The sequence below is a fragment of the Kribbella sp. NPDC049227 genome, from assembly GCF_043197265.1.
In the GTDB taxonomy this organism is placed as follows: domain Bacteria; phylum Actinomycetota; class Actinomycetes; order Propionibacteriales; family Kribbellaceae; genus Kribbella.
Map to the genome: position 1 here is coordinate 390,726 of NZ_JBICST010000006.1, position 191,676 is coordinate 582,401.

Genomic DNA, 191,676 nt, shown 5'->3' on the forward strand with positions numbered 1-191,676 from the left:
AGCCTGACCCGACCCGGGTACGGAAGGGTTGCCTCGGGCATCGGCGTGTTGTCGAATGGGGGCTCGCCGAGGAGCGGGGTGGTGGGATGTCGACGTATCCGCGACGAATGCATACGGCCCTGGATACGACGGACGGTCGCGGGCTGGCCGAGTTCTATCGACAGTTGCTGGGCTTGCGCTATCGGCCGGGAGACGAGCCGCCGGCTGACAGTACGGCGGATGACGACAGCTGGCTTGTCCTCGTCGATGACGACGGCAACCGTCAGCTCGCGATCCAGAAGGTCGACACGCTGCCACGGTCGACCTGGCCGTCGGCCGACGTACCGATGCAGCTGCACATCGACTACGCCGTGCCGACGGTGGACGACCTCCATCGGCACCGGCGCCGGGCCGAGGAGCTCGGAGCCGAACTGCTGTACGACCGGACCGGAGTTGGGTCCGAGCCTCTCTATGTCCTGGCCGACCCGGCCGGACATCCCTTCTGTCTCCTCGTGGGGGTGCTGTGAGCAAGCAGACTGGGTACGCCGCGGTCAACGGACTGCAGATGTACTACGAGATCCACGGCTCCGGCGGGACGCCGCTGCTGTTGTTGCACGGCGGGCTGTTCAACGTCGACCTGCAGTTCGGCGCCTTGCTGCCGGCGCTCGCCGAGAACCGGCAGGTCATCGCGACCGACTTCCAGGGGCACGGCTACACCAACGACATCGACCGGCCGCTCGGCACGATCGACCTCGCCTCCGACGTGGTCGGGTTGCTGCGGCATCTCGACGTACCGAAGGTGGATCTGTTCGGGTTCAGCGTCGGTGGTGCGGTGGCGCTGTACCTGACGATCAAGCATCCGGAGCTGGTCCGGAAGGCCGTGATCTCGTCGGTGTCGTTCAGCCGCGACGGCGAACGTGGCGCGAACGAGGAGGCCATCAGCGAGATGAAGGTCGAGATGATCGCCGGTACGCCGATGGAGGCGGAGTACCTGGCGAAGTCGCCGCACCCGGATCTCGAGCACCTGCAGGTTTTGCTGACCAAGCTCGGCGGCTACGACCGGGGCGTCGACGGCTGGTCCGACGACGAGATCCGCGGCATCGCCGCGCCGACGCTCTTCACGGTCGGCGACTGCGACGCGGTCAAACTCGAGCACGCGGTCCGCTTCCTCCAACTCCGCGGCGGCGACGTCAACGGCGACATGACCGGCGTCCCCACCAACCAACTGGCCGTCTTCCCCGGCACCACCCACTTCTTCGGCCTGTCCCGCACCAACCTCGTCCAAGACACCGTCACCACCTTCCTCGACGCCGAGTGATCCGCTGCAGGGTCAGTTCGGGAGGAGGGGACGCATGAAGGTGCGTTCGTAGCGGATGACGCAGCCGCTGTCGTCGCGGATCTTGTCGGCCGCGACGAAGTCGGGATGTACGCCGAACAGTTGGCGGTACTCCTCGTACGCCGCCAGGCTCGGGAAGCTGAACAGGGCCAGCGCCTTGTCGCTCGCACCTTCCGACGGAAGGAAGTAGCCGTGATGGGTCCCACCGTGCTCATTCACCAACTCGATCCACCGCTGTGCGAACCGCTCGAACTCGGCCACCTTCGCCGCATCGATGGTGTAGTCGACAACACACGTGATCATTCCGCACCTTTCCGCTGACTCGCCCTGGCCACGCCCAGTTCACCACTCGACGCGCCGACCACCCTCCAGCGGGCCCCGCGGACACTGAGTTCAAGGTCCTGCACCCGCTCCGACTACGCTGCCCACCATGTTTCGTGAGGCGGACGCTGGGGACTTCGACGCCGTGATGCGGCTGTATCGGCAGCTACATCCCCGGGACTCGCCAGGTGGCAGGGAAGCGGACGTGTTCACGGAGATCCTGCGGACGCCGGGATTGCGGTTGTTCGTGCTGGAGGTCGATGGGGTCGTCGTGGCAACGACGTACTTCAATCTGATCCCGAACCTGACCCGCGGGGCGGCGCCGTACGCCGTGATCGAGAACGTGGTGGTCGACGCGGAGAGGCGCGGGACCGGGCTCGGGAAAGAGATCATGGCGCGGACACTGCAGGCGGCGTGGGATGCCGGCTGCTACAAGGTCATGCTCATGACCGGCTCGCGGACCCCGGCAACCCACGCGTTCTACCGGGCCTGCGGATTCGACCCCGACGAAAAGACCGCCTACGTCTCCCGCCCCACCCGCTGAAGCTCCTCGAGAGCGACCTGCAGGTCGCGTGCCGTCGACTAGCGTCGCACCCTGATCGAAGGCGCCCGCCAACCGATCCGTCATGCCTCACATCGTGCCAAGAGGTCCCTGTCAGGCGTGTTTGAGGGCCCAGTCCAGTACGTCGTCCGCGATCTTCTCCCAGCCGTCCTGGGCCATCAAGAGATGCGCGTAGCCGTCGTACTCGCGGGTCTCGGTGATCGTCTTCGACTTGTAGTGCTTGGCGTTCGAGCGCTGCACCTCGGGCGGCATGATGTGGTCCTCGGACGCGGAGACGAACAGCAGCGGCGCCCGCGCGTCGTTGTGGTAGTCGACCCAGGTGTCCTGGTGACCGGGCTGGAAGTTGGCCAGCACGCTCCCCCACAGGATCCCGCCGTTCGCCGGGATCGCGTACCGCTCGTAGAGCCGCCGCGCCTCGTCCTCGGGGAAGGTATTGGTGAAGGCGTAGTTCCACTGCTCGAAGTTCATCGGGATCGACTTGTGCCGGTTCGCCGGGCTCTTCAGCACCGGGAACGTCGACTTGACCTGCGAGAGCGGTACGACGCGCACGCCCTCGGTCGGTGCGGAGCACATCGCGACGCCGGCGGCGCCGAACCCGTGGTCGAGCAGGACCTGGGTGAACGCGCCACCGGCCGAGTGGCCGATGATGATCGGCGGCGCGTCGAGTTCGCGGATCACCGACTCCAGGTGGTCGATGATGGCCGGCACGGTCAGTTTCAGGATGGTCGTCGGGTCGGCGTTCAGCGCCTCGACCTCGACCTCGAACCCCGGATACCCGGGCGCCAGCACCCGGAACCCGCGAGCCTCGTAGTGCGTGATCCAGTGCTCCCAGCTGCGCGGTGTGACCCAGAAGCCGTGGACCAGAACGATGGTGTCGGCCATGATCGCGTACCCCTCCGTCGTCGGGACTGCCCGCCTGCAACCTAGCTGCGGGTACGCCGGGCTCCGTAGGATGACCGTGCACGGATCTGGGCTGTGTGTGCACAGCGTCGCCCACCAGGTTCAGGGGTGGAGGGGATGGCGATGGCCGTGCTGCTGGATACCGCTGCGCTCCCGAGACAGGACCGGGCGGAGGCGTTCTACGCCGCGATGATGTCGGCGAGCGTGCCGTCACGCGTCGAGCACGAGGACGCGTCCGGCAACGTCCACGCACGGATGGACTTCTGGCTCCTCGGTGCGCCGGACCTGTTTCGCAACGAGGGCTCCGGCATCCGGCTCGTCCGGACGCCGAAGCACGTCCGCATCGGCGGTCCGGAACGGCTCGCGCTCGCGGTCCAGGTGATCGGCGAGGGAGTGTTCAGCCAGGCCGGCCATGATCAGCGCGTCCGCACCGGCGAGCTCATGCTGGTCGATCTGACCGCGCCGTACGAATTCGGATGGAGCGGTCACAGCGCGTCTCAGGCGTTCCAGATCGACTACCGGGACCTCGGATTGAGCGTCGAGGCGGTCCGGGCGGCCGCGCACCGACTGCCGGCCAGTCCGCTGTACGAGCTCGTGCTCCATCACCTGACGGTCCTGCCCGGGATCCTTGCCTCGATCAAGGGAACCACGTCGGCCGAGATGGTCGGTGCGGCGACGACCCAGCTCGTCCGGGCGCTGTTGACCTCCGTTTCGGACCACGATCCTCCCGCGCCGGCCGACGTACTGTTCACCCGGATCCTCTGGTACGCGCGACGGCATCTCTCCGACCCGGAACTGACCGCGGCCCGCATCGCGGCGGAGCACAACATCTCGGTCCGCTACCTCTACAAGCTGTTCGCCGAGCATCAGCTGAGCCTCGAGCAGTGGCTGATCGCCGAGCGCCTCGCACACGCCACCCGGCAACTCACCGATCCTGCGAGCCGGCATCGCCCGATCGCGAGCATCGCGGCCGCGTGGGGTTTCCTCGACGCCGGTCACTTCACCCGCCGCTTCCGCGCCGCTCACGGTATGACCCCGCAGGAGTGGCGGCGGCTGCACTAGCCGGTCAGGCGGAACACCGGCCACGCGATCTCGGTGCGCCACGACGCCGGATCCGGGTCGTCTCGTGGACCCACGACGTACGTCTCCTGAACCGGCCCGTCGACCGCGAGGGTGTGCTCGACAACCCACGCCCCGAGGCGGCCGTAGGTGACGTCGATGTCGTCGTGGGGACCGTGGTGGACGGTGGCCGCGAGCTCCACCGCGGGCAGTTCGACCGAGCGCACTCGTCCGTACGACGGCGGATCGGCGACCGGGAGGTAGACGAGTACGGCGCCACGGCCCGCGGAGAACAGCTCGTTGGCGTAGTGACCACCCGGAGGTCCGAGCTGACCGTGGACGGCGGCGGTCAGCTCGGCCATCGCTCCGTCGTACCAAGGCAGCACGTCGTCCAGGTCGACGACATCGGTGATCGCGGCAACCATCCGCGCCGGCTGAGACCGAAGTTCGACGACGAGATCGCCGGACTCCGGCCGGAGCAGCCGCTGCAGCGAGGTGACTGCCGCCCGGGTCCGGTCGAGCGAGGTCTGCAGACGGTCGAGATGCGCCGCGATCAAGTCGGCGCGAGCGTGTGGATCGTCGGTCGCCAGGATCTTGCCGACCTCGGCCAGCGGTACGTCGAGCTCCCGCAACCGATGGATGACCTGGGCCGACGGGATCTGCTCGGTCGTGTAGTAGCGGTAACCGCTGGAGGCATCGATCGACGCGGGTTCGAGCAGACCACTCTCGTGGTACCGCCGCAGCGTGCGCACACTCAGGTGCGTCACCTGCGCGAACTCACCGATCGTCAGCCCCGGATGCACGCCGCCACTGTGCACCCTCCCCCAGCGAGAGAGTCAATTCCTTGACCCTCGCCCGCCGGGAGCACCCACAGTCGACGGCATGAACCTTCCAGCCACGATCACGAACTACCTGGCCGCCCACACGGCCCGCGACCTCGATGCGGCAATGGAGTGGTACGCCGCGGACGCGGTGGTCACCGACGACGGCACGACGTACCGCGGTCGCGACGAGATCCGCGCCTGGCTCGGCCGGGCGGCGAGCGAGTACACGTACACCACCGAGCTTGTCGCCGCTCGCCAGGTGGACGACACGACGTACGTCGCGACCCATCACCTCGAGGGCAACTTCCCGGGCGGAACCGTCGACCTCGACTTCACCTTCAGCCTCGACGAGGACTTGATCACCCGACTGGTCATCGCACCGGAATGAGCAGGATTGTGCAAGCGTCGGCGAGGAATCGTCTACCGACTCGCCCAGTCGGGACCGTCTACTGGAGAGGTACCCATTCATGACGTTCTAGGAGATTGACACGATCATGCAAATCGCTGTGATCACTGGCGGGAGTTCCGGCATCGGGCAGGGCGCGGCCTTCGAACTCGCTCGGCGCGAGGTCGGGGTGATCCTGACCTACCGCGGCAACCAGGCCGGCGCCGTGGAGACGGCCGAACGGATCGAGAAGGACGGCGGTACGGCGGTCGCCCTGCCGCTCGATGTCGGGAGCGGTGACACCTTCGCCGGCTTCAGGACCGCGGTCGAGGAGGCACTGCGTGAGCGGTGGGACCGGACCTCGTTCGACTACCTGGTGAACAACGCCGGCGTCGGGCAGATGCCGGTTCCGTTCGAGGAGACGACCGAAGAACTGTTCGACCAGATGCTCCAGGTCCACCTGAAGGGTCCGTACTTCCTCACGCAGACGCTGCTACCGCTGATCGCGGACGGTGGGTCGATTGTCTACACGACCAGCACCTCTGCGCTGCCGAGCGCGCGGCCGGAGCCGGGCTACTCGGTCTACGCGAGCATGAAGGGCGCGCAGGTCGTCCTGACCCGCTATCTCGCCAAGGAACTCAGCGCGCGCCGCATCCGGGTCAACGCCGTCGCTCCGGGTGTGACCCGGACCCGGCTCGGCGACGACGCGTTCTCCCGCTTCCCCGACCTGATCCCGCCGATCGCCGACCGCACCGCCCTCGGCCGCATCGGCGAGCCCGACGATCTCGCCAAGGTGATTGCCTTCCTCCTCTCCCCCGAGAGCGCCTGGATCACCGCCCAGACCATCGAAGCCTCCGGCGGCTACGACCTCTGAGCGCGCCGACAGGCGCGGCAGCCAACGCGGTGATGCACCAGCCGGGATCGCGCGGGAGTCTCAGCGGCTTTCCGTCGTACAGATGCAGACCTTGTTGCCATCTGGGTCCGCGAGGACGGTGAACGCCGGTGCCTCGGCGTCGTAGGTGATGGTGCCGCCGACAGCCAGCGCCGCCTCGATGCGGGTGCGAGCGAGCTCGGGCGGTAGCCACAGGTCGAGGTGGAAGCGTTGGCGGGGAGTCTCGTGCGGTTCGGTGCGCTGGAACCACAGGTTCGGGATCCGGTCGGTCGGATCACCGACGTCGACTCCGTGCATCGCGTCCGTGCTGCCGGTGAGCACCGCCGCCCAGAACGGACCGATCCTCCCGGGATCCGCGGTGTCGATCGCGATCTCCAGCTGCACCACTCCGGCCGGATCAGCCTGCACCCCGTGCGACCCGGCGATCGCACTGATCCGGCGCGCGAGCTCGACATCTCGCTGAGTCACCGACGGGAACACGTACTCGACGCCGTCCGGATCGCGGTACACCGCATCGGGACTCGCGAGTGCCAGATCCACGAAGCTCGCACCGACCCGAACGTCCGGCTGGGTCCCGGCTGCCGCGCAGGTCTCGCCGATCGCGGTCAGGAACTTGAGCCCGTCGGCGAACGACGAGACCAGGAACCGTGCGTGCAGCCGTTGAGCGAGCTTCCGCCAATCCGCCAGCCCGGCATCCTGGATCGCCTGCACCGTCAACATGTCCATCGCCAACCTCCTCACTCACGGTTCATCGAACGCTAGGCCATCACCCGGACAGTTTCCGATCACGACCTTCCAGTACGGCGAGGTCGCGTTCGGCGTACTGGCGGTGCTCCCACTCCTCGCCGAGGATGCAGCCGAGGCAGTCGTCGACGAGGTAGCTGTCGGACGCCGGGTAGCCGGCCTCGGGCACCGGCGTCGTTCGCTCGGCCAACCGCTCGTCGGTGAGTTCGGCGATGATCGCGCGGACCTGGCCCATCCGGTCGGCGCGCAGGGCGAGAACTTCGTCGAGCGACGGGCGTACGGTCCGGTCGCGCGGGACAGGCGGCGTGTCGTGCATCTCGTCGTGGGGCAGATCGAGCGGGTCCCACGGGGACGGCTCGCCGAGGACGGTCCGCAGTACCCAGGCATCCGTCGCGAAGACGAGGTGACGCAGCGTCTCGATGAAGGACCATTCGCCGTCCACCGACTCGTGCAGCAGTTCCGGCGGCAGCGCCCGGGCCCGGGCGATCGTCTCGGGCCAGAGCCGCTCGAGCAGCTCCCACGCCTCGCGATACCCGTCGGCATCGGTCGGGCGCATCTTCTCCCGACCGGGCTGACGACGGTTGAGCTCGGCATCGATCAGCGGTACGACGTCGACACCCCAGACCCGCAGGTTGCGGATGTCACCGTCGAGTGACACGTCGACCAGTCGCGCGCCGCGGATCGTCGCGCCGCTGAGATTCACGTTGTCGAACCGCGCCCCGGCCAGGTCGACGTCGTGAAACACCGCGTCCCGCAGCGACAGCTCCTCGAACCGCGCCGCGCCCAGATCCTGCTGCTTGAACTCGGTCACGGCCCCAGCTTCGCGCGCCCACCCCGCGCCGTCCAGGGCAGAATGGCCGAGGATCAGCGGCGCCTTGCGAACGAATGGAGCAGCATGTATCGACGGCTTGTCGTGAAGTTGTCCGGCCAGGCGATTGCCGGGGGTGACGCGTTCGGGTTCGACAGCGAGAGGCTCACGCACCTGGCCAACGAGGTGATCGCGTTGCGTGCTACCGGCGTTCAGGTCGCGGTGGTTGTGGGCGGGGGCAACGTCTTCCGTGGCAACCGGGCCGAGGACTGGGGCATCGACCGGGTCGAGGCCGACAACATCGGCATGCTCGGCACCATCATCAACGCCGTCCTGCTGCGCGGCCGGCTGGCCGCACTCGGTGCCGACGACGCGCGCCTGATGACCGCGATCCCGATCAACAACATGGCTGAGCCGTACATCCGGCTGCGCGCCCTGCGGCACCTCGAGAAGGGCGCGATCGTCCTCCTTGCCTCCGGCAACGGCCAACCGTTCACCACCACCGACTACCCCGCCGTCCAGCGCGCGGTCGAACTCGGCGCTGACGCCCTGCTGGTCGCCAAGAACGGCACTGACGGCGTGTACGACGCCGACCCGAACAAGTTTCCCGACGCGCGCCGGTTCGACCACCTCAGCTACCAGGACGTCATCGACCGCGGCGTCGGCGTGATGGACCAGTCCGCCTTCATCCTGGCCCGTGACCACAGCCTGCCGCTTCACGTCTTCGACATCGACCGCACCGGAGCCGCCTCCTCCATCAGCACCGGCACCCCGGTCGGCACCCTGATCAACTAGCCCGGCAGTTCCTTCGTGATCCTGTCGATGTGGGCGTCGAACCAATCGCCGCCGGCCCGATGTTCGGCGTACAGCGCGATGAGGGACCAGACGATGCGGTAGAGCGAGAATGTCCTCTCGATCGCAGGGGTCAACTGGAGGCCGTAGCCGTCGAGGAGCGCGTCCATTGGACCGGAGATCGAGAACCTCGCCAGGTCGTAGAGCGGGTCGCCGTACGTTGCGTCCGACCAGTCGATGATGGCCGTCAGCGTGGCGCCCTCGGTGTAGAGGTGTCGCGGGTGCAGATCGCCGTGCAGCAGAGCCGGGCGCGTCGTGGGCAGTTGCGCGATCGCAGGCGGCACGTGCGCGCGCAGGCGATCAGCCAGGTCACTCGGCACGATCTCGTCGAGATGCGCGGTCGCGGTGTTCAGGAAGTCCGGCCAGGTCGGATGCAGACCCTCGGCGACGATGCCGTACGCCGGCCCAGTGATCGCGTGCAACCGGTGTAGATGCCGTCCGGCCCCTCTGATCGCCTCAGTAGCGGACACGTCGGCGGGGTTGCCGAGCACGGCCTCCGAGATGAGGTACGCCGGATCCGTGGTGACGTGCGTCCGGATCGTCGGGACCGGGATACCGACAGACCGGGCGTGATCGCAGGCAAGCACCTCCGCCTCGATCGCCCCCGGTGTGGCGCACTTCAGATAGAAGGTCCCTGTATCGGTGACGAGGCGGTAGGTCGCGTTGCCGACGAAGCCGTTCACCGGCTCGGTGTGGGTGATGGTGCCGACGACGAGAGCGGCGGCTTCGAGCGGGTCAGGCACGCGCGCACCGGGAGTGGATGGGCATGACTGCAGCCTACGGTGTAGCGGAGGGCTAAACCGTTTGCAGGGTTCGGCAGGCGGCTGCTGTACTCGAACTCGTCCGAAACAGGTGCCTATCAAGGAGAGCTGCCATGCGACCTCGCTTCATGTTCGCCGTGGAAGCCATCGACACCTGTTCAAGGGACATGAAGCTGCGTGAAATTACTGAACCTCGGGATCCTGGCGCATGTCGACGCCGGTAAGACGAGTCTGACCGAGCGGCTGCTCTACGCGGCCGGCGTCATCGACGAGATCGGCAGCGTCGACAACGGCAGTACCCAGACCGATTCCCTCGCGCTGGAGCGCCAGCGCGGTATCACCATCAAGTCGGCGGTCGTGTCGTTCGCGATCGGTCATGACGACGACCCGGTCACGGTCAACCTGATCGACACCCCCGGCCACCCGGACTTCATCGCCGAGGTCGAGCGTGCGCTCAGCGTGCTCGACGGAGCGGTGCTGGTCATCTCGGCGGTCGAGGGCGTGCAGGCGCAGACCCGCGTGCTGATGCGCACGCTGCAGCGCCTGAAGATCCCGACCCTGATCTTCGTCAACAAACTCGACCGGCCCGGCGCGCAGTACGACGCCGTACTCAAGTCGATCGCGGACAAGTTGACGCCGGCCATCGTCCCGATGGGATCGGCCACCCGGCTCGGCACCCGCGAGGCGACCTTCACGCCGTACAACGGGAGCGATCCGTACGGCGCCCTGCTCGAAGTGCTCACCGAGAACGACGAGGACCTGCTGCGAACGTTCGTGGAGAACGAGAAGGCGCTCTCGCATGACGTTCTCCGGTGTGCGCTCGCCCGGCAGACCAAGCAGGCCCTCGTCCACCCCGTGTACTTCGGCTCCGCGATCACGGGCACCGGCACCGACGCCCTGACCGCGGGCATCCGTGAGTTCCTCCCGTTGGCCGGCACCGACCAGGAGCGGGTCGACGGATCGGTCTTCAAGGTCGAGCGCGGCCCGGCCGGGGAGAAGGTCGCCTACGTCCGGATGTTCTCCGGTACGGCGCACGTCCGCGACCGGCTGCGCTTCGGCGACACCGGAGAGGCCAAGCTGACCGCTCTCCAGGTGATCGGCGAAGGTACGGCGGCCGCCGTCAACGCCGGCCAGATCGGGAAGCTGTGGGGCCTCGCCGACATCCAGATCGGCGATCGCATCACCGCGACCGACCAGCCGACGCCGGCCACCACGACCGGCTTCTTCGCTCCGCCGACCCTGGAGACGGTGATCTCGCCGACACGGCCGTCGGACAAGGGGAATCTCCGGGTGGCGCTGTCCCAGCTCGCCGAGCAGGACCCGCTGATCAACCTGCGCCAGGACGACCTCCGCCAGGAGACCTACGTGTCGCTGTACGGCGAGGTGCAGAAGGAGGTCATCCAGACCACGCTCGCGACCGAGTTCGGGATCGATGTCGAGTTCCGGGAGACCACCACGATCTGCATCGAGCGGCTGCTCGGCACCGGCGAGGCGGTGGAGTTCAACAAGAAAGACGCGAACCCGTTCCTGGCGACCGTCGGTCTGCGGGTCGAGCCGGCGCCGGTCAACACCGGGGTGACGTTCGAGCTCGAGGTGGAGCTCGGCTCAATGCCGTATGCGTTCATCAAGGCGGTCGAGGAGACCGTCCGGGAGACACTCCACCAGGCCCTCCACGGCTGGCAGGTCCCGGACGCGCGCGTGGTGATGACGCACTCGGGCTACTCGGCCCGGCAGAGCCATGCGCACGCCGTCTTCGACAAGAGCATGTCGAGTACGGCGGGCGACTTCCGGAACCTCACTCCCCTGGTCCTGATGACGGCGCTGCGACAGGCCGGCACCCAGGTCCACGAGCCGATGCACCGGTTCCGGCTGGAGATGCCGACCGACACGACCCGTGCCGTCCTGGCCGCGCTGGCCCGCCTGCGCGCGATCCCGCAGGTGCCGGCACTGGCCGCGGAAACCTCAACCCTGGAAGGAGAAATCCCCGCGGCGGCCGTGTACGAGTTCGAGCAGCAGTTGCCCGCCCTCACCCGCGGCGAGGGCGTACTGGAGTCCGCGTTCGAGCGCTATCAGCCGGTCACCGGTCCGATCCCGGAGCGGCCGCGCACCGATCACGACCCGCTCAACCGGCGGGACTATCTCCTGCACGTGCAGCGGCGAGTTTGATGCCAGGTTTGATGCCGTAGACAACGGTCGCGCCGAGGTCGTCGTCAGCGACGATCTCGGCGGCCAGACCGTGCTCGACCATCACCGCCCTCGCCAGCGGCGCCTGATGCTCGCTCATCTCCACGAACAAACGACCACCAGGAGCGAGCCACTCGGGCGCCGCCGCGGCCACCCGGCGCAAGATCGCCAACCCGTCCGGCCCACCGTCGAGCGTCACATGCGGCTCGTACAACCGCGCCTCCGGCGGCAACAACCGGATCTCGTTCGTCGGCACATACGGCACATTCGCCAGCAGTACGTCGATCCGCCCCCGCAGCTCATCCGGCAACGCGGAGAACAGATCGCCCTGATAGACCGACCCTCGCCAAGGCACGAGATTGCGCCGCGCACACCGAACCGCGGCCAGCTCGATGTCGGCGGCGTACAAGGACACTTGCTGCTCGGCCGCGATCGCGGCACCCAACGCACCCGAGCCACAACCCAGATCGAGTACGACGTCGCCCGGCGAGGTGACCCGCAGCGCTTCGGCGACCAGGAACTCGGTCCGCCGACGTGGAATGAACACTCCGGGGTCAACGGCGATCCGCAGTCCGCGGAAGGATGCCCAGCCGAGGACGTGTTCGAGCGGCAGCCCGGCGATCCGGCGATCGGCCATGGCCTTCAGTTCGGCGTCGTCGCGAGCGGTCTCGGCAATCATCGCCGCCTCGTCCTCGGCGAACACGCAACCGGCCGCACGCAACCGGTCGACAATGCTGCCGAGGTCGAATGATGGAACAGAAGAAACAGACACAGAACCCCTTCGACTACGAGGCTCCCGCGGTCAGCGAACGACGCTGACCACTCGAGGCGGGAGCAACCAACCTGCCTGACTGGTGATCGGTCCCACCTCCTTCGTCCGCCGTTCCGGTGCTGACCACCTTACCCGAAGGCGTTCACGCCCGTGAGCTCGGCCGAGACGGTCCACAACCGCTCCGCCGAAGCCGGATCCACGGCGTACGGCCGGACGCCTGGGCTGTCGTCGGTGGAGACCTCCGCGACCTCGCAGTCCTCGCAGAAGACACCGCCGAGACCGTCGAGCTGCGGCGACGTCGCGGCCCAGACCTGAGTGGCCGCTCCCTGTTCGGGTGACTTGAAGCCCCGGCCGACCGGGTTGCCGTCCTCGTCGATCCACCCGTAGCCGACCATCTCCTCGCGGGTCAGATGCCGCTGCAGCGGCGTCAGGATGCCACCCGGATGCAGTGCGAACGCACGCACGCCAGAATCCTTGCCCAAGGCATCAAGCTGGACGGCGAACAGCACGTTGGCCGTCTTCGCCTGTCCGTACGCCTCCCACTTGTCGTAGCCCAGCCTGAACTCCAGATCGTCCCACCGGATGTCCGAACGCCGGTGCCCGGTCGACGACACCGACACGACGCGAGCGCCGCCGTCGGCCGTCAGCGCGGGCCCCAGCCGGTTCACCAGCGCGAAGTGGCCAAGGTGGTTGGTCGCGAACTGCGCCTCCCAGCCGGGGCCGACCCGGGTCTCGGGGCTGGCCATGATCGCCGCGTTGTCGATCTGGATGTCGATGCTGCGCCCCGAAGCGAGGAAGCGGTCCGCGAACGCACGCACACTGTCCAGATCACCGAGATCGAGCTCGTCGACCTCGACATCCGACACGTCCGCCAACGCCTCGCGAGCGGCGTCGGGCCGTCGCGCCGGTACGACGACGTGCGCACCGGCCTTGGTCAACGCGCGGGTCGTCGCCAGGCCGAGGCCCGAGTAGCCGCCGGTGACGACCGCCAGCTTGCCGGTCAGGTCGATGCCGGCCAGGACATCGTCCGCGGTGCTGTCGTGCCCGAATCCCGAACCGATCTTGTGCTGTGCTGTCATGCTTCGCACACTACGGATTCGAGTGCACTCTAAGTCAAGCGATCACGCGTCCAGGTGGGGGTTCTCCCGCAGTGACTCGGCCAGGCGCTGGAGTGCAGGGTTGGGACTGTCCGGACTCCAGCAAGCGTGCAACGTGACCGAATGCGCGTCGGCCGCGTCCAGCTCGCGGTAGCGGACACCTTCGACTCCCATCGCCTTGATCGAGCGCGGGATCAACGCACACCCGAAGCCGGCCCTGACCAGCGCCAGCATCGTCGGAACCTGCGATGCCAGCTGGCTGACGGCGTACCGGTCCATCCCGATCATCGCCGCACAGATGTCATGCAGGTACTGCGATCCTTCCGGGCTGTAGCCGATGTAGCCATCCGTCACGTCGACCAGCGCGACCGGCGAGTCCCCCTCCGCCAGCGGATGGGAGGCCGGTACGGCGACCACCAGGTCCTCCGAGTGGACCAGCACCGACTCGAACTGCGATGGGATCGGTGGCCGGACCAGACCGAGATCGATCTCCAGGTTCGCCAACGCCTCGAACTGCGACGGGCTGACCAACTCGGTGAGCTCGGCCGTCACGGCCGGAGTCCGCTTTGCGACCATCGTGAGGAAGTCGGCCAGTACGGCGTACGCCCCGATCGCCGTGAAGGCGATCCGCAGCGTTCCGGTCTGGCCTTCGGCCGCTCGCCGGGTCGCTTCCGGGGCGACCTCGAGGAGTGCGAGGACTCGGCGCGCATGTTCGAGAAAGACGTCGCCGGCCGCGGTCAGCCGGACTCCCCGGCCGGTCCGGTCGAACAGCCGGACCTCCAGAGATCGCTCCAGGCCCTGGATCTGCCGGGTCAGCGGCGGCTGCGTCATGTTCAGCCGCTGGGCGGCACGGCCGTAGTGGAGTTCCTCGGCGACGGCGACGAAGCCGCGCAGTTGCTGGAGCGAGAGGTCCATACCGGCACGGTATCGGTTCATGCGAAATCGGGCTTGGACCTGCATAACGGAAAGCGCCTACCGTCAGAGCGACGCTCAAGCGAAGGAGTCCCCACGGTGCCGAAACTCGTTGCCCTGATGTCCCCCGAACGTGCCGACGACGTGGTCGACCCGCAGACCCGCCGCCTGCTCGAGGACCGGTTCGAGGTCGTCTGGGCGCAGTCCGCTCACGCCGCCGGACCGGCAGCGCCCGGCAAGCCGCCGGCGCTGGACCCGGCAGCCGTGCCCGGGCTGGTGGCCGGCGCCGACGTACTCCTGACCAGCTGGGGTACGCCGCACCTCGGCAAGGAACTGTGGGCCGACGGCAACGGACCGAAGGTGGTCGCGCACGCGGCCGGCACGGTCAAGAACCTGATCGACCCGGTCATCCTCGACCAGGGTGTCGCCGTCTTCTCGGCCGGCCCGCGGATCGCCTGGTCCGTCGGCGAGTACTGCCTGGCCGCGATGCTCACCCTCGGTCGTCGTCTCCCCCGCTTCGACCAGGCGATCCGGCACGGTGGCTGGAAACAGACCGACTACCGCGGCCACGAGCTCGCCGGTGCCAAGGTCGGCATCGTCGGCGCGAGCAGCACGGCCCGCGCGCTCATCACACTGCTGCGGCCCTTCCACTGCGACCTCGTGGTCTACGACCCCTACCTCACTCCCGAGCGCGCGGATCAGCTCGGCGTCCGCACCGCCGAACTGCAGGAGACGGTCGAGAGCGCGTACTTGTCGATCCACGTCCCGAACGTGCCGGAGACCAAGGGCATGATCACCCGCGCGCTGATCGAGCGGATCCCCGACGGCGCGGTCGTCGTGAACTCGTCCCGTGGACCCGCGATCGACCAGCAGGCGCTGCTCGACCACGTGCTGGACGGACGCCTGTACGCCGCTCTCGACGTCTACGACCCCGAGCCGCCGTCCTTCGACGCGACGATCCTCCAGGCGTCCAACCTGCTGCTCAGTCCGCACGTCGCCGGCGACACCGCGGAAGGTCACCTCGCGCTCGCCGGGTACGTCCTGGCCGACGCACTGAAGTGGCTCGAGGACGGCACTCGCGGACCCAGCTTCGTCGATCCGGCCGTCTGGTCGATCGCGGCCTGAGAGGAGGACTCGATGTCCCGGATCGCCCAGGTCGAAGTCTTCCCGGTCGCTGTGCCGTTCGCCCGCCGGTTCGTGCTCGGCAGCGGAGCGGTCGGCTCCCCCGGCGCCGCTCCGGATCAGGCCGCCGCGGTGGTGTTCGTGAAGCTGACCACCGAGGACGGTGTGGTCGGATGGGGAGAACAGAGAGCGCTGCCCAGCTGGAGCTACGAGACCGCCGAGACGATGGCCGTCGTGATCAGGCGGCACCTCGCCCCGATCCTGCTCGAACTCACCCCGTTCGACGTCGAGCTCTTCCACCAGCGCGCCGCCAAGCGACTCAGCCCCGCGGTCTCGAACGGCTTCCCCTTCGCCCGCGCCGCCGTCGACGTCGCGATGCACGACGCGGCCGGCAAGCTCGCCGGCGTCCCCGTGCACGCGCTCCTCGGCGGCAAGGTGTACGACGAGATCCCGCTCTGCTCGGCCATCGGGGTCGGCGACCAGGACGCGGTTCGCGATCATGCGATCCAGTCGTCGGACTACCCGGCGTACAAGGTCAAGATCGGGGGCGATCTGGACGCGGACACCGAGGCGATCCGGACCGTGGCCGAGGTGGCCGGCGGCAAGCCCTTGTGGCTCGACGCGAACCAGTCGTACCGCCCCAGTGCGCTGCGGCAACTGCTTGACCGGACCAGGGACATCCACACGATCCACTGTGTCGAGCAACCCGTGCCGAGCACGGACACCCTCGCGATGCAGCGGCTGCGTGGGCTGATCGACCTGCCGATCGCGATCGACGAGGGCAGCTTCTCCGCGCAGGACCTGGCCCGAGCGCTCCGGCTGGACGCCGCGGACCTGGTCGTGATCAAGGTCTGCAAGTCCGGCGGACTGCGGAACGCGCTCAAGACCGCCCAGACCGCGCTGTCCGGCGGTCTCGAGATCCTCGCCAGCGGCCTGACCGACTGCGGAGTCGCGTTCGCCGCCGCGCTGCACGTGTTCAGTCAGCTCGAGCTCGCCCTTCCCGCCGAGCTCAACGGGCCGGAGCTGCTGTCCGATCTGTACGTCGAGGGACTGAGCATCACCAAGGCCGTCGCAACGGTCCCCACCGCCCCTGGACTGGGCGTTCAGGTCGACGAGGAGCGAATCCGCGCCGAGTCGATCGACCTGCTCTATCGGTGAGGAGACAACCATGAGCACGAAGCTGTCCCGCCGCAGCTTTCTCGAACTGAGCGGCCTGGCCGGGCTCGGGCTGGCCGTGGCCGGCTGCTCGTCCGGTCCACCGGCCGGGGCGGCCACCTGGGCCATGTGGTCGAGCAGCGCCGCGGAGCGGAAGGTCTGGCAGGACTTCAGCGCGTACGTCGAGCAGCAGCTGAAGGTGAAGTCGGTCCCGACCCTGACCCCGTCCGGCCCCTACCCGACCAAGCTCGACCTCCAACTGGTGAGTGGGACAGCCGGCCTGGTGACCGCGCTGAACGGCACGCTCATCCCGACGTACGCCGCCCGCGGTGCGCACCGGCCGCTGGACGACCTGATCGAGGGCGACTCCGACTTCGACCTGGATGACTTCTACCAGCCGATCCAGAAGATCTCGAGCTTCAACGGCAAGACCTACGCGATCGGGTTCGACGTCGCGCCCACCGTCATGTACTACAACAAGAGCCTGCTGCAGAAGCAGGGCATCGCGCTGCCCTCCCGCACCGAGCCGATGCCGTGGGCAACGTTCCGCGACCTGGCGGTCGAGCTGACCCACGCGCCGGACCAGTACGGTTTCACCTGCGCGCCGGCGATCGACGACCTGGTGTCGTGGATCTACTGCGCCGGCGGCAACGTGATGAGCCAGGACGCCTCCCGCAGCATCCTCGGCGAGCCGGAGGCGATGGAGGCGCTGCAGTTCGTCATCGACCTGTTCGTCAAGGACAAGGTCACACCGCCGATCAAGAACCTCGTCACCGAGAGTTCGCTGTCGAACTTCCTGGAGGGCAACGTCGCCTTCATGCAGAACGGCCCGTGGCAGGTCGTCAACGTGCGCAAGGCCAAGTTCGACTGGGACATCATCCCGTTCCCTGCCGGTGCCGCCGGCAGCACGCCGCGGGTCTCCGGCTCCAGCTTCGCGATTCCATCGGGGGTGCGCGAGGGTGCCGATCTGGACCTCGCGTGGAAGCTGCTGAAGACGCTCACCAGTACGGGCGCCTTGGACATCTACGCCAAGGCCGGCCGGAACAACCCGGCCCGCTTCAGCGCCGGCAGCGCGTTCCAGCCGCCGCCGGACAACCTCGGAATCGTCCAGGACATTCTGGCCGGCAAGGTGGCGGGCGGACACCCGTTCGACGTCACCACGAACTGGAACCAGGTCAAGCAGTTGCTCGGCCAGGACCTGCCGCGCACCTTCCTCGGTCAGGTCCCGGTGCCCGAGGCAATCGCCGGAGTGACGCCGCGTCTCGACGTACTGATGCGCCAGCACCTCGACAACATCCGCCAAGCCACCGCCAGGAGGGGGTGATCCCGATGGCCCTGACCACCACCACCGAACCCGTACCGGCGACCGCGACACCACCGCGTCCCGCCGCGAAACCGACGCCGCGCTGGCGCAACCGCGAGTCGCTCACCGCCTGGCTGTTCCTGCTGCCGAGCCTGATCGGATTCCTCATCTTCACCGCCGGCCCGGTCGTCGCCGCCGGCGTCATCTCGCTGCTCGACTGGAACCTGTTCAGCCCACCCACCTGGGCCGGCCTGCGCAACTTCGCCCGCCTCGGCCCCGACCCGACCTTCTGGTCGGCGCTCGGCAACACGGCGTACTTCACCCTCGTGAGCGTGCCGCTGACGATCCTGGTGAGCCTCGCGCTGGCGCTGCTGCTGAACCAGGGCCTGCGCCGGATCGCCGTCTTCCGCTCGCTCCTGCTGTTGCCGTACGCAACGATCACGGTAGCGGTCGCGTTCGTCTGGATCTGGCTCTACATCCCGCACGACGGCCTGGTGAACGCCGCGCTGGGGCTGTTCGGCATCCACGGCCCGGCCTGGCTGATCTCGGACAACTGGGCGATGCCGGCGCTGATCCTGATGAGCGTGTGGAAGAGCTTCGGCTTCGGCATGGTCGTGTTCCTGGCCGGTCTGCAGGCGATCCCGCAGCAGCTCTACGAGGCCGCGCGAGTCGACGGCACCTCGCCGTGGCAGAGCTTCCGCAACGTCACGCTGCCGATGCTCTCACCAGCACTGTTCTTCGTGATCGTCACCTCGATCATCGGCTCGTTCCAGGTGTTCGACCAGGCCCTCATCATGACGAACGGCGGACCGGGCACGCGCACGACCACGCTGGTGATGTACATCTACCGGACCGGCTTCGAGAACTACGACCAGGGGTACGCCGCCGCCCAGTCGCTGGTCCTGTTCGCCTTCATCGTGCTGATCACCGCCACGCAGTTCTTCTTCCAGCGGAGGCTGGTGCACTATGACAACTGAAGCCCTCCCCCTGGTCTCCACCAAGGTCGTACAGCGGAAGCTGGTTGTCTTCGCCTGCTTCCTGGTTACCGCTGTCACGCTGATCCCGGTCGTGATGATGGTGCTGGTCGCGTTCCAGTCCGACGCCGAGTCGATGGCCGCCAAACCGTCGTTCTGGCCGAGCAGCTGGCATCCGGAGAACCTGACCCGGGCCTTCGAACTGGTGCCGCTCGGCAAGTACCTGCTGAACACCGTCTACTTCGCCGGCGGGACGACCCTGCTGGAGACCGTGACGGCGGCGCTCGCGGCGTACGCGTTCGCCCGGCTGAACTTCCCCGGCCGGAGCTGGCTGTTCGGCATCTACCTGGCCACCTTGATGATCCCGTCGCAGGTGACGCTGATCCCGCAGTTCGTGCTGGTCGCGAAGCTGCACGGCATCGACACCTGGCCGGGCATGATCCTGCCGCACGCGTTCACCGCGATCGGGGTGTTCCTGCTCCGGCAGTTCTTCCTCGGCATCCCCCGCGACTACGAGGAGGCCGCCCGGCTCGACGGCGCCAACCGCTGGCAGGCGTTCATCCGGGTGATCGTGCCACTGGCGGTCCCGGCGATCGCGACCCTGGCGGTGTTCAAGTTCATCGGTCAGTGGAACAACCTGCTGTGGCCGTTGGTCATCTCCAACAGCGACGCGACCCGGACGGCGTCGGTCGGGCTGCAGGTGTTCCAGGACACCAACGGCACGCAGTGGAACCTGCTGCTGATGGCCGCCACCGTGACCACGGTCCCGCTGATCATCCTGTTCTTCCTGACGCAACGCTGGTTCGTCCGAGGTATCACCATGAGTGGGCTGGGAGGCCGCTGAATGACCTATCTGTGGTCCGTCTTCACCAAACCCTGGGCGGGGCTGCCCGGCGACGAGCTGGGCCGGCTCGTCTCCGGCCTCGGATTCGCCGGCGCCGAGGTCCCGGTCCGCGACACCGCCTACGTGACCCCGGCGACGGCGGAGACCGAGCTGCCGAAGTTCACAGCACAGTTGCGGGCCGAGGGCGTCGAGCCGATCAGCGTTGCCAGTGATCTGTCGGAGCGCGTCTTCGCTGCTTGCGCCGAGGCCGCCGTACCGATGATCCGGATCATGGCCGACGTCGGCCCGGACGGGTACGCCGCATCGGTACGACGCAATCGAGTGCTGCTCGAGGAGGCCGCCGTACTGGTGGAGCGGTACGGCGTCCAGGTCGGGGTGCAGCCGCATCACGGGCGGTTCGTCGCGTCGACGCTCGGCGTACTGCAACTGCTCGACGGACTCCCGGAGTCGTTCAAACTCGTGTGGGACGCGGCGCACGATGCACTCGCCGGTGACGACCCCGCCGTCACCCTCGAGCTCGGCGCCGACCGGCTCGGCATCGTCAACCTGAAGAACGCGTACTACGTCCGCACCGACGACGGCTGGAAGACGTACTTCGGCCAGGCCGGCGAAGGACTGTCCGACTGGACCGCTGTGTTCGCCGCCTTGGAGAAGCTCCACTACAGCGGGCCGATCTGTCTCACCGGCCAGTACTCCGACGTCAGTGTGCCGGTCGGCGAGCGCGTGAAAACTGATCTCCAGACCGCTGTCACATCATCGCGCCGGGATCCGTCGAGGGAGTGAAAACAACACCACGGAATCTGGAGAAACCTCCCATGAACGCACGGATGACCAACCCCGCCGAGATCCTCCCGGACGCCACCAAGGGCGTCCAGAACATCTACAAGGCCATCGCCCAGGCCGGCGCGCCGGGGGCGACGCTCGAACTGGTGCACCTGCGGGCCAGCCAGATCAACGGCTGCTCCCCCTGCGTGTTCGGCGGGATCAAGTCGGCGCTCAAGAACGGTGAGACCGACGAGCGACTGCACCAGGTCGCCGCCTGGCGCGACTCGGACCTGTTCACCGCCTCCGAGCGTGCGGCGCTCGAGCTCGCCGAGGCCGCGACCCGGCTGGCCGACCGGCCGGGCGCTGTCACCGACGAGATCTGGGCCGCGGCCGCCGAGCACTTCGACGAGCGGCAGCTGTCCGGGATCGTGATGATGATCGCGCTCACCAACATGTTCAACCGGATCAACACCACCGTCCGCACCCCGGCCGGAGCCACCTGGTAGGACCTGCGCTGCGCATAGTCTGGGCGCCGGTGTCGAGAAGGGCACCGGCGCTCCGACGTACCCAGGACAGGACGGAGATTCGCGATGAAGTACATGCTGCTGATCTACGGCAACACCGACACCTGGGATGCCCTGCACGCCGCGGGAATCGAGCAAGTGCTCGACCAGCACCGAGTGGTCGCCGAGGAACTGAAGGCGAACGGCGAGTATGTCGACGGCCTCGGACTGACCACCGCGAGCGCCCGGGTGGTCAGGGTGAACGACGGCGTCCCGGCCGTCACCGACGGACCGTTCACCGAGGCGAAGGAAGTGCTGGCCGGCTACTACCTGGTCGAGTGCAGTCTGGAGCGGGCGACGGAGATCGCGGCCCGGCTGCCGGAGGCTCCGTACTCTCCGATCGAGATTCGCGCGCTGACCGATCCGATGGCGGACTGAGCGCCGTCCGCAGGGAGGGACGGCTCCAGAACTTGCCGGCCTCAGCTCGGCGTTGGGATCTGAGACCGGCGAGTCACTCAGCTCTGTGCTTGGCCGCTGGGTTTCAGCTCGGGTCTGCCGACGCGAGGACGACCCCACCTGATGCAGGTTGGTCACCCATGCCCCGGCCACCCCGGACGAACACGGTGGCGCCTCGCTCGGGCGCTTGCACGCCCTGTCCGAGTCGCAACGTGGTCGTCATACCGTTGCTCAGTCTGAGCACTGCCACGCGTCGCGGCCGGACCGACGGAATCGACGAGTTCACCTCGTGGATGCCGGTGCAGACCGCTGGTTGGATCGAAGCCCGTCCGAGCTCTTTGCCGTGACTCCTCACATCACGGCACTGCTCGGCGAGCCTTGTCATCGCTGACACGCGTCCCCCTTCTCTTGTTGTTACCCCCGAGTGGCGGTTTTGGCGCGGCCGCCACGCAGGCAGCAGCCGCACACTCCCCCGTTCGGTCCGCACTCGGAAAGAACGCGGAAGTGATCATGGAAGCCTTGCTGAGAGTGACGGCCATTTCAAGGGATCGTGACCGGAATCCCGCGTGCCGGGACCGCTGTCCACGAATACCCCCGGGTAGTGCGTTTACTGGCCACCGAAGCCCGTCGTCGCGACGCCCTTGATGATGTGGCGCTGGAAGAACAGGAAAACCACCATCAGCGGCAATGCCGCCAGGATCGCCGAGGCCATGTTCTGCGCGTATTGCAGGCCATAGGCGCTCTTCACCGTCTGCAGGCCGACCGGCAACGTCATCAGGTCCGCGTCGGTGGTGACGATGAACGGCCAGAGGAAGTTGTTCCAGGCACCGATGAAGACGAAGATCGCCACCGCCGCGAGGATCGGGCGGGACAACGGCAGCACGATCGACCAGAACACCCGTAGCCGGTTCGCGCCGTCCACCCGGGCGGCGTCCTCGAGTTCGATCGGGATCTGGTCGAAGAAACGTTTGAGGATGAGCACCATCGCCGGCGCGATCGTCTGCGGCAGGATGATTCCCCAGTAGGTGTCGACCAGGTCGAAGGCGAGCATCTGGCGGAACAACGGCACGATCAGCATCTGCGGCGGAATGATGATGGCGCCGATGATCGCGGCGTACAGCCAGCGCCGGCCGGTGAAATTGACCCGGGAGAAGGCATAGCCGGCCAGCGCCGAGACAGCCACGGTGAGAAACGTGATCGCAATCGAGGTGATCAGGCTGTTCCACGCCCAGGACGGGATGTCGCCGGCCGACAGCACCTTGCGATAGGCGTCGAACCCCAGACCGTCCGGCGGATTCAGGCTGATCGTCGACGCCCCGGCGTCCGCTTCACTCTTCAGCGACGTCAGCACCGCCCACGCGAACGGCACCAGCCAGGTCGCGGCCAGGAATGCCAGCACCAGCAGCGCCACCATCCGGGAAATGCTCCACGGGTTCTCACCCGGCTTGTGCCCCTGCCTGATGTTCCGGGCCAGCGAGTAAGTACTCATGCCGCGTTCCTCCGGTTGATCAGCTTGTACTGCGCCAGCGACACCAGCACGATGATCGCGAAGAACAGATACGAGATGGCCGACGAATAGCCGAACCGGTAGCCGGTGAAACCGGACTCGTAGATGTACTGCACGATCGACCGGGTCGCGCCGGCCGGACCGCCGTTGGTCAGCATGTAGATCTGGTCGAAGACCTTCAGCGACGCCAGGATCTGCAGCGTCACGATCAGCGCGGTGGTCGGCGCCAGTTGCGGGATCACGATCGAGAACAGTTGCCGCCACTTGCCGGCGCCGTCGATCGCGGCCGCCTCGAACTGCTGCTCCGGAATGTTCTGCAGCGCGGCCAGGTAGAGCAGGAAGTTGAACCCGATCGTCCACCACAGCGTGGTGACCACGACCGAGATCATCGCCACGTTCGGATCCTGCAGCCAGGCCACCGGCGCGATCCCGAACTCACCCAGTACGCCGTTGATCAGCCCGAGCTTGGGGTTGTACATCCACGACCAGAACATCACCACAACGGTCGAGGCGAGCAGGTACGGCAGGAAGAACGACAGTCGCCACAGCCAGCGACCCGGCAGCCCGAGGTTCACCAGCAGCGCGAAGGCCAGTGAGAGGACGACGAGCGGAACGGTGCTGAGGACCGTGAACCACAAGGTGTTGCCCAGTGACTTCCACATGTCCGGGTCGGTCAGAGCCTCGGCATAGTTGGCAAACCCGAGCAGCTCACCACCCGAGCCGGTCAGCGTCTCACCGGTGAAGCTGAGGTAGAGCCCGTAGATCGCGGGCACCACCAGGAACAGCACGAACAGCACGGCGAACGGTGCCGCGAAGGCCCATCCGGTCAGGCTCTCGCCGCGCCGGGCCCGGTGCTGTCCGGATCCGGGGCCTTCGGCAACGACCTCGGCCGGCGTGGTGGTTGCGTCGATGGCGGTCGACATGATGACTCTCCTCTCACACCGGCTGCGGACGGTCGAGCAGCACGTTCAGCCGCTTGACGAAACCTTCGAATCCGGCGGCGGGATCCCCGCTGCCGAGGTACACGTTCTGCACGTTCTCGGCGAAGTACTTGTGGAAGTCACTGCCCGCGCCGCCGAACCAGACGTCCGGGTCGTAGTTCACGTACGCCGGGATGCCCGCGTAGTTCGACTGCGGCTTCAACTCCTGGTACTCCGGACTCCGGACCACCGGCTGGTACGCCGGGATGTGACCGGCACCGGCCCACTTCACCGACCGCTTCAGGATCTCCGCGACCAACTGGTACACATGCTTGCGGCGTTCCGGTGACGCCTTCGACTGCCGCGGCAGCACGAACGTGTGCGAGTCCGCGTACGCCGCGTCGGTCCCGAACAGGGTCGGAATCGGACGAGCGTCGACCGGCATCTTGGCGTCCTTCAGCACCGGCAGTTCCCACACGCCGCCGAAGAACAACCCGCTCTCACCGTGCAGGAACTCGCTGGTCGCCGTACCGCCGTCACCGCTGCGGCTGGCGATCTTGTCGTCGAGCAACGACTGCACGAAGGACAGTGCCTTCACCGCCGCGTCCTCGTCGACCTGCGCCTTCTGGCCCGGCACGAGCTTCATCTCCGCGCCCAGTTGCCGGTAGAACGTGTAGAACAGCCGCCACATCTGCGAGCCGTCCCCCAGGTAGCCGTACGAGACACCGTGCTTCCCGGTCACTTCCTGCATCTTGGTGGCGACCTCGGTGAACTCCTCCGGGCTCTTCATCGTCTGCAGGGCGTCCGTGACGCCGGCCTTGGCGGCGTGCTCGGTGTTGTAGTAGAGGACGAACGGGTGCGTGTCCAGGGCGATCGAGTAGAGCTTGCCGTCGTACATGCCCTTCTGCCACACCAGCGGCGGGAAGTCGCTCTCCTTCAGGCCGACCTCGGCCAGCAGGTCGAGGTCCCACGGCTCGAGCAGCCCGCCGGGCGCGTAGCCGGCGATCCGGGACGCGTGCATGATCGCGACGTCCGGAGCGCGGCCGCCGGCCGAGGCCATCGCCAGCTTGGTGTAGTACGGCGGTCCCCAGGCGAGCACGGTCTGGGTCGCGTGGAAGCCGAGGTTCGCGGCGTTGACGGCGTCGACCAGTCCGGCCATCACGATGCCGTCACCACCGGTCATCAGGTGCCAGTAGTCGAGGTTCGCCGTCGACCGCGACGCACCGGGCGCGCAGCCGAACAGCATCCCGCCACCAGCGAGCGCGGCCGCTCCGGAGAGCAGACGACGCCGGGAAATGTGCCGATCAAGCGATGTCATACGGTCTCTCCTTCGGGCGGCGGGACCGATGATTACATCGTTAGAATCCACTCCACAAGAGGCCGGTGTGGATTTCTGCTGAAATGTGTCCGCTAGCGTGTGGTGCTGTTGCGTGTCACGATCCGGTGCGGGACCATCACCCGGCGTGGCGCCGCGTTCTTGTCACTCATCCGCTCACCGAGCAGGTCGAGGGCCGCCTCGACGAACGCGCGCCGGTCGAAGTCGACGGTGGTCAGCGGCGGGATCATGAACTGGCTCTCCAGGATGTTGTCGAACCCGGCCACCAGAGTCTGCTGCGGTACGGCGATGCCCGCGCTCCACAGCGCCGACAGCGTGCCCGACGCGATCGTGTCGGTGAAGCAGAAAAACGCGTCCGGCAGCTCATGCTCGGCCAGGTACTTCCCCACCACCGTGGCCGCGCCCTCGGGCCGCCACCGGTCCAGCCCGATCTCCAGCGCCGGATCGATCGGTACGCCGGCCTCCTCGAGCGCCTGGTGATAGCCGGCGGTCCGCAACCGGGAGGCCGCCGTACCCGGGGCTTCGGCGGAACCGGCGAGGACGCCGGCACCACTCGAGCCGCGCGGGACCTCCGGCGTACCGACGACGGCGATCCGCCGGCATCCCTGCGCCAGCAGGTGTTTCGTCAGGTCGCGGGCCGCGGCGACGTTGTCGATCGCGACCTGGCTGACCAGGTCCTGGTCCACGTCTCCGATCAGCACCAGTGGTGGCAGCGGGCCGGCCGACAGTACGGCGCTGTCGTCGAGGTTCACCGGGTTCAGGATCAGGCCGTCGACCAGGTACGCGCGGGCCTTGGACAGCAACTCGAACTCACGCTTGGGCTCGGCCGCGGTCTGCTCGATCTGCACGCCCCAGCCGCGTTCGTGCGCGAGCTCCACCACGAGATGGACGATCTCCGCGGAGTACGGCCGGAGCAGGTCGGGCAGCGCGAGCGCGATCATCCCGGAGCGGCCGTTGCGCAGGCCGCGGGCACTCATGTTCGGGACGTAGTCGAGCTCGGCCAGCGCCTGCTCGACCCTGGCCCGCGTCTCCGGACGCACGAACACGACACCGTTGATGACGTTCGACACCGTCTTCGGGGACACCCCGGCCAGCTTGGCGACATCTTTGACGGTGGCACGCATGCGGCCATTGTCACATCTGGCCGCGTTGTCACACAGTCAGCGTGTACTCAGTGCCCCGCCGTTGACATGCAAGACCTGACCGGTGAGGTGGCGCGCGACCGGCGAGGCCAGGAAGTGGATCGTCCCGGCGATGTCCTCGACCTGCCCTTCACGTCTGGTCATCGTTGCTTCCAGCAACGTTTGACGGCGCTCGGTGGTCATCCGTCCCTGGAAGAACTCGGTCTCGGCGGTGTAGCCGGGCGCCACCACGTTCGAGGTGATGCCGCGTGCTCCGAGTTCGGTCGCCGCATCCACGTTCCACATCGCCAATGCGGCCTTGGACGCGCCGTACGAGCCGGCACCACGAGCACCGGCGATCGAGCCGAGATGCACGACCGCTGTGGTGAGCCGCGGTGCCAGCGCCGTCGTCGTCAGCACAGCACTGAGCAGGTTGGCCTCGAGGTTGGCCAGCCAGTTCGCCTTCAGTTGCTCCAGGCCACCTTCCGGCGCACCGAAGTCGGTGTTCCCGCCGGCATTGTTGACCAGTACGTCGATCCGGTCCGGCAGCGCATCCAGCAGTCGCTCGATCTGTGCCGGGTCGGTCGCATCGCACACCACTCCCCTGGCTCCCAGGTCCGCCGCGGTCTTGGCCAGCACGTCCTCGCGACGTCCGGTGATCACCACCTCGTCGCCGTCCGCGCGGAACCGTTCGGCGGTCGCCCGCCCGATTCCGGTCGCTCCCCCGGTCACCACGATCGTCCTCGTCACGTTCATCCTCACGTTTAGGTCTAAATGTTTAGATCTAAACGTAGCATGGTGGCCGTGGTCGATTCCTATCCCCTCGATTCGCCGAGCCCGTACCCCGCCGCGGAGATCGCCCGCGCCTGGCGGCGGGAGCGGCCCGGGACGCCGACCGACTCGATCGAGATCGTCACTCCCCTGTGGCGACTGGCCAAGCTCTTCGCCGACGACCGGCGGCGGCTGCTCGCCGATCTCGGTGTCGACCCGGCCACGCTCGATCTGCTCAGCGTGCTGCGCCGGGCCGGAGCGCCGTACGAGTTGACGACACGTGAGTTGAGCCGCCGGACCCTCGTCACCGCGGGCGCCATCTCGCAACGGGTCGCCCGCGCCGAGGACTCCGGTCTGGTCACCCGGCGGACCGCCGACGACGGGAGCCGTGCGGTCGTCGTGACTCTCACCGAGACCGGCCACGACCTGATCGAGCGGACCGTCGACCAAGTGCTGACGCGCGAGTCCGAGCTGGTCGCGTCTCTCTCCCCCACCGGCCGCGCCGAGCTCGCGTCCCAGCTCCAGGAGTTGCTCGACGACGTCGGCCGGCGGGCCCGCAAGCCTTAACCCGGGCGTAGAGGGTTCTGCGTGCAGGGCAGCGGGGATCTGCGAGCCAACTTTGTACGACCGGTTCAATGAAACAATTGAAGGATGCTTGCTGCCGACAATCACGATGCCATCCAGGTGCGGGGAGCCCGCGAGAACAATCTCGCCGGCGTCTCGCTCGACATCCCGAAGCGCCGGCTCACCGTCTTCACCGGGGTCTCCGGCTCCGGAAAGTCGTCGCTGGTCTTCGACACGATCGCCGCCGAGTCGCAGCGGCTGATCAACGAGACCTACACCGCGTTCGTGCAGAACTTCATGCCCAGCCTGGGCCGGCCGGACGTCGACTCGCTCGGCAACCTGTCCGCCGCCATCGTCGTCGACCAGGAACGGATCGGTGCCAACGCCCGCTCCACGGTCGGCACCGCGACCGACGCGCACACGATGCTCCGCATCCTCTTCAGCCGCGCCGGGACGCCGTACGCCGGTCCGCCGTCGGTGTTCAGCTTCAACCGGGCCGAGGGCATGTGTCCCGACTGCGAAGGACTCGGCCGGACCACCGAGTTCGACCTGGACGAGGTGGTCGACCGGAGCAGGAGCCTGAACCAGGGTGCGATCACGGCACCCGGGTACGCCGTCGGCGACTGGCCGTGGCAGGTGATGGCGCACTCCGGGCTGTTCGATCCGAATCTGCCGCTCGAGGCCTATGCCGAGGCGACCTGGCAGCAGTTCCTCTACCAGGAGCAGACGAAGATCAAGGTCGGGAAGAGCAACCTGACCTTCGAGGGCCTCGTCGTACGGCTCCGGCGCCAGTACCTCGGCAAGGACCGCGAGTCGATGCAGGGCCACCTTCGTGCGTTCGCGGAGCGAGCTGTGCGTCAGCAGACCTGCGCCGCCTGTGGTGGCGTCCGGCTGAACGAGGCGGCCCGGTCGGTCACGGTCGACGGCCTGACCATCGGCGCGTGCTCGGCCATGCAGATCAGCGACCTTGCCAAGTTCGTTGCCGGAGTCAAACATCCGGGCGTCGGGCCGATGGTCGAGGGGTTGCGCCAGACCCTCGACTCGATGGTCACGATCGGGCTCGGCTACCTGAGCCTGGACCGGGAGTCGTCGACGTTGTCCGGTGGTGAGGCGCAGCGGGTGAAGCTGGTCCGCCACCTCGGCTCGAGCCTGAGCGATGTCACCTACGTGTTCGACGAGCCGACCATCGGGCTGCATCCGCACGATATTCAGCGGATGAACGACCTGCTCCTGCAACTGCGGGACAAGGGCAACACCGTGCTGGTGGTCGAGCACAAGCCGGAGACGATCCGGATCGCCGACCACGTGGTGGATCTCGGACCGGGTGCGGGTCTGGCCGGCGGCCGTCTGTGCTACGCGGGCGATCTGGACGGACTGAAGCAGTCCGGCACGCTGACCGGCCGGTACCTGGATCATCGCGTCCTTCTACGGGACGACGTACGGCGGCCGACCGGGCGGCTCGCCATCGAGAACGCGACGCTGCACAACCTGCGGAACGTCGACGTCGCCATCCCGCTCGGCGTGCTCACCGTGGTGACCGGGGTGGCGGGATCCGGGAAGAGTTCCCTGATCCACGGGTCGCTGGCCGGACGCGACGGGGTGATCATTGCCGGCCAGGAGCCGATCCGCGGATCGAAGCGGAGCAATCCGGCCACGTACACCGGACTGCTCGACCCGATCCGGACCGAGTTCGCGAAGGCGAACAAGGTGAAGCCGGGGTTGTTCAGCGCGAACTCGGTCGGCGCCTGCCCGACCTGTAAGGGCATCGGGCTCGTCTACACCGATCTGGCGATGATGGCCGAGGTGGCATCGACCTGCGAGGACTGCAGCGGCGCCCGCTTCACCGCGGAGGTGCTCGCCTATCGCCTGCGTGGCAAGAACATCAGCGAGGTCCTGCGGATGACGGTGTCCGAGGCGCGGGAGTTCTTCACCAAGGGACAGGCCGGCACGATCCTCGGGCGGCTGTCGGCGGTGGGTCTCGGCTACCTCGGTCTCGGGCAGCCGTTGACCACGCTGTCCGGCGGTGAGCGCCAGCGGCTGAAGCTGGCCATCAACACGGGAAAGAGCGGTTCGATCTACATCCTCGACGAGCCGACGACCGGCCTGCACCTGGCCGACGTCGACCAGTTGCTCGCGATGCTCGACAAACTCGTTGACGACGGCAACACGGTGATCGTGATCGAGCACCACCAGGCGGTGATGGCGCACGCCGACTGGCTGATCGACATCGGACCGGGGGCCGGCAGTGACGGCGGTCGTGTCGTCTTCACCGGCACCCCGGCCGATCTGGTCGAGAGCAGCCCGACGCTGACCGCGGAGCACCTCCGCTCGTACGTGACCTCAGCGAACGAGTTCGGCGGCGAGGTTCTCGATCACGTCGCGCCAGGCGTCTAGGTAGCCGGCGGCGGGGCCGGTCTGAGTGACCACCAGGCGGGCTCCGCCGTTGCCGTCACGCAAGGCCCAGGTGACCTCGCCCTTCGACCAGCTGTAGGTCAGGCGCTCCCCGTCGGTCACCTCGGTCACCGCGCCGGGATCAATGCCCTTGGCAACGAACCCGGCAGGCGGCGGGCTGCCGACGGTCGCCGACTCGGCTCCGGTGAGCAACTGCCACACGGCTTCCTTCGGCCGCACCAACTGCCGCTCGAACCGCACTCCCCCCTCCTCCAGCACGACGCCCTGGTCCAGCCCGTACGCCTTGACGAAGTGCTCGTGCAGCACGGCGTAGTCGCGCTCCGGCACCGTGTCGCCGAGCACCCGCTCGAGCGCGTCGAAGCACAGGCTCCAGCCGCCGGAGAAGCTCGCGGATCCCGGCCGGTCGTCGTACGTCGCGGTGAGATGCAACGTGCACCCGTCGCCCGACGGGACGAGTTCCCAGCGGAGCACCTCGACGCCCCAGGTGTACTCGATCAGGTGCGGTGGTTCGTAGGCGCGGATCACGCCACCGTTCTCGAGGTCGACCGGCGCGCCCGGGTCCTCCTCGAACGTGAACGCGACCGCACCGTCGAGCCGAAGGTCCAGCTCGACCGCGGCGGGGAACCACCCGGCCAGCTGCCCCGGCTCGGTGATCGCTCGCCAGACCTTCTCCACCGGATGCCGTAGTGCCCGCTGCATCCGCAGTACTGTCCGGCCGTTCTCCGTGCTCAACGTCTCGGTCATGACCCCATATATACCCGATCAGGCATATACGATCAACCGGCGAACCGGGCCACGTCCGAGAGTTCGTCGGCGAGGTCCACCCGCGGGCCGAAGAGCTCGTACGAACGATCGGCATGCCGCCAGGTACCGATCACGCGCCCGCCCCGCACCACCGCCGGACGAAGCATTCCGCCACCCGGAAACACCTTCCGGTGGTACTCCTCGGCCAGCGCCTGCCGCCGATCCTGGTACCCGAGCAGATACGCGTCGAACTCGCCCACCAGGCGCACGGCCTCGCTCCCCGGCAGATCCTCGACCGCGACCAGCACATCTCCCTCGACCTCGAACGACTCGGTCGCCACGGCCTCCACCGCGGCCCGCGCGGCCGGCACCGGCAGCCCCGACCAGGTCGCGAAGTCCCGAGCCGTCGCCGGGCCGTACGCCGCCAGGTACCGACGGGCCAACTCCTCGGCATCGCCTTCCAGTACGAGCGGCTTCCCCAACCAGTCGCGGACCGCGACCCAAGTCTCGTCCTTGTCATGTCCGGGCCCGTAACACAGCCGCCCGAGCAGCCCGGTGTGCCGGATCAGCGCATACACCGCCTGCCCGCGCGGTTCCTCGATCAGCCCGGCCTTCACGAGTACGTCGGCCAACTCGGCGCGACCAGTCGGTCCGTGGGTGAGCAGATGCTCCTCGAGAAGGTCGGCCGCTTGGGCCCGGATCGCCTCGCTCAGGCCGAGTTCGCCGTACCGGCGCTCGGTGTCCTTGATCAGCTTCGGACCGAGCAGCCCGAGCAGCGGGCCGGCATCCTCCGCCGCGACGAGTTGCAGAGTCCCGCGCATGAACCAGCCCCGGATGACCGATCGATCAACCTCCTGCGCCTGCGACACATCACCGAAGGTCGTGCCAGTCGATCGAGCCCGCACGGCATACGCAGCCCCACGCCAAGCCTGGGCCTGCAGTCCCCCTGTCCGCCGTACGACCTCGGCCACCCCACCGGGGCCGGACTCCTCCACTGGACGCGCAAGGCAGTTGGCCTGCATCCTGGCCGCCAGAAGCCAATCCACAGACCGCTTCGCCATCTGAGCATGACATCACGAACCCGGGCGCGTTCGCATCTCCCGGAGCCCATCCGGCCTGTATGCTGCATGCAGGAATCCGGGGAGGTCAGATGCCGATGAAGCGGGTGGAGCGGCCCAGCTCCTTGACCGAGCTGGCGTACCGGCAGTTGCGGATGGAACTGCTCGACGGTCAGTTCGCGGCGGGCGAGCGGCTGAGTGTCGTCGCCCTCGCCGGAGCGATGGGGATGAGCCGTAGCCCGGTGCGGGCCGCGTTCGAGCGACTCAGTTCCGAGGGCCTGCTGTCCCAGATCCAGGGTGGGTCGGGTGCCGTCGTGTCGGCGCCCAGTCACGAGGAGCTGCTCAACGCGCTGGCCGTGCGTGCGGTGCTGGAAGGCCTGGCCGCGCGGCTCGCGGCGCCCCAGCTGACCGAGCGGGACCTGACCAAGCTCGAACAGATCCATCAGAATTTCGAGAGCGCGGTCGCCCGGGACGACACCAAGCGGGCACGCCGCGTCGATCTGGAGTTCCACCAGTACGTCCAGGCCAGGGCCGGGAACGGCGTACTCGTGGAGCATCTGGATCGGGTGCAGGCCCAGGTCATCCTCGGGACGTATTCCACGGCGTGGGGTTCCAGTCAGCATCGGGCGGTCGCCGAGCACGCCGACATCCTGAAGGCGCTCGCCGCGGGAGATGCCGCGGATGCCGAAGAGGCAGCCGTTCGCCACCTCCACAACTTGACCGGGCGCCTTCAGGAGGCGTGGTCCTCAGCCCCGTAACCGGACCCGGTCGCCGGTCAGCTCCTTCAGCGTGGACACGCCCAGCAGCTGCATGGTCTGGACGACCTCGTCGTGGAGGATCTCTGCGACCCGCTGGACACCCAGCTCCCCACCGGCCATCAGGCCGTAGAGGTACGCGCGGCCGAACAGTACGGCGTCCGCACCGAGCCCAACCGCCGCGACGACATCCGCACCGGACCTGATCCCGCCGTCGACGTAGATCTCCACGCTGTCGCCCACCGCGGCGCGGATGCCGGGCAGCTCCTCCAACGGGATCGGTGCCTTGTCGAGCTGGCGTCCGCCGTGGTTGCTGAGCACCAGCGCGTCGACTCCGAGGCCCGCGACCGCGATCGCGTCGTCGACCGACTGGATGCCCTTGACAACCAGTTTGCGCGGCCATTGGCTGCGCAGCCAGGCGACGTCGTCGAGTGTGGCCGAGGGGTCGAACATCGCGTTGGCGAGTTCGGCCACGGTCCCGTTCCAGCTGCGGAGCGAGGCGAACTCCAGCGGTTCGCGGGTGAGGAAGTTGGTCCACCACCGTGGATGCCGCGCTCCGTCGAGGAACGTCCGCAGCGTCAAGGCCGGCGGGATCGTCATCCCGTTCCGTACGTCGCGCAGACGCCGGCCCGCGATCGGGGTGTCCACGGTCAGCACCAGCGCTTCGTAGTCCGCCGCGAGGGCTCGCTGGACCAGGTCAACACTGGCGTCGCGGTCCTTCCACAGGTACAGCTGGAACCACCGCCGCGCCGTTGGCGTGTGTTCGGCCACCTGCTCCAGTGACGTCGTACCCATCGTGGACAGGACGTACGGCAGGCCGGCCCGAGCCGCTGCCCGTGCGACGGCGATCTCGCCCTCGTGGTGCATCATCCGGGTGAAGCCGGTGGGGGCGAAGACCGCCGGAAGCGAAACCTGCTTGCCGAGCACGCTGGTGCTGGGGTCCACAGCCGAGACGTCACGCAGTACCCGGGGCCGGAACTCCACCCGCGCGAACGCTTCCCGCGCACGGACCAGCGAGACCTCGTCGCCCGCTCCCCCATCGGTGTAGTCGAACACCGCCCGCGGCGTCACCTTCCTGGCCAGGATCCGCAGGTCGTCGACCGTCGCCGCGTCGGCGATCCGGCGCCGGCCGCGCCGCAGGTCGATCGGCTTGGTGCGCAGCAGCGGCCGAAGCTCCGCCCACCGCGGGAGTCGACGACGGAGCTGCCGGGGAGGCAGCATCTCCCGGGCGGTCACTCCGCACCCCCGTGGCAGCGCTGCCGGATCGTGCCGATGCCCTCGATCGTCGACTCGACGATGTCACCTGGGCTCAAGTACCGGGCCGGAGTGCGCGCCATGCCGACGCCCTCCGGCGTACCGGTGAAGATCAGGTCACCGGGACGAAGTACGCAGATCTCCGAGAGCATCGCCACCACCTCGCTGACGCTGTGGATCATCTGTTTCGTGTCGCCCAGCTGAACCACCTCGCCGTTGACCGTGCACGACAGCTGGAGGCAGTCGGGATCAGTCAGCTCGTCGGGACTGACGAGACCGGGTCCGAGCGGGCCGAAGCCGGGGAGTGACTTGCCGAGGGAGAACTGGGCGGGCGAGCCGCGCATCTGGACCCGCCGATCGGAGTAGTCCTGGCCGACGGTCAGGCCGGCGACGTGCGACCACGCCTCCGTCACCGGCGCGTGGTGAGCCGTGCGGCCGATGACCGCGACGAGCTCGACCTCCCAGTCCACGCTGTCGCCGGAGAGCCGCAGGTCGCCGTACGGTCCGGTGACGCAGCTGGGGAACTTCGTGAAGACCAGCGGCAGGTCTTCGTTCCCCGCGCTGAGAGAGGTCTCCTCGGCGTGGGCACGGTAGTTGAGGCCGATCGCGAACACCTGCGACGGGCGCGTCACGGGCGGTCCGAGTCGCGCCTCGTCGGATGAGTCGAGTGGCACGTCAACGGTCACGAACTGTCCGCTCCACTGGGCGAAGTCGTCCCAGTTGGCGTACAGCTGCTGTGGATCGGCCGGGAACCGACCCTCGCTGGTGGAGGCGACGTCGACCAGGCCGTCCGTGGTGTGCAGATGGGCGCGGCCGTCGAGGTTGTACAGGCGCATGGACCTTCTCCGTCTCGTGGGGGTCGGGGTGGATCAGACCTCGTGCAGTCGAGCGCGATACGTCTCGCGGACTACGAGCGCGCCGATCAGGGTCACAATGGCTCCGGCAACGACGAACAGCGCCGGGGATCGGTTGTCGCCGGTGGTCGCGACCAGCGCGGTGGCGATCAGCGGCGCGGTGCCGCCGAGCAGGGTGACCGGGATGTTGAGGCTGAGCGAGACTCCGGTGTAGCGCAGCTTGGTCGGGAAGATCTCGGCCACCACCACCAGCATCACCGCGGAGTGGGGTGCGAACGCGAGGCCCATCGCGCACAGCGCGACCGTCGTGAGCACCGGGTCGCCTTGTCCGGCCAGGACGAAGGCGGGGTACGTCACGATCGCAACGGCCACGCTGCCGGCGATCATCAGCGGGCGCCGGCCGACGCGGTCGGACAGCTTGGCGAAGAACGGGATCAGGGCGCAGTAGAAGGCGAGGCTGATCAGGTTCACGGCCTGTGCCGTCCCGAGGTCGTAGTCGAGCACCTTCGACAGGTACGTCGGCATGTAGATGAAGTAGATGTAGATGCAGATCGCCGGGGTGACGACCAGCGACATGCCCACCAGCAGCGATCGCCAGTGCAACCGGAGCCCGGCCAGCAGCGGGACCTTCTCCACCACCTGATGCTCCTGCGCCTCGGTGAAGAACGGCGTCTCCTCGAGCTTCAGCCGCAGGTACAGACCGACGAAGCCCAGCGGCAGGCCGGCCAGGAACGGCAGCCGCCATCCCCACGAGTGCAGCGCCTGCTCGGACAGACCGTTCGTCATCAGCGTTGCGACCGCGCCGCCGGTGAACAGCGCCAGGCCGATCGTGAAGGTCTGCCAGCCGGTGTAGTAGCCGCGTCGGTTGTCGGGTGCGTACTCCGAGATGAACGACGTCGCACCGCCGTACTCACCGCCGACCGAGATGCCCTGAATGGTCCGGGCCAGCGTCAGCACGATCGGCGCGGCGATGCCGATCTGCGCGTACGTCGGCATCAGGCCGATCACCGTGGTGGAGAAAGCGATCAGAAGGATCGCCACTGCCAGCGGCGTCTTGCGGCCGTACTTGTCGCCGAGGTGGCCGAAGATGATCGCACCGAGCGGACGGGCCGCGTAGCTGACCGCGAACGCGGCGAACGTCAGCAGCAGACTCGCGGCCGGGTCCTCGGTGGGGAAGAACAACGTGGAGATGACGGCGGCGAAGTACCCGTAGACGACGAAGTCGTAGTACTCGATGAAGTTGCCGATGCAGGCCGCCACCACGGCCCTGCGTCGTTGCTCGTGCTGCCGGGCGGTCCCGGCTGCCTGCGGCGGTTTCCCGGCGGCCACCTGCTGATCGGTCATCGCGGACTCCTGCGGGGGATGGGGAGGGGCGAGCTTTGACCGAATCCTGCATGCAGCATGCAGGGGTGTCAAGGTTTCGGACTCGCCGTTGACAGCAGGTGCATCCTGCATGCAGGGTGCAGGTAGTCGACGAGAGAGAGGTGCCGGCAGCCATGTTCGGTCCGTACCCGATGCACCCCGACGGTGGCGTCAACCCGCCGTACTCACCGGCGTTCCCGATGGAGTGGGACGCCCGGATCCGCACGGTCGAGGTGGTGACCCAGGTGGAGCAGGCGAAGGTGCGCGATCTCCTCGCCGGCACCCCGTTCGAGCTGGTCAACGACCGGGTCGCGTTCCGGTTCATGCTGTCGCCGGGGCACACGCTCGCGCTGTGGCAGCGGGAGATGTTCGACCTGATGGTGACCGTCCCGGTGCGTTACCAGGACCTCTACACCCAGACCCACATCTACATGTACTGCAGCGACCCGATGGGGATCTGCGCCGGCCGGGAGCTGTTCGGGTACACGAAGAAGGACTGCACCTACACGTTCCAGCAGGATCTGCCGCATCGCATCGACGGTTCGGTGACCCGCCGGAACATGCCGCTGGCGGAGTTCGACTTCACGCCTGACGACCAAGCGCCGATCGTGCGGCTCACGGACGACGAGGTGCTGCCGAGTGGCGAGATCCACGTACGCCGGTTGTCACACCCGGCAAGGCCCGAGCCCGTGTACGCCGACGTCGTGTATCGCAACTTCCCACTCGAGTACAGCGAGCCCCTGCCCGGCCGGGTGGACTTCACGCTGCACGCCTCGGAGTACGACCCGCTCGCCGAGCTGAAGCCGGAGGTGCTGGGAGCTCACTTCCTGAGCACCGAAGTCTTCGCAGGCGGCTTCTCCACCGAAGACCGCCGTCTGCTCACCCAACTCATACCGTGAGCGCAGGCGCCGTTGCGATCGTGACCGGTGCCGGAGGCGGCATCGGAGCCGCCGTCTGCCACCGGCTCACACTGAGCGGCTGGTCGGTCGTTGCCGTGGACATCGACCCGGACGCGGTCGCGTGCACCGGCGATCGCTGCTTGTCCCTGCGGGCCGACGTCACCGACACAGCCGATGTCCAGCACATGATCACCAGGACGGTGTCGGAGCTCGGGTCCCTCGACACCGTGGTCAATGCCGCCGGGGTGGAAGGCGCCGTACGTCGCCTGGACGAGTACCCCGAGGACGCCTTCGACCAGGTGATGCGCGTCAACGTGCGCGGCGTCTTCCTCGTGATGAAGCACGCCTTCCCCGCACTGCGTGGATCGAAGCGGGCGAGCATCGTCAACATCGCGTCCACCTCGGGCATCCGGGGCCGGGCCAACCTGGCGGCGTACGTCGCGAGCAAGCACGCCGTGGTCGGACTGACGCGTACGGCGGCGTTGGAGCGACCAACGAGCGGCGTACGGGTCAACGCCGTCCTGCCCGGCCCGATCGACACCCGGATGATCCACGCGATCGAGTCTGCCGGGACAGGCATCGACCGCGCGGGCCCAGCATCCATGGGTCAGCCGGAGGACGTCGCCCACGTCGTCGAGTTCCTCGCCTCAGCGGCGTCACGCCATGTCAACGGCGCCACCTGGGTCGTGGACGACGCCACGACCGCGGCATGAAGAAGGGAGCAGCTGATGCGAACGGTCGTCTTCGGCGGCGGAGGTTTCCTCGGACGGCGGGTTGTCGCCGCTCTGCAGGATCACGGTGATGATGTTCTAGCCCTCGACGCTGTCCCATCGACCACGGTACAGACGGTGCGAGTGCAGGACTTCTACGAGGTACAGCGAGCTCTGCACGACTTCGGCGCCGACTCCGTCGTCAACCTGGCGTACATCTCCGGCGCGGCCTGCATCGACCAGCCTTACGCGGCCGGTCTCGTCAACCAGCAAGGCTTCATGAATGTGCTGGAGGGCGCGAGATCAGCCGGTGTCAGGCGCATCGTCTACGCCAGCTCGATCGCGGTCTACGGTCCTGATCAGAATCTGTACGGCGACCGCCCGATCACTGAGGACGACGCCTGCTCCATCGCCGACCACGCTCTCTCGTACGGCGTGACCAAAGCGGCCAACGACTTCCTCGCCCATGAGTTCGCGACCAGGTACGGCCTGCAGCTGTGCGGTATCCGGCCAGGCATCATCATCGGACCGGGGCGCAAGCATGGATTGACGACCTGGGCCTCGGACATCGCCAGTGGTCCGGCGACCGGTGCACGGACGCCCATCCCGCTCGCGGCCGACCAGCGGGCCAGCCTCGTGTACGTCGACGACGTCGCCCGCCTGTTCGTGGCTGCCCTGCACGCCACCGAACTCCCGTCGTGGCTCTACAACACGGGCGGGTACTCGCTGACGACAACGCAGCTGGCCGACGCCGTACGGGCCATCGAACCGAGCAGCCGGCACGAGTTCGCGCGTGATGCCGAGCCGCTGCCGTTCGTCTGGAACGTCTCCGGCAAGCGCGCCGCCGCGGAGCTGGGTTTCGAGCCCCGACCTCTCGACGAGTGCCTCCGAGACCACATGAATACCGCGCGCGAACTCGCCGGGCTGGACCGGCGCTACTGAGCGACGGTCCAGCCGCGACCCTCGTCAGCCCAGGGCGGGCTGGACGAGGTTGGCGTAGTTGGCTTGGCCGGTGACGTTCGGGTGGTAGGACTCGGTGACCGGGTTGGACAGGCCGTTGATCCACTCCGGGCTGCCGCAGACGGAGTGGCCGATGAACAACTGGGTCGGGTTGACGAACGCGAACCCGGCCGCACTCGCCGAGGCGGCGATCTTGGAGTTGAGCAGGTCGGCGGTCGCGTTCAGCCGGGTCATCTCGTCCGGGCTGAAGAAGGTGCCGGCGTTGCAGTCGGTGCCGTTGAAGATCCGCGGGTAGCCGACCACCACGACCCGGGCTGACGCCGCCCGGCTCCTGATCGACGAGTAGAGGGTGTTCAGCCGGCCGGGCAGCGTGTTGTTGATGATCGACTGCGCGTTGGCGACCGCGCCGGTGCAGTTGCCGAGCCAGGACGGCTTCGCGCACTCGGTGATCACCGACGAGAACCCGGCGTCGTTCCCGCCGACCTGCACGGAGACGATGTTGGTCGAGCTCGTCACCGACGGGAGCTGGTTCGCGGTGACGTCGGCGACCCGGGCCCCCGAGCAGGCTACGAAGGTCAGGTTGGCCCCGATCCGGCCGGCGTCGATGTAGGCGTACGCCTTGGTCGAGCGCTGGCAGGAACCGCTGCTGGAGATGTAGGTGCGGGTGCCGACGCCCGAGGCGTAGGAGTCACCCAGGGCGACGTAGTTCGGCGCGGCCGCGTGGGCGACCCCGGGACTGAGGAGCATCGCGGCGCCGAGGGCCGCGGCGGTGAGCAAACTGGCGATGGACTTCATGGGGCGGACCGCCTTTGCATGTGCGAGGGGTGGCGACAGAAGTACTCATCGTCACCCTCGCTGACTCGTGAGTAACACACAAGGGTCTGGTCAGAAGTTCACCGCCAGTTGCCGATCCAGGGAGGCCGAGGTCTCCGGTTAGTCGTTCCACGAGGACAGGCCGGGGCCGAGGGGCAGTGGATAGCAGCCGTCCACCAGCTCGACCCGACCGTCCGCGGGCAGCAGGCCACTCTCCACATAGATCGTGTTCGGCAGCGCGGCCAGCACGTGAATGTGAGCGCCTCCCCCGTGCGAGGCGTACGGGACACCGAAGCCGGCTGCCATCAGCCCGATCTCGAGGCAGTCGGTGAGCCCACCGGCACGCCTCAGGTCGGGCTGCACCACGCCGACTCCCCCGCGGGCGATCAGGTCCCGGAACGCCGCCTGGCCGTAGCGGTTCTCACCGGTCGCGATCGGGATGTCCAGCTTCCCGGCCAGCCGGACATGGGCATCGGTGTCGCCGGCCGGCAGTGGTTCCTCGAACCACCGGCAGTCCAGCTCCTCGTACACCCGGCCCCGCCGCAGCGCCTCGGAGTACCCGAACGCCTGGTTGGCATCCACCATCAGCGGGGCGTCCGGCCCGATCACCGCCCGGACCGCCTTGATCCGCTGCACATCCTCGCTCAGCGGACCGCCTCCGACCTTCATCTTCACGCCACGGAAGCCCTGCTCCATCGCCTTGGCCGACACGGTCTCCAGGCCCGCGACGTCCAGCTCGAGCCAGCCGACCATCGCGTACGTCGGGATCGTGGTCCGCTGCGCACCGAGCAGCTTCCAGACCGGAACGTCCAGCGACTTGCCGAGCAGATCCCACAACGCCAGATCGATCGCCGAGATCCCGTACGACGAGAGTCCGGCCGTGCCCTGGTAGTCGGTGAGCGTCTGCAGCTTCTGCCGGATCCCGCGAATCAGCGTCGGGTCCTCGCCGACGATCGCGGGCGCCAGTTGCTCGGTGACGATCGAGGCCAGCACCGCCGGCGAGCTCGCCACTCGCCCGAAATATGTGTTGCTGACCCCGGTGATGCCTTCGTCAGTGTCGATCCGCACCCGCGTCCGCCCGTTGCGGTCGAGCAGCTGGATCGCATCGCGAACGGGATGCGCCTTGGCCTCCGACAGCACCTCGACGCTGATCTCCGTGATCTTCATCGTCACCCCTTGCCCGCGAGGACGTCTTCGACTTTCTGCTTGACACTACCCAGCGCCGCGGCGGCGGTCTGCTTGCCGCTCCAGACGTCGTCGAGCACCGGCCGGTAGATGGTCCGGGCGCGTTCGATGTAGCGGCTGAAGTTCTCGTTCACCGCGTTGTCCAGTGCCTGCGTGACCAGGGCCAGGTTGGCCGGTCCCTTGTCGTCCGGCACGAACAGCGCCGACGAGCTCTTCGCGACGGGCATGAAGCCGCGCGACTCGGCGAGCAGCTTGGACGCGTCCGCGCCGGCGCAGTACTTGAGGAAGTCCCAGGCCGTGTCGGGGTCCTTCGAGTCCTTCGGGATCGCCAGCACGGTCATCGTGTTCACCGTCTTGCGGGCGGCCTTCATCGGCGGCGGGAAGATGTCCCACTTCACCTTCGCGTTGCTGCGCAGGTACGGGATGCCGCTGGTCAGCGACAGCAGCATCGCGACCTTGCCCGTCCCCAGCTGCGAGAGCGCCCAGTTCGGGGTCTGACGGCCGGCCGTGACGGTGGCGAAGTCCGGGTGAACCTTGTGGACCAGGGCGAGGTCGGCGACCCATTGGACCGCCTCGGCACCCTGCGGCTCCGCCAGCGTGAAGCGGGTGGCGTCCTTCGAATAGATGCCGTCGCCACCGTTGTTGACCGGCCACACGGTTTCCAGCGAGGTGTCGGGGAAGACCAGCGCGCCGTACCGCTCACCGTTCGGCTTGGTCAACTTCTTCGCGGCGTCGAGGAAGTCGTCCCAGGTCCAGCCGCTGGCGGCCCAGTCCTTCGGCGGCAGCTCGACGCCGGCCTCGGCGAACGCGTCGGTGTTGCAGTAGATGACGCCGGGGTTCGTCATGATCGGCCAGGCCGCGTGCGCGCCGTCTTCCTGCTTGGGGAAGTTGAAGGCGACCGGGAAGTAGTCCTCGGCCTTGATCCCGTCCTTGTCCAGGTACGGCTTCAGGTCGAGCAGGGAGCCCTCCGCGTAGTACCCCTTGACGTAGTCGTCGTTGATCCGGATCGCCGTCGGTGCCGCGCCGGACGACAGCACGGTGCGCAGCTTGGTGTCGTAGTCGTCGCCCGGTACCGACTGGATGTCGAGTGTCTTGCCGGCCTGCTTGGCCCAGTTCTCGGCGACCGTGTAGAGCGGGGTGCCGCTGTTGGTGTCCCAGGTCAGCCAGGAGGCGTTGCCACCACCACCGCCTCCCGCGCCGCCGTTGCCGCTGCAGGCTGCCAGCGGCGCACCGACCGCGATCGCCCCGGTCGTGAGGCCGAGGGCTTTGAGCACCGACCTTCGAGAAAACTGTCCTGCGGTCATGGTCGTTCCTGTTCTGTCAGGGGTGACGCCACGCGGCCCGCGTGACGGGTGTTGCAGTGCTCGGATGGGGCGGAGGTTGGCTCTGTCAGTTGGTGCGCAGCTTCGCGATCGCGTCCTCGTTCAGCTCGACACCCAGCCCGGGCAGTTCCCAGGGCGTGATCTCCCCGTTCACCGGGACGAGCGGGTTCTGCCAGATCGGCACGTCGTCGAGGATCAGGTTGTGCTCGATGTTGTACTCCTGCGGGTACACGCAGGCCGGCGTACTGACCCACAGGTGGGCGTGTGCCGACGTACCGACCGTCTGCTGGGTGTTGTGCACGGTGATCGGCTTGGTGTAGGTGTCGGCGAGTACGGCGATCTTCTTGAACTCGGTGATCCCGCCGCACTTGATGACATCGGGCTGCAGGATGTCGACCCGGCCCTCCGTGATCAGATCGCGGAACTGCCAGATGGTGTACTCCTGCTCCCCCACCGCGATCGGGATGTCGACCGCATCGGCCAGCCGTCCGTACGCCGCGTAGTCGTGCGCGGCGAGTGGTTCCTCGAAGTGCCAGACCCCGAGATCCTCCAGCGCGTGGGCCAGCTTGATCGCGGTGTGCTCGTAGTACGCGTTGTTGACGTCGACCAGGATCGGGAAGTCGTCGCCGACGAGTTCGCGGACCGCGGTCACGGTGGCGATGGTCTGGTCGAAGCCGTCGTCGTGCATCCACGGTGTCGACGAGTGGATCTTGTAGCCGTAGAAGCCCTTCTCCTGGAAGGACTTCGCCCGCTCGGCCTCCTCCTGTGGCGTCATGCCGCGGGCCATGGAGCTCGCGTACACCTTCATGCTCTGGCGGTACTTCCCGCCGAGCAGCTTGTAGACGGGCAGCCCGGCGGCCTTGCCGAGCAGGTCCCACAGCGCGATGTCGATGCCGGCGATGGCGTTCAGCTGAGCGCCGCCGGGTCCGAGCTTGTACGGCTTCGTGTACAGCCGGCGCCACAGCCGCTCGATGTCGGTGGCCTCCTCGCCGACCAGCAACGGAGCGAGCGCGTGTTCCACCACGCTGTGCGAGACGTGGGCGTTCATGGGGCTGACCTCGCCGACGCCCACCAGGCCCTCGTCGGTGTGCACCTTCACGAGGTGGAGTTTGTCGAGCAGGATGATCGATTCGATCCGGGTGATCCGCATGGCTATCCTTTCAGGCCGGACATCGTGATGCCCTGGACGAAGTACTTCTGGGCCAGCAGGAAGAGCAGCAACGGCGGCAGGATCGTCAGCGTCGCCGCCGCCATCATCAGATTGGTCTGGGTGAAGTACTCACCCTTGAACAGGGCGAGCGCGATCGGCATCGTCTGCAGCCGCGTCGAGTTGAGGAAGATCAGCGGCCCGAACAGGTCGTTCCACGAGCCCATGAAGGTCAGCGCGCCGACCGCGGCCAGCGCCGGCTTCACCTGCGGCAGCATGATCCGCCAGAAGGTGCCGAAGGTGGAGGCGCCGTCGAGCTTGGCCGCCTCCTCCAGTTCCATCGGTACGCCGCGGAACGCCTGCCGGAGCAGGAACGTGCCGAAGACCGGTGTCAGCACGTTCGGGATCCAGAGCGGGTAGTGGGTGTCGATCCAGCCCATCTCGCGGAACAGCATGTACTGCGGGACCAGGTACACCATGCTCGGGATCATTGCCGTCGACAACAACAACGCGAAGGCCAGGTTCTTGAAGGCGAAGTTCAGCCGGGCGAAGCCGTAGCCGGCCAGCGAGGCGAACAGCAGCAGGAACCCGACGTTCAGCGCCGCGAGCTTGCAACTGTTCAGGAAGAACGGCAGCAGTCCGTCGCCGGCCTGGGAGTAGTTGCCCCACTGGAACGTCGACGGGATGAACGTCGGGGGCGACTGCAGTACCTCGTTCTCCGGCTTGAGCGACGCGCTCACCATCCACAGCATCGGCATCGCGAACACGACGGCGAAGAAGATCAGGACGAAGAGGACGACGATCCGGCGCGGAAGGTGCCGTGGTGGCTTGCTGACCGGAATCCGCAGCGCTTCAGTTGTCATAGTGCACCCACCGCTTCTCCATCTTCCACTGGATCGCGGTGACGACGCCGACGATGACGAACAGCACCCAGCCCATCGCCGAGGCGTAGCCCAATCGGCCGTGCCCGAAGGCTGTCTCGTAGATGTGGAAGATGAACACCGAGGTGGCGTTGTTCGGCCCGCCGGACGTCATCACGTAGATGATCCCGAACACCTGGAACGACGTGATGAACTGCGTGATCGTGAGAAAGAACAGACTCGGCGTCAGCAGCGGTACGACGACGGCCCAGAACCGCCGCCAGGCCGACGCGCCGTCCACCGTGGCCGCTTCGGTCAGCGAGCTGTCGATGCTCTGCAGCCCGGCCAGCAGGATCACCATCGGGTAGCCGACGCCCTGCCAGATCGCGACGATGATCACCGCGATCAGGGCCGTCTTGGTGTCGGACAGCCAGGCCGGCCCGTCGATCCCGATCGTCCTCAGCGTCGAGTTGAACAGCCCGTTGTCCGGGTTGTAGAGCCAGAACCAGACGAAGCCGATCGCGACCACGTTGGTCACCGCGGGCGAGTAGTACAGGGTCCGGAAGATGCCGATGCCCTTGACCTTCTGGTTGCACAGCACGGCCAGCCCGAGGCCGATACCGATGGTCAGGATGACCACGACCAGGGTGAAGATCACCGTGTTCCGCAGCGACGGGTAGAAGGTGTCGTCGACGGTGAACAGCTCGCGGTAGTTGCCCAGGCCAAGGAACTTCGGCGAGTTGAGTCCGGTCCAGTTGGTCAGCGACACCACCAGGGACGCCGCGACCGGCGCCAGCTGGAAGAACAGCACGCCGAAGATCACCGGGCCGACGAACAGCCAGCCGGCCAGGTTCTGCCGTTTCGGCTTCGTCTTCACCCGCTTACGGGCCGGGGTTCCGCCGTCGACGTCGGGCGGTGTCAGGGTCGGAAGGACGGCGTTGGCCATCGGTCACACCTCGATCCCGATGTACTTCTCCTCGAGGAATTCGAGGATGCCTTCGGAGCTGCCTTCGCGGCCGAGCCCGGACTGCTTCGTCCCGCCGAACGGCGCCGCCGGATCACTCAGTACGCCGCGGTTGACCGCGACCATGCCGGCGTCGATCCGCTGCGCGACCGCGAGCGCCTGGGCCGGATCGCCGTACACGTAGGCGATCAGGCCGTAGATGGTGTCGTTCGCCATCGCGATCGCCTCGTCGACGTCGTTGAAGGAGACGATCGCGGTGACCGGGCCGAAGATCTCGATCTGGTTGATCTCGCTCCCGTGCCGTACGTCGGTGAGCACCGTCGGCGGGTAGAAGGCGCCGACTTCCGGCGTCTCACCGCCCAGGGCGAGCCTGGCCCCGTCGGCGACCGCCTGGTCGACCAGCCGGGCCACCTTGTCGCGTTCCTCCGGCGACACCAGGGCGCCGAGCTCGTTCGACCGGTCGGCGCCCGGGCCCATCGTGATGCCCTTCATCGCCACGGTGATCCGGGCGGTGAACTCCTCGACCAGCGAGTCGTGCACGTAGAACCGGTTGGCCGCCGTACAGGCCGATCCTCCGTTGCGCATCTTTGCGACCATCGCGCCCTCGACCGCGGCGTCCACATCGGCACCGGGCAGGACGACGAACGGCGCGTTCCCGCCGAGTTCCATCGACGAGCTGACCACCTGGTCCGCAGCCTCCCGCAGCAGGAGGCGGCCGACTTCGGTCGAGCCGGTGAACGACAGCTTGCGGACGGCGGGATGGTGCAGCATCGCGCTCACCGCGGGGCCGGCCGGCACAGGCGTCACGAGGTTCACCACACCCGCCGGGACACCGGCTCGACGGAGCACCTCGACGACGTACGCCGCGGTGAGCGGGGTCTGGCTCGCCGGCTTCAGCACCACCGAGCAGCCGGCCGCGAGAGCGGGGGCGATCTTGCGGGTCGCCATGGCGGCCGGGAAGTTCCACGGGGTGACCAGCACCGACACCCCGATCGGATCGCGCCGGACGACGATCGTCTTGTCACCCGACGGCGAGAGCCGGAAGTCGCCGCCGATCCGGACCGCCTCCTCGGCGAACCAGCGGAAGAACTCGGCCGCGTAGCTCGCCTCGCCGAGGGCGTCGGCGTACGCCTTGCCGTTCTCGGCGACGATGAGGCCGGCGAACTGCTCACGTTCGGCGGTGAGGATGTCGAAACAGGTCCGAAGGATCTCGGAGCGCTGCCTGGGCGGGGTCGCCGCCCAGCCGGCCAGCGCGTCGGCGGCCGCATCCACCGCCGCGAGGCAGTCCGCCTCGGTGGCGGCCGCGAACTGGGCCAGCTCGGACCCGTCGGCCGGATCGTGCACGGCGAACCGCCGGCCGTCGGCGGCCGGGCGCCACTGACCATCGATGAAGAGATCGTGCGGAGAGATCATCAGGTGTGCTCCAAACGCCTGGTCAGAACGGAGTGCCGCGATCGCCGGCGTACGCGGCGCGAGTGATCTCGTACAGCGCGTCGGTATCCAGCGGACGGGGGTTGTTGTCGACGAGCCGGGCCGACTTCAGCCCCATCGACGCGACGTACGAGAGCTGGTCCTCGGTCAGGCCGAGTTCCTTCAGCGTGGGTGGGATGCCGATCCGATCCAGCAGGCGTTCGACCGCCTCGATGCCGGCCAGGGCCTGTGCTTCCCCGCCGTCACTCGCCGGTACGCCGAAGATCGTCGCGATCTCGGCGAACTCCGCGACCCGGGCGGGAGCGTTGTAGCGCATCACGTACGGGAGGAGTACCCCGACTCCGACGCCATGCGCGGTGTGCGTCAGCGCACCGAGCGGGTACTGCAGCGCGTGCGCCGCGGCGGTGCCGGCGACTCCGAGCGCATAGCCGCCCGCGTTCGCCGCAAGCATCACGTCGGAGCGTGCCTCCCGATCGTCCGGATGCTCGAAGGCCGCCGGGAGGGCCCGGGCCAGCAGCCCGAGACCCCAGCGTGCGTAGGAGTCGCTGATCACGTTCTTGCCGATGAACACGCGACCTTCGCCGACCGCGGTGGGCGGCCGCTGGATCGCGGTGAACGACTCCACGAGATGCGATACCGCGTCGGCACCGGCGCTCGCGGTCAATGCCGGCGGGCAGGTGTAGGTCAGCTCCGGGTCGCAGATCGCCACCGAGGGAATCAGGTACGCCGACGAGATGCCTGCCTTGAGTTCGCGGCGGCTGTCGCTGAGAACGCAGACCGGCGTCACCTCGGACCCGGTCCCGCCCGTCGTCGGTACGGCGATGATCGGCAGGACCGGTCCGGGTACGGCGTTCTCCCCGTAGTACCGGTCGATCGGGCCGCCGTGGCTGAGCAGCAACGCCAGCGCCTTGCCCAGGTCGAGGCAGCTGCCCCCACCGATCCCGATCACGACCTCGACTCCGGCGTACCTCATCGCGTTGTAGCACGCGTCGATGTCCGAGGCCGGCAGCTCGGGGGCGGTGTCGGACCACACGCTGACGTCGATGCCGTGGTTCTTGAGGTCGTTGATCAGCTCGGTGAACTCGGCCGAGGCGGCCAGTCGCTCGTCCGTGCAGACCAGCGCCTTGCGCCCGTACTCCGCGGCATGGCGGCCGAGCAGCGAGCGCTGACCGGCGCCGAACACCACCGTGCGCGGTGATCGTTGTACGCCGAACGAGGCAGTGGTGATCGTCATCGTGGCGGGTCCTTGTCCGGTCGTGGGCGGGGTCATTCGGCCAGAACTGCTTCGGGCTGAGCTGCATCCCGGGCTGCATCCCGGGCTGCGTCCAGGGAGGTCAGCTCGCGCCACAACTCGTCGGCGATCTCGATGCCGTGAGCCACCGATTCCTGATAGCGAGCCCGGGCTCCGTCGCCGGGAACCGCGACCGGTGAAGCGGGATCGACAGGCCGGCTGCCGCGGACCTGGTCGAGGTACTCGGAGGCGGAGTACCCGCCGCCGCTCATCAGGATGAACAGGTCGCCCTTGTTGCTCGGGCGGGTGTCGTCCAGCGTCCCGCCGACCGCCGTTCCGTAGGCGGCACCGGTCAGGAAGGTGACCATCGCCCCCAGACCGAGCCCGAGTCCGTAGCCCTTGGCTCCCCCGAACGGCGCGATCGATCCACACTTGGCCGCCACCGGGTCGACCGTCGGGTTGCCGTCGGCATCCAACGCCCAGCCCGGCTCGAGCGGTACGCCGCGGAGCGCGTGGTCATGGACCTTGCCCATCGAGACCTGCGACGTCGCCATGTCCAGCACCAGCGGATGCGGCTGCGCGGGAACACCGAGAGCCAACGGGTTCGTCCCGAGGATCGCCTCGGTCCCGCCCCACGGATGGACCAGCGCCTCGCTCGTGGTCATTCCCAGACAGACCACGCCGCGCTCGGCCATCCGCCCGGCGTAGAAGCCGAGCATGCCGAGGTGGTTGTTGTTCGTGATCGAGCAGACCGCGACGCCGTGACGTCCGGCCGCCGGAACGACCGCCTCCAGAGCTCGGAGCGCGACCACCGGCCCCAGGCCCTGCTCGCCGTCGACGGACAGGTAGCAGGGACTGAGCCATTCGTGCTTGCCCGTGTTCGTCGGGCTCGCGGTGCCGTTCGTCAGCCGGCGGAGCAGACGTGGCAGGCGGAGCAGGCCGTGGGACGGCACTCCCTTCGCCTCGGCGATCAGGAGAAGTTCGGCTTGCTGGGTCGCCGCCGGGGCGGGAACACCCGCGGTGACGAGTAGACGTTCGGCCAGGGACTGAGCTGTTGCGAGGTCTGTGTGCACGTCGACCATCCCAGGGGTGGATCGGTGGATCGTGGCGATTTTTGGCAGGCTAGATCAGATCAGATATGATTTGCAATGGTCTGTGGATACGAATTCACGATCTGGCCCACCACCCCGCCGGCCGGACAGGGAAGACAGATGAGCGAACGCGGTGCCGAGCGTCCCGAACGGACCCGGATGAGTGATGTCGTCTACGAGCAGCTGCAGACATGGCTGCTGGACGGAGAAATCCAGCCCGGCGAGCGGATCCGGGTCGACGTGGTCAGCCGCCAGCTCGGCGTCTCCCAGACCCCGGTCCGGGAGTCACTGAACCGGCTCGAGGCCGAAGATCTGGTCACCAAGACACATCTGATCGGATATTCCGCCAGCCCCAAGCTGACCCCCGAGCGGTTCGAGGATCTCTTCGAGGCGCGGTTCCTGATCGAGCCGTACTGCGCCGGCCTCGCGGCCGGCCGGCACCAGCGGATCGAGGTCGAGCAGATCGCCGGCATCGCCGCCGACCTGCGCGTGCGCTACCAGGCCGGCACGATGTCGTACGGCGCCTTCGCCCGCGAGGACGCCGAGTTCCACCAGGCGATCATCGCCGCCACCGGGAACAGCTACTTCGGAGAGATCTTCGCCAAGCTGCACTGCCATCTGCAGCTGTTCCGGCTGCTGCGCGACTCCCGGGTGACCGAGGACGCGCTCGAAGAGCACGACCTCATCGTCACCGCGATCCGGCAGCGCGACACCGAGGCAGCGGACGCCGCGATGCACGCCCACCTGACCGCATCCCGCAGCCGCTTACGCTCAGCCTTCGAGAGCACCCCGGAACCAGTCCCCGCCGAAGCCACCCCCACCCCCTCCTGACACCCCCGACCGAGGCCACCCCAACCCCTTCTGACGCCGACCCAACGAACGCGGGCCGGCCGCCCCGCGAGACACACGAGGGGATAACCCTCGGACTTGTGCCTTCTCCTGTCGTATTCCAGGGGGAGAACCGACCATTTGAGGCGATATCCCCTCAAATGGGTCAGCGCTCGGGGCCGGACACCGACAGGGGGTCGAAGCCGTACGGGAGCTCCAGGCGATGCGCACTCATCAACTCGGGGTCGCCGAGCAGGTCACGGGTCTTGCCGTCGGCAACGATCCGGCCGTCGTCCATGAGCAGGCTGCGCTCGCACAGCTGCAAGGCGTACGGCAGGTCGTGCGTGATCATCAGCAGCGTGACGTCGAGCTCGGCCAGGATGTCGGCCAGCTCCCGCCGCGCCGCCGGGTCGAGGTTGCTCGACGGCTCGTCCAGCACCAGGACCTCGGGACGCATCGCCAGCACGGTCGCCACCGCGACCCGCCGCCGCTGACCGAACGACAGGTGGTGCGGCGCGACGTCGGCGTGATCCTGCATGCCCACCTGGACCAGGGCCTCGTGCACGCGTTCGTCGAGCTCGGCGCCACGCAGCCCGAGGTTCGCCGGGCCGAACGCCACGTCGTCGCGCACGGTCGGCATGAACAGCTGATCGTCCGGGTCCTGGAACACCAGCCCGACCTTCCTCCGGACCTCGGCGAGATGCTCCCGATGCAAGCCGGTCCCGCCGATCTGGATCCGGCCGCTCCCGGTCCCGCCGGCAACCGAGCCGAGGATCCCGTTCAGGTGCAGCACCAGCGTGGTCTTGCCGGCACCGTTCGGACCGAGCAGCGCGACCCGCTCTCCGCGCTCGACGGTGAAGTCGACGCCGAACAGTGCTTGTCGCCCGTCCGGATAGGCGAAGACGAGCCGCTCGACGTGAATCGCTGGACCGCTCACAGGCCCACCACCCTTGCCATGACTGCGACGAGGACCGCGAGCAGGGAGATCGTGAGACCTTCCAGCCATTGCGATCGGACTGCTCCGGTCTGACTCAGCAGAGGCATCCGGCCGGTGTAGCCGCGGGACCGCATCGCGAGGTGCACGCGCTCACCGCGCTCGAAACTGCGGACGAACAGGCCACCCACTCCCCCGGCGACCGCCTTCAGATGGCCAACTCGACCACCGGCGTACCCGCGCGACTCCCGGGCGATCCGCATCCGGTGCAGGTCATCCGACACCACGCTCAGATAGCGGATCATGAACGACAGGATCGCCACCAGCGTCGCGGGGAGCCGCAACCGTTCGAGGCCGGCCAGCAGGTCGCGGGGCGCAGTCGTCGCGGACAGCAGGATCGCCGCCACCACTCCGAGCGTCCCCTTGGCGAGCACGTTCCATGCACCGAGTACGCCGGACTGCGACAACTCCAGTCCGAGTACGTCGATCCGCGGGCCGGTCGCCACGAACGGCAGCAGCAGCGCGAACACGATGAACGGCGTCTCCACCGCCAGCCGCCGCGACACCACGTGCACCGGCAGTTTGGCCACGACCACAGCAGCCACGAGCATCGCGGCGTACAGGCCGAAGGCCCAGAAGACGGGCGCCGGCGTGGACACGACGGCGAGGACGAAGACGAACAACGCGACGAGCTTCACCTGCGCCGGCACCCGGTGGACTCTGCTGTCCACCGCCACGAGCAGGCCGTCGCCGCTCACGATGCCTTGTTCGCCCGGAGTGAGGCCAGCTTGGCGATGGCCAGGCCGAGCACGATCGTGACCAGTACGCCGATGATGCCGGCCAGAGCACCGGAGACCTCGGAGTTGCCGATGCCGCTGACGCCGTAGTCGGCCAGCGGGCTGCCGGCGACCGCGGACGACTTGGCGGCCGTCTCGAAGCCCAGCTTCGCGCCGACGAACTCCAGCCCGTCCGGATGCGCGCTCGCGAACAGGCTCAGTCCACCCGCTACCACCAGCGTGACCGCGATCCCGACACCGAACGAGCGCCCGGCCGGCTTGGCCGCGATCGGCCGGTCCGGCGCGACGGTCGAAGTGTTGCCGTCGGCATCGACCAGGACGAGGTCCTTGTGCAGGTGGCGCGCGGCGTACACCAGATCGGGTCGCGTCGCGACCACCGCGCTCAGCACCGCCGCGGTGATCACGGCCTCGCCGATGCCGACCAGGATGTGCCAGCCGACCATCGCGGTGGCGAGCTTGCCGAGCGGGATGTCGACCGCGCCACCGATCGCGTACAGCCCGGTGAAGGTCAGCGCGGCGACCGGGACGGACACCAGCGCGCCGAGCGTGGCCGCGGGTACGACGCTGCCGACCCGGCGCGGCAGCGCCTTCAGCACGGCACGCGTCAGGAAGTAGCCGACGAGCACCGTGATCAGACCCATCAGTGTGATGTTCGTACCGAGCGCGGTCAGCCCGCCATCGGCGAACAGCAACCCTTGAACCAGCAGCACCGTCGACATCACCAGTACGGCGGACCACGGGCCGACCAACGCCGCAGCCAGCGCGCCACCGAGCAGGTGCCCGCTGGTCCCCGCGCCGACCGGGAAGTTCACCATCTGCACCGCGAACACGAAGGCCGCGGTCAGCCCGGCCAGCGCCGGCCCGGTCTCGCGGATCTCGCGGTTGGCCCGCTGCAGGCTGAAGCCGACCGCGCCCGCCGCGATCAGACCGGTCGCGACGGACGTCGGGGCGTCGAAGAAGCCGTCAGGAACATGCACCTGAACAATGGTGAGCTAGTTGCGACCGGATCGCAACAAGCAATTTCACAAAGCCTTCAGTGCTTCGCCGATCGCCCGGTGGAATGTCGGGTATGCGTAGATCATCTGTCGCAGAGAGTGCACAGGAACCGCCGCGTGCACTGCGACCGCCAGCGCGCTGAGCACCTCGCCACCCGTCGGCCCCGCACTGGTGGCGCCGACCAGGACACCACGCTCGTTGTCAGCGACCACCTTGATGAAGCCTTCGTTGCCGGCCTTGTGGATCCAGCCGCGGGTCGACGCCGGAATCGGGGTCGACCCGGTCCGCACGTCCAGCCCCGCCTCCCGGGCCTGCTTCTCGGTCATCCCGACCGCGCCGATCTCCGGATCGGTGAACGTCACCCGCGGCATCGCGTGGTAACTCGCGGTCGGTGCGTCCGGCTCCTCGAGGATGTCGCGGACAGCGATGTCAGCCTGGTACATCGCGTTGTGGGTGAACACGCCGACACCGGTGACGTCGCCGATCGCCCACACCTTGTCGCCGGCCCGGACGTGGCCGTCCACCTCGATCCGGCGGGCCTTCGGGTCCAGCCCGAGCTGGTCCAGGCCGAGCTCGTCGGTCGCGATCCGGCGTCCCGTTGCCACCAGCAACTTCTCGCCACTGACCGCGGACCCGTCGTCCAACGTGACGGTGAACGTGTTCCCGGCGTACCCGACCTGCTTGGCGTGCAGACCGGTGTGGAACGTGACGCCGTCGCGCTCGAGCGCCTCGCGGGCCAGTACGCCGGACTCCGGCTCCTCCATCGACAGCACCTCGGCGGCACCCTCGATCACACTCACCTGCGATCCGAACCGGGCGAACACCTGGGCCAGTTCCATCCCGATCGCGCCACCACCGAGCACCACGATCGAGGCCGGCAGCGTGTCCGCCTCGATCGCCTCCCGGTTCGTCCAGTACGGCGTACCCGCCAGACCGTCGATCGGCGGGACGGCCGGAACCGTGCCGGTCGCGATCACGATGCCGCGGGTCGCCTCGAACTCGCGATCGCCGGCCCGGACCGTGTTCCGGCCGGTGATCGTGCCGCGCTCCTTCAGCACCGTCGCGCCCTTGTTGACGAGCCGGTCCACCGCAACCTGGTCGTTCCAGTTGTCGGTCGCTTCCGCGCGGATCCGCTTGGCCACCGGCGCCCAGTCCGGCTGGACCGACGCCGTACCGGCCATGCCGTCGACCCGTCGGGTCTCGGCGATCAGGTTCGCGGCCCGGATCATCATCTTGCTCGGGATGCAGCCGTAGTACGGGCACTCGCCACCGACGAGCCGGGACTCGATCCCGACCACGCGCAGCCCTGCCTGTGCCAATCGCCCGGCGGTCTCCTCGCCGCCCACACCGAGTCCGACAACGACCACGTCCACCTGTTCAGCCATGCGGACAATCTCGCAGAAGGGGCCGGAACGGGCCAAGCTCTGAGCCTGCGTGTCATCGCACGGTAAGCATTCGTTCACCGCCGGCCACTACGCTGCGGAACTCGTAGAAGTGGGGATACGTTGTTCGATTTCTCTGGTTTCGGCAGCATCAACATCGAGACCGTCATTGCCGCCGTCACGCTGTTCGGCACCTCGATCGTCTGGCTGCTCGACCGCTACCTGCTGCGCCGCAAACGGCTCGTCTACCGGGTCCAGGTGGATGCGCAGATAGGGGTGCACCCGAAGCAGAACCGCGCCAGGGAAATGGTCGACGTCGAGGTGGTCCACCAAGGGACGGTGGTCCAGGATCCCAGCATCGTGCTGCTGCGGCTGGACAACGCCGGCGGGACCGACATCGACGCGCGCGACATGCAGGACAAGGTCTCGTTCGTGTTCCCGGACCGCAAGATCGTCCGGATGAAGGTGGTCGAGTCGCAGCCGGACTCGCTCGGCAAGATGCTGGAGAGCCGGATGAACCCGGCCGACTACGTCGACACCGAGAAGCTCGTGGTACCGCGGATCGCGATCAACCGCGGCGACCACTTCAAGTTCCTGCTGGTGCTGTCCGGGAAAGGCCGCGACGTCGCCCACTCCGGCTATCTGGCCGGCGGGTCGACCGGCGGCGGGGTCTACCACGAACCACGGCCGCGCGGACCGGGCCGCCGTACGTTGATGTTCGGCGCGACCACGCTGGTGCTGGTCGGCGCGCTGGTCGCGTTCTTCCTGGTCGACGTACTGCAGCCGCCGGACAACTGCGAGTCGGGGCAGCTCCGGGTGATCGGGTCGACCGCTGTGGAACCGACCATGACCGAGCTGCGCAGCGCGTACGTGACCGACTGCACGCAGGCCGACATCACGATCGCGGCGAGCGGCAGCCGCAGCGGCGTGCGCAGCCTCAGCGACCTGGGGGCGCAGGACGGGACCGCGGCCAGCAAGGTGATCGCCATGTCGGACGGACCGGCCGAGGACGCGCCCACGCTGCGCGGGGAACCGATGGCGGTGGTGGTGTTCGCCGTCGTGATCAACCGGTCGGCCGCGGTGACGTCGCTGACCACCGCGCAACTGCGGGCGATCTACAACGGTCGGATCACCAACTGGAAGGACGTCGGCGGCAAGGATCTGCCGATCCGGATGGTCAGCCGGGTCGGCCCGGACTCGGGGTCGCGACGGGTGTTCCGGGAGAAGGTGCTCGGCGGCGACCAGGAACTCGGGATCACGTCCGACGACTGCCGCAAGGACGACGACGCCGCGACGGCCAAGTACCACCGCTGCGAGGTCGGCACGACGGAAGAGCTGCTGACCCGGGTCAACGAGATCGGCGGCGCGATGGGCTACGCCGAGCTCGGCGGCGCCCGGAAGTTCCCCGACATCACGATCGCGACCGTCGACGACGTCGTACCGGACTCCTCGAAGGTCGCGGCCGGGGCGTACAAGTTCTGGGAGGTCGAGCACGCCTACACCTACAAGGTGCCGGAGACGGGGTCACTGACCGCGACCTTCCTCGAGTACGTACGCTCACCGCAGGCCCGCCCGATCCTCGAGCGCAGCGGTCTCGTCCCGTGCAGTGATCTCCCGACGGGGTTCTGTGGCTAGGGCACGTCTCTCAATTCCCTGCGTGCTGCGCGGCACTCGGCGGGCACATCGCGGCGTTGGAGGACGGGGCACGGAGAACCCCACTCCGAGCCCCGTCCTCCGCCTTGCGCTGCACTCCGCCGAGCACCTGCTCGCTACTGCAGGGAATTGAGAGACGTGCCCTAGTCTGCGGGGATGATCGTCATCGCACACCTGAGCGACCCGCATCTCGACGGTTCGGAGGAGCCACGATCCAGGCTCCGCCGGATCACGTCGTACCTGAAGGCCTTCACCCGGCCGGTCGACGTCATCCTCGTCACCGGCGACCTGGCCGACCACGGCCTGGAGTCCGAGTACGCCGAAATCGTGGCCGAACTGTCGACGGACCTACCGGTGCTCATGCTCCCGGGCAACCACGACGTCAGCGCGCCGCTCCGCGCCGGACTGGCGTCGTACGTCGACTCGCCCGGCGACGGGCATCCGGTGCATCAGGTCCGGGAGGTGGCCGGGGCGCGCTTCGTCCTCGTCGACAGCACGGTGCCTGGTGAAGACCACGGGCTGCTGTCCAACGACTCGCTCGCCTGGCTGGACGGCGTACTGCGGGAGCCGTTCGACGGACCGGTGTTCGTGGCGATGCATCACCCGCCGCTCGAGCTGCATCATCCGGTCATGGACCAGTGGATGCTGCACGACCGCGAGGGCCTCGAGACGGTCCTGACCGGCAAGACCCTCACCGCGATCCTGACCGGCCACGTGCACAACCCGATCGTGACAACGTTCGCCGGCCATCCGGTCCTCGGTGCTCCTGGCATTCGCTCGACCGTCCCGCTCCCGTTCGAACCCCCGACCTCAGGCAGCGGTGTCGTCGACCGCACCGCCCACCCAGGTCTCGCCCTCCACGTCCACACGCCTGGCGAAGCGCTGCAGACCCTCTACAGGTTCCCGCTGTGACCGGCGACCTCGTCCTCCGGCCGATCGGACGGGTCGAGTCGTCACTCGCGACCCGCGCGGAGGCTCCACGCCAGGGCGACGAAGGCGCACCGGACGCGTGGGTCGTGTTCGACGAGTCTGTCCGTGCCGCGCTTCAGGACCTCGCTCCGGGCGACGAGGTGATCCTGATCAGCTGGTTCGACCGCTCCGAACGCGACGTTCTCACCGTTCATCCACGCGGTGACCTGTCTCGTCCGGCGACCGGTGTCTTCAGCACCCGCTCCCCCGACCGCCCGAACCCGCTCGGCCTGCACCGCGTGACGATCCTGGCGACCGACGGTCTACGCCTGCACGTCGATCATCTCGAAGCCATCGACGGCACCCCCATCGTCGACGTCAAACCCGTACTCGGCGACATCACCGACCGCTGAGATGCCTCATCCCGGGACGCGCTGCCCGGCCGGTGCGCGGCTCGGGTAGGGGCCGGTGAGGTACGTGTTGATCTCGGCGACGGTGCCGTCGGGGTCACGGATGACGTGGCGGAGGCCGTTCCAGCGAGCGACCTCGACGCCGATCGCGATCAGCCGCAGCCGGCTCGCCCCGGAGGCGAACGGCTCGGGGCTGTCACATCGCCGCGTGTACCACGTGCCGCCCTGGTGGTAGGTCTCCACATCCGCGTGCAGCTCGTAGGTGCTGTCTGGTTCGTTGAGGTCAAACGATGTCATCCGGCCTGCCTTCAGCTAGGAATCCCGCCACCGAAGTCCATCACCCCGCACCGGTCCCGCACTGCGGCCGAAAGTCCTCGATCGTCAGGACTTCGGTCCCGAACGACCAAGCCCCCCGGACCACCAGGTCCGGGAGGCTTGCCTGCGCGCGGAGATCAGAAGTTGATCATGTGGCCTTCGAGGCCGTGGAACACTTCCTGCAGGGCCTCGCTCAGGGTCGGGTGAGCGTGCACGTTGCGGGCCAGCTCCTTGGTGGTCAGGTCCCACTTCTGCGCCAGGGTCAGCTCCGGCAGCAGCTCGGTGACCTCCGGGCCGATCAGGTGGCCGCCGAGGAGTTCGCCGTACTTGGCGTCGCTGATCACCTTGACGAAGCCGGTCGGGTCGCCGAGGCCGTGCGCCTTGCCGTTCGCGGTGAACGGGAACTTCGCGACCTTGACGTCGTGGCCCAGCTTGCGGGCCTCCTCCTCGGTGTACCCGAAGCTCGCGATCTGCGGCTGGCAGAACGTCGCCCGCGGGATCATCGCGTAGTCGAGCTCCATCGTCTCGTGCCCGGCGATGGTCTCGGCCGCGACCACGCCCATCGCCTCGGCCGCGTGGGCCAGCATCAGCTTCGCAGTCACGTCGCCGATGGCGAAGATGTTCGGCACGTTGGTCCGGCAGAAGCCGTCGATGTCGATCGCGCCGCGCTCGGTCAGCGCGACACCGATCTTGTCCAGGCCGTAGCCGTCGACGCGCGGCTGGAAGCCGATCGCCTGCAGCACCTTGTCGGCCTCCAGCGTCTGCTGGTTGCCGTCCTTGCCGGTGACGGTGATCTTGACCTTCTCGCCGGACTCGTCGATCGAGTCGACCCGGGTCGAGGTGAGTACGTCGACGCCGAGCTTCTTGTACGCCCGGGCCAGCTCCTTGGAGACCTCGGGGTCCTCGAGCGGCACCATCCGGTCCAGGAACTCGACGATCGTCACCTTCACGCCGTAGTTCGCCAGCACGTAGGCGAACTCGACACCGATCGCGCCCGCGCCGGCGATGACGATCGAGCCCGGCAGCTCCTCGGTGAGGATCTGCTCTTCGTAGGTCACCACGCGCTCGCTCAGCTGCGTGCCCGGCAGCAGCTTGGTGGTCGCGCCGGTCGCGAGGATGCAGTTGTCGAAGGTGACGGTCTCCGACGAGCCGTCGTTCAGCGTCACGTCGAGGGTGTTGGCGTCGGTGAACGAGCCCCAGCCGTCGAACTCGGTGATGTTGTTCTTCTTCATCAGGAAGTGGACGCCCTTGACCCGGCCGTCCGCCACCTTGCGGCTGCGCTGCACCGCGGTCGGGAAGTCGAAGCTCACCTCTCCGCTGATGCCGAAGGTCTTCGCCTCCGCCCGGAAGATGTGCGCCAGCTCGGCGTTGCGCAGCAGCGCCTTGGACGGGATACAGCCCACGTTCAGGCAGACACCGCCCCAGTACTTCTTCTCGATGATGGCGGTTTTCAGCCCGAGCTGGGCGGCGCGGATCGCCGCGACGTACCCACCCGGACCTGCGCCGAGGACAACAACGTCAAAGTGCGAGGCCATGAAGTGAACTTTAATCGGTCACTCCAATCGATCCGACACCACCTGCGGGCTCTGTGGCACGCCTCATGGTCACGTTCTGTAGACCAGGGTTTCGCCAGCAGCGTTTGCCGCCTACGCTGGCCTGGCGCGGGGGCCGTCTCCCTCCGCGCGCGTGAGGCGAGACGAATGGGGGCCTGATGGTTGTGGGGAACCGTCGGGGGCTGCGACTGGCAGCACTCGGCACGCTGTTGGCAGTGGTCGCACTGCCCGCGTACGCCGATGACCCGACCCCACCACCACCCGCGTCGGTGACGGACGTCAACCGGACCCTGGAGGAGCTCCAGGCCGAGGCCGCCGCTGTCCAGGCCGACTTCGCCAAGGCGACGATCGCCTACACCAACGCTCTCAAGGCGGCCCAGACCGCTGAGGCCGCCGCCAAGAAGGCCGAGACCACCGCGGCCGCCTCGAAGGGCAGGGCCGACGAGCAGCGCCGCCGGCTCGGCCTGCTGACCGCGCAGGCCTACCAGCTCGGCATCCCGACCGTGATGGGTGCGGAGTCGATGCTCTGGTCGCTCGCGCCGGTCGCGGAGAACCTGCAGGAGATCGCCGACCGCCAGACCGCGATCACCCAGCTCGGCAGCACCCAGGTCGCGCAGTACAAGGCCGCGACGGCCGCCGAGGCCGAGGCCGGCCGGACCCGGTCCGAAGCCGCCGGCAAGCGAGCCGCCGCGAACGAGGCGGCCGCCAAGGCCAAGGAGCTCAGTCAGCAGGTCCAGCAGAAGGCCACGTTCGCCGCAACGGCGATGGAAGGCCAGGCCGCCGACCTCGACGGTGCGTCCGAGCTGTCCAGGCAGCTGCAGCTCGCCCGCAACCAGCAGGCCCTCACGCGCTGGAAGACGTACCTGACCGAGCTCACCACCGCCAAGGTCAAGCCACCGGCGGCCGCCGTACTCAAGAACCCTGCCAAGCTCCCGGCCGGCCTGAAGCCGCTGACCGCGGCCGGTGCGCCTGTGCCCGGAGCGGCGTCGACCGTCACCGGCGGACGGACGATCCGGGTGTTGCCGGCCGAGACGATCCGCGCGGTCAACCAGGCCTTCAGCCTGCTCGGCAAGCCGTACGGCGTCGGCGCGACCGGCCCGGCCAAGTACGGCTGCCTCGGCGCGGCCCGGGTCGCGTGGCAGCCCTACACGACGCTCCCCAACCTGGTCGGCAAGGTCTACCCGAACTACCAGGCAGTGCCCAAGACCCAGGTCCAGCCCGGCGATCTGCTTGTGATGGGCAGCAAGTCTCTCGGCCTCGTCCACATCGGCGTCGCCCTCGACAACGGCGAGATGATCGCCGCCGACGAGGCCAAGGGCTCGGTCGTGGTCACTACCGTCCCGGACAACCTGTACTCCGCGCTGCGCCCGACGCTGGGCAAGCCCGCCAAGCCGCAGGTCGCCCCGACCCCGACCTCCGACTCGTACGCCTTCCGCTGCGGCAACACCGCGACGTCGTACGACATCGGCACCGGCGCCTGGACCTGGCCGCTCGCGGACGGCACCTACGAGATCGGTACGCCGTTCGGCCAGGCCGGCTCGATGTGGGCGACCGGCATCCACACCGGCCAGGACTTCGCGGCCGCTGTCGGTACGCCGGTCCGTGCGGCGACGTCCGGTGTCGTCCGGGTCGAGCACCCGGCCTGGGCCGGCAACCTGGTCCGGATCGACCACGGCAACGGCCTCGAGACCCTCTACGCGCACCTGAGCGCGATCGACGTCGCCGACGGGACGCAGGTCAAGGCCGGGCAGCGGATCGGCGCGGTCGGCACCGAAGGCAACTCCACCGGACCGCACCTGCACTTCGAGGTCCGGCTCGGCGGCGACCCGGTCAACCCGATGCCGTTCCTGGCCACCGGGTCGGCGAGCGTCGGGTGGGGCGGCTTCAGCAACGGCATGATCCCGTCCAGCAAGCTGTGCGGCCTCGGCTCCGGCCACAAGCTCCGCTGTGACGCGGCAGCGGCGTACGCGCAACTCGCCGCCGCCTACCGCGCCCAGTTCGGCAGGACGCTGTGCATCACCGACTCGTACCGCTCCTACACGTCCCAGGTCGACCTGTACGCCCGCAAGCCGTCGCTGGCCGCCCTCCCCGGTACGTCGAACCACGGCTGGGGCGTCGCGGTCGACCTGTGCGGCGGCATCGACCGGTTCGGCACGAAGCAGTACCAGTGGATGAAGAACCACGCTGCGACGTACGGCTGGGTGCACCCGTCCTGGGCCGAGCAGGGCGGCTCCCGGGAGGAGCCCTGGCACTGGGAATTCGGCAAACCGGCCAGTGCCTAACCAGGCTTGAGCTTCGGGAACACGTACGCTGGGCGTGTGGCCGAGCAGAAGACTCCCGACCGCACTGATCACAACATCACGCTGGACGCTGACGACGACCGGTGGGAGTGGCGGCGGCGCATCCGGGCGAACCCGACGAAGCATGTCGTCTACCGGATCGGCGTGGGCGTGGTCGGTGGGTTGCTGCTCATTGCCGCGCCGCTGACCGGGTGGTTGCCGGGACCGGGCGGGATCCCCTTGTTCATCGCGGGTCTCGCCGTACTCTCGAGCGAGTTCGAATGGGCCCAGCGCCTGCTCTACAAGGTCAAGGACTGGGTCCAGGCGCTCACCGCCTGGACCGGCAAGCAGCCCGCCTGGTTGAAGACGCTCGGCACCATCGCACTGTTCATCTGCGTGCTGATCGCGATCTGGCTCTACCTGGCCGTGCTCGGCGTGCCCGGCTGGTTCCCGGACTCCTGGGAGAGGTTGCTGGCGAAGCTGCCGCTGCTCCCCTGATCGAGCGCCGGGTACGCCGGCAGCTCGATCAGATTGCTGAACTTCTGGGCCATCCTGAGCATCTGGTTCATGAAGAACCTCGTGTTCAGGATCCGGTTCCGTGCGGTGATCCCGAACTGCGTCGCCGGGGCAAGGAACTGACCGGTCCGGCTGCCGTCCTGCGTGGTCTGCACCGCCTTGCGCAGTCGCGCTTCGTAGCGCGAGAACGCCGCCCGGTAGTCGCCGCGGGACTCCGCCAACTCCCCCGCCAGCACATACGCGCCGATCACCGCCGTACTCGTGCCCAACGCACCGAACGTGGCGCCGTACCCGGCGTCACCGAGCAGCACCACCCGGCCGGTGGACCAGCGATCCACGTGCACCCGGCTGATCGAGTCGAAGTACAACTCGGTTGCCGCGGGCAACGCGTCCAGGAGCCACGGCACGTGCCAGCCGACGTCCTCGAAGTGCTCGCGGACGATGGCCTTCTGCTCGTCCGGATTACGCCGGTCGTAGCTGAGCCGCGGTGACTTGAAGACGAACAGCGTCTGCACCAGCGCCGGGTCACGTCGGTCCGCACCGACGCTCGCCAGCTTCCCGGGCACGTTGTACTGCAGCGCGTCACCGCTGATGCCGACCGTGTTCGGCGCTTCCCACCCGGCAACGTAGTAGCCGAGATGCCGCTCGGTGACCTGCTCCGGCGCGAACGCGAGCCGCCGTACGACCGAGTGCATGCCGTCCGCCCCGACGACCAGGTCGTACGTGTCTTCCAACCCACTCTCGAACCGCACATCGACTCCGCCCGAATGCTCGCGCAGGCTCGCGATCGAGTCACCGAACCGGTACGACGCGTGCCCGCGGCTGTGCTCGTAGAACACACGGGACAGGTCGGCCCGCAGTACCTCGAGCTCGCCGCCGGCGAACTCCTCCGGCATCCGCAGCAACTGCCGGCCGTCCTCGTCGACGAACCGCATCGCGGTCCCGCCGGTCTGCCGCGCCCGCAGGTCCGGCAGCACGCCCATCTTGTCCAGGACGACCTTGTTCACGTCGCCGCGGAAGTCCACGGCGTACCCACCCTGCCGCAGCGCCGGCGCGACCTCGACCACGGTCACATCGTGACCGGACCGGCTCAGCCAGAGCGCCACCGACGGGCCCGCAACGCTCGCACCCGACACCAGAACCTTCATCTGTCCGCCTCCGTCATCGTTAACTGTGTCTGTCGGACACAATAAAGTGTATGGTAGACACAGTTCAAGCGATCTGGGAAGGACGGCGATGACGGAACTCCTCTGGGGGCGGCAGCAGCCGCCGACCCGCGGGCCGAAACCGGCGATGACACTGACCGGCATCGCGGAGGCGGCGATCCGGATCGCGGACGCCGAGGGCCTGGACGCGGTCTCGATGCAGCGTGTGGCTGACGATCTGCCGGTCACCAAGATGGCGCTCTACCGCTACGTGCCCGGCAAGACCGAGCTGGTCGCGGTGATGAGCGACCTGGCCATCGGCGAGCCGCCGGAACATCCTGGGCTGTCCTGGCGCGAGGCATTGCACGCATGGGCGATGGATCTGTTCGAGGGCTTCAACGGCCACCCGTGGCTACTGCTGTCCACCGTCGGACGCCGTCCCGTCGGGCCGAACGAGGCCGCCTGGCTCGATCGAGGCGTGCAGGCCCTGACCGATTCCGGCCTGAACGGCACCGAGCAACTCGACTCGATCCTGGTTCTGTCCGGCCACGTCCGCACGATCGCCCTGCAGACCGCCACCATGCCCGGCGGCCGGCAAGGTCTCACCGAGGAGGCCTTCACCGCTTCCTTCGCCGGGATCCTCGCCGCCGAGGCGGACCGGTTCCCGAGCCTCACTGCCGCTCTACGGACCCCGAGCGGCCAGGAGAACCAGGGACTCGCGTTCGGTCTCGACCGCATCCTCGACGGCCTCGAACTCCTGATCAATGCAAGGAATGCGTGAGCTTCGGCGAATTGAAACGTTGCCGATACGTGCTTGCGCTGAGGCCGTAGTGGGACTTGAAACGCCGGGCGAAGTAGTTCTGATCCGGCCACCCGACGGCCTCCCCGATCCGGGCGATCGGCAGGTCCGTGTGCAGCAGCTGAACGGCGGCCAGCTCGACCCGATGCCGGGACAGGTACGCCATCGGCGGCATCCCGGTCGCCGACTTGAACAACCGCACCAGATACCCGGGCGCGAGGTGCAACTCCTGCGCCAGATCGGTCAGCGTCCACGGCCGCGCCGGATCCGCCTCCATCATCCGCATCGCGGCCAGTACGGCGGGATGCGTCTGGCGACCGAGTTCGTCGCGTTCGCCGACGGTCCGCGCGACACAACTCAGGTACAGCGACAGCCACCCGATCAGATCACCGCGATGCCGGCGCATCGACTGGTTGCGTAGCTGCCGCAGGCCGTCCAGATGGCCGAGCGCCTCGGTGAGGGTCTCGTCGTCGAGGTGCGTGCTCAGCACTCCACGCCGCTGCGCAGAGAAAGGTCCAGTCCACAACAGGTAACCCAGCAAGGGATCCTCGCGCGTCCAGGCCAGTTCACGCTGGACCAGATCGGCCGAGAAGCAGCAGTTGTAGACCTCGAGCGAACGGCATTGCTCGTACTCGTGCCACACGCCCGGTCGCAGCACCACCACGTCGCCGACGCGCAGGTCCTGACGCCCGGCCTGGCTGTGGTGGACGCCTTCACCGCCCGTCACCAACGCGAGCTCGAAGAAGCTGTGCGTGTGCAGTGGATGGCAGTCCTCGTGCACATGCGGACCCGCGTGCACGATCGTCCCTTCGACGAAGTGCAGCAGTGTCCCTGTGGTCCTCACTGGCTCGTCGGCCATGCCTCACGATACGGGCCAAGGTGCATTTTGTGCTAGCGCGAGTGCACTCCGGGCTAGCCCCCGGCGGCGATCGGTCGCAGGATCGGGGGACAGGCGAAACCTCTCCGCCATCAATCCGTAACGCATCGAGTCGTTTCGCCAGAGCACCCAATGAATCGTTTCACTCGCCGGTTGGAGTCTTATGTCGAACCTCGCCGCACCGACCTTCCTCCGCTTCGAACACCGCACCGACACCGGACCCGTGGTGGGCATCGGTACCGCGACCCCACGGCTGTCGTGGCAGATCCCCACCGCGGACGCCGAGTACGCGCAGACTGCGTACGAGGTCGAGATCACCACCGGCTCGGCGCAGGTGTACACGGTCCAGTCCCCCGACCAGGTCCTCGTCCCCTGGCCCGGTGACCCACTCGCGTCGCGACAGTCGGCGCAGGTCCGGGTACGAGTGCGTGGGAACGACGAGTGGAGTGACTGGAGCGAGGCCGCGACAGTCGAGGCCGGTCTGCTCACGCCGGCCGACTGGAGTGCACGCTTCGTCAGCCCGCGAGGCAACAGCTACGGCTCCCCCGCTCCCCTGCTGAGCGGCGTCGCTGAACTGCCCGACGGCATCGTCAAGGCCCGCCTCTACGCCACCGCCCAGGGCATCTACCTGCCGGAGCTCAACGGCGAACGTGTCGGCGACGAGGAGTTGGCCCCGGGCTGGACGGCGTACCAACAGCGGCTCCGCTACCAGACGTACGACGTGACCAGCCTCGTGCGGTCCGGCGAGAACCGGCTCGAGTTCCTGGTCGGCAACGGCTGGTACCGCGGCCGGCTCGGCTTCCACGGCAAACACGGCCTGTACGGCGACCGTCTCGCCGTACTCGCCCAGCTCGAGATCACCACCGAGGACGGACAGGTCCACACCTTCGGCAGCGACGACAGCTGGACCGCGCGCGAGAGCGCCGTCGTCGCCGACGACCTGTACGACGGCCAGCGCACGGACCTGCGCCGGACACCGGGCAACGCCACGGCAGTCGACGTACTCGACGCCGACCTCAACCTCTTGGTCGCACCCGACGGTCCGCCGGTCCGCATCACCGAGATTGTGCCCGCGGTCGAGATCACGAGCTCGCCGACGGGCAAGACGCTGGTCGACTTCGGCCAGAACGTCGTCGGCCGGATCCGCCTGAAGGTCCGCGGCGGCGCGGCAGGCGACGAGATCGTCCTGCGCCATGCCGAGGTGCTCGAGAACGGCGAGCTCGGCGTACGCCCACTGCGGACCGCCAAGGCCACCGACTCCTACGTCCTGGCCGGGCCCGACGAGGTCACGCTCGACTCGCCGCTGACCTTCCACGGCTTCCGGTACGCCGAGGTCACCGGCGTCAGCGAACTGCGGCTCGACGACCTCGAAGCAGTCGTCGTGGGATCGGACCTGCGCCGCACCGGCTGGTTCGACTCGTCGCACGACCTGCTCAACCGCTTCCACGAGAACGTCGTCTGGGGCATGCGCGGCAACTTCGTCGACGTACCGACCGACTGCCCGCAGCGCGACGAGCGGCTCGGCTGGACCGGCGACATCCAGGTCTTCTCGCCCACCGCGAGCTTCCTGTTCGACACCGCCGGCTTCCTCACCAACTGGCTGGCCGACCTGGCCGCCGAGCAGCAGAAGGACGGCTCGGTGCCGTTCGTGATCCCGGACGTACTCAAGCACGACGGTCCGGCCACGGCCGCATGGGGTGACGCGGCAACGATCGTGCCCTGGGTGATCTACGAGCGCACCGGCGACGCGGGTCTGCTCGCCCGCCAGTTGCCGAGCATGCGTGCCTGGGTCGACAAGATGGCCAACCTGGCCGGCAGTGACCTGCTCTGGTCCGGCGGGTTCCAGTTCGGCGACTGGCTCGACCCGACCGCGCCGCCGGACAACCCGTTCCGGGCGAAGGCCGACCCCGACGTCATCGCGACCGCACACCTGGCCCGCTCGGCCGAGGTCGTTGCCAAGGCCGCGGAGGTCGTCGGCGACGCGGAGCTGGCCGGCGAGTACGCCGAGCTGGCCGCGCGGGTCCGGCAGTCGTTCGCAGCGGAGTACGCCACCGAAGGCGGTCGCGTGCTGAGTGACGCGGCAACGACGTACGCGCTCGCCCTGCAGTGGGCGCTGCTGCCCACCGACGCACAGCGTCAACGTGCCGGCGAACGTCTCGCCGACCTCGTCCGGACGTCGGGCTTCCGGATCAGCACCGGATTCGTCGGTACGCCGCTGATGGCCGACGCACTGGCCGATTCCGGACATCCTGACCTCGCGTACCGCCTCCTGCTACAGACAGGCTGCCCCTCTTGGCTGTACGCAGTGACGATGGGAGCCACGACGGTGTGGGAACGCTGGGACAGCATGCTGCCCGACGGCAGCATCAACCCCGGCCAGATGACGTCGTTCAACCACTACGCCCTCGGTGCGGTCGCCGACTGGATGCACCGCCGGGTCGCAGGTCTTGCCCCGGGCGATCCGGGGTACCGGACGATCGTGGTACGCCCGCTGTTCTCGTCGCACCTCACGAGCGTCTCCGCCAAGCACCTCACCCCGTACGGCGAGGCGGCGGTCTCGTGGACGCGCGCCGACGGCCGGATCACGCTGACGGTGACCGTCCCGGTCGGCGCCCGCGCACAGGTCGCCGTACCCGGTGCGGACGAGCAGGTCGAGGTTGGCCACGGGACGCACGAATGGACCGGTGACGACACGTACGCCGCGATCCCGGCACTGCCCGCGGATGCGAGCATCCGGCAACTGATGGACCACGAGCCGAGCTGGGACGAGATCTCCGCGGCGGCCCAGGAGACCGAGGTCGTCGCCGACGACGCCGAACTGGCCGGCCGGCTGGAGCGGTACCTCGACCAGCCCGCCGCCCAGTTGGTGGAAGCCATCAGCCCCCGTGGCTTCTCCCCCAGCGCCGAAGCTCTTCAGGCCAGGCTCGAAGCCCTTCTCGACAACAACTGACCCACCCACCTGGACGACTCCGCCCCGCTGCAGATGCCCTGATGAAACATCCCTTGGAGGTCATGATGACGTTCCGCCCAGGCACGAGAGGACTGGCCGTCATGGCGGCCTGCTCGCTCGCACTGACCGCGTGCAGCGCGGGCAGTCTCGGTTCCAGTGACGACGCGGGGGCCACCTCGGTCGAGATCACCTACCTGATCGGCAATCAGGACCAGGATCTCAAGGACGCCCAGCAGCTCACCAAGGACTTCACCGCGAAGAACCCCGGCGTCACCGTCAACATCGAGACCAGGCCGGCCGGTAGCGAGGGCGACAACATCGTCAAGACCCGGTTGTCCACCGGGGACATGACCGATGTCTTCGCCTACAACACCGGTTCACTGTTCCAGGCGATCGCGCCGGAGAAGAACCTCGTCTCGATCAGCGACCAGCCCTACATCGGCGACCTGGACGCGAACTTCACCAAGACGGTGACGTCGGGCGACAAGGTCTACGGCGTGCCGTCCGGCGGGTTCATGGGCGGTGCGGTCCTCTACAACATCCCGATCTACACCAAGCTCGGGCTGCAGGTGCCGAAGACCTGGGCGGAGTTCATGGCGAACAACGCCAAGATCAAGGCCGCCGGGGGCGGAGTCGCGCCGGTGATCCAGACGTACGGCGAGACCTGGACGTCGCAGCTGTTCGTCCTCGGCGACTTCCACAACGTGGCCGCCGCGGAGCCGGACTTCGCCGACAAGTACACGAAGAACCAGGCGAAGTACGCGACCTCGCCGGCCGCGCTGAAGGGGTTCGAGCACACCGAGCAGGTCCACGACCTCGGCTACGAGAACAAGGACTTCGCGTCGGCGAAGCTGCCGGACGGCCTGAAGATGCTTGCCACCGGCAAGGGTGCGCACTACCCGATCCTGTCCGGGGTGGTCAACGACATGATCGCGACCAACCCGAACGCGGCCAAGGACGTCGGACTGTTCGCGCTGCCTGGTGACGACGCGAGCAAGAACGGACTGACCGTGTGGACGCCGGGTGGCATCTACATCCCGACCACCACGACCGGGGACAAGCTCGAGGCGGCGAAGAAGTTCCTCGCCTTCGTGGCCAGCCCCGACGGCTGCAAGTCGCTGGCCAGCGCCGGCGTGCCGACCGGGCCGTACGCCATCAAGGGCTGCCAGCTGGGGTCCGACGTACCGCAGTCGATCAAGGACATGCAGCCGTACCTCGACAAGGAAGGCGCGTCCAGCCTGGCGCTGGAGTTCGTGTCACCGGTGAAGGGCCCCTCGCTCGAGCAGATCACTGTCGAGGTCGGGTCCGGTATCCGCAAGGCCAAGGACGGCGCGGCGCGGTACGACGAGGATGTGAAGAAGCAGGCGCAGCAACTCGGACTGGCGGGTTGGTGAGGTCCGTGGCGATCACCTCGACCCGTCCCCGGGCCGGATCCAAGGCAGCCCCGGCCGCACCCGCGGCCGGGGGGAAGGCCTACACGCCGTACAAGTTCTGGTTCTACCTGCCGACCGCGGTGCTCTACAGCGTCCTGTTCCTCGTTCCGACGTTCGCGTCGTTCTACTACAGCCTGACCCGCTGGAGCCTGTTCGAGTCGAAGTTCATCGGCTTCGAGAACTTCGTCACGTTCTTCCAGGAGCCCGCTCTGGTCAAGGGCTTCACCAACACGCTGATCTACGGTGCGGTGACCTCGGGGGCGAAGGTCGTACTCGGTCTGCTGCTCGCCGTCCTGCTGACGTCGAGGATCGTCGGCCGCGGGTATCTGCGCTCGGTCGTGTTCTTCCCGGTACTGGTCAGCACGATCGGTGTCGGCCTGATGTTCCAGGTGATGATGAATCCCGAGCGCGGCATCATCAACGGCGCCCTCGGCGTGATCGGCATCCAGGGACCCGGTTGGCTGACCGACCCGAAGTGGGCCCTGCTGTCGATCGCCGCCGTGGACGTCTGGAAGGGCGTCGGGCTGGCGACGCTGATCTACATCGCCGGGATCGTGTCGATCCCGCGTGAGTACATGGAGGCCGCCCGGGTGGACGGCGCCGGGTCGTTCGAGACGTTCCGCCGGATCGTGCTGCCGCTGTGCAAGCCGGCCACCGTCACGGTCATCATCTTGTCGCTGATCGGCGGCCTGCGGTCGTTCGAGCTGATCTGGGCGATGACCCGCGGTGGGCCCGGGTTCACCTCGGACGTGATCTCGTCGGTGATCTACAAGCAGTACCAGGCCGGCTTCTACGGCCTGTCGACGGCCGGCAACGTGATCCTGTTCCTGCTGGTCACCGCGATCATCCTGCCGCTGAACCTGTTCCTGAACCGGAAGGAGGTGGACATGTGAGCACCGCCGAACTCGTCAACCACCGGCCGGGCCGGAGCTACCTGCTCAGCGTGGTCGCGATCGTGTCCTCGATCGTGGTGTTCATCATCCCGTTCGCGTTCATGGTGCTGACCGCGGTGAAGGACCGGCAGCAGGCCGCCGACCTCAGCTTCGCCTGGCCGCACCAGTTCCGGTTCGCGCAGAACTTCGTCGAGGTGGTGAAGGCCCGCGACTACATGCTGGTGATCGCCTACATCAACAGCACGATCCTGACCGTGGCCAGTGTGGCGGGCATGGTGGTGCTGGCGGCGATGGCCGGGTTCGTGCTGCAACGCCGCAAGAGCCGCTGGAACCCGTTCATCAACTTCCTGGTGCTGTCCGGCCTGATCATTCCGCCGGCCGTCGTACCGACGATCTGGGTGCTGCAGAAGCTCGGGCTGTTCCGGACCATGCCGGGGCTGATCCTGATCGAGATCGCGTTCGGGTTGTCGTTCTGCATCCTGCTGTTCCGTGCCTTCGTCGCGACCATCCCCCGCGAGCTCGACGAGGCCGCGATCATCGACGGCGCCGGACCGTTGCGGTTGTTCTTCGGGGTCATCTTCCCGCTGCTCAAGTCCGTCATCGTCACCGTGGTGGTGATCCAGTCGGTCAACGTGTTCAACGACTTCGTGAACCCGCTGTACTTCCTACCCGGCGACAAGAACGCGACCGTGCAGTTGACCCTCTACAACTTCTCCAGCCAGTTCAGTACGCAGTACAACCTGCTGTTCATGGACATCCTGCTGATCACGATCCCGCCCCTGATCATGTTCCTCTTCTTCAACCGCCAGATCGTCGCCGGCATGACGTCCGGCGCCGTCAAGGGCTGACCCGGACCAGGAGGTAGGCCTGAGGCTGCTTCTCGTACTCGAGGGCAGCGTGGGTCAAGGTCGCGACCTCGACGAAGCCGGCCTCGGCCAGCAGCGCGCCGATGTCGGCCGGGTCGTACCAGTAGACGTCGAGGTCGACGTCGTGGCCGTACGCCGTTTCGAGGTGGTAGCGGCCGCTGCCCACCTTGAAGGCGTGCAGGAGGTAGCCGCCGGGCCGCACGACCCGATGGAGCTCGGCGAACACGGCCGGCAGGTCCTCGCGTGGAGTGTGGACGAGTGAGTACCACGCGAGGGCCCCGGCCAGCTCGTCGTCCTTCAGGTCGAGGTCGAACAGCGAGCCGACCTCGAAGCGCAGTGCCGGGTACTCCTGCCGGGCGACCTCGATCATCCCCGCCGACAGGTCGATGCCGAAGGCATCCAGCCCGAGCGAGGCGAGGTACGTCGTGATGCGGCCGGTACCGCAGCCGAGATCACCGACCGGACCGTCGCTCACCAGCTCGGCGAACAGGTTGAGGGCGGCCCGGTCGTACGGATTCTCCCGCAGATTGTCCTTGAGTTGGTGGTGGTACCCGGCAGCGGCGGTGTCGTACGACGTCTCGATCATGATCCGCGACCCTAAACCGAGCCACCGACATTCCGATGGCGGCCTGCGCTAGACGGTGGCGTAGTACGCCTCGACTGCCTCGTAGTCGACTGAGGTGTCGGGCTTGATGCCGAGGGCCTCGTAGTGCTTGCGGCGGGCACGCATGTCCGCGAGCAGGATCGCGCGGGCGTGGACCGCGACCTCGTCGGCGACCTCGGCCGGGACCACGATGACGCCGTCGTCGTCGCAGCCGACCATGTCGCCCGGGCTCACCTGCGTGCCCCCGCAGGCGACGGTGGTCTGCGTCTCGACCACCTTGATCCGGCCGGGGATGATCGTGCGGCCTCGAGCCCGCGAACAGATCGGGGTGCGCTGGGCAACGATCTCCGCGGTGTCGCGGCAGTACCCGTCGGTGACGATCCCGGCCGCACCGGCCTTCACCGCGCCCATGCCGTTCTCCGAACCCCAGAAGCCGACCTCCTTGCCGCCGCCGGCGTCCATCACCACGACGTGCCCGGGCTCCAGGTCGCCGGGCAGTTTCACGTTGCCGGTCTCCTCGAACCAGATCCGGTGCGCCTCGACGATGTCCTGGGTGCTGTCCAGCTTCCACATCGGCCGGTTCGACGGTACCGCGCGGATGGTCGCGGCGCGGCCCCAGAACTTCATCCCGAGCCACAGCGGCCGGACCTCGGGCGACATCAGCCCGATGTCGAAGTACCCGATGCCGTCGAGCGCGTCGGCGACATCCACCACCCGCAGATGCTTGTAGAGGCTGGACAGGTCGTTCGGCTTGGCAGTCTCTGTCATCAGGGCTGACCTTTCGTTCGGTAGTTGTGAGCGGCCGTGCCTCCGAGCACGGCCGCGAGTTCGTTGGGGGTTGCTACACAGCGTTCGACAGTCGAGCGGAGCGCGGACCACGCCTCCTGGTACGACGCCCTTAGCAGGACCACCGGCCAGTTGCTGGCCAGCATCAGCCGATCGGCGCCGAAGCACTCGACCACCCAGGCGACATAGCGATCGACGTCGTCCGGCCAAGTGGGCAATGCAGTGAGCAGATCGATGCCGAGCGACACTTTCAGCGCCACTCGCGGTGAAGCGGCGAGCTGAGCGAGTTGGGTCGCCCACGGCTCCCACCCTCCGCTGTCGATCGGCGGCCTGCCGAGATGGTCGACAATGATCCGCAAGTCCGGCACGGCCTCGGCGAGACCGATCACCGCGGCGGCCTGCTCGGCGGTGACGGGTACGACGTCCCAGCTCACTCCAGCCGCCGCCAGATCCGTGAACAACTCGACCGCCGCCGGCCGGCTCAACCACTCCAGGGGATCCCGGCCGACCAGACATCGCACCCCGTGGAAGACGTCGCCGCTGCGCTTCCACTCCGCGCGAGCCGCGACCGGATCCGACAGCGGCAGCCATCCGACCACGGCTCCGACGTACGGCGCCTCGGCGGCGTAACGCACCAGCCGGTCGTTCTCAGCGGGCTCGTCGACCGACTGAATCAGGACCGTCTGGTCGACCCCGGCCGCGGCGAGCTCAGTGGCGAGATCGTCGGGTGAGTAGTCGCGCGCGATGGCGTTGTGCCGGTCGTCGCGCCAGGGCTGGTCCTGCGCCGCCACTCGCCAGAAGTGGTGGTGCGCGTCGATGACCGTCATCGTCCCTCCCACTCGACGTGTTCGTGGTTGAGGAAGCCGGCCACACCAGCCTGGAAGTCCCGGCTCGCATACACCCCCGCCAGTACGTCGTCCGCCTCCGCGACCGCGCCGTCACGAAGAACCCGCCGTTCGACCTCCTTCAGGGCCGCGAGCGTGAGCGGTGCGTTGGAGCAGATCCGCTCCAACAGCTCCTCGACCCGGGTCGTCAGTTGCTCGCGCTCGATCACCTCCGTGACGAAGCCGTCCACCTCCGTTGCTGAGAGCAACCGAGCGGTGAGCACCATCGCCATCGTCCGGCCTGCACCGAGCCGCTGGAACAGACGTGCCAGGACAGGAGGCGGCAGCGTGTTGCCGAGCGTCCGGGCGACCGGTGCGCCGAACACGGCGTCCGGTGTGGCGACCACGAGGTCACTGCATGCGGCCAGCGCCAGCCCGGCCCCGACCGCAGGTCCCTCGACCACCGCGACGACCGGGACTCGGATCCGCAGGAGGGACCCGAGCACGCGACCTACGCGGTGCTCGTACTCGACCCCCTGCTCGCCGGTGGTGAAGTCGGCGAACTGCCGGATGTCCGTTCCGGCGGCGAACGCCTCGCCTCCGGCGCCCCGCAGTACGACCACCCGGATGTCGCGGTCGCCGTCGACGGTCGATTCGACCTGCTCCAGGGCGTCGTACATCGGCCAGGTGATCGCGTTGCGGCGGCCCGGGTTCGACAGCGTCAGCCGCAGGATCGCGCCGTCGCGTTCGACCTCCAGCGAACTCATTCGCCGAGGACCTCCTCCGTGTGCTCGCCGAGCAAGGGTGGATGCCGCCGGATCCGCGCCGGCGTCCCGCTCATCCGGACCGGCGAGCCGAGGACCCGGACCCGTCCCTCGACGGGGTGGTCGACCTCCTGCACCATGCCACGGGCCTTGACGTGGGGATCCTCGTCCAGCACCTGCCGGTAGTCGCGAATCGGTCCGGCGGGTACGCCGGCGTCGAGCAGCAGGGCCACCCATTCGTCCGTCGTTCCGGAGGCCAGCCGCTCTTCGAGCTCCGCGGCCAGTTCGTCGCGGTGCGCCATCCGATCGGTGTTGGTGACGAAGCGCGGGTCCGTCTCGAGATCGGTCGCTTCCAGAGCTGCGCACAGTCGTTGCCAGAGGCGCTCGTTGTTCGCGCCCAGCGTCACGTACCCGTCCTTCGTCCGCAGTGCTTGGTACGGCGCCGACATGCGGTTCGCCGAGCCCAGCGGCTGCGGGATCTGTCCGGTGGCCCAGTACTCCGTTGACTCCCAGACCGACATGGCCAACGCGGCCTCGAAGAGTGACGTCTCGACGTACTGCCCCTCCCCCGTCCTCGCCCGGGCATGGACGGCGGCCACGATGCCGAGCGCGCAGAACATCCCGGCGCCGAGGTCACCAACCGGCAGACCGCACTTGACCGGTGTGCCGTCCGACGTGCCGGTGATGCTCATGACCCCGGACATCGCCTGCGCGATCAGGTCGTACCCGGGCCGATCGGCGTACGGGCCTGTCTGGCCGAAGCCGGAGACGCTGGCGTAGATCAGCCGCGGGTTGATCGCGGCCAGCGTGTCGTAGTCCACGCCGAGCCGGCGGGTCACGCCGGGACGGAAGTTCTCCACGACCACGTCGGCCGACTCCACCAGCCGGCGGAACGCGGCCAGGTCGTCCGGCTCCTTCAGGTCCAGGCAGACGCTCCGCTTGTTCCGGTTCAGGGCGAGGAACGCACGACTGTCCTCACCGTGGACGGGGTAGCCCCAGGACCGCCTGGTCTGGTCGCCGGTCCGGGGGTTCTCGATCTTGATCACGTCCGCGCCGAGATCCGCCAGCAGCATCGTGCAGAACGGTCCGGCCATCACCTGGGTGAGGTCCAGTACCCGCAAGCCGTCCAGCGCGCCGGCACCGTCCCCCGTCGTGTCGGTCATCAGCCGCCCAGCCCCGCATTCGCCTCGGTGAAGAAGGAGTCGGCCGCCTGCTGCACGGTCTTCTTGCCGAAGGCAATCTCCTCGTACGCGCGGGTGAACGCCGACTCGAACGTCGCCTGGTAGCCCGGCGGGTAGAGGATCGTCGGCGGCTTCTTCGCCACGATCTGCTGGTACAGCTCCAGCTCGTGCTTCTTCAGCGGCGCCAGCTTCGGGTCGTCGACCTGGGCCTGCAGGACCTTCTGGTTCGTCGCCGCGCCGTTGTCGGACTTGAACACCGCACCGGCCTCGGGGTTGTTGGTGAAGAAGTCGATGAACGCCGCCGCGGTCGGAATGTTGTCGCAGTTCGTCGGAATCGCGAAGCCGGAGGTGAACATCGCGTTCCCGCCGCCGGACGGGCCGGACGGCATCGGCAACGTGGTCAGCTTCTGCGCGCCAGGCTTGCTCGCCAGCGTCGCGGACGCGGGCGTCAGTGCGTTACCTGGAATGCTGTCGGTGAGCAGCTTGCCCTGGGCAATGAAGCCCTGCTCGGCGCCTTCCGGCTCATCCGCCTGAGCGTCCGCGCCCATCGTCGTACCCGCCGTGCGGAGCTTCTCCCACATGGTCCAGTACTCGACCAGCGACTCCTTGGTGAAGCCGAGTTTGCCGTCGTCGGTGAACAACTGCTTGCCGTTGGCCAGTTGGTAGGCAATGAAGTAGTTCGGCAGGCCACCACGCGACCCCGCCGCGAACGTCCCCTTCGGCAGCTTGGCCGAGGCCTTCGCCATCCACTCCGTGTACTGCGTCCAGTCATAGCCGTCGGGTGGCAGCCCGACACCTGCCTCGTCGGCCAGGGTCTGATTCACACCGACCGCGTCGTACGCCGCACCGTACGGCAGGAAGTAGAGCTTGCCGTCCGGGCCGCGGCCGGTGTCGACGATCTCCTTCGGGATGTCGTCGACCTTGATCGCGCCGGACTCGATCATCGGGTCCAGCGGCAGCAGCACCTTGCGCTTGGTGTAGTCGTTCAGCTGACGGCCTTGCAGCTGCATCACACACGGCAGGGTGTGGCTCGACGCCTGGATGTTCAGCTTGTTGAAGTAGTTGCCGAAGTCGGCGTTCTGCCGGTCAATGGTGACACCGGAGTGCTCCTTCACGAACATGTCGGCGACCGCGTTCGTCTTCTGTGCGCGGGCCGCACCACCCCAGAAGGTGAGCTGCAGCTTGCCGCTGACCTCACCCTTGCCGTCCTTGCCGTCCGAGCCACCGCCGGCAGAGGTGTCGGTCACCGAAGTTCCGTTGCATCCGGCAACCACCAGCAGGGCCGCGCAGGCCAGGGCCGTCGTTCCGATTCTTCTCATCAGGATCTCCACAGGGTTACTTGAGGCCGGTGGTCGCGACGCCCTCGATCAGCAGCTTCTGGGCGCCCAGGAAGAAGCCGACGATCGGTGCCAGCGCGAGAGTGGACATGGCGAACAGCGAGCCGTACGCCGATTCCCCGGTGACGTCGAGGAAGGAGTTCAGGCCGAGCGAGACGGTCCACAGCTCGGGGCGGTTCAGGTAGAGCAGCGGGCCGAGGAAGTCGTTCCAGCTGTTGATGAAGGTGAACAGCGCGGTGGTGCCGATCGCGGGCAGCGACAACGGCATGATGATCCGGATGAACGTGCGCCAGTGACCGCACCCGTCGATCCGGGCGGCGTCGTCGAGCTCACGCGGCAGAGTGCGGATGAACTGGACCATCAGGAAGATGAAGAACGCCTCCACGCCGAGCCACTTCGGCACCACCAGCGGCAGGTAGGTGTTCATCCAGGCCAGCTCGTTGAACAAGATGTACTGCGGCACGAGCGTGACGTGATACGGCAGCAGCATGGTGCCGAGCAGCAATCCGAACAGCACCCGCTTCAACGGGAACTCCAGCCGGGCGAACGCGTACGCCGTCAGCGAGCAGGCGAACAGATTGCCGGCAATCGACAATGCGGTGATCGCGATCGAGTTCAGGAAGTAGCGGGAGAAGTCGAGCTGACCCGCGGACCAGCCGTGCTTGTAGTTGTCCAGCGTGTAGTGCCGGCTGAACAGACCGAGGCTGTTCATCACCTCCGCCGACGGCCGGAACGACGCCGCGACCATCCACACGACCGGATACAGCATCACCACGAGGACGGCGATCAGGAACGCGTGCCGGATGACCCCGATGACGAACGGGTTCGTGGTACGACGCCGGCCGAGCAGGGCGCGGCGGGCGGGGATCGACACGCTCGTCATCGTTCGTCTCCGTAGTAGACCCAGCGCTTCGCGGTGAGGAACAGGAAGCCGGTGAAGGCAGCGAGCACGATCACCAAGGTCCAGGCCATGGCGGAGGCGTAGCCCATCTTCAGCTCGGCGAATCCCTGCTGGTACAGGTACAGCGTGTAGAACAAGGTCGAGTCGGCCGGTCCCCCGGATCCGCGGCTGACCACGAACGCGCCGGTGAACGCCTGGAAGGCGTGGATCGTGTCGAGCAGCAGGTTGAAGAAGATCAGCGGTGTCATCAGCGGCAGCGTGACGCTGAAGAACCGGCGGATGGGTCCGGCGCCGTCGACCGCGGCGGCCTCGTGCAGTTCTGCCGGCACCTGCCGAAGACCGGCCAGGAAGATGATCATGGTCGCGCCGAACGCCCACAGGTTCAGTGTGACGATTGTCCACAACGCCGTACCCGGACTGCCGACCCAGCTGCCGCGGGTGATCCCGAACAGGCTGAGCACCTGGTTCACCAGACCGGTGCCGCCGAAGATCTGCCGCCACAGCACCGCGATCGCGACACTCGCACCCATCAGCGACGGCAGGTAGAACAGTGCGCGGTAGCCGGACAGGAACCGGATTCCCTTGTCCAGCAGCAACGCCAGCACCATCGAGACGATGAGCAGCAGTGGGACGGACACGACGACGTACACCAGGGTCACGCGGACCGAGGAGAGATAGCGGGGATCCGCGGTGAACATCCGACGGAAGTTGTCCAGCCCGATCCACCGTGGCGGACTCAGCAGGTCATAGCTGGTGAAGGCGAGGTAGGCGGAGTACAGCATCGGACCGAGCGTCAGCAGCACGATGCCGATCAGCCAGGGGCTCAGGAACAGGTAGGCGGTCAGGCCTTCGCGGCCGGTGCGGGAGCTCTTCACGAGGCGGGTCCCTTCCGCGCGTGGGCCTCCACCCGCTCGGCCAGGTGCTGCCCGAGCAGACCGGCCACCGGGACCTGCACGTCACAGTCGCGCGCCGCGGCGACGACGTCCCACAGGTCCTTCGCCCATGGCCGGTCCCGCACCGGGGTTCCGCCCGCGTCGTACGCCGCCGCAACCCGGTCGAAGAATCCCCAGTTCCGCGTGATCCACGACTCGCCTGTGCTGGTCGATACCGCGTCCAGCACCGTCTGCTCCGGTACGTCGTACGCCGCGGCCAGCTCGAGTGCCTCGTGCACGCCGGCGAGCGCCGCGAACATCATCAACTGGTTCGCCAACTTCACCGCGGCTCCAGCACCCGCCGGCCCGACATGCAGCACCGTCTCCGCCACCGAGTCGAGCACCGGCCGGACCCGATCCAGCACCTCGGCCCGACCGCCCGCCATCACGGTCAGCGAGCCGGTCAGCGCTCTCTCGGCTCCCCCGCTCACGGGTACGTCGAGCAGCCCGAGCTGATGCGATTCCGCCTTCTGTGCAAGGCGTTTCGCGGTCGCCGGCAAGATCGTGCTGTGCACCAGGAAGACCGAGCCGGTCTGGAGGACCGGCGCCAGTTCGTCGACGAGTTCGGTCACCGCCTGGTCGTCCGGCACGGCCAGGCCGATCACCCGGCAGCCCGCCAGGTCCGCAGGCCCGGCCGCGATCTCGGAATCCAGCCCGTCCGCACGCCGCTCGTCGCGGTCGTACACCGTGAGCCGCCACCCGTCGCGGAGCAGTGCCTGCGCCATCGGATGGCCGAGATTGCCGAGCCCGGCGAAACCCACGGGCGAGGTTCGATCGATGTCATCGGTCACGGACGCCTCCAGGTCAACGACCAGATCGTCTATGAACTATTGTCTACAATAGATAGTCGACGCTGACAAGATCGCAGGTGAGAATGAACCATGACAGAGCAGCGGTTGCGGTCTCCGAGTTTGGTTCAGCTCGCGGCCGATGCGATCCGGCGGATGATCCTGGCCGGCGAGTTGGCCGAGGGTGAGCGGCTGATCGAGGAACGGCTCACCGAGCAGCTGGGCATCAGCCGGCCTCCTCTGCGCGAGGCGTTGCGGGTGCTCGAGCAGGAAGGCCTGATCGTCACACGTCCGCGTAGAGGATCGATGGTGGCGACGCTGACCGACCAGGACGTGTTCGAGATCCTCACGCTTCGCACCGCACTGGAGCGACTCGCCATCGAACTAGGTGTGCCGGTGCGATTCCCCGACCGGCTCAAGGACGCGCAGGAGGCGCTGGCCGAGATGGAGCACTGCGCGGACGCCGAGGACCGCGGCAGTCTCGTCCAGGCCGGCTACCGCTTCCACGCCTCGCTGATCGCTCTCGCCGGACACCGGCGGCTCGAGGAGGCGTACGCGTCAGTGCAGCAACAACTGCTCCTCTGCATGGCGCGCAATCTCTACGCCCGCGAGCACTTCTACGAGGACCTCCACGAGCACGTGGGTAGGCACAGGACCTTGCTCGAACTCGTCGAGACCGGCGACCCCGCCGCCGTACTGGCCGAGTTGGCTGTGCACGGCGAGCGGTCGTTCAGCGACCTTCAGAGCAATGCAGGCAGCCGCTCGGCGAGGGACTTGTAGTCCTGGAGTGAGTTGTAGGCGTGAGCGGACAGTCGGATGAAGCCGCGGCCGTCGAACCCGGTCAGCGTGATCTCGGCCTTCAGCTCACGGGACACCCGGATCTTGAACGCCTCCCCCGAAGTGAGGTCGACGGACGACGGCAGCTCGACGAGCCGCATCGTCGCCGCGGGACGCGCGACCTCGGCGACGCCGGTCGCCAAGGCCTTCGCGATGATGCGAGCGCCCTCGTCGATCAGGTTGCTCAGCTGCGAGCGTCGTACCGGCCAGTCGAGTTCGTCCAGCACCCGCAGTGACTCCGGCGCGGCGATCCAGGGGACGTAGTCGTACGTGCCCTGCATGTCGAAGCGCTCCGGCAGCCGCTCGTCGTACTCCGACCACGACACGATCAGCGGCAGCGTCTCCGACCGCCACTTCTCCGCGACCACCAGGCCCGCGGTCGCCCGCGGCGAGGCCGGCCACTTGTGGAAGTTGCCGGTCCAGAAGTCGGCGCCGTCGGCGGCCGGCGCGTCGATGAGGGCCGGTGCGTGCGCACCGTCGACCACGATCGGCACGTCCCGGTCCCGGCAGAGCGCGACGAGGTCCCCGAGCGGGAACACCATCGCCGTCGCCGAGCTGATCTGGTCCACGATGAGCATGGACGCCCGGTCCAACTGACCCGCGATCAGCGACACGACCGTCTCGTCGTCCGCCTCCAGCGGTATGTCGACCACGACGACCTCGGCCCGATTGGCCCTGGCGAACCGCTCGGCGGCGTACCGGACCGCGCCGTACGCGTGGTTGGTCAGCACGATCCGGCTGCCGGCTGGGATCGGCAGGGTGGCGAGCGCGACGGTCACCCCGGCGCTGGCGTTCGGGACCAGGGCGAAGCCGGCCGGGTCGGTCCGCAGGTACGACGCCAACTCGAGACGGCTCGTGGTCAACTGGTCCGCGACCGAGCGGAACCAAGCCATCGGGTTGGCCTCGGTCTCGGTGCGCAGGGCGGCCATCAGTTCCTGGGTACGCCGCGGCACTGCGCCGTACGAACCGTGATTCAGGTGCAGTACGCCGGGGTCGAGGGTCCACAGGTCGGGGCGGGGGCTGAGTAGCGTCACCACGCAAACGGTACATACTTCCTGTCGTGTACCCCTACCTCGACCACGACGGGCCGATCGCGATGGCCCACCGTGGCGGCGCAAGGCACCCGGAGAACATCGGCTACGAGAACTCGCTGCGCGCCTTCGAGCACGCGGTGGGACTGGGCTACCGATACCTGGAGACCGACCTGCACGCCACCAGCGACGGGGTGGTGATCGCGTTCCACGACAGCAAGCTCGACCGGGTCACCGACCGGACCGGCGTGGTCGCCGAGCTGCCGTGGTCCGAGGTGAGCAAGGCCAGGATCAACGGCCACGAGCCGATCCCCCGGCTGGACGAACTGCTCGAACACTTCCCGGAGATCCGGTTCAACCTCGACATCAAGGCGGAGAACGGGCTGCGCTCGGCCGCGGAGGTACTGCGCTCGGCGAACGCGATCGACCGTGTCTGCGTCTCGTCGTTCTCGCAGTCCCGGGTACGCCGGATCCGGCGCGAGCTGGGGCCGCGCCTGTGCACCGGGTACGGCGACTGGGAGACGGCGCTGATCCGGTTCCTGCCCATCCCGCTGAAGGCGAGCGGGGCCTGCTTGCAGATTCCGCAGCAGTACGGTCCGCTCCGGGTGCTCACGCCCGGGCTGATCCGGCGAGCCCATGCCCTGGGCAAGCAGGTACACGTCTGGACGGTCGACGATCCGGCCGACATGCGACGCCTGCTCGACGCCGGGATCGACGGCATCATCACCGACCGGACCGACGTCCTCCGGGACGTGCTCATCGAGCGCGGACAGTGGCAGCAAATCGGCCACTGAAGTGTTATCCGCGGGTACGCCGCTTCGTCCCCCGGACCTGACACACTCCTGCGCATGGGACTTCTCTCCGCCCCGGCGGCGGTCGACAAGCGGGAGTACTGGGGGTTCAGCCTCTACGACTGGGCCAACTCCGGCTACGTCACCACCGTCGGCACGGTGCTGTTCGCGCCGTACCTGACCTCCGTGGCCGAGACCGCCGCCTGCGGGTACGTCGGGACCACGGACAGGCCGTGCCACACCAACCTCGACGTCCTGGGGCTGGGCCTGTCTCCCGGTTCGCTGGCCTTCTACGTGGTCACGGTCGCGACGCTGGTGTCGGCGCTGTTCCTGCCGGTCGTCGGTGCGATCGCGGACCGGATGGCGCGCAAGAAGCTGCTGATGTGCGGCTTCGCCTGGACCGGCGCGCTCGCGGCCTGCTGCATGGTGTTCGTCGGCGGCGGCCGCTGGGAGCTCGGGGCGCTCCTCCTGCTGATCGGCAACCTGTGCCTCGGGTCGTCCCTGGTCGTCTACGACTCGATCCTGATCGACATCGCCGGGCCGGACGAGCGGGACGACGTCTCGTCGCGTGCCTGGGCGTTCGGCTACCTCGGCGGCTTCATCCTGCTCGCGATCAACCTCGGCGTGGTCACCGCCCACGACGCGCTCGGCCTGAGCCAAGGGACCGCGGTCCGGCTCAGTTTGCTCAGCGCCGGCCTGTGGTGGGGCGCATTCACGTTCATCCCGTTCACCAAACTGCGGAACCGGCCACCGGTCCTGGTCGAGCCCGTGCGCGGCAACATCGTCCGGCAGAGCTTCGGTCAGCTGTCAGCGACGCTCAAGCACATGCGCACCTACCCGGTGACGTTGCTGTTCCTGATCGCCTACCTGTTCTTCAACGACGGCATCCAGACCGTCATCTCGGTGTCGTCGACGTATGGCGAGAAGCAGCTCGGGTTCGAGACCCAGGTGCTGATCGCAACGATCCTGCTGGTGCAGTTCGTCGCGTTCTTCGGTGCGCTCGCGTTCGGGCGGTTCGCCCGCCGGTTCGGGACCAAGCTGACGATCATGGGCGGCCTGGTGGTCTGGATGCTGATCGTGATCGCCGGCTTCCTGCTCCCGGCCCAGCAGATCGCGCCGTTCCTGGCGATGGGCGTCGCGATCGGCGTCGTCCTCGGTGGGACCCAGGCGCTGTCGCGGTCGGCGTTCAGCCAGCTGATCCCGAAGGGCCGCGAGGCGGAGTACTTCTCGCTGTACCAGGCCGGCGAGCGCGGTACGTCGTGGCTCGGCACGCTCGTGTTCGGCCTGGTCCACCAGATCACCGGCTCCTACCGGCCCGCGATCGTTGCCCTCGGCCTCTTCTTCCTCATCGGCCTGGCCCTGCTCTCCCGCGTCGACATGCGCCGCGGCATCACCGAAGCGGGCAACACTCAGCCCACGCTGGTCTGAGGTAGGACGGACCCGACCAGCCGCCGTACCACCGCGTGTCGGTGTCCCCGCTGGACGCGTACCTTGTCTTCCTCGGCAGGGCCGCGGACGGGATGCGCGAGTCGGGCGCGTTCGACGAGCCGGAGCGGTGGCAGTTCCCGTGGAGCCGTCCGTACAGCCGGGACGAGTGGATCGAGCAGGTGCGCACCGGTGGCGACGCCAGTCAGTTCGACCCCAGCAAGTTCGACGACCTACTGACCGGGATCGGCGCTGCGGTCGACGCCGCCGGCGGCAGCTTCCAGATGAACTTCATCGCGCTCACACTGACCGCGACCCGCAGCTGACATGAGAAACGGGCCCTGACCGCGTCGTTGCGGTGAGGGCCCGTCAGGTCTAGCTCAGGCGGTGCGCTTGGTCCGGTGCAGGTGCGCGGGGCCGATCTCGCCCTTGCGGAGCAGCTCGACCCGCTCGGCGAGGAGCTCCTCCAGCTCGGAGATGCTGCGACGCTCACGCAGCATGTCCCAGTGCGTACGGGCCGGCTTCTCCTGCTTCGGCTCCGGCTTCTCACCGGTCGAGCGAGCAGCCTCGCTGCCGCAGTGCGGGCACTCCCAGATCGCGGGCACCTCGGCGTCGTGCGCCATGGTGACCTCGACCACGTGGCCGCGGGGGCAGTCGTACGTAATCATCTGGCGCGGAGCGAACTCAACACCACGGTCATCCTCGAAGCTGACCCCACCCAGCCCCGAACCACGCAGTACGCGATTAGACATGTCAAACCTCCGAGATCGTCATCCGTGCCAACGGTCGGCCGGCCCGGATCATTCCCATTTTGGCATGCCCGAGCCATATGTACGCACCTGACAGCACCGTCGTGACACCCTGTCATCGAGCGTTCACACATCACGGTGTGTCGCGAACCGTCCGTCGTACGACGCGCGAACTTCACAGCCAGTTGCCAGGAATCAGGGATCAGTTCCTCAGCAAACGTCCTTAGCGTCTGCACCCATGGTGCTACCCCGCCACAAGCTCCGTGGCCTCAGCCTGCTCAACGTCTCCCTGGTGGCCGTCGTCCTGGCGATCGCGATCACGGCCTACCTCCTGTTCTTCCGCAAGGACACGCCGGCCGCCGGCGCGACCCGCCCGACCTTCGCCGTCGCCCGCGGCGAGGTGACCGCGAGCGTCAGCTCCAGCGGCACCCTGCAGAGCTCGCAGACCGCGTCGCCGCAGTTCGAGACGTCCGGCACGGTCACCCAGATCCTGGTCAAGGTCGGCCAGGTGGTCGCCAAGGGCGCCGCGATCGCCAAGGTGGACCCGTCAGCCGCCGAGCGGCAACTCCGGATCGCCGACCAGAACCAGATCGCGGCGGCCAACTCGGTCACCGCGGCCGCCGAGTCGCTCGACGACGCGCAGGACGCGGCCGAGGCCGCAGCGGAGGCGTCGGCCTCCCCCAGCCCGACACCGACCAACGGGCAGCAGGCTCAGAACCAGAACCAGGGTCAGAGCCCCGAGGTGGCGGTCAGCAACGCGGAGGCGAGCCTGGCCCGCGCGAAGGCCGACAAGGAGCAGGCCGACCAGGACGTGGAAGGCGCGCAGGCCGCGGTCGACGCGACCACGCTGAAGGCACCCATCGCCGGCACGATCACCGCGATCAACGGCAGCGTCGGCTCGGTCACCGGCGGCTCGAGTTCGAGCAATGGTTCAGGCGCCGGGGGCTCGACCTCAGGTCAAGGTTCAGGCTCCAGCGCCTCGAGTACGACGACAGCCTCAGCCTCGGGCTTCGTCGACATCTCAGACCTCAAGTCCCTCCAGGTGGCGGCGTCGTTCCCGGAGGCGGACGCGATCAAGATCAAGGCCGGCCAGTCGGCCACCGTCACCCTGAACGCCGAGCCCGGTACGACGCTCACCGCGACCCTGGCCTCGGTGTCGCCGACCCCGACCACCACCAACGGTGTCGTCGCGTACTCCGCGACCTTCTCGCTGGCCAAGATCCCCGCGAACGCCCGGATCGGCCAGACCGCCAACGTCACGGTCCAGACCGCGAAGGCAGCCGACGCTCTCTATGTGCCGAGTACGGCGGTCGCGACCAGCGGTACGACGTCCACGGTGACGATGGCCGATGGTGGCGGGACGCGGGAAGTGAAGGTCGGTGTGCGGGGTGACAGCTTCACCCAGATCACCTCCGGCCTGAACGAGGGCGACCGGGTCGAGCTGCTCCAGGGCGCGATCGGTGGCACGGCCAACCAGAACGGCCAGGGCCGGACCGGGCAGTTCCCGGGCGGCGGGCAGTTCGGCAACGGTCAGCTCCCCCGGGTCGGCGCGGGCGGGGGCAACCGTGGCCGCTGACGCCCTGATCGAGATCCGGGACGTCACCAAGACGTACGGCGCCGGCGAGACCACCGTCCACGCACTACGCGGGGTCTCCCTGTGCGTCGAGGCCGGTGAGTACGTCGCCGTGATGGGCTCGTCTGGATCCGGCAAGTCGACGCTGATGAACATCCTCGGATGCCTCGACGTCCCGAGCCGCGGTGAGTACTGGCTGGACGGCAGCAACGTCGCCCGGCTGACCGAGGACCAGCAGGCACTCGTCCGCGGTCGCAAGATCGGCTTCATCTTCCAGTCCTTCAACCTGATCCCCCGGACCACCGCCCTGGCCAACGTCGAGCTCCCGCTGACCTACGCGCATCTGCGGCGTGCCGAGCGACGCAAGCGAGCCGCCCGCGCGCTGGCACTGGTCGGTCTGTCGGACCGCGCCGACCACCGGCCGAACGAGTTGTCCGGCGGCCAGCAGCAACGGGTAGCCATCGCCCGTGCGCTCGCCACCGGCCCGCGGATCCTGCTCGCCGACGAGCCGACCGGCAACCTGGACGCACACTCGACCGACGAGGTGCTCGGCATGTTCGACCAGCTGAACGCCGACGGCCGCACGGTCGTGGTGATCACCCACGAGCACGACGTGGCGGCCCGGGCCCGGCGGCTGATCCAGGTCGCCGACGGCCGGATCGTCGCGGACGAGGTGACCCGCCGATGACACCTCGCGACCTCATGGGTGCGGCCCTGCGCGGCCTCAGCGCGAACAAGCTGCGCTCCCTGCTGACCGTCCTCGGCGTCTCCATCGGGGTCGGCGCGGTCATCGTCCTGGTTGCTGTCGGCAACGGCTCGGGCAGGGCTGTGCAGGCCCGGCTGGAGGCGATGGGCACCAACCTGCTCACGGTGTCCACGACCGGCGGTGGTGGAGGCTTCGCCCGCGGTCAGGCCGGACCGTCGGCCCAGCAGTACAGCCTGACCCTCGCCGACGCGGCTGCGCTGGCCGACGACCGCCTCGCGCCCGACGTCTCCGCGGTGGCCCCGGTCATGACGAGCTCGGGTACTGCGACCAGCGGCGACACCAGTTACACCGTGAACCAGGTGATCGGTACGACACCGGAGTACATGCCGGCCACCAACACGCCGGTCCAACTCGGACAGTCCTTCACCCAGCAGGATGTCGACACGTCGCAGCGGGTCATCCTGCTCGGGCAGACGGCCGCGACCGAGTTGTTCACCCGGCCCGCGACCGCCGTCGGCCAGACCATCAAGCTCGGCGCCGTGGACTTCGTCGTCCGCGGAGTGCTGGCGAGCAAGGACAGCACCGGGTTCTCGGATCCGAACGCGACGGCGATCGTGCCGATCAGCACGCTGCGAGCCACCCAGGCCGGGTACGGTCCGCTGAACCAGATCGTCGTACAGGCGGCGGACAAGGATCGGGTCGATACGGCGCAGGCCGAGGTCACCCAGTTGCTGACCGCACGGCACCAGGTGCCGACCGATCAGACCTCGCCGTTCCGGATCACCAACTCGGCGCAGATCCTGCAGACCAGCCAGGACACCGCCGCGACCTTCACCGCGCTGCTGGCGACCGTCGCCGCGATCAGCCTGGTCGTCGGCGGGATCGGGGTCACCAACATCATGCTGGTCACCGTCACCGAGCGGACCCGCGAGATCGGGATCCGCAAGGCGCTCGGCGCGCGGCGGCGGACGATTCTCGAGCAGTTCCTGATCGAGGCGACGCTGCTCAGCCTGATCGGCGGCGCGGTCGGTGTCGCGGTCGCGCTGATCGTCACCCGCTTCCAGTTGGCCGGCGTGCAACCGGTGCTGGTGCCGTCGTCGATCGGGCTCGCCCTGGGCGTGTCCGCGGCCGTCGGCCTGTTCTTCGGCAGCATGCCGGCGCACCGCGCTGCCGGACTCCGTCCCATCGATGCACTACGTCACGAGTGAGAGAGGCTGTTCGATGAGCAACCAGACGCCCGATGAGTTCGCCCAGATCGGGTCCGACGAGGAGGTCGACACGGCGCTCAAGCCGAAGAAGACCCTCAACCTGCCGATCGCGACCGCAGTTCTCGCGGGCGTTGTCGTGCTGGCCGTCGGCCTGGCCGGCGGCGCGGGCCTGCACGCGGCCTTCGCCTCGGACAGTACGACGCAGTCGCCGCAGGCCGGTCGTGGCTTCGGCGGCGGGTACGGCGGCTTCCGCGGTCAGAACGGTCAAGGTCAAGGTCAAGGTCAGGGCCAGGGCCAGCGGACCGGTGGTGGGCAGGGCAGCGCGGCGATCGGCACTGTTGTCTCGGCGAGCGGCTCGCAGCTCGTGGTGAAGACGCAGAACGGCGACGTCACGGTCAAGTTGACCGGCGACACGACGTACGAGATCACCAACAAGGGGACGGCGACCGATCTGAAGGCCGGCGAGCAGGTCGTCGTCAGCGGCCAGAACGCCGACGGCTCGCTGACCGCCACGACCGTTCGTCAGGGCGCTCTCCCCGGCGGCTTCCGCAACCCGGGCGCCACGCCGTCCCGCTGACGGATAATGAGGTTGTGGACGGCAACTTGATCAGTACCCCCATCACTCTCGAACTCCTGCGTGGCGCGCTCGAGCTGGAGCAGACCGATCGCGGCTTCCTGCCGCATCGGCTGCCCGCCTGGGCGCGCACGCAGTACGTCGACGGGCAGCTGGAGATGGCGGAATCGCAGCCGACCGGAGTACGCCTCGCCTTCCGGACGCACGCGACCGTGGTCGAGCTGGAGACGTTGCCTACCAAGCGGGATTACGTGGGCGCACCGAAGCGGCCGGACGGCGTCTACGACCTCGTTGTCGACGGCAAGCTGATCGGGCAGGCCAGCGTGGACGCCGGCGACGTCATCACGATCGACCTGATGACCGGAGCGGCCGAGACCCGGCGCGGTGAGTCGGGCATGGTGCGCTTCGACGGCCTGAGCGACGAACTGAAGACGGTCGAGCTCTGGCTGCCGCACAACGAGACCACCGAACTCGTTGCCCTGCGCACCGATACACCGGTCGAGCCGATCCCGTCCGGCGGCCGGCGAGTGTGGCTGCACCACGGCAGCTCGATCAGCCATGGCTCTGACGCCACCAGCCCGACGGGCACCTGGCCGGCGTTGGCCGCGGCTCAGGGTGACGTGGAGCTGGTCAACCTGGGGTTCGCGGGCAGCTCATTCCTGCAGCCGTTCACCGCGCGCACGATGCGGGACACCCCAGCTGATGTCATCAGCATCAAGCTGGGCATCAACATCGTGAACACGGACTCACTGCGGCTGCGTTCGTTCACCCCGGCTGTCCACGGTTTCCTCGACACGCTCCGCGAAGGCCACCCGACGACACCGCTGCTGGTCGTCTCCCCCATCCTGTGCCCGATTCACGAGGACACCCCGGGACCGACGGGCTGGGATCTGTCCGCGCTCGGCGAAGGCAAACTCCGGTTCGCGGCGACCGGGGATCCGGAGGAGGTCGCGGCCGGCAAGCTGACGTTGTCCGTGATCCGTGCCGAGCTCTCCCGGATCGTCGAGCAGCGCGCCGCCGACGACCCGAACCTCCACTACCTCGACGGACGAGTCCTGTACGGCGAGGCGGACAGCGCCGTACGACCGCTGCCGGACGATCTGCATCCCGACGGCGAGACCCATCGCACGATGGCCGAACGCTTCGCCGACTACGCCTTCGCGGTCAAGGGCCCGTTCGCCTGACCTACTTGGGCTTGTCGGGGTCGATGACCTCGCCCTGGATGACGTCGCCCTGGGATTGTCTCGGCGGCTGGGCCGGGCCGGCGCCGGGGATGAAGCCGCCCAGGTTCGCGCCGCCGAACTGGGTGGCGACGCGGCGCCCGAGGAACGCGTGCATGCCACGCCGGGCCAGCGGGCGGGTGAAGGGCAGGACGAAGAAGAACCCGAAGATGTCGGTCACGAAGCCCGGCGTCAGCAGCAGCGTGCCGCCGACCAGGACGAGGGCCGCGTCGGACAGCTCACGCCCGGGCATCTTGCCGGTCTGCAGTGCGGACTGCAGTGCGTTCCACGCCCGCCGGCCCTCGCGCTTGATGATCCACGCGCCGAGAGCACTCTCGACGAGCAACAGGCCGACCGTCGGCCAGCCGCCGATCACCTGGCCGATCTGGATGATCACGAAGATCTCCACGATCGGCACCACCAGCAGCGCCAGCGCTACGAGCCACGGCATGTCCTACCCCTTCCGGCGATTCCCTCCAGTGTTGCGCACGGGGGAAGTGCAGGCTCAGGCCGGAACCTTCTCGCGGCTCCGCGCCGGCGAGGGCGGGGTGTCCGGCCCGTCGTCCTCACGCCGCCGGCGACGGGCCACCAGGGCCAGCACGATGCCGACGATGCCCAGGCCGGTCAGGATCCACTGCGGCCAGCCGCCGAGCTTGATCGCCAGCGTCTCCGTGTCCCGGATCGGCACATTCGCCACGTACACGTCGCGGACGAACTGCCCGGACTTGTGCTCGACCTTGCCGTCCGGCTGGATCACGCCGGAGATCCCGCTGGTCGACGCGATCAGCACGGTCCGGCCGGTCTCGATCGCCCGCATCCGGGTGATCGCGAACTGCTGCTCGGGCTGCCCGGTGCCGCCGTACGTCGCGTTGTTCGTCTGCACCACCAGGACCTGGGCGCCGCCCTTGACCACGTCCGAGATGACGTTGTCGTAGGCGAGCTCGAAGCAGATCACATCGCCGTACGTGACGCCGCGGATCGGCATCACGCCGGGGACCTTGCCGGGGGCCGTCTGCCGGCCGATCATCTCGAGGCGCTTGATGTACGGCAGCAACTGGTCGCGGAAGGGGATGTACTCACCGAAGGGCACCGGGTGCCGCTTGGCATAGATCTGACCGGGTCCACTCACCGGGTCCCAGACGACGCCGGTGGTCTGGCGCTCGTTCGGACCCGGGCCGTCGAGGACTGCGCCGACCAGGATCGGTACGCCGACGGCCTTGACTGCCTCCTCGATGTCCGCCTTGGTCTCGGCGTCCTGGAACGGGTCGATGTCGGTCGAGTTCTCCGGCCAGATCACCACGTCCGGCTTGGCCTCGGTGCCCTCCTCGACGCGCTTCTGCAGGTCGAGCGTCGCGGCCAGGTGGTTGCGGGTGACGGTCCGGGCGCGGCCGAGGAACTCCAGCCCCTTGCCGGGCACGTTGCCCTGCACCATCGCCGCCGTCACGGTCTTGCCGTTGCCCTCGGTCGAGAGAGTGATCAGCGAGCTCCCACCGACGATCGCCACACCCGCGACCAGCGCGACGATCCGGAGCCGCATGCTGCTCTTCAACCGCAGTACGGCGTACACGAGAGCTCCGAGCAGCGCGACGACGAAGCTCAGGCCCGGGATGCCGACAAATGATGCCAGCCTGCCGACCGGGGAGTCCGAGAGCGCCCACGCGAGCCGTCCCCACGGGAAGCCGCCGAACGGAACCGAGGCGGCCGCGAACTCGGTCGCGACCCACAGGCACGGGATCCAGAGCATCCACAGCTTGAGCTTCAGCACCTGCGTCGCGAACAACCCGAAGACCGCATAGAACAGCCCTTCGAGGATGGCCAGCGCGATCGCGGCGTCCCCACCGATGACCGTGAGCCAGGGGACCAGGACCGCGTAGTACGTGATGCCGAAGCCGGCGCCGATCAGGAAGCCGGCCTTGGCCGAGGCGCCGTTCAGTGCGGCCAGGAAGAGCGGTACGGCGACGATGGTCAGCCAGGGATGGTCGTGCGGTTCGAAGGCCAGGCCGAGCAGGGCGCCGGCGCCGACGGCCACCGCAACCCTCGGCAGGACGCGTCCCAGAGCCTTCAAACGGTCCACGCGGTTTCCCCTTGTCCTCACTGCCCGGCGGACGCCGGTCGCACGACCGTACAACGTTCCGGACATGCCAATGTATCCGGTCAGTAGCCAGCAAGCAGCGATCGCGGAAAGTGAAGGGAGATCAGCAGAGTGCGAGGAAGTGAAAAGGCCTCAGAAATCGAAGGGTCGTCGATCACCGTCGGTAAAGTCCGGCCCAGGCACAAGGAAAGAGGCTCGGCGCTCCTTCGGACCAACCGTCGGACCGCTGGCTGCGAACCGTCCGGCTGTTGTCTACTGGCCGCCGAGCCTCTTCCACCTCTGCCCCGCGGGGGGCTAACCACCGGCGATCTCAGCCCCCGTCGACTCAAGCCTGGCACTGGCCTGGTCAGCGTCGCGGGATCATCCGGTGGCCGAACTTCGTGTGACCGTTGATAAAACGGGATATGACGACTCCCAAAACGATGCTCGCTGACGGCGACCGTGTCAACCTCTCCAGCGGCTCCTTGAGGCCGTTGTAACACATTCGCCCGCACTGACTGGAAAAACGAGGAAACTTCAGCCAGGTCACGTTACAGAGCAGTCTCGGCACTCCACGTGATCGTTACCCAGGGCAACTATTCGTCACCCAACCGGTACGACGACCGTTCCCTTTGCGCGCGTGATCACAAGCGGTTCCGGCAGCACCTCGGCCGCCGACTCGGACAGGTCCGGCCGGCCGCGGCAGACCACCGACGCACTGAACTCGATCTCACGGCTGCGGTTCCCGACCCGGCTGATCGTTGCCGTCACCTCCACAACGTCACCGGCCCGCAACGGCTGCAGGAACTGCACATCGGAATACGACGCGAACAGGCCCTCGTCGCCGTCGGCCTGGATGCACACCTCGGTCGCGACATCGCCGAACAGTCCGAGCACATACGCACCGTCGACGAGGTTGCCGGCGTAGTGCGCATGGCTGTACGGCACGTAGCGCCGATGCGTCGCACTCAGGCCGATGGTTGCCTTTGACACCTATGCACTCCTCTTCGCGGGGACTCGCTTGGTCACCAATGCGTCAACCAGGTAGCTGGCTACCTCGCCCGGTGTGGTGCCGCGACCGAAGACGCGGTCCACGCCGAGATCGCCTGCCATCTGCTCGGTGAAACGGGGGCCGCCGGCAACCAGCACCGGCCGCGCCTCCTCGGCGTACGCCTCCCGGAACGCGGCCGACATCTCCTTGGTGTTCAGCACATGCGCCTCTCGCTGGGTGACCACCTGCGAGACCAGGATCGCGTCCGCCTTCTCCGCCTTGGCCCGCCGGACCAACTCCGGCACGGCGACCTGAGCACCGAGGTTGACCACCTTCAGCTCGCGGTAGTACTCCAGGCCCTTCTCCCCCGCGAACCCCTTGATGTTCATGATCGCGTCGATCCCGACGGTATGCGCGTCGGTGCCGATGCAGGCGCCGACCACGGTCAGCCGCCGGCGCAGGCTCTTCCGGATCGCGAGATTCACCTCCTTCGGGGACAGCAGCGGGTAGTCGCGCTCGATCACCTCGACCTTGGACGTGTCGACGAGGTGGTTCACCGGTCCGTACACCACGAAGAAGGTGAAGTCCGGCCCCATCGCCTTGGCGTGCACGACCAGCGCCGGATCCATGCCCATCTTGTTCGCCAGTTGTACGGCGGCTCCCTCGGCCCGCTTGTCGTGCGGAACCGGCAGGGTGAACGACAGCTGCACCATGCCGTCCCCGGTGGTGTCGCCGTACGGCCGGATGATGCTCACTGGTCCTCCTCCAACAGCTCGATCGCCGGGTTGTAGTACTCCGGCGATCTGCGCGCGACGCCCTCGAGGCCGCGGCCGGCGTCCTGGGGGCGCTTCATCAGGCCGAAGGTGCCATCGCCGATCGCGTTCAGCAGGCCGTCGTCGACGATCTCCTCCAGCAGTTCGACCGACTCCCCCAGCACCTGCCGGGCGCGCTGGGCGATGAAGCCGTCCGGTGCGGGACGGAAGTCCTCGTGAAGGTTGCCTGCGGCCCCCAACACGTAGCGGACGTTCTGCAGCGCCAGGTCCCGGTCCGAGATCCACGGAGTCACCACGGCCTCGGTCATCATCCCGACCAGCAGGATGCCCTGGCCTGTCATCGCGCCGACCAGGTTGAAGAATCCGTCCAGCAGGTACCCACGGAACACGTCACCGGTCATGTGCCGCGTCGGCGGCATCCACTTCAGCGGCGCGTCCGGGAACAGCTGCCGGGCCAGCATCGCGTGCGCCAGTTCGAGCCGGAACGAGTCCGGCAGGTCCGGGTTGATCTCGAACGCGTGCCCGAGGCCGAGCTGCCAGTCCTGCAGGCCGGCCTCTTTGGCGAAGTACTCGTTCAGCAGTTGCGACACCGTCACCGTGTGCGCGGCCTCGACCGCGTCCGCGGTGGTCAGGTAGTTGTCCTCGCCGGTGTTGATGATGATCCCGGCCCGGGCGTGGATCTGCCGGCTGAACCGCTGGTCGACGAAGGTCCGGATCGGGTTGATGTCGCGGAACAGGATCCCGTACATGGAGTCGTTCAGCATCATGTCGAGCCGCTGCAGTCCGGCCAGGGTGGCGATCTCCGGCATGCACAGTCCGGACGCGTAGTTCGTCAGCCGGATGTAGCGGCCGAGTTCCTTCGACGACTCGTCGAGGGCGGCGCGCATCAGCCGGAAGTTCTCCTGCGTCGCGTAGGTGCCCGCGAAGCCCTCGCGCGTGGCCCCTTCGGGCACGTAGTCGAGCAGCGACTGCCCGGTCGACCGGATCACGGCGATGATGTCAGCGCCGGCGCGAGCCGCCGCCTGCGCCTGCGGGATGTCCTCGTAGATGTCGCCGGTGGCAACGATCAGGTAGATCCACGGCCGCTGCTCGGGGTCACCGTGCCGCTTGATCAGCCGGTCCCGCTCCCGTCGCCGTCCGTCGATCCGCTTCATTCCGGCCGCCGCGGCCTTCCGCGCCGCGGCCCGTGCCCGTACGGCGTCCCGTCCCTCGGGCAACCGGAACGTCACCGAGCCCGATGCGGCCTTCTGCGCGAGGACGGCCAGGTCCTCTGCCTCGCCGCGGACAAGTGCATCCCACACCGGCAGCGCGAGTCCGTGCTCCAGGCCGACGTCCGCACGCACCGTGTCCGCGAGCCGGTTGACCCAGGGGATGCCTTCGGTGTCCGCGCCGGTCAGCCCGGCCAAGCGCAGTACAGCTCGCTCGACCGAGACCGTCGTGTGTTGCCGGGCCAGGTTGACGATCGGCCGGCCGGCCTTGCGGGCCAGGCTGCGCGCCTTCCGGACGGTGACCGGATCGAGGTCGAGCTTCTTCACAGCACGCGTCACGACGACCATCCTTCGACTTCATAGACAACGCGGCCGCCAACGGTGGTCCGCAAGCACGTGGGCGTTCCCTCGCTGAGGTCCGGCAGCACGGGCACACCGGCCCGCGGATCCGTCGACCACGCCGCGACGCGCTCGTCCGGCGTCTGCACGACCAGGTCCGCATCGCTCTGCCAGATCGCGTACGTCGCCGCCGTACCGGGCGCGAGGACACCGGCGTCGTCGATCCCGGCCGCCCGCCAGCCGCCGCGAGTATGCGCCTGGAACGCGGACCGTACGGTCATCCGCTCTGCCTTCTCGTGGTGGAACGCGGCCGCTCGCACGGCGTCCCAGCCACCGAGCTCGGTCACCGGCGAGTCCGAACCGAACGCCAGGACGACGCCCGCCCGCGCCAGCGAACCGAACGGGTTCATCCCCCGCCACCGCTCGCCCACCCGCTCGGCGTACATGCCGTCCGGGCCGCCCCACAACGCGTCGAACATCGGCTGGACACTGGCGACCACTCCGCACTGCGCGAGGGTCGCGATCGCGGCCTCGTCCACCATCTCGACATGCTCGAGCCGATGCCGCGCGGCGACCAGCGCTTGTACGCCAACCTTCTCGGCGGCCAACTGGAAGCCACGCACGATGTTGTCGAGCGCCTGGTCGCCGATGCAGTGGAAGCCGGCCTGCACGTTCCGCTCGGTGCACGCGATCACGTGCTCGGCGATCTGCTCCGGTGTCAGGTACGCGTGGCCGCGGTGGTCCGCGCGGTCGGCGTACGCCTCCCGCAACGCAGCTGTCCGCGAGCCGAGGGCGCCGTCCGCGTTCAGGTCCCCCGCAAGACCCGCCAGGTCGTACGTCGCGATGTGCTCGAAGACGCCCGGCTCACCCCAGTACAGCGTTGCCGACAAACCGAGCTGCTCTGCGACGTCGCGTACGAGCGGAAGCTCCCACAGCGGGCCGATGTGCGGCGCGGCCATCTCGTGGAACGCCCCGATCCCCTTCGCCGCCATCGCCTTCAGCGCGGCCTCGATGTCCTTGCGCCGCTGGTCCGGCCCGATCAGTTCACTGAGGGCGTCTCGGACCGCGTGATGCGCGTCGCGCTCGACCCGGCCGGTGGCGTCATACCCGTCACCTGTTGCCGCAGGCACCAATGCCGACGAGATCACGCCGGAGTGACCGTCGACTCGGGACAGGTACACCCGGCGGCCTGCGGCGGCCCGGTCCAGTTCCTCGGCCGTCGGCGGGCGACCCTCGGGCCACTTCGTCTCGTCCCAGCCGGCCCCGTCGATCACTGCGTCCGCAGGAAGATCCGCGGCGAAGGCGGCGAGGCGGTCGAGGGCTTCGGTGAGCGAGGCGGTGCCGGCGAGGTCCAGCCCGGTCAGCAGCGCGCCGGTCTGGGCGGTGTGGACGTGAGCGTCGACGAAGGACGGCGTGACCAGCTTGCCGTCGAGGTCGATCACCTCGTCGGCACCGTCGGCGTACGAGCCCGCGCCGGTGTCGTCACCGAGCCAGGTCACCACGCCGTCGTCGACGGCGATCGCGGTGGCATGCGGGTCGGCGGGTGAGTAGACGGAACCGTTCGTCAGAAGTGTGCGCACGAACTAATCCTCCGCCAGCCTGCTCTCGAACAGACCCCGGACACCCGGTTCGGTCCGCAACAGCTCCAGCGCGTAGCCGGCATGCCCGGGCACGTAGCCGTTGCCGACGAGCATCGTCACGTCCGCGGCCAGGCCCTCCGCACCCAGCGCGGCGGCGGAGAACGACGTCGCCATCGAGAAGAAGATCACTGTGCCACCAGCCGCCGTCGACAAGACGGCGCCGTGCTCGCAGCCCGGTACGTCGACGCAGACGACGGTGATGTCCGCCGGACCCCCGGCCTCCTCGACAGCAGTCGCCAAGGCCACCGGATCCCGCGCGTCGGCCAGCGTGACGACGTCGGCCAGACCCGCGGCGGTCAGCCGATCCTTCTCGGGCCGGACGGGCACGATCCCGATCGTGCGCGCCGCGCCGGCCTGCCGCGCGGCGGCCAGCGAGAGCGAGCCACTTTTACCTGCGCCGCCAATTACTGACACGACAGGCTTTGTGCCTTTGTCGACATACTCGCGGACCACGCGAGCGGTCAGAGCGGGCGCTCCGCAGACGTCCATGACGGCCAGCGACAGCTCGGGTTTCAGGTCGTCAGGCAGCTTCGCGACGATCGACCGGGCGAAGAGGATCGCGTGCCCCTGCGCCGGGACCTGCTCGCTCCTGCCGTCCCAGCTCGCAAGCTCGTCGGTGATCCGCAGCGGGGTGAGCGTCAACGAGACGAGCGTGGCGACTCGGTCGCCTTTGCGTACGCCGAGCGGCGACTCCGGGCCGGCCTCGTCGACCACGCCGACCAGCATTCCGCCGGAACCGGTGACCGGGTTCTGCATCTTGCCGCGGGCCCCGATGATGTCGAGCACCGCGCGACGGATCGCCGTACCGTCGCCGCCGTGCGCCTCGGCCAACTGGCGGTACGACGCGGCGTCGAGATTCAGCCGCTCGACCGCGATCCGCACCTCGTCGGGCCAGATCTCAGGGCGTGCGTCGAGCTTGTCCGCCGCCTGCGGCAACACGCCGGACGGCGCGAGTACGCGGTGCAGTCCTACCGGGCTCGACGACACGGGGCCTCCTTGAGGGATCAGGCAAAATACTACTGAAACTAGCTCTTGACGAGAATTCTTGCGGCGTACTGTTGGATCTAAGGGAAGTTCTATCGCTATCCTCACATGAGACCGCACTACCCCTGAAGCCCCTCGGAGGACTCGTGACCGACCTGATCAGCCCGGAGCTGGGCGTCCCGGAGCCCAGCGAGCGCGATCTCGCGGGCCAGCCGTACGCGTACCGGCGAGCCGAGCTGGTGGAGCCGGACTGGACCCGGCTGCCCGGCTGGAAGGACGTGACGGCCGAGGAGTGGCGATCGGTGCAGTGGCAGCGGTCGCACTGTGTGAAGAACGTCAAGCAACTGCGCGACGTGATGGGCGACCTGCTCGAGGAACGGTTGTACGAGGACCTGACCCGGGACCAGGCCGAGCGCGCCACGATGTCGATGCTGCTGCCGCCGCAGATGCTGAACACGATCGTGCCGACCGGAGCCTCCGACTACACCGAGGCGTTCTACGCCGATCCGGTCCGGCGCTACATGCTGCCGGTGTTCAGTGACCGCCGTACTGACTGGCCGTCGCATCCGCACGCGACCCGGGACTCGTTGCACGAGCATGAGATGTGGGCCACAGAGGGGTTGACCCACCGCTACCCGACCAAGGTCCTCGCGGAGATCCTGCCGACGTGCCCGCAGTACTGCGGTCACTGCACCCGGATGGACCTGGTCGGCAACTCGACCCCGGTCATCGACAAGCTGAAGTTCACCGCGAAGCCGCAGACCCGTCTCGACGACATGCTCGACTACCTGCGCCGTACGCCGGGGGTCCGGGACGTCGTCGTGTCCGGTGGCGACGTGGCGAACATGCCGTGGCCGCGGCTGGAGTCGTTCCTCACCAGCCTGCTCGAGATCGAGAACATCCGCGATATCCGGCTGGCAACGAAGGCCCTGATGGGCATGCCGCAGCACTGGCTGTCGGACGACGTCCGCGCCGGCGTCGAGCGGGTGGCGTCGATCGCGCGGCAGCGCGGCGTCATGATCGCCATGCACACGCACGTGAACGCCGCCCAGTCGGTGACGCCTTTGGTGGCCGAGGCAACGAAGGCGATGTTCGAGGCAGGCCTGCGCGACGTCCGCAACCAGGGCGTGCTGATGCGCGGCGTGAACGACTCGGTGCCGCAGTTGCTCGACCTGTGCTTCGCGCTGCTCGACGGTGCGACCATCACGCCGTACTACTTCTACATGTGCGACATGATCCCGTTCTCGGAGCACTGGCGGGTCTCGGTCCGCGACGCGCAGCACCTGCAGCACGGCATCCTCGGCTACCTGCCCGGCTTCGCCACCCCGCGCATCGTCTGCGACGTCCCGTACGTCGGCAAGCGGTGGGTGCACCAGTTGTCGGAGTACGACGAGGTCCGCGGCATCTCGTACTGGAAGAAGAACTACCGCACCGGCATCGAGCACCAGGATCCCGAGGCACTCAACCGCACCTACGAGTACTACGACCCGATCGACACGCTTCCGGCCGAGGGCCAGGACTGGTGGCGACAGCACGCCGGCACCTCCCTCGCCGAAGCCGAGCAGCGCGCCGCGGCCTCCCGCGCCGCCGCCGAGTCGCAGAAGCTCTTGCAGATCAACTAACTCCCGATCCCGCCTTCGGTGCCACCAATGCAGGGGGTGGCACCGGGGGCGTCCTGCAACCCGGCGCTGTCTGATTCAGCAGCTTGGTACGCCGATCAGGGTGGGGAGCTCGGTGAACGAGGTGATCGTCGGACCCGTCCAGGACGGGTCGGTGTCGGCGTGCTCGGTGGTCCGGATCGCGTACATGCCGAGCGCGGAAGCCGCTGGGAGTTCGCCGTACCCACCGTCGCCGACGTACACGCACTCGCCGGGCTCCACGTCCAGCGCGTGACAGGCCGTCAGAAACATCTTCGGATCCGGCTTCACCGCACCCACCTCGGCCGAGAACGCGGTCACCTCGAAGTACGACGCGAGCGGACAGTCGGCCCATTCGAGCGGCGTCTCCACAGTCGCATCACTGACCAGCCCCATCCGCCACCCGGTGCCCTTCAATCCCTCCAACGTCCTGACAGTCCCCTCCGGCACCGCGCGCAGCAGCCGCCGCACGTACCCCCGCCGCAGTTCCGTTGCCTCCCGCACCTGTTCCTCACCAGGTGCACCCCCACACCGCCCCGCTACCACCCGCAGCGTGTTTCCCACATCGCCGTACACCCCGGTGAACCGCTCGTACACCACCGCCTCCAGCTCCCGCCTGAAGGCCTCCCCCTGAACCCCCAACACCCGCGCAACCTCGACATCCTCCACCTCCCGATCAGCAACCAACGTGCTGAACAGGTCCAGCAAGAGAACGCGCCGCCCGGCGGCACTCTGCGACAGTCCGCCCACGATCTACTGGCCGGCGGCAGTGTTGCAGCGGTGTTGGGGGCCGAGTGTGCGCAGCAGGTCAAGGGAGTCGGCGTGGCCCGGTGGTGGGGTGAAGACTCGTAGTCGCTGGTCTGCGGCGGGTGTCGCCAGTACCTCGCAGTCGAACTCGATCCTGCCGAGGTCAGGATGGTTCAGCTTGTACGGATGTGATCTGCGGACGGCGACCTCGTGCCGGTCCCAGAGTGCCGCGAACTCGGGGCTCGCGGCGCGGAGTCGCGTGACAAGAGTGCGGGAGGCTTCGTCGTTCCCGCGGCGGGCCACGGCCGCACGCAGATCCGCGACCAAGTGCCGGGCCTGCTCCTCGCGCTCCTCGGCCGCGAAACTATTTCGTACGTCGGGCTCGGTGAACCAGCGCAGCACGATGTTGCGGTCCTCATGGGCCACGTCGCACACGCACCCGAACAGCGCCAGCGCCATATCGTTCTGCGCCAGCAGGTCGCCGAGGTCGCTCAAGACCTGGACCGGAACACTGTCCAGCCGGTCGAGGATGTAGAGCATGCTCGGCCCGAGGTACTCCCCGGCCCGTGCTCCCTCCGGCGGCTGCTGCCCAGCGAGCAGGTACAGGTGGTCCCGCTCATCGGCCGTCAGCCGCAGCGCGCGGGCGAGCGCGGCCAGCATCTGAACCGAGGGCTGCGGGCTCCTGCCCTGCTCCAGCCGCATGAGGTAGTCGGCCGACATGCCCGCCAACTGCGAGACCTCCTCGCGGCGGAGTCCCGGCGTACGACGCCTCGGTCCCTCGACCAGCCCCACGTCGCGCGGAGACAGCCGCTCCCGGGACCGGCGGAGGAAATCGGCGAGGTCGTCGCGGTGCATCCCCATAGCGACAGTGATACCACCGTTCGCCCGACGCATCCTCGGACCGCTGATCCTAGGCAAACCGCTCCTCTCCCGAGCCGCCGACGGCGAATGCATAGTCGACGACTGTCCGGTCCGAACGAGGAAGGCTGTTTCATGAAGGAATCCGTACTGGAAGTCCCCGGCGCCCGACTGCACCATTTCGTCCGTGGTTCAGGCCCCCTGCTCGTCCTCATCTCCGGAGGTCATGGGGACGCCGGCGCGACCGAAGCGCTCGCAACCCACCTGGCCGACAGGTACACCGTCCTCACCTACGCCCGCCGAGGCCTGTCCGGCAGCACCACCGATACCCCCGCGCTGACGCTGGCCACGCACGCCGACGACCTCTCCCACCTGCTCTCCAGCCTCACCACCGAACCGGCGTACGTCTACGGCAGCAGCTTCGGCGGCCTGATCGCACTGGAACTCACCCTCAGGCACCCGAAGCAGGTCGGCGTTGTCGTCGCCCACGAAGCCCCGGTCACCCAACTGCTACCGGACCCGGAGCGCGCCGCCGCCATCCAGGACTTCCTGACAGTCGAGGAGATCTTCGCAACGAAAGGCGTCGCTCCGGCCCTCCGCTGGTTCGCGACGTTCCTCGACATCGACCCGACCGACCGCGAACCCGACAACCCCGTGCGCACTCCCGGCCCCGAACATTTCCCGAACGCGGCGGTCCTCCTGACCCACGACACCCCGGCCATCCGCGCCTACACCGCCAATCTCGCCGACCTCAAGAACTCCCCCGCCCGCGTAGTCCTCGCAGCCGGCGAGGACTCGACCCACATCTGGCCGAACAAGTGCGCCAGACTCCTCGCCGAACACCTTGGAGTCCCCTGCGAACCCTTCCCGGGCGCTCACAACGCCTACACCTTCCATCCCCGAGCCACCGCAACCCGCCTCCACGAGGTCCTGACCGCGTGACCCACCACCGAGGCCGCTGCTAAAGATTCAGAGAGCTGGGGGGCGGCGTTCGTAGGGGGTGCTGAGGACGATGGTGGTCGTGGTGGAGACGTTGGCTCGGGCCCGGATGGTGGCCAGGAGGTTTTCGAGGGCGACCGGGGAGGCGACCCGGACAACGAGGATGTAGCTGGAGTCGCCGGCGACGGAGTAGCAGGACTCGATCTCGCGGACGTCGCGGAGACGCTCGGGTGAGTCGTCGGGCTGGGACGGGTCGATCGGGCGGATCGAGATCAGCGCGGTCAGCGGCAGGTCGAGCGCGGTGTGGTCGACGGTAGCGGCGTACCCCTGGATGATGCCGCGTTGCTCGAGCCGCTTGACCCGCTGGTGCACCGCCGACGTGGACAGGCCGGTCGCCTTGCCGAGATCGGTGAAGCTCATCCTGCCGTCGCTGGCAAGCAGCCCGACGATCTTGCGGTCCAGGTCCTCCATCCTGGAGACCCTACTGCCGTGACGCCCCGGCATGAAAGCATCGCCCCATGGCTGAGACACCCCAGCGGCTGATGCTGCTCGATACCGCGTCGCTGTACTTTCGCGCCTTCTTCGGCGTACCGGACACGATGAAGGCTGCCGACGGTACGCCGACGAACGCGGTCCGTGGGCTGCTCGACTTCATCGCGCGGCTGGCCGAGAACCACCGGCCGACCCACCTGGTGGCGTGCTGGGACGACAACTGGCGGCCGTCCTGGCGAGTCGCGCTGATCCCGTCGTACAAGGCGCAGCGGGTCGAGTTCGTGACGCCGAAGGGTGAGCAGGTCGAGGACGTGCCGGACCGGCTCGAGGTCCAGGTGCCGTACATCCGCGCCTGTCTGGAGGCTCTCGGCATCGCCATCGTCGGCGCGGCCGACCACGAGGCCGACGACGTCATCGGCACGCTCTCGCACCAGGCGAAAATGCCGGTCGACGTCGTCACCGGCGACCGCGACCTGTTCCAGCTGATCGACGACAGCCGTGGCATCCGGATCGTCTACACCGCCGCGCGCGGAGTCGGCCGGGCCGACGTGTACGACGAGAAAGCACTGCTCGCCAAGTACGACGTCCCCGCGAACCGGTACGCCGACTTCGCGACGCTCCGCGGTGACGCCTCCGACGGTCTGCCCGGCGTCAAGGGCATCGGCGAGAAGACAGCAGCCTCCCTGGTCACGGCGTACGGCGATCTGGACGCGATCCGGGCCGCGGCCGCGGATCCGAGTACGCCGATGTCGGCGTCGGTGAAGCGCAAGATCCTCGAGGCGAGCGACTACCTCGACGTCGCGCCGAAGGTGGTCGCGGTGGCCAAGGACGCGCCGGTCGGCACGTTCGACGCAACCATCCCGAGCGAGGTGAAGGACCCAGAACGATGGCTCGACCTGGTGGAGCTGCTCGAGCTGGGCGGCAGCGCCCAGCGGGTCATGAACGCACTGAACCTGGGACCGAAGGCATGACCCGGACTGTCGAACTGGCGGAGCAGTTCCGCGACGAGATCGTCGCCCTCCGCCGGGCGCTGCACCAGGTGCCGGAGTACGACCTCGAACTGCCGAAGACCCAGCAACTGATCCTCGACGCGCTCGCCGGCCTGCCGCTGGAGATCACGCTCGGCAAGGAGCTGTCCTCGGTGACCGCCGTACTGCGCGGCGGAGGCGGTCCCGGTCCGGTCGTCCTGCTCCGCGGCGACATGGACGCGCTGCCGGTGACCGAGCGGGTCGACGTCCCGTACGTGTCCCAGCATCCCGGGATGATGCATGCCTGCGGCCACGATCTCCACGTCGCCGGGTTGGTCGGCGCCGCGAAGATCCTGTCGGCGATGCGGGCCGAGCTCGCCGGCGACGTGGTGTTCATGTTCCAGCCGGGAGAGGAGACTACCGGCGGTGCGCCGATCATGATCCGCGAAGGTGTTCTCGACGCCGCCGGGCGGCGCGCGGACGCGGCGTACGGCCTGCACGTCGGCTCTGCCAGCCAGCCCCTGGGGATGTGGAGCAGCAAACCCGGCTCGTTCATGGCGGCGGCCGACCAACTGAGCGTCCGCGTCGTGGGTGCGGGAACGCACGGGTCGACGCCGTACCGCGGCAAGGACCCGATCCCGGTGCTCTGCGAGATCGTGACCGCTCTGCAGACGATGATCACGCGTCAGTTCGATGTGTTCGACCCGGTCGTGCTCACGGTCGGACGGATCGCCGGCGGCACGAAGGAGAACATCATCCCGGACGACGCGTTCTTCGACGCGACCGTCCGGACGTTCTCCGAAGAAGCCCGGGCGAAGGTGCAGCAGGCGTCGATCCAACTGGTCGAGGCGATGGCCGGCGCGCACGGGCTCGTCGCCAAGGCCGAGTACAGGATCGGCTACCCGGTGACAGTCAACAACGTCGAGGAGTACCAGTTCGCCCGCGACGTCATCGTCGATGTCTTCGGCCCCGACCGCTTCCGCGAACGCGCCAATCCGCGGTGTGGCGCCGAGGACATGTCCTACGTCCTCAACGAGGTGCCCGGCGTCTACCTCAACCTCAGCGCCTGCCGGTCCGCCGACCCCGATGCGGCCGCCGACAACCACTCCCCGCTGGCCGACTTCGACGACTCGGTCCTCCCCGACGGAGCCGCCTTGCTGGCCGAGCTCGCCGTACGCCGCCTGGCCCGATGATCAACCCGACGAGGAACTTCGTGGAGGTGCCCGACGGCTACCTCTACTACGAGCAGCACGGCCAAGGCCCGGATGTCGTGCTGCTGAACGGCGGTCTGGCCGACGTCCGGATGTGGGACTCGACGGTGGCGTGGCTGTCGCAGACGGCGCGAGTCACGACCTGGGACTATCGGGACAACGGGCTCTCGTCACCGTCGTACGCGGCGTACAGCGAGATCGACGACCTGGCAGCGGTCCTGGATGCGGCGGGCGTCGAGCGGGCGGTGCTGGTCGGCTCCTCGGATGGTGCCCGGCGGGCGTTGGGGTTCGCGCACCGGTATCCCGACCGGGTCCGCCGGGTGTGCGCGGTGGCCGGATCGTTCGGGGAGTTTCCGGACGCGAGCCCGGCGGAGGCGGCGGCTCGCGTGGTGATGCGGGCACACTTCACCCGTCTCGAGGAGATCCTGGCCGCTGACGGCATCCCGGCTGCCGCGGCGTACGACGTCGGCGGCTGGTGCCCGATGGTGAACGACGCCGACCGCCGCCTGCTGATCGGCCTGGCGATCGCCAACTCCCGCGTGCTGACGATGCCCGTCCATCACGGCGAGGAGCTCGATCCCCCGATCAAGACGCGGTTCGCCGAGCTCAAGACGCCGTTGTCCGTGCTCGTCGGCGATCGCGACTTCCAAGGGACCCAACTCTGGGCCCGACGCCTGGCCGACGATGCCCCGAACGCCGAGCTCGAGGTGGTGCCGGGCGCGGATCACATGCCGATGTTCTCCGCGCCCGGCGAGTTCCGGGAGTACCTCACGCGTTGTCTGTCCGGCTGACGAGTTCGCCCGGACCGACTCGGTCGCGGCGCACCGCGAGTGCGGTGAGCCCGATCCCGAGCACCGTGGTGACGGCGGCGGCCAGGTAGATCGCGGGGAGCCCGGGGCCGGCGATGATGCGGCCGCCGAACCATCCGGCAAACGCGGCGGCGAGTTGGTACGCCGAGGCGTTGACGGCGATCGCCAAGGTCGGGGCAGCCGCGGCCGTGCTCAGGACGCGGCTCTGCATGCCCGGGATCATGGAGAAGCCGACGGCCCCGGCAGCGAACACCAGCAAGCCGGTGATCACCGGCGTCGGACTGACCCGCAGCGCGATCAGCAGGACGACGAGCACACTCAGGGCGCTGAGCTGGGAAGGCAACAACGCCCGGTCCGCCAGCCGGCCGCCGAGCAGGTTGCCGATGGTTGCTCCGACACCGTAGATCAGCAGCATCGGAGCGACCGCGCTTGCGGCGAACGAGCCAGGTCCGGTCAGCAACGGCGCGAGATACGTGAACACCATGAGCAGACCGATGTTCGCGACCGCGGTGGTGGTGATCGCGAGCAGCACGTCGCGATCGCGGAAGACGGCGAACTCTCCCAGCGCGCGGTTCCGCGTGCCGGTCTGGTCGCCTGGCACGAAGCGGGCGACCAGGAGCAGCCCGACGGCACAGCAGGCGGTGATCGCGCCGAACGTCGCGCGCCAACCGAACGCCTCGCCGATCCAGGTGCCGAGCGGCGCGCCGAGGATCATGGCCAGATTCATGCCGAAGACAAGCTTCGCGACGGTCGCCGCCTGCTTGCCCGCGGGCGCGGCCGAAATCACGATGACGATCGCGTTCGCGAAGAACGTCGACGTCACCAGCGCAGTCACGACCCGCGCCGCGAACAGGACCTCGTACCCGGGCGCAAGAGCCGACAGCAGGTTGCCGGCCACCGCGACGACGAGCAAAGCCAGCACCAGTCGCTTGCGTGGACGGCCGGCGGTGATTGCTGTCAGCAACGGTCCGCCGACGATCATGCCGAGCGCGTACGCCGTGACCAGCAGCCCGGCCGCGGGGATCGAGACCTCCAGATCGCCGGCGACCGCGGGCAATATCCCGGCGAGCACGAACTCGCCGGTGGTGACGCCGAAGACGCAGACCATCAATGCCAGCAGTGTGCCTCTCATGATCTCCTCACGAATACATTAGGCTTTATCCGTGAGAAACCGTAGGCTGCTCTCACGGATATTGGCAACCTGTACCATGAGATCCCATGAGTGAGCCGTCGATCGCGGAGCTGGCACCAACCGCCCCGCTGCCGCCTGCCCCAGGCGCCGAGGACTACCTGGCCCTCGACTTCGTCAACACCGCGATCGCGCTGCCCGGCGGTCAGTACGTCGACCTCCTCGGTACGCCGGAGGCGGCGAACCAATGGCTCACCGGCCACGCGCTCGCGACCGACGACGCCGGCGTTCAGGAGATGTGCGCGACGCAGCTACGCGCAATGCGCGAACATGTGCGCGCGCTGTTCGCGGCCCGGGTCGACGGGCTTCCCGCGCTGCCGTCGGCCCTGTCCGCCGTCAACGATGCCCTGACCCGCGTCCCGACAGCGTCACTGCTGCTCTGGGACGAGCAGAACGGTCCCTACCGCGCCGCGATCTGCCCGCCGAACGAGATCCTGGACCGCGCCCTGGCCACGATCGCCGCCAGCGCCGCCGACCTCCTCACCGGCGCCGACGCTGACTCCCTCGCTGCCTGTGACTCCCCGCCTTGCAACCGCTACCTGCTCCGCCACGGCCGCCGCCACTGGTGCTCCACCCGCTGCGGCGACCGAGTCCGCGCGGCCCGCGCCTACGCTCGACGCACCCAGTCCCACTCAGCCTGAAGTTCTGGCCGGAGCGTGTGCATTTCGACAGGAGGTAGTCGGCTCAAGGCCCACCCGGCAGCCTCATCTCTCGCCTGACCCACCCGTATCGATGCGAGCCCGGCCGCATACCTCCTGTCGATCTGCACAGTTGCCTCGGAGGGGGACGCCTGGGCAGGCGTCCCCCCGCGTTAGCGGCGTACTGCCGGGGCTCCTACTGGGGCTCCGATGGCTGCGGCTTCCTCGTCGATGTCTACTACCGCACCGCTGAACTGGGCGTTGTAGAGGCGAGCGTAGGCGCCGTCGGCCGCGAGCAACTCCTGGTGGTTGCCTTGTTCGACGATCGCGCCCTCCTCCATGACGAGGATCAGGTCCGCGTCGCGGATCGTGGAGAGGCGGTGGGCGATCACGAAGCTGGTGCGGTCGGAGCGGAGGGCGGCCATCGCCCGCTGCACCAGGACCTCGGTGCGGGTGTCGACCGAGCTGGTCGCCTCGTCCAGGATCAGCAGTTGCGGATCGGCCAGGAACGCCCGCGCGATGGTCAGCAGTTGCTTCTCACCGGCACTGACATTGCTGCCCTCCTCGTCGATCACCGTGTCGTACCCGTCGGGCAGGCTGTGCACGAACCGGTCGACGTACGTCGCCTTGGCCGCGGCCAGCATGTCCTCCTCGGTGGCCTCGAGGTTGCCGTAGAGGATGTTGTCCCGGATCGTGCCGCCGAACAGCCAGGTGTCCTGCAGCACCATCCCGATCCGCGACCGCAGGTCGTGCCGGGTCAGCTCGGTGATGTCGACACCGTCGAGCGTGATCCGCCCGCCGTTCAGCTCGTAGAACCGCATGATCAGGTTGACCAGTGTGGTCTTGCCCGCACCCGTCGGACCGACGATCGCGACCGTCTGGCCGGGCTCGGCGACCAGGCTCAGGTCGGTGATCAGCGGCTTGTCCGGGTCGTACGAGAACGACACGTGCTCGAACTCGACCCGGCCGCGGGAGTCGGTGACCTTCTCCGGAGTCGCGTCGTCCGGCACCTGCTCGTCGGCGTCCAGGACCTCGAAGACCCGCTCGGCCGAGGCCACCCCGGACTGCAGCAGGTTGGCCATCGAGGCCACCTGGGTCAGCGGCTGGGTGAACTGGCGCGAGTACTGGATGAACGCCTGGACGTCGCCCAGTGACATCGTGCCGGAGGCGACGCGCAGACCGCCGATCACCGCGATGACCACGTAGTTGACGTTCCCGATGAACATCATCACCGGCATGATCAGACCGGAGATGAACTGCGCCCCGAACGCGGCCTGGTACAGCTCCTCGTTCTTCTTCGCGAAGCTCTCCTCGATCTCCTTCTGCCGGCCGAACACCTTCACCAGCTCGTGCCCGGTGAACGCTTCCTCGATCTGGCCGTTCAACGCGCCGGTATGACGCCACTGGGCGACGAACCGGACCTGCGACCGCTTGGCGATCACCGCGGTCAGGACCATCGAGATCGGGATCGTGACGAGCGCGATCAGGGCCAGCAGCGGCGAGACCACGAACATCATCGTGACCACGCCGATCACCGTCAGCAGCGAGGTGAGCAGCTGACTGAGCGTCTGCTGCAGGCTGGTCGAGATGTTGTCGATGTCGTTCGTCACCCGGCTGAGCAGCTCGCCGCGTGGTGCGCCGTCGAAGTAGCTCAGCGGCAGCCGGTTCAGCTTGCCCTCGACGTCGGACCGCAGCGCGAGGATGGTCCGCTGGACCACGCCGTTCAGGATGTAGCCCTGCATCCAGGACAGGAAGAACGCCCCGACGTACAGGCCGAGCACCATCAGCAGGACGTTGCGCAGGGCATCGAAGTCGATGCCGACGCCCGGGATCAGGTCGATCCCACCGAGCAGGTCGGCCAGCCGGCCGTTGCCCGAGGCCCGGGTCTGCTCGATCACCTGGTCCTTGGTCAGGCCACGCGGAAACTGCTTGCCGATGGCCCCGGAGAAGATGATGTCGGTCGCGCGGCCGAGGATCTTCGGCCCGAGCACCGACAGCGTGACGCTGCAGACCGCCAGGGCGACGACACCAGTCACCTGGAGCCGATGCGGCCGCAACCGCCCGAGCAGCCGCTTCGCCGACGGACCGAAGTTCATCGACTTGTCCCCCGGGATACCACCCGGAGGCCCGAACGCCCGGCCCGTCGTCGGCCGCTCTGTCGCCTTCACCGTCGCCGTACCACCGGCCGGCGCCGTACCCGCCGGCCCCTGTCCGTTCGGAGAGGGCGGAGTCTTGTTCTCCTCGCTCATGCACGTCCTCGCTTCGCTGCGGGCGCGCATGAGCGACACCGCTCGCTGTGTTCGATGGTGAACTCGCTTCGCTCCTTCACGCTGCCTCCTCCGCGGATCGCTGGGACTCGACGATCTCGACGTACGTCGGACAGGTGTCGAGCAACTCGTCATGTCTGCCCTTGCCGACGATCGCGCCGTCCTCGATCACCACGATCTGGTCGGCGTCGACGATCGTGGACACGCGTTGCGCCACGATCACCACACACGCTTCCGCCGTGATCGGCCGTAGCGCCGCCCGCAGCCGGGCGTCGGTGGACAGGTCCAGCGCGGAGAACGAGTCGTCGAACAGGTAGATCTCCGGCTTGCGGACCAGTGCCCGCGCGATCGCGAGCCGCTGCCGCTGACCGCCGGACACGTTCGTGCCGCCCTGGGCGATCGGTGCTTCCAGCCCTTCCGGCATCGCCTCGACGAAGTCCTTGCCCTGGGCAATCTCCAGCGCGTGCCAGAGGTCCTCGTCGGTCGCCTCCGGGTTGCCGTAGCGCAGGTTGCTGGCGACCGTCCCGGAGAACAGGTACGGCCGTTGTGGCACCAGGCCGATCCGCTCCCAGAGCGCCTCCGGCTCGATGTCGCGTACGTCGATCCCGTCGACGAGCACCCGCCCGTCGGTGGCATCGAACAACCGCGGCACCAGCGAGAGCAGCGTCGTCTTGCCCGCACCCGTGCTGCCGATGATCGCGGTGGTCTGCCCCGGCGACGCGACGAGGTCGATGTTGCGCAGTACCGGCTCGGCCGCCCCCGGGTACTGGAACGACGCGTTCTCGAAGACCAACTGACCGCGACCGGTGAACGACTTGATCGCGGTGACCGGCGGCCGGACCGAGGACTCGGTGTCGAGGACCTCGGAGATCCGGTCCGCGCAGACCGCGGCGCGCGGCACCATGATCATCACGAACACGCCCATCATCACCGAGAACAGGATCTGGATCAGATAGCTCAGGAAGGCGGTCAGCGCACCGACCTCCATCGTCCCGCTCTCGACCCGGGAGGCGCCGAACCACAGCACCGCGATACTCGACACGTTCAGGATCAGCATCACCGTCGGGAACACCAGCGCCATCAACCGGCCGGCCCGGATGGCCGTGTTGGTCAGGTTCTGGTTCGCCTCGCCGAAGCGCTCGACCTCGTGCGGCTCGCGAACGAACGCGCGGACCACCCGGATGCCGGAGATCTGCTCGCGCAGCACCCGGTTCACCCCGTCGATGTTCTTCTGCATCTTCCGGAACTGCGGGACCATCCGGCTCGCGATGAAGCCGATGCAGATCGCCAGCAGCGGTACGGCGACGGCCACCAGCCAGGACAGGCCGACGTCCTCGCGGACCGCCATGATCACGCCGCCGATCATCGTGATCGGTGCGGCGACCAGCATCGTGCAGGTGGTGACCACCAGCATCTGGATCTGGGTGACGTCGTTCGTACTGCGCGAGATCAGCGTCGGTGCACCGAACTGGTTGACCTCCCGCGCGGAGAACTCGCCGACCCGGTGGAACACCGCGGCGCGGACGTCCCGGCCGAACAGCGCGGCGGTCTTCGCACCGAAGTACACCGCGATGATCGTGCAGGTGATCTGGACCAGGCTGACAGCCAGCATCCAGCCGCCGGTGTCCATGATGTAGCCGGTGTCACCCTTGGCCACGCCGTTGTCGATGATGTCGGCGTTCAGGCTGGGCAGGTAGAGAGAGGCGATCGTCCCGATCAGTTGCAGGACGACCACTATGGACAGGTTTCCCACGTACGGACGCAGGTGCGTACGCAAGAGTCGAACTAGCATCGATCATCCCCAGAGTCGTGATGGCGGGCACCGTCGAGTGCGTACTCGGCGGTGCCCTCGGGGGCGGCATGCTGACCGGAGTCGTGCCAGCGGACACCGTCGAACGCGAAGTCGACGATCTCCTCGGCGGTCAGTACGACGCCACCGGAAATCATTGGGTGGGTGGCGGAGAAGGTGATCAGCCCGATCCGGCGGACCACCTCTTCGGGCGGGAAGCGCAACTGGTCCTGATCCGGGCGGAGCAGGTCGGCGAACGCGGCGTTGGCCAGGTCGGACTGGCGCTTGCGGTGGGCCTCGTCCATCGGCATGGACTTGAAGTCGGGTGGCCGGCGCATCCGCAGGGTGAACATGAGCTTGAAGACGCTGCGCAGGCGTTTCTGACCGACCTCGACGGCGGCGATGGTGCGCTCCCGAAGTGGCAGCGAGCGGTCGACGTTCTCCAGTGCCGTGATCAGGTCACTGGTGTCGAACGCGGTCGCCATCACGGCGTCGATCAGCGCGTCCTTGCTGCCGAAGGCCCGGAAGATCGTCCCCTCGGCGATCCCGGCCGCTTCGGCGATCTGCTTGGTGCTCACCTCGGCGCCGAACTCCTCCAGCAACGGCAGCGCGGCCCGGACGATGGCGGCGCGCCGTTCCTCGGGTGGCAGTGGTGTGGCTCGTGGTGTCACGCGTCGAGGTTAACTGAGTGAGTACTCACTCACAACTGTTTTCACCCTTTCGGGCCAGACCGGTTCTCCACCAGCGCGGACACGCCGTCCAGGAGCCTCGCAAGACCGTATTCGAACGCATGATCGGAGTCGTACGGTGCGTCGAACTCATTCCCGACCGTCGTCCCCACCCGGGTCGCGAGCGGGAACCGCTGGGCGTCGGCGATCTTGTCCAGGTGCGGCACGTGCGCCAGCCACCACTCCTTGTCGGTCATTCCAGACCGCTGGATCACCTGCCGCGCCTCGACGTCGGTCCGTACGGCGCCGTGGACGTACCCGTTCACCAGAGCCACAGTGGCGTCCATCTCGACGTCGGTCAGGCCGATGCCCTCGACCGCCTCGAGTTCGTACTCGTACTTCGCCATCACGTGCGGACCGAGCGGTGGGCGACTGACCGCGATCTGGAGCATCCACGGGTGGCGCAGGTACAGCTCGCGGTTCTCCCGGGCCACTTCGTCGAGCCGGGCTCGCCAGTCCCCGTCCACCTCACGTCGCGGCAGTTCGCCGTACACGGTGTCGAGCATGACGTCGAGCAACTCGCCCTTGCCCGGGAAGTAGCGGTACAGCGTCATCGCGCCGGCACCGAGCTCGTCGGCGACGCGGCGCATCGACATCGCACCGATCCCCTCGGCGTCGGCGATGCGCACAGCGGCCTCGACGATCCCCTCCACCGTGAGCGCCGGCTTCGGCCCGCGGGTCGGCTGCGGCCGCCGGCGCCAGAGCAGCTCCAGGCTCCGCGCCGGGTCGCCGCTGCCGCTGTACGCCTGATTCATGTGCGCAATTCCTCCGGATTGGCTACACTCGACCGCACTTCGTACAGCGTACTCAGTTTAAAAGTTGATTGACCTCAAGCACTGTCGAGGTTCTACGGTCGAGAACTGTCGGTGCTGTCCTGAATCATCGACCTTCCCGATCGACCGATCCCAGCGGAGCACAGCCGTGAGCATGGAGATGACCGCGTGGAACTCGCTGTACCACGCGATGAACGCCCAGGACGAGAAACGCCCGTTCTCACGGGCCACACTGCTGCGGATCCTCGCCTTCGCGCGCCCGCACCGCCGGCAACTGATCGCGTTCCTCGTGCTCAGCGTCGTCGCGGCCGTGCTCGCGGTCGCGACACCGGTGCTGGCCGGGAAGGTGGTCAACGCGATCGTGGGTGGGGAGGCGTTCAGCGTCGTTCTGCAGCTGTCCCTCCTGATCGCGGTGATCGCGATCGCCGAGGCCGGGATCAGCCTGTGGACGCGCTGGCTGTCGGCGCGGATCGGTGAAGGACTGATCCTGGATCTGCGGACGGCGGTGTTCGACCACATCCAGCGGATGCCGATCGCCTTCTTCACCCGGACCCGGACCGGAGCGCTGGTCTCCCGGCTGAACAACGACGTGATCGGGGCGCAGCGCGCGTTCAGCGACACGCTGTCCGGCGTCGTCAGCAACCTCGTGATGCTGGTGCTCACGCTGGTCGTGATGATCGGGGTGTCGTGGCAGATCACTCTGCTCGCGCTGATCCTCCTGCCGATCTTCGTAATACCGGCCCGCCGGGTCGGGACCAAACTGGCCGCGCTGGAGCGGGAGGCGGCGAACTACAACGCCACCATGAGCACGCAGATGACCGAGCGCTTCTCGGCGCCGGGCGCGACCCTGGTGAAGCTGTTCGGCCGGCCGAAGCGGGAGTCGCTGGAGTTCGCGATCCGGGCGCGGCGGGTGCGTGACATCGGCGTGCGGACCGCGATGGTGCAGTGGATCTTCGTCACCGCGCTGACGCTGGTGTCGGCGCTCGCGCTGGCGCTCGTCTACGGACTCGGCGGGTTCTACGCGCTGCGCGACCAGCTCGACGCGGGTTCGGTCGTCTCGATGGCCTTGCTGCTCACCCGGCTGTACTCACCACTCACGGCGCTGGCGAGTGCGCGGCTCGAGGTGATGACCGCGCTGGTCAGCTTCGAGCGCGTCTTCGAGGTGCTGGATCTCGAGCCGCTGATCAAGGACAAGCCGGATGCCGGCCGGGTGCCCGAGGGGCCGGTGGCGGTCGAGTTCGCGCAGGTCGGCTTCGCGTATCCGTCCGCGGACAAGGTATCGCTGGCCTCGCTCGAAGAAGTCGCCAAGCTCGACACCCGCGGTGGTGTCGAGGTGCTGCACGACGTGTCCTTCCGTGCCGAGCCCGGGCAGATGGTCGCGCTCGTCGGCTCGTCCGGCGCCGGGAAGTCGACCATCGCGCAGCTCATCCCCCGCCTGTACGACGTGGATTCGGGCGCGGTGAAGCTCGCCGGGGTCGACGTACGGGACGTGTCGGCGGAGTCGCTGCGGGACACGCTCGGCATGGTCACGCAGGACGGTCACCTGTTCCACGACTCGATCCGCGAGAACCTGTTGCTCGCTCGGCCGGAAGCTTCGGAGGCCGACCTGTGGGATGCGCTGACTCGGGCGCGGCTGGGTGAGCTGATCAGATCGCTGCCGGATCAGCTGGACACGGTCGTCGGTGAACGCGGGTACCGGCTGTCGGGTGGTGAGCGGCAGCGGCTCACGATCGCTCGGCTGCTGCTCGCGCAACCGCGGGTCGTGATCCTCGACGAGGCCACCGCGGCGCTGGACTCGACCAACGAAGCGGCCGTCCAGGCGGCACTGACCGAGGCCCTGGCCGGACGCACGGCGGTTGTGATCGCGCACCGGTTGTCGACCATCCGGGCTGCCGATCAGATCCTCGTGATCGAGGCCGGCCGGATCATCGAGCGTGGCACCCACTCGGACCTGCTCGCTGCCGGTGGTCGGTACGAGGAGCTGTACCGGACCCAGTTCGACCAGCCGGACAGTGGCCAGGCCGATGTGGAGGTCGTCACGGTCTGAGGTCGTTTGCTGCGGATCGCATGAGTAGTCGTTAGGGAGGACGTCGGGTTGGCGGGTACGGGGCAGCAGGAGCTCGCGGGGTGTGCGGTGGTGTTCAAGCCGGCCGATCCGCCGCGGGAGGGCAGGATCGCGTTCTGGGATCCGGACGGTGAGCGGCTTCCGCTGGGCGTTGGTGAGCAGACGGAGTTGGAGCTGGTCGTCGACGCGGAGCCGCGCTCGGTCCGTGCGATCGAGCTGACCGTCGCGGAGGCCGTGCCGGTGCTGGGCCGAGCGCGGCGCGCGCCCGGCGCTCATCCGTCGGCGGCCTTCTGGGGCGGCGCCTCGCTGATCGCATTGCAGTTGGTGGCCCGGGGCAAGCTTCTTCCCGGCGTCTCCCCCGCCGGCCACGACGCCTGGCGCGCCGGCCCGCTGGATGCCGCCGACGTCACTCGCCTCCTCGAGCTCGCCGAGGCCATGCCCCCGTCAGCCCGAGCCCTCCCGCTCGAACCAGCCCCGACCGCTCCCCCGTCGGGTGATCCGGCGCCGATCGGGGCTCCCGGTAGGGTGCGGTTGCCTGTTGCTGAGGACTTGGTGCGGGCGTTCGTGGATGCTGTTGCGGATGGGATGCCGCGGTCGCCGGCTGCCGCGAAGGCACATCAGACCGGGCTGTTCGCCGCGTCCACCCCGCAGCGGGCGGAGCGGTTGCGGTCGTGGGCCGACGAGGTGTCGGTGGGCTTGGACACCGGGGTGCGGATCTCGTTGCGGATCGAGATGGCCGACTCCCTGGCGTTCTCGGCGGTAGTGCAACTGCACAGCCTGAAGGACCCGACTCTGGTGCGGGACGCGAACGACGTCTGGGCCGAGGACGTCGCCGGGTTCGGTCCGCGGGCGCGGATCGACGCGACGCTGGCGATCCGGCGGGCCGCCCGCGTGTGGGCGCCCTTGGGTCGTCTCCTGGACTCCGCCGTACCGGATCGGATGGAGCTGGCCGATGAGGAGGTCGGTGAGCTGCTGGCGGGATCGGCGCAGCGGCTGACGGCGGCCGGGGTGGATCTGCACTGGCCACGCAGCCTCGGGCGTGCGCTGACCGCTCGGGCCGCGATCACGTCGTCGGACGGACCGCCCAGCGACCTGCCGAGCTTCTTCGGCGGCGAGGCCACCCTCGACTTCAGCTGGCAGGTTGCTCTCGGCAATGACCCTGACAGCGAGCCACTGACCGAGGCAGAGATGGATCGGCTGGCTGAAGCGACCCGACCGGTGGTCCGGCTCCGCGACCAGTGGATGCTGATCGACCCCGACCTCGCTCGGAAGGCCCGCGAGCGGATCCTCAAACCAGTCACCGCGATCGATGCCCTCAGCGCCGCGCTCACCGGCAGCGCCGAGATCGACGGCCGCCAAGTCACGATCGAGCCGACCCGCTGGCTCGCCGATCTGCGCGCCCGGATCGCCGACCCGGACCGCGCCGACGAACCGATCGAGGCGCCGGCCGGACTGCACGCCACCCTGCGCGACTACCAGCTGCGCGGTCTGCGGTGGCTCGCCCGGATGACCTCGCTCGGACTCGGCGGCTGCCTGGCCGACGACATGGGTCTGGGCAAGACGATCACACTCATCTCGCTCCACCTGCACCGCCAGGAGTCGACCGCCACCGCAGGCCCCACCCTCGTGGTCTGTCCGGCCTCCCTGCTCGGCAACTGGGAGCGCGAGGTCCAGCGCTTCGCGCCAGGCACCCCGGTACGTCGCTTCCACGGTTCCTCGAGATCGCTCGACGACGCCGAGCACGGCTTCGTGCTGACGACGTACGGCACCTTGCGGCGTGACGCCGTACGGCTGGCTGGTCATCGGTGGGCGATGGTCGTTGCCGACGAGGCGCAGCATGTGAAGAACCCGTCGTCGAGTACGGCGAAGGCGTTGCGGACCGTGCCGTCGCAGGCGCGGGTCGCGTTGACCGGGACCCCGGTGGAGAACAACCTGTCCGAGCTGTGGGCGATCCTCGACTGGACGACGCCCGGTCTGCTCGGCCGGCTCGGGACGTTCCGGAATCGGTGGGCGGCGCCGATCGAGGCGGACAAGGACGAGGAGGTCGCGGAGCGGCTGGCGAAGCTGGTGCGGCCGTTCCTGCTCCGGCGCCGCAAGTCCGATCCGGGCATCGCGCCCGAGCTGCCGCCGAAGACGGAGACCGATCAGCCGGTGTCCCTCACGCGTGAGCAGGTGGTGTTGTACGAGGCAACGGTTCGCGAGCTGATGGCGGAGGTGCAGGCCAGCGACCGGATGGCTCGGCGCGGGCTGATCGTGAAGTTGCTGACCGGACTCAAGCAGATCTGCAACCACCCGGCGCAGTACCTGAAGGAAGGCGACGACGCGCGCCTGAACGGACGGTCCGGGAAGCTCGAACTGCTCGACGAACTGCTCGAGACGATCGTGGCCGAGGACGGCGCGGTCCTGGTCTTCACGCAGTACGTCGCGATGGCGCGGCTGCTCGAGCGGCATCTGGCCGGCCGCGGCATCGGTACGCAACTACTGCACGGTGGGACGCCGGTGCCGAAGCGTGAGGAGATGGTCGAGCGGTTCCAGGACGGCGAGGTGCCGGTGTTCCTGCTGTCGTTGAAGGCGGCCGGGACCGGGCTGAACCTGACGCGGGCGGATCACGTCGTGCACTACGACCGGTGGTGGAATCCGGCGGTCGAGGATCAGGCGACGGACCGCGCGTACCGGATCGGGCAGACCCGGCCGGTGCAGGTGCACCGCTTGATTGCCGAAGGCACCATCGAGGACCGCATCGCCGCGATGCTGAGCAGCAAGCGTGAACTCGCCGAAGCCGTCCTGACCGGCGGCGAGGCCGCCCTCACCGAACTCTCCGACACCGAACTCGCCGACCTCGTAGAGCTCAGAGGTGCGCGATGACGGAGGCTCGGGGATTTCCTGCCTTTCCGGCACAGCGGCGGAGTACTCGAGGGCGGTCGTGGTGGGCGCGGGCGTGGGTGCAGGCGCTCGAGGACACTTCGCTCGATGCGGACCAGTTGCGGAGGGGACGGCGGTACGCGAACTCCGGTCAGGTCGGGACGATCACGATCAGCCCGGGCCGGATCGCGGCGACCGTCTACTCCCCCGACGACACCTTCGAGGCCGTCGTTCGCGTCGATGAGCTGAGTGACTCCGACTGGAGCCGCTTCCTCGATCAGGTGGCCGCTCGCGCGGGTCACATCGCGGCGCTCCTCGACGGCGAGATGCCGCACGACCTGGTGGAAGCGGCCGCCGACGCGGGCGTCTCGCTGCTCCCCGGGATCGGCGACCTCGACCCCAGCTGTACCTGCGACGGCTGGGAACTCCCCTGCCGGCACGCGGCCGGCCTCTGCTACCAAGTCGCCTGGCTGCTCGACTCCGACCCGTTCGTCCTCCTCCTTCTCCGCGGCACCTCCCGCGACGATCTGCTCGACCAACTGCAAACGAGGAGCCAAACGGCACCGGCTGACGAAGCTGACGAAGCCGACGAGGCCGGCGCATCACTGCACGACGTACTCGCGACTCCGGTCGGCGCGCTGCCCGACGTTCCGGAGTTGCCGGGGAAGGTCGTCGCCGACGAGCTGGCGGTGAGTGGGATCGAGCCGCCGGCAGGGTTCGGGCCGACCACGTTGCAGCTGCTCGTGCTGGATGCGGCTCGGCGGGCTCGCGCGTTGTTGAACGCATTGCTGCACTGCACAACCGAGCCGCAAAGGCTCGACGAATGGCAGGACGCAGTACGACTGGCCGCGGACTTCCCCGAGCTGAGTGACACTCTGGCCAACGCCACCGGCCGGAGCGAAGAGCTTGCCCTGGGCATCCAAGCCTGGCGGTACGGCGGAGCGTCCGGCCTCGACGTCCTCGAGCACACCTGGACACCCGATCCCGCCGAGCTCGCCCGCGCCCGGACCGAACTGCTTGCCGCAGACGACGAGCTCACCATCCAGGTCCTCGGCAACCGCCTCACCCTCGGCCCGGACACCCAGCTCAGACTCGACCATCACGGCCGCTGGCACCCGTATCGCCTGGTCGACGACACCTGGACCCCAACGGCACCCGCCACCACCGATCCACTCACCGCCCTGGCCACCGAGTAGTAAATCCGGTGCGACCACCTGACAACCTGGCTAGGGTGACGGGAACTTCGGAGCAACGAGGAGGTGGGTTGATGTCGGCGCGAACGAGTGCTGCCGCATGCCCGGCAGCAGACACGCTCATCCAACCCACCCCGGGTTCCGTCTGACCAAGACCGGCGGAACCCCTTGCCCGAAAGGGACTTCTCCGTTGTCCATCACCTGGAACACCCGCGCCGAGACGCCGGCCGACGCCGACACGGTCCGTGACATCACCCGGCAGGCCTTCGGCCGCCAGTTCGAGGTCGACTTCCTCGATGCCCTGCGTTCGGACCCGATCGCCAACCTGCCAGGGTTGTCGCTCGTGGCAACCACACCGGACGACCGACCGGTTGCCTACGCACTCCTCACCCGCGCCCACGTCGGCGACACCCCGATCCTCTCCCTGGGTCCGGTCGCCGCACTTCCGGCGTACCAGCGACAAGGCGCAGGGAGCGCGGCCGTCATCGCGGCGCTCGACACCGCGCGTGATCGTGATGAGCAGACCGTCATCGTGCTCGGTCACGACACGTACTACCCGAGGTTCGGATTCCGGCAGGCAACCGAGTTCGGCATCCACCATCCGCAGTACGACGGACCGAACCTGATGGCGCTCGCCCTCGGTGATCAGCGACCGCCCACTGGTGACCTCACGTATCCAGTGACGGCCTGATCGATCGCGGGGCCGCCGGGGCGTAACCCAGTCTCCGGCGGCCACGCGGCGGTCGGCACTCGAGCGATCGACAGTGAGTACGGCGGGCGGTCGTAAAAGGTTCAGTCAAACTCGCCGAATCACTTGCGCACCTGCCTTGTATACATGAAACAGTCGACGAGACCGCCTACTCAGGAGCACCCGATGACTCGTCGACTTCCGTCCTTACTGAACCGCTCCAGCAGGAGCTACCGCCGCCGCCCGATGGTCGCCGGAACCATGGTGGGGGTGATCGCGCTCGCGCTCGTCGGAACGGCTTGCTCTCCCGTCGAGCCGGCCGGCAACGACGGGGGCGGGGAAACCCAGTCGGCGGGCGACCAGGACGTCTTCGGCGACCCGGCCGACCCGGCACAGGTCAAGCAGGGCGGCACACTCACGGTCGCGCTGTCCGCGGACCCGGACAAGCTGGACCCGTCGCTGTCGCGCAGCTTGTACTCGCGCTACGTCTTCCACACCATGTGCGAGAAGTTGTACGACCTCGGCCCGGACGCGAAGGTCGTGCCGCAACTGGCCACCGCGCTGCCGACCATCTCCGCCGACGGACTGAGTCTGACCATCCCGCTGAAGCAGGGCGTGAAGTTCGCCGACGGCGGGACGATGGACTCCAACGCGGTGAAGATCTCGATCGAGCGCGGCCTGACGATCGCCGGCTCCGGCCGCAAGAGCGAACTCGGCCCGATCACCTCGATCGATACGCCGGACCCGAACACCGTGGTGATCAAGCTGTCGAAGCCGTTCGCCCCGCTGACCGCCGCGCTGGCCGACCGAGCCGGCATGGTGCTGAGCCCGGCCGCGGTGTCGAAGCTCGGCGCGAACTTCTCTAACGCACCGGTGTGTGTCGGACCGTTCAAGTTCGCCAGCCGGGTCGCGCAGAACTCGATCAAGGTCGTCAAGGACCCGCTGTACTACGACGCCGCCAAGGTGCACCTGGACGCGATCGAGTACCGGATCATCACCGACTCCAGCATCCGTTCGGCCAACCTGAAGTCCGGTGACGCGCAGATCGCCGACTCGCTGTCGACGCAGGACGCTCCGCAGCTGCAGAAGGACAGCACGATGACCGTGCTGCAGTCGCAGTCGCTCGGGTACCAGGGCCTGACCATCAACGTCGCGAACGCGAACGGCATCGGCAAGCCGCTCAAGCAGCTCGACACCCCGATCGCGAAGGACCCGCGGGTCCGGCAGGCCCTGGCGCTGTCGATCGACCGTGAGGCCTTGGTGAAGTCGATCTTCAACGGGCTGAACACGGTCGCCTGCTCGCCGGTCTCGCCGAAGAGCGAGTTCACCTCCGACGCCGCGCAGGTCTGCCCGCCGCACGATCCAGCGAAGGCGAAGCAACTGCTGGCCGACGCCGGCGTGGCCACGCCGTACAAGGTCAGCATGATCACCTCCAACAACCCGGACAGTCTGCGGCTCGCGCAGGCGCTGCAGGCGATGGTGAAGGACGGCGGGTTCGAGCTGGAGATCAAGCCGGTCGAGTACGCCTCCCTGCTGGACCAGCAGGACCGCGGTGACTTCGAGCTGTTGCAGCTCGGCTGGTCCGGCCGGGTCGACCCGGACGCGAACATCTACAACTTCGTCGGTTCGGAAGGCAGCCAGAACGTCGCCGGCTACAGCAGCCCCGACGTGGACAAGCTGCTGACCGACGCGCGGCAGGCCACCGACAAGGCGCAGCGGATCAAGCTGTACGGCGATGTCGTGGCCAAGCTGCAGGAGGACGACCCGCTGATCTACATGTACCGCCAGCGCAACCTGACCGGCGTCTCGAAGAAGCTCCTGGGCGTCCAGACCTTCCCGGACGGCGTGATCCGGACGGCGTTCGCCGGATTCGCCAAGTGAGCGTTCTCTCCGCCGGCGGGCGGCGGGACCGAGCGAGGTGGTGGGGTTCGTGAGGCGATACCTCTTCCATCGGTTGTGGCAGTCGGCCGTCACGTTGGTGCTGGCAACGATCGTGGTCTTCGCCGGCGTACGGGCGTTGCCGGGTGACCCGGCGCTCGCCCTGGCCGGTGAGGACCGGGATCCGGAGTCGTTGCGGGCGATCCGGGAGCAGTACGGGCTGGACCAGTCGTGGCTCGTGCAGTTCTGGCAGTTCGTCAGTCACGCGGCCCGGGGCGACCTGGGCCAGTCGATCCGGACCGGTGCGCCGGTGCGCGGGATGATCGGCAGCGCGTTGCCGGTGACGATCGAGCTGTCGGTGCTGGCGATCCTGATCGCCAGCCTGATCGGTGTCGGCGCAGGGGTGGTCGCGGCTGTCCGCCGCGGCCGTCCGGCCGAGTGGGCGGCCAACGGGTTGGCGCTGCTCGGCCTGTCGGTGCCGCACTTCTGGCTCGGCCTGATGGCGATCCTGTACCTGTCCGTTGCCCTCGGCCTCTTCCCGGCGTCCGGCTTCGTACCGTTCTTCAGCGACCCGGCCGGCAACCTGCACCACCTGGTGCTGCCCGCGCTGATCCTCGGCACCGGACTCGCCGCGGTCATCATGCGGCAGACCAGATCGTCGATGCTCGACGCCCTCTCGGCCGACTACATCCGGACGGCCGAGGCGAAGGGCCTACCGCCCAAGTCGGTGATCGGCAAGCATGCCCTGCGCAACAGCCTGATCGTGGTCGTCACGATCGTCGGCCTGCAGCTCGGTGCATTGATCTCTGGTGCGGTCGTCACCGAGCGCATCTTCGCCCTGCCAGGGTTCGGCAAGCTCACCGTCGATGCGGTGTTCCAGCGCGACTACCCCGTGATCCAGGCGGTCGTCCTGGTGACCGCGACGGCGTACATCGTGATCAATCTGCTGGTTGACCTGCTGTACTCCGTGATCGACCCGCGGATCCGCGTGCGAGGTGATGCGTGATGGCCGTCGCTGAAGCAATCCCCGCCGGTACTCCGCTGCGCAGCAACCGCCGCAAGGTGGTACGGCGGATTCTCCGCAACCCGCTCGCGATCAGCGGTCTCGTGGTGCTCGTGATCGCGGTGATCATGGCGGTGTTCGCGCCCTGGCTGGCACCGCACGAACCGACCCAGACCAATCTCGGTCAGGCCTTCGCGCCCCCGGGTACGGCGGGGCACCTGCTCGGCACCGACGACCTCGGCCGCGATGTGCTGTCCCGGATCATGTTCGGCCTGCGAGCCTCGCTCCACGTCGCACTGCTCGCGGTCGCGACCTCGCTGGTGGTCGGCGTACCGCTCGGCCTGCTGGCCGGGTACTTCCGGGCGATCGACGCGCTGATCTCGCGGATGACCGATCTCGTGCTCGCGTTCCCGTTCCTGATCCTGGCGGTCGGACTGGCCGCGATCCGCGGTGCCAGCCTCGGCAACGCGGCGATCGCGATCGGGATCGCGCAGATCCCCGGCATGATCCGGATCGTCCGGTCCGAGACCTTGCGGCTCAAGTCACTGGACTTCGTCGCGGCCGCGATTGTCGAGGGTGCCGGAGACGCCTGGGTGATGGGTCGGCACATCCTCCCGAACGCGGCCTCGGTGGTCATCGTCCAGACCACGGTCGGGCTCCCCGCCGCGATCCTGGGCGAGGCAGTGCTGTCGTTCCTCGGTCTCGGCATCCAGCCACCGGCACCGAGCCTCGGCACGATGCTGGCCGATGCTCAGCAGTTCGCGTCCCGCGCACCGTGGGCCGCGGTGATGCCCGGCGTCGCGATCATGCTGCTGACGCTGGCGTTCAACGTCGTCGGCGACAGCCTGCGCGACGCGCTCGACCCGAAAGCGAGCCGCCGATGACTGCAGGAATCACCACAGCTCCGGTTCTCCAGGTGAACGACCTCTCCGTCACCTTCCGGACCGAGGACGGCCTGGTGTCAGCCGTCGACCGGGTCAGCTTCGAGGTCGGCGACGGCGAGGTCCTCGCGGTCGTCGGCGAGTCCGGCTGCGGCAAGAGCGTGACCGCGATGAGCCTGGCCGGGCTGCTCCCCCGCACCGCCACGGTCGACGGCTCGGTGCGGCTGGACGGGGTCGAGTTGATCGGCGCCGACAAACGTACGCTCCGTATGATCCGCGGCCGCGAGGTGGCGTACATCTTCCAGGAGCCGATGACGTCGCTGAACCCGGTCTTCACGGTCGGGCACCAGATCGGCGAGGTCCTGCGCACGCACATCGGACTGAACCGCCAGGCTGCCCGGGACCGCTCGATCGAGCTCCTCAAGCTTGTCGGCATCCCGTCGGCCGAGCGCCGCATCAGCGACTACCCGCACCAACTGTCCGGCGGCATGCGCCAGCGCGTGATGATCGCGATGGCGGTCGCCTGCGATCCGAAGGTACTGATCGCCGACGAGCCGACCACCGCGCTCGACGTCACGATCCAGGCCGGCATCCTCGACGTACTGCGGGAGCTGCGCGAACGGCTCGGGACCAGCATCGTCCTGATCACGCACGACCTCGGAGTGGTCGCGGATCTCGCCGACCGGGTGGCGGTCATGTACGCCGGACGCGTCGTCGAGACAGCCGACGTGCACGAACTGTTCGCGCATCCGCAGCACCCCTACACGGCCGGTCTGCTCGGTGCCTCACCCGCCGCCGGTCGCCACGCGGAGAGCCATCGGCTCAACGAGATCCCGGGTCTGGTGCCGGTCCTAACCCAACAGCCGGACGCTTGCACGTTCGCCGACCGCTGCCCACGAGCAATCGACACCTGTACGGCGACCGAGCCCGACCTGACGCCTGGTCACCACCGGGTCGCGTGCTGGAACCCGGTCAGAGAATCAGTGGAGGTCTGATGAGCACCCTCGCTCTGGAGGTAGAAGACCTCGTCATGCACTTCGGTCCGGTCCGAGCGGTCGACGGCGTGACACTGCGGATCCGCCAAGGCTCTGTGGTCGCTCTGGTCGGTGAGAGCGGCTCCGGGAAGTCCACGGTGGGACGCTGCATCGTCCGGCTGCTGGAGCCGACGGGTGGGACGGTCCGACTCGCTGATGCCGATGTCACGCACCTCACCCGCCGGCAACTGCGTCCACACCGCCGGAACGTGTCGATCGTCTTCCAGGACCCGGCGGGCTCACTCGACCCGCGGCTGTCCGTCGGAGACATCGTCGGAGAGCCACTGCGGCTCATGCACCGCAAAGACATCTCAGCCAAGGTGTCCGAGTCACTGCGTCGCGTCGGACTGCGCCCAGAGGTCGCCCAGCGCTCACCACACGAGCTGTCCGGAGGGCAGCGTCAGCGCGTCAGCATCGCTCGCGCTCTGATCTCAGAGCCGCGTCTCCTGGTCGCGGACGAACCGACCAGCGCACTGGACGTGTCGGTCCAGGCGTCGGTCCTCAACCTGCTCGCCGACCTTCAGCGCGACCTCGGCTTCGCCTGCCTCTTCATCACTCACGATCTGTCCGCCGTCGAGTACCTGGCCGACGAGGTCGCCGTGATGTACCTGGGGCAACTGGTCGAACAAGGCCCGCGTTCACGCATCTTCGGCGTACCGGCGCATCCCTACACGCAGGCGCTGCTGTCCGCTGCGCCCGTGCCCGATCCGGCCGAGCAGCGGGCGCGGAGGCCCGTGCTGCTCGGTGACGACCTGCCGTCGGCGATCGACCCGCCGTCCGGGTGCCGATTCCACACCCGATGTCCGGTAGCGGTCGACACATGCCGGACAGTCATCCCGGAGCCGCGCGTGATCGGAGAAGGTGGACACCAGGTCGCCTGTCATCTGGTCGACGACAACGGCACCGGTCCCGATGTTCGTACTGGAGAGGGAGTTGCCCGATGACCTTCACCACCCGGCCCACGCTGCGCGGCACGTTCGGGATGGTTTCGTCCACGCACTGGCTGGCGTCCCAGTCGGCGATGCGCATCCTCGAGCTCGGCGGCAACGCGTTCGACGCCGCCGTGGCCGCGGGGTTCGTGCTGCACGTGGTGGAGCCGCACCTCAACGGCCCAGGTGGTGAGGTTCCGGGGATCGTCGCGACCGCCGACGACCCCACACCGCGCGTGCTGTGCGGTCAGGGCGTCGCTCCGGCCGGCGCGACGATCGACCACTACACCTCGCTCGGCCTGACGCTCGTTCCCGGCTCTGGACCGCTGGCGGCGACGGTGCCCGGTGCGGTCGACGCCTGGCTGCTCCTGCTGCACGACCACGGCACCCTGCCGCTGCGCGTCGTACTCGAGCCGGCCATCGACTACGCGCGCAACGGCCACCCGCTGGTGCCGCGGGTCGGTGAGACGGTCAGCACCGTGCAGGAGCTCTTCGAGGCGAACTGGAAGACGTCTGCCGCACTCTGGCTGCGTGACGGGCGACCGCCGACCGGCATGTTCCGCAACGAGGCGTACGCCGCCACCCTCGAGCGACTGGTCACCGAGGGCGAAGCGGCCGGCGCGGATCGGCAGGCGCAGGTCGAGCGGGCCCGCAAGACCTGGCGTGAAGGCTTCGTCGCCGAAGCGGTCGACAAGTTCTCCAAGCTGCCGCATCGAGACTCCAGCGGCGAGGACCACGCCGGACTCATCACGGGCGACGACATGGCCGCGTTCCAGGCGAGCTGGGAGGACCCGGCCACGCTGGACTGGAACGGCTACACCGTCGCCAAGACCGGACCCTGGGGCCAAGGTCCGGCTCTGCTGCAGTCGCTCGCCGTACTGGCCGAGCTCGGCGACGTCGACCTGGACAGCGCGGACGGCGTACACACCACCGTCGAGGTGATGAAGCTGTCGTACGCCGACCGCGAGGCCTGGTACGGCGACGACGCCGACGTACCGCTGAAGACGCTCCTCTCCCCCGCGTACGCCGCGGAGCGCGCGAAGCTGGTCGGTCCGGAGGCAACGCGCGAACTTCGTCCCGGCCGTCCGGACGGCCGGTCGCCAGTGCTCCATTCGATTGCCGTGGGCAATGACCTCGGCGACGCCACGACCGGTGAGCCGACCGTCTCCTCGGACGGAGTGACGCGGGGCGACACCTGCCACGTCGACGTGATCGACCGCTGGGGCAACATCATCTCCGCCACGCCCAGTGGCGGTTGGCTGCAGTCGTCGCCGACGATTCCGGAGCTCGGGTTCTGTCTCGGCAGCCGGGCACAGATGTTCTGGCTCGAGGAGGGACTGCCCGCGTCGCTCGCACCCGGCAGACGTCCGCGGACCACTCTGACGCCGACGCTCGTACTGCGCGACGGGCAGCCGGTGATGGCCTGCGGTTCGCCAGGTGGCGACCAGCAGGACCAGTGGCAGCTGCTCTTCCTGCTGCGGCACCTCGGCGCCGGCATGGATCTGCAGGAGGCGATCGACGCACCCGCCTGGCACACCACTGGCTTCCCGTCGTCGTTCTACCCGCGGGCGACCGAGCCCGGCGGTCTGGTGATGGAGAGCCGCCTCGGCTCAGCCGTCCGCGACGACCTGGTACGCCGTGGGCACGTCGTCACCGACGCCGATGCGTGGAGCCTCGGCCGGCTGTGCGCCGTACGCAAGGAGGCCGATGGCGTGCTGGCCGCGGCCGCCAACCCCCGCGGGATGCAGGGCTACGCGGTAGGACGCTGACCCAGAGCCGCCTTCGCCGCAGCCGCCACGTGCAGGCCGGCTGCGGTGCTGGCGGCGTCCGGATCCTTGGCTGCGATGGCGTCGACCAGACGGATGTGCTCCTCCGTGGAGTGTGGCGCCCGCTGGGCGGCGCCGACGCGGAACACCCAGTGGACGTGGTGATACATCGCCACCGAGATCGAGTGCAGCCAGCGGTTGCCGCTGACCTCGATCACCGCGCGGTGGAACGCGCTGTTCAGCTCGGCGAGCTGGTCGAAATCCTTGGCCTCGCTGGCCTTGTTCGCGTCGTCGAGCAGCCGCCGCAACCGGGCCACGTCGTCGGCGTCAGCGCGCTCGGCCGCAAGTCCGGCGGCCAGCGTCTCCAGTTGCTGCCGTACGGCGAACAGGTCGCGTACGGCGGTGTCGTCGAGGGTGGCGACCACCGCACCACGCCGCGGCAGGATCTGGACGAAGCCCTCGGCCTCCACCACCCGCAGCGCCTCACGCACCGGGTTGCGCGACACCCCGAAGTCGTCCGCCAGCCGGGTCTCGGTCAGCCGCTCACCCTGCCCGTACTCGCCGTCCACGATCCGGCGGCGCAGCTCCGTCAGCACCTGCTCGCGCAAGGCGACATGGTCCGCACCGATCGTCCGTATCTTGGCCCCACCCGGCTGATCCACCCGGTGCTCCTCTCCCCGTCGGCTCCGAAGCACGGTAGCCGATGGAGCGAGCCAGGGCACGTGATCCACCAGCGCGATATGTTGCCGCCTTGAGCATCACGCTGACTCCCCTGACGGATCCCGACTTCCGGCCGTTCAGCCGCCGGATCGCCTGGCTCGCCGCGGACGCCGACGGCAACCCGGTCGGGTCGGCCTTCCTCCGGCTCAACAGCCGCGAGTCCCATGCCCATCTGGCCGAGCTCGAACTGAACGTGCACCCGGCCGAGCGCCGCCGCGGCATCGGCGCCCGTCTCCTCGACGCGGTCGTCGCCGCGGCCCGTGCGCACGAGGTCCGGACCATCCTGGCCGACGTTCCGGACGACTCCCCGGCGTACCGCTTCCTCACGGCACGCGGCTTCACGATCGGCCTGACGCTCGTCTACGCGCGTCTGCGGCTGGCCGACCTCAACGACGCCGTACTGATCGTTCCTCAGGACCCGGGCTACCGGTTGCAGTCGTGGGCGGGCGTCGTGCCTGACGAGCTGGCGCAGACGTTCACGGACGCGCGGTCCGGAATGGACGACGCGCCGTCCGGCGACATCACGTACGGCGCTGACACGTGGGACGTGGATCGGACCCGGCACGCGGCCCAGGTGATCGAGCAGCGCGGTGATCACCTGTCCACGGTGGCGGCCGTGGACAGGTCGACCGGGACGATCGTGGGCTTCACCGAACTCGTCGTACCGGGGAACGGCAAGGGCGATGCGCAGCACTACGGCACCGCGGTCCTCCCGGCGCACCGTGGTCGCGGTCTCGCCCTGTGGATGAAGGCCGAGCAGATCCGCTCGGTCCGCACCCACTTCCCCGACCTCGACGGCCTCTTGACCGACACGGTCAGCACGAACCTGCCGATGCAGCGAGTCAACAACCACCTCGGCTACCGACCGACCGAGACCATCCACCGCTGCACCCTGGACGTCTGTACCTACTAGTATGTCGGCATGCCCCTGATCCGGATCGACGTCCTCCGGGGCGGCCCCGACCGTCTCGCCGGCCTCGGCCGCGCGGTGCACGACGCGCTGGTCGAGACGATCGGCATCCCGCCCGACGATCTCTTCCAGGTGCTCACCAGCCACGACGGCGCGACCAGCACCCTGCGGTACGGCGGCTTCCCCGGCATCGAGCGCGACGACGATGTCGTGTTCATCGCCATCACGCTGCGAGCCGGCCGACCTGACGAGGTCAAGCAGGCGATGTACCGCCGGATCGCCGAGCTCGTCCACGACTACACCGGCACCGACCCGAGCAACGTCCTCATCACGCTGACTGAGAACGCGTCGTCTGACTGGTCTTTCGGCGACGGCGAGGCGCAGTACCTGTAGGCCTGTGCAGCTCGACAGGATGTGTCGCCGGTGACCCGGACTGGTGAGACTCACCGGGCCAGGCCGATCGACGAATCCAGAGGACACGTCCTGTCGAGCTGCACGCTGATCGGGTGGTGGGTGCTAGAGCAAGCCGGCGAGCCGGTACAGGACCAGGGAGCCGGCGACCGCGACGTTGAGGCTGGCTCCGGTGCCAAGCATGGGGATTTCCACGGCCAGGTCCAGCTCGTCCAGGGCTTCGGGTGGGATGCCGGTGCGTTCGTGTCCCAGCACTGCGATGGTGCGGGTTCGGGCGGGTGGGAGGTCGGCGAGGCGGATGGACTCGTCTACCAACTCGACGCCGATGACCGTGGTGTTGTCGCGGGTCTTCTGGTCTACCAACCAGCGGACCGGATCGTGCCCGGTCCAGTGCACGCAGGTGCGTCGGCGCAGCGTGTTGCCGCGAGCCAGCGCGTCCGGGACCCACGGCAGCTTCGGTACTGCGAGGCAGGCGCCGACCGCGTCGCAGGTGCGCAACAGCGTGCCGAGGTTGACGTCGTACTTCGGCCACAACGGCGCGATCAGCAGATGGTCCCAGCAGGAGTGGGACCGCCGGCGGCGCTGGTGTCTGAGGTCCTTCGGGCTACGCACCCGGACCTGCGGGCCGCTCATCGAGCGGCGGGAACAACCCTCCCGGCGGGGAACTTGGTCATCAGCGAGACGCTTCGCGGCGCGCCCGGGCCATCGTTGACTGCGATTCGTGGTCAGTCTACGTGAGCCCGGGCTCGCGGAGTCACTCGCCGAGGATCTTCTGGACGGCGGCGGTGGTGATGGGGTGGTAGCCGGGCCGGGCCTTGGCGAAGACCTCGGCCGCGAACTCGCGGTCGGTGCCGGCCAGTGCTCGGTAGACCGGCAGGACCAGCTTCATCCGGCCGACGTTCGTGAGGAACCCGGCCAGCTCGGCGTACGCCGCCTCGTAGCTGCTGGCGGCAACGATCTGGTACCAGCGGCGGGCGATCTCGCCGTTCGCCGTACCGGTCAGGCCGAACTCCCGGTCGAGCTGCTGCAACTGCACCGCACCCAGCACGTCCGGCGCCGCGTCCAGGAATCGCAGCCACTCCTGCGTCGTCCACGCCGCCGCGCCCTGCGGCAGTTCGCCCGTGCCGAGCCACCTGTCCCGCGCCTCGTCGACCGCCTCGAAGCGCTCCGACACCGCCCGCGCCGCGAACGCCGGAATGCCTGGCTCGTCCAGCCACGCCGCGACCTCGGCGTCCGTCACGACGCCCGGGTGCGGCTCCAGCAGGTGCTCGCGCAGGTGCGCGACGAAGTCCTCGGAGTTGATGCTGCGGAACGCGAACCGGTCGAAATAGCCGCGCAGGAACGGGTCGAACACCTCGCGCGTGAACCGCTCCTCGAGCCAGGACAGGAACCATGACCCCTTCAGCGGGCCGCACGAGGTCGTGCCGTGGTACTCGGACCGGTGGTTCAGCCCGGGCAGCTCCACCGCCAGCTCGGCCGGCGTCAGCGGGTCCAGCTTCACCACGGTCGCGTGCTGCTTGATCGCCGTCTCCATCACCGCGAACTCGGTGCCGTAGACCGCCTCGACGATCCGGTTCTCGACGTACGACGTGAAGCCCTCGTTCAGCCAGATGTCATCCCAGCTGTCCTGGGTGACCAGGTTGCCGGACCAGCTGTGCGCCAACTCGTGCGCGACCACGCTGACCAGCGACTTGTCACCGATCACCACGGTCGGCGTCGCGAACGTCATCCGCGGGTTCTCCATGCCGCCGTACGGGAACGACGGCGGCAGCACGAGGATGTCGTAGCGGCCCCAGCGATACGGCCCGAAAAGGGCCTCCGTGACCCGCATCATCTCCTCGGTGTCGGCGAACTCGGTCGCCGCCCGCCGGGCCATCTCCGGCTCGGCCCACACGCCGGACCGCTCACCGATCGGCTCGAACACCAGGTCGCCCGCGGCGATCGCCAGCAGGTACGACGGGATCGGCTCAGGCATCACCACGTCGTACGAACCGGTACGCCGGGACGTCGTCCCGTTGTCAGCGCTCATCAACACCATCAGCTCGGGCGGTGCGGTGACATGAGCGGCGTAGCTGAAGCGGACGCTCGGGGTGTCCTGCACCGGCACCCAGCTGCGAGCGTGGATCGCCTGCGACTGGCTGAACATGAACGGCATGACGCCGCCCGCGGTCATGGACGGCTCCAGCCACTGCAGACCGGTCGCTGTCGGCGCGGTCCGGTAGCTGATGCGCACCCGCTGGTGCTGCGGTGTGCGGATCGTCAGCGCGGAGCCGAGCTCCTTGTCGGGTACGGCGACGCTGTACTCGAGCGGCTCCCAGCCGTCTGCCGTCGCACCCTCCACCGCCAGCACGGTCAGATCACGCGTGTCGAGCACGAGCCGGTCACTGGTGCCGGTCCAGGCGAGCGTGTGCGTGGCCGTGCCGGCCAGCACCTTCTCGTCGAAGTCCAGCTCGAGGTCGAGCTCGAGGTGGGTGGTCCGAACCAAGGCAGGTTCGGCATAGGAATGCCGGTCGTACGTCACAGAGTCTCCCCGAGAGAGGTGGTCCGGGGAACAGTACCCACGCTGGAGCACGATCAGGCGGCCAATCTGGGCCAACAGCACCACCGTGCCAAAACACTGCTGTCTTGGTGCGGCCCGGCACCATGGAGACATGCGGGCCGTGTGGGCCGCCATCCTCGTCCTGCTGGCCGCCGCGTGCACCAGCAGCGACCCGCCACGCCTCCCTTCCCCCGCACCGTCCTCGAGCGCACCACAACCCCGACCGGCGCCTACTCCAACGCCCACTCTGGCGCCCACCCCTCGGCCGGCCCCAGCTGTCTTCGACAGCCGCGCCGCACTGCAGACGGTCGGCCACCTCGCGGGCCTAGGTCCACGTGAGGCGACCAGTCCGGCGTACCTGCGCGCTCTCACCTGGCTGGAGCAGCGCTTCCGCGCCGCCGGATACCAGACCACGCGTCAGCCCGTGCGCGTGCCTTCAGGCGTCTCCTGGGGAGTCCCGGTCCGCGCCGGCACCAGCTGGAACCTGATCGCCGCCAAACCAGGCTTCACACCGTCAGCGCCGCACCGCATCGTCGGTGCCCACCTGGACACAGTCCCCCAGGCACCCGGCGCCGAGGACAACGCTTCGGGCATCTCCGTCCTGCTCGGCACCGCTCAGCTCTACCAACGTCGGGCTCCGAGGCTCCCGACCATCTTTGTTGCTTTCGGCGCCGAAGAGCCGCGCGGCGATGGCGACAACCGCCATCACTACGGCTCCCGCACCTATGTTGCCGCGCTGCCGCCCGCACAACGCAGAGCGCTTCGCGGCATGGTGTCCCTCGACCGCGTCGGCGTAGGAAGCGTCGTACCGATCTGCTCTGCTCAAGCGAACGCCGTCGCGCTGCGGAACGAGCTTCGGACCGTCGCAGCGCGCGCTCGCGTGCCGAGTCGAGCGTGTGTGAACAGGTCGAGTGACCACTGGTCGTTCGTCCGCGCCGGGCTACCAGGTGTCCGGCTGGGCAGCACGCCCTACGCCGAGTATCACAGCGCCCGCGACCTCCCTCGGGTTGTGTCGCCCGCGCAGCTCGGCCGGATGGGTCGTGTGGTGACCACCTGGCTCGACAACTAGCGGATGTCCGACAGGATCTGCTCCGCCCGGGCGCCGGTCACGACCCGCGGGCTGAAGTCACTACCGATCACGTACGGCGTGAGCCGCGCGGCCTTGAGCGTCTTGCCCCAGTAGGTGAGCTCCAGCAGGACGCCCTCCTGGGTCTGCTGGGAGAAGTCCATGTCGAACACCAGATTGCCCAGCGAGTGCGCGACCACCTTCCCGGCCGGGAACTGCACGTCCTGCACCCAGTGCGGATGCCCGCCGATCACCAGATTCGCTCCAGCCTTGGTCAGTGCAGACGCAACCGTCCGCTGCGCCGGAACGGGTGTGTGCGTGTACTGCTGACCCCAATGCGGAAGTACGACGACGACGTCGACAGCGGACTTCAACGCTGCCACCGCCTTCGTGAGCGCCGCCAGGTCGCCGGCGTTCAGCGGTCCTGTCCGTGGCGGCATCCGCACGCTGAGTGCACCGGGACTCGTTGACGTCGCGCGTGGCGTCTCGCCGATCGCGTTGAACGCCAGGAAGCCGAACCGGACTCCATCACGCTCGACGATCGCCGGGCGGACAGCCTCCGCGACGTTGCCTCCGGCCCCTACCGGCTGGAGGCCACCGGCCCGCACCAACCGAACCGTCTCCAGCAGGGCGCGATCCTGGAAGTCGCCGGTGTGGTTGTTGGCCAACGACAGCACATCGACGCCGGCGTCCCGCAGGCCCTTCACCACGCCTGGTGGGGCGGCGAAAGAGTCACCGCCTTGCTGTGCCGTTCCTGCCCGGGACAGGGTGCTCTCCAGGTTCACGACGGTGACGTCGGCCGCGGCCAGCCTCGATCCGATGAAGCGCAGCGGACTGGACACATCACCGGTCCGCGCCGCCGCGGTCGCCACCCTTCGGCCGAGCATGACGTCACCGCCGAACGTCACGTCGACGACCGGCCCGGCAGGCTTCGGCCCCGAGGTGCGGAGTGGATACCGCACGGGTTGCTTCAGCGGGTCGATCCCGCCGACCGTCAGCGGCCTCACACTCGGCCCGACCGCGGCAGCAGGCACGACGGCGAGTGCGCTGGTGGATCGTTGCGCGTCGCGAAACGACGTGACGCGGAATCCCCGCCAGGACTTGGTCGTTCCCCGCGCGATCGCCCTCGCAGTAGCCAGGTCGATGTCCCGTGCCGCCCGGGTCGGATGAATAACGAGAACGAGCGGTTGGGTTTCGCTGACGGTCGGAGTCGGTTGCGGACGGCTCGGCGAAGACTTCGGCGTACTCGAAGGGCTGGGCGGGGGCTGCGTTGTGGTGTTGTCCGAGCAGGCGACCAGGGCGGCCGCTGCAGCAGCCAGCGAGAGACGCCGCCATACCGCCATGGATCCACGGTAGCCAGACTCGCCAAGGAACAAGACGGTTGCGGGAACCGGGGTGGTTGCTAGCAGACTGTCACCATGATGTCCGAGGGACGACCCGAACTCGTGCTGAAGCGGCGGCCGTTCGGATCGTGGTTGCTCGGACCGGCCGACCAGAGTACGACGCTGCTGCGGTTCCGGCTGCAGGTGCTGATGACAACCTTCTCGATCGTCACCAACCTGATCGGTGCCGCGGTCGTGTTCGTGCTGGCCGTCTTCGTGCTGCCCGGGCCGCCGCTGGTCGACGAGCTCCAGCTCGCCGAGGCGATCGTGATCCCGCTGTACTTCCTTCTCGCGGTGGTGATCGGCTGCATCTGGAGCACGCGGCTCACCCGCCAGGTCACCCGGTGGGTCGACGAGGAAAGGCCCGCCACCCGGAAGGAGCAGCTCGCGACGCTCCAGCTGCCGCTGCGGCTGACGTTGATCGAGGTGCTGCTCTGGTCGGTCGCCGGGGTGATCTTCACCGCGATGACGCTCGCGCTCCAGCCGGAGAACGCGCTCCGCGTTGCGGCCACGGTCTTCGACGGCATGATCATCACCTGCACGATCTCGTACCTGTTGACCGAGTTCGCGCTCCGGCCGGTCGCCGCGCGGGCGCTGGCCGACTCCTCGCCGCCGCGCCGGGTGCTCGCGGCGGGCCTCAAGGCCCGCATCGTGATCTTCTGGGCGGTCGGCTCCGGCGTACCAGTGGCCGGCCTGATGCTGGCGGCCATCGTCGCCCTGTTCGAGAAGGATGTCTCCACGACCCGGCTCTCGGTCGTGATCCTTGCCCTGGGCATCGTGGCCATCGGCAACGGCTGGTTGCTCACCGTGCTGTCGGCCCGGTCGGTGGTCGCGCCGGTACGGTCGGTCCGCAATGCCCTCACGCTGATCGGCGAGGGAGAGCTGAACATTCGCATCCCGGTCTTTGACGGCACCGAGCTCGGCTCGCTGCAGTCGGGCTTCAACCAGATGGCGGAAGGCCTGCGCGAGCGCGAGCGGATCCGGGACGTCTTCGGCCGGTACGTCGGTCCGGAGGTGGTGCAGGAGGCGCTCGCGAGTGACCGGCTCGGTGGGGAGGATCGCTTCGTCGCTGTCCTCTTCGTCGACCTGATCGGCTCGACAGAGCTCGCCGCCGAGCGCCCGCCGGCCGAGGTGGTGCAACTGCTGAACCGCTTCTTCACGATCGTGGTCGACGAAGTCGACCAGCAAGGCGGGTTCGTCAACAAGTTCGCCGGCGACGCCGCACTCGCGATCTTCGGCGCCCCGGCCGAGCTCCCGGACGCGGCCGGAAGCGCTCTCCGGGCCGCCCGCACGCTGGCCGCCCGGCTCGACGACGAACTGCCCGAGGTCACAGCCGGCATCGGGGTCACCGCCGGCATCGTGGTCGCGGGCACGGTCGGCGACGTACGCCGGCACGAGTACACGGTCATCGGCGACCCGGTGAACGAAGCCGCCCGCCTCAGCGAACTCGCCAAGTCGACCCCCGGCCGGCTGATCGCCTCGATGACCGCCGTCTCAGAGGCAGTCCCTACCGAGGCGCAGAACTGGCACTCAAGTGACCAGGTGACCGTCAGGGGCCGCGCCGCCCCGACCCATCTGGCCATCCCGCACTGACTTCTCGTGGAGTAGCTGGTGCAAAAGCGCCGCGCCGTGGAGCATCGCATTCGTCTGGCGGTTGTGCGCGGCCCGGCGCTCGGCAATCGCACTGCGAAGCGCCTCGGTGCTGCCGGTACGACGGAGACCGTCGAGGACCGGCCTGATCTGCTCGAAGTAGTAGCGCCCCTGGCGCAGCATGTGGATGATCCGGGCATCACGGATCTGCTCCGGTCCGTACTTCCGGTACTTCGTCCCAGGCTCCCGCGTCGGCGACAGGAGTCCCGCCGCCTCCCAGACCCGCAGCGCCGACGTACGCACTCCCAGCTGATGCGCCAGCTCCCCGACCAGCAAGGACGGACCATTCGCCGGCGTCTCATCCAGGAACTCCGCCGCCATGGCCCCGAGCGCCTCGCTGGCGGCGTCGGTCGCCAACCGTTGCTGGTGGAGTCCGGCATGCGCGGCGTCGACCATCCGGTAGGCGAGCTCGTGGTCTCCCGCATGGACGGCCTGCATGATCGACGTCGCCACCTCAGGCCCGAACCCAGGTGCCAGCGCCCGATAGGTCAACAGCGCGGACAGATGCTCATCGCCGTACTGGCGGTACCCGCTCGCACTCCGCGGAGCCGGCGGCAGGATCCCGGCCGCCTCGTAGTTGCGCACCAACTGTGTCGAGACCCCAGCCCGCCGCGCCAGATCCACTGGCCGCAACCCCACGCCGCACCTCCGTTCAAGAGCTCCGGCGGTCAGCGGCCGCCGGAGACGTCGAGGGTGGTGCCAGTCATGTAAGAGGACCGATCGGAGGCGAGGAAGGCGATCGCCTCGGCGACCTCCTCGGGCTTGCCGGGACGGGCCAGCGGCGGAGTGGTGCCGATGCGGTCCAGGCGGCCGGGCTCGTGGATGTCGGTCTCGATCAGCCCGGGGCGGACGCCGAGGACGCGGACACCTTCCGTCGCCACCTCGTTCGCCAGTCCGATCGTGAGCGCGTCGACGGCCGCCTTGCTCGCGGCGTAGTCGACGTACTCGCCCGCCGAGCCGAGCACGGCTGCCCGCGACGACACATTGACGATCACTCCCCCGGTGCCGCCGTACGCCGTGGACATCCGTCGTACCGCGGCGCCCGCGACCAGGAAGGCGCTGATCGAGTTGATCCGGAAGACCCGGTCCAGCCGTTCGGCGTCGTACTCCGCCACCCGGCCGGACGGTGAGACGATGCCGGCATTGTTGATCACGGCACCGATCGGCCCGAGTGCGGCGGTGACAGTGTCGAAGAGGTGCTCGATCTGGTCCGCCTCGAGTACGTCGGCCTGCACCGCGACCGCGCGCCGGCCGAGCTCCGCGCACGCCTTGACGACGCGTGCCGCCCCGTCCGCACGGGTCCGGTAGTTCACGCCCACGTCCCATCCGTCGGCCGCCAGAGCGACCGCCGCCGCGGCACCGATGCCGCGGCTCCCACCGGTGATCAGAGCGACCCCGCGCTCTCCGTCAGTCCCAGTCATGCCCCTACCCTGTCATGCCTCACGAAGCAGGCGGCAAGGTGAACTGCAGCTGGGTCTCCGTGTCCTCGAAGCCGAGCGCGCGATACAGCCTGATCGCGAGGTACTCCGGGTCCGCCACCATCACCAGCGTCCGCGCACCACCGTCGGTCAGCCCGTACGTCGACGCGTGGTGGACCAGTGTGCTCGCGATACCACGGTTGCGGTCGTCCGGGTGGGTCTGCACGTGCTGGAATCGCGCGAGCCCCTTGCCGTCGAACATCAGCCCGAGTGAGCTCTGCAACCGGTCACCGTCGAACGCACCGAACCACTTCCCGTGCCCGGCCTCCACCAGCGCCCGCTGCGCCGCGTCCCTGCGCCGGCTGAACTCGACGTACCCGTCGTCGACCTTCATCGTCGCGGTCGCCAGGCCGAGCTGGGTCACTTGCTCCCAGTCGTCGTCGCTGGTGATGAACCGGTACGTCGACTCGTCGTTCGGCCGGCGGGGTGCGACGACCTGGCCGGCGGTCATCACCACGTTCCGGTCGACCGTGAACCCGGCCGCGGTGAGCTCGTCCTCGGCGCCGATCTCGCCGTCGACGCTGTCGATGCCGAAGGCAACATGCTCCGCGGCCGGGAACTCGGCGCGGTACGTCTCCAGCCGGGACTTCGCGTCACCGGCGGCGAAGCTCGAGCGGTACAGCAGGAAGTTCCCCCACCAGTACGTCGGGTTCGACGGCGTCCGGATCACGACGTACTCACCGGCGTCCTCGAACACGCTGCCACTCAGCTCCAGGAGCAACAGATCGGTCCGGTAGCCGAGGCTCTTGATCTCCACCAGCTCATCCTCCAGGGCACGTCAATCGGATTCGGGCGTTGACATGCAGCCGCCTGGCTGCCTATTGTCAGTCATGCAGCCACACGGCTGCATATCCTGATCGGAGTGCGATGGACGACGAGGTGTTCCGCGCCCTGGCCGACCCCAGCCGCCGGCAGTTGCTCGACATGCTGAACGCGCGCAACGGCCAGACGCTGCGGGAGCTCTGCGCCGGCCTCGACATGGCCCGGCAGTCGGTGAGCAAGCACCTCGCCGTCCTCGAGACGGCGAACCTCGTCACCACCGTGTGGCGGGGCCGGGAGAAGTTGCACCACCTGAACGCCGAGCCGATCAACGCCATCGCCGAGCGCTGGATCAACCGGTACGACCGCCGGCGGGTCGAGCTGTTCGCCGATCTCAAGACAGTTCTGGAGGCCGAAACCATGGACGACAACGACTTCGTCTACACCACGTACATCAAGACAACGCCGGAGCGGCTGTGGCAGGCACTGACCGACCCGAAGTTCACCGAGCAGTACTGGGGTGTCCAGTTCGAGACCGACTGGAAGGCCGGCTCCGAGTTGGTCTGGCACCAGGGTGACGTCACGATGGCCGGGCCGGGCCAGGTCGTGCTGGAGCACGACCCTTACACGCGGCTGTCCTACGCCTGGCATCACATGACGCCCGAGTTCGCCAAGGCGGTGAACATGGATGACAACCTCTACCGCAGGGCCAGCACCGAGCCGCTGTCCACGGCGACCTTCGAGCTCGTGCCGACCGGCGACCAGGTCAAGCTGACCGTCATCCACAGCGGCTTCGGGCCGGGCAGCGCCATCCGCGAGATGGTCAGCGAGGGCTGGGTCGCACTCCTGTCCGACCTCAAGTCCTTCGTCGAATCCACCCCCGAACTCGCGGTCGTGAAGTAGTCCCTACGGACGCTTGTGGATGAGAAGTGGGAGGACTGCTGCCGCACCGGATTCGCGGAGCTTGGCGGCGGCGACGGTGACGGGCCACTGGGAGGAGCTGGCGTCGACGAGGAGCAGTACGGTGCGGCCCGCGACCGACTGTGCGGTCTGGTCGTCGACGTGGAGGCCGTCCCGCCAGACCTTGGCTTCCTCGGCCGAGGACAGGTCGTCGGTGAAGCCGGTCGGGTTGATCGTGAGCTCGGCGCGATCCAGGTGGCCGACGGATGCGACGTGGTCGGCGATCGCCGAGGTCAGACGGCCGTGGCCCGCGGCCGGCAGCGGTACGACGACCTCGGGACGACCTGACCAGCTGCTGCGCCAGCGCGACAACGCGGCGACAGCGCCGGACTTCAGGGCTTCGAGAGGCTCGGCCGGGAGGTCGGCATCGGCGTTGAGGGTGGCACGGAGGACCTCGCGCCATTCGGGAGCGTCGGCGTAGATGAGACTCCGGCCGGGCTCGGCCATCAGCTCGGCAGGGATTCGTCCCTTCGCGCCGAACGCGCCGCCCGGCCACATCTTCCGCGGCTCCAGCACATGCACCTCGCCGCGCAACAGCCGGGTGATCGTCGCCACCGTCTCCGCCTGCGCCGTCGGCAGCAGCGGATCCGGCAACGCCCCGAGGCACACCGAGCACCGCCCGCACGGCTCGGCCGACGGGTCGTCCAGCGACTCCTGGAGCAGTTGCATCAGGCAACGGTCGCCACGCGTGTAGGCGCGCATGATGTCCGCCTCGCGCCGCCGTACCGCGACGATCCCGTCATAGTGCGCGGCGTCGAAGGTCCACTCCACCCCGGTCCGCACCCAGCCGCGCTCGACGCGGTCGACCGCACCGTCGACCGCCAACTGCTTCAGCATCAGCTCGACCCGGGTCCGGCGCAGTCCGGTCTCCGCCTCCAGCATGGGAACGGTGGCCGGCTGATCCGGCCCGTAGCCGTCGAGCGCCTGCAGCAGACGATTCACGTTCTCCGGAACAGGGATGGTCGCGGTCGCGAAGTAGTCCCACACACCGGCGTCCGCGTCCGACGGCAGCAACGCCACGATCGCGTGGTCGATGCCACGCCCGGCCCGCCCGACCTGCTGGTAGTACGACACCGGCGACGGCGGCGATCCGACGTGCACCACGAACCCCAGGTCCGGCTTGTCGTACCCCATGCCGAGCGCGGAGGTCGCGATCAGCGCCTTCAACTGGTTCGCGCGCAGCGCGTCCTCGAGACTCTCCCGCTCCCCCGCCTCCAACCCACCCGTGTACGCCGCCACCGGCACATCGCGCCCGTGGACCTCCTGGATCGTCGCCGCCAGCCGCTGCGCGTCGGCCACGGTGAGCGTGTAGACGATCCCGGATCCCGGCAGCTTCGGCAGGTGATCGACGACCCACGCGAACCGATCCAACGGCGACAGCGCATCGACCACCGCCAGTTGCAGGCTCGATCGCGCCAGCGGGCCTCGCAGTACCAGCGTGGACTCGCCCAACTGATGCGCGACGTCGTCGGTGACGCGTGAGTTCGCCGTCGCCGTGGTCGCGAGAACCGGGGTCTTCGGGTTCAGCTGCTGCAGTACGTCGGACACGCGGCGGTAGTCCGGCCGGAAGTCGTGACCCCAGTCCGACACCGCGTGCGCCTCGTCGATCACCAGCAGCCCGACCTGGCCGGCCAGCGCGTCGAGCACCCGGCGCCCGAACCCGGGATTCGCGAGCCGCTCAGGCGACACCAGCAGTACGTCGATGCCCCCGGAGCGCAGGTCGTGCTCGATGCTCGACCACTCGTCGATGTTGTTCGAGTTGAGCGTCGCCGCGCGCAGCCCGGCTCGGCTCGCGGCCGCGACCTGGTCCCGCATCAACGACAGCAACGGCGAGACGACAAGCGTCGGTCCAGCACCCTCGGCGCGGCGAATCGCGGTCGCAGCCCAGTACACAGCCGACTTCCCCCACCCGGTCGCCTGGACGACCAGCACCCGCGCGCCTGCCTCGCACAGGGCGGCGACCGCCGTCTCCTGATCGGGCCGCAACCGCGCGCTCTCCCCCGCGATCGCCTGGATCACGCCACCCGCGATCCCCGCGCGCGTGTCGGTCAGAGTGAGCGTCGTGCTGGAGTCAGCCATGCCGAAACCCTAGACGCCCGCACCCCCAGTTCGCTGAGCGCGGCCGCCGACCTGTGGAAAACCGTCGGTCAGGCGCACTTTCCGGGATGACACGGCTCACCGTCAGCGGCCATCAGTCGCTGCGGGCCTGGGCCGTTCGCGGCCAGAGCGTCGTACGGGTTGGCGAGGGCACAACGGTCGAGGGACAGGCAGCCACAGCCGACGCAGTCCTTGAAGTCGTCCCGGAGTTGTTCGAGGTGCAGGATGCGCTTGTCCAGCTCGGCCTGCCAGCACTCCGAGATGCGCTCCCAGTCCTGCCGGGTCGGTGTGCGGTTCTCGGGCAGCAACGCCAGGATCGCCGCCACCTCCGCAAGCGGGATACCGACCCTCTGCGCGATCCGGATCAAGGCGACCCGGCGCAGCGTGTCGCGCTTGTACCGGCGCTGGTTGCCCGACGTACGGCGACTCACGATCAGGTGCTGCCGCTCGTAGAAGTGCAGCGCCGAGATCGCCACACCACTGCGCTGCGACAGCTGCCCGACCGTCAACTCACCTGGCTCGATGTCCACCGCTCCGCCCTCCAACCTCAACCTAGATCGAGGCTAGCTCAGAGGGTCAGGCGGTCACGAGTCGGCGTCCGATGCTCGCGGACATCAGCGCGGCCGCCGCGCACAGTCCCCCGGCCAGGTACCAGGCGAGGTTGTAGCTGCCCTGCACGTCGCGGATCGCGCCCGCACCAGTGGCTGCCAGCGCCGCTCCGATCTGGTGCGACGCGAACACCCAGCCGAACACGATCGGCCCGTCCACTCCGAACCACTCCCGGCACAGCGCCACCGTCGGCGGCACGGTCGCGACCCAGTCGAGGCCGTAGAAGACGATGAACACCCAGACGCTCGGCTGCGCGGTCGGACCGAGCAGCGACGGCAGGATCAGCAGCGACAGCCCGCGCAGCGAGTAGTAGCCGATCAGCAGGTACCGCGGATCCCACCGGTCCGTCAGCCAGCCGGACACGATCGTGCCGCCGACGTCGAACACACCCACCAGCGCCAGCAGCGACGCCGCAGTCGTGGCCGGCATGCCATGGTCGTGCGCAGCCGTGACGAAGTGTGTGCCGATCAGACCGTTGGTCGACGCTCCACAGATCGCGAACCCACCCGCGAGCAGCCAGAACGCCGGTCGCCGCATCGCGGTCCACAACGCGGTCACCGCGCGCACTGCGCTGCTCCCGGTCGACTCGACCCGCTGCCCGGCCGTGCTCCCCTCCGGAGCGCCGTACGCCCTCAGTCCGACATCGCTCGGGTAGTCACGCAGGAACAGCAGCACCAGCGGTACGACGGCCAGTGCGGTGCCGGCCGCGACCAGGGCCGGCACGCGCCAGCCATAGTTGGTCGCCAGGTTCGCAATCAGCGGCAGGAAGATCAGCTGCCCGGTCGCACCGGCCGCTGTGAGGATCCCGGTGACCAGTCCGCGGCGGGCGACGAACCAGCGACCGGTGATGGTCGCGACGAACGTCATGGACATCGATCCGGTGCCGACACCGACGAGCAGACCCCAGCAGAGCAGCAACTGCCAGGACGAGGTCATGAAGATCGTGAGTCCGCTGCCGAGAGCGATCAGCACCAGCGCGCCGCTGACCACCCGGCGCAGACCGAGCCGGTCCATCAGCGCCGCGGCGAACGGCGAGATCAGACCGTACAGCAGCAGGTTGATCGACACCGCCGACGAGATCGTGGCGTGCGACCAGCCGAACTCGTCGTGCAGCGGGTCGAGCAGCACGCTCGGCACGGACCGGAACCCGGCCGCGCCGATCAGGGTCACGAACCCCACAGCGGCGACTGCCCAGGCAAGATGCACCCGGGCAGCCTTCTTCGTCGGCAGAATCTGCGTCACCCGCCTAGATTGCCGTCCGGAACGTCGCCGAACCAGTGGCCGGACCGCCACCATGTGTCAAGATATGGCCATGACAGCCCGAGGCAAGCGGCATCTGGCCGCGGTCGGCCCGCACCGGGTCGCCGTCCTGGCCCTCGAACCGGTGGTCGGCTTCGATCTGACCATCCCACCGGCTGTGCTCGGCGCCGCGGCCCGCGCGGACGGCAAGCCGCTGTACGACGTGCGCGTCTGCGGCCTGGACAGGTCGCCGGTCCGGACCAGCGCCGGATTCAGCCTGCTCCCGGACTACGGACCCGAGGAACTGGCGGAAGCCGACACGGTCATCATCCCGGGGACCTACTACCCGAAGCCGCGCAACGAGGGCATCCTGCCCGACGACCTCGCCGCTGCCCTCGCCACGATCCGGCCCGGGACGCGGATCGCCTCGATCTGCACCGGTGCGTTCGTGCTCGCCGCGGCCGGCTACCTCGACGGACGGCCGGCCACGACGCACTGGAAGCGGGCCGAGCTGTTCCGCCGCATCTACCCGCACATCGACCTGCAGGAGGAGTTGCTGTTCGTCGACGACGGCGACGTGGTCACGTCCGCCGGTCTGGCCGCGGGCGTCGACATGTGCCTGCACCTGGTCCGCCGCGACTTCGGCAGCGAGGTCGCCAACCGCGCTGCGCGGAGCTGCGTCGTACCGCCGTGGCGGGACGGTGGCCAGTCCCAGTTCATCGAGCGCGTCGTACCGGACGAAGGCACCGACGGTACGGCGCCCACCCGGGCGTGGGCGCTGCAGCGGCTCGACGAGGAGCTGACCTTGCCGGGGCTGGCCGCGCACGCCAGGATGAGCGTGCGCACGTTCAGCCGCCGGTTCAAGGCCGAGACCGGGCAGTCACCAGGAGCGTGGCTTTTGCAGCAGCGCGTGCGCCATGCCTGTGAGTTGCTGGAGACGACCGACCTCTCCGTGGACCGTGTCGCCGACGCCGCCGGTCTGGGCACCGCGGCGTCGTTGCGGCACCACCTCCGCTCCGAGCTCGGGGTGTCGCCGCTCGCCTACCGCAAGACCTTCCGCGCCGGCTGACGGGCGTCAGAGCACGACAAGGTCGTGCGGCCGCTGGTTCATCGGCTCGACGCCGTCCTCGGTGACGACCACGATGTCCTCGATCCGCGCACCCCACCGGCCCGGCTGGTAGATGCCTGGTTCGACGCTGAACGCCATCCCCGGCTCGAGCAGCAGTCCGTTCCCACCGACGATGTACGGCTCCTCGTGGACGTCGAGCCCGATCCCGTGACCGGTCCGGTGGATGAAGAAGTCGCCGAAGCCGGCTGACGCGATCACCTCCCGCGCCGCCACGTCGATCGATTCCGCGGAGACCCCCGGCCGCACCGCGTCCACCGCCGCCTGCTGCGCATCCCGCAGTACGGCGTAGGTCGCGGCGACATCGGCGTCGCGCGGCGTGCCCACGGCGTACGTCCGGGTCGAGTCCGAGTTGTAGCCCTCGGCAACGGGTCCGCCGATGTCGACCACCACGACGTCGCCCGCCTCGATGACCCGATCGGACAGGGCGTGGTGCGGGCTCGCACCGTTCGGTCCGCTCGCGACGATGACGAAGTCGGCCACGACGTGACCCTCCTCGACGATCGCGTCCGCGATGTCCGCGCCGACCTCCGCCTCGGTCCGGCCGGGCCGCAGCCACTCGCCGACCCGGGCGTGCACGCGGTCGATCGCCGCGCCCGCCTTCCGCAGAGCCTCGACCTCCGCCGCGTCCTTCCGCATCCGCAGCTCACGCACGATCGGACCGGCCAGGGTCTGCTCCGCCTTGGGCAGTGCGTCCCTCAGCGCCAGCACGTGGAGCGCGGGCGTGAAGTCGCTGACCGCGACCCGGTCCGAACCGCGCAGCCGGTCCGCCGCCAGGCCGTACGCATCGTCGCCGTCAACCCACGTGACGACCTCGACCCCGAGTTCCCCCAGCGGCAGGCCGTCGTACCCAGGTGCTTCCAGCTTCGGTACGACGAGCGCCGGGGCCCCGTCGGCGGGGATCACCAACGTCGTGAGGCGTTCGAAGGATCCGCCGGGCTGACCGAGGAGATAGCGCAGGTCGGAACCCGGCGCGATCAGAAGGCCGGTGCCGGCCGCGGCCTCTCGGGCACGCTCCAGGCGGGAACGGAGAACAGCGGGTTCAGGGACAGGACCAAGGGGTGAGCGACGAGCCATGAGGTCGACTCTAGTGCCCTGCGGCGGAGATCGCTTGAGCGATTGCGGTGTCCAGGTGCGTGCATCGCAAGGCGGAGAAGCGTTCTCGATGCGGAGCATCGTGGATGCTTCTCCAACGCCGCGAGGTGCGTGCCTGGGCGCCGCAAGCGCCAAGGGATCTCCGACGCAGGGCACTAGAACTGTCGGCGGCGATTGCTACAACTTGTTTCGCCCTGACCGGGCTTGGCGAAAGGCGATTCTGATGACACTGCACCACGTGTCCTACGGCGACGGCACTCCCGTGCTGGCGCTGCACGGCTGGACTCCCGACCACCGGCTGATGACCGGCTGCCTCGAGCCGATCTTCACCGACCTGCCCGGCTATCGCCGGCTCTACCCCGACCTGCCCGGCATGGGGCAGAGCCCGGCCGGCGACATCGACAGCTCGGACGGGATCCTCGCGGCCGTGCAGAGCTTCGTCGACGAGCAGATCGGCGCCGAGCCCTTCCTGCTCATCGGGGAGTCGTACGGCGGCTACCTGGCGCGAGCCCTGACCCGGGAGAGACCGGAGCAGGTGCTCGGTCTCAGCCTGATCTGCCCGATCGGCACAGTCGTCGAGAACGCGGACCGCACCGTGCCCGAGCACGTCGTGCTGCGATCGGAGCCGGGCGTCGTCGAGTCGCTGATCGAAGGTGAGGACTTCACCGATCTGGCCGTCGTGCGGACCGCCACGGCCTTGGCGGCGTACCGGAAGGACGTTGCCCCCGGGCTCGCGATCGCCGACACCGCAGCGCTCGATCGCATCGAGAAGAAGCGCAGGCTGTCGGTCGATCCGGAGAGCGGTCCCGTCTGGACCCGCCCGACGCTGATCGTCTGCGGCCGGCAGGACTCGATCACCGGGTACGAGGACACGTATGTCCTGCTCCCCCACTACCCGCGGGCGAGCTTCGCCGTCCTCGACGTGGCGGGACACAACCTCCAACTCGAGCAACCGGAGCTGTTCGCTGCTCTGACCCGTGAGTGGTTGCAGCGGGTCGCCGACGACGCGCAGGGCCTGCCGTAGGCGACTACCAGCGGGTAATGTCCCGTTCATGGTGACTGGGAAGCGGTCGATCGGATGGTCGTTACTGGTCGCGCTGACCAACGGGCGGGCGCGGATCGGCGACGACCAGCTGGCCGCTGCCGTCGGTGGACGGGTGATCCTGGTGACCGGGGCGTCGTACGGGATCGGTGAAGCGACCGCGCGGCGACTCGCCCGGGCCGGAGCGACGGTGCTGCTGGTGGCTCGGACGGCCGACCAACTGGAGGTGGTGGCCGGCGAGATCCGGGCAGCAGGCGGCACGGCGTTCGTCTATCCCACCAACCTGGCTGATCCGGCAGCTGTCGAGGAGCTCGCGCGGACAGTGCTGGCCGAGCACGGACACGTCGACGTGCTGGTGAGCAACGCGGGCAAGTCGATCCGCCGGTCGATCGCCGACTCCTACCAACGCTTCCACGACATCGAGCGGACGAACGCGGTCAATTACCTCGGCCCGGCCAAGCTCGTCCTCGAGCTGCTCCCGTCGATGCGCGAACGCCGCTCCGGACACATCGTGAACGTCTCGACCGCCGGAGTCCGGACACCGCCGATGGCCCGCTGGTCGGCGTACCTGGCCTCGAAGAGCGCGTTCGACGTCTGGCTGCGGTCCGTGGCGCAGGAGATCCGCGGCGACGGAGTCACCACGTCGACCGTCTACATGGGTCTCGTGCACACGCGGATGAGCGAGCCGACCCCCTTGCTGAACAAGATGCCCGGACTGTCGCCCGAGCAGGCCGCCGATCAGGTGTGTACGGCGGTCGCCGAACGACCGCACAACATCACGCCACCGATGGTCCGGCCGGCCGATGCCTTGGGCAACCTGTTGCGCGTGCCCACCGACCGGCTCTTCGAGCAGTACTTCCGGCGTACCGACGGGAGATCCAAGCGCAGGGGGCAGCCGTGAGGGCCCCGCGGCCGATCGCGCCGATCCGGCCGCCGGAGTGGCTGGTCCAGGGCGCGGCCGAGGTCGGCGGTGTGTCCGTCGCGTTGCTGAGGTCCGGAGTCTGGCGGTCCGCTCGGCCTTCACACCTCATCAGGATCGAGCGCGCTCTGCGCCACTGGGGCCAGTCGATGGCCGCACTGGGCGTGATCGCGGCGATCCGCTACCCCGATCGCGCCGCCGTGATCGACGAGGACGGCAGTACGACGTACGCCGAGCTGGACCACCGGTGTGAGCGGATCGCGGCGGCGATGCACTCCCAGCACAAGATCGTTGCCGGCAGCAAGGTTGCGGTGCTGTGCCGGAACCACCGTGGCTTCCTCGAGGCGACGCTGTCCGCCTCCCGGGTGGGCGCGGACGTGTTGTTCGTGAACACCGAGTTCGCTCCCCCGCAGCTGGCCGCGGTGCTGGAGCGGCATCAACCCGATCTACTCGTCCACGACGCGGAGTTCGACCCACCGGCGGACATCCCGTCCGTGCTCTCGGACCTCGACGAGCTCGCCACCTCCGATGCACCTGAAGCGCCGAAGCCGGACTCGCCCGGGCACATCACCATCCTCACTTCCGGCACGACCGGGACGCCGAAGGCCGCGCCACGGGTGCCGACCGCGCTCGGCCTCGCCGGACTCACCGCGAGTGCGCTCAATCGCATCGGGCTGCGGTCGGGCGAGCCGATGGTGATCTGCCCGCCGCTGTTCCATGGACTCGGTCTGCTGACCTCGATGCTCGCGCTCTTCCTCGGCTCGCCGCTGGTGCTGGCCCGCCGGTTCGACGCCGGCGCGGTGCTCGCCTCGGCCGAACGGACCAGAGCCGGCTCAATGGTCGCCGTGCCGGTGATGCTGCGGCGGATGCTGGAGCTCGGCCCGACGGAGATCGCGACGCACGATCTCCGGTCGCTGCGGGCGGTGATCTCCGGTGCGTCCGCGCTCGGCGCGCCACTGGCCGAGCGGTTCATCACGCAGTTCGGGCCGGTGTTGTGTGACGCCTACGGATCGAGCGAGGTCGGGATCGCCACCATCGCCACCTCCGCCGACCTGATCGCCGCGCCCGGGACGGTCGGGCGGCCGTGTCTCGGCAGCTCGATCCGGATCCTCGACGACAACGATCGGCCGCTGCCCACCGGCGAGACCGGGCGGATCTTCGCCGGCGGCGGGCTCGTGTTCGGCGGCTACTCCGATGGCTCCAGCAAGACGGTCGTCGACGGGCGGATGAGCACCGGCGACCTCGGACACCTGGACCGGCTCGGTCGGCTGTTCGTGGACGGCCGCGAGGACGACATGATCGTGTCGGGCGGCGAGAACGTGTACCCGGTCGAGGTCGAGGAGTGCCTGGCCAGTCACCCCGCGGTCGCCGAGGCCGCGGTGGTCGGCGTGCCGGACGAGGAGTTCGGCCAACGTCTGATCGCGTACGTCGTACTGCGCGAGCCGGTGTCGGAGGACGACCTGATGGCTCACGTCCGCGCGAATCTGGCCCGCTACAAGACGCCTCGCGAGATCCGCGTCGTGGACGAGTTCCCCCGCAACGCCACCGGCAAGGTTCTTCGCAATCGGCTACCAGACATGACCTAGTCCGAAGGCGTCGCGGAAGCGGGCCATCCGGTCCTCCGTGTGCGCGTGGTCGCCGAAGAAGACCGCCAGGGTCTCGGCGCCGGCCGCGGTGAGTTCGGTCCCCAGCCGAACGGCCTTGTCCAATTCCGAGTCCGGGCCGAACCAGTGCAGGCGGCTGCCGACCGTGACCCGACGGTCGGTCTGAGCGCGGAGCTTCGCGACGGCCGCGGCGAAGGACGGCGCATCGAGGCCCAGCGCCTGCCACTCGTCGCCGAAGCGTGCGACGCGACGGAGGGCGGGCGCACTGTCGCCACCGACCATGATCGGGAGCGGGGCGCGCAGCTTCGGCTCGAAGACACCGCCGCGGTCCTCGCCGGCGAACAACCCCCGGATGATCTCCAGCGACTCGTCCGTCCGTCGCCCCCGCTCGCGGAACGGAGCGCCGACGGCGGCGAACTCGGTCTCGGTCCACCCCACGCCGACGCCGAGTACCACTCGCTCACCGGACAGCCGATGCAGGGTCGCTGCCTGCTTCGCGACGACGTACGGGTTGCGCAGCGGCAGGATCATCACCGAGGTCCCGAACCGGATCCGCGTCGTCCGGGCCGCGAGGTAGCCGATCGTCACCAGCGGCTCGTACACCCCGCCGTACTCCGATCCGAACTCGCCCGGCGGCAGGATGTGATCGGGCAACCACGCCGTGCCGTAGCCGAGTTCCTCCGCGGCGACGGCCAGTTCGGCCAGCCGTTCGGGCGGCATGGTCGCCGATTCGTCAGGCAACACCACTTGCAGTTCGACCATGCGGTCGACGCTATCGCCTCACACCGGTGTCAGAGTCAAACGATCGACGCCGGCCGCGCCAGTGCACCCCGGCGTCATTCCCGGGTCGCTCAGGTCCGGCGTGGGAGAGTGAACCTGTGAAGATCCTGGTCGGCTATGTGCCAACTGCCGAAGGTGAGGCCGCGCTCACCGCGGCGGCCGCCGAGGCGAAGTTGCGGGATGCGTCCGTGCTGCTGCTCAACACCAGTCGCGGCGACGCCTACATCGACGCCCGCTACGCCAACGCCGACGAACTCGCCACCGCCGAGGCGAGGCTCACCGAACTGGGCGTCGAGGTGAGCGTCCAGCAGGCCGTCTCCTCGGGCGACGTAGCCGGCGAACTCCTCAAGGCAGCCGGCGCCGAAGACGTCGGCCTGATCGTTCTGGGCCTTCGCCGCCGCAGCCCCGTCGGCAAGCTGATCCTCGGCAGCACCGCCCAAAGAGTGCTGCTCGAATCCCCCGTCCCGGTTCTCGCCGTGAAGGCGCCCTCCCGGCACCAGGACTGATCGTCTCCGTTGGGTAGCGGACGTCCACGCCATCACAATCGGCGTCGGCGGAAGGGTCGCCTGCGTGACGCGGTGTGGGGGCGCGGTTGTGATGGGCTGGCGGACCGGCGTGTTAAACCCAGGTGAGGCGTTGGGGTGGGGCGCCTAGACTTGTCGGTGCTATGCCTGATGCCCGGACCGAGTCCCCTAGTCCCTCCCCAGCCAACGGTCCCGCCCAGGACCCCGCCGCGCGTCGCCGTCCGCGACGGCGCGGGAAGAGGCCATCGGGTACGCCGAGAACCGCGCAGGACGCGACCCGCGACGGAGGCGACCAGGCGGGCGAGTCCCCGGACACCGCAGAAGGCGCGGTCAACCTCGCTGACATAGCGGCTCGGTTGGATGGATTGATGGCTTCCGACCGGGAGCAGCTCGGGCGCCGGCTGGAGCGGGTCCGGAGTACGAAGGAAGCGCACAAGCGTGAGCAGGCGTTGCAGGGTGTGCTCGGGGCGGTGGAGCAGGCCGAGCAGCGGGTGGAGTTGCGGCGGCTGGCGGTGCCCGAGATCACGTATCCGCCGGAGCTGCCGGTCAGTCAGCTGAAGGACGACATCGCGGCCGCGATCCGGGACCACCAGGTCGTGGTCGTCGCCGGCGAGACCGGCTCCGGCAAGACGACCCAGCTGCCGAAGATCTGTCTCGAGCTCGGCCGCGGCGTCGAAGGCATGATCGGGCACACGCAGCCCCGGCGCCTCGCCGCACGGACCGTGGCGGAGCGGATCGCGCAGGAGCTCGGCACGGAGCTGGGCGAGACCATCGGCTTCGCCGTACGGTTCACCGACAAGGTCAGTGAGCGGTCTCTGGTGAAGCTCATGACCGACGGCATCCTGCTGAACGAACTGCAGCGCGACCGCGACCTGAGCCGGTACGACACGCTCATCATCGACGAGGCGCACGAGCGCAGCCTGAACATCGACTTCATCCTCGGCTACCTCAAGCGCCTGCTCCCCCGCCGCCCGGACCTCAAGGTCATCATCACCTCCGCGACGATCGACCCGGAGCGGTTCGCCGAGCACTTCTCCGACAGCCAGGGCAACCCCGCGCCGATCGTCGAGGTCTCCGGCCGGACCTACCCGGTCGAGGTGCGCTACCGCCCGATCAACGACCCGGACGACCCGAGCACGCTGGACCGCGACCAGACCCAGGCGATCCTCGACGCCGTCGACGAACTCGAGCACGAGGCCTCGGGCGACGTACTGGTGTTCCTCAGCGGTGAGCGGGAGATCCGCGACACCGCCGACGCGCTCAACGACAAGTACGCCGGCCAACGCGGCCGACCCGGAGCCGTCGAGGTCCTGCCGCTGTACGCCAGACTCTCCAACGCCGAGCAGCACCGCGTCTTCCAGCCGCACTCGAACCGCCGCATCGTCCTCGCGACCAACGTCGCCGAGACCTCGCTGACCGTCCCCGGCATCAAGTACGTCGTCGACCCCGGTACGGCGCGGATCTCGCGGTACAGCCATCGCACCAAGGTCCAGCACCTGCCGATCGAGCCCGTCTCGCAGGCCAGCGCCAATCAGCGCAAGGGCCGCTCCGGCCGGACCAGCGACGGCATCTGCATCCGGCTGTACTCCGAGGAGCACTTCGAGAGCCGGCCCGAGTTCACCGACCCCGAGATCCTGCGCACCAATCTCGCGTCCGTCATTCTCCAGATGACCTCGATCGGGCTCGGCGACATCGCCGCGTTCCCGTTCATCGACGAGCCGGACAAGCGCAGCATCACCGACGGCCTGCAACTGCTCACCGAGCTCGGCGCGATCGAGTCCGCGAAGGCGACCGACCGGCACCGCAGGCTCACCCCGGTCGGCCGCCAGCTGGCCCAGATCCCGCTGGACCCGCGGCTGGCCCGGATGATCGTCGAGGCGGACAAGCACGGCTGTGTCCGCGAGGTGATGGTGATCGCGGCCGCGCTGTCGATCCAGGATCCACGCGAGCGGCCGACCGACGCCGAGGCGCAGGCGCAGCAGGCGCACGCCCGCTTCCGCGATCCCAGCAGCGACTTCCTCGGGTTCCTGAACCTGTGGAACTACCTGAAGAAGCAGCAGAAAGAGCTGTCCGGCAACCAGTTCCGCCGGATGTGCCGCAGCGAGTACCTCAACTATCTGCGCGTCCGGGAGTGGCAGGACATCTTCGCCCAGCTCCGCCAGGTCGCGTCCCAGATCGGCGTCACGCTGAACAGCGGCGAGGCGGCCGACCCACAGGCGGTCCACGTCTCGCTGATGTCCGGTCTGCTGTCCCATCTCGGCATGAAGGACCCGGCCAACCAGCACCAGTACCTCGGTGCCCGCGGCACCAAGTTCGCGATCTTCCCCGGCTCCGGGTTGTTCAAGAAGCCGCCGCAGTTCGTGATGGCCGCCGAACTTGTCGAGACCTCGCGGCTGTGGGCGCGGGTGAACGCCAAGATCGAACCCGAGTGGGCCGAGGACATCGCGCAGCACCTGATCAAACGCACGTACTCCGAGCCGCACTGGGAGCGCAAGGCCGGCGCGGTGATGGCCTACGAGAAGGTCACCCTGTACGGCGTACCGATCGTGGCGCGGCGCAAGGTCAACTACGGCAAGGTCGACCCCGAGGTCTCCCGCGAACTGTTCATCCGGCACGCGCTGGTCGAGGGCGACTGGGACACGCACCACAAGTTCTTCCACGAGAACCGCAAGCTGGTCGAGGAAGTCGAGGAGCTCGAGGAGCGGACCCGGCGGCGCGACCTGCTGGTCGACGACGAGACGCTGTTCGCCTTCTACGACGAACGCGTCGGCGCGGAGGTCGTCACCGGTCGGCACTTCGACACCTGGTGGAAGAAGGCCAGGCAGCGTGACGCCGACCTGCTCGACTTCGAGCGGTCCCTGGTGGTTCGCGAGGGTGCCGAGGTCAAGGAGGAGGAGTTCCCGCTGCACTGGATGCAGAACGGGATGACCTTCGACCTCACCTACGCCTTCGAGCCGGGCACCGACGCGGACGGCGTGACCGTGCACATCCCGCTGCTGGTGCTGAACCAGGTCACCGCGGACGGCTTCGAGTGGAGCGTGCCCGGCTTCCGCGAGGAGCTCGTCACCACCCTGATCAAGTCTTTGCCGAAGGCAATCAGGCGGAACATCGTGCCGGCCCCGGACCACGCCCGTCAGATCCTCCCCCACCTCGACCCGGCCTCCGGTCCGCTCACCGACGCGATGGCGCGCGAACTGCGCAACCTGCGCGACGTGGTGATCGAGCCGGCCGACTGGGACTGGAGCCGGGTGCCGGAGCACCTGCGGATGACCTTCCGGGTGATCGACGACAAGGGCAAGACGGTGGCCGAGGGCAAGGACCTGGCCAAGCTCAAGGAACGCCTCAAGCCGAAGACCAAGGCCGCCATCTCGCAGGTCGCGTCGAAGGCGGTCAGTGGACTCGAGCGGTCCGGCCTGACCGACTGGACGTTCGGCGACCTGCCGCGCAGCTTCTCCGAGCACCGCAACGGGCTCACGGTCGCCGGCTACCCGGCGCTCGTCGACGAGGGCAAGACGGTCGCGATCAGGCTGCAGGAGACCGAACGCGACCAGGCCGCCGCGATGTGGAACGGCACCCGCCGGCTCCTGCTGCTGACGATGCCGTCCGTGATCGACGTGGTCCAGCGCAACCTGACCAACCAGCAGAAGATGACGCTGATGGCAGGCCCGCACCGCAACGTCGGCGAACTGCTCGACGACGCGATCTCCGCGGCCGTCGACCAGTTGATGACCGCGGCGCACGGCCCGGCGTGGAACCTGACGGCCTTCTCCGTACTGCGGGACGCCGTACGGTCGGACCTCGCGGACACGGTGCTGACGATCCTGCGGCAGGTCGAGCAGGTGCTGGCCCACGCGCGGACAGTGGACAAGCTGATCTCGCGGGCATCGAGCCCGGCACTGCTCGCGGCGTTGTCCGACGTTCGCGGCCAGCTGGAAGGTCTGGTCCACCCCGGCTTCATCACCGAGACCGGAGCCACCCGGCTGCCCGATCTCGTGCGCTACCTGCGCGGGATGGAGCAACGGCTCGACAAGATCGGCGCCAACGCGATGCGCGACCGCTCGGGCATGGCGATCATCCAAACGCTCGATACGGACTACCGCGCCCGGCTGAACGCCGTGCCGACCGGCAAGTACCCGAGCCCGGAGCTTCTCGAGGTGCGGTGGATGCTCGAGGAGCTGCGGATCAGTCTGTTCGCGCAGACCCTCGGTACGCCGTACCCGGTCTCGGAGAAGCGGATCCGCAAGGCGCTCGCGACGGCTTGATCGATCGTTGATGCCGGCGCGGGATCGTCGGGTCATGACTGGACGATTCTTGAGGGTGCGGGCCCTGTGCGCGCTCGCTGCGCTTGTCATGACGCCGCTGGTGGCTGTGGGTACAGCCCCGGCGAGCGCCGTCGCGACCGGTGACTGGACCCAGTTCCGCAACGGGCCTGCTCACCAGGGCGTCAACACTGCCGAGACAGCGCTGTCGGTGTCGACCGTCGGCGGATTGCGGCAGCAGTGGGTGACGAAGATCGGAGGAAGCGTCTGGTCCTCGCCGGCGACCGCCGACGGCCGGGTGTACGTCGGCGGGCTGGACGGCAGGCTGCACGCGCTCGACGCGGCCACGGGCCAGCAGCTCTGGGCGAAGCCGGACAGCGCACTGACCGGCGACTGGACGTTCACGTCGCCGGCGATCGGCAACGGCGTGGTCTACCTGGGGATCAACCGGCCCGCGGCCGAGATCTGGGCCTTCGACGCGGTGACGGGGGCGACCCGGTGGCGCACCGGAGCTTCGGTCAGCAACATCAACGGATCGCCCGTGGTCGCCGGCGGAGTGGTGTACGCCGCCACCACCGAGGACCAGGTGCTGGCCCTGGACGCCGCCACCGGTGCGCGGATCTGGGACGCCAAGCCCAATGGCGGTCGCGGTTCCGGCTTCTACTCGAGCCCGACTGTTGCCGGTGGCAAGGTGTTCGCGGCGTCGCTCAACCAGCAGGTCTACGCCCTCGATGCGGCGACCGGCGCCGTCCGGTGGTCGTTCCCGACCGGCGGGCACAACTCCTCGACGCCGGCCGTGGTCGACGGCACCGTGTACTTCGGCTCCCGGGACGGAAATGTGTACGCCGTGGACGCCGAGACCGGCGTACAGCGGTGGAAGGTGCGGTACGGCACGAACATCCTCGCGTCGTTCCAGTCGTCGCCGGCAGTCGTCAACGGCACGGTCTACATCGGCACGAACAACGACCGCCGGGTGCTCGCACTCGACGCGGCGACCGGCGCCATCAAGTGGAGCTTCCGCACCGGCGGCGTGGTGATGTCCTCGCCGGTAGTGGCGAACGGCGTCGTGTACGTCGGGTCGGACGACCGCAGCGTCTACGCACTGCGCGCAACCAACGGGCAGCGGCTGTGGTCGGCCCGGCTGTCCGGCGCGGTCGACTCCGGACCAGCCGTGGCCCAGGGCAAGGTGTATGCAGGCACGTACGGCGACAACGGCGGCGGGAACGTCTACTCGTTCGCACTCAGTCGTTGACCCTTGCCATGCGGTCCGGCCTGGCGAAGAGTCTCGCGGATCAGTCGTAGGCACCGCGCCCCACCACGCTGGTCGTCGGTGCGCTCACAGATCGCCAGCGCGGACCGCAGACACTCGAGCGCCTGGTCGACGCGGCCGAGGTCGCGATGGGCGAGGCCGAGGTGGGTCAGGCAATGCGCCTGGCCCGCCTCGTCGGCCAGTTCACGGAAGATCGTGAGTCCCGCGGTGAACCTGGTGACGGCCTCGCCAGGTGAGCCGGCGGCTTCGTGGACCTCACCGAGATTCGTGACTGCCGCCGCCTGGCCGCGGCGGTTGCCCAGCTCGGCGAAGATCGCTCCTGACTCGGCGAGATACCGCAGGGCTTCGTCGTACCGGCCGAGTTGCCCCAAGACCGGACCGAGGTTGTTCAGGTACACGCCCTGGCTGTGCGGGTCGCCGAGCCGGCGGGCGATCGACAGCGCCTGCGAGAGGCAATCGGCAGCCTGGTCGTAGCGTTGCAGGCTGTCATAGACAGTGCCGAGACCGTTCAGACACGACGCCTGCCCAGTGTCGTCACCCGCCTCGGTGAACAGTCGCAGGCCGGCCCGCAGATGCCCCGCGGCCTGATCGAAGTCGCCCTGCAGTTCGTACGCCGCCCCCAGGTCGCGATGCGCGAACCCTTCGGCGTACGCGTCCTTCGTACGGCGTGCGACCGCCAACGCGGTCTGGTTGAGCCGGATCCAGTCGGCCCGATGACCGCGGATGTGGAAGAACGCGAACAGCGCCCGCGCCAACTGCCCAGGGATCTCGTCCGGTACGCCGTCCGTCGCGGCAGCCTGCTCGGCACTGGCCAGCAGGTTGGCCCGCTCGGTTTCGAACCACTCCAGCGCCTGCCTGACCCCGCTGAACGTCGTACCGCCGTCGGCCCACGCTCCAGCGGTGTCCAAGCGCGGGTCGCCCGGGCGCAGCATCGCGTACCCGCTCCAGGCGGTGGCGACCTGCCAGCGCATCGCCCGCGTCAGTGCGGCGGTCCTCTCGTCAACCGAGCGCGTCCCCGCGACCTCACGGGCCAGTAGCCGCAATAGCTCATGCAGCCGGTACCGACCCGGCGCAGGGCTCTCCAGCAACTGCGCGTCGACCAAGCACTCCAGCACCGGCGTCGCGTCTACTGCTCCGAGCAACCGTTCGGCGAACGGCGGGCTCAGGTCCGCGGCGTCGGGTAGACCGAGCAACCCGAAGGCCGATGCAGCTGCGCGCTCCTCCACCGATCCGACCGCCAGCAACCGGTGACCGACCTGCAGAGAGGCCCGGACGTCGAGATCATCCGCGCGCAACTCGTCCAGGCGGCTGCGAGCATTCGCAAGCCGATCGGTCAGGGTGCGGACCGGCCAGGTGGGCCGTGCTGCCAACCGGGCGCCGGCGATCCGCACCGCCAACGGCAGTCCCCCGCACAACCCGACCAGCTTCCGCGCGGCAGCCGGATCCGCGGCGATCCGGTCAGCCCCGGCCAACCGGCCGAGCAGCGTCGTGGACTCGCTGGGAGCCAACGGACGAAGGTGCAGGTGACGTACGCCGTCCAGCGTCGCAAGCACCCGGCGACTGGTGACCAGCACCGCACACCCAGGTCCGGCCGGCAGCAACGGCCGTACCTGCGCGGCATCCGTCGCGTTGTCCACTACGACGAGCACGCGCCGGGTCGCGGTCTCAGCCCGGAACCGACTGGCCGCCTCGGTCACGTCGTACCGCCCACCATCGGGTACGTCGAGCGCCCGCAGGAATCGGCCGAGCGCGCCGATCGCCGTGCTGTCCGCGGACAGGTCGGCGTACAACTGCCCGTCCGGGAAGCCACTCGCGACGAGATGCGCGGCGTGTACGGCGAGCGCGGACTTGCCGATGCCCGCGACTCCGTCGACCGCGCCGATCGGCGGGATGCGGTCGTCCGGGTCTCCTCGCAACAGGTCCGCGAGTTCGGCCAGCTCGGTGCTGCGGCCGGTGAAGGACGCCGCGTCTGCCGGTAATTGGCGTGGGACCACTGTCCGCCTTCCTTGCGACACCTCGCCGGGCAGATCGAGCTTCGGGTCCGCGGCCAGGATCTGCTCGTGCAGGTCGCGGACCGCGCGGGCCGGCTCTGTCCCGAGTTCGCCGGCGAGGCGGTCCCGCAGACGGCGGAAGGCAGCGAGTGCATCGGCCTGGCGGCCGGCGCGGTACAGGGCGAGCATCCACTGTTGCCAGAGCCGTTCGCGGAGTGGGTTCTCCTCGACCAGAGCGCGCAGCTGGGCGGTGAGTTCGGTGTGCTGCCCGAGTGCGAGACGGGCTTCGACCAGGGTCTCGCTGGCGGCCAGGCGCCGTTCCTCCGCAACGACGAGCCGGCCGTTGGGGTCCGCGTCGACAGCTACGTCCTCGAGCGGGCGGCCGCGCCACAGGGCCAGTCCGCGGCTCAGCAGCTCCGTGGCGGCCAGCGGGTCGCCGTCCCGCAGTGCCTGCTCGCCGCGGGTCGTGAACTCCTCGAACGCGAGCAGGTCGAGGTCAGCGGCCGTCACATCCATCCGGTAACCGGCCGCGTCGGTCACCAGCCGCGGTGGCGCGTCGTTCAGTTGCAGGTCGCGGCGCAGCGTCGAGACGTAGGTGCGAAGCGCTCCGATCGCCGTCGGCGGCCGTCGGTCGGGCCACACGATCTCGACCAGCCGGCCCGCGGGCAGGGGCCGGTTGGCGCTCACCAGGAGCACTGCGAGGACGGCACGCAGCTTCGCCGAGCCGAGTTGCACCGGCTCGCCGTGGCCGTCGCGAATCTCCAGCGGTCCGAGCACCTTGAACCGCACAGTGCGCCCTCCCGTCCTCACCCTGACCAACGGATCAACGCCTTGTGGGGTTCACCCGGCTACGGCACGAACGCTCGCTGCGAGCGACGGCGGAAGTCCCGGGGCGAGAGCTGATGGGCGGCGGTGAAGCAGCGGGTGAAGTACGACTGACTGGTGAAACCGCAGCGGGCCGCGATCGCGGCGACCGGCTGGTTGGTTGCTGCGAGCAACGATGCGGCGTGTTCCACGCGGAGGTCTGCGACGAAGGCGGTCGGCGTACGACCGTAGGCCGCTCGCATCGAGCGGGACAGGTGGGCCGGGCTGACACCGGAGAGCTCGAGGAGCCGCGGCACTCCTCCGCGCAGATTCTCCTCGGCCCGCATCGACCGGCAGGCCTTCGACAGCCAGTCCGGTGCGGTGGGCGTGCCGGCGGGTGAGGCGAGTTCCTCCGGCGAGACCAGTGGCAGCAGGTCGATCCAGAAGCGCATCAGATCGTAGGCGCCGGGCTCGTCCTGGAAGCGGTCCAGGGCGTGTTCGAACACGGCGATCGCGGCGGGCGTGTGGAAGGCCACGGGCCCACGCGCGGTGGCCCAGCTTCCGGTCGGGTTGGTCCTGGTCAGGTCGAGGAAGCCCTGCCAAGCCGAACTCGGGAAGGCGACGTTCACGAACTCGAGCCCGTCAGGTGCCGCACCGCGGACCGCGTGCCGATCCTGCGGCCGCACGAGTACGACGTCGCCGGCCACGAGGCTCTGCGTACCGGTGGTCAACAGGTGCTCTCCACTGCCGGACACCACACCCATCAACTCATGGAAGTCCGCATGGGTGTGCAGTTCGGTGTCGCGCGCTCGCGCGGCGATCCGGACGCGGGCCGCGTGATACGGACGGCCGAACGCGTGCGACTCGAAGCGCAGCGCCTGGTCCACATCAACACGCTACAAGTTCTCGTCAGCTTGCTGCTAGTAGCCGATGTTTCCACACCGCAGCATGGAGACATGTTCGAAGACGACGGTTATGTGATCTTCCGCGATGTCATCGATCCGGCCCTGATCAAGGAAGTGAATGATCATGTCGAGTGGTTGCAGGCGCGGCACCCCGACGTACGGCCGGAACAACTCGGGCACGTGTACCTGCGCGACGACCCGTTCTGGGTGCGGTTGGTGAGTGACGAACGGCTGCTCGACATCGCGTCGCAGTTCGTCGGCCCCGATCTCGCGCTGTTCGCGTCGCACTACATCTCCAAGCCGCCGTACTCCGGGCAGCCGGTGCTGTGGCACCAGGACGCGGCGTTCTGGCCGCTCGACCCGATGAAGGTCGTGACGCTGTGGCTGGCGGTCGACCACTCCACACCGGAGAACGGCTGCGTGCGGGTGATCCCGGGCAGTCATCGCTCGGGGGTGGCCGGGATGCGCGACAACACCGAGGTGGAGAGCGTTCTCGGTAAGGAGATCGCGGTCGAGGTCGACGAGTCCGCGGCCGTCGACATGGTGCTCGCGCCGGGTGACGTCGAGGTGCACCACCCGAACATCGTGCACGGCAGCAACGCGAACACGTCGCCGAACCGGCGGTGCGGGCTGACGATCCGCTACATCCCCACGTCGACGCGGATCACCGATGCCGAGGTGCCGTACCCGAGCGCCTTCCACCTGCGCGGTGCGCCGGGGGTCAACAGCTACCAGCCACGGCCGAAGTACGTCGAGGGCACGCATTTCCCGTTCACCGGAAGCAGTGCGTGGGTCTGACACAGCGAGCGCCCGCCCCGGCCGATGGCTGGGGCGGGCGCTGGACGGTCGCCTTACTCGAGGCAGATCCGGAACGGGTGCCCTGCGGGGTCGGCGTAGATCCGCCAGCCGCGACCGTCGTCGGCCGGTGGCGGGTCCAGGGGGTCGAGCGGTTCGGCCCCGAGGGCGACCACGGTCGCGTGGCCGCTGGAAATGTCCTCGACGATGAGGTCGAGATGGAGATCCTGCGCGTCGGTGCCGGGCCAGGTGGCCGGCACGTACTCCTCCGAGCGGCGGAAGGCCAGCGCCGAGTTGCCCAGCGACGAACCGGGGCCGGTCAGGCTCCGCCAGTCGTCGTCACCGTTCTCGTCGATGTCCAGCCCCAGCAGCGCTGAGTAGAACTGGGCGAGCTCGAGTGGGTCCGGGCAGTCCAGCACCACCGAGCCGAGCCGCCCGGCAGTACTGCCCGGCTGCTCTGCCACCTGCGTCATCTGTCCTCCAGCTTCTGTTCACCAACTGCCCGCCCCTGTCTGGGGCAGGACCGGCCAGGCCCGTCGTGGTCGGAAGGCCCGGCCGCCTACGATGACAGGTCCGACGGACACTTCGCATCTTTCGACACGCCATCTTGACGGGTCAGCTGGTCGCGGACAGTGAGCGGCCGCCAGAACTGCCGGCATAACACCTAGACAGTGGTAGCGCGTCGCCGCTCGGACAGCTTGCGGATCTTCGCGCGGGTGCCGCAGTCCTCCATCGAGCACCAGCGGCGCGATCCGTTCCGGCTCCGGTCCAGGAACAGCCAGCCGCACCCGCCCTCGTCGATCGGGCAGGCGCGCAACTGTCGCAGCTCGACCGTCCGCAGCAGCTCGACCGAGGCAGCCACCAACCGATCCGGGATCATCAACGCCGGCGCGGTGCCGACACGCAGGTCGACGACCCCGGGACCGTCGATCCGCGCGACCAGCATCGAGCGCGCGGCCGCGGCGGCCCAGCGCAGCATCAACCGTTCGTACACGGACTCCTGCGAGGTTTCCGCCGGCAGCGCAGGAGCCGCGCCCGCGCGCGGAGCCAGGACGGCGTACGTTGCCTCGCGGATCTCGTCCGTCGCCCGGAGAGCCTTGTCGGCCAGGTCCGGTGCACCCTCCCAGACCGCCGCGATCGCCTCACCCTCGGCCGGGTCGACGAGCTCGATCCGGCGACTCCAGTCGAGCAGGTCCGTCGGCCGTCTCAGATAGTCGTGCGGGTCGGGACGGCCCGGAATCCGGGGCGTTACCGTGTTCACGAGGTCCAGGGCGGGATGCCCACCGACAATCCTGAGCTCGTCGCGGAAACTGTCGGTCATGGGTGAGACGCTACCACCATACAGCCGTTGAGTGGAATCACAGGTGAAGCCATGCCCATCACGTCCCGCCGGGCCAACGCGGCCCTCCTCATGCTCGCCCTCAGCACCTTCTCGTACGTGACGATCGAAGTTCTCCCGATCGGACTCCTGACCGTGGTCGCCGGTGACCTCGATCGATCCCGGTCCGAGGTCGGCCTCCTGGTGACCGGGTACGCCGCCGTCGTGGTGCTGGCCTCGATCCCGCTCGCCCGTCTGACGCTGCGGCTTCCCCGCCGCCTGGTGCTGGGCACCACGCTCGGCGTCCTGGCCGTGTCGACCGCGCTCTCCGCCGCCGCGCCGACGTACGGGCTGCTCTTCGCCAGCCGGCTGCTCACCGCGCTCTCCCAGGCACTGTTCTGGGCCATCGCGCCGCCGATCGCGACCAGCCTGTTCCCACCGCAGGTCCGCGGCCGGGTGGTGGCCAGACTGGCGATCGGCACGGCGCTCGCGCCGGTCCTCGGCATCCCACTCGGCACCTGGCTCGGCGAACAGGCCGGCTGGCGCGTCCCGCTCGCCGTGATGGCCGTTCTCGGCGCCGTCGCGTGCGCCGGCATCGTCGTGCTGCTTCCGGCGGTCGAGGGTCGCCACGGAGCAACCGGCCGCGGCAGTTCGCCCGACTTCCGGCGGTACGGCGTGATCCTCGCCAGCTCGGCGATCGGGGTGACCGGCTTCCTGACGTTCAACACCTACGTCACGCCCTTCCTGCTGGACATCACCGGCCTGCCCCGGGATGCCCTGGGCCCGATGCTGCTCGCGAGTGGAGTGGGTGGCCTGACCGGGACGCTGATCGTGGGCCGGATCCTTGACCGGTTTCCGTGGGGATCGGTGGTCGTCTCCTATGCGCTGCTCAGCTGTGCGCTCGCGGGCCTCTACGTCTTCGGCAGTCACCTGGTGGCCACAGTCGCCCTGATCGCTGTCACCGGCCTCGCATTCAGCGGGATGGCCGTCGCAGTACAGAACCGCACGCTGCAGGTCGCGCCAGGCAGCACCGACCTCGCCTCGGCCGGCACGAGCTCCGCTTTCAACGTGGGCATCGCTGCAGGTGCGTTCATCGGTGGTGGCCTGGTGGACGGCGTCGGAGTGCGCAGCGTGGCACTGGTCGGCGCCCTGCTGGCCGCCGCAGCGGTTCTGACGTTGTTGGCTGAGCCGGTGCTGGCTCGGCGCCGGGTCCGGGTGGCAGAGTGCGACCATGACCGTCCTGGGCGACAGGTTTGTGAAGAGGCGGCATGACGCGCCCGACGGGTTCTTCGAGGTCGAGGCCGCCGGCCTGCACTGGCTCGCCGTACCGGGCGGCGCGCCGGTGGCCAAGCCGGTCGATGTCTCCAGCGACCACCTGAGCACGGTGCGGCTCGACCTCGTTCCGCCGACCGGAGCGGCCGCGGACGAGTTCGGTCGGCAGCTTGCAGTCACTCACGACGCGGGTGCGCGGCACTTCGGCGTACCGCCGGATGGGTGGGACGCTGACGGCTACATCGGCACGATCGGGTTACCGCACGCGCTGGAGCCGCTGAAGTCGTGAGGTGAGTTCTACGCCAACCTCCGGCTCCGGCCGTACCTGCGGGCGGCGTACGACCAAGGCACGATCGACGGGCACCAGCTGGAGGTGTTCGAGCTGGTGTGCCGGCGGCTGGCGGCCGGCAAGTACGACGACCCGTCGGAGCCGCCGAGCCGGATCCATGGCGATCTCTGGTCGGGCAACGTCCTGTGGAGCGCCCACGGCGTACACCTGATCGACCCGGCCGCGCACGGCGGTCACCGTGAGACGGACCTGGCCATGCTCGGCCTCTTCGGCATGCCGCAGCTCGAGCAAGTCCTGCGCGCGTACGACGAGGCGCACCCGCTCGCGGAGGGCTGGCGTGACCGGATCGGACTGCACCGGCTGCACCCGTTGCTGACCCATGTGGTGATGTTCGGCGGGAGCTATGTCGCGCAGGCGATCGCCATGGCGCACAAATATGGATAAGACTCTTCCAAACAACCCACGCGATCACCGGAGCCCACCCTGATTCCGCAGCCTGTCACCCAGAACCCCCTGCCCGACCAGACCTTCACGCTGCAGTCCTCGGCGACTGTCGGCGTACTCAGCACCGAGGAGGCGGCCACCTGGGTGGCTGACCAGCTCGCCGCCCAGCTCCGCCTGTCCACCGGCTTCCCCCTGCCCGTGGAGCCGGGCACCGGCACCATCACGCTCTCGACCGACGGACCGAGCTCGCTCGGCGCGGAGGGTTACGAGCTCCGCGTGGACAGCTCGGCGGTGACGCTCACCGCGGCCACGGCCGAGGGCCTCTTCCGAGCCGTGACCACGCTCCGCCAGCTGCTTCCGGCCATGGCGGATGCGGGCACGGAGCAGTCCGGCCCCTGGGAGATCGCCGGTACGACGATCGCCGACGCACCGCGCTACCCGTACCGCGGCGTCATGCTCGACGTGTCCCGGCACTTCCGCTCGGTCGCCGAGGTCAAGCGCTGCATCGACCTCGCGTCGCTCTACAAGCTCAACCGGCTCCACCTGCATCTGTCCGACGACCAGGGCTGGCGGATCCAGGTGGACTCCTGGCCGGAGCTGACCAAGCACGGAGCGAGCTCCGAGGTCGGCGGCGGCCCGGGTGGCCACTACACCAAGGCGGACTATGCCGAGATCGTCCTGTACGCCGCCGAGCGGTTCGTCACCGTGGTCCCGGAGATCGACACCCCGGGACACACCAACGCGGCGCTGACGTCGTACCCCGAGCTGAACGCCGACGGCGAGGCGACGGAGTACTTCACCGGCACCGAGGTCGGATTCAGCTCGCTCGCCGTGCACAAGGACGTGACCTACGACTTCCTGGACGATGTCTTCCGGGAGGTGGCCGAGCAGACGCCGGGCGACGTCATCCACCTCGGTGGGGACGAGGCGCACTCGACTCCGCACTCGGACTACCTCACGTTCGTGCCGAAGGCGGCCGAACTGGTCGTCAAGCACGGCAAGCGGGTGATGGGCTGGCACGAGATCGCCGATGCACCGCTGCCGGCCGGCAGCATCGTGCAGTACTGGGGTACCGACGACGACCGGTCGCGGGAGCTGACCCGCAACGCGGCGGCCAACGGCGCCGAGGTGGTGATGTCGCCGGCCAACCGCGCGTACCTGGACATGAAGTACGACCAGGACACGCCGTACGGCCTCGACTGGGCCGGTCTGGTCAGTGTGGAGAAGGCCTATCGCTGGGACCCCGCGACGCTCATCCCGGACCTGCCGGAGAGCGCCGTGATCGGCGTGGAGGCGCCGCTGTGGTCGGAGACCTTCGACGACATGTCGAAGATCGAGTACATGGCGTTCCCGCGGCTGCCGGGCATCGCCGAGCTCGGGTGGTCGCCGGCGTCCGCGCTGGACTGGGAGTCGTACAGGGCGCGGCTGGCCGGCCAGGCGGCGCGCTGGGACGTGCTGAACGTGAACTACTACCGCGCTCCTGAGGTCGACTGGAGCTAGTGCCCCAGGACGCGGTCCAGCAGCCAGGCGGTGGTCTGGTCCACGTCCTGCTCGGCGACGGTGAGGTGCGTGGCGTCCGCTCCCGCGGTGTCACGCACCTCGAGCCGGTAGACGTACCGGTCCGGTTGCGGGCGGCCGGTGCCGAGCTTGCCCTGGTCGAGCGCACGCACTGCAGCCTCCAGTCTGCCGGCGTCCGGTTCGGCGTTCGTGTCGAGTTCACCGTGCGCCATCAGACCGGCGAAACCGCCACTGCGGGTCACTTTGACGATCAAGAGTGCCTCCTCGGGCCACCATTGCGTGCCCCGCAACGAATGTCCAGAGCCGCGCGACACGCCGGGAAACCCGATCAGGTTCGCGCGACCATCACCCGGCGTACCGGCGAAATGTCCTTCGTTGCCATCGGCCGGAACCCGGCGCCGGCCGCGAATCAGCAGGTCGGCGCGGGATTCGGCGTACGCCGGGGTCCCTGAATGTCGCGGAGAAGCTGAATCGGAGCGCACACACAGCGTGGCGGGCGGCGACTATTAGCGACACGTGTTCGTGGTCACCCCTTCCACGCGGCCCCAGATCGGCTACAGTTGTCGCGTTGCACTTTTGGACTCCCACTGACTTTCGCTGTGCTGCATGGCCGGTTCTGTCTTCTGGGGCCTTTCGGCGACACGTGGCTCATGAGGTGTGGGTCGCGGTTTGTTACAAGCCATCAAGGAGATAGACACAAATGGCTGTCGGTACTGTCAAGTGGTTCAACGCTGACAAGGGCTTCGGCTTCATCACCCCGGATGACGGTGGCGCGGACGTGTTCGCGCACTACTCGGCCATCCAGACCTCGGGCTTCCGCTCGCTGGACGAGAACCAGCGCGTCGAGTTCGAGATCACCCAGGGCCAGAAGGGCCTGCAGGCGGAGAACATCCGCCCGATCTGATCTCTGGATCACCCTTCTCGAAACTGAAATGAAAGAGCCGCACACCATCCCGGTGTGCGGCTCTTTCGCCGTCCCGGGCGCCCTAGCGGTAGCGAGGAATGATCTCGGCGACAACCTGCTCCAGGACGTCCTCGTTGCCCGCGTAGACGCCTTCGGCGCGGGGCCAGTGGGTGATGACGTCGGTGAAGCCCAGCTCCCCCGCACGGCCGACGACGTCCTCGAAGGCGGCCGCGCTGGACAGTGAGTAGCGAGCCGAGTCCAAGGCCAGGTAGCGGTCGAACGGCGTGCGCTGGAGTACGTCGTCCAGCCGGTGGCTGAGGTCGACGACGGACGCGAACCAGGTGTCGAAGTCCGGCGACTTCAGGCCCGTCGTCACCCAGCCGGTGCCGTACTTCGTGGCGAGCCGGAGCGACCGTGGTCCGTTCGCGGCCATGATGAACGGCACCCGCGGCTGCTGCACGCAGCCCGGCAGAGTGCGGCCGTTGCGGGTCTCGAAGTACTCGCCGAGGTAGTCGACACCGTCGTTCGTCAGCAGCTTGTCCAGCAACTCGACGAACTCCGTCAGCCGGTCGACCTTCTCCCGCGCGGTCAGCTCCGGACCGCCCTGGATCGTCGCGTCGATGCCGCCACCCGACCCGATGCCGCACAGGAAGCGACCGTCGGACACGTCGTCGAGGGCCAGGATGTCGCGCGCCAGCGCGAGTGGATGGCGGAAGTTCGGGGACGTCACGAACGTGCCCAGCCGGATCGTCGACGTCACCAGCGCCGCCGCGGTCAGCGTCGGCGTCGTGCCGTACCACGGCGAGTCCTGCAGGCCGCCCCAGGTCAGGTGGTCGTAGGTCCAGACATGGTCGAAGCCGAGCTCCTCCGCCCGCCGCCACCGCGGCGCCGCGTCCTTCCACCGGTACTCCGGCAGGATCGTGATCCCGAATCGCATGCCAGCACCCTAGTGCCCTGCTGTTCCCGGAGTTTGCCGAAGGCATCCGATGGCTGCGTGCTAACGCGCCGGCGTCGGGAAGCTGGCCAGGGAGTCCGTGCCGATGCTGCCCAGCCAGACCTTCCCGTCCCGCTCGCGCACCCCGGTGGGCATGTGGAAGTCCGGGTGTTTGGCGCGGAGGTCGTGCACCAGCGTGCCGTTGTCGTCGTACGCCTGGATCTCGATGATGTCGGCGGCCTTCGGTTTGAGGGCTTCGGGCAACTGCCAGACGAGCTTGCGGAAGACGGGCTGCTTCGGCAGCAGCAGGTCGAGAAGGGCGTTGCGGGGTGAGCCGATCGCGACCCAGATCAGGCCGTCCGAGCCGCGCGCGATGTTGTCCGGGAGCCCTGGGATCGCGGCCACCTGCACCGGGTCGGCTTCGGGATCGGTGAGGTCGAGCTTGTACAGCCCGTAGGTCGCGGACTCGGCCCAGAACAGCGTACGGCGGTCGCCGCTGAGCGCCACGCCGTTGGGGAACGAACGGCCGGTGGCCAACTGGGTGACCTGACCGTCCGGGGTCAGTCGATACACGCTGCCGGTCGAGGAATGCTCCAGCAGGTCGGCCATCCACTCGTCGACACCGAAGCGCGTGGACGAGTCGGTGAAGTAGATCGTGCCGTCCGGCATCACGTCCGCGTTGTTGCAGAAACGCATCGGGCGGCCGTCGATCTCGGCCAGCAGCGTCGCGATCCGGCCGTCCCTGTCCAGTGTCAGCAGGCCGCGGTTCGCGTCGCAGATCAGGACCTTGCCGTCCGGCAGCCACTCCAGACCGAGCGGCCGGCCACCGGTGTCCGCGAGGGTGGTGATCGTCCTGCCGTCCGCGCTGACCCGCAGGATCCGTCCGTCCAGCAGGCCGGTCAATACGCTGCCGTCGTCATCGATCAGCGCGTCCTCGGGTCCGTGCCCTGGCAAGGCGACCGTCTCGACGTCGATGTTCCTCGGGTGACGGACCGGAGCAGCCGGCGGCGGAGTCCAGCGAACCGGCGAGATCGAAGACTTCATGCCGCCGACCTTAACGCGTACGTCGCACTGCCTGTCAGTGGGTCAGCACGAAACGCGACAGCCCGGCCCGATCGGCGATCGGTCCGGGCTGGGCGTTGTGGATCAGAAGATGACCTCGCCGCGGGCACGGCGGGCGCGAAGCTTCTCGAGGGCCTCTTCGAGGATCTCGGCGGCCTCCTGCTCGCTGCGGCGTTCCTTCACGTAGGCCAGGTGCGTCTTGTAGGGCTCGATCTTCGGCGGCGGGGGCGGGTTGTTCACATCGGTGCTGGTCGGCAGACCGCACCGCGGACAGTCCCACGCCTCCGGAATCGCTGCCTCGACGGCGAACACCGTCGCGGTCTCGTGCCCGTTCGCACAGAAGAACACGATGCGCTGCCGGGGCGCGCTGTCGCCGCGCTCCGCCTCGCCCATCGGGCCCGCACCGACCCGGCTGCCACGAATCGCACTACCACCACCAGCCACGGGAACCTACTCCCCCTCAGCCGAGCTTGTAGAGCAGGCCGAGCGCCACGATGGCAGCGAACCAGATCAGACCGATGCCGATCGTGATCCGGTCGAGGTTCCGCTCCGCGACCGATGAGCCGCCCAGGCTGGACGACACACCGCCACCGAACAGGTCGGACAGACCGCCACCGCGGCCTTTGTGCAGCAGCACGAGCAGCGTGAGGATCAGGCTGCAGATGATCACGACGATCGAGAAAGCGAGAATCACGAGGAGTAGCCTAACTGAAGGTCCAGGTAACGGCAGATTCCGGCGAACTCGTCGACCTGCAGGCTGGCACCGCCCACCAGGCAACCGTCCACGTCCGGTTGGGCCATGATGCCACCTGCGCTGGCCATCTTCACCGATCCACCGTAAAGAATCCGTACCGAGTCGGCCACCGAGGGTGAGAACGTCTCCTCCAGCCGGCCCCGGATGCCCGCGATGACCTCCTGCGCGTCCTCCGGGGTGGCCACCTCGCCGGTGCCGATCGCCCAGACCGGCTCGTAGGCGATGACGAGCTTGCGAACGTCGTCCGCCTTCAGCCCGGCGAGCGCGCCGTCGATCTGGTTGACGCAGTGCTCGACGTGACCGTCGGCCTGCCGGACCTCGAGGCCCTCGCCGACACAGACGATCGGGATCAGTCCGGCCTCGAGCACCTTGGCTGCCTTGGCGTTCACCACCGCATCGGTCTCGTGGTGGTACTGCCTGCGCTCGGAGTGCCCGGCCAGCACATAGGTGCAGCCGAGCTTGGACAGCATCGCCGCCGAGATCTCACCGGTGTAGGCGCCCGCGTCATGCAGCGACACGTCCTGGGCGCCGTACTTGATCTTCATCCGGTCACCGTCGACCAGCGTCTGCACGCTGCGGATATCGGTGAACGGCGGCAGCACCGCGACCTCGACCCGCTCGAAGTCGTGCTTCTTGTCCTGCAGCGTCCACGACAGCTTCTGCAGCAGGTGCACGGCCTCGACATGGTTGAGGTTCATCTTCCAGTTGCCCGCCATGAGTGGCGTACGGGCGGCATCCGCCATCGTGCTCAGTCCTCTTCCAGTACTGCGAGACCCGGGAGCTCCTTGCCCTCCAGGTATTCGAGCGACGCCCCACCACCGGTGGAGATGTGCCCGAACGCGTCGTCCGCGAAGCCTAGCTGCCGCACGGCCGCGGCGGAGTCACCGCCACCCACCACGCTCAGCCCGTCCACCTCGGTCAACGCCTGCGCGACGGCCTTCGTTCCGCCCGCGAACGCCTCCATCTCGAACACGCCCATCGGGCCGTTCCAGAACACCGTCCTCGCACCGGCGATCTCGGCGGCGAACGCCTTGCCGGACTCCGGGCCGATGTCGAGGCCGAGCTGGTCGGCCGGGATCGCGTCGGCCGCCACGACAGTCGCCGGCGAATCGGCCTTGAACTCGGGCGCGACCACGATGTCGGTCGGCAGCACGATCTCGACGCCCTTGGCCTTCGCGGTCTCCAGGTAGCCCTTGACCGTGTCCAGCTGGTCATCCTCGAGCAGGCTCTTGCCGACCTCGTGTCCCTGCGCCTTCAGGAAGGTGAAGACCATGCCGCCGCCGATCAGCAGCTTGTCGGCCTTGGCCAGCAGGTTGTCGATCACGGCGAGTTTGTCCGACACCTTGGCGCCGCCGAGCACGACGACGTACGGGCGCTGCGGGCTCTCGGTCAGCTTCTTCAGTACGTCGACCTCCGCCAGCACCAGGCCACCCGCGGCGTGCGGCAGCTGGCGCGCGACGTCGTACACGCTGGCCTGCTTGCGGTGCACGACACCGAAGCCGTCGCTCACGAACACATCGGCCAGCGCGGCCAGCTCTTCGGCCAGCGCACCTCGCTGCGTCTCGTCCTTGCTCTCCTCGCGCGGGTCGTACCGCACGTTCTCGAGCAGCAGCACCTCGCCCTCGTCCAGCTCCTGGACGGCTTCCTGCGCGCTGTCACCGGTGACGTCGGCCGCGAAGTGCACGGTGATGCCCTCGGGCTGCAGCAGCTCGCCGAGCCGCTTGGCCACCGGGGCCAGGGTGAACTTCGGGTCCGGCGTGCCCTTCGGGCGGCCGAGGTGCGCGGTGACGATCACCTTGGCGCCGGCCTTGGCCAGCTGGACCAGCGTCGGCAGCGACGCGCGGATCCGGCCGTCGTCACCGATCGTGTCGCCGTCGATCGGCACGTTCAGGTCGGAGCGGACCAGCACCCGCAGGCCGGCCACGTCGCCCAGTTCTTCAATCGTCTTCACTGTCAGCTTCCTTCGAAGAAACGGCTAACGTCCGGAGAACTGTGGCAGCAAGCCACAGTCCCCCGGACGCAACGTGAACGGGACGCGTCAGAGCGAGGCGCCGACGTGGTTGACCAGGTCGACGAGGCGGTTCGAGTAGCCCCACTCGTTGTCGTACCAGCCGACGACCTTGACCTGGTTGCCGATCACCTTGGTCAGGCCCGCGTCGAAGATGCAGGACGCCGGGTCGGTGACGATGTCGGTGGAGACGATCTCGTCCTCGGTGTAGGTCAGGTAGCCCTTCAGGGTGCCCTCGGCGGCGGCGGACTTGTAGGCCTCCTTGACCTCGTCGGCGGTGACCTCGCGGCCGACGGTGACGGTGAGGTCGGTGGCCGAGCCGGTCGGGACCGGGACGCGCAGCGCGTAGCCGTCCAGCTTGCCCTTGAGCTCCGGCAGCACCAGGCCGATCGCCTTCGCGGCGCCGGTGGAGGTCGGCACGATGTTCAGCGCGGCGGCGCGGGCGCGGCGCAGGTCCTTGTGCGGACCGTCCTGCAGGTTCTGGTCCTGGGTGTACGCGTGGATCGTGGTCATCAGACCCTTCTCGATCGTGAACGCGTCGTGCAGGACCTTGGCCAGCGGGGCGATGCAGTTCGTGGTACAGGACGCGTTCGAGATCACGGTGTGCTTCTCGGCGTCGTACAGGTCGTGGTTCACGCCCATCACCACGGTCAGGTCCTCGTTCTTCGCCGGGGCGGAGATGATGACCTTCTTGGCGCCGTTGTCGGCGTGCGTCTTGGCCTTGGTGGCGTCGGTGAAGAAGCCGGTCGACTCGATGACGACATCGGCGCCGACGTCGGCCCACTTCAGGTTCGAGGGGTCGCGCTCGGCGAACGCCTTGAAGCTGTGACCGGAGACGGTGATGTCGTCGTCGGTCGCGGAGACCTCACCAGGGAAGCGGCCCAGGATCGAGTCGTACTTCAGCAGGTGAGCGAGGGTCTGGTTGTCGGTCAGGTCGTTGACGGCGACGACCTCGATGTCGGCACCGGACGCCTGCGCGGCGCGGAAGAAGTTACGGCCGATCCGGCCGAAGCCGTTGATACCTACGCGTACGGTCACGGGACTGCGTCTCCTCAGAACTAGCTTTCGAGCACTGCCGCTTCACCCCGAACACTAGCCCAAGAGCCCACTCGGCCAACTGGTAGCGTCCACAGCAGACCACCGCCGCTCGCGACGGCCTCACGGGCGGACCAGCGGCACGCACAACGGCCCCGGAAACTTCCGGGGCCGCCATGCGAATACCAGTTGACTGGCTGGTACTGGATCAGGCCGGGTCGAGCATCTCCGGGGTCAGGTTCGCCTCGGTGTTCGGGATGCCGAGGTCGGCGGCGCGCTTGTCCGCCATCGCCAGCAGGCGGCGGATGCGGCCGGCGACAGCGTCCTTGGTCAGGGCCGGCTCGTGCAGCTGGCCGAGCTCCTCCAGACTCGCCTGCTTGTGCTCGAGCCGCAGCTTGCCGGCCACCTGCAGGTGGTCGGGTACGTCGTCGCCCAGGATCTCCAGCGCACGCTCGACGCGTGCACCGGCCGCGACCGCGGCACGCGCGGAGCGGCGCAGGTTCGCGTCGTCGAAGTTGGCCAGCCGGTTCGCCGTCGCGCGGACCTCGCGGCGCATCCGCCGCTCCTCCCACGCCAGCACCGACTCGTGCGCACCGAGGCGCGTCAGCAGTGCACCGATCGCGTCGCCGTCGCGGATCACCACTCGATCGACGTTGCGTACTTCGCGGGCCTTCGAACCGATGCCGAGTCGCCGGGCAGCGCCGACCAGCGCCAGAGCAGCCTCGGGACCGGGGCAGGTCACCTCGAGCGAGGACGACCGGCCGGGCTCGGTCAGCGAGCCGTGCGCGAGGAACGCACCGCGCCACGCGGCCACCGCATCGCAGGAGGCACCTGACACGACTGCCGGCGGAAGGCCGCGGACCGGACGGCCCCGGTTGTCGACCAGCCCGGTCTGGCGGGCCAGCGCGTCACCGTCGCGAACCACGCGAACGACGTACTTCGTCTGCTTCCGGATTCCGGATGGGGAGATCACGACGACGTCCGACGGGTGGCCGAAGATCTCGGCGATGTCCTTGCGCAGCCGGCGAGCAGCGGCGCCGCTGTCCAGTTCGGCTTCGATGACGATCCGCCCGGACACGAGGTGCAGACCGCCCGCGAACCGCAGTACGGAGGACACCTCGGCCTTGCGGCAACAGGGTTTCGTGACCTGAATACTGGTCAACTCGGACTTCACCTGTGCTGTCATCGCCATGAACGCAATCCTCCCACCGCTGTCAAAGACCCTCGGGGCTGCAACTCCAACGGCCACCCGGCCGATCCGTTACGGGCGGTGAGTCACTCGAAGAGTTCGCGGTAGATCTTGGCCAGTTTGCCTGGGTCGTGGTGGAGCTGGCGGTCCTCGGCGGCGATGTCGGCGATCACCAGATCGGCGCCGAGTGCTTGCGCGGTACGGCGTAGGGACTCCGGGTCGGGGACATGCTGCTCGTCGGCGAGGACTACATCGATGCGCAGATCCGGCGCATGAGCGGCCAGAACTTCGAGGTGCGTTTCCGGCGAGAAGCCGTCGGTCTCGCCCTTCTGTTCACCGAGGTTGAGGGTGAGCAACCGACGAGCGCTGGTTTCCTGGAGACCGCGGGACAGTGCGGGAACCAGCAAGTTCGGGATCACTGACGTGAACCACGAGCCCGGGCCGACCACTACCCAGTCGGCCTCCGCGATGGCCACCAGAGCCTCGGGACAGGCCGGCGGGTCGGCCGGGTCGAGCGCGACATCGACGACTTGACCCTCGGTCGTCGCCACCTCGGCCTGGCCGCGAATCTCGGCGATGGCCTCCGGATGCTCCGGATCCAGTCCGAGCACGCGCGCGGTGATGTCCAGCGGTACGGCGGACATCGGCAGGACGCGGCCTTGTGCGCCGAGTAGCCGGGCCACCCAGTCGAGTCCGTCGACTGCTTCGCCGAGCAACTCCCACAACGCGACGATCAGCAGGTTGCCGACCGCGTGATCGTGCAGCTCACCGTTGCTGCGGAACCTGTGCTGCAGTACGTCGGCCCACGTCCGGCCCCACTCGTCGTCGCGGCACAGCGCGGCCAGCGCCATCCGCAGATCGCCAGGCGGCAGCACACCGAGCTCGCGACGCAACCGCCCGGACGAGCCGCCGTTGTCGGCGACGGTGACGACCGCGGTCAGTTGGTCGGTGACATGACGGAGTGCGGACAGCGAGGCTGCCAAACCATGCCCCCCACCCAGGGCGACGACCCGGGGAGCTGAGCGGGGATCTGGTGATCGTCCCCCAGCCGGCATGCCCGAGCGCCCCGGCCCGTGCTCTCCGCGGGCAGAGTCGTCCGAGATGCTCTGGCTCACTCCCGCCCCAGATCCCGGTGCACGACCAACGTCGGTGACCCTCTCTCGCGCAGCCTGCGGGCGATCTCCTCGGCCATCGCGACACTGCGGTGCTTACCCCCGGTGCACCCGATCGCGACGGTGACGAAGCGCTTGCCCTCGTTCAGGTAGCCGGTCCGCAGGGTGTCCAGCACGTCGACGTAGTTCTGCAGGAACTGCTGGGCCAGCGGATGGCCGAGGACGAAGTCTGACACAGGCTTGTCCTGCCCGGTCATCGGGCGCAGATCCGGCTGCCAGTACGGGTTCGGGATGAACCGCATGTCGGCCACCACGTCGGCGTCGACCGGGATGCCGTACTTGAACCCGAACGACACCACGGTCGCCCTGAGCTCGGCGTTCTCCTCGTCGCCGAAGGCGTTCACGATCTTCGCGGCGAGCTGGTGGATGTTCATGTTCGAGGTGTCGATGACCAGGTCCGCGCCGGCCCGGATGTCGCCGAGCAGTTCACGTTCGCGCTGGATGCCGGTCAGCAGCCGGCCCTCGCCCTGCAGTGGGTGCGGCCGGCGGACGCTCTCCTGCCGGCGCACGATCACGTCGTCGGACGCCTCGAGGAACAGCGTCAGCGGTCGGTACCCCTTCAGCCGCAGGTCGTGGATCGCCGAGCTCAGTTCGTCGAAGAACAGCCCGGTCCGTACGTCGACGACGATCGCGAGCCGTGGCGCCGCGCCGGTGCCGACGACCTGCTCGACGAGGGTGGTGAGGAACATCGGTGGCAGGTTGTCGACCACGAACCAGCCGAGGTCCTCCAGTACGTCCGCGACCGAGCTCCGTCCCGCGCCGGACATGCCGGACACGATGATGAGATTGCCGCCCGAGTCGTCCATCAGCTCTCAGTTCTCCCTGGGTCCCCGTCGGGCGCCCCGGCCGGCGCCGGGACGTCGTCGTCCAGTATCTCGCCTGTGGCCGTGTTCACCGACGGCGCCCGGCCGGTGTCGGCCTTCGTTGCCGCAGCGTTCACCGCGAGTACGACGGATTCCGCCGTACGACGACCGAATCCGGGCAGGTCGGCGACCTCGTCGACGGTCGCCTGGCGCAGCTTCTTCAACGACCCGAAATGCCGCAGCAGGGTCTTGCGCCGCACCTCGCCCAGGCCGGAGACCTCGTCGAGGACGCTCTCCACCATCGACTTCGACCGTCGGCTGCGGTGATGGGTGATGGCGAAGCGGTGCGCCTCGTCGCGCAGCCTCTGCAGGAGATACAGCCCTTCGGACGTGCGGGAGAAGATGACCGGGTCCTCCTCGTCCGGGACCCACACCTCCTCGAGCCGCTTGGCCAGGCCGACGACCGGGATGTCGCCGAGGCCGAGCTCGTCCATCGCCTGCCGCGCGGCCGCGACCTGCGGCGGACCACCGTCGACCACGACCAGACCGGGCGCGTACGAGAACTTCCGCGCGCGACCTGTCTCCGGGTCGATCAGGCCGGCCACAGGGTCCTCGTCCTCCTGCAATGTGGCCCGCTCGTCGAGCAGCCGCTTGAACCGCCGGGTCAGCACCTCGGCGATCGAGGCGACGTCGTTCTGCCCGTCGACGCCCTTGATGACGAACCGCCGGTATTCGCTCTTGCGCGGCAGGCCGTCCTCGAAGACGACCATCGAGGCGACCACCTCGGTGCCCTGCAGGTTCGAGACGTCGTAGCACTCCAGCCGCAGCGGCGCCTCCGGCAGATCGAGCGCGGCCTGGATCTCCTCCAGCGCCAGGTTGCGGGTGGTCAGATCGCTGGCCCGCTTGGTCTTGTGCATGGTCAGCGTCTGCAGCGCGTTCCGCCCGACCGTCTCCATCAGCGCCTTCTTGTCACCGCGCTGCGGGACCCGGATGAACACCTTCGAGCCGCGCAGCTCGGACAGCCACTCGGTCAGCGCCTCCGCGTCGTCCGGCTCGGTCGGGACCAGGATCTCGCGCGGGATCACGTCGCCCGAGTCACCGGCGTACGTCTGCTGGATGAACCGCGACACCAGGTCGCCGGTGGTCGCCGTACCGTCGGCCTTGTCCGCGATCCAGCCGCGCTCACCACGGATCCGGCCGCCACGCACGTAGAAGATCTGCACCGCGACCTCGAGCGGGTCCTCGCTGAGGGCGATCACGTCGGTGTCGGTGCCGTCGCCGAGGACCACCGCGTTCTTCGCCAGTGCCTTCTCCAGCGCGGCCAGGTCGTCGCGGATCTTCGCGGCGCGCTCGTACTCCAGCTCGGCCGCCGCGGCCTTCATCTCCTTCTCCAGCCGGCGCACGTACGTTGCGGTCTGGCCGGACAGGAAGGCGGCGAAGTCGTCGACGATCTTGCGGTGCTCCTCCTGGCTCACCTGACCGGTGCAGGGCGCGGCGCACTTGCCGATGTAGCCGAGCAGGCACGGACGGCCGATCTGGCGGTGCCGGTTGAACACGCCCTTGCTGCACGAGCGCATCGGGAACACCCGCAGCAGCAGGTCGACGGTCTCGCGGATCGCCCAGGCGTGACTGTACGGACCGAAGTACCGCACGCCCTTCTTCTTCTGGCCCCGGCCGACCATCACCCGCGGGTAGTCCTCGTTGAGGGTGATGGCGAGCCACGGGTACGACTTGTCGTCGCGGTACTTCACGTTGAAGCGCGGGTCGTACTCCTTGATCCAGGAGTATTCGAGCTGCAGCGACTCGACCTCGCTGCCGACCACGGTCCACTCGACCTTCGAGGCGGTCGTGACCATCGCCTGGGTGCGCGGATGCAGGTTGATCAGGTCCTGGAAGTACGACGACAACCGGGCCCGCAGGTTCTTCGCCTTGCCGACATAGATCACCCGTCCGGCGGCATCACTGAAGCGGTAGACACCGGGTGAGTCGGGGATCGACCCTGGAGCGGGACGGTACGAGGACGGATCAGCCACCCAACCACCCTAGTTCGGTTCGCCGACAAATCCGGAATTGTGCAAAAGTCTCTACTGCGCCTTCAATGACACACTTGAAGGCATGAACCTCGACGAACTGGATCGGCTGATCCGCACGTACGACGGCCTGCGGGTACTCGAGGCCCAGGACGACCTGTTCTACCTGTACGACCCGGCCGCGGACCTGCCGCCGGAGCGGCAGCAACCCTTCGCCACGATCGTCACCGGCGACCACTACGAGAAGGTCTCCCGGCTGGACGAGCCCGGCGCGTGGCGGCTGAACATCGGGCTGACCAAAGCGACGTACACCTCACTGTTCGGATCCGTGCCGACCGAGCGGGACGCCGACTGGGTGCTCGACTCGGCCCACGACTACACCCAACGCGACAAGCTGATGCCGCACCCCTTCTACGCCTCGCAGTACTGGGTCTGCATCGTCTCCCCCACCGAACTCGACCCGTTGAAGCCGCTGCTGACCGAGGCGTACGAGTTCGCCGTCCGCAAGTACGACCGGCATCGGGCGCGGCAAACCAGGTGAACATTGCGGTCGTGTTGCGGGTTGTCCCATAAGGCCGGTTTGACCCCCGGTTGGGATGAGCGGGCTCTCTAGCGTGTGACTCAGGGTAGATGTGCAGGACCTTTGCGTGAGGCAACAAGGCCTTGCGCTGACTCGAGGGAGTTCCGCCCATGTCCCTATCCGTACGCAGGCCACGTGCCGTTCTCGGCGCCGTGGCAGCCGCCGCGCTCGCCGCCACCGCGATCGTCGCCACCGCTGCCGGCAGTGATGCCGCACAGCAGGCGGACGTCACGATCCGCGGCGCCGGCACCCCAGGCGCGATCCCAGGCAGCTACATCGTCGTCCTCGCGGGCCAGCGCTCGCAGGCCCAGACCCGGGCCACCAACCAGAGCCTGGCGAGCAGCTACGACGTGAAGGTCCGCGACCACTACGACGCGTCGATCAAGGGCTTCTCGGCGAGTATGAGTGAGGAGCAGGCGAAGAAGCTGGCCGGCGACGCGCGGGTCGCCTACGTACAGCAGAACCAGAAGATCACGGTCAGCCAGGACGACCCGCCGTGGGGCCTGGACCGGGCCGACCAGCGCGACCTGCCGCTGGACAAGAAGTACGAGGCAGCCACCACCGCCGACAACGTGAACGTCTACGTGATCGACACCGGCATCTACGCCGAGCACAAGGACTTCGGCGGCCGCGCGTCGGTCGGCACCGACACCGTCGGCGACGGCCAGAACGGCGTCGACTGCATGGGTCACGGCAGCCACGTGGCCGGCACCATCGCCGGTACGACGTACGGTCTCGCCAAGGGCGCCAAGGTGTTCGGCGTCCGGGTGCTCGACTGCAGCGGCTCGGGTTCGACCGAGTCCGTGGTGGCCGGGATCGACTGGGTGACCAAGAACGCGAAGAAGCCCGCGGTGGCGAACATGAGCCTGGGCGGCGGCGCGGACGACGCGCTCGACGCGGCGGTGAAGGCGTCGGTCGACTCCGGCGTCACGTACGCCGTTGCCGCGGGCAACGAGGGCTCGGACGCGTGCGGTGGCTCGCCGGCCAAGGAGCCGTCCGCGATCACGGTCGGCGCGACCGACGACCAGGACCAGAAGGCGACGTTCTCGAACTGGGGCAAGTGCGTCGACCTGTTCGCACCTGGTGTCGACATCACGTCGGTCGGCATCACCGACCCGGACGCGACCGCCAAGATGAGTGGTACGTCGATGGCCACGCCGCACGTGGCCGGTGGGGTCGCGCTCTACCTGGCCGACCACCCGGACGCGACGCCGGCTGACGTCGCCACCGCCCTGGTCGGCGCCTCGACGCCGGACAAGGTCGGCGACCCGGGCACAGGTTCGCCGAACAAGCTCCTGTTCGTCGGCAAGGCCGACCCGGCACAGGGCTGACACGGGGCCCGGCCGCTCTCGCAGAGCGGCCGGGCCCTTCGCTGTCGTCAGGCGGACTGCACGATGTTGCTGCCCTCGACGGCCACGTTCACCGCGGGGAGCGGGCGCTGCGCCGGACCACTGGTCGGGCTGCCGTCGCTGATGCTGAAGTGGCTGCCGTGGAACGGGCAGACGATCTGTCCGCTCTCGATCGAGCCCACCGGGTTGCCCTGGTGGGTGCAGACCGCGGAGAAGCCCTTGAACTGGCCCGCGGCAGGCTGCGTCACGACCACCTTCGCGTCGGTGAAGATCTTGCCGCCACCGACCGGTACGTCGGACACCGGGCCGAGGACCGTGCCCCCGCTCGCACTGGACGGCGGCGCGGAACTGGTCCCGCTGGTCGGCGCCGAACTGGTGCCCGTCGTCGGTGCTGAGCTGGTGCCGGTCGTCGGCGCGGAGCTGCTCGTGCCGCCTCCCGCCGTGTTGTCGCCACCACCGCAGGCCGCGAGAATCGGGGCGCTGGCACCCACGAGTGCAGCCATGGCCGCACAGCGCAACACCGTCCTCCGGTCGCGCACGTCCTCGGGCGCAGGGGCCGCCTCGGTCGACTGCGGGGTGGGTGGTGCCATGGTGTCATCGCTCATGAATCTGGACCTCCAGGAGCTTGCTGGTCGAAGTAATTGAACGCTCTGCTTCTTTGCTGTCTACCCGACCCCTCCAAACGGGCGGATACCGAGTCAAACGGCCGGCTGAGGCGAACGGTTCAACCACCACGGGATTCAACCGCGATTTGAAAGTTTGCTGTGAATCAGCTGGCAGTGCGGGTGACCGTGTCGACCACCCGGGCCGCCAGGTCGAGCACAGCGCGCCGCGTCTCGGCCTGGAGCTCCTCGGTGTGCATCGGCCAGGCCTGCGCGATGTGGACGTCGTACGGCAGCACGATCGGCTCCAGACCCCGTTGCCGGAAGGCCTCGACCAGCCAGTTGATCGAGCCCGGGTGGACGTTCTCGACCATGGTGATGACGACGATGCCGCGGCTCAGCAGCACGTCCTGTCCGTCCGGCGTCAGCTGGTCGAGCTGCGTCAGGCAGTAGTTCGCCACCTGCTGCGCGGACGGCACCACGAGCACAGCGCAGTGCCCCGAGGACGCCATCACGGTGGCGATCTCGTCGAACATGGTCCCAGGGCAGTCCACCACGGCCAGGCCGACGTCCCGCGCGCCTTGGCCTTGCACCTCGGCGAGCGTCGTACGGACCGCGTCTGCGCTGGGGTCGCTTCGGACCAGACTGACGCCCTCGATCGGACCGGCGCCCAGTGACACCTCAAGTCGTCGCGACAGCTCCGCACCGGCCGGGTCGACGTCCACCGCGACCACGCGGTCGCTGCGTTGCGCCGCAAGCATGGTGGCGAGCAGTGCGGTGACTGTCGACGTACCGCCGTCGGTGACCGGACTCAGCACGCCGACGCGACGCATGATCGCGATCGGTCGGCGGATGGTCGCGATGTGGTCGACGTCGCGCTGCATCCGTCCGGACGCGCCGATCAGGTACGCCGCCTCGGACGCGATCCGGCGGAAGTGCCGGAACACCGAGTCGCCCTCGTCGCCCTCCTGCTGCGGCTGCGGCGCTCCCCACCCGTCCTGCTGAGGCTGAGGCGGCGGCTGCTGCGGTGGGTACTGCTGGTACGGCGGCGCCTCCTGGTACGGCGGAGGAGGTGGCGGCATGTACTGGTACGGATCCGGCTGCGGCGGCGGGTACTGGCCCTGGTCGTACTGCGGCGGCGGGTACTGCTGTGGCGGGTACTGCTCCTGCGGATACGGCTGCTGCGGGTACTGCTGTGGTGGGTATTGCTCCTGCGGGTAGGGCTGCTGCGGGTATTGCTCGTACGGCTGCTGTGGTGGGTAGTACTGCTGCGGCGGGTACGGCTGCTGGTCGTACTGCGGCGGCGGGTACTGCTCCTGGGGGTAGGGCTGGGGCGGGTACTGCTGGGGCGGGTACTGCTGTTGCGGTGGCGCCGGGGCAGGCGGTGCTTCCGGACCCGGTTCCGCGGGAGCCGGCGGGTTGTCGGTGCGGGCCTGTTCTTCGGCCGGTGGCTGCTCCGCCATCCGGCGCAGCATGTCACCCTGCCAGTTCGATTCAGTCATTCCATCCGGTCGTCAGAACGCGTGCAGCAGTTTGGAGTAGACGCCGAACACACCCAGCGCCAGGGGGACCGTCACGATGATCGCCCCGACCTCAAGATAGTCGAGCAGTTGTGTGAGCCGCGCGCGGACATGCTCCGCCGGTGCGAAACCGAGACCGAAGGCGCAGAACATCGCCACCAGCACCAGCAACCCGAGCGCGATGAACGCACCGCCCTGACCGTTCAGCGCCGCGATCAGCACGCACCCCGTCACGATCGTGAACGCGGCCGCGAACAGAACGGCCACCTCACTCACCAGCGGGTACAACCGCGACCGCGACGCCAGCAGGAACGCCAGCACCAGCGCGAGTGCGACCGCCCACGCACCGCCCTGCCGCAGCAGCATGATCCCGGCTACCGCCGAGGACACTGCGATCGGCACGGTCGCCAACGCGAGACCCAGGTGCGCCGCGTTCAGCGCACTCTGCACGTCGCCGCGCATGATCTCCTGGCCGGACGCGCGACGGTCGTCCAGGTTGGACAGTCCGGACAGCGCCAGCGCCATCCGCGGCAGCAGTCCGAGCAGCAGTACGGCGAGCAGTGCCGCGAGCGCACCGACCCGCTCGGTGGCCAGTCCGGTGCCGACACCGATCATCCAGACCGCGACGAACAGGATCGACGTCGCGGAAGCGACCGCGCCACCACCGGCCACGCCCGCGGCGGCGTACAGCAACGGTCCGAAGGCAAGACAGAGTGCGCCGAGCGTGATGACGAGCCCGAGATCCCATCCCGCATCGAGCGCCCAGAAGCCGACCGACAGCGCCAGCAGCACCGTCGCGACCGTGATCAGCGGGATCGCGACCACCTTGCTGCCGCCGCGACCGAGGGCGATGCCGATGAAGGCACAGATCGCGGCCAGCACCACCAGGATCGCCGCGGTCAGCGCGTTCGGCGCCGCCACCAGCAGCGAGATCGCGCCGGCGATGATCGAGAACACCAGCCCGGCCCCGGCCAGGATCCGCCGGTGCGCGGGCTTGAACGTCGTACCTCGGCGTTTGAGGTCCTCGACCGCTTCCTCGGTGACGTCGTACACGGTCGGGGGCGGAGGCAGCTCACCCTCGGCCGCGAGCCGCAGCACCGTGCCGTCGATGATCTGCGCGGACGCGAGTGTGCCCTCCGGCGGAACCAACGCACCGGCCGCGGTGGTGAGGAAGCGCCGCTGAGGTGTCTGCTGGAGCGGCTCGTCCAGCATCCGCAGCAGGTCCGGCAGCAGTACGCCGAGCGGTTCGTCGGCGGGCAGCACCGCATCCAGCCGACGGCGCTGACCGATCACCGTCACCCGGCTGTACACGCTCATCCTTGTCTACTCCCGTCGTACTCGTTCGTCACTTCCGGCCGGCCAGCGCCTCGGCCGGGATGAGCTTCTTCATCAGCGCCGCGTACTTCTCCCAGTCGCGCGGATCCCGGCCGTTCCCGATCGGGTACCAGATCGCGGGCGCGTGCGCCGGGCCGATGGCCAGCGCCTTGCTGATCCCCTCGACCTTCACCATCTCCGCCACGCTGGAACCCTCGACCGCCTCGTGGCCGGCCGCGATCCCGATCGGGCTCGCCATCGCGACGAACCGCGGCTGGTAGGTCCCGTCGGCGGCGCCGTACGACCCCATGACCATCGCCGAGATCAGCTCGAAATTGTCGGCGATCTCGTCGATCCAGTCGCCGACCTTGTTCACGTCGGGGAAGTCCATCCCGGGCTGGGCGACCGCCAGCGTCACCGTCTCGTCCAGGCCGGACTGGGTCCGGCGAGCCTCCAAGGTGCCGACCGCGGGCCGGAACTCCGCGCCGGGCTGCCCCGCGAGGATCAACCAGGTCGGATCCGGCGCCCGGCCGCGGCAGTACTCGGTCAGCGCCTCCGGGCTCCAGGGCTGGGTGACCGGCTCGGACGTCGACCAGCCGGCCGGTCCGGTGCCGGTGGTCGCGGTGAACAGCCGTTCGGCGACGCGGCCCAGCACCAGGCTCGCAACCGGCTTGTGCCGGACCCGCACGGTGAACTGCAACTGGCCGAACAAGTCGTCCTGGACGGCGAAGTCCGGATGCAGGTCCGACGTCTGCTCCCCTGGCTTGGCCGTCGACCGGGCCAGGAACTGCTCGCCGTTCCACTTCAGCCGGACCCCGTTGAGGCCGTCGAAGTACTCCCCGTCGTCGGCGGTGACGACCCACTTCGCGTTCAGGCCGCCGAACAGCGTCGAGCGCACCGGCCAGGTCAGGCTGGACGTCTTCGGCGTGATCAGCTGGACGTCGCGCCCGGCCGCCTTGGCCGACGTCAGCGCGTCGCTGAGCCAGGCCGACATACCGATCACCGGGCGGTCCTGCATGACGACGGCGACCTTGTCCGTGATCAGGTCGACGCCCGGGCTGAAGGTCAGGTCGTTCGGCATCTCAGTTCGTCCCTTCGGTCTCGGGTGCCCCGACGCCCGCGGACGTCCAGACCTTGCCGCCGAGCCGGTCGATCAGCGAGTTCGCGTACTTCTCCGCCACTTCGCGGCCACCCTCGGTCGCCGTCGCGCGGATCTCCACCCACCACGCCGGCGTCCGCACCGGACCGACGCCGGGACCGAGCATCCGCTCGACCTCACCCGGCACCTGGATCAGCAACGGCAGCTCGACCGACACCAGCGGCAGGTCGTCGGCGTCGCAGAGCTGGACGACGGCCCCGTCGCTGACCGCGCGGACACCGAGCTCCTCCCCCGCGGCCCGCAGGCCCGCCAGGATGTCGTCGCTCGACGGCCGCCCGTCCACGAGCGCCACCAGGTCGTAGGTCATGTCGTTCCTCCGCTGCTCTGGGCGACGGCCGGTGCCGGGTCCGCCATCGCCGTCTGGACCAGCTCCGGCCCGTCGCCTCGTCGTACGAACAAACCGCGGCCGGGCGGGTAGTCGCCGGGGTAGGCCCCGGTGAAGAGCTGTCCCTCGCTGCGGTCGCCGGACAGGACCAGACCGGCCGCTCCGGACTCCAGCACCGCGGACATGAACGGCTCGTACATCTGCCGCGACGCACCTGAGGCGCGCCTGGTGACGATGAAGTGCAGCTTGATGTCGCGGCCCGACGCGACGTACGGCAGGAACGCGTCCATCGGCGACTGGCCGCCCGATGTCAGCAGGTCGTAGTCGTCGGCCAGCACGACGATCCGCGGGCCGCCCTGCCCTGCCTCGGGGATCGCGCCGGTGTCGTCCGGCATCCGCTTCGCCAGCTCCTCCGACACCCCGTTGGCGAGCCCGGCGGCGACCCGGCCCGTCGGCGCGTAGCCACCGACGTACGCCTCCGGGACGAACTCGCGCAGGCCGCGTCGCGGGTCCATCACCGCGAACACGAGCTGGTCCGAGGTGTGCTGGTCGATCAGCTGCTGCACGACCAGCCGGACGATGTTGGTCTTACCGGACCCGCTGTCGCCGAAGACGACCAGGTTGGTGTCCCGGCCGGCCAGGTCGAGATACACCGGTGCCAGCGCCCGCTCGTCCACACCGATCGGGACGACGGCCGGCTGCCGGACCTCGTCGGCCACCTGGTTGCGCGGCAGCTGCAGCGGCAGGATCCGGATCTGCGGTGCCCGCGGACCCTGCCAGGTGGACCGCGCCGCCACCGCCTGGGCCTCGAGTACGTCGGTCAGGTTCGTGTCGTCGGCCGCACCGTCGATCCGGGGCAGCGCGAACTGGGCGTACAGCTTGCTGCCCGGGATCAGCATCCGGCCCGGGCCCGCCTTGCGCAGCACGTCCTGCAGGCGCCGGTCGATATTGGAGTCCGACGGGTCGTTCAGCCGGAGCTCGAGCATCGTCCCGAACATCGACTGGTTCTGCATCCGGATGTCGTTCCACCGCATCATCGCCGTGACCACGTGCACGCCGTAGCTGCTGCCCCGCTGGAGGATGTCGGTGATCGGCTCGTCCAGTTCGTCGAACGTCGTCCGGATCGCGCCGAAGTTGTCGATCACGAGGACGACGTCCGCCGTCGGCAGCTCCGGGAGGCTGCCGGCCGCGTGGTCCGCGCGCAGCGCCTCCATCGTGTCGATGGCGTGGTTGCGGAACACCCGCTCGCGCTGGTCGATCATGCCGCGGATCTCTTCGACCGTCCGCCGGATCCGCTCCCGGTCGGTGCGCAGCGCGACACCGCCGACGTGCGGAAGCTCGGACAGCGCCTGCATACCGCCACCGGCGAGATCGAGCGCGTAGATCGCGACCTCTTGCGGGGTGTGGGTGTGCGCCAGCGAGGTCACCAGCGTCCGCAGCGCAGTCGTCTTGCCGGACTGCGGGCCGCCGACGATCGCGGCGTGGCCACCGGCCCGGGTCAGGTCCAGCCGGAAGACCTCCTGGCGCTGGTTGGCCGGGTCGTCGACCACGCCCACCGGCGGGCACATCTGCGGCGACCGAACCGCCAGCTGCAGCCCCCGGCCGTCGACGTAGTCCGCACGGCCGGCCAGACCGTCCAGCGTGCAGGCGGCCGGCAGCGGCGGCAGCCAGATCTTCAGCACCGGCTGAGCGGTACGGCGTACCTGGTCGACGAACACGTTCAGCACCGTCGGACCGGTCGTCCGCTCGGTCGCCTTCTCCTCGACCGGCCTGTGCGCCTCCAGCTCCGCCTCGGACTGCTGGTACGGCGTCAGCTCGTGCGGCCGGACGTACTCGCCCTGGTCCTCGACGACCTCGTCGGCCGGCGGGACGTACGGGCCGGAGATGTACGCCGCCCGGAACCGCTGGTAGACGCTCGTGTCGACCTTCAGGAACCCGAAGCCCGGCAGCGGCGGCAGGTGGAAGGCGTCGGTGGTGTCCAGCACCGTCCGGCTCTCTTCCTCGGAGAACGTCCGCAGGCCGAGCCGGTACGACAGGTAGGTCTCGAGCCCGCGCAGCTTGCCGGACTCGATCCGCTGGCTGGACAGCAGCAGGTGCACACCGATCGACCGGCCGATCCGGCCGATCGAGAGGAACAGATCGATGAAGTCCGGACGCTCGTTCAGCAACTCGCCGAACTCGTCGATGATCACGAACAGGTGCGGCAGCGCCGGCAGGTCCGGGTTCTGCTCGCGGTGCAGCCGGTAGTCGGTGATGTTGGCGATGTTGCCCGCGTCCTTCAGCACCTGCTGGCGGCGCAGCACCTCGCCTTCCAGGCTCTTGTACGCGCGCTCGATCAGACTGGCGTCGTCACGCAGGTTGGTGATGATGCCGGCCACGTGCGGCACACCGGCGAACGGCGCGAACGACGCACCACCCTTGAAGTCGACCAGAACCAGCGCGAGATCCTCCGGACTGTGTGTGGCCAGCAGAGCCAGCACCATGGTCCGCAGTACCTCGGACTTACCCGAACCGGTCGCACCGATGCACAACCCGTGCGGGCCCATACCGAGCTGGGCGGATTCCTTCAGGTCGACCAGGACGACGGCGCCGTTGTCGTCGACCCCGAGCGGGACCCGCAGGAACTGCCGGTCGGACCGCGGCTTCCACAGCTGGCTGAAGTCCAGCTCGGCGACGTCCCCGATGCCGATCAGGCCCATGAAGTCGACGTCGTCGAGCTGGGCGTCCTCCTCCAGGGACTCCGCCGACAGCCGCAGCGGCGCGAGCTCGCGGGCCACGCCCTCGGCCACCGCCGCGTCCAGGCGGTCGACCTGGCCGCTGGCGACCATCGGGTACTGCCCGCGCAGGTCCTCGATGCGGACGTCGTCGCCGTACACGGTGATGCGCATCGTCACCGAGCTCGGCTCCTGGACGCGGTCGGCGACCAGGTGCAGCACGGTGACACCGAGCTCGCCGGGGACGAGGGAGTCGTCGGCCTGCGGGCGGACCTCCGCCGCGACGTCGCCGTACGTGTCATGCAGGACCAGGATCCGCTGGGTCAGCTTGCGACGGTCCTCGAAGCTCACCGAGCCGCGGCGCGACTCGGTCGCCCACTGGACCCGCTCGGACAGGTCGTCCGAGAGCAGTTGCGACAGCTTCTGCGGCGTGTCGGCGATCCGGCGGAACGGCGTCGGGCCGTCCGCGCGCTCCGGGTCCTGGACATGCGGCAGCCAGCTCAGCCACTGCCAGTCCGGAAGCGCGGCCCGCGGGTACGCGGCCGCCAGGATCACGTCCTCCGGTGCGTGGAACACCGCCGTCTGCACGAGCAGTGACCGAGCCACCCGGACGACGCCCTCGCGGTCACCGATGATGCTGACATTGCCGACGTGGTCCAGCGGGACCGTCAGCGGCATGTCCGGCATCAGCGTGAACCGCCGGACCAGCGCGTTGGCTTCCGCCATCATGAACTGGTCCGGGGGCTCCATCGCGGAACCGCCCTGGCCAACCGTCGCCGGGACCACCGGCACCCGGCCGCTACCGCAGCGTGGCTGCAGGAAGTCACTGTCGGTACGGCGCCGCTCCCACAGCCGGGACACGTCCACGACGCAGTCGAGCAGCGCGTCCGGTGGCGGGTTCAGCTCGAGCGCCTGGGCCCGGGCCTTCCGCTCCTCTTTCGAGAAGTCGTCCCGCATCCGCTCCAGGTAGTCCAGATAGCGGGTGCGCTGCTGCTTGCGGTCCTTGCCACCCTTGCCCCGCGACGCGATCATGCCGCCGATGGAACCGACCATGGTGAGCGCGAGCAGCCCGACACCGACCATGACCATCGGACCGGAGCGGCCCATCGTCATCATCGCGACCGAACCGATGCTGCCGACCATCGGCAGCAGCATCTGCATGGCGCCGCCGCCTCCACCGCCGCCGGCACCGCCAAGACTCGGTGCGACCTCGATCACTCGCTGCTGCTGCACCCCGGGGGCAGGTGTGCGCCGCGCCGGGCGGTGCACGATCCGGCTTGCCACTAAGGTTTTCCTCCGCTGGACCAGCCCGCGGTTGCGCGGGGGACTTCGTACTTCTTACCGACGGACGTGCGAGACACTCTAGTGGTGGGTGAGGTCAAGGGATGACGGGCGCGAACGATTCCACCGTGGTGGAAATGATTTCGGATCTCGCACCGATCTGGTTACCGGGTTGCGTGGTGGACGCCGACGAGCGGACCGTGGAGGTCGGCTGGGGCCGGGGTGCACTGCAGATGTCCGCGGTGGTCGGCGTCGGCGAGATCGTCAATCGTTGCCTCCAGCTACCACAGCCGCGCTGGCCGGAGCAGATCGAGGCCTGGCTGCGGGCCGTCGTCGCGGAGGGTGAGCTCGCCACCGAGGAGCACCGGTACGGCGACGTCGGCGAACGCCAGCGTGCCCTGCTGGTGCAGCGCGGCTGGTCCGCCCGGACGGCAGGCCCGGTCGCCGACGCGTTGATCCCGTTCGGGGACCACTTCGAGGTCGTCGTCTTCGTCCGTACGGGCGAAGAACTGCGCCGGCTGACGGTGGTCCGGCGCGCGATGCTCGGGCTCGCCGATCCCGGCGTACCGTCACCGGTGCAGTTGTCCCTGGCCGAGATCGCCGACCTGGAGCCGCAGCAGCACGATGGCTTCACCGTCCTCGGCCGCGACGACGACCCGCTGGTCTCGATGGCGATCGTGGACCGGGAAAACTTGTTGCCGCAGGCATCGATGGGAGCGGGCCTGTTGATCGGCGTACCCCGATTGAGCACGCTCGCGTACTGCCCCGCCGACGCCGGCCAGGCGCGCGCCGACGCGCTCGCCCGGTGGGTCGCCGAGAGCTACCAGGGCGCGCCGGACCGATGCTCGCCGGATCTCTTCTGGTTGCAGGGCGACCAGATGGTCCAGGTTCCCGTGACGCTGGCGACACCGCCGACCGCCGTACTCCCGGCCGCGGTCAAGCCACAGCCGCGGCGGACCTGGCTGCGGCACCTGTTCGGTCGCTGAGGCCGGCTACCTCTTCGACGGCGACGGACTGACCGGGCCGGAGGTCGTTGCCGTCGGCACCGGCTGCTGGTTCTTCTCGTTCTCCTTGGCCATCGAGGTCTTGAAGTACGAGACACCGGCACACCCGGCACAGGCGACCGCCCCGATCATCACGCTGGCGAACACCTTCCCGGTCTGCTCGGTCAGCGTGTTCCTGGCCCGTTCGGCCCCGAACAACCAGGCCTCCCGCAACCGCCGCCGCCGGACCGCGACCGACTCGATGACCTGCGTACCGTAGTTCCCGGACATCTCAGCCCTCCCGGTCCAACGCGTCCAGCGACGCCGCGTCGATCGGTTGCGGCGCAAGCGAAGCCCGCTCTGCCACCGACAGGATCGGGAGCGTGCCGTAGCCCAACTCGATCGCGCCGTTCGCCACCGTGTACGCACCGCCACGGCCGAACATCACCAGCAACGGCTCGTACGGATCGGCCAACTCCGGGAACCGCTGCCGCGGCAGGTCCCCGAGCGCTGCCCACCGCACGATCACCGCGGCATCCGTCGGACGGATCGGAAACTCGCCCGCGGTCGCCGCGTCGAGCGCCAGCCTGGCCAGCAGCGCCGGGTCGACAGCGACCGCCGGATCCACGGCGCCGGCCAGATCGCCGAACGGCCAACTCTCGGTGGCTCCGACGGCCAGCGCCCACTGCGCCGTCCGTCGCAGGAACTCGCTCGCCAGCCGTGCGCGCGAGCGGCGCCGCTGATAGGCGACATCGTCGTCCCATTTCACGGCGAGGAGGCGGTCGACCATGCGCTCCGCGGCGGTCGTGTCGGTCACCATCCCATCCCCTCGATCGCAGCTCGGACGACCTCGTCCAGGTTCGACAGATCGGGCGCGATCCCACCGGGAGGAGGGGTCAGCCCGAGCGTTCTCCAGTGTTTCAGCAAGTCCGCCTCGTCCCAGCTCTGCAACGACCGGGGTGCCACCTGATGCGCACCCGCGTGCTCGCGGCTGAAGTCGTAGTACTTGTCCGGTCCCCACAGCTTCGGTTCGGCGAAGTTGTACGGTACCCCGGCCTCGATCAGCTTGGCTTCAACGACCTCGTGGGCGATCAGCGACCGCAGCATGTTGACCTTGTCGGGGGACAACTGCTTCCCCGACGCCGCTTCCTTCCACAGGTCGGCGATGACCTCGTCCGCTCTGAAATAGCCGTGCCGGACGTCGCCGGGGCCGACCGCGACATCGTGGGTGTTCACGAAGAGGTTCCGCCTCGCCGTGTCCACCAGCGACGGATCGAGGTCCGCCGCCGCGGCGACGTTCGGAACGTCATCCGTCATGTTCCGGATGTCGCGGTAGCCGGCCTCCGCCTTCGGGGTGTCGTTCTCGACGAACTCGTTGTGGTCCGGTTCGCGCACCGGATACTCCGCGTTCCGCCGGGCCGCCGGCGAGCCACCCTCCGGCGCCGTCCCGTGCGTCGGCTGCTCACTGTGCGCCGGCCGCTCACCGTGCGCCGGCTGCTCACCGTGCGGCTGCTCACCGTGGCCGGGGTGTGACGAGTAGTCCGGCTGCGGACCGTCCGGCGCGGATCCGTATCCGCCCTGCCGCGGCGGCTGGTCGTGGCGGGCGTACGGCCCATGTTCCGGCGGCGAGTACCCCGGCCGCTGCTGCGGGTTGTACGGCTGCCGCGGGTCATACGGCTGCTGCGGGTTGTGCGGCTGCTGCGGGTTGTAGGGCTGCTGATGCGGTTGCTGCGGCGGCCCGTACGGCGACTCCGGCTGACGCGGAGGCCCATACGGATCATGCCCCGCCGGCCCAAACGGCTCCTGCCCCGGATGATACGGAGGCTGCCCCGGTTGCTGCCCTGGGTGGAGCGGGGGCTGGCCCGGTTGCTGCCCTGGGTGGTGCGGGGGCTGGCCCGGCTGCGGATGCGGCTGCCCGGGCTGGTTCGGCGCATGCGGCTGCTGATGGCCCGGCCCGTACGGCGGCCGCTGATGAGACGGCCCGTACGGCTGGTGCGGCTGCCCCGGCTGCTGATGCCCCGGGTACGGCTGATGCGGCTGCTGCCCCGGGTACCCCGGCTGCTCCGGCTCCCGATGCCCCGGACCGAACCCCGGCTCCCCCGGTTGCCGATGCCCCGGACCAAACCCCGGCTGCCCGGGCTGGCCCGGCTGGTGCGGCGCATGCGGCTGCTGATGCGGCGGCCCGTACGGCTGGTGCGGCTGGCCCGGCTGCTGATGCGGTGGCCCGTACGGCTGGAGCGGCTGTCCCGGCTGCTGATGCGGCTGCTGATGCCCCGGGTACGGCTGATGCGGCTGATGCCCCGGGTACCCCGGCTCTTGCGGCCCGTTCGGGTGCTGATGCCCCGGGTAGCCCGGCTGCTCCGGTTGCCGATGCCCTGGACCAAACCCCGGCTGCCCGGGTTGGCCCGGCTGGTTCGGCGCATGCGGCTGCTGATGCGGCGGCCCGTACGGCTGGTGCGGCTGCCCCGGCTCCTGATGGCCCGGGTACTGCTGATGCGGCTGCTGCCGTGGCTGATACCCCGGCTGCTGCGGCCCCGGGTGATGGGCCTGCTGCGGCCCGTAGTCCGGCTCCGGATGGGGCGGACCGTAGTCAGGCTGCTGGTGCTGCCCAGGCCCAAACGACTCACCCGGCTGCTGCGACTGCCCAGGTCCGTACGACTCACCCGGCTGGTGCTGGCCCGGACCGAACGACTGCCCCGGCTGAGCCGGCCCATAGTCGGGCTGCCCCGGACCAAATGACTGCCCCGGCTGAGACGGCCCATAGTCCGGCTGCCCCGGACCAAACGACTGCCCCGGCTGGGGCGGGCCGTAGTTCGGCTGGCCTGGGCCGTAGGGCTGCTGGTGCTGGCTCGGGGCGAACGGGTCGGCTGGCTGGTGCGGCTGGCCGGGGCCGAACGGTGCCGTCGGGTGAACAGGCTGGCCGGGAACGGAAAGGTCTACCGGAGGCTGCGGCGGGTGCTGCGGCGACGGGTAGCGGCTCTCCGCCTGCTGCCGCCAGTACGAACTCGTGTTGTCAGGCTCCACCACAACCCGCGGCGCCTCGCCGACAGGCGCGTCGACCGGCCCGCCGTGGTCACGTACATGCACGTGCCACGTCTTGGTCTCCGGATCGAACTCCAGCTTCGTCGGGTAGAACGACGTGTGCGGCGGGTGGATGACCTCGTCCACACCGAGGTGCGGATCACGCAGGAACGACATGTCCTTGCCGTGGTGAGCATCGATGTGCATGACCACCCGAGCCGGCGCGTACTGCCCGCCGCTGAAGATCTCAGCACCGGCCGGGTCCTTGTCCGAGTGCGTGAACGCCGGCTCCCGGACGGTGTTGCCCGGCGTGTACCGGTCCAGGAACGCCTGCAGTTCGCCCGGCGTGTCGAAGGTGATCCCTCGATGGATCTCCCCCACGTGGTCAGGCAGTCTGTTCATCGCCGACGTCGCCACGCGGACGAGCGGCATCCGCTCGATATTCGGGTCGCCTGCACGGAACGCTCGGTTGATGTCCTGATGGGGCATCCCGAGCATCTCTTCCATGGCATTGAGCTCGACGTCCGACAGCTCGTCGATCTGATCCCCGAGCTGTACTCGCCCACGCCCCCGGTGCTCGGCCATCTTGGCCCGGTCGATCGACCGCAACGTGGCCCGGTACGCCGCCTCGTCCTGCGCCGAAGCCCGGAACCCCCGATCAGCCAACTCCGATCCCGCAAACGGTCCGCCGTCGTCCACCCGCCCAGCCCCGAACTGCGGAGCCCCACGCCCCTCCGCCACATGCGCACCGGAAGTGCGCGTGTCGGGGGTACGCGTCTCTGCCGCATGCATATCCGGCGTGCGCGCGTCCGGTGTGCGGCCCTCCGGCACACGCGTCTCTGCCGCACGTGTTTCCGGCGTGCGCGCGTCTGGAGTGTGCCCATCCGGCGTACGCCCGTCGGCCCCCGGGGTGCGCCCCGCCGGGGTCTCCGTTTCCGGGGCACGCCCGTTCGGCGCGTGCGGGTCCGGTGTGCGACCCTCCGGCGCGTGCGTCTCCGGCGTATGCCCGGCACCCCCGGGGGTACGCCCCGCCGGGGTGTGCGCTTCTGGGGTACGACCTTCCGGCGCGTGCGGGTCCGGCGTACGACCCTCCGGCCCATGCGAGTCCGGCGTACGACCCTCCGGCCCATGCGTCTCCGGCGTACGACCCTCCGGCCCATGCGTCTCCGGCGTACGACCCTCCGGCCCATGCGTCTCCGGCGTACGACCCTCCGGCCCATGCGTCTCCGGCGTACGACCCTCCGGCCCATGCGTCTCCGGCGTAC

At 68.6% G+C, this 191,676-nt stretch carries 177 protein-coding genes and 2 pseudogenes (1 of these 179 cut by a window edge); 80 read left to right on the forward strand and 99 right to left on the reverse strand.

The genetic code is table 11. The features are described 5' to 3' along the window. The 3 genes from ACGFH6_RS27915 to ACGFH6_RS27925 all read left to right on the forward strand — a co-directional run. Positions 1-7: the final stretch of a helix-turn-helix domain-containing protein gene (locus ACGFH6_RS27915; protein ID WP_393389721.1), read on the forward strand. It extends 935 nt beyond the left edge of the window; 7 of the gene's 942 nt are visible here — the last part of the coding sequence; its start codon lies off the left edge, out of view; it ends in the stop codon at positions 5-7. Between the two features lie 79 nt (positions 8-86). Next, entirely contained in the window at positions 87-506 is a 420-nt protein-coding gene (locus ACGFH6_RS27920) for a VOC family protein (protein ID WP_393389724.1), read from the forward strand. Next, a complete protein-coding gene (locus ACGFH6_RS27925; protein ID WP_393389726.1) occupies positions 503-1,297 on the forward strand; it encodes an alpha/beta fold hydrolase in 795 nt (264 codons plus the stop codon). Before ACGFH6_RS27920 ends, ACGFH6_RS27925 begins: the two co-directional genes overlap by 4 nt. A 12-nt stretch (positions 1,298-1,309) precedes the next feature. Here ACGFH6_RS27925 and ACGFH6_RS27930 read toward each other — a convergent pair whose 3' ends face one another. Beyond that, positions 1,310-1,618, reverse strand: coding sequence for an NIPSNAP family protein (locus ACGFH6_RS27930; protein ID WP_393389728.1), 309 nt, complete (start codon positions 1,616-1,618; stop codon positions 1,310-1,312). A 127-nt stretch (positions 1,619-1,745) separates the two neighbouring features. Between ACGFH6_RS27930 and ACGFH6_RS27935 the strand changes: the two genes are divergently transcribed. Then, a complete protein-coding gene (locus ACGFH6_RS27935; RefSeq protein WP_393389731.1) occupies positions 1,746-2,180 on the forward strand; it encodes a GNAT family N-acetyltransferase in 435 nt (144 codons plus the stop codon). Positions 2,181-2,291: 111 nt separating this feature from the next. Here ACGFH6_RS27935 and ACGFH6_RS27940 read toward each other — a convergent pair whose 3' ends face one another. Beyond that, the gene (locus ACGFH6_RS27940) at positions 2,292-3,080 is read right to left on the reverse strand and encodes an alpha/beta hydrolase (RefSeq protein WP_393389733.1); all 789 of its coding nucleotides are present in this window, start codon (positions 3,078-3,080) and stop codon (positions 2,292-2,294) included. A 135-nt stretch (positions 3,081-3,215) separates the two neighbouring features. Between ACGFH6_RS27940 and ACGFH6_RS27945 the strand changes: the two genes are divergently transcribed. After that, on the forward strand, positions 3,216-4,160 hold the full coding sequence (locus ACGFH6_RS27945) for a helix-turn-helix domain-containing protein (protein WP_393389736.1): 945 nt from the start codon (positions 3,216-3,218) through the stop codon (positions 4,158-4,160). Here the strand turns inward: ACGFH6_RS27945 and ACGFH6_RS27950 are convergent. Continuing rightward, positions 4,157-4,960 (reverse strand): MerR family transcriptional regulator, encoded by an 804-nt coding sequence (locus ACGFH6_RS27950; RefSeq protein WP_393389739.1) that lies wholly within the window; start codon positions 4,958-4,960, stop codon positions 4,157-4,159. The genes ACGFH6_RS27945 and ACGFH6_RS27950 overlap by 4 nt on opposite strands. A gap of 79 nt (positions 4,961-5,039) precedes the next feature. Between ACGFH6_RS27950 and ACGFH6_RS27955 the strand changes: the two genes are divergently transcribed. Both ACGFH6_RS27955 and ACGFH6_RS27960 read left to right on the forward strand, forming a co-directional pair. Continuing rightward, entirely contained in the window at positions 5,040-5,369 is a 330-nt protein-coding gene (locus tag ACGFH6_RS27955; protein WP_393389741.1) for a nuclear transport factor 2 family protein, read from the forward strand. Positions 5,370-5,475: 106 nt separating this feature from the next. Further along, complete coding sequence (locus tag ACGFH6_RS27960) at positions 5,476-6,240, forward strand: SDR family NAD(P)-dependent oxidoreductase (RefSeq protein ID WP_393389743.1); 765 nt, start codon at positions 5,476-5,478, stop codon at positions 6,238-6,240. A 60-nt stretch (positions 6,241-6,300) separates the two neighbouring features. Here the strand turns inward: ACGFH6_RS27960 and ACGFH6_RS27965 are convergent, their stop codons facing one another. Continuing rightward, complete coding sequence (locus ACGFH6_RS27965) at positions 6,301-6,984, reverse strand: VOC family protein (protein WP_393389745.1); 684 nt, start codon at positions 6,982-6,984, stop codon at positions 6,301-6,303. A gap of 40 nt (positions 6,985-7,024) precedes the next feature. Beyond that, positions 7,025-7,813, reverse strand: coding sequence for a DinB family protein (locus tag ACGFH6_RS27970; RefSeq protein ID WP_393389748.1), 789 nt, complete (start codon positions 7,811-7,813; stop codon positions 7,025-7,027). Between the two features lie 84 nt (positions 7,814-7,897). Between ACGFH6_RS27970 and pyrH the strand changes: the two genes are divergently transcribed. Continuing rightward, positions 7,898-8,605 carry a UMP kinase gene (pyrH, locus tag ACGFH6_RS27975; RefSeq protein WP_393389751.1) on the forward strand — a complete coding sequence of 236 codons (708 nt, stop codon included), beginning with the start codon at positions 7,898-7,900 and terminating at the stop codon, positions 8,603-8,605. On the opposite strand, the gene ACGFH6_RS27980 is transcribed toward pyrH, so the two are convergent. Beyond that, a complete protein-coding gene (locus ACGFH6_RS27980) occupies positions 8,602-9,405 on the reverse strand; it encodes a phosphotransferase family protein (protein ID WP_393389754.1) in 804 nt (267 codons plus the stop codon). The genes pyrH and ACGFH6_RS27980 overlap by 4 nt on opposite strands. Before the next feature lie 195 nt (positions 9,406-9,600). On the opposite strand from ACGFH6_RS27980, the gene ACGFH6_RS27985 reads away from it, so the two are divergent. Next, on the forward strand, positions 9,601-11,589 hold the full coding sequence (locus tag ACGFH6_RS27985; RefSeq protein ID WP_393389756.1) for a GTP-binding protein: 1,989 nt from the start codon (positions 9,601-9,603) through the stop codon (positions 11,587-11,589). Here ACGFH6_RS27985 and ACGFH6_RS27990 read toward each other — a convergent pair. From ACGFH6_RS27990 to ACGFH6_RS28000, 3 genes are all read right to left on the reverse strand, one after another. Then, positions 11,546-12,379: a putative protein N(5)-glutamine methyltransferase gene (locus tag ACGFH6_RS27990; protein ID WP_393389759.1), complete on the reverse strand. Its 834-nt coding sequence runs from the start codon at positions 12,377-12,379 to the stop codon at positions 11,546-11,548. The two genes, ACGFH6_RS27985 and ACGFH6_RS27990, sit on opposite strands and share 44 nt — an antisense overlap. Positions 12,380-12,507: 128 nt before the next feature. Further along, positions 12,508-13,458 carry an SDR family NAD(P)-dependent oxidoreductase gene (locus tag ACGFH6_RS27995; protein WP_393389762.1) on the reverse strand — a complete coding sequence of 317 codons (951 nt, stop codon included), beginning with the start codon at positions 13,456-13,458 and terminating at the stop codon, positions 12,508-12,510. Positions 13,459-13,500: 42 nt separating this feature from the next. Beyond that, a complete protein-coding gene (locus ACGFH6_RS28000; protein ID WP_393389764.1) occupies positions 13,501-14,391 on the reverse strand; it encodes a LysR family transcriptional regulator in 891 nt (296 codons plus the stop codon). 96 nt (positions 14,392-14,487) lie between these two features. Here ACGFH6_RS28000 and ACGFH6_RS28005 point away from each other — a divergent pair, with 96 nt between their 5' ends. The 8 genes from ACGFH6_RS28005 (at position 14,488) to ACGFH6_RS28040 (ending at position 21,492) form a co-directional block, all read left to right on the forward strand. Further along, the gene (locus ACGFH6_RS28005; RefSeq protein ID WP_393389767.1) at positions 14,488-15,513 is read left to right on the forward strand and encodes a hydroxyacid dehydrogenase; all 1,026 of its coding nucleotides are present in this window, start codon (positions 14,488-14,490) and stop codon (positions 15,511-15,513) included. Between the two features lie 12 nt (positions 15,514-15,525). After that, positions 15,526-16,668 (forward strand): mandelate racemase/muconate lactonizing enzyme family protein, encoded by a 1,143-nt coding sequence (locus ACGFH6_RS28010; RefSeq protein ID WP_393389770.1) that lies wholly within the window; start codon positions 15,526-15,528, stop codon positions 16,666-16,668. 10 nt (positions 16,669-16,678) lie between these two features. Next, positions 16,679-17,989: an ABC transporter substrate-binding protein gene (locus ACGFH6_RS28015; RefSeq protein ID WP_393389774.1), complete on the forward strand. Its 1,311-nt coding sequence runs from the start codon at positions 16,679-16,681 to the stop codon at positions 17,987-17,989. Positions 17,990-17,994: 5 nt separating this feature from the next. Next, the gene (locus ACGFH6_RS28020) at positions 17,995-18,945 is read left to right on the forward strand and encodes a carbohydrate ABC transporter permease (protein ID WP_393389777.1); all 951 of its coding nucleotides are present in this window, start codon (positions 17,995-17,997) and stop codon (positions 18,943-18,945) included. After that, a complete protein-coding gene (locus ACGFH6_RS28025; protein WP_393389779.1) occupies positions 18,935-19,786 on the forward strand; it encodes a carbohydrate ABC transporter permease in 852 nt (283 codons plus the stop codon). The genes ACGFH6_RS28020 and ACGFH6_RS28025 overlap by 11 nt, the downstream gene beginning before the upstream one ends. After that, the gene (locus ACGFH6_RS28030) at positions 19,787-20,569 is read left to right on the forward strand and encodes a sugar phosphate isomerase/epimerase family protein (RefSeq protein WP_393389782.1); all 783 of its coding nucleotides are present in this window, start codon (positions 19,787-19,789) and stop codon (positions 20,567-20,569) included. Positions 20,570-20,601: 32 nt separating this feature from the next. After that, the gene (locus ACGFH6_RS28035; protein ID WP_131357379.1) at positions 20,602-21,057 is read left to right on the forward strand and encodes a carboxymuconolactone decarboxylase family protein; all 456 of its coding nucleotides are present in this window, start codon (positions 20,602-20,604) and stop codon (positions 21,055-21,057) included. 84 nt (positions 21,058-21,141) lie between these two features. Then, on the forward strand, positions 21,142-21,492 hold the full coding sequence (locus ACGFH6_RS28040; RefSeq protein WP_393389785.1) for a YciI family protein: 351 nt from the start codon (positions 21,142-21,144) through the stop codon (positions 21,490-21,492). A 625-nt stretch (positions 21,493-22,117) separates the two neighbouring features. Here ACGFH6_RS28040 and ACGFH6_RS28045 read toward each other — a convergent pair. The 5 genes from ACGFH6_RS28045 to ACGFH6_RS28065 form a co-directional block, all read right to left on the reverse strand. Continuing rightward, the gene (locus ACGFH6_RS28045; RefSeq protein ID WP_393390555.1) at positions 22,118-22,924 is read right to left on the reverse strand and encodes a carbohydrate ABC transporter permease; all 807 of its coding nucleotides are present in this window, start codon (positions 22,922-22,924) and stop codon (positions 22,118-22,120) included. Positions 22,925-22,995: 71 nt separating this feature from the next. Beyond that, positions 22,996-23,940 (reverse strand): carbohydrate ABC transporter permease, encoded by a 945-nt coding sequence (locus ACGFH6_RS28050; RefSeq protein WP_393389786.1) that lies wholly within the window; start codon positions 23,938-23,940, stop codon positions 22,996-22,998. Positions 23,941-23,953: 13 nt separating this feature from the next. Further along, positions 23,954-25,255 carry an extracellular solute-binding protein gene (locus ACGFH6_RS28055; protein ID WP_393389789.1) on the reverse strand — a complete coding sequence of 434 codons (1,302 nt, stop codon included), beginning with the start codon at positions 25,253-25,255 and terminating at the stop codon, positions 23,954-23,956. A 92-nt stretch (positions 25,256-25,347) separates the two neighbouring features. Next, complete coding sequence (locus ACGFH6_RS28060; protein ID WP_393389791.1) at positions 25,348-26,397, reverse strand: LacI family DNA-binding transcriptional regulator; 1,050 nt, start codon at positions 26,395-26,397, stop codon at positions 25,348-25,350. 36 nt (positions 26,398-26,433) lie between these two features. Next, positions 26,434-27,144, reverse strand: coding sequence for an SDR family NAD(P)-dependent oxidoreductase (locus tag ACGFH6_RS28065; RefSeq protein ID WP_393389794.1), 711 nt, complete (start codon positions 27,142-27,144; stop codon positions 26,434-26,436). A gap of 54 nt (positions 27,145-27,198) precedes the next feature. Between ACGFH6_RS28065 and ACGFH6_RS28070 the strand changes: the two genes are divergently transcribed. Together ACGFH6_RS28070 and ACGFH6_RS28075 are read left to right on the forward strand one after the other, a co-directional pair. After that, positions 27,199-27,732, forward strand: coding sequence for a MarR family winged helix-turn-helix transcriptional regulator (locus ACGFH6_RS28070; protein ID WP_393389797.1), 534 nt, complete (start codon positions 27,199-27,201; stop codon positions 27,730-27,732). Between the two features lie 84 nt (positions 27,733-27,816). After that, complete coding sequence (locus ACGFH6_RS28075) at positions 27,817-30,123, forward strand: ATP-binding cassette domain-containing protein (protein WP_393389799.1); 2,307 nt, start codon at positions 27,817-27,819, stop codon at positions 30,121-30,123. Here the strand turns inward: ACGFH6_RS28075 and ACGFH6_RS28080 are convergent. Both ACGFH6_RS28080 and ACGFH6_RS28085 read right to left on the reverse strand, forming a co-directional pair. Further along, on the reverse strand, positions 30,070-30,885 hold the full coding sequence (locus ACGFH6_RS28080; RefSeq protein ID WP_393389800.1) for an SRPBCC family protein: 816 nt from the start codon (positions 30,883-30,885) through the stop codon (positions 30,070-30,072). The two genes, ACGFH6_RS28075 and ACGFH6_RS28080, sit on opposite strands and share 54 nt — an antisense overlap. Before the next feature lie 32 nt (positions 30,886-30,917). After that, positions 30,918-31,946, reverse strand: a complete 1,029-nt coding sequence (locus ACGFH6_RS28085) for a winged helix DNA-binding domain-containing protein (RefSeq protein ID WP_393389803.1) — start codon at positions 31,944-31,946, stop codon at positions 30,918-30,920. Positions 31,947-32,035: 89 nt separating this feature from the next. On the opposite strand from ACGFH6_RS28085, the gene ACGFH6_RS28090 reads away from it, so the two are divergent. Then, positions 32,036-32,701, forward strand: coding sequence for a GntR family transcriptional regulator (locus ACGFH6_RS28090; RefSeq protein ID WP_393389805.1), 666 nt, complete (start codon positions 32,036-32,038; stop codon positions 32,699-32,701). Here the strand turns inward: ACGFH6_RS28090 and ACGFH6_RS28095 are convergent. The 3 genes from ACGFH6_RS28095 to ACGFH6_RS28105 are packed head-to-tail and all read right to left on the reverse strand — an operon-like array spanning position 32,690 to position 36,150. Further along, complete coding sequence (locus ACGFH6_RS28095) at positions 32,690-33,934, reverse strand: alpha-hydroxy acid oxidase (RefSeq protein WP_393389808.1); 1,245 nt, start codon at positions 33,932-33,934, stop codon at positions 32,690-32,692. The genes ACGFH6_RS28090 and ACGFH6_RS28095 overlap by 12 nt on opposite strands. Continuing rightward, a complete protein-coding gene (locus ACGFH6_RS28100; RefSeq protein WP_393389811.1) occupies positions 33,931-34,788 on the reverse strand; it encodes a fumarylacetoacetate hydrolase family protein in 858 nt (285 codons plus the stop codon). Before ACGFH6_RS28100 ends, ACGFH6_RS28095 begins: the two co-directional genes overlap by 4 nt. A gap of 33 nt (positions 34,789-34,821) precedes the next feature. Further along, positions 34,822-36,150 (reverse strand): MFS transporter, encoded by a 1,329-nt coding sequence (locus ACGFH6_RS28105; protein WP_393389812.1) that lies wholly within the window; start codon positions 36,148-36,150, stop codon positions 34,822-34,824. 152 nt (positions 36,151-36,302) lie between these two features. Between ACGFH6_RS28105 and ACGFH6_RS28110 the strand changes: the two genes are divergently transcribed. The 3 genes from ACGFH6_RS28110 to ACGFH6_RS28120 are packed head-to-tail and all read left to right on the forward strand — an operon-like array spanning position 36,303 to position 38,719. Continuing rightward, the gene (locus ACGFH6_RS28110) at positions 36,303-37,067 is read left to right on the forward strand and encodes an acetoacetate decarboxylase family protein (protein ID WP_393389815.1); all 765 of its coding nucleotides are present in this window, start codon (positions 36,303-36,305) and stop codon (positions 37,065-37,067) included. Further along, the gene (locus ACGFH6_RS28115) at positions 37,064-37,780 is read left to right on the forward strand and encodes an SDR family NAD(P)-dependent oxidoreductase (RefSeq protein WP_393389816.1); all 717 of its coding nucleotides are present in this window, start codon (positions 37,064-37,066) and stop codon (positions 37,778-37,780) included. The genes ACGFH6_RS28110 and ACGFH6_RS28115 overlap by 4 nt, the downstream gene beginning before the upstream one ends. A 15-nt stretch (positions 37,781-37,795) precedes the next feature. Beyond that, positions 37,796-38,719 carry an NAD-dependent epimerase/dehydratase family protein gene (locus ACGFH6_RS28120; protein WP_393389819.1) on the forward strand — a complete coding sequence of 308 codons (924 nt, stop codon included), beginning with the start codon at positions 37,796-37,798 and terminating at the stop codon, positions 38,717-38,719. Between the two features lie 24 nt (positions 38,720-38,743). Here ACGFH6_RS28120 and ACGFH6_RS28125 read toward each other — a convergent pair whose 3' ends face one another. The 9 genes from ACGFH6_RS28125 to ACGFH6_RS28165 all read right to left on the reverse strand — a co-directional run bounded on the left by ACGFH6_RS28125 (position 38,744) and on the right by ACGFH6_RS28165 (position 48,763). Continuing rightward, entirely contained in the window at positions 38,744-39,532 is a 789-nt protein-coding gene (locus tag ACGFH6_RS28125) for an SGNH/GDSL hydrolase family protein (RefSeq protein WP_393389822.1), read from the reverse strand. A 138-nt stretch (positions 39,533-39,670) separates the two neighbouring features. Continuing rightward, a complete protein-coding gene (locus ACGFH6_RS28130) occupies positions 39,671-40,717 on the reverse strand; it encodes a mandelate racemase/muconate lactonizing enzyme family protein (protein ID WP_393389824.1) in 1,047 nt (348 codons plus the stop codon). A 2-nt stretch (positions 40,718-40,719) separates the two neighbouring features. Beyond that, entirely contained in the window at positions 40,720-42,039 is a 1,320-nt protein-coding gene (locus ACGFH6_RS28135; protein WP_393389826.1) for an ABC transporter substrate-binding protein, read from the reverse strand. Positions 42,040-42,124: 85 nt separating this feature from the next. Then, positions 42,125-43,207 (reverse strand): mandelate racemase/muconate lactonizing enzyme family protein, encoded by a 1,083-nt coding sequence (locus ACGFH6_RS28140; protein WP_393389829.1) that lies wholly within the window; start codon positions 43,205-43,207, stop codon positions 42,125-42,127. Positions 43,208-43,209: 2 nt separating this feature from the next. Further along, a complete protein-coding gene (locus tag ACGFH6_RS28145; RefSeq protein WP_393389832.1) occupies positions 43,210-44,067 on the reverse strand; it encodes a carbohydrate ABC transporter permease in 858 nt (285 codons plus the stop codon). Next, positions 44,057-45,010 (reverse strand): carbohydrate ABC transporter permease, encoded by a 954-nt coding sequence (locus tag ACGFH6_RS28150; RefSeq protein ID WP_393389835.1) that lies wholly within the window; start codon positions 45,008-45,010, stop codon positions 44,057-44,059. The genes ACGFH6_RS28145 and ACGFH6_RS28150 overlap by 11 nt, the downstream gene beginning before the upstream one ends. Before the next feature lie 3 nt (positions 45,011-45,013). Then, a complete protein-coding gene (locus ACGFH6_RS28155) occupies positions 45,014-46,441 on the reverse strand; it encodes an NAD-dependent succinate-semialdehyde dehydrogenase (RefSeq protein WP_393389838.1) in 1,428 nt (475 codons plus the stop codon). Between the two features lie 22 nt (positions 46,442-46,463). Then, on the reverse strand, positions 46,464-47,693 hold the full coding sequence (locus tag ACGFH6_RS28160; protein ID WP_393389841.1) for an iron-containing alcohol dehydrogenase: 1,230 nt from the start codon (positions 47,691-47,693) through the stop codon (positions 46,464-46,466). A 32-nt stretch (positions 47,694-47,725) separates the two neighbouring features. Next, positions 47,726-48,763 (reverse strand): Ldh family oxidoreductase, encoded by a 1,038-nt coding sequence (locus ACGFH6_RS28165; RefSeq protein WP_393389844.1) that lies wholly within the window; start codon positions 48,761-48,763, stop codon positions 47,726-47,728. 138 nt (positions 48,764-48,901) lie between these two features. Here ACGFH6_RS28165 and ACGFH6_RS28170 point away from each other — a divergent pair, with 138 nt between their 5' ends. Further along, the gene (locus tag ACGFH6_RS28170; protein WP_393389847.1) at positions 48,902-49,612 is read left to right on the forward strand and encodes a GntR family transcriptional regulator; all 711 of its coding nucleotides are present in this window, start codon (positions 48,902-48,904) and stop codon (positions 49,610-49,612) included. A 163-nt stretch (positions 49,613-49,775) separates the two neighbouring features. Here the strand turns inward: ACGFH6_RS28170 and ACGFH6_RS28175 are convergent, their stop codons facing one another. The 4 genes from ACGFH6_RS28175 to ACGFH6_RS28190 are packed head-to-tail and all read right to left on the reverse strand — an operon-like array spanning position 49,776 to position 53,721. Then, positions 49,776-50,546 (reverse strand): energy-coupling factor ABC transporter ATP-binding protein, encoded by a 771-nt coding sequence (locus tag ACGFH6_RS28175; protein ID WP_393389850.1) that lies wholly within the window; start codon positions 50,544-50,546, stop codon positions 49,776-49,778. Next, complete coding sequence (gene cbiQ, locus ACGFH6_RS28180) at positions 50,543-51,301, reverse strand: cobalt ECF transporter T component CbiQ (protein ID WP_393389852.1); 759 nt, start codon at positions 51,299-51,301, stop codon at positions 50,543-50,545. Before cbiQ ends, ACGFH6_RS28175 begins: the two co-directional genes overlap by 4 nt. Further along, on the reverse strand, positions 51,298-52,317 hold the full coding sequence (locus ACGFH6_RS28185) for an energy-coupling factor ABC transporter permease (RefSeq protein WP_393389855.1): 1,020 nt from the start codon (positions 52,315-52,317) through the stop codon (positions 51,298-51,300). The genes cbiQ and ACGFH6_RS28185 overlap by 4 nt, the downstream gene beginning before the upstream one ends. Before the next feature lie 45 nt (positions 52,318-52,362). After that, positions 52,363-53,721 carry a dihydrolipoyl dehydrogenase family protein gene (locus ACGFH6_RS28190; RefSeq protein ID WP_393389858.1) on the reverse strand — a complete coding sequence of 453 codons (1,359 nt, stop codon included), beginning with the start codon at positions 53,719-53,721 and terminating at the stop codon, positions 52,363-52,365. A 120-nt stretch (positions 53,722-53,841) separates the two neighbouring features. On the opposite strand from ACGFH6_RS28190, the gene ACGFH6_RS28195 reads away from it, so the two are divergent. From ACGFH6_RS28195 to tsaA, 3 genes are all read left to right on the forward strand, one after another. Then, positions 53,842-55,353 (forward strand): PstS family phosphate ABC transporter substrate-binding protein, encoded by a 1,512-nt coding sequence (locus ACGFH6_RS28195; protein WP_393389860.1) that lies wholly within the window; start codon positions 53,842-53,844, stop codon positions 55,351-55,353. Between the two features lie 174 nt (positions 55,354-55,527). Further along, positions 55,528-56,283 carry a metallophosphoesterase gene (locus tag ACGFH6_RS28200; protein WP_393389863.1) on the forward strand — a complete coding sequence of 252 codons (756 nt, stop codon included), beginning with the start codon at positions 55,528-55,530 and terminating at the stop codon, positions 56,281-56,283. Further along, on the forward strand, positions 56,280-56,693 hold the full coding sequence (gene tsaA, locus ACGFH6_RS28205) for a tRNA (N6-threonylcarbamoyladenosine(37)-N6)-methyltransferase TrmO (RefSeq protein WP_393389866.1): 414 nt from the start codon (positions 56,280-56,282) through the stop codon (positions 56,691-56,693). Before ACGFH6_RS28200 ends, tsaA begins: the two co-directional genes overlap by 4 nt. A 6-nt stretch (positions 56,694-56,699) precedes the next feature. On the opposite strand, the gene ACGFH6_RS28210 is transcribed toward tsaA, so the two are convergent. Then, positions 56,700-56,987 (reverse strand): hypothetical protein, encoded by a 288-nt coding sequence (locus ACGFH6_RS28210; protein ID WP_393389869.1) that lies wholly within the window; start codon positions 56,985-56,987, stop codon positions 56,700-56,702. A gap of 155 nt (positions 56,988-57,142) precedes the next feature. Beyond that, entirely contained in the window at positions 57,143-58,540 is a 1,398-nt protein-coding gene (gene lpdA, locus ACGFH6_RS28215; RefSeq protein WP_393389870.1) for a dihydrolipoyl dehydrogenase, read from the reverse strand. Positions 58,541-58,716: 176 nt separating this feature from the next. On the opposite strand from lpdA, the gene ACGFH6_RS28220 reads away from it, so the two are divergent. Next, positions 58,717-60,840 carry a peptidoglycan DD-metalloendopeptidase family protein gene (locus ACGFH6_RS28220; protein WP_393389873.1) on the forward strand — a complete coding sequence of 708 codons (2,124 nt, stop codon included), beginning with the start codon at positions 58,717-58,719 and terminating at the stop codon, positions 60,838-60,840. Between the two features lie 36 nt (positions 60,841-60,876). Then, complete coding sequence (locus ACGFH6_RS28225; protein WP_393389875.1) at positions 60,877-61,335, forward strand: PGPGW domain-containing protein; 459 nt, start codon at positions 60,877-60,879, stop codon at positions 61,333-61,335. On the opposite strand, the gene ACGFH6_RS28230 is transcribed toward ACGFH6_RS28225, so the two are convergent. Continuing rightward, a complete protein-coding gene (locus ACGFH6_RS28230; RefSeq protein ID WP_393389878.1) occupies positions 61,254-62,501 on the reverse strand; it encodes an FAD-dependent monooxygenase in 1,248 nt (415 codons plus the stop codon). The two genes, ACGFH6_RS28225 and ACGFH6_RS28230, sit on opposite strands and share 82 nt — an antisense overlap. Positions 62,502-62,589: 88 nt before the next feature. Between ACGFH6_RS28230 and ACGFH6_RS28235 the strand changes: the two genes are divergently transcribed. Further along, entirely contained in the window at positions 62,590-63,279 is a 690-nt protein-coding gene (locus ACGFH6_RS28235; protein ID WP_393389881.1) for a TetR/AcrR family transcriptional regulator, read from the forward strand. On the opposite strand, the gene ACGFH6_RS28240 is transcribed toward ACGFH6_RS28235, so the two are convergent. After that, positions 63,260-64,156, reverse strand: a complete 897-nt coding sequence (locus ACGFH6_RS28240) for an AraC family transcriptional regulator (protein WP_393389883.1) — start codon at positions 64,154-64,156, stop codon at positions 63,260-63,262. The genes ACGFH6_RS28235 and ACGFH6_RS28240 overlap by 20 nt on opposite strands. 181 nt (positions 64,157-64,337) lie before the next feature. Here ACGFH6_RS28240 and ACGFH6_RS28245 point away from each other — a divergent pair, with 181 nt between their 5' ends. Genes ACGFH6_RS28245 through ACGFH6_RS28260 form a run of 4 tightly spaced genes read left to right on the forward strand, consistent with a single transcriptional unit; the run spans position 64,338 to position 70,298 of the window. Further along, positions 64,338-67,124, forward strand: coding sequence for a family 78 glycoside hydrolase catalytic domain (locus tag ACGFH6_RS28245; RefSeq protein WP_393389886.1), 2,787 nt, complete (start codon positions 64,338-64,340; stop codon positions 67,122-67,124). Positions 67,125-67,165: 41 nt separating this feature from the next. Then, entirely contained in the window at positions 67,166-68,518 is a 1,353-nt protein-coding gene (locus ACGFH6_RS28250) for an ABC transporter substrate-binding protein (protein ID WP_393389889.1), read from the forward strand. Positions 68,519-68,523: 5 nt separating this feature from the next. Beyond that, a complete protein-coding gene (locus ACGFH6_RS28255) occupies positions 68,524-69,450 on the forward strand; it encodes a carbohydrate ABC transporter permease (RefSeq protein WP_393389892.1) in 927 nt (308 codons plus the stop codon). Beyond that, positions 69,447-70,298 (forward strand): carbohydrate ABC transporter permease, encoded by an 852-nt coding sequence (locus ACGFH6_RS28260; protein WP_393389895.1) that lies wholly within the window; start codon positions 69,447-69,449, stop codon positions 70,296-70,298. The genes ACGFH6_RS28255 and ACGFH6_RS28260 overlap by 4 nt, the downstream gene beginning before the upstream one ends. On the opposite strand, the gene ACGFH6_RS28265 is transcribed toward ACGFH6_RS28260, so the two are convergent. Genes ACGFH6_RS28265 through ACGFH6_RS28305 form a run of 9 tightly spaced genes read right to left on the reverse strand, consistent with a single transcriptional unit; the run spans position 70,288 to position 78,436 of the window. Then, the gene (locus ACGFH6_RS28265; RefSeq protein ID WP_393389898.1) at positions 70,288-70,902 is read right to left on the reverse strand and encodes a methyltransferase domain-containing protein; all 615 of its coding nucleotides are present in this window, start codon (positions 70,900-70,902) and stop codon (positions 70,288-70,290) included. The two genes, ACGFH6_RS28260 and ACGFH6_RS28265, sit on opposite strands and share 11 nt — an antisense overlap. A 48-nt stretch (positions 70,903-70,950) precedes the next feature. Next, entirely contained in the window at positions 70,951-71,688 is a 738-nt protein-coding gene (locus ACGFH6_RS28270; RefSeq protein ID WP_393389900.1) for an RraA family protein, read from the reverse strand. Beyond that, positions 71,688-72,533 (reverse strand): amidohydrolase family protein, encoded by an 846-nt coding sequence (locus ACGFH6_RS28275; RefSeq protein ID WP_393389903.1) that lies wholly within the window; start codon positions 72,531-72,533, stop codon positions 71,688-71,690. The genes ACGFH6_RS28270 and ACGFH6_RS28275 overlap by 1 nt, the downstream gene beginning before the upstream one ends. Beyond that, complete coding sequence (locus ACGFH6_RS28280) at positions 72,530-73,297, reverse strand: enoyl-CoA hydratase (protein WP_393389906.1); 768 nt, start codon at positions 73,295-73,297, stop codon at positions 72,530-72,532. The genes ACGFH6_RS28275 and ACGFH6_RS28280 overlap by 4 nt, the downstream gene beginning before the upstream one ends. Next, positions 73,294-74,457 carry a CaiB/BaiF CoA transferase family protein gene (locus tag ACGFH6_RS28285; protein ID WP_393389908.1) on the reverse strand — a complete coding sequence of 388 codons (1,164 nt, stop codon included), beginning with the start codon at positions 74,455-74,457 and terminating at the stop codon, positions 73,294-73,296. Before ACGFH6_RS28285 ends, ACGFH6_RS28280 begins: the two co-directional genes overlap by 4 nt. Next, positions 74,457-75,794: an ABC transporter substrate-binding protein gene (locus tag ACGFH6_RS28290; protein WP_393389911.1), complete on the reverse strand. Its 1,338-nt coding sequence runs from the start codon at positions 75,792-75,794 to the stop codon at positions 74,457-74,459. The genes ACGFH6_RS28285 and ACGFH6_RS28290 overlap by 1 nt, the downstream gene beginning before the upstream one ends. A gap of 16 nt (positions 75,795-75,810) precedes the next feature. Beyond that, positions 75,811-76,695, reverse strand: a complete 885-nt coding sequence (locus ACGFH6_RS28295) for a carbohydrate ABC transporter permease (protein WP_393389914.1) — start codon at positions 76,693-76,695, stop codon at positions 75,811-75,813. Next, positions 76,692-77,588, reverse strand: a complete 897-nt coding sequence (locus ACGFH6_RS28300) for a carbohydrate ABC transporter permease (RefSeq protein ID WP_393389917.1) — start codon at positions 77,586-77,588, stop codon at positions 76,692-76,694. Before ACGFH6_RS28300 ends, ACGFH6_RS28295 begins: the two co-directional genes overlap by 4 nt. After that, positions 77,585-78,436 (reverse strand): NAD(P)-dependent oxidoreductase, encoded by an 852-nt coding sequence (locus tag ACGFH6_RS28305; protein WP_393389920.1) that lies wholly within the window; start codon positions 78,434-78,436, stop codon positions 77,585-77,587. The genes ACGFH6_RS28300 and ACGFH6_RS28305 overlap by 4 nt, the downstream gene beginning before the upstream one ends. A 90-nt stretch (positions 78,437-78,526) precedes the next feature. Between ACGFH6_RS28305 and ACGFH6_RS28310 the strand changes: the two genes are divergently transcribed. After that, positions 78,527-79,213, forward strand: a complete 687-nt coding sequence (locus tag ACGFH6_RS28310) for a GntR family transcriptional regulator (protein ID WP_393389922.1) — start codon at positions 78,527-78,529, stop codon at positions 79,211-79,213. Here the strand turns inward: ACGFH6_RS28310 and ACGFH6_RS28315 are convergent. Next, positions 79,174-80,304, reverse strand: a complete 1,131-nt coding sequence (locus ACGFH6_RS28315) for an aminotransferase class V-fold PLP-dependent enzyme (RefSeq protein ID WP_393389925.1) — start codon at positions 80,302-80,304, stop codon at positions 79,174-79,176. The two genes, ACGFH6_RS28310 and ACGFH6_RS28315, sit on opposite strands and share 40 nt — an antisense overlap. A 26-nt stretch (positions 80,305-80,330) precedes the next feature. On the opposite strand from ACGFH6_RS28315, the gene ACGFH6_RS28320 reads away from it, so the two are divergent. From ACGFH6_RS28320 to ACGFH6_RS28330, 3 genes are read left to right on the forward strand one after another with little or no spacing between them, the layout of a single operon-like run. Then, positions 80,331-81,095 carry a glycerophosphodiester phosphodiesterase gene (locus ACGFH6_RS28320; RefSeq protein WP_393389927.1) on the forward strand — a complete coding sequence of 255 codons (765 nt, stop codon included), beginning with the start codon at positions 80,331-80,333 and terminating at the stop codon, positions 81,093-81,095. 54 nt (positions 81,096-81,149) lie between these two features. Next, positions 81,150-82,520 (forward strand): MFS transporter, encoded by a 1,371-nt coding sequence (locus ACGFH6_RS28325; protein ID WP_393389930.1) that lies wholly within the window; start codon positions 81,150-81,152, stop codon positions 82,518-82,520. 41 nt (positions 82,521-82,561) lie between these two features. Continuing rightward, complete coding sequence (locus tag ACGFH6_RS28330; RefSeq protein WP_393389933.1) at positions 82,562-82,843, forward strand: hypothetical protein; 282 nt, start codon at positions 82,562-82,564, stop codon at positions 82,841-82,843. A gap of 54 nt (positions 82,844-82,897) precedes the next feature. On the opposite strand, the gene ACGFH6_RS28335 is transcribed toward ACGFH6_RS28330, so the two are convergent. Further along, positions 82,898-83,269, reverse strand: a complete 372-nt coding sequence (locus ACGFH6_RS28335; protein WP_131296220.1) for an RNA polymerase-binding protein RbpA — start codon at positions 83,267-83,269, stop codon at positions 82,898-82,900. Positions 83,270-83,504: 235 nt separating this feature from the next. Between ACGFH6_RS28335 and ACGFH6_RS28340 the strand changes: the two genes are divergently transcribed. From ACGFH6_RS28340 to ACGFH6_RS28360, 5 genes are read left to right on the forward strand one after another with little or no spacing between them, the layout of a single operon-like run. Further along, positions 83,505-84,842 (forward strand): efflux RND transporter periplasmic adaptor subunit, encoded by a 1,338-nt coding sequence (locus tag ACGFH6_RS28340; protein ID WP_393389936.1) that lies wholly within the window; start codon positions 83,505-83,507, stop codon positions 84,840-84,842. Continuing rightward, positions 84,832-85,527, forward strand: a complete 696-nt coding sequence (locus ACGFH6_RS28345; protein ID WP_393389939.1) for an ABC transporter ATP-binding protein — start codon at positions 84,832-84,834, stop codon at positions 85,525-85,527. Before ACGFH6_RS28340 ends, ACGFH6_RS28345 begins: the two co-directional genes overlap by 11 nt. Further along, on the forward strand, positions 85,524-86,753 hold the full coding sequence (locus ACGFH6_RS28350) for an ABC transporter permease (protein ID WP_393389942.1): 1,230 nt from the start codon (positions 85,524-85,526) through the stop codon (positions 86,751-86,753). Before ACGFH6_RS28345 ends, ACGFH6_RS28350 begins: the two co-directional genes overlap by 4 nt. A 13-nt stretch (positions 86,754-86,766) precedes the next feature. Continuing rightward, positions 86,767-87,330: a DUF5666 domain-containing protein gene (locus ACGFH6_RS28355; protein ID WP_393389943.1), complete on the forward strand. Its 564-nt coding sequence runs from the start codon at positions 86,767-86,769 to the stop codon at positions 87,328-87,330. Between the two features lie 14 nt (positions 87,331-87,344). Next, positions 87,345-88,511: a GDSL-type esterase/lipase family protein gene (locus ACGFH6_RS28360; protein ID WP_393389946.1), complete on the forward strand. Its 1,167-nt coding sequence runs from the start codon at positions 87,345-87,347 to the stop codon at positions 88,509-88,511. A gap of 1 nt (position 88,512) precedes the next feature. Here ACGFH6_RS28360 and ACGFH6_RS28365 read toward each other — a convergent pair whose 3' ends face one another. From ACGFH6_RS28365 to ACGFH6_RS28395, 7 genes are all read right to left on the reverse strand, one after another. Continuing rightward, positions 88,513-88,998 carry an FxsA family protein gene (locus tag ACGFH6_RS28365; RefSeq protein WP_393389948.1) on the reverse strand — a complete coding sequence of 162 codons (486 nt, stop codon included), beginning with the start codon at positions 88,996-88,998 and terminating at the stop codon, positions 88,513-88,515. Positions 88,999-89,052: 54 nt separating this feature from the next. Further along, on the reverse strand, positions 89,053-90,621 hold the full coding sequence (lnt, locus tag ACGFH6_RS28370; protein ID WP_393389951.1) for an apolipoprotein N-acyltransferase: 1,569 nt from the start codon (positions 90,619-90,621) through the stop codon (positions 89,053-89,055). A gap of 600 nt (positions 90,622-91,221) precedes the next feature. Beyond that, complete coding sequence (locus tag ACGFH6_RS28375) at positions 91,222-91,611, reverse strand: hotdog domain-containing protein (protein ID WP_393389953.1); 390 nt, start codon at positions 91,609-91,611, stop codon at positions 91,222-91,224. After that, entirely contained in the window at positions 91,612-92,364 is a 753-nt protein-coding gene (locus ACGFH6_RS28380) for an OAM dimerization domain-containing protein (protein ID WP_393389955.1), read from the reverse strand. Continuing rightward, positions 92,361-93,929, reverse strand: a complete 1,569-nt coding sequence (locus tag ACGFH6_RS28385; protein ID WP_393389958.1) for a lysine 5,6-aminomutase subunit alpha — start codon at positions 93,927-93,929, stop codon at positions 92,361-92,363. The genes ACGFH6_RS28380 and ACGFH6_RS28385 overlap by 4 nt, the downstream gene beginning before the upstream one ends. After that, on the reverse strand, positions 93,926-95,509 hold the full coding sequence (locus ACGFH6_RS28390; protein ID WP_393389960.1) for an amidohydrolase: 1,584 nt from the start codon (positions 95,507-95,509) through the stop codon (positions 93,926-93,928). The genes ACGFH6_RS28385 and ACGFH6_RS28390 overlap by 4 nt, the downstream gene beginning before the upstream one ends. Positions 95,510-95,512: 3 nt before the next feature. After that, positions 95,513-96,556: an L-erythro-3,5-diaminohexanoate dehydrogenase gene (locus ACGFH6_RS28395; protein WP_393389964.1), complete on the reverse strand. Its 1,044-nt coding sequence runs from the start codon at positions 96,554-96,556 to the stop codon at positions 95,513-95,515. Positions 96,557-96,699: 143 nt separating this feature from the next. Here ACGFH6_RS28395 and ACGFH6_RS28400 point away from each other — a divergent pair, with 143 nt between their 5' ends. Continuing rightward, the gene (locus ACGFH6_RS28400; protein WP_393389967.1) at positions 96,700-98,175 is read left to right on the forward strand and encodes a KamA family radical SAM protein; all 1,476 of its coding nucleotides are present in this window, start codon (positions 96,700-96,702) and stop codon (positions 98,173-98,175) included. A 75-nt stretch (positions 98,176-98,250) separates the two neighbouring features. On the opposite strand, the gene ACGFH6_RS28405 is transcribed toward ACGFH6_RS28400, so the two are convergent. Then, complete coding sequence (locus ACGFH6_RS28405; RefSeq protein ID WP_393389970.1) at positions 98,251-98,940, reverse strand: HAD family hydrolase; 690 nt, start codon at positions 98,938-98,940, stop codon at positions 98,251-98,253. 3 nt (positions 98,941-98,943) lie between these two features. Beyond that, a complete protein-coding gene (locus tag ACGFH6_RS28410; RefSeq protein ID WP_393389973.1) occupies positions 98,944-99,798 on the reverse strand; it encodes a helix-turn-helix transcriptional regulator in 855 nt (284 codons plus the stop codon). Positions 99,799-99,930: 132 nt separating this feature from the next. On the opposite strand from ACGFH6_RS28410, the gene ACGFH6_RS28415 reads away from it, so the two are divergent. Continuing rightward, positions 99,931-100,737, forward strand: coding sequence for an alpha/beta fold hydrolase (locus ACGFH6_RS28415; protein WP_393389975.1), 807 nt, complete (start codon positions 99,931-99,933; stop codon positions 100,735-100,737). A gap of 27 nt (positions 100,738-100,764) precedes the next feature. Here ACGFH6_RS28415 and ACGFH6_RS28420 read toward each other — a convergent pair whose 3' ends face one another. Next, positions 100,765-101,205, reverse strand: coding sequence for an Lrp/AsnC family transcriptional regulator (locus ACGFH6_RS28420; RefSeq protein WP_393389978.1), 441 nt, complete (start codon positions 101,203-101,205; stop codon positions 100,765-100,767). A gap of 71 nt (positions 101,206-101,276) precedes the next feature. On the opposite strand from ACGFH6_RS28420, the gene ACGFH6_RS28425 reads away from it, so the two are divergent. From ACGFH6_RS28425 to ACGFH6_RS28435, 3 genes are read left to right on the forward strand one after another with little or no spacing between them, the layout of a single operon-like run. Beyond that, a complete protein-coding gene (locus tag ACGFH6_RS28425) occupies positions 101,277-102,197 on the forward strand; it encodes a 5'-3' exonuclease H3TH domain-containing protein (protein ID WP_393390557.1) in 921 nt (306 codons plus the stop codon). Continuing rightward, positions 102,194-103,387: a M20 family metallopeptidase gene (locus tag ACGFH6_RS28430; RefSeq protein WP_393389981.1), complete on the forward strand. Its 1,194-nt coding sequence runs from the start codon at positions 102,194-102,196 to the stop codon at positions 103,385-103,387. The genes ACGFH6_RS28425 and ACGFH6_RS28430 overlap by 4 nt, the downstream gene beginning before the upstream one ends. After that, positions 103,384-104,196 carry an alpha/beta fold hydrolase gene (locus tag ACGFH6_RS28435; RefSeq protein WP_393389984.1) on the forward strand — a complete coding sequence of 271 codons (813 nt, stop codon included), beginning with the start codon at positions 103,384-103,386 and terminating at the stop codon, positions 104,194-104,196. The genes ACGFH6_RS28430 and ACGFH6_RS28435 overlap by 4 nt, the downstream gene beginning before the upstream one ends. Here the strand turns inward: ACGFH6_RS28435 and ACGFH6_RS28440 are convergent. Then, entirely contained in the window at positions 104,174-105,346 is a 1,173-nt protein-coding gene (locus ACGFH6_RS28440; RefSeq protein ID WP_393389987.1) for an MFS transporter, read from the reverse strand. The two genes, ACGFH6_RS28435 and ACGFH6_RS28440, sit on opposite strands and share 23 nt — an antisense overlap. Before the next feature lie 86 nt (positions 105,347-105,432). Here ACGFH6_RS28440 and ACGFH6_RS28445 point away from each other — a divergent pair, with 86 nt between their 5' ends. Continuing rightward, a complete protein-coding gene (locus ACGFH6_RS28445; RefSeq protein WP_393389990.1) occupies positions 105,433-106,044 on the forward strand; it encodes a CGNR zinc finger domain-containing protein in 612 nt (203 codons plus the stop codon). 170 nt (positions 106,045-106,214) lie between these two features. On the opposite strand, the gene ACGFH6_RS28450 is transcribed toward ACGFH6_RS28445, so the two are convergent. From ACGFH6_RS28450 to ACGFH6_RS28465, 4 genes are all read right to left on the reverse strand, one after another. Then, positions 106,215-108,290: an ABC transporter ATP-binding protein gene (locus ACGFH6_RS28450; RefSeq protein WP_393389992.1), complete on the reverse strand. Its 2,076-nt coding sequence runs from the start codon at positions 108,288-108,290 to the stop codon at positions 106,215-106,217. Between the two features lie 76 nt (positions 108,291-108,366). Beyond that, the gene (locus ACGFH6_RS28455) at positions 108,367-110,100 is read right to left on the reverse strand and encodes an ABC transporter ATP-binding protein (protein ID WP_393389995.1); all 1,734 of its coding nucleotides are present in this window, start codon (positions 110,098-110,100) and stop codon (positions 108,367-108,369) included. Beyond that, positions 110,094-110,768 (reverse strand): TetR/AcrR family transcriptional regulator, encoded by a 675-nt coding sequence (locus ACGFH6_RS28460; RefSeq protein ID WP_393389997.1) that lies wholly within the window; start codon positions 110,766-110,768, stop codon positions 110,094-110,096. Before ACGFH6_RS28460 ends, ACGFH6_RS28455 begins: the two co-directional genes overlap by 7 nt. 41 nt (positions 110,769-110,809) lie before the next feature. Beyond that, positions 110,810-111,580 (reverse strand): TetR/AcrR family transcriptional regulator, encoded by a 771-nt coding sequence (locus tag ACGFH6_RS28465; RefSeq protein WP_393390000.1) that lies wholly within the window; start codon positions 111,578-111,580, stop codon positions 110,810-110,812. A 178-nt stretch (positions 111,581-111,758) separates the two neighbouring features. Here ACGFH6_RS28465 and ACGFH6_RS28470 point away from each other — a divergent pair, with 178 nt between their 5' ends. The 10 genes from ACGFH6_RS28470 to ACGFH6_RS28515 all read left to right on the forward strand — a co-directional run bounded on the left by ACGFH6_RS28470 (position 111,759) and on the right by ACGFH6_RS28515 (position 125,900). After that, a complete protein-coding gene (locus ACGFH6_RS28470) occupies positions 111,759-113,645 on the forward strand; it encodes an ABC transporter ATP-binding protein (RefSeq protein ID WP_393390559.1) in 1,887 nt (628 codons plus the stop codon). Between the two features lie 48 nt (positions 113,646-113,693). Beyond that, a complete protein-coding gene (locus tag ACGFH6_RS28475; RefSeq protein WP_393390003.1) occupies positions 113,694-116,528 on the forward strand; it encodes an SNF2-related protein in 2,835 nt (944 codons plus the stop codon). Beyond that, a complete protein-coding gene (locus ACGFH6_RS28480) occupies positions 116,525-117,721 on the forward strand; it encodes an SWIM zinc finger family protein (RefSeq protein ID WP_393390005.1) in 1,197 nt (398 codons plus the stop codon). Before ACGFH6_RS28475 ends, ACGFH6_RS28480 begins: the two co-directional genes overlap by 4 nt. Positions 117,722-117,908: 187 nt before the next feature. Continuing rightward, a complete protein-coding gene (locus tag ACGFH6_RS28485) occupies positions 117,909-118,409 on the forward strand; it encodes a GNAT family N-acetyltransferase (RefSeq protein ID WP_393390008.1) in 501 nt (166 codons plus the stop codon). A gap of 183 nt (positions 118,410-118,592) precedes the next feature. Next, positions 118,593-120,287, forward strand: a complete 1,695-nt coding sequence (locus ACGFH6_RS28490; protein ID WP_393390011.1) for an ABC transporter substrate-binding protein — start codon at positions 118,593-118,595, stop codon at positions 120,285-120,287. Between the two features lie 49 nt (positions 120,288-120,336). Then, positions 120,337-121,290 (forward strand): ABC transporter permease, encoded by a 954-nt coding sequence (locus ACGFH6_RS28495; protein WP_393390014.1) that lies wholly within the window; start codon positions 120,337-120,339, stop codon positions 121,288-121,290. Next, positions 121,290-122,171: an ABC transporter permease gene (locus tag ACGFH6_RS28500; RefSeq protein ID WP_393390017.1), complete on the forward strand. Its 882-nt coding sequence runs from the start codon at positions 121,290-121,292 to the stop codon at positions 122,169-122,171. Before ACGFH6_RS28495 ends, ACGFH6_RS28500 begins: the two co-directional genes overlap by 1 nt. Beyond that, positions 122,168-123,163 (forward strand): ABC transporter ATP-binding protein, encoded by a 996-nt coding sequence (locus tag ACGFH6_RS28505; RefSeq protein ID WP_393390020.1) that lies wholly within the window; start codon positions 122,168-122,170, stop codon positions 123,161-123,163. The genes ACGFH6_RS28500 and ACGFH6_RS28505 overlap by 4 nt, the downstream gene beginning before the upstream one ends. After that, on the forward strand, positions 123,163-124,146 hold the full coding sequence (locus tag ACGFH6_RS28510; protein ID WP_393390023.1) for an ABC transporter ATP-binding protein: 984 nt from the start codon (positions 123,163-123,165) through the stop codon (positions 124,144-124,146). Before ACGFH6_RS28505 ends, ACGFH6_RS28510 begins: the two co-directional genes overlap by 1 nt. Further along, entirely contained in the window at positions 124,143-125,900 is a 1,758-nt protein-coding gene (locus tag ACGFH6_RS28515; RefSeq protein ID WP_393390025.1) for a gamma-glutamyltransferase family protein, read from the forward strand. The genes ACGFH6_RS28510 and ACGFH6_RS28515 overlap by 4 nt, the downstream gene beginning before the upstream one ends. On the opposite strand, the gene ACGFH6_RS28520 is transcribed toward ACGFH6_RS28515, so the two are convergent. Further along, positions 125,882-126,559 carry a GntR family transcriptional regulator gene (locus ACGFH6_RS28520; protein ID WP_393390028.1) on the reverse strand — a complete coding sequence of 226 codons (678 nt, stop codon included), beginning with the start codon at positions 126,557-126,559 and terminating at the stop codon, positions 125,882-125,884. The two genes, ACGFH6_RS28515 and ACGFH6_RS28520, sit on opposite strands and share 19 nt — an antisense overlap. A gap of 89 nt (positions 126,560-126,648) precedes the next feature. Here ACGFH6_RS28520 and ACGFH6_RS28525 point away from each other — a divergent pair, with 89 nt between their 5' ends. Beyond that, entirely contained in the window at positions 126,649-127,530 is an 882-nt protein-coding gene (locus ACGFH6_RS28525) for a GNAT family N-acetyltransferase (protein WP_393390030.1), read from the forward strand. 9 nt (positions 127,531-127,539) lie between these two features. Continuing rightward, positions 127,540-127,920, forward strand: coding sequence for a tautomerase family protein (locus tag ACGFH6_RS28530; protein ID WP_393390032.1), 381 nt, complete (start codon positions 127,540-127,542; stop codon positions 127,918-127,920). A 123-nt stretch (positions 127,921-128,043) separates the two neighbouring features. On the opposite strand, the gene ACGFH6_RS28535 is transcribed toward ACGFH6_RS28530, so the two are convergent. Next, complete coding sequence (locus ACGFH6_RS28535) at positions 128,044-128,571, reverse strand: TrmH family RNA methyltransferase (RefSeq protein WP_393390035.1); 528 nt, start codon at positions 128,569-128,571, stop codon at positions 128,044-128,046. A gap of 121 nt (positions 128,572-128,692) precedes the next feature. After that, complete coding sequence (locus tag ACGFH6_RS28540) at positions 128,693-130,459, reverse strand: M1 family metallopeptidase (RefSeq protein ID WP_393390038.1); 1,767 nt, start codon at positions 130,457-130,459, stop codon at positions 128,693-128,695. Positions 130,460-130,589: 130 nt separating this feature from the next. Between ACGFH6_RS28540 and ACGFH6_RS28545 the strand changes: the two genes are divergently transcribed. Beyond that, complete coding sequence (locus ACGFH6_RS28545; protein ID WP_393390041.1) at positions 130,590-131,546, forward strand: M28 family metallopeptidase; 957 nt, start codon at positions 130,590-130,592, stop codon at positions 131,544-131,546. On the opposite strand, the gene ACGFH6_RS28550 is transcribed toward ACGFH6_RS28545, so the two are convergent. Continuing rightward, positions 131,543-132,886, reverse strand: coding sequence for a CapA family protein (locus ACGFH6_RS28550; RefSeq protein WP_393390044.1), 1,344 nt, complete (start codon positions 132,884-132,886; stop codon positions 131,543-131,545). The genes ACGFH6_RS28545 and ACGFH6_RS28550 overlap by 4 nt on opposite strands. 78 nt (positions 132,887-132,964) lie before the next feature. Here ACGFH6_RS28550 and ACGFH6_RS28555 point away from each other — a divergent pair, with 78 nt between their 5' ends. Then, complete coding sequence (locus tag ACGFH6_RS28555) at positions 132,965-134,518, forward strand: adenylate/guanylate cyclase domain-containing protein (protein ID WP_393390047.1); 1,554 nt, start codon at positions 132,965-132,967, stop codon at positions 134,516-134,518. On the opposite strand, the gene ACGFH6_RS28560 is transcribed toward ACGFH6_RS28555, so the two are convergent. Genes ACGFH6_RS28560 through ACGFH6_RS28570 form a run of 3 tightly spaced genes read right to left on the reverse strand, consistent with a single transcriptional unit; the run spans position 134,456 to position 136,810 of the window. Further along, positions 134,456-135,214, reverse strand: coding sequence for a TioE family transcriptional regulator (locus ACGFH6_RS28560; RefSeq protein WP_393390050.1), 759 nt, complete (start codon positions 135,212-135,214; stop codon positions 134,456-134,458). The genes ACGFH6_RS28555 and ACGFH6_RS28560 overlap by 63 nt on opposite strands. A 29-nt stretch (positions 135,215-135,243) precedes the next feature. Then, on the reverse strand, positions 135,244-135,996 hold the full coding sequence (locus ACGFH6_RS28565; protein ID WP_393390053.1) for an SDR family oxidoreductase: 753 nt from the start codon (positions 135,994-135,996) through the stop codon (positions 135,244-135,246). A 19-nt stretch (positions 135,997-136,015) separates the two neighbouring features. Further along, entirely contained in the window at positions 136,016-136,810 is a 795-nt protein-coding gene (locus tag ACGFH6_RS28570) for a GNAT family N-acetyltransferase (RefSeq protein ID WP_393390055.1), read from the reverse strand. 110 nt (positions 136,811-136,920) lie between these two features. Here ACGFH6_RS28570 and ACGFH6_RS28575 point away from each other — a divergent pair, with 110 nt between their 5' ends. After that, positions 136,921-137,715, forward strand: a complete 795-nt coding sequence (locus ACGFH6_RS28575; protein ID WP_393390057.1) for an ArsR/SmtB family transcription factor — start codon at positions 136,921-136,923, stop codon at positions 137,713-137,715. A gap of 3 nt (positions 137,716-137,718) precedes the next feature. Here the strand turns inward: ACGFH6_RS28575 and ACGFH6_RS28580 are convergent, their stop codons facing one another. The 3 genes from ACGFH6_RS28580 to ACGFH6_RS28590 form a co-directional block, all read right to left on the reverse strand. Further along, complete coding sequence (locus ACGFH6_RS28580) at positions 137,719-139,851, reverse strand: RecQ family ATP-dependent DNA helicase (RefSeq protein ID WP_393390060.1); 2,133 nt, start codon at positions 139,849-139,851, stop codon at positions 137,719-137,721. 68 nt (positions 139,852-139,919) lie between these two features. Next, positions 139,920-140,399: a redox-sensitive transcriptional activator SoxR gene (gene soxR / locus ACGFH6_RS28585; RefSeq protein ID WP_393390063.1), complete on the reverse strand. Its 480-nt coding sequence runs from the start codon at positions 140,397-140,399 to the stop codon at positions 139,920-139,922. A 46-nt stretch (positions 140,400-140,445) separates the two neighbouring features. Then, positions 140,446-141,720 (reverse strand): MFS transporter, encoded by a 1,275-nt coding sequence (locus ACGFH6_RS28590; RefSeq protein ID WP_393390066.1) that lies wholly within the window; start codon positions 141,718-141,720, stop codon positions 140,446-140,448. Between the two features lie 70 nt (positions 141,721-141,790). On the opposite strand from ACGFH6_RS28590, the gene ACGFH6_RS28595 reads away from it, so the two are divergent. Next, positions 141,791-142,786 carry a GlxA family transcriptional regulator gene (locus ACGFH6_RS28595; protein WP_393390068.1) on the forward strand — a complete coding sequence of 332 codons (996 nt, stop codon included), beginning with the start codon at positions 141,791-141,793 and terminating at the stop codon, positions 142,784-142,786. A 6-nt stretch (positions 142,787-142,792) separates the two neighbouring features. On the opposite strand, the gene ACGFH6_RS28600 is transcribed toward ACGFH6_RS28595, so the two are convergent. Next, complete coding sequence (locus ACGFH6_RS28600; protein ID WP_393390071.1) at positions 142,793-143,920, reverse strand: M24 family metallopeptidase; 1,128 nt, start codon at positions 143,918-143,920, stop codon at positions 142,793-142,795. A gap of 241 nt (positions 143,921-144,161) precedes the next feature. Here ACGFH6_RS28600 and ACGFH6_RS28605 point away from each other — a divergent pair, with 241 nt between their 5' ends. From ACGFH6_RS28605 to ACGFH6_RS28615, 3 genes are read left to right on the forward strand one after another with little or no spacing between them, the layout of a single operon-like run. After that, positions 144,162-144,962: an alpha/beta fold hydrolase gene (locus ACGFH6_RS28605; protein WP_393390074.1), complete on the forward strand. Its 801-nt coding sequence runs from the start codon at positions 144,162-144,164 to the stop codon at positions 144,960-144,962. A gap of 28 nt (positions 144,963-144,990) precedes the next feature. Beyond that, positions 144,991-145,881, forward strand: coding sequence for an SDR family NAD(P)-dependent oxidoreductase (locus ACGFH6_RS28610; RefSeq protein ID WP_393390077.1), 891 nt, complete (start codon positions 144,991-144,993; stop codon positions 145,879-145,881). Beyond that, on the forward strand, positions 145,878-147,485 hold the full coding sequence (locus ACGFH6_RS28615) for an AMP-binding protein (protein WP_393390079.1): 1,608 nt from the start codon (positions 145,878-145,880) through the stop codon (positions 147,483-147,485). The genes ACGFH6_RS28610 and ACGFH6_RS28615 overlap by 4 nt, the downstream gene beginning before the upstream one ends. Here the strand turns inward: ACGFH6_RS28615 and ACGFH6_RS28620 are convergent. Then, entirely contained in the window at positions 147,468-148,265 is a 798-nt protein-coding gene (locus ACGFH6_RS28620; protein WP_393390082.1) for a TIGR03619 family F420-dependent LLM class oxidoreductase, read from the reverse strand. The genes ACGFH6_RS28615 and ACGFH6_RS28620 overlap by 18 nt on opposite strands. A gap of 116 nt (positions 148,266-148,381) precedes the next feature. On the opposite strand from ACGFH6_RS28620, the gene ACGFH6_RS28625 reads away from it, so the two are divergent. From ACGFH6_RS28625 to ACGFH6_RS28635, 3 genes are all read left to right on the forward strand, one after another. Continuing rightward, positions 148,382-148,789, forward strand: a complete 408-nt coding sequence (locus tag ACGFH6_RS28625) for a universal stress protein (protein WP_393390085.1) — start codon at positions 148,382-148,384, stop codon at positions 148,787-148,789. A gap of 362 nt (positions 148,790-149,151) precedes the next feature. Continuing rightward, positions 149,152-153,069 carry an ATP-dependent RNA helicase HrpA gene (hrpA, locus tag ACGFH6_RS28630; protein ID WP_393390561.1) on the forward strand — a complete coding sequence of 1,306 codons (3,918 nt, stop codon included), beginning with the start codon at positions 149,152-149,154 and terminating at the stop codon, positions 153,067-153,069. 34 nt (positions 153,070-153,103) lie between these two features. Then, positions 153,104-154,318 (forward strand): PQQ-binding-like beta-propeller repeat protein, encoded by a 1,215-nt coding sequence (locus ACGFH6_RS28635; protein ID WP_393390088.1) that lies wholly within the window; start codon positions 153,104-153,106, stop codon positions 154,316-154,318. Here ACGFH6_RS28635 and ACGFH6_RS28640 read toward each other — a convergent pair. Beyond that, complete coding sequence (locus ACGFH6_RS28640; protein ID WP_393390091.1) at positions 154,294-157,116, reverse strand: BTAD domain-containing putative transcriptional regulator; 2,823 nt, start codon at positions 157,114-157,116, stop codon at positions 154,294-154,296. The genes ACGFH6_RS28635 and ACGFH6_RS28640 overlap by 25 nt on opposite strands. A gap of 59 nt (positions 157,117-157,175) precedes the next feature. Beyond that, entirely contained in the window at positions 157,176-158,018 is an 843-nt protein-coding gene (locus ACGFH6_RS28645) for an AraC family transcriptional regulator (RefSeq protein WP_393390093.1), read from the reverse strand. A gap of 69 nt (positions 158,019-158,087) precedes the next feature. Between ACGFH6_RS28645 and ACGFH6_RS28650 the strand changes: the two genes are divergently transcribed. Then, positions 158,088-158,834 (forward strand): phytanoyl-CoA dioxygenase family protein, encoded by a 747-nt coding sequence (locus ACGFH6_RS28650; protein WP_393390096.1) that lies wholly within the window; start codon positions 158,088-158,090, stop codon positions 158,832-158,834. A 53-nt stretch (positions 158,835-158,887) separates the two neighbouring features. Here ACGFH6_RS28650 and ACGFH6_RS28655 read toward each other — a convergent pair whose 3' ends face one another. Together ACGFH6_RS28655 and ACGFH6_RS28660 are read right to left on the reverse strand one after the other, a co-directional pair. Continuing rightward, a complete protein-coding gene (locus tag ACGFH6_RS28655) occupies positions 158,888-159,304 on the reverse strand; it encodes a VOC family protein (RefSeq protein WP_393390099.1) in 417 nt (138 codons plus the stop codon). A 191-nt stretch (positions 159,305-159,495) separates the two neighbouring features. Further along, entirely contained in the window at positions 159,496-160,152 is a 657-nt protein-coding gene (locus ACGFH6_RS28660; RefSeq protein WP_393390102.1) for a CGNR zinc finger domain-containing protein, read from the reverse strand. A 51-nt stretch (positions 160,153-160,203) separates the two neighbouring features. Here ACGFH6_RS28660 and ACGFH6_RS28665 point away from each other — a divergent pair, with 51 nt between their 5' ends. The 4 genes and pseudogenes from ACGFH6_RS28665 to ACGFH6_RS28680 all read left to right on the forward strand — a co-directional run bounded on the left by ACGFH6_RS28665 (position 160,204) and on the right by ACGFH6_RS28680 (position 163,654). After that, positions 160,204-161,421, forward strand: coding sequence for an MFS transporter (locus ACGFH6_RS28665; protein ID WP_393390104.1), 1,218 nt, complete (start codon positions 160,204-160,206; stop codon positions 161,419-161,421). Beyond that, a complete protein-coding gene (locus ACGFH6_RS28670; protein WP_393390107.1) occupies positions 161,381-161,710 on the forward strand; it encodes a hypothetical protein in 330 nt (109 codons plus the stop codon). Before ACGFH6_RS28665 ends, ACGFH6_RS28670 begins: the two co-directional genes overlap by 41 nt. 15 nt (positions 161,711-161,725) lie before the next feature. After that, positions 161,726-162,154: pseudogene (locus ACGFH6_RS28675) on the forward strand (fructosamine kinase family protein); the annotation flags it as partial. Between the two features lie 42 nt (positions 162,155-162,196). Next, entirely contained in the window at positions 162,197-163,654 is a 1,458-nt protein-coding gene (locus ACGFH6_RS28680; RefSeq protein ID WP_393390563.1) for a beta-N-acetylhexosaminidase, read from the forward strand. Here ACGFH6_RS28680 and ACGFH6_RS28685 read toward each other — a convergent pair. Further along, on the reverse strand, positions 163,651-163,926 hold the full coding sequence (locus tag ACGFH6_RS28685) for a protealysin inhibitor emfourin (RefSeq protein ID WP_393390110.1): 276 nt from the start codon (positions 163,924-163,926) through the stop codon (positions 163,651-163,653). The genes ACGFH6_RS28680 and ACGFH6_RS28685 overlap by 4 nt on opposite strands. A gap of 446 nt (positions 163,927-164,372) precedes the next feature. On the opposite strand from ACGFH6_RS28685, the gene ACGFH6_RS28690 reads away from it, so the two are divergent. Then, positions 164,373-164,576 carry a cold-shock protein gene (locus ACGFH6_RS28690; RefSeq protein WP_012921273.1) on the forward strand — a complete coding sequence of 68 codons (204 nt, stop codon included), beginning with the start codon at positions 164,373-164,375 and terminating at the stop codon, positions 164,574-164,576. An 82-nt stretch (positions 164,577-164,658) separates the two neighbouring features. Here the strand turns inward: ACGFH6_RS28690 and ACGFH6_RS28695 are convergent, their stop codons facing one another. The 11 genes from ACGFH6_RS28695 to uvrC form a co-directional block, all read right to left on the reverse strand. Next, positions 164,659-165,513, reverse strand: coding sequence for an LLM class flavin-dependent oxidoreductase (locus ACGFH6_RS28695; protein ID WP_393390113.1), 855 nt, complete (start codon positions 165,511-165,513; stop codon positions 164,659-164,661). Between the two features lie 60 nt (positions 165,514-165,573). Further along, positions 165,574-166,554, reverse strand: coding sequence for an SMP-30/gluconolactonase/LRE family protein (locus ACGFH6_RS28700; protein WP_393390116.1), 981 nt, complete (start codon positions 166,552-166,554; stop codon positions 165,574-165,576). Between the two features lie 102 nt (positions 166,555-166,656). Next, positions 166,657-167,016, reverse strand: a complete 360-nt coding sequence (locus tag ACGFH6_RS28705; protein ID WP_131356954.1) for an RNA polymerase-binding protein RbpA — start codon at positions 167,014-167,016, stop codon at positions 166,657-166,659. Between the two features lie 16 nt (positions 167,017-167,032). After that, positions 167,033-167,266: a preprotein translocase subunit SecG gene (gene secG, locus ACGFH6_RS28710; RefSeq protein WP_393390120.1), complete on the reverse strand. Its 234-nt coding sequence runs from the start codon at positions 167,264-167,266 to the stop codon at positions 167,033-167,035. After that, positions 167,263-168,069 (reverse strand): triose-phosphate isomerase, encoded by an 807-nt coding sequence (tpiA, locus tag ACGFH6_RS28715; RefSeq protein ID WP_360446973.1) that lies wholly within the window; start codon positions 168,067-168,069, stop codon positions 167,263-167,265. Before tpiA ends, secG begins: the two co-directional genes overlap by 4 nt. 5 nt (positions 168,070-168,074) lie before the next feature. Beyond that, the gene (locus ACGFH6_RS28720) at positions 168,075-169,277 is read right to left on the reverse strand and encodes a phosphoglycerate kinase (protein ID WP_360446971.1); all 1,203 of its coding nucleotides are present in this window, start codon (positions 169,275-169,277) and stop codon (positions 168,075-168,077) included. A gap of 87 nt (positions 169,278-169,364) precedes the next feature. Beyond that, positions 169,365-170,372, reverse strand: coding sequence for a type I glyceraldehyde-3-phosphate dehydrogenase (gene gap, locus ACGFH6_RS28725; RefSeq protein ID WP_393390123.1), 1,008 nt, complete (start codon positions 170,370-170,372; stop codon positions 169,365-169,367). A gap of 205 nt (positions 170,373-170,577) precedes the next feature. After that, the gene (gene whiA / locus ACGFH6_RS28730) at positions 170,578-171,561 is read right to left on the reverse strand and encodes a DNA-binding protein WhiA (RefSeq protein WP_131515928.1); all 984 of its coding nucleotides are present in this window, start codon (positions 171,559-171,561) and stop codon (positions 170,578-170,580) included. A gap of 83 nt (positions 171,562-171,644) precedes the next feature. Then, positions 171,645-172,613, reverse strand: coding sequence for a uridine diphosphate-N-acetylglucosamine-binding protein YvcK (gene yvcK / locus ACGFH6_RS28735; protein WP_393390126.1), 969 nt, complete (start codon positions 172,611-172,613; stop codon positions 171,645-171,647). Positions 172,614-172,669: 56 nt separating this feature from the next. Continuing rightward, positions 172,670-173,536, reverse strand: a complete 867-nt coding sequence (gene rapZ, locus ACGFH6_RS28740; RefSeq protein WP_131515931.1) for an RNase adapter RapZ — start codon at positions 173,534-173,536, stop codon at positions 172,670-172,672. After that, complete coding sequence (uvrC, locus tag ACGFH6_RS28745; RefSeq protein ID WP_393390129.1) at positions 173,536-175,566, reverse strand: excinuclease ABC subunit UvrC; 2,031 nt, start codon at positions 175,564-175,566, stop codon at positions 173,536-173,538. The genes rapZ and uvrC overlap by 1 nt, the downstream gene beginning before the upstream one ends. 82 nt (positions 175,567-175,648) lie before the next feature. Here uvrC and ACGFH6_RS28750 point away from each other — a divergent pair, with 82 nt between their 5' ends. Both ACGFH6_RS28750 and ACGFH6_RS28755 read left to right on the forward strand, forming a co-directional pair. After that, on the forward strand, positions 175,649-176,104 hold the full coding sequence (locus ACGFH6_RS28750) for a DUF6194 family protein (protein WP_393390131.1): 456 nt from the start codon (positions 175,649-175,651) through the stop codon (positions 176,102-176,104). A 149-nt stretch (positions 176,105-176,253) separates the two neighbouring features. Further along, a complete protein-coding gene (locus tag ACGFH6_RS28755; protein ID WP_393390133.1) occupies positions 176,254-177,474 on the forward strand; it encodes a S8 family peptidase in 1,221 nt (406 codons plus the stop codon). Positions 177,475-177,521: 47 nt separating this feature from the next. Here ACGFH6_RS28755 and ACGFH6_RS28760 read toward each other — a convergent pair whose 3' ends face one another. The 6 genes from ACGFH6_RS28760 to eccCa all read right to left on the reverse strand — a co-directional run bounded on the left by ACGFH6_RS28760 (position 177,522) and on the right by eccCa (position 186,410). Continuing rightward, positions 177,522-178,097 (reverse strand): Rieske (2Fe-2S) protein, encoded by a 576-nt coding sequence (locus ACGFH6_RS28760; RefSeq protein ID WP_393390136.1) that lies wholly within the window; start codon positions 178,095-178,097, stop codon positions 177,522-177,524. Between the two features lie 164 nt (positions 178,098-178,261). Next, complete coding sequence (locus tag ACGFH6_RS28765; protein ID WP_393390139.1) at positions 178,262-179,596, reverse strand: MinD/ParA family protein; 1,335 nt, start codon at positions 179,594-179,596, stop codon at positions 178,262-178,264. Positions 179,597-179,608: 12 nt separating this feature from the next. Next, a complete protein-coding gene (locus tag ACGFH6_RS28770) occupies positions 179,609-180,931 on the reverse strand; it encodes an EsaB/YukD family protein (RefSeq protein ID WP_393390141.1) in 1,323 nt (440 codons plus the stop codon). Positions 180,932-180,959: 28 nt separating this feature from the next. Beyond that, positions 180,960-182,009: a DUF6177 family protein gene (locus ACGFH6_RS28775; RefSeq protein WP_393390144.1), complete on the reverse strand. Its 1,050-nt coding sequence runs from the start codon at positions 182,007-182,009 to the stop codon at positions 180,960-180,962. Position 182,010: 1 nt separating this feature from the next. Continuing rightward, the gene (locus tag ACGFH6_RS28780; protein ID WP_393390147.1) at positions 182,011-182,394 is read right to left on the reverse strand and encodes a hypothetical protein; all 384 of its coding nucleotides are present in this window, start codon (positions 182,392-182,394) and stop codon (positions 182,011-182,013) included. Beyond that, positions 182,391-186,410: a type VII secretion protein EccCa gene (gene eccCa / locus ACGFH6_RS28785; protein ID WP_393390150.1), complete on the reverse strand. Its 4,020-nt coding sequence runs from the start codon at positions 186,408-186,410 to the stop codon at positions 182,391-182,393. Before eccCa ends, ACGFH6_RS28780 begins: the two co-directional genes overlap by 4 nt. Before the next feature lie 134 nt (positions 186,411-186,544). On the opposite strand from eccCa, the gene ACGFH6_RS28790 reads away from it, so the two are divergent. Next, positions 186,545-187,393, forward strand: a complete 849-nt coding sequence (locus ACGFH6_RS28790; RefSeq protein ID WP_393390153.1) for a hypothetical protein — start codon at positions 186,545-186,547, stop codon at positions 187,391-187,393. Positions 187,394-187,399: 6 nt separating this feature from the next. On the opposite strand, the gene ACGFH6_RS28795 is transcribed toward ACGFH6_RS28790, so the two are convergent. From ACGFH6_RS28795 to ACGFH6_RS28805, 3 genes and pseudogenes are all read right to left on the reverse strand, one after another. Next, positions 187,400-187,681 (reverse strand): hypothetical protein, encoded by a 282-nt coding sequence (locus ACGFH6_RS28795; RefSeq protein ID WP_393390156.1) that lies wholly within the window; start codon positions 187,679-187,681, stop codon positions 187,400-187,402. 1 nt (position 187,682) lies between these two features. Beyond that, entirely contained in the window at positions 187,683-188,210 is a 528-nt protein-coding gene (locus tag ACGFH6_RS28800) for a hypothetical protein (RefSeq protein WP_393390159.1), read from the reverse strand. Then, positions 188,204-191,676, reverse strand: a pseudogene (locus tag ACGFH6_RS28805) (hypothetical protein); the annotation flags it as partial. The pseudogene ACGFH6_RS28805 and the gene ACGFH6_RS28800, both read right to left, overlap by 7 nt.

Excerpts from the sequence above, each read along its gene's own strand:
- ACGFH6_RS28420 (WP_393389978.1), bottom strand. The coding sequence starts at position 101,205 with ATGGAGGACCTGGACCGCAAGATCGTCGGGCTGCTTGCCAGCGACGGC.
- ACGFH6_RS28695 (WP_393390113.1), bottom strand. The coding sequence starts at position 165,513 with ATGCGATTCGGGATCACGATCCTGCCGGAGTACCGGTGGAAGGACGCG.
- ACGFH6_RS28170 (WP_393389847.1), top strand. The coding sequence starts at position 48,902 with ATGAGCGAACGCGGTGCCGAGCGTCCCGAACGGACCCGGATGAGTGAT.
- ACGFH6_RS28575 (WP_393390057.1), top strand. The coding sequence starts at position 136,921 with ATGGACGACGAGGTGTTCCGCGCCCTGGCCGACCCCAGCCGCCGGCAG.
- ACGFH6_RS28595 (WP_393390068.1), top strand. The coding sequence starts at position 141,791 with ATGACAGCCCGAGGCAAGCGGCATCTGGCCGCGGTCGGCCCGCACCGG.
- ACGFH6_RS28795 (WP_393390156.1), bottom strand. The coding sequence starts at position 187,681 with ATGTCCGGGAACTACGGTACGCAGGTCATCGAGTCGGTCGCGGTCCGG.
- ACGFH6_RS28280 (WP_393389906.1), bottom strand. The coding sequence starts at position 73,297 with ATGAGTTCGCTGGAGGTCGAACGCGACGGCGCGATCCTGCGGCTGACG.
- ACGFH6_RS28780 (WP_393390147.1), bottom strand. The coding sequence starts at position 182,394 with ATGACCTACGACCTGGTGGCGCTCGTGGACGGGCGGCCGTCGAGCGAC.
- ACGFH6_RS27965 (WP_393389745.1), bottom strand. The coding sequence starts at position 6,984 with ATGGACATGTTGACGGTGCAGGCGATCCAGGATGCCGGGCTGGCGGAT.
- ACGFH6_RS28265 (WP_393389898.1), bottom strand. The coding sequence starts at position 70,902 with ATGATCGAGACGTCGTACGACACCGCCGCTGCCGGGTACCACCACCAA.
- ACGFH6_RS28120 (WP_393389819.1), top strand. The coding sequence starts at position 37,796 with ATGCGAACGGTCGTCTTCGGCGGCGGAGGTTTCCTCGGACGGCGGGTT.
- ACGFH6_RS28535 (WP_393390035.1), bottom strand. The coding sequence starts at position 128,571 with ATGAGCGGCCCGCAGGTCCGGGTGCGTAGCCCGAAGGACCTCAGACAC.
- ACGFH6_RS28340 (WP_393389936.1), top strand. The coding sequence starts at position 83,505 with ATGGTGCTACCCCGCCACAAGCTCCGTGGCCTCAGCCTGCTCAACGTC.
- ACGFH6_RS28335 (WP_131296220.1), bottom strand. The coding sequence starts at position 83,269 with ATGTCTAATCGCGTACTGCGTGGTTCGGGGCTGGGTGGGGTCAGCTTC.
- ACGFH6_RS28580 (WP_393390060.1), bottom strand. The coding sequence starts at position 139,851 with ATGGCTGACTCCAGCACGACGCTCACTCTGACCGACACGCGCGCGGGG.
- ACGFH6_RS28670 (WP_393390107.1), top strand. The coding sequence starts at position 161,381 with ATGACCGTCCTGGGCGACAGGTTTGTGAAGAGGCGGCATGACGCGCCC.
- ACGFH6_RS28355 (WP_393389943.1), top strand. The coding sequence starts at position 86,767 with ATGAGCAACCAGACGCCCGATGAGTTCGCCCAGATCGGGTCCGACGAG.
- ACGFH6_RS28430 (WP_393389981.1), top strand. The coding sequence starts at position 102,194 with ATGACCCGGACTGTCGAACTGGCGGAGCAGTTCCGCGACGAGATCGTC.
- ACGFH6_RS28445 (WP_393389990.1), top strand. The coding sequence starts at position 105,433 with ATGAGTGAGCCGTCGATCGCGGAGCTGGCACCAACCGCCCCGCTGCCG.
- ACGFH6_RS28250 (WP_393389889.1), top strand. The coding sequence starts at position 67,166 with ATGAAACATCCCTTGGAGGTCATGATGACGTTCCGCCCAGGCACGAGA.
- whiA (WP_131515928.1), bottom strand. The coding sequence starts at position 171,561 with ATGGCGATGACAGCACAGGTGAAGTCCGAGTTGACCAGTATTCAGGTC.
- ACGFH6_RS28650 (WP_393390096.1), top strand. The coding sequence starts at position 158,088 with ATGTTCGAAGACGACGGTTATGTGATCTTCCGCGATGTCATCGATCCG.
- ACGFH6_RS27935 (WP_393389731.1), top strand. The coding sequence starts at position 1,746 with ATGTTTCGTGAGGCGGACGCTGGGGACTTCGACGCCGTGATGCGGCTG.
- ACGFH6_RS28245 (WP_393389886.1), top strand. The coding sequence starts at position 64,338 with ATGTCGAACCTCGCCGCACCGACCTTCCTCCGCTTCGAACACCGCACC.
- ACGFH6_RS28085 (WP_393389803.1), bottom strand. The coding sequence starts at position 31,946 with ATGGCGAAGCGGTCTGTGGATTGGCTTCTGGCGGCCAGGATGCAGGCC.
- ACGFH6_RS28565 (WP_393390053.1), bottom strand. The coding sequence starts at position 135,996 with ATGACTGGGACTGACGGAGAGCGCGGGGTCGCTCTGATCACCGGTGGG.
- ACGFH6_RS28105 (WP_393389812.1), bottom strand. The coding sequence starts at position 36,150 with ATGACCGATCAGCAGGTGGCCGCCGGGAAACCGCCGCAGGCAGCCGGG.
- ACGFH6_RS28055 (WP_393389789.1), bottom strand. The coding sequence starts at position 25,255 with ATGACATCGCTTGATCGGCACATTTCCCGGCGTCGTCTGCTCTCCGGA.
- ACGFH6_RS28435 (WP_393389984.1), top strand. The coding sequence starts at position 103,384 with ATGATCAACCCGACGAGGAACTTCGTGGAGGTGCCCGACGGCTACCTC.
- ACGFH6_RS28145 (WP_393389832.1), bottom strand. The coding sequence starts at position 44,067 with ATGACAACTGAAGCGCTGCGGATTCCGGTCAGCAAGCCACCACGGCAC.
- ACGFH6_RS28550 (WP_393390044.1), bottom strand. The coding sequence starts at position 132,886 with ATGGCGGTATGGCGGCGTCTCTCGCTGGCTGCTGCAGCGGCCGCCCTG.
- ACGFH6_RS28020 (WP_393389777.1), top strand. The coding sequence starts at position 17,995 with ATGGCCCTGACCACCACCACCGAACCCGTACCGGCGACCGCGACACCA.
- ACGFH6_RS28470 (WP_393390559.1), top strand. The coding sequence starts at position 111,759 with ATGACCGCGTGGAACTCGCTGTACCACGCGATGAACGCCCAGGACGAG.
- pyrH (WP_393389751.1), top strand. The coding sequence starts at position 7,898 with ATGTATCGACGGCTTGTCGTGAAGTTGTCCGGCCAGGCGATTGCCGGG.
- ACGFH6_RS28500 (WP_393390017.1), top strand. The coding sequence starts at position 121,290 with ATGGCCGTCGCTGAAGCAATCCCCGCCGGTACTCCGCTGCGCAGCAAC.
- ACGFH6_RS28050 (WP_393389786.1), bottom strand. The coding sequence starts at position 23,940 with ATGTCGACCGCCATCGACGCAACCACCACGCCGGCCGAGGTCGTTGCC.
- ACGFH6_RS28230 (WP_393389878.1), bottom strand. The coding sequence starts at position 62,501 with ATGAAGGTTCTGGTGTCGGGTGCGAGCGTTGCGGGCCCGTCGGTGGCG.
- ACGFH6_RS28155 (WP_393389838.1), bottom strand. The coding sequence starts at position 46,441 with ATGATCTCTCCGCACGATCTCTTCATCGATGGTCAGTGGCGCCCGGCC.
- ACGFH6_RS28465 (WP_393390000.1), bottom strand. The coding sequence starts at position 111,580 with ATGAATCAGGCGTACAGCGGCAGCGGCGACCCGGCGCGGAGCCTGGAG.
- ACGFH6_RS28530 (WP_393390032.1), top strand. The coding sequence starts at position 127,540 with ATGCCCCTGATCCGGATCGACGTCCTCCGGGGCGGCCCCGACCGTCTC.
- ACGFH6_RS28190 (WP_393389858.1), bottom strand. The coding sequence starts at position 53,721 with ATGGCTGAACAGGTGGACGTGGTCGTTGTCGGACTCGGTGTGGGCGGC.
- ACGFH6_RS28600 (WP_393390071.1), bottom strand. The coding sequence starts at position 143,920 with ATGGCTCGTCGCTCACCCCTTGGTCCTGTCCCTGAACCCGCTGTTCTC.
- ACGFH6_RS28450 (WP_393389992.1), bottom strand. The coding sequence starts at position 108,290 with ATGAGCGAGGAGAACAAGACTCCGCCCTCTCCGAACGGACAGGGGCCG.
- ACGFH6_RS28060 (WP_393389791.1), bottom strand. The coding sequence starts at position 26,397 with ATGCGTGCCACCGTCAAAGATGTCGCCAAGCTGGCCGGGGTGTCCCCG.
- ACGFH6_RS28690 (WP_012921273.1), top strand. The coding sequence starts at position 164,373 with ATGGCTGTCGGTACTGTCAAGTGGTTCAACGCTGACAAGGGCTTCGGC.
- ACGFH6_RS28270 (WP_393389900.1), bottom strand. The coding sequence starts at position 71,688 with ATGACAGAGACTGCCAAGCCGAACGACCTGTCCAGCCTCTACAAGCAT.
- ACGFH6_RS28700 (WP_393390116.1), bottom strand. The coding sequence starts at position 166,554 with ATGAAGTCTTCGATCTCGCCGGTTCGCTGGACTCCGCCGCCGGCTGCT.
- ACGFH6_RS28755 (WP_393390133.1), top strand. The coding sequence starts at position 176,254 with ATGTCCCTATCCGTACGCAGGCCACGTGCCGTTCTCGGCGCCGTGGCA.
- ACGFH6_RS28545 (WP_393390041.1), top strand. The coding sequence starts at position 130,590 with ATGCGGGCCGTGTGGGCCGCCATCCTCGTCCTGCTGGCCGCCGCGTGC.
- ACGFH6_RS28030 (WP_393389782.1), top strand. The coding sequence starts at position 19,787 with ATGACCTATCTGTGGTCCGTCTTCACCAAACCCTGGGCGGGGCTGCCC.
- ACGFH6_RS28135 (WP_393389826.1), bottom strand. The coding sequence starts at position 42,039 with ATGACCGCAGGACAGTTTTCTCGAAGGTCGGTGCTCAAAGCCCTCGGC.
- ACGFH6_RS28455 (WP_393389995.1), bottom strand. The coding sequence starts at position 110,100 with ATGCTAGTTCGACTCTTGCGTACGCACCTGCGTCCGTACGTGGGAAAC.
- ACGFH6_RS28285 (WP_393389908.1), bottom strand. The coding sequence starts at position 74,457 with ATGACCGACACGACGGGGGACGGTGCCGGCGCGCTGGACGGCTTGCGG.
- ACGFH6_RS28800 (WP_393390159.1), bottom strand. The coding sequence starts at position 188,210 with ATGGTGACCGACACGACCGCCGCGGAGCGCATGGTCGACCGCCTCCTC.
- ACGFH6_RS28200 (WP_393389863.1), top strand. The coding sequence starts at position 55,528 with ATGATCGTCATCGCACACCTGAGCGACCCGCATCTCGACGGTTCGGAG.
- ACGFH6_RS28075 (WP_393389799.1), top strand. The coding sequence starts at position 27,817 with ATGCTTGCTGCCGACAATCACGATGCCATCCAGGTGCGGGGAGCCCGC.
- ACGFH6_RS28505 (WP_393390020.1), top strand. The coding sequence starts at position 122,168 with ATGACTGCAGGAATCACCACAGCTCCGGTTCTCCAGGTGAACGACCTC.
- ACGFH6_RS28045 (WP_393390555.1), bottom strand. The coding sequence starts at position 22,924 with ATGGTGGCGCTGCTGGTGCTGGCATTCCTGGCCGCGACCTGGCTGGTG.
- ACGFH6_RS28150 (WP_393389835.1), bottom strand. The coding sequence starts at position 45,010 with ATGGCCAACGCCGTCCTTCCGACCCTGACACCGCCCGACGTCGACGGC.
- ACGFH6_RS28555 (WP_393390047.1), top strand. The coding sequence starts at position 132,965 with ATGTCCGAGGGACGACCCGAACTCGTGCTGAAGCGGCGGCCGTTCGGA.
- ACGFH6_RS28130 (WP_393389824.1), bottom strand. The coding sequence starts at position 40,717 with ATGAAGATCACGGAGATCAGCGTCGAGGTGCTGTCGGAGGCCAAGGCG.
- ACGFH6_RS28325 (WP_393389930.1), top strand. The coding sequence starts at position 81,150 with ATGGGACTTCTCTCCGCCCCGGCGGCGGTCGACAAGCGGGAGTACTGG.
- ACGFH6_RS28210 (WP_393389869.1), bottom strand. The coding sequence starts at position 56,987 with ATGACATCGTTTGACCTCAACGAACCAGACAGCACCTACGAGCTGCAC.
- ACGFH6_RS28490 (WP_393390011.1), top strand. The coding sequence starts at position 118,593 with ATGACTCGTCGACTTCCGTCCTTACTGAACCGCTCCAGCAGGAGCTAC.
- ACGFH6_RS27995 (WP_393389762.1), bottom strand. The coding sequence starts at position 13,458 with ATGACAGCACAGCACAAGATCGGTTCGGGATTCGGGCACGACAGCACC.
- ACGFH6_RS28790 (WP_393390153.1), top strand. The coding sequence starts at position 186,545 with ATGATTTCGGATCTCGCACCGATCTGGTTACCGGGTTGCGTGGTGGAC.
- ACGFH6_RS28510 (WP_393390023.1), top strand. The coding sequence starts at position 123,163 with ATGAGCACCCTCGCTCTGGAGGTAGAAGACCTCGTCATGCACTTCGGT.
- ACGFH6_RS28610 (WP_393390077.1), top strand. The coding sequence starts at position 144,991 with ATGGTGACTGGGAAGCGGTCGATCGGATGGTCGTTACTGGTCGCGCTG.
- ACGFH6_RS28110 (WP_393389815.1), top strand. The coding sequence starts at position 36,303 with ATGTTCGGTCCGTACCCGATGCACCCCGACGGTGGCGTCAACCCGCCG.
- ACGFH6_RS27940 (WP_393389733.1), bottom strand. The coding sequence starts at position 3,080 with ATGGCCGACACCATCGTTCTGGTCCACGGCTTCTGGGTCACACCGCGC.
- yvcK (WP_393390126.1), bottom strand. The coding sequence starts at position 172,613 with ATGCCGGCTGGGGGACGATCACCAGATCCCCGCTCAGCTCCCCGGGTC.
- ACGFH6_RS28080 (WP_393389800.1), bottom strand. The coding sequence starts at position 30,885 with ATGACCGAGACGTTGAGCACGGAGAACGGCCGGACAGTACTGCGGATG.
- ACGFH6_RS28775 (WP_393390144.1), bottom strand. The coding sequence starts at position 182,009 with ATGCCGAACGACCTGACCTTCAGCCCGGGCGTCGACCTGATCACGGAC.
- ACGFH6_RS28000 (WP_393389764.1), bottom strand. The coding sequence starts at position 14,391 with ATGGACCTCTCGCTCCAGCAACTGCGCGGCTTCGTCGCCGTCGCCGAG.
- ACGFH6_RS28655 (WP_393390099.1), bottom strand. The coding sequence starts at position 159,304 with ATGACGCAGGTGGCAGAGCAGCCGGGCAGTACTGCCGGGCGGCTCGGC.
- ACGFH6_RS28480 (WP_393390005.1), top strand. The coding sequence starts at position 116,525 with ATGACGGAGGCTCGGGGATTTCCTGCCTTTCCGGCACAGCGGCGGAGT.
- ACGFH6_RS28090 (WP_393389805.1), top strand. The coding sequence starts at position 32,036 with ATGCCGATGAAGCGGGTGGAGCGGCCCAGCTCCTTGACCGAGCTGGCG.
- ACGFH6_RS28760 (WP_393390136.1), bottom strand. The coding sequence starts at position 178,097 with ATGAGCGATGACACCATGGCACCACCCACCCCGCAGTCGACCGAGGCG.
- ACGFH6_RS27930 (WP_393389728.1), bottom strand. The coding sequence starts at position 1,618 with ATGATCACGTGTGTTGTCGACTACACCATCGATGCGGCGAAGGTGGCC.
- ACGFH6_RS28035 (WP_131357379.1), top strand. The coding sequence starts at position 20,602 with ATGAACGCACGGATGACCAACCCCGCCGAGATCCTCCCGGACGCCACC.
- ACGFH6_RS28425 (WP_393390557.1), top strand. The coding sequence starts at position 101,277 with ATGCTGCTCGATACCGCGTCGCTGTACTTTCGCGCCTTCTTCGGCGTA.
- ACGFH6_RS28310 (WP_393389922.1), top strand. The coding sequence starts at position 78,527 with ATGACAGAGCAGCGGTTGCGGTCTCCGAGTTTGGTTCAGCTCGCGGCC.
- ACGFH6_RS28160 (WP_393389841.1), bottom strand. The coding sequence starts at position 47,693 with ATGACGATCACCACTGCCTCGTTCGGCGTACAACGATCACCGCGCACG.
- ACGFH6_RS28635 (WP_393390088.1), top strand. The coding sequence starts at position 153,104 with ATGACTGGACGATTCTTGAGGGTGCGGGCCCTGTGCGCGCTCGCTGCG.
- ACGFH6_RS28365 (WP_393389948.1), bottom strand. The coding sequence starts at position 88,998 with ATGCCGTGGCTCGTAGCGCTGGCGCTGCTGGTGGTGCCGATCGTGGAG.
- ACGFH6_RS28100 (WP_393389811.1), bottom strand. The coding sequence starts at position 34,788 with ATGCGCCTGTACAACCTCGACGGCCGCGCCCATCTGCACACCACGGAC.
- ACGFH6_RS28235 (WP_393389881.1), top strand. The coding sequence starts at position 62,590 with ATGACGGAACTCCTCTGGGGGCGGCAGCAGCCGCCGACCCGCGGGCCG.
- ACGFH6_RS28125 (WP_393389822.1), bottom strand. The coding sequence starts at position 39,532 with ATGAAGTCCATCGCCAGTTTGCTCACCGCCGCGGCCCTCGGCGCCGCG.
- ACGFH6_RS27945 (WP_393389736.1), top strand. The coding sequence starts at position 3,216 with ATGGCGATGGCCGTGCTGCTGGATACCGCTGCGCTCCCGAGACAGGAC.
- ACGFH6_RS28275 (WP_393389903.1), bottom strand. The coding sequence starts at position 72,533 with ATGACGGTCATCGACGCGCACCACCACTTCTGGCGAGTGGCGGCGCAG.
- ACGFH6_RS28040 (WP_393389785.1), top strand. The coding sequence starts at position 21,142 with ATGAAGTACATGCTGCTGATCTACGGCAACACCGACACCTGGGATGCC.
- ACGFH6_RS28295 (WP_393389914.1), bottom strand. The coding sequence starts at position 76,695 with ATGACGAGCGTGTCGATCCCCGCCCGCCGCGCCCTGCTCGGCCGGCGT.
- ACGFH6_RS28515 (WP_393390025.1), top strand. The coding sequence starts at position 124,143 with ATGACCTTCACCACCCGGCCCACGCTGCGCGGCACGTTCGGGATGGTT.
- ACGFH6_RS28415 (WP_393389975.1), top strand. The coding sequence starts at position 99,931 with ATGAAGGAATCCGTACTGGAAGTCCCCGGCGCCCGACTGCACCATTTC.
- ACGFH6_RS27960 (WP_393389743.1), top strand. The coding sequence starts at position 5,476 with ATGCAAATCGCTGTGATCACTGGCGGGAGTTCCGGCATCGGGCAGGGC.
- ACGFH6_RS28220 (WP_393389873.1), top strand. The coding sequence starts at position 58,717 with ATGGTTGTGGGGAACCGTCGGGGGCTGCGACTGGCAGCACTCGGCACG.
- ACGFH6_RS28770 (WP_393390141.1), bottom strand. The coding sequence starts at position 180,931 with ATGAGCGTGTACAGCCGGGTGACGGTGATCGGTCAGCGCCGTCGGCTG.
- ACGFH6_RS28665 (WP_393390104.1), top strand. The coding sequence starts at position 160,204 with ATGCCCATCACGTCCCGCCGGGCCAACGCGGCCCTCCTCATGCTCGCC.
- ACGFH6_RS28240 (WP_393389883.1), bottom strand. The coding sequence starts at position 64,156 with ATGGCCGACGAGCCAGTGAGGACCACAGGGACACTGCTGCACTTCGTC.
- ACGFH6_RS28440 (WP_393389987.1), bottom strand. The coding sequence starts at position 105,346 with ATGAGAGGCACACTGCTGGCATTGATGGTCTGCGTCTTCGGCGTCACC.
- ACGFH6_RS28010 (WP_393389770.1), top strand. The coding sequence starts at position 15,526 with ATGTCCCGGATCGCCCAGGTCGAAGTCTTCCCGGTCGCTGTGCCGTTC.
- ACGFH6_RS28015 (WP_393389774.1), top strand. The coding sequence starts at position 16,679 with ATGAGCACGAAGCTGTCCCGCCGCAGCTTTCTCGAACTGAGCGGCCTG.
- ACGFH6_RS28660 (WP_393390102.1), bottom strand. The coding sequence starts at position 160,152 with ATGACCGACAGTTTCCGCGACGAGCTCAGGATTGTCGGTGGGCATCCC.
- ACGFH6_RS28140 (WP_393389829.1), bottom strand. The coding sequence starts at position 43,207 with ATGCGGATCACCCGGATCGAATCGATCATCCTGCTCGACAAACTCCAC.
- tpiA (WP_360446973.1), bottom strand. The coding sequence starts at position 168,069 with ATGGCGGATGCCGCCCGTACGCCACTCATGGCGGGCAACTGGAAGATG.
- ACGFH6_RS28410 (WP_393389973.1), bottom strand. The coding sequence starts at position 99,798 with ATGGGGATGCACCGCGACGACCTCGCCGATTTCCTCCGCCGGTCCCGG.
- ACGFH6_RS28290 (WP_393389911.1), bottom strand. The coding sequence starts at position 75,794 with ATGAGAAGAATCGGAACGACGGCCCTGGCCTGCGCGGCCCTGCTGGTG.
- ACGFH6_RS27920 (WP_393389724.1), top strand. The coding sequence starts at position 87 with ATGTCGACGTATCCGCGACGAATGCATACGGCCCTGGATACGACGGAC.
- lpdA (WP_393389870.1), bottom strand. The coding sequence starts at position 58,540 with ATGGCCTCGCACTTTGACGTTGTTGTCCTCGGCGCAGGTCCGGGTGGG.
- ACGFH6_RS28605 (WP_393390074.1), top strand. The coding sequence starts at position 144,162 with ATGACACTGCACCACGTGTCCTACGGCGACGGCACTCCCGTGCTGGCG.
- ACGFH6_RS28750 (WP_393390131.1), top strand. The coding sequence starts at position 175,649 with ATGAACCTCGACGAACTGGATCGGCTGATCCGCACGTACGACGGCCTG.
- ACGFH6_RS28620 (WP_393390082.1), bottom strand. The coding sequence starts at position 148,265 with ATGGTCGAACTGCAAGTGGTGTTGCCTGACGAATCGGCGACCATGCCG.
- rapZ (WP_131515931.1), bottom strand. The coding sequence starts at position 173,536 with ATGGACGACTCGGGCGGCAATCTCATCATCGTGTCCGGCATGTCCGGC.
- ACGFH6_RS28025 (WP_393389779.1), top strand. The coding sequence starts at position 18,935 with ATGACAACTGAAGCCCTCCCCCTGGTCTCCACCAAGGTCGTACAGCGG.
- ACGFH6_RS28765 (WP_393390139.1), bottom strand. The coding sequence starts at position 179,596 with ATGACTGAATCGAACTGGCAGGGTGACATGCTGCGCCGGATGGCGGAG.
- ACGFH6_RS28350 (WP_393389942.1), top strand. The coding sequence starts at position 85,524 with ATGACACCTCGCGACCTCATGGGTGCGGCCCTGCGCGGCCTCAGCGCG.
- ACGFH6_RS27955 (WP_393389741.1), top strand. The coding sequence starts at position 5,040 with ATGAACCTTCCAGCCACGATCACGAACTACCTGGCCGCCCACACGGCC.